The 207830-nt window shown below is 71.2% G+C and carries 175 protein-coding genes, 1 tRNA gene, 4 pseudogenes and 3 riboswitches (1 of these 183 cut by a window edge); of the genes and pseudogenes, 71 read left to right on the top strand and 109 right to left on the bottom strand.

Annotated features, from left to right (window positions below; genetic code table 11):
• Together IEY86_RS02985 and polA are read right to left on the bottom strand one after the other, a co-directional pair.
• Nucleotides 1-80: the 5' end (the start) of a penicillin acylase family protein gene (locus tag IEY86_RS02985; protein WP_189129886.1), read on the bottom strand. The gene continues 2710 nt to the left of window position 1, outside the view; only the first 80 of its 2790 coding nucleotides appear in the window; the start codon lies at nt 78-80; its stop codon lies beyond the left edge, outside the window.
• Between the two features lie 299 nt (nt 81-379).
• Nucleotides 380-3073: a DNA polymerase I gene (gene polA, locus IEY86_RS02990; RefSeq protein WP_229698111.1), complete on the bottom strand. Its 2694-nt coding sequence runs from the start codon at nt 3071-3073 to the stop codon at nt 380-382.
• Between the two features lie 170 nt (nt 3074-3243).
• Here polA and IEY86_RS02995 point away from each other — a divergent pair, with 170 nt between their 5' ends.
• From IEY86_RS02995 to IEY86_RS03030, 8 genes are all read left to right on the top strand, one after another.
• Entirely contained in the window at nt 3244-5520 is a 2277-nt protein-coding gene (locus tag IEY86_RS02995; RefSeq protein ID WP_189129888.1) for an FdhF/YdeP family oxidoreductase, read from the top strand.
• A gap of 61 nt (nt 5521-5581) precedes the next feature.
• On the top strand, nt 5582-6040 hold the full coding sequence (locus IEY86_RS03000) for a PaaI family thioesterase (RefSeq protein ID WP_189129889.1): 459 nt from the start codon (nt 5582-5584) through the stop codon (nt 6038-6040).
• 126 nt (nt 6041-6166) lie between these two features.
• Complete coding sequence (locus tag IEY86_RS03005) at nt 6167-6592, top strand: hypothetical protein (protein WP_189129890.1); 426 nt, start codon at nt 6167-6169, stop codon at nt 6590-6592.
• Between the two features lie 970 nt (nt 6593-7562).
• A complete protein-coding gene (locus IEY86_RS03010; RefSeq protein ID WP_189129891.1) occupies nt 7563-8792 on the top strand; it encodes a branched-chain amino acid ABC transporter substrate-binding protein in 1230 nt (409 codons plus the stop codon).
• A gap of 94 nt (nt 8793-8886) precedes the next feature.
• Complete coding sequence (locus IEY86_RS03015; protein WP_189129892.1) at nt 8887-9819, top strand: branched-chain amino acid ABC transporter permease; 933 nt, start codon at nt 8887-8889, stop codon at nt 9817-9819.
• Between the two features lie 5 nt (nt 9820-9824).
• The gene (locus IEY86_RS03020; RefSeq protein WP_189129893.1) at nt 9825-11660 is read left to right on the top strand and encodes a branched-chain amino acid ABC transporter permease; all 1836 of its coding nucleotides are present in this window, start codon (nt 9825-9827) and stop codon (nt 11658-11660) included.
• 2 nt (nt 11661-11662) lie between these two features.
• On the top strand, nt 11663-12544 hold the full coding sequence (locus tag IEY86_RS03025; RefSeq protein ID WP_189129894.1) for an ABC transporter ATP-binding protein: 882 nt from the start codon (nt 11663-11665) through the stop codon (nt 12542-12544).
• Complete coding sequence (locus IEY86_RS03030) at nt 12541-13257, top strand: ABC transporter ATP-binding protein (protein WP_189129895.1); 717 nt, start codon at nt 12541-12543, stop codon at nt 13255-13257. The genes IEY86_RS03025 and IEY86_RS03030 overlap by 4 nt, the downstream gene beginning before the upstream one ends.
• 169 nt (nt 13258-13426) lie before the next feature.
• On the opposite strand, the gene IEY86_RS03035 is transcribed toward IEY86_RS03030, so the two are convergent.
• A complete protein-coding gene (locus tag IEY86_RS03035; RefSeq protein ID WP_189129896.1) occupies nt 13427-14050 on the bottom strand; it encodes an ANTAR domain-containing response regulator in 624 nt (207 codons plus the stop codon).
• Between the two features lie 96 nt (nt 14051-14146).
• Here IEY86_RS03035 and IEY86_RS03040 point away from each other — a divergent pair.
• Both IEY86_RS03040 and IEY86_RS03045 read left to right on the top strand, forming a co-directional pair.
• Nucleotides 14147-14219 (top strand) — tRNA-Leu (locus IEY86_RS03040).
• A 110-nt stretch (nt 14220-14329) separates the two neighbouring features.
• Entirely contained in the window at nt 14330-15088 is a 759-nt protein-coding gene (locus tag IEY86_RS03045) for a transcriptional regulator (RefSeq protein WP_189129897.1), read from the top strand.
• Between the two features lie 100 nt (nt 15089-15188).
• On the opposite strand, the gene IEY86_RS03050 is transcribed toward IEY86_RS03045, so the two are convergent.
• The 4 genes from IEY86_RS03050 to IEY86_RS03065 all read right to left on the bottom strand — a co-directional run bounded on the left by IEY86_RS03050 (nt 15189) and on the right by IEY86_RS03065 (nt 20014).
• The gene (locus tag IEY86_RS03050; RefSeq protein WP_189129898.1) at nt 15189-15992 is read right to left on the bottom strand and encodes a 1-aminocyclopropane-1-carboxylate deaminase/D-cysteine desulfhydrase; all 804 of its coding nucleotides are present in this window, start codon (nt 15990-15992) and stop codon (nt 15189-15191) included.
• A 213-nt stretch (nt 15993-16205) separates the two neighbouring features.
• Complete coding sequence (pyk, locus tag IEY86_RS03055) at nt 16206-17627, bottom strand: pyruvate kinase (protein ID WP_189129899.1); 1422 nt, start codon at nt 17625-17627, stop codon at nt 16206-16208.
• A 95-nt stretch (nt 17628-17722) separates the two neighbouring features.
• Complete coding sequence (locus tag IEY86_RS03060; RefSeq protein WP_189130055.1) at nt 17723-18457, bottom strand: SIMPL domain-containing protein; 735 nt, start codon at nt 18455-18457, stop codon at nt 17723-17725.
• Between the two features lie 219 nt (nt 18458-18676).
• Nucleotides 18677-20014, bottom strand: a complete 1338-nt coding sequence (locus IEY86_RS03065; RefSeq protein WP_189129900.1) for an N-acetylmuramoyl-L-alanine amidase — start codon at nt 20012-20014, stop codon at nt 18677-18679.
• A 253-nt stretch (nt 20015-20267) separates the two neighbouring features.
• On the opposite strand from IEY86_RS03065, the gene IEY86_RS03070 reads away from it, so the two are divergent.
• Nucleotides 20268-22076, top strand: a complete 1809-nt coding sequence (locus IEY86_RS03070; protein ID WP_189129901.1) for a bifunctional metallophosphatase/5'-nucleotidase — start codon at nt 20268-20270, stop codon at nt 22074-22076.
• Here IEY86_RS03070 and IEY86_RS03075 read toward each other — a convergent pair.
• From IEY86_RS03075 to pepN, 5 genes are all read right to left on the bottom strand, one after another.
• Nucleotides 22048-23445, bottom strand: coding sequence for a lysine N(6)-hydroxylase/L-ornithine N(5)-oxygenase family protein (locus IEY86_RS03075; RefSeq protein ID WP_189129902.1), 1398 nt, complete (start codon nt 23443-23445; stop codon nt 22048-22050). The genes IEY86_RS03070 and IEY86_RS03075 overlap by 29 nt on opposite strands.
• Nucleotides 23442-25163, bottom strand: coding sequence for a pyridoxal phosphate-dependent decarboxylase family protein (locus IEY86_RS03080; protein WP_189129903.1), 1722 nt, complete (start codon nt 25161-25163; stop codon nt 23442-23444). Before IEY86_RS03080 ends, IEY86_RS03075 begins: the two co-directional genes overlap by 4 nt.
• Nucleotides 25160-25420, bottom strand: a complete 261-nt coding sequence (locus IEY86_RS03085) for a hypothetical protein (protein ID WP_189129904.1) — start codon at nt 25418-25420, stop codon at nt 25160-25162. The genes IEY86_RS03080 and IEY86_RS03085 overlap by 4 nt, the downstream gene beginning before the upstream one ends.
• Before the next feature lie 373 nt (nt 25421-25793).
• Nucleotides 25794-26588: a (2Fe-2S)-binding protein gene (locus IEY86_RS03090; protein WP_189129905.1), complete on the bottom strand. Its 795-nt coding sequence runs from the start codon at nt 26586-26588 to the stop codon at nt 25794-25796.
• A gap of 91 nt (nt 26589-26679) precedes the next feature.
• Entirely contained in the window at nt 26680-29148 is a 2469-nt protein-coding gene (pepN, locus tag IEY86_RS03095; protein WP_189129906.1) for an aminopeptidase N, read from the bottom strand.
• 123 nt (nt 29149-29271) lie between these two features.
• Here pepN and IEY86_RS03100 point away from each other — a divergent pair, with 123 nt between their 5' ends.
• Nucleotides 29272-29808: a MarR family winged helix-turn-helix transcriptional regulator gene (locus IEY86_RS03100; RefSeq protein ID WP_229698113.1), complete on the top strand. Its 537-nt coding sequence runs from the start codon at nt 29272-29274 to the stop codon at nt 29806-29808.
• Nucleotides 29805-30425: a hypothetical protein gene (locus tag IEY86_RS36130; RefSeq protein WP_229698114.1), complete on the top strand. Its 621-nt coding sequence runs from the start codon at nt 29805-29807 to the stop codon at nt 30423-30425. The genes IEY86_RS03100 and IEY86_RS36130 overlap by 4 nt, the downstream gene beginning before the upstream one ends.
• Here the strand turns inward: IEY86_RS36130 and IEY86_RS03110 are convergent.
• Nucleotides 30367-30726 carry a DUF4326 domain-containing protein gene (locus IEY86_RS03110; RefSeq protein WP_189129907.1) on the bottom strand — a complete coding sequence of 120 codons (360 nt, stop codon included), beginning with the start codon at nt 30724-30726 and terminating at the stop codon, nt 30367-30369. The two genes, IEY86_RS36130 and IEY86_RS03110, sit on opposite strands and share 59 nt — an antisense overlap.
• An 82-nt stretch (nt 30727-30808) precedes the next feature.
• The gene (locus tag IEY86_RS03115) at nt 30809-31108 is read right to left on the bottom strand and encodes a putative quinol monooxygenase (RefSeq protein ID WP_189129908.1); all 300 of its coding nucleotides are present in this window, start codon (nt 31106-31108) and stop codon (nt 30809-30811) included.
• A 101-nt stretch (nt 31109-31209) separates the two neighbouring features.
• Here IEY86_RS03115 and IEY86_RS03120 point away from each other — a divergent pair, with 101 nt between their 5' ends.
• Entirely contained in the window at nt 31210-32169 is a 960-nt protein-coding gene (locus IEY86_RS03120) for a GlxA family transcriptional regulator (RefSeq protein WP_189129909.1), read from the top strand.
• A gap of 50 nt (nt 32170-32219) precedes the next feature.
• Nucleotides 32220-32507, top strand: a complete 288-nt coding sequence (locus IEY86_RS03125) for a YciI family protein (RefSeq protein ID WP_189129910.1) — start codon at nt 32220-32222, stop codon at nt 32505-32507.
• 57 nt (nt 32508-32564) lie between these two features.
• Here IEY86_RS03125 and IEY86_RS03130 read toward each other — a convergent pair whose 3' ends face one another.
• Nucleotides 32565-33404: an SDR family NAD(P)-dependent oxidoreductase gene (locus IEY86_RS03130; RefSeq protein ID WP_189129911.1), complete on the bottom strand. Its 840-nt coding sequence runs from the start codon at nt 33402-33404 to the stop codon at nt 32565-32567.
• Between the two features lie 104 nt (nt 33405-33508).
• On the opposite strand from IEY86_RS03130, the gene IEY86_RS03135 reads away from it, so the two are divergent.
• Nucleotides 33509-33970, top strand: a complete 462-nt coding sequence (locus IEY86_RS03135) for a MarR family winged helix-turn-helix transcriptional regulator (RefSeq protein ID WP_189129912.1) — start codon at nt 33509-33511, stop codon at nt 33968-33970.
• 152 nt (nt 33971-34122) lie between these two features.
• Here IEY86_RS03135 and IEY86_RS03140 read toward each other — a convergent pair whose 3' ends face one another.
• The 14 genes from IEY86_RS03140 to hisI form a co-directional block, all read right to left on the bottom strand.
• Nucleotides 34123-35583 (bottom strand): glutamate synthase subunit beta, encoded by a 1461-nt coding sequence (locus tag IEY86_RS03140; RefSeq protein ID WP_189129913.1) that lies wholly within the window; start codon nt 35581-35583, stop codon nt 34123-34125.
• Nucleotides 35576-40171, bottom strand: a complete 4596-nt coding sequence (gene gltB, locus IEY86_RS03145; RefSeq protein WP_189130057.1) for a glutamate synthase large subunit — start codon at nt 40169-40171, stop codon at nt 35576-35578. Before gltB ends, IEY86_RS03140 begins: the two co-directional genes overlap by 8 nt.
• 232 nt (nt 40172-40403) lie before the next feature.
• Nucleotides 40404-41132 (bottom strand): VIT1/CCC1 transporter family protein, encoded by a 729-nt coding sequence (locus IEY86_RS03150; protein ID WP_189129914.1) that lies wholly within the window; start codon nt 41130-41132, stop codon nt 40404-40406.
• A gap of 241 nt (nt 41133-41373) precedes the next feature.
• Entirely contained in the window at nt 41374-42516 is a 1143-nt protein-coding gene (lgt, locus tag IEY86_RS03155; protein ID WP_189129915.1) for a prolipoprotein diacylglyceryl transferase, read from the bottom strand.
• A gap of 242 nt (nt 42517-42758) precedes the next feature.
• Entirely contained in the window at nt 42759-43565 is an 807-nt protein-coding gene (locus IEY86_RS03160; protein WP_189129916.1) for a DsbA family protein, read from the bottom strand.
• Nucleotides 43566-43787: 222 nt separating this feature from the next.
• A complete protein-coding gene (gene trpA / locus IEY86_RS03165) occupies nt 43788-44594 on the bottom strand; it encodes a tryptophan synthase subunit alpha (protein ID WP_189129917.1) in 807 nt (268 codons plus the stop codon).
• Nucleotides 44591-45835 carry a tryptophan synthase subunit beta gene (trpB, locus tag IEY86_RS03170; protein WP_189129918.1) on the bottom strand — a complete coding sequence of 415 codons (1245 nt, stop codon included), beginning with the start codon at nt 45833-45835 and terminating at the stop codon, nt 44591-44593. Before trpB ends, trpA begins: the two co-directional genes overlap by 4 nt.
• 77 nt (nt 45836-45912) lie before the next feature.
• The gene (gene trpM / locus IEY86_RS36135) at nt 45913-46098 is read right to left on the bottom strand and encodes a tryptophan biosynthesis modulator TrpM (RefSeq protein ID WP_229698115.1); all 186 of its coding nucleotides are present in this window, start codon (nt 46096-46098) and stop codon (nt 45913-45915) included.
• Between the two features lie 6 nt (nt 46099-46104).
• On the bottom strand, nt 46105-46914 hold the full coding sequence (trpC, locus tag IEY86_RS03175; protein WP_189129919.1) for an indole-3-glycerol phosphate synthase TrpC: 810 nt from the start codon (nt 46912-46914) through the stop codon (nt 46105-46107).
• Between the two features lie 155 nt (nt 46915-47069).
• On the bottom strand, nt 47070-47486 hold the full coding sequence (locus IEY86_RS03180) for a DUF2752 domain-containing protein (RefSeq protein ID WP_189129920.1): 417 nt from the start codon (nt 47484-47486) through the stop codon (nt 47070-47072).
• 77 nt (nt 47487-47563) lie between these two features.
• Nucleotides 47564-47770, bottom strand: coding sequence for an HGxxPAAW family protein (locus tag IEY86_RS03185; RefSeq protein WP_189129921.1), 207 nt, complete (start codon nt 47768-47770; stop codon nt 47564-47566).
• Between the two features lie 765 nt (nt 47771-48535).
• The gene (locus IEY86_RS03190; protein ID WP_189129922.1) at nt 48536-49138 is read right to left on the bottom strand and encodes a TIGR02234 family membrane protein; all 603 of its coding nucleotides are present in this window, start codon (nt 49136-49138) and stop codon (nt 48536-48538) included.
• A 5-nt stretch (nt 49139-49143) separates the two neighbouring features.
• Nucleotides 49144-50679 carry an anthranilate synthase component I gene (locus tag IEY86_RS03195; protein WP_189129923.1) on the bottom strand — a complete coding sequence of 512 codons (1536 nt, stop codon included), beginning with the start codon at nt 50677-50679 and terminating at the stop codon, nt 49144-49146.
• A gap of 11 nt (nt 50680-50690) precedes the next feature.
• Nucleotides 50691-51056, bottom strand: coding sequence for a phosphoribosyl-AMP cyclohydrolase (hisI, locus tag IEY86_RS03200; protein WP_189129924.1), 366 nt, complete (start codon nt 51054-51056; stop codon nt 50691-50693).
• A gap of 115 nt (nt 51057-51171) precedes the next feature.
• Between hisI and IEY86_RS03205 the strand changes: the two genes are divergently transcribed.
• From IEY86_RS03205 to IEY86_RS03215, 3 genes are all read left to right on the top strand, one after another.
• Complete coding sequence (locus IEY86_RS03205) at nt 51172-52059, top strand: septum formation family protein (RefSeq protein ID WP_189129925.1); 888 nt, start codon at nt 51172-51174, stop codon at nt 52057-52059.
• 160 nt (nt 52060-52219) lie between these two features.
• A complete protein-coding gene (locus tag IEY86_RS03210; protein WP_189129926.1) occupies nt 52220-52855 on the top strand; it encodes a TIGR03085 family metal-binding protein in 636 nt (211 codons plus the stop codon).
• 130 nt (nt 52856-52985) lie between these two features.
• Complete coding sequence (locus IEY86_RS03215) at nt 52986-54962, top strand: ABC transporter ATP-binding protein (protein ID WP_229698116.1); 1977 nt, start codon at nt 52986-52988, stop codon at nt 54960-54962.
• Between the two features lie 52 nt (nt 54963-55014).
• On the opposite strand, the gene hisF is transcribed toward IEY86_RS03215, so the two are convergent.
• From hisF to hisD, 8 genes are all read right to left on the bottom strand, one after another.
• Nucleotides 55015-55785 (bottom strand): imidazole glycerol phosphate synthase subunit HisF, encoded by a 771-nt coding sequence (hisF, locus tag IEY86_RS03220; protein WP_189129927.1) that lies wholly within the window; start codon nt 55783-55785, stop codon nt 55015-55017.
• Nucleotides 55782-56216 carry a RidA family protein gene (locus IEY86_RS03225; RefSeq protein ID WP_189129928.1) on the bottom strand — a complete coding sequence of 145 codons (435 nt, stop codon included), beginning with the start codon at nt 56214-56216 and terminating at the stop codon, nt 55782-55784. Before IEY86_RS03225 ends, hisF begins: the two co-directional genes overlap by 4 nt.
• Nucleotides 56213-56944 carry a bifunctional 1-(5-phosphoribosyl)-5-((5-phosphoribosylamino)methylideneamino)imidazole-4-carboxamide isomerase/phosphoribosylanthranilate isomerase PriA gene (priA, locus tag IEY86_RS03230; RefSeq protein ID WP_189129929.1) on the bottom strand — a complete coding sequence of 244 codons (732 nt, stop codon included), beginning with the start codon at nt 56942-56944 and terminating at the stop codon, nt 56213-56215. Before priA ends, IEY86_RS03225 begins: the two co-directional genes overlap by 4 nt.
• Before the next feature lie 58 nt (nt 56945-57002).
• Complete coding sequence (gene hisH / locus IEY86_RS03235) at nt 57003-57635, bottom strand: imidazole glycerol phosphate synthase subunit HisH (RefSeq protein ID WP_189129930.1); 633 nt, start codon at nt 57633-57635, stop codon at nt 57003-57005.
• Nucleotides 57636-57688: 53 nt separating this feature from the next.
• Nucleotides 57689-57841 (bottom strand): CG2302 family histidine operon protein, encoded by a 153-nt coding sequence (locus IEY86_RS03240; protein WP_506016873.1) that lies wholly within the window; start codon nt 57839-57841, stop codon nt 57689-57691.
• Nucleotides 57842-58124: 283 nt separating this feature from the next.
• On the bottom strand, nt 58125-58715 hold the full coding sequence (gene hisB / locus IEY86_RS03245; protein WP_189129931.1) for an imidazoleglycerol-phosphate dehydratase HisB: 591 nt from the start codon (nt 58713-58715) through the stop codon (nt 58125-58127).
• A complete protein-coding gene (locus IEY86_RS03250) occupies nt 58712-59818 on the bottom strand; it encodes a histidinol-phosphate transaminase (RefSeq protein ID WP_189129932.1) in 1107 nt (368 codons plus the stop codon). The genes hisB and IEY86_RS03250 overlap by 4 nt, the downstream gene beginning before the upstream one ends.
• Complete coding sequence (gene hisD / locus IEY86_RS03255) at nt 59815-61122, bottom strand: histidinol dehydrogenase (RefSeq protein ID WP_189129933.1); 1308 nt, start codon at nt 61120-61122, stop codon at nt 59815-59817. The genes IEY86_RS03250 and hisD overlap by 4 nt, the downstream gene beginning before the upstream one ends.
• A 165-nt stretch (nt 61123-61287) precedes the next feature.
• On the opposite strand from hisD, the gene IEY86_RS03260 reads away from it, so the two are divergent.
• The 8 genes from IEY86_RS03260 (at nt 61288) to IEY86_RS38605 (ending at nt 70817) form a co-directional block, all read left to right on the top strand.
• On the top strand, nt 61288-62859 hold the full coding sequence (locus IEY86_RS03260) for an oxidoreductase (RefSeq protein WP_189129934.1): 1572 nt from the start codon (nt 61288-61290) through the stop codon (nt 62857-62859).
• Between the two features lie 144 nt (nt 62860-63003).
• A complete protein-coding gene (locus IEY86_RS03265) occupies nt 63004-64371 on the top strand; it encodes an extracellular solute-binding protein (RefSeq protein ID WP_189129935.1) in 1368 nt (455 codons plus the stop codon).
• 30 nt (nt 64372-64401) lie between these two features.
• Entirely contained in the window at nt 64402-65325 is a 924-nt protein-coding gene (locus tag IEY86_RS03270; RefSeq protein WP_229698134.1) for a carbohydrate ABC transporter permease, read from the top strand.
• A 2-nt stretch (nt 65326-65327) separates the two neighbouring features.
• On the top strand, nt 65328-66155 hold the full coding sequence (locus IEY86_RS03275) for a carbohydrate ABC transporter permease (RefSeq protein ID WP_189129937.1): 828 nt from the start codon (nt 65328-65330) through the stop codon (nt 66153-66155).
• Nucleotides 66156-66314: 159 nt separating this feature from the next.
• Entirely contained in the window at nt 66315-69308 is a 2994-nt protein-coding gene (locus IEY86_RS03280; protein WP_189129938.1) for an alpha-mannosidase, read from the top strand.
• Nucleotides 69309-69342: 34 nt separating this feature from the next.
• A complete protein-coding gene (locus tag IEY86_RS03285; RefSeq protein WP_189129939.1) occupies nt 69343-70065 on the top strand; it encodes an LON peptidase substrate-binding domain-containing protein in 723 nt (240 codons plus the stop codon).
• A gap of 125 nt (nt 70066-70190) precedes the next feature.
• On the top strand, nt 70191-70643 hold the full coding sequence (gene ybaK / locus IEY86_RS03290; RefSeq protein ID WP_229698135.1) for a Cys-tRNA(Pro) deacylase: 453 nt from the start codon (nt 70191-70193) through the stop codon (nt 70641-70643).
• 99 nt (nt 70644-70742) lie between these two features.
• The gene (locus IEY86_RS38605) at nt 70743-70817 is read left to right on the top strand and encodes a hypothetical protein (protein WP_506016874.1); all 75 of its coding nucleotides are present in this window, start codon (nt 70743-70745) and stop codon (nt 70815-70817) included.
• A 32-nt stretch (nt 70818-70849) separates the two neighbouring features.
• Here IEY86_RS38605 and IEY86_RS03295 read toward each other — a convergent pair whose 3' ends face one another.
• From IEY86_RS03295 to IEY86_RS03310, 4 genes are all read right to left on the bottom strand, one after another.
• Nucleotides 70850-71527: an ABC transporter permease gene (locus IEY86_RS03295; RefSeq protein WP_229698117.1), complete on the bottom strand. Its 678-nt coding sequence runs from the start codon at nt 71525-71527 to the stop codon at nt 70850-70852.
• A 56-nt stretch (nt 71528-71583) separates the two neighbouring features.
• Nucleotides 71584-72411, bottom strand: coding sequence for an ABC transporter permease (locus tag IEY86_RS03300; RefSeq protein ID WP_189129941.1), 828 nt, complete (start codon nt 72409-72411; stop codon nt 71584-71586).
• A 16-nt stretch (nt 72412-72427) separates the two neighbouring features.
• Nucleotides 72428-73429: an ABC transporter ATP-binding protein gene (locus tag IEY86_RS03305; RefSeq protein ID WP_189130059.1), complete on the bottom strand. Its 1002-nt coding sequence runs from the start codon at nt 73427-73429 to the stop codon at nt 72428-72430.
• A gap of 121 nt (nt 73430-73550) precedes the next feature.
• Nucleotides 73551-74801, bottom strand: coding sequence for an NYN domain-containing protein (locus tag IEY86_RS03310; protein ID WP_189130060.1), 1251 nt, complete (start codon nt 74799-74801; stop codon nt 73551-73553).
• 193 nt (nt 74802-74994) lie between these two features.
• Here IEY86_RS03310 and IEY86_RS03315 point away from each other — a divergent pair, with 193 nt between their 5' ends.
• Complete coding sequence (locus IEY86_RS03315; RefSeq protein ID WP_189129942.1) at nt 74995-75159, top strand: hypothetical protein; 165 nt, start codon at nt 74995-74997, stop codon at nt 75157-75159.
• 176 nt (nt 75160-75335) lie between these two features.
• Here IEY86_RS03315 and dnaE read toward each other — a convergent pair whose 3' ends face one another.
• Nucleotides 75336-78896, bottom strand: a complete 3561-nt coding sequence (gene dnaE / locus IEY86_RS03320) for a DNA polymerase III subunit alpha (protein WP_189129943.1) — start codon at nt 78894-78896, stop codon at nt 75336-75338.
• Between the two features lie 153 nt (nt 78897-79049).
• Here dnaE and IEY86_RS03325 point away from each other — a divergent pair, with 153 nt between their 5' ends.
• The 7 genes from IEY86_RS03325 (at nt 79050) to IEY86_RS03355 (ending at nt 87357) form a co-directional block, all read left to right on the top strand.
• A complete protein-coding gene (locus IEY86_RS03325) occupies nt 79050-80384 on the top strand; it encodes a DUF2252 domain-containing protein (protein WP_189129944.1) in 1335 nt (444 codons plus the stop codon).
• A 196-nt stretch (nt 80385-80580) separates the two neighbouring features.
• Nucleotides 80581-81246: a hypothetical protein gene (locus tag IEY86_RS03330; protein ID WP_189129945.1), complete on the top strand. Its 666-nt coding sequence runs from the start codon at nt 80581-80583 to the stop codon at nt 81244-81246.
• A gap of 78 nt (nt 81247-81324) precedes the next feature.
• Nucleotides 81325-82221 carry a DsbA family protein gene (locus IEY86_RS03335; RefSeq protein ID WP_189129946.1) on the top strand — a complete coding sequence of 299 codons (897 nt, stop codon included), beginning with the start codon at nt 81325-81327 and terminating at the stop codon, nt 82219-82221.
• A 121-nt stretch (nt 82222-82342) separates the two neighbouring features.
• Nucleotides 82343-84016: an alkaline phosphatase D family protein gene (locus IEY86_RS03340; RefSeq protein WP_189129947.1), complete on the top strand. Its 1674-nt coding sequence runs from the start codon at nt 82343-82345 to the stop codon at nt 84014-84016.
• A gap of 69 nt (nt 84017-84085) precedes the next feature.
• Complete coding sequence (locus tag IEY86_RS03345) at nt 84086-84619, top strand: VldE C-terminal domain-containing protein (RefSeq protein ID WP_189129948.1); 534 nt, start codon at nt 84086-84088, stop codon at nt 84617-84619.
• A gap of 196 nt (nt 84620-84815) precedes the next feature.
• A complete protein-coding gene (locus IEY86_RS03350) occupies nt 84816-85817 on the top strand; it encodes a zinc metalloprotease (RefSeq protein WP_189129949.1) in 1002 nt (333 codons plus the stop codon).
• A gap of 262 nt (nt 85818-86079) precedes the next feature.
• A complete protein-coding gene (locus IEY86_RS03355; RefSeq protein WP_189129950.1) occupies nt 86080-87357 on the top strand; it encodes a mechanosensitive ion channel family protein in 1278 nt (425 codons plus the stop codon).
• Here IEY86_RS03355 and IEY86_RS03360 read toward each other — a convergent pair.
• The 7 genes and pseudogenes from IEY86_RS03360 to IEY86_RS36145 all read right to left on the bottom strand — a co-directional run.
• Entirely contained in the window at nt 87272-87832 is a 561-nt protein-coding gene (locus tag IEY86_RS03360) for a dienelactone hydrolase family protein (protein ID WP_229698118.1), read from the bottom strand. The genes IEY86_RS03355 and IEY86_RS03360 overlap by 86 nt on opposite strands.
• Before the next feature lie 62 nt (nt 87833-87894).
• Nucleotides 87895-88130, bottom strand: a pseudogene (locus tag IEY86_RS37970) (Na+/H+ antiporter); the annotation flags it as partial.
• 89 nt (nt 88131-88219) lie between these two features.
• Nucleotides 88220-88729: a GNAT family N-acetyltransferase gene (locus tag IEY86_RS03365; protein WP_229698119.1), complete on the bottom strand. Its 510-nt coding sequence runs from the start codon at nt 88727-88729 to the stop codon at nt 88220-88222.
• Nucleotides 88722-89663, bottom strand: coding sequence for an RluA family pseudouridine synthase (locus tag IEY86_RS03370; protein WP_189129952.1), 942 nt, complete (start codon nt 89661-89663; stop codon nt 88722-88724). The genes IEY86_RS03365 and IEY86_RS03370 overlap by 8 nt, the downstream gene beginning before the upstream one ends.
• A gap of 24 nt (nt 89664-89687) precedes the next feature.
• A complete protein-coding gene (gene lspA / locus IEY86_RS03375) occupies nt 89688-90320 on the bottom strand; it encodes a signal peptidase II (protein ID WP_189129953.1) in 633 nt (210 codons plus the stop codon).
• 35 nt (nt 90321-90355) lie between these two features.
• Nucleotides 90356-91147: a TraR/DksA family transcriptional regulator gene (locus IEY86_RS36140; RefSeq protein WP_229698137.1), complete on the bottom strand. Its 792-nt coding sequence runs from the start codon at nt 91145-91147 to the stop codon at nt 90356-90358.
• Nucleotides 91148-91480: 333 nt separating this feature from the next.
• A pseudogene (locus IEY86_RS36145) lies at nt 91481-92671 on the bottom strand (histone H1-like repetitive region-containing protein); the annotation flags it as partial.
• A gap of 460 nt (nt 92672-93131) precedes the next feature.
• On the opposite strand from IEY86_RS36145, the gene ileS reads away from it, so the two are divergent.
• On the top strand, nt 93132-96278 hold the full coding sequence (ileS, locus tag IEY86_RS03385) for an isoleucine--tRNA ligase (RefSeq protein WP_189129954.1): 3147 nt from the start codon (nt 93132-93134) through the stop codon (nt 96276-96278).
• Nucleotides 96279-96520: 242 nt separating this feature from the next.
• On the opposite strand, the gene IEY86_RS03390 is transcribed toward ileS, so the two are convergent.
• From IEY86_RS03390 to mraZ, 17 genes are all read right to left on the bottom strand, one after another.
• A complete protein-coding gene (locus tag IEY86_RS03390; RefSeq protein WP_189129955.1) occupies nt 96521-97567 on the bottom strand; it encodes a DivIVA domain-containing protein in 1047 nt (348 codons plus the stop codon).
• 45 nt (nt 97568-97612) lie between these two features.
• Nucleotides 97613-97900 (bottom strand): YggT family protein, encoded by a 288-nt coding sequence (locus IEY86_RS03395; RefSeq protein WP_189129956.1) that lies wholly within the window; start codon nt 97898-97900, stop codon nt 97613-97615.
• 50 nt (nt 97901-97950) lie between these two features.
• On the bottom strand, nt 97951-98499 hold the full coding sequence (locus tag IEY86_RS03400; protein ID WP_189129957.1) for a cell division protein SepF: 549 nt from the start codon (nt 98497-98499) through the stop codon (nt 97951-97953).
• A 121-nt stretch (nt 98500-98620) separates the two neighbouring features.
• The gene (locus tag IEY86_RS03405) at nt 98621-99340 is read right to left on the bottom strand and encodes a YggS family pyridoxal phosphate-dependent enzyme (protein WP_189129958.1); all 720 of its coding nucleotides are present in this window, start codon (nt 99338-99340) and stop codon (nt 98621-98623) included.
• A 3-nt stretch (nt 99341-99343) separates the two neighbouring features.
• Nucleotides 99344-100078 (bottom strand): peptidoglycan editing factor PgeF, encoded by a 735-nt coding sequence (pgeF, locus tag IEY86_RS03410; RefSeq protein WP_189129959.1) that lies wholly within the window; start codon nt 100076-100078, stop codon nt 99344-99346.
• A 12-nt stretch (nt 100079-100090) separates the two neighbouring features.
• The gene (ftsZ, locus tag IEY86_RS03415) at nt 100091-101326 is read right to left on the bottom strand and encodes a cell division protein FtsZ (RefSeq protein ID WP_189129960.1); all 1236 of its coding nucleotides are present in this window, start codon (nt 101324-101326) and stop codon (nt 100091-100093) included.
• Nucleotides 101327-101596: 270 nt separating this feature from the next.
• Complete coding sequence (locus IEY86_RS03420; protein ID WP_189129961.1) at nt 101597-102424, bottom strand: cell division protein FtsQ/DivIB; 828 nt, start codon at nt 102422-102424, stop codon at nt 101597-101599.
• A 32-nt stretch (nt 102425-102456) separates the two neighbouring features.
• Complete coding sequence (gene murG, locus IEY86_RS03425) at nt 102457-103551, bottom strand: undecaprenyldiphospho-muramoylpentapeptide beta-N-acetylglucosaminyltransferase (protein WP_189129962.1); 1095 nt, start codon at nt 103549-103551, stop codon at nt 102457-102459.
• A 6-nt stretch (nt 103552-103557) separates the two neighbouring features.
• Complete coding sequence (gene ftsW, locus IEY86_RS03430) at nt 103558-104931, bottom strand: putative lipid II flippase FtsW (protein ID WP_189129963.1); 1374 nt, start codon at nt 104929-104931, stop codon at nt 103558-103560.
• Between the two features lie 23 nt (nt 104932-104954).
• On the bottom strand, nt 104955-106397 hold the full coding sequence (gene murD / locus IEY86_RS03435) for a UDP-N-acetylmuramoyl-L-alanine--D-glutamate ligase (RefSeq protein ID WP_229698138.1): 1443 nt from the start codon (nt 106395-106397) through the stop codon (nt 104955-104957).
• A gap of 29 nt (nt 106398-106426) precedes the next feature.
• Nucleotides 106427-107491 carry a phospho-N-acetylmuramoyl-pentapeptide-transferase gene (gene mraY, locus IEY86_RS03440; RefSeq protein ID WP_189129965.1) on the bottom strand — a complete coding sequence of 355 codons (1065 nt, stop codon included), beginning with the start codon at nt 107489-107491 and terminating at the stop codon, nt 106427-106429.
• Nucleotides 107488-108918 carry a UDP-N-acetylmuramoyl-tripeptide--D-alanyl-D-alanine ligase gene (locus IEY86_RS03445; protein ID WP_189129966.1) on the bottom strand — a complete coding sequence of 477 codons (1431 nt, stop codon included), beginning with the start codon at nt 108916-108918 and terminating at the stop codon, nt 107488-107490. Before IEY86_RS03445 ends, mraY begins: the two co-directional genes overlap by 4 nt.
• Nucleotides 108915-110636, bottom strand: coding sequence for a UDP-N-acetylmuramoyl-L-alanyl-D-glutamate--2,6-diaminopimelate ligase (locus tag IEY86_RS03450; protein ID WP_189129967.1), 1722 nt, complete (start codon nt 110634-110636; stop codon nt 108915-108917). Before IEY86_RS03450 ends, IEY86_RS03445 begins: the two co-directional genes overlap by 4 nt.
• 5 nt (nt 110637-110641) lie before the next feature.
• Nucleotides 110642-112771, bottom strand: a complete 2130-nt coding sequence (locus IEY86_RS03455; protein ID WP_308425095.1) for a peptidoglycan D,D-transpeptidase FtsI family protein — start codon at nt 112769-112771, stop codon at nt 110642-110644.
• Between the two features lie 11 nt (nt 112772-112782).
• The gene (gene ftsL / locus IEY86_RS36150) at nt 112783-113442 is read right to left on the bottom strand and encodes a cell division protein FtsL (RefSeq protein ID WP_308425096.1); all 660 of its coding nucleotides are present in this window, start codon (nt 113440-113442) and stop codon (nt 112783-112785) included.
• Nucleotides 113443-113512: 70 nt separating this feature from the next.
• Nucleotides 113513-114469: a 16S rRNA (cytosine(1402)-N(4))-methyltransferase RsmH gene (gene rsmH / locus IEY86_RS03465; RefSeq protein WP_265803621.1), complete on the bottom strand. Its 957-nt coding sequence runs from the start codon at nt 114467-114469 to the stop codon at nt 113513-113515.
• Nucleotides 114470-114816: 347 nt separating this feature from the next.
• On the bottom strand, nt 114817-115248 hold the full coding sequence (gene mraZ / locus IEY86_RS03470; protein WP_189129968.1) for a division/cell wall cluster transcriptional repressor MraZ: 432 nt from the start codon (nt 115246-115248) through the stop codon (nt 114817-114819).
• A gap of 349 nt (nt 115249-115597) precedes the next feature.
• Between mraZ and IEY86_RS03475 the strand changes: the two genes are divergently transcribed.
• From IEY86_RS03475 to IEY86_RS03490, 4 genes are all read left to right on the top strand, one after another.
• Nucleotides 115598-116149, top strand: coding sequence for a beta-class carbonic anhydrase (locus IEY86_RS03475; protein WP_189129969.1), 552 nt, complete (start codon nt 115598-115600; stop codon nt 116147-116149).
• Between the two features lie 463 nt (nt 116150-116612).
• Nucleotides 116613-117617: an AAA family ATPase gene (locus IEY86_RS03480; protein WP_189129970.1), complete on the top strand. Its 1005-nt coding sequence runs from the start codon at nt 116613-116615 to the stop codon at nt 117615-117617.
• A 665-nt stretch (nt 117618-118282) separates the two neighbouring features.
• Nucleotides 118283-119698 carry a DUF58 domain-containing protein gene (locus tag IEY86_RS03485; RefSeq protein ID WP_189130065.1) on the top strand — a complete coding sequence of 472 codons (1416 nt, stop codon included), beginning with the start codon at nt 118283-118285 and terminating at the stop codon, nt 119696-119698.
• Nucleotides 119695-122106: a transglutaminase TgpA family protein gene (locus tag IEY86_RS03490; protein ID WP_189129971.1), complete on the top strand. Its 2412-nt coding sequence runs from the start codon at nt 119695-119697 to the stop codon at nt 122104-122106. The genes IEY86_RS03485 and IEY86_RS03490 overlap by 4 nt, the downstream gene beginning before the upstream one ends.
• Nucleotides 122107-123022: 916 nt before the next feature.
• Here the strand turns inward: IEY86_RS03490 and IEY86_RS03495 are convergent.
• The 3 genes from IEY86_RS03495 to IEY86_RS03505 form a co-directional block, all read right to left on the bottom strand.
• Entirely contained in the window at nt 123023-123424 is a 402-nt protein-coding gene (locus tag IEY86_RS03495) for an SCO2097 family morphological protein (protein ID WP_189129972.1), read from the bottom strand.
• 347 nt (nt 123425-123771) lie between these two features.
• Complete coding sequence (locus tag IEY86_RS03500) at nt 123772-124527, bottom strand: methyltransferase (protein WP_189129973.1); 756 nt, start codon at nt 124525-124527, stop codon at nt 123772-123774.
• Nucleotides 124528-124666: 139 nt separating this feature from the next.
• Nucleotides 124667-125206, bottom strand: coding sequence for an SAV_6107 family HEPN domain-containing protein (locus IEY86_RS03505; RefSeq protein ID WP_189129974.1), 540 nt, complete (start codon nt 125204-125206; stop codon nt 124667-124669).
• Between the two features lie 421 nt (nt 125207-125627).
• Here IEY86_RS03505 and IEY86_RS03510 point away from each other — a divergent pair, with 421 nt between their 5' ends.
• From IEY86_RS03510 to IEY86_RS03530, 5 genes are all read left to right on the top strand, one after another.
• Nucleotides 125628-126566 carry an ABC transporter ATP-binding protein gene (locus IEY86_RS03510; protein ID WP_229698120.1) on the top strand — a complete coding sequence of 313 codons (939 nt, stop codon included), beginning with the start codon at nt 125628-125630 and terminating at the stop codon, nt 126564-126566.
• Complete coding sequence (locus IEY86_RS03515) at nt 126538-128619, top strand: YhgE/Pip domain-containing protein (protein WP_189129975.1); 2082 nt, start codon at nt 126538-126540, stop codon at nt 128617-128619. Before IEY86_RS03510 ends, IEY86_RS03515 begins: the two co-directional genes overlap by 29 nt.
• Nucleotides 128620-128648: 29 nt before the next feature.
• Entirely contained in the window at nt 128649-129251 is a 603-nt protein-coding gene (locus IEY86_RS03520) for a TetR/AcrR family transcriptional regulator (protein ID WP_189129976.1), read from the top strand.
• Nucleotides 129252-129571: 320 nt separating this feature from the next.
• Nucleotides 129572-130174, top strand: a complete 603-nt coding sequence (locus tag IEY86_RS03525; protein WP_189129977.1) for a DUF4126 domain-containing protein — start codon at nt 129572-129574, stop codon at nt 130172-130174.
• Nucleotides 130175-130218: 44 nt separating this feature from the next.
• Nucleotides 130219-131667 carry a phytoene desaturase family protein gene (locus tag IEY86_RS03530; protein ID WP_189129978.1) on the top strand — a complete coding sequence of 483 codons (1449 nt, stop codon included), beginning with the start codon at nt 130219-130221 and terminating at the stop codon, nt 131665-131667.
• A gap of 110 nt (nt 131668-131777) precedes the next feature.
• On the opposite strand, the gene IEY86_RS03535 is transcribed toward IEY86_RS03530, so the two are convergent.
• The 6 genes from IEY86_RS03535 to IEY86_RS03560 all read right to left on the bottom strand — a co-directional run bounded on the left by IEY86_RS03535 (nt 131778) and on the right by IEY86_RS03560 (nt 136743).
• Complete coding sequence (locus IEY86_RS03535) at nt 131778-132845, bottom strand: hypothetical protein (RefSeq protein WP_189129979.1); 1068 nt, start codon at nt 132843-132845, stop codon at nt 131778-131780.
• A 56-nt stretch (nt 132846-132901) separates the two neighbouring features.
• Nucleotides 132902-133819 carry a methylenetetrahydrofolate reductase [NAD(P)H] gene (gene metF, locus IEY86_RS03540; protein ID WP_189129980.1) on the bottom strand — a complete coding sequence of 306 codons (918 nt, stop codon included), beginning with the start codon at nt 133817-133819 and terminating at the stop codon, nt 132902-132904.
• Between the two features lie 114 nt (nt 133820-133933).
• Nucleotides 133934-134584 carry a thiamine phosphate synthase gene (thiE, locus tag IEY86_RS03545; RefSeq protein WP_189129981.1) on the bottom strand — a complete coding sequence of 217 codons (651 nt, stop codon included), beginning with the start codon at nt 134582-134584 and terminating at the stop codon, nt 133934-133936.
• 125 nt (nt 134585-134709) lie between these two features.
• Nucleotides 134710-135075 (bottom strand): Rv2175c family DNA-binding protein, encoded by a 366-nt coding sequence (locus IEY86_RS03550; protein ID WP_189129982.1) that lies wholly within the window; start codon nt 135073-135075, stop codon nt 134710-134712.
• 56 nt (nt 135076-135131) lie between these two features.
• A complete protein-coding gene (locus IEY86_RS03555) occupies nt 135132-136322 on the bottom strand; it encodes an NAD(P)/FAD-dependent oxidoreductase (protein WP_189129983.1) in 1191 nt (396 codons plus the stop codon).
• Nucleotides 136323-136401: 79 nt separating this feature from the next.
• Entirely contained in the window at nt 136402-136743 is a 342-nt protein-coding gene (locus IEY86_RS03560) for an avidin-fold protein (RefSeq protein WP_189129984.1), read from the bottom strand.
• 74 nt (nt 136744-136817) lie between these two features.
• Nucleotides 136818-136930, top strand: a riboswitch (TPP riboswitch).
• Here IEY86_RS03560 and thiO point away from each other — a divergent pair.
• From thiO to IEY86_RS03585, 5 genes are all read left to right on the top strand, one after another.
• Nucleotides 136899-138158: a glycine oxidase ThiO gene (thiO, locus tag IEY86_RS03565; protein ID WP_189129985.1), complete on the top strand. Its 1260-nt coding sequence runs from the start codon at nt 136899-136901 to the stop codon at nt 138156-138158. It overlaps the preceding riboswitch by 32 nt.
• Nucleotides 138155-138400 (top strand): sulfur carrier protein ThiS, encoded by a 246-nt coding sequence (gene thiS, locus IEY86_RS03570; RefSeq protein ID WP_189129986.1) that lies wholly within the window; start codon nt 138155-138157, stop codon nt 138398-138400. The genes thiO and thiS overlap by 4 nt, the downstream gene beginning before the upstream one ends.
• A gap of 5 nt (nt 138401-138405) precedes the next feature.
• Nucleotides 138406-139200 (top strand): thiazole synthase, encoded by a 795-nt coding sequence (locus IEY86_RS03575; RefSeq protein WP_189129987.1) that lies wholly within the window; start codon nt 138406-138408, stop codon nt 139198-139200.
• 98 nt (nt 139201-139298) lie between these two features.
• Complete coding sequence (gene pknB, locus IEY86_RS03580) at nt 139299-141353, top strand: Stk1 family PASTA domain-containing Ser/Thr kinase (RefSeq protein WP_229698122.1); 2055 nt, start codon at nt 139299-139301, stop codon at nt 141351-141353.
• Nucleotides 141354-141400: 47 nt separating this feature from the next.
• Nucleotides 141401-142294, top strand: coding sequence for a deoxyribonuclease IV (locus IEY86_RS03585; RefSeq protein ID WP_189130068.1), 894 nt, complete (start codon nt 141401-141403; stop codon nt 142292-142294).
• A 69-nt stretch (nt 142295-142363) separates the two neighbouring features.
• On the opposite strand, the gene IEY86_RS03590 is transcribed toward IEY86_RS03585, so the two are convergent.
• A complete protein-coding gene (locus IEY86_RS03590; RefSeq protein WP_189129988.1) occupies nt 142364-142984 on the bottom strand; it encodes a sulfite oxidase-like oxidoreductase in 621 nt (206 codons plus the stop codon).
• 147 nt (nt 142985-143131) lie between these two features.
• Between IEY86_RS03590 and bfr the strand changes: the two genes are divergently transcribed.
• Complete coding sequence (gene bfr, locus IEY86_RS03595) at nt 143132-143611, top strand: bacterioferritin (protein WP_189129989.1); 480 nt, start codon at nt 143132-143134, stop codon at nt 143609-143611.
• Nucleotides 143612-143659: 48 nt separating this feature from the next.
• Here the strand turns inward: bfr and IEY86_RS03600 are convergent, their stop codons facing one another.
• The 3 genes from IEY86_RS03600 to IEY86_RS03610 all read right to left on the bottom strand — a co-directional run bounded on the left by IEY86_RS03600 (nt 143660) and on the right by IEY86_RS03610 (nt 145935).
• Complete coding sequence (locus IEY86_RS03600; RefSeq protein ID WP_189129990.1) at nt 143660-143971, bottom strand: (2Fe-2S)-binding protein; 312 nt, start codon at nt 143969-143971, stop codon at nt 143660-143662.
• Between the two features lie 147 nt (nt 143972-144118).
• Nucleotides 144119-145468 (bottom strand): class II 3-deoxy-7-phosphoheptulonate synthase, encoded by a 1350-nt coding sequence (locus tag IEY86_RS03605; RefSeq protein ID WP_373286945.1) that lies wholly within the window; start codon nt 145466-145468, stop codon nt 144119-144121.
• 68 nt (nt 145469-145536) lie between these two features.
• Nucleotides 145537-145935: an ATP-binding protein gene (locus IEY86_RS03610; RefSeq protein ID WP_229698123.1), complete on the bottom strand. Its 399-nt coding sequence runs from the start codon at nt 145933-145935 to the stop codon at nt 145537-145539.
• Nucleotides 145936-146028: 93 nt separating this feature from the next.
• On the opposite strand from IEY86_RS03610, the gene IEY86_RS03615 reads away from it, so the two are divergent.
• Nucleotides 146029-146853 carry a helix-turn-helix domain-containing protein gene (locus IEY86_RS03615; RefSeq protein WP_189129991.1) on the top strand — a complete coding sequence of 275 codons (825 nt, stop codon included), beginning with the start codon at nt 146029-146031 and terminating at the stop codon, nt 146851-146853.
• Nucleotides 146837-147265, top strand: coding sequence for a DUF397 domain-containing protein (locus IEY86_RS03620; RefSeq protein WP_189129992.1), 429 nt, complete (start codon nt 146837-146839; stop codon nt 147263-147265). The genes IEY86_RS03615 and IEY86_RS03620 overlap by 17 nt, the downstream gene beginning before the upstream one ends.
• A 72-nt stretch (nt 147266-147337) precedes the next feature.
• On the opposite strand, the gene IEY86_RS03625 is transcribed toward IEY86_RS03620, so the two are convergent.
• Nucleotides 147338-147445, bottom strand: a complete 108-nt coding sequence (locus IEY86_RS03625) for a tetratricopeptide repeat protein (protein WP_189129993.1) — start codon at nt 147443-147445, stop codon at nt 147338-147340.
• A 267-nt stretch (nt 147446-147712) separates the two neighbouring features.
• On the opposite strand from IEY86_RS03625, the gene IEY86_RS03630 reads away from it, so the two are divergent.
• The 4 genes and pseudogenes from IEY86_RS03630 to IEY86_RS03670 all read left to right on the top strand — a co-directional run bounded on the left by IEY86_RS03630 (nt 147713) and on the right by IEY86_RS03670 (nt 153815).
• Entirely contained in the window at nt 147713-148642 is a 930-nt protein-coding gene (locus IEY86_RS03630) for a hypothetical protein (protein ID WP_189129994.1), read from the top strand.
• Nucleotides 148643-148891: 249 nt separating this feature from the next.
• Nucleotides 148892-152539, top strand: a pseudogene (locus IEY86_RS36155) (Ig-like domain repeat protein); the annotation flags it as partial.
• A gap of 181 nt (nt 152540-152720) precedes the next feature.
• Nucleotides 152721-152861 (top strand): annotated as a pseudogene (locus IEY86_RS37975) (hypothetical protein); the annotation flags it as partial.
• A 135-nt stretch (nt 152862-152996) separates the two neighbouring features.
• On the top strand, nt 152997-153815 hold the full coding sequence (locus IEY86_RS03670; protein WP_229698125.1) for an Ig-like domain-containing protein: 819 nt from the start codon (nt 152997-152999) through the stop codon (nt 153813-153815).
• A 122-nt stretch (nt 153816-153937) separates the two neighbouring features.
• Here the strand turns inward: IEY86_RS03670 and IEY86_RS03675 are convergent, their stop codons facing one another.
• Nucleotides 153938-154894, bottom strand: a complete 957-nt coding sequence (locus IEY86_RS03675) for an XRE family transcriptional regulator (RefSeq protein ID WP_189129996.1) — start codon at nt 154892-154894, stop codon at nt 153938-153940.
• 175 nt (nt 154895-155069) lie between these two features.
• On the opposite strand from IEY86_RS03675, the gene IEY86_RS03680 reads away from it, so the two are divergent.
• Complete coding sequence (locus IEY86_RS03680) at nt 155070-155555, top strand: hypothetical protein (protein WP_189129997.1); 486 nt, start codon at nt 155070-155072, stop codon at nt 155553-155555.
• Between the two features lie 317 nt (nt 155556-155872).
• On the opposite strand, the gene IEY86_RS03685 is transcribed toward IEY86_RS03680, so the two are convergent.
• From IEY86_RS03685 to IEY86_RS03695, 3 genes are all read right to left on the bottom strand, one after another.
• Nucleotides 155873-156361 carry a hypothetical protein gene (locus IEY86_RS03685; protein ID WP_229698126.1) on the bottom strand — a complete coding sequence of 163 codons (489 nt, stop codon included), beginning with the start codon at nt 156359-156361 and terminating at the stop codon, nt 155873-155875.
• Complete coding sequence (locus IEY86_RS03690) at nt 156330-163163, bottom strand: polymorphic toxin-type HINT domain-containing protein (protein WP_189129998.1); 6834 nt, start codon at nt 163161-163163, stop codon at nt 156330-156332. The genes IEY86_RS03685 and IEY86_RS03690 overlap by 32 nt, the downstream gene beginning before the upstream one ends.
• Before the next feature lie 123 nt (nt 163164-163286).
• Complete coding sequence (locus tag IEY86_RS03695; RefSeq protein ID WP_308425097.1) at nt 163287-167444, bottom strand: LamG-like jellyroll fold domain-containing protein; 4158 nt, start codon at nt 167442-167444, stop codon at nt 163287-163289.
• A gap of 440 nt (nt 167445-167884) precedes the next feature.
• Between IEY86_RS03695 and IEY86_RS03700 the strand changes: the two genes are divergently transcribed.
• Nucleotides 167885-169789, top strand: a complete 1905-nt coding sequence (locus tag IEY86_RS03700; RefSeq protein ID WP_189130000.1) for an anthranilate synthase family protein — start codon at nt 167885-167887, stop codon at nt 169787-169789.
• Nucleotides 169790-169905: 116 nt separating this feature from the next.
• Here IEY86_RS03700 and IEY86_RS03705 read toward each other — a convergent pair whose 3' ends face one another.
• From IEY86_RS03705 to IEY86_RS03720, 4 genes are all read right to left on the bottom strand, one after another.
• A complete protein-coding gene (locus IEY86_RS03705; protein ID WP_189130001.1) occupies nt 169906-170931 on the bottom strand; it encodes a 6-phosphofructokinase in 1026 nt (341 codons plus the stop codon).
• 141 nt (nt 170932-171072) lie between these two features.
• Nucleotides 171073-171717 carry a response regulator gene (locus IEY86_RS03710; RefSeq protein WP_229698141.1) on the bottom strand — a complete coding sequence of 215 codons (645 nt, stop codon included), beginning with the start codon at nt 171715-171717 and terminating at the stop codon, nt 171073-171075.
• Nucleotides 171718-171760: 43 nt separating this feature from the next.
• Nucleotides 171761-172978 carry a MacS family sensor histidine kinase gene (gene macS / locus IEY86_RS03715; RefSeq protein ID WP_189130003.1) on the bottom strand — a complete coding sequence of 406 codons (1218 nt, stop codon included), beginning with the start codon at nt 172976-172978 and terminating at the stop codon, nt 171761-171763.
• Nucleotides 172979-173014: 36 nt separating this feature from the next.
• Entirely contained in the window at nt 173015-173863 is an 849-nt protein-coding gene (locus IEY86_RS03720; protein ID WP_189130004.1) for a lysophospholipid acyltransferase family protein, read from the bottom strand.
• Nucleotides 173864-174000: 137 nt separating this feature from the next.
• On the opposite strand from IEY86_RS03720, the gene IEY86_RS03725 reads away from it, so the two are divergent.
• Both IEY86_RS03725 and IEY86_RS03730 read left to right on the top strand, forming a co-directional pair.
• Complete coding sequence (locus IEY86_RS03725) at nt 174001-174756, top strand: alpha/beta hydrolase (protein ID WP_189130005.1); 756 nt, start codon at nt 174001-174003, stop codon at nt 174754-174756.
• The gene (locus IEY86_RS03730) at nt 174749-175300 is read left to right on the top strand and encodes a hypothetical protein (RefSeq protein WP_189130006.1); all 552 of its coding nucleotides are present in this window, start codon (nt 174749-174751) and stop codon (nt 175298-175300) included. The genes IEY86_RS03725 and IEY86_RS03730 overlap by 8 nt, the downstream gene beginning before the upstream one ends.
• Before the next feature lie 61 nt (nt 175301-175361).
• Here IEY86_RS03730 and IEY86_RS03735 read toward each other — a convergent pair whose 3' ends face one another.
• Nucleotides 175362-175628 carry a DUF4235 domain-containing protein gene (locus tag IEY86_RS03735; protein WP_189130007.1) on the bottom strand — a complete coding sequence of 89 codons (267 nt, stop codon included), beginning with the start codon at nt 175626-175628 and terminating at the stop codon, nt 175362-175364.
• Complete coding sequence (locus IEY86_RS03740) at nt 175628-176026, bottom strand: hypothetical protein (RefSeq protein ID WP_189130008.1); 399 nt, start codon at nt 176024-176026, stop codon at nt 175628-175630. Before IEY86_RS03740 ends, IEY86_RS03735 begins: the two co-directional genes overlap by 1 nt.
• 164 nt (nt 176027-176190) lie before the next feature.
• Here IEY86_RS03740 and IEY86_RS03745 point away from each other — a divergent pair, with 164 nt between their 5' ends.
• Complete coding sequence (locus tag IEY86_RS03745) at nt 176191-177378, top strand: YihY/virulence factor BrkB family protein (RefSeq protein ID WP_189130009.1); 1188 nt, start codon at nt 176191-176193, stop codon at nt 177376-177378.
• 18 nt (nt 177379-177396) lie between these two features.
• Here the strand turns inward: IEY86_RS03745 and IEY86_RS03750 are convergent, their stop codons facing one another.
• The 6 genes from IEY86_RS03750 to IEY86_RS03775 form a co-directional block, all read right to left on the bottom strand.
• Nucleotides 177397-178158, bottom strand: coding sequence for an endonuclease/exonuclease/phosphatase family protein (locus IEY86_RS03750; RefSeq protein ID WP_189130010.1), 762 nt, complete (start codon nt 178156-178158; stop codon nt 177397-177399).
• 3 nt (nt 178159-178161) lie between these two features.
• Entirely contained in the window at nt 178162-179106 is a 945-nt protein-coding gene (locus tag IEY86_RS03755) for an ROK family glucokinase (RefSeq protein WP_189130011.1), read from the bottom strand.
• 68 nt (nt 179107-179174) lie between these two features.
• Nucleotides 179175-179570 carry a DUF5304 family protein gene (locus IEY86_RS03760; RefSeq protein WP_189130012.1) on the bottom strand — a complete coding sequence of 132 codons (396 nt, stop codon included), beginning with the start codon at nt 179568-179570 and terminating at the stop codon, nt 179175-179177.
• Nucleotides 179571-179715: 145 nt separating this feature from the next.
• Nucleotides 179716-180894, bottom strand: coding sequence for an ArsA family ATPase (locus IEY86_RS03765; protein ID WP_189130013.1), 1179 nt, complete (start codon nt 180892-180894; stop codon nt 179716-179718).
• Between the two features lie 2 nt (nt 180895-180896).
• On the bottom strand, nt 180897-181373 hold the full coding sequence (locus IEY86_RS03770; protein ID WP_189130014.1) for an SRPBCC family protein: 477 nt from the start codon (nt 181371-181373) through the stop codon (nt 180897-180899).
• A gap of 95 nt (nt 181374-181468) precedes the next feature.
• A complete protein-coding gene (locus IEY86_RS03775; protein ID WP_189130015.1) occupies nt 181469-182230 on the bottom strand; it encodes a metallophosphoesterase family protein in 762 nt (253 codons plus the stop codon).
• 282 nt (nt 182231-182512) lie between these two features.
• Here IEY86_RS03775 and IEY86_RS03780 point away from each other — a divergent pair, with 282 nt between their 5' ends.
• Nucleotides 182513-184309: an AMP-dependent synthetase/ligase gene (locus tag IEY86_RS03780; protein WP_189130016.1), complete on the top strand. Its 1797-nt coding sequence runs from the start codon at nt 182513-182515 to the stop codon at nt 184307-184309.
• A 148-nt stretch (nt 184310-184457) separates the two neighbouring features.
• On the opposite strand, the gene IEY86_RS03785 is transcribed toward IEY86_RS03780, so the two are convergent.
• On the bottom strand, nt 184458-185588 hold the full coding sequence (locus IEY86_RS03785) for a glycosyltransferase family 4 protein (RefSeq protein ID WP_189130017.1): 1131 nt from the start codon (nt 185586-185588) through the stop codon (nt 184458-184460).
• A 104-nt stretch (nt 185589-185692) separates the two neighbouring features.
• Between IEY86_RS03785 and IEY86_RS03790 the strand changes: the two genes are divergently transcribed.
• Both IEY86_RS03790 and IEY86_RS03795 read left to right on the top strand, forming a co-directional pair.
• Nucleotides 185693-186961 carry a glycosyltransferase 87 family protein gene (locus tag IEY86_RS03790; protein WP_189130018.1) on the top strand — a complete coding sequence of 423 codons (1269 nt, stop codon included), beginning with the start codon at nt 185693-185695 and terminating at the stop codon, nt 186959-186961.
• 16 nt (nt 186962-186977) lie between these two features.
• On the top strand, nt 186978-188204 hold the full coding sequence (locus IEY86_RS03795) for a mannosyltransferase family protein (RefSeq protein ID WP_229698127.1): 1227 nt from the start codon (nt 186978-186980) through the stop codon (nt 188202-188204).
• A 64-nt stretch (nt 188205-188268) separates the two neighbouring features.
• Here IEY86_RS03795 and IEY86_RS03800 read toward each other — a convergent pair whose 3' ends face one another.
• The 6 genes from IEY86_RS03800 to IEY86_RS03825 form a co-directional block, all read right to left on the bottom strand.
• Entirely contained in the window at nt 188269-189414 is a 1146-nt protein-coding gene (locus IEY86_RS03800; RefSeq protein ID WP_189130019.1) for a M48 family metallopeptidase, read from the bottom strand.
• Nucleotides 189411-190655: a hypothetical protein gene (locus IEY86_RS03805; protein WP_229698128.1), complete on the bottom strand. Its 1245-nt coding sequence runs from the start codon at nt 190653-190655 to the stop codon at nt 189411-189413. The genes IEY86_RS03800 and IEY86_RS03805 overlap by 4 nt, the downstream gene beginning before the upstream one ends.
• A 72-nt stretch (nt 190656-190727) precedes the next feature.
• Nucleotides 190728-191831 (bottom strand): NlpC/P60 family protein, encoded by a 1104-nt coding sequence (locus tag IEY86_RS03810; protein WP_189130020.1) that lies wholly within the window; start codon nt 191829-191831, stop codon nt 190728-190730.
• A gap of 439 nt (nt 191832-192270) precedes the next feature.
• Entirely contained in the window at nt 192271-193293 is a 1023-nt protein-coding gene (locus IEY86_RS03815) for a C40 family peptidase (protein ID WP_189130021.1), read from the bottom strand.
• A gap of 10 nt (nt 193294-193303) precedes the next feature.
• A riboswitch (cyclic di-AMP (ydaO/yuaA leader) is annotated at nt 193304-193514 on the bottom strand.
• 408 nt (nt 193515-193922) lie between these two features.
• Nucleotides 193923-195284 carry an NYN domain-containing protein gene (locus IEY86_RS03820; protein WP_229698142.1) on the bottom strand — a complete coding sequence of 454 codons (1362 nt, stop codon included), beginning with the start codon at nt 195282-195284 and terminating at the stop codon, nt 193923-193925.
• A gap of 209 nt (nt 195285-195493) precedes the next feature.
• Nucleotides 195494-195760, bottom strand: a complete 267-nt coding sequence (locus tag IEY86_RS03825; protein ID WP_189130022.1) for a hypothetical protein — start codon at nt 195758-195760, stop codon at nt 195494-195496.
• Between the two features lie 136 nt (nt 195761-195896).
• On the opposite strand from IEY86_RS03825, the gene IEY86_RS03830 reads away from it, so the two are divergent.
• The gene (locus IEY86_RS03830) at nt 195897-196592 is read left to right on the top strand and encodes a rhomboid family intramembrane serine protease (protein WP_189130023.1); all 696 of its coding nucleotides are present in this window, start codon (nt 195897-195899) and stop codon (nt 196590-196592) included.
• Entirely contained in the window at nt 196589-196870 is a 282-nt protein-coding gene (locus IEY86_RS03835; RefSeq protein ID WP_189130024.1) for an Lrp/AsnC family transcriptional regulator, read from the top strand. Before IEY86_RS03830 ends, IEY86_RS03835 begins: the two co-directional genes overlap by 4 nt.
• A gap of 22 nt (nt 196871-196892) precedes the next feature.
• On the opposite strand, the gene IEY86_RS03840 is transcribed toward IEY86_RS03835, so the two are convergent.
• From IEY86_RS03840 to IEY86_RS03850, 3 genes are all read right to left on the bottom strand, one after another.
• Nucleotides 196893-198284 carry an aminotransferase class V-fold PLP-dependent enzyme gene (locus IEY86_RS03840; RefSeq protein ID WP_189130025.1) on the bottom strand — a complete coding sequence of 464 codons (1392 nt, stop codon included), beginning with the start codon at nt 198282-198284 and terminating at the stop codon, nt 196893-196895.
• A 247-nt stretch (nt 198285-198531) separates the two neighbouring features.
• Nucleotides 198532-198648: riboswitch (SAM riboswitch) on the bottom strand.
• A 200-nt stretch (nt 198649-198848) separates the two neighbouring features.
• On the bottom strand, nt 198849-199913 hold the full coding sequence (trpD, locus tag IEY86_RS03845; RefSeq protein ID WP_189130026.1) for an anthranilate phosphoribosyltransferase: 1065 nt from the start codon (nt 199911-199913) through the stop codon (nt 198849-198851).
• A gap of 134 nt (nt 199914-200047) precedes the next feature.
• Nucleotides 200048-200467: a DNA-binding transcriptional response regulator gene (locus tag IEY86_RS03850; protein WP_189130027.1), complete on the bottom strand. Its 420-nt coding sequence runs from the start codon at nt 200465-200467 to the stop codon at nt 200048-200050.
• Between the two features lie 200 nt (nt 200468-200667).
• On the opposite strand from IEY86_RS03850, the gene ctaE reads away from it, so the two are divergent.
• The 4 genes from ctaE to qcrB all read left to right on the top strand — a co-directional run bounded on the left by ctaE (nt 200668) and on the right by qcrB (nt 204873).
• On the top strand, nt 200668-201285 hold the full coding sequence (gene ctaE, locus IEY86_RS03855) for an aa3-type cytochrome oxidase subunit III (RefSeq protein WP_189130028.1): 618 nt from the start codon (nt 200668-200670) through the stop codon (nt 201283-201285).
• Between the two features lie 98 nt (nt 201286-201383).
• Nucleotides 201384-202193 (top strand): cytochrome bc1 complex diheme cytochrome c subunit, encoded by an 810-nt coding sequence (qcrC, locus tag IEY86_RS03860; protein ID WP_189130029.1) that lies wholly within the window; start codon nt 201384-201386, stop codon nt 202191-202193.
• A complete protein-coding gene (gene qcrA / locus IEY86_RS03865) occupies nt 202190-203245 on the top strand; it encodes a cytochrome bc1 complex Rieske iron-sulfur subunit (RefSeq protein WP_189130030.1) in 1056 nt (351 codons plus the stop codon). The genes qcrC and qcrA overlap by 4 nt, the downstream gene beginning before the upstream one ends.
• Nucleotides 203242-204873: a cytochrome bc1 complex cytochrome b subunit gene (gene qcrB, locus IEY86_RS03870; RefSeq protein ID WP_189130031.1), complete on the top strand. Its 1632-nt coding sequence runs from the start codon at nt 203242-203244 to the stop codon at nt 204871-204873. The genes qcrA and qcrB overlap by 4 nt, the downstream gene beginning before the upstream one ends.
• A gap of 106 nt (nt 204874-204979) precedes the next feature.
• Here the strand turns inward: qcrB and IEY86_RS03875 are convergent, their stop codons facing one another.
• From IEY86_RS03875 to IEY86_RS03885, 3 genes are all read right to left on the bottom strand, one after another.
• Nucleotides 204980-206314 (bottom strand): L,D-transpeptidase, encoded by a 1335-nt coding sequence (locus IEY86_RS03875; RefSeq protein ID WP_189130032.1) that lies wholly within the window; start codon nt 206312-206314, stop codon nt 204980-204982.
• A 171-nt stretch (nt 206315-206485) separates the two neighbouring features.
• Nucleotides 206486-206884 (bottom strand): cytochrome c oxidase subunit 4, encoded by a 399-nt coding sequence (locus IEY86_RS03880; RefSeq protein WP_189130033.1) that lies wholly within the window; start codon nt 206882-206884, stop codon nt 206486-206488.
• On the bottom strand, nt 206881-207830 hold a 950-nt coding region (locus tag IEY86_RS03885), incomplete at its 5' end, for a cytochrome c oxidase subunit I (protein WP_189130034.1). The genes IEY86_RS03885 and IEY86_RS03880, both read right to left, overlap by 4 nt.

Below are 207830 nucleotides of genomic sequence, written 5' to 3' on the forward strand. Positions count from 1 at the left end.
ACCGGCGCGGCGACCGCGGCCACGACGGCGAGTGCGGCTACGGCCGCGAGCGACTTGGGGCCAACGGTGCGTCGGGGCATGCCAGCTCCTCCGGGACGGGATTCGAGCTGACGGTACGTTAGCTACCCGCCGGTTCGGAAGACCTCGGTCCGCACCTCCTCACAACGGCTTCACTCCGGTGGCGCTCCCGCATACACGGACGCGGACATGACAGCGGCCTCTCATGGCGGTGGCGGCGCGCCGGGCCGCAACCCCGCACGCCGCCACCGCACTTGCTCGCGCACCGCCTCGCACCGGCACCGCCTCGCACCGGCGCCCCTTCGCACCGACTGCCGCCGCGGTCGGCGGTCGGTGCGACGGTCAGGTCAGTGCGCGGCGGTCAGTGCGCCGCCGTCTCCCAGTCGGGTCCCACACCCACCGACACATCCAGCGGGGCGCGCAGCGGGTAGGCGCCCGCCATCTCCCGGCGGACCAGGGACTCGACCGCCTCCCGCTCGCCGGGCGCGAGTTCGATGACGATCTCGTCGTGCACCTGGAGCAGGAGCCTGGACGACAGGTTCTCCTTCGCCATGGCCTCGTCCACCCGCAGCATCGCGATCTTGACGATGTCCGCCGCCGAACCCTGGATCGGCGCGTTCAGAGCCATCCGCTCGGCCATCTCGCGGCGCTGGCGGTTGTCGCTGGTGAGATCGGGAAGGTAGCGGCGGCGGCCGAGGAGCGTCTCGGTGTACCCGGTCTCACGGGCCTCCTCCACCACCCGGCGCAGGAAGTCCCGGATCCCGCCGAACCGCTCGAAGTAGTTCTCCATCAGCCGCCGGGCCTCCTCCGGGGTGATGGCGAGCTGCTGGGAGAGACCGAACGCCGACAGGCCGTAGGCCAGCCCGTACGACATGGCCTTGATCTTGCGGCGCATCTCCGCGTCGACCTCGGCCGGGGGAACGTCGAACACCTGCGAGCCGACGGTGGTGTGCAGGTCCTCACCGGAGGTGAACGCCGCGCTCAGCGCCTCGTCCTCCGACAGGTGCGCCATGATGCGCAGCTCGATCTGGCTGTAGTCGGCCGTCAGCAGCGACTCGTACCCCTCGCCGACGACGAAGGCGCGGCGGATGCGGCGGCCCTCCTCGGTGCGCACCGGGATGTTCTGCAGATTGGGGTCGGTGGAGGACAGGCGGCCGGTGGCGGCCACCATCTGGTTGAACGTGGTGTGGATCCGCCCGTCCGCGGCCACCGACTTGATCAGTCCCTGCACGGTGGCGCGCAGCTTGGTCTGGTCGCGGTGGCGCAGCAGGATGACGGGCAGCTCGTTGTCGGTCTGGGCGGCCAGCCACGCCAGCGCGTCGGCGTCCGTGGTGTATCCGGTCTTGATCTTCTTGGTCCTGGGCAGACCCAGCTCACCGAAGAGGATCTCCTGGAGCTGCTTGGGCGAGCCCAGGTTGAACTCGTGCCCCACCGCGTCGTGCGCGGACTGCACCGCCTGCTGCACGGCCGCCCCGAACTGCGTCTCCAGCGCCTCCAGCGAGGGGCGGTCCGCGGCGATCCCGATGCGCTCCATCCGGGACAGCAGCGCGCTCATCGGCAGCTCGACGTCGTGCATCAGGGCGTCGGCGCCGTCCTCCTTCAGCCGGCCGGTGAAGACCTCGGCGAGGTCGAGCACCGTGCGCGCCTGGACCATCAGCGCCTCGGCCTCAGCGGCCTCGTCGGCGAACAGGTCCACCTGGCCGGGGGCGGCGGCGGCCTTGAGCTCACGGCCGAGGTACTCCACCGACAGGTCGTCCAGGGCGAACGAGCGGCGGCCCGGCTTGATGAGGTAGGCGGCGAGCGCCGTGTCCATGGTGATGCCCTCGACCGTCCAGCCGTGCTCGGCGAAGACCCGCATCACATGCTTGGCGATGTGCAGCGCCTTGGGGCGGGCGGCGTCCTCCAGCCAGCGCGACCAGGCGCGCTCGTCCTCCTCGGTCAGCTGCGTGGGGTCGAACCAGGCGGCGGGTCCCGAGGCGGTGGCCAGGGCGATCTCGCTGACACTGCCCGCGCCCAGCGCCCACGCGTGCAGGGAGGCGACGCCCAGCGGCTCCCCGCTGTGCTCCTCCAGCCACCCGGCGAGCTCACCCGAGGCCAGCACCCGCCCGTCCACGCTGACGCCCTCGCCCGCGACGGCGGCCTCCTCGGCCTCGGCGCCCGGGTCGGCGGCGTAGATGCGCTCACGGAAGTTGGGATTGCGGAACTCCAGCGCGTCCAGCACCACGGTCAGCGCGGGACGGTCGTACGGCCGGCGGGCCAGATCGGCGGGGCCGGCGGGGAGTTCCACGTCGCACACGAGCTCGGTCAGGCGCCGGTTGAGCCTGACCGACTCCAGGTGCTCGCGCAGCTTGTCCCCCACCTTCCCCTTGACCTCGTCCACACGCTCGATGAGGTCGGCCAGGGAACCGAACTGGGTGATCCACTTCGTGGCGGTCTTCTCACCCACGCCCGGGATGCCCGGCAGATTGTCCGAGGGGTCGCCGCGAAGCGCGGCGAAGTCCGGGTACTGCCGCGGGGTGAGGCCGTACTTCTCCTCCACCTTCTCGGGGGTGAAGCGGGTCAGCTCCGAGACGCCCTTGGTGGGGTACAGCACCGTGACGTGCTCGCCGACCAGCTGGAGCGAATCCCGGTCGCCGGTGACGATCAGGACGTCGAAGCCGTCGGCGGCGGCCCTGGTCGCCAGCGTCGCGATGATGTCGTCCGCCTCGAAGCCCTCCAGCGCGAACCGCGGCACGCTCATCGCGTCCAGCAGCTCGCCGATCAGCTCCACCTGGCCCTTGAAGCCGTCGGGAGCGCTGGTCCTGTTCGCCTTGTAGTCGGGGTACTCCTCGGTGCGGAACGTCTTGCGGGACACGTCGAAGGCGACCGCGAGATGCGTGGGCTGCTCGTCACGCAGCGTGTTCGCCAGCATCGACGCGAAGCCGTAGATCGCGTTCGTCGGCTGGCCGGTGGAGGTGTTGAAATTCTCCACCGGCAGCGCGTAGAACGCCCGGTAAGCGAGGGAGTGCCCGTCCAGGAGGAGCAGGCGGGGCCGGTTCGAGTCTTTTGCTGCCACGCCATGAATCCTAGGGCGCGCCACCGACAGCCGCCGTACCGCTGCGCGACGAGCGGCGCAGCGCGGGCGTCCGCCGAAAGTGCCTGCGACGGGGCAGGGGGCTGCGGCGGCAGGTGGGCGTACTCTCATCGGGCAGACCCGGCAGACAGATCGAAGGTAGGACCCCAAGCATGGCGACGAAGCCTCCGGCCAACGACCCCGTGCAGGACGCACCGCAGGTCACGCCCCCGCGCCATGCGGCGGCGGGAGTGCCCGCGGTCGGGCACAGCCTCCGTATCGCACAGGCGCAGATGGGGACGAAGCGGGCCCTGCTGACCCTGTTGAAGGTGAACCAGAAGGACGGCTTCGACTGCCCCGGCTGCGCCTGGCCCGAGCCCGACCACCGGCACCGCGCGGAGTTCTGCGAGAACGGCGCCAAGGCGGTCGCCGAGGAGGCCACGCTGCGCCGGGTGACGGCGGACTTCTTCGCCGAGCACTCCGTGGCGGATCTGGCGGACAAGTCCGGCTACTGGCTCGGCCAGCAGGGCCGCCTCACCCAGCCGATGTACCTGGCGGAGGGCGCCGACCACTACACACCGGTCCCGTGGGAGCGCGCCTTCGACATCGTCGCCGAGGAACTGGCGGCGCTCGGCTCCGCGGACGAGGCCCTCTTCTACACCTCGGGGCGCACCAGCAATGAGGCGGCGTTCCTCTACCAGCTGTTCGCCCGGCAGCTCGGCACGAACAATCTGCCCGACTGCTCCAACATGTGCCACGAGTCGTCCGGCTCCGCGCTCACCGAGACCCTCGGCGTCGGCAAGGGCAGCGTCTCCCTCGAGGACCTCCACAAGGCCGACCTCATCGTCGTGGCCGGGCAGAACCCGGGCACCAACCACCCCCGCATGCTCTCCGCCCTGGAGAAGGCCAAGGGCAACGGGGCCAGGATCATCACCGTGAACCCGCTGCCCGAGGCCGGGCTGGAGCGGTTCAAGAACCCGCAGAACGCCCGCGGGCTCGTCGGGGCGGGCACCGCGCTGACCGATCTGTTCCTGCAGATCCGCCTCGGCGGCGACCAGGCGCTCTTCCGTGCCCTCAACCACCTCCTGCTGACCACCGAGGGGGCGCTGGACACCGCGTTCATCGACGCCCACACCCATGGCTTCGAGGAGTTCGCCGAGGCCGGGCGCGACCTCGACTGGGACGAGGTCCTCACCGCCACAGGTCTGGACCGGGCGAGGATCGAAGAGGCCCTGGGGATGGTCCTGGAGGCCAGGAGCGTCATCGTGTGCTGGGCGATGGGCCTGACCCAGCACAAGCACTCCGTCCCCACCATCCGGGAGGTGGTCAACTTCCTCCTCCTGCGCGGCAACGTCGGCCGCCCCGGCGCGGGGGTGTGCCCGGTGCGCGGGCACAGCAATGTCCAGGGCGACCGCACGATGGGCATCTTCGAGCGGCCCGCCGAAGCCTTCCTCGACGCCCTCGGCAAGGAGTTCGGCTTCGAGCCGCCGCGCCACCACGGCTACGACGCCGTCGGGGCCATCCGCGCCATGCGGGACGGGGACGCCAAGGTCTTCTTCGCCATGGGCGGCAACTTCGTCGCCGCCTCCCCCGACACCGACGTCACGGAGGCGGCCGTGCGCCGCTGCCGCCTGACCGTCCATGTCTCGACCAAGCTCAACCGCTCCCACGCGGTGACCGGCGCGCGCGCCCTGATCCTGCCCACCATGGGCCGCACCGAGCGCGATGTGCAGGCCGGCCGCGAGCAGTTCGTGACCGTGGAGGACTCCATGGGCATGGTGCACGCCTCGCGGGGCGGCCTGGCCCCGGCGTCGGAGCACCTGCTCTCCGAGCCCGCGATCGTCGCCCGCCTGGCCCGGCGGGTCCTCGGCGAGGGCAATGAGGTGCCGTGGGAGGACTTCGCCGCCGACTACGACCGGATCCGCGACGCCATCGAGCGGGTCGTGCCCGGCTTCGACGACTTCAACACCCGGGTGCGCGCGCCGGGCGGCTTCGCCCTGCCGCACGGCCCCCGGGACTCGCGGACCTTCCCCACCGCCACCGGGAAGGCCAACTTCACCGCCGCCCCCGTCGAGTACCCCCGGATCCCCGAGGGCCGCCTGCTGCTGCAGACCCTGCGCTCGCACGACCAGTACAACACCACGATCTACGGCCTCGACGACCGCTACCGGGGCATCAAGAACGGCCGCCGGGTGGTCCTGGTCAACCCCGACGACGCCGCCGAGCTCTCCGTGGCCGACGGCCAGTACGTGGACCTCGTCGGCGAGTGGACCGACGGGGTCGAGCGCCGCGCACCCGGCTTCCGGGTCGTCCACTACCCCACCGCGCGCGGCTGCGCCGCCGCCTACTACCCCGAGACCAATGTGCTCATCCCCCTGGACTCCACCGCGGACATCAGCAACACCCCCGCCTCCAAGTCCGCCGTCGTCCGCCTGGAGCCGACCTGGTAGGAAGGACCTCCGGAAGTAGTTTCATGTACCAGGCACAGCAGGCGAAGGAGGGCGGGGATCCATGAGCGAGCCCGTCGGCGGCACCACCGTGTTCCCGGAGGAGATCCTCAAGCAGTACGCGGGCCTGGGCATCGACCTGCCCGCACTGTTCTCCGCGGGAGCGCTCGGCGAACGCATGGGCATCAGGATCCTCGAGGCCGCGCCCGATCGGGTCGTGGCCACCATGCCGGTCGAGGGCAACACCCAGCCCTACGGCCTCCTGCACGGCGGCGCCTCCGCCGTGCTTGCCGAGACCCTCGGCTCGGTCGGCGCGATGCTGCACGGGGGCCCGGACAAGATCGCGGTGGGCGTGGACCTCAACGCCACCCACCACCGCGGCGCCACGTCGGGCACCGTGACCGGCACCGCCACCCCGCTGCACCGGGGCCGCTCCACCACCACCTACGAGATCGTGGTCGCCGACGACCAGGGCCGCCGGGTCTGCACGGCGCGCCTGACGTGCCTGCTGCGCGACGCATGACGCCCGCGCCCAGACCGGCGCACAACGGTGCCGCATCACGCTGACGCATAACGTTTCACGCCCGCGCAGCCGCCCCGGCGCCCGACACATGGTCGAGCGCCGGGGCGGACGCGTACCTTGACCCCCATGGTCCAGCGGGGGTTCACGGTGAAGTTGCTCGCGGTCGCGGCAGCCGCGGCCGTCCTGTCGGTCTGCGGTGGCTGCAACAGCTCCAATAATCCGGGCAAATCCGGTAATTCGGACACGGCGAAGGGGTCGCGGCCAGCCTCCAGCGCCTCCCCCACCGCGCCCCGGACCCTGTCCCCGGTCGACCTGTGCACCGAGGCCGTCCGGTACTGGACCGGGGAAATCCTCGACGCAGGGAGCGACAAGGGGTTCGACTACCAGGAGATGGGCCTGTCGGACAGCCAGTACGAGACCGTCCGGGACCTCGTGGCCGAGGCCCGCCGGACCGGGCAGCGGCCCACCGAGGGCGACACGGCGAAGCGGTGCCGGGCCATCGCCCGCGCCTCTTCCAGCGGCGCCCCGTCCGAAGGCGGTTGGCCCGGCTGACCATCGGGCATCTCCCAGCCAGGGAGGCAAGCGCATGGCCGAGGCATCCGGCGGATCCCGCCCCGCGGGCGGGATCGGCCCCGTGGAGGTGCACGCCGACGAGGCGGACGCGCCCCCGGGCGAGCAGTTGCGGGCCCCCGGGGGGCCGGGGCTCGCCGAACGCTGGGCCGAGACATCCCCTCGCCGCCGCCGGTTGATCTCCGCGGGTCTGGCGGTGGCGGTCCTCGGCTCGGCCGCCGGGTACGCCGCGGCCCACCGCCCTAAGGAGCCACCGCCCCCGCCGGTCCCCTTCCCCACCACCGTGACCGACCTCGACTACGAGGGGATGGAGGGCCCGGCGGCGGGCTCACCGCGCTCCTTCTCCGTACACCTGAGGATGACCGTGACCCCGCAGGCCAGGGTCCCGGTAAAGCTCACGTCGGTGAGCCAGGGCTATTCAAGTCTGTCGACAATAAGCGTGCCGCGTACACCGATTTCGGTGAGGCCCGGAGAATCCCGCAGCTTCGCATTGGTCGTGCGTGTTGGAAACTGCGCCGAGACCCCGATTTCGGCCGACATGCCCTTGATCAATGTAACACTGCGTAACACACGGGCAATACGGACCCGAAGTGAGATATTCGGCCACCGCTACGCGCGCGACTTGACCGCCGTTCTGCGCTCCATATGCCCGACAGTGGCAAAACGCTCGAGACAACTGTCGCCCAAGTGAGCACGTCTCCCGAACCTCAAATCCCCCTCAAGCTGCAGTTCCTCGCCCCACACCCCCTCCTGGGGACACCGACCGGCCGATTCCGACAATGTGAGGGGCCCCGACCGATCGGCCGGTCATAACAAGAGAATCACATCGTCCCTTCCCCTCTGCCCGATCCGCCCCGAGCCATCTAGAGTCACGGCCAGTCACCGCGCCACCGGATCGAAAAGTCGGCCCCATAAACGCGGTTCAGCGCCTCGCCAGAGGAAAGGACTGATCGTGCGTAACCGTTCTCTCATTGCCATCACCGCCGCACTCGCCGCGGGAGCTCTCACGCTCACCGCGTGCGGCTCCCGTGACGATGGCAAGGGCAAGGGCTCCTCCGACGGGGGGTCCACCGTCGTGACCATCGGCGTCGACGCACCCCTCACGGGTGAGCTTTCGGCCCTCGGCCTCGGCATCAAGAACTCGGTCGACCTGGCTGCCAAGCAGGCCAACAAGAACAAGGAGGTGCCGGGTGTCACGTTCAAGGTCAAGCCCCTCGACGACCAGGCCCAGCCCTCCTCCGGCCAGCAGAACGCCACCCAGCTCGTGGCCGACAAGAGCGTCCTCGGCGTCGTCGGCCCGCTGAACTCCTCCGTGGCGCAGTCGATGCAGAAGGTCTTCGACACCGCCAAGCTCGTCGAGGTCTCCCCGGCCAACACCAACCCCGCCCTGACCCAGGGCGAGAAGTGGGACTCGGGCACCAAGGAGCGGCCGTTCAAGTCGTACTTCCGCACCGCGACCACGGACGCCATCCAGGGCCCGTTCGCCGCGCAGTACCTCTACAACGACGCCAAGAAGAAGAAGGTCTTCGTCATCGACGACAAGAAGACCTACGGCGCGGGCCTGGCCGGCACCTTCACCAAGGAGTTCACCAAGCTCGGCGGCAAGGTCGTCGGCACGGACCACGTCAACCCGGACACCAAGGACTTCGGCGCCGTGGTGACCAAGGTCAAGGCCGCCAAGGCCGACGTCGTCTACTACGGCGGTGAGTTCCCCGTCGCCGGTCCCCTGAGCGCCCAGCTCAAGAAGTCCGGCGCCAAGATCCCGCTCGTCGGCGGCGACGGCATCTACAGCGCCGAGTTCATCAAGCTGGCCGGCAAGAACGGCGAGGGCGACTTCGCCACCTCCGTCGGTGCCCCGGTCGAGCAGCTGCCCTCCGCCAAGTCGTTCGTCGACAACTACAAGGCGGCCGGCTACAAGGAGGCCTACGAGGCCTACGGCGGCTACTCCTACGACTCCGCGTGGGCCATCATCCAGGCGGTCAAGGCCGTGGTGAAGGACGGCAAGCTGCCCTCCGACGCCCGCGCCAAGGTCACCGAGGCCATGCAGAGCGTGTCCTTCGACGGAGTCACCGGCAAGGTCTCCTTCGACGAGTACGGCGACGCCACCAACAAGCAGCTGACCGTCTACAAGGTCACCGGCGGTGCCTGGAAGCCGTCGAAGTCCGGCACCTTCGAAGGCTGATCAAGCCGTAGTTCACCCGAAACCGCGTGGGGGCGTTGGGGACCCAGCGCCCCCACGCGGTGTCAAATTCGTCGAAAGACTCGGAGGCGCTGCGGTGCACGAACTGCCGCAACAGCTGGTGAACGGCCTGCTACTCGGATCCATGTACGGGCTCATCGCCGTCGGTTACACAATGGTCTACGGCATCATCCAGCTCATCAACTTCGCCCATGGCGAAATCTTCATGACCGGCGGCTTCGGCGCGCTCGCGGTCTACCTCTGGCTCCTGCCGGAGGGCACCACCATGTGGCTCGCCCTGCCACTCATGATCGTCGGCGGCATCGTCGTGTCCGTCACCATCGCCGTGGCGGCGGAACGGTTCGCCTACCGTCCGCTGCGCACCGCGCCACGGCTGGCCCCGCTGATCACGGCGATCGGCCTGTCGCTCGCCCTTCAGCAGGCCGTGTGGGCCTGGTTCCCGGGCGGAAAGAACTCCCGGACCTTCCCCGAGATCGAGGCCGGCCCGTACCACCTCGGCTCGGTCACCATCCAGTCCGGCGACATCTTCCTGCTCGCCGCCGCCCCCATATGCATGGCTGTCCTGGCCTACTTCGTGCGCAAGACCCGGACCGGGCGCGGCATGCAGGCAACCGCCCAGGACCCCGACACCGCCAAGCTGATGGGCATCAACACCGACCGCATCATCGTGATCGCGTTCGCCCTCGGCGCCGCGTTCGCCGCCATCGGCGCGGTCGCGTACGGCCTGAAGTACGGCCAGGTGAACTTCCGCATGGGCTTCATCATCGGCCTCAAGGCGTTCACCGCCGCCGTCCTCGGCGGTATCGGCAACATCTACGGCGCCATGATCGGCGGCCTCGTCCTCGGTGTCGCCGAGGCCATGGCCACCGCCTACATGAGCGACATCCCCGGGATGTCCCAGCTCGGCGGCCAGGCATGGGCCGACGTGTGGGCGTTCGTACTTCTCATCGTCGTACTGCTCGTCAGGCCCCAGGGTCTGCTCGGCGAGCGTGTCGCGGACAGGGCGTGAGGCAGATGAGCACGCAGACAACCTCCCCAGCCGAGCGCACCGCGCTCCTGCCCGTCATCCCCCCGAACGTCGCCCGGGCCACCGCCACCGCAGGCGGAGTCCTCACCGCGGCGTCCGCGTTCCTCGCCTGGACCTGGACCTCCGCCTTCCCCGGTGACCTCACCATCTCCGGCTACCCCGGCGGCCTCCAGGTACTCACCCTCGTGGCCGGTGTGCTCACCGCGCTGTTCGGGCTCGCCTCCTACGGCGTGCGCGGCACCCGCTGGCTCGCCCCCGCCGGGGCCAACGGACCGGTGCTCCTGCTCGCCCTCGGCGCGCTGGGCACCACCTGGTACACCCTCCTGGCCATCTCCGCCGAACTCGGCGGACTCGCCAACTGGGAGCCGGGCGCCTGGTTCGCCGCCATCGCCTCCGTGCTCGCCGTCGTCGGCGCGCTCGGCCTGCCGTTCGACGAGAAGGCCGCGGCCTCCCTCGGCGCCCCCGCGCCGGGAGCCACACCGCTTCAGCAGGCCTGGCACACCGTGCGCCTCGCCCTGGCGCCGCGCCCGCTGCGGGCGGCCAAGCGGGTGCCCGCGTACCAAGAGATCCTGATCATCGTCGGGATCCTGGGCCTGGGCCTGCTGGTCTTCACCTACGGCATCGGCACCGCCTACGGCGAGCTGTTCGTCGGCTTCCTGATCCTCGCCGCCTTCGGCGTCGCGGCGGCCTCCAAGGCCGGGCTGCTCGCCCGTGCCTCGGAGATCACCTCCCGGTACCGGGGGGTCACGATGGCCGGCGCCTTCGTCGCGGCCGCCCTGTTCCCCTTCACCCAGACCGACGACCAGTACGCGACGGTCGGCGTCAACATCCTCATCTTCGCCACCGTCGCCCTGGGTCTGAACATCGTCGTCGGCCTCGCCGGGCTGCTCGACCTCGGATACGTCGCCTTCCTCGGCGTCGGCGCCTACGCCGCCGCCCTGGTCTCCGGCGCCACCGCCTCCTCCATCGGGGTCCACTTCCCCTTCTGGGCGGCGGTCCTCACCGGAGCGGTCGCGTCCATGGTCTTCGGTGTGGCCATCGGCGCACCGACCCTGCGGCTGCGCGGCGACTACCTGGCGATCGTGACGCTCGGCTTCGGTGAGATCTTCCGGATCGCCGTGAACAACATGGACGGCAAGTCCGGACCCGATGTCACCAACGGGTCCAACGGCATCCCGAACATCCCCGACGTCAACATCTTCGGTCTCGACCTCGGCGCCACGCACGACATCGGCGGGTTCACCCTCGGCCGGTTCGCCAACTACTACCTCCTGATGCTGCTGATCACCGCGATCGTCGTGCTGGTCTTCAGCCGCAGCGGCGACTCCCGCATCGGGCGCGCGTGGGTGGCCATCCGCGAGGACGAGACCGCGGCGCTCGCCATGGGCATCAACGGCTTCAAGGTCAAGCTCATCGCGTTCGCGCTGGGCGCCTCCCTGGCCGGCCTCGCGGGTACCGTGCAGGCGCACGTCCAGTACACGGTCGTCCCCGACCCGTACCAGTTCGCCGGTCCCGTGCCGCCGAACTCGGCGTTCCTGCTCGCCGCCGTCGTCCTCGGCGGCATGGGCACCATCAGCGGACCGCTCCTGGGCGCCGCGCTGCTCTACCTCATCCCCTACAAGCTGCAGTTCATGCAGGACTACCAGCTCCTGCTCTTCGGTGTCGCCCTGGTCGTCCTCATGCGCCTGCGGCCCGAGGGAATGATCGCGAGCCGGCGCCAGAAGCTGGAGTTCCACGAGGACGACGAGGAGCTGCTGGGGCCCGACCCGGTGGCCGCCACCGGCACAGAAGACTCCGTCGGCCTCAGCAAGGCAGGGGCGTGAACATGGCCACCGACACCAAGACCACCGGGGACGCGGCCCCCGCCGCCAAGGGCACCACGCTCCTGGAAGCGCGCGGCGTGACCATGCGCTTCGGCGGCCTCACCGCTGTCAACAACGTGGACCTCACCGTCTCCAGCGGCGAGATCGTCGGCCTGATCGGCCCCAACGGCGCAGGGAAGACGACGTTCTTCAACTGCCTCACCGGCCTGTACATCCCCACCGAGGGCCAGGTCACGTACAAGGGCACCGTGCTGCCGCCGAAGCCGTTCAAGGTCACCGCGGCCGGCATCGCCCGGACCTTCCAGAACATCAGGCTCTTCAGCAATATGACGGTGCTGGAGAACGTCCTGGTGGGACGGCACACCCGCACCAAGGAAGGACTGTGGTCGGCGATCCTGCGCGGCCCCGGCTTCCACCGGGCGGAGGCCGTCTCCCGTGAGAAGGCCATGGAGCTGCTGGACTTCGTGGGCCTCGCCGACAAGGCGGAGCACCTGTCCCGCAACCTCCCCTACGGCGAGCAGCGCAAGCTCGAGATCGCCCGCGCCCTCGCCAGCGAACCCGGCCTGCTCCTCCTGGACGAGCCCACCGCCGGTATGAACCCGCAGGAGACCCGCGCCACCGAGGAACTGGTCTTCGCCATCCGCGACCGCGGTATCGCCGTGCTCGTCATCGAGCACGACATGCGGTTCATCTTCAACCTGTGCGACCGGGTCTCCGTGCTCGTGCAGGGACAGAAACTCGTCGAAGGCACGTCCCAGGTCGTGCAGAGCGACGAACGGGTCATCGCCGCCTACCTCGGAACCCCCTTCGAGGGCGAGCCCGGAGAGGCCGAGGCAGCCGAAGTCGAGGCTGCCGAAGCCGGTGCGAAGGAGGAAGGCAAGTGACCGCCCTGCTCGAAGTCGAGGACCTGCGCGTCGCCTACGGCAAGATCGAGGCCGTCAAGGGCATCTCGTTCAAGGTCGAGGCCGGCCAGGTGGTGACCCTCATCGGCACCAACGGCGCGGGCAAGACCACGACGCTGCGCACCCTCTCCGGTCTGCTCAAGCCGATCGGCGGGCAGGTCAAGTTCGAGGGCAAGCCGCTGGGCAGCGTCCCCGCGCACAAGATCGTCGCCATGGGCCTGGCCCACTCCCCCGAGGGACGGCACATCTTCCCGCGGATGACGATCGAGGAGAACCTTCTCCTCGGTGCCTACCTGCGCAGCGACTCCGACGGCATCACCAAGGACGTCGAGCGCGCCTACGAGCTCTTCCCGATCCTGGGAGAGCGCAAGAAGCAGGCCGCGGGCACCCTGTCCGGTGGTGAGCAGCAGATGCTGGCCATGGGGCGCGCCCTGATGTCCCGCCCGAAGCTGCTCATGCTCGACGAGCCCTCCATGGGTCTGTCGCCGATCATGATGCAGAAGATCATGGCGACCATCCAGGAGCTCAAGTCCCAGGGCACCACGATCCTCCTCGTGGAGCAGAACGCCCAGGCCGCCCTGTCCCTGGCGGACACCGGACATGTGATGGAGACCGGCCGGGTCGTGCTCTCGGGCACCGGCGCGGACCTCCTCCACGACGAGTCCGTCCGCAAGGCGTACCTCGGCGAGGACTGACGCACGGCAGCCGGACACGAGCGAGGGCCCGGGCGGATCATCCGGATCATCCGCCCGGGCCCTCGCTCATGTGCGCGGTCCGCTGCGCGCCGCGGGGCGCTTCCCCTCCGGGTGCTTCTCTCGGGGTGCTTCCCCGCCAGGTGCTTCCCCGCGGAGTCAGTCCGCAGAGTCAGTCCGCGGAGTCGCCTTCGGCGATGACCGCCTCGGCCACCGCCTGCATGGTGAGCCTGCGGTCCATGGAGGTCTTCTGGATCCAGCGGAACGCGGCGGGCTCGCTCAGGCCGTACTTGGTCTGGAGCACGCTCTTCGCCCGGTCCACGAGCTTGCGGGTCTCCAGGCGCTGGGCGAGGTCGGCGACCTCCGCCTCGAGAGCGGCGAGCTCGGTGTAGCGGGAGACGGCCATCTCGATGGCCGGGACGAGGTCGCCCTTGCTGAACGGCTTCACCAGGTAGGCCATGGCACCGGCGTCCCGGGCCCGCTCCACCAGCTCGCGCTGCGAGAACGCGGTGAGCATGAGCACCGGGGCGACGCGCTCCTTGGCGATCCGCTCGGCGGCCGAGATCCCGTCGAGGACGGGCATCTTCACATCGAGGATGACGAGGTCGGGCCGGTGCTCCTCGGCGAGCTTCACCGCACTCTCACCGTCACCGGCCTCACCGACGACGTGGTAGCCCTCCTCCTCCAGCATCTCTTTGAGGTCGAGACGGATCAACGCCTCGTCCTCGGCGATGACAACGCGAGTGGTACGGGGCGGGACGTGCGGCTGCTCGTCATCGTGCTCGGCGGCGCTCACGGGACTCCTCGTGCTGGCAGGTGCTGCACACGAGAGTACCTAGAGGATGTAAGTTTAAGCTCCGAAGGGTCTGCGCTACCCTTTGAAAACGCGCAAGTCCCGGTAGCCCAAAGGCAGAGGCGATGGTCTCAAACACCATTCAGTGTGGGTTCGAATCCCACTCGGGACACTTCACCTTCACATTGAAGGTATCCACCGCCTTCTGCGATCTTCATCAGCGCGGGTGAAAGTCCGCTCACTCACACGCGTCGTCCGTGGCCTTGAGTGACACTCGGGCACATGTACGACCTGGCGGCCCGGAAGCGGGCTCTCCTTCTGCTCGGGCAGGGCCTCAGCCTCAACGCGACGAGCAAGGCAACCGGGATCTCCCGCGCGGCGATCCGCTCCTGGACCGAACGCCTGGAACCCTCCCCCCGCGCCCATGACTGCCCCCGCTGCCAGGACCCACCGCGACCCCCCGGACCGCCCGGCGACTACGCGTACCTGCTCGGGCTCTATCTGGGCGACGGCTGCATCAGTCAGCACCTCAGGGGCGTCCATGCCCTGCGCATCGCGTGCGCGGACACCTGGCCGGGACTCATGGACGAGTGCGTGAGGGCCATGACCGCCGTACGCCCGCGCAACCGGGCCTGCCTCGTGCGGAACAAGGGCTGCACCATGGCGGTCAGCTACAGCAAGCACTGGCCCTGCCTCTTTCCGCAGCATGGGCCCGGGGTCAAGCATGGGCGGCGGATTGTGCTCGTGCCGTGGCAGCGGGAGATCGTCGAGGAGCATCCCTGGGCACTGGTGCGGGGGCTCATCCACTCCGACGGCTGCCGGGTCGTGAACTGGACGACCCGGGTCGTCGGCGGGGAGCGCAAGCGCTACGAGTACCCCCGGTACTTCTTCACCAATGCCTCCGACGACATCAGGGCGATCTACACCGACACCCTCGACCGCCTCGGCATCCCCTGGAAGCGGGCCAATGCCCGCAATGTCTCCGTCGCCCGCCGGGAGGCCGTCGCGGTCATGGATGAGCACATCGGGCCCAAGCACTGACCTCAGGGCGCGTGCTCGTCCAGGAGGCGGGTCAACAGGTCGTGCAGGGAGGTCGTGCAGGGAGGTCGTCCGGAAGACGTCGGCGGCGACCGCATCCGGCTCAGGCGAGTACGGCGACGATCCGGGTGCCCCGGGGGAACGTCGCCCGGGCGGTCAGGTCGTAGAGGCCGGCGAGCATCTTGGCCTCGTAGACCCAGTTCAACGTCTCGCCGTGCCGCTCGCGGAAGTCCTCGATGAACGCGTCCAGTTTCGGGGTCCGCTTGGCGTAGCCGCCGTAGTGGTGGGCGAGGTCGATGGACCAGTTGCCGGTGGGGCGGCCGAAGGCCTCCCGTTGGAGGGCGGCCACATCCTCGTTGAGGAAGGCGGCGCCCTTGAGCACGGCGAAGCCGAGGGCGCGTTGGTCCGGCCGCAGGCCCGCGGCGATTCCGGCGAGGGTGCCTCCGGTGCCCACCGCGCAGGCGATGAGGTCGAAGGGCTGCCCGATCTCCGCGGGCAGTTCGGCGCAGCCGCGGGCCGCCGCCGCGTTGCTGCCGCCTTCGGGGAGCAGATGGAAGTCTCCGTAGCGCTCGCGGAGCCCGTCGATCACCTCGGGGGTGTGCTTGCGCCGGTAGGTGCCGCGGTCGAGGTAGGCCAGGCGCATGCCGTGGTCCCTGGCTGCGGCGAGGACCGGGTTGAGCGGCAGGTGCTCCTCGCCGCGGACGATGCCGACGGTGGTGAAGCCTTCCCTCGCGCCTGCCCTGGCGGTGGCGAGGAGGTGGTTGGAGTAGGCGCCGCCGAAGGTGAGGAGGGTGGTGCGGCCGGACGCCCTGGCCTCGGCGAGGTTGTACTTGAGTTTGCGGGCCTTGTTGTCGTCGTGGTGCAGATGGAGGGTGACCTCGGCGGCGGCCAGGCGTTCGTCGCGCATTTGCCGCAGGGTACTGCGGTGCGGGGCCGGGCCGCGGCTGCCGCCCTGGCGGGCCCTGAAAAAGCAAGCCCCGAAAGACGACCCCGAAAGCAAGCCCCGAAAGACGAGCCCCGGAAGACGAGCCCTGAAAAAGCAAGGGAAAGGCCGCCGGTCCTTGTGCGGAGGAGCGGCGGCCGGGGTGTGCTGCGGGGGCTCTGTGCGGCTCTGCGCGGCTCAGTGCTCGGTGATGTGGTGGACGCGCAGGAGGTTGGTGGATCCGGGCGCGCCGGGCGGGGATCCTGCGGTGATGATGACCAGGTCGCCGGGTCGGCAGCGTCCGATCTTCAGCAGTTCGGCGTCGACCTGTTCGACCATCTCGTCGGTGTTGCCGGCGAGCGGGCCGAGGAAGGTCTCGACGCCCCACGTCAGGGAGAGCTGGTTGCGGGTGGCGGGCTCGGGGCTGAACGCGAGCACGGGGATGGGTGAGCGGTAGCGGGAGAGCCTTCTGGCGGTGTCTCCCGACTTGGTGAACGCGATGAGGTATTTCGCGCCCAGGTAGTCGCCGGTCTCGGCGGCGGCCCGGGCGACGGCGCCGCCCTGGGTGCGGGGCTTGCTGTTCTCGGTGAGCGGCGGGAGGCCCTTGGAGAGGATCTCCTCCTCGGCCGCGGCGACGATGCGTGCCATCGTCTTGACCGTGTCGATGGGGTATTTGCCGATGGAGGTCTCTCCGGAGAGCATCACGGCGTCGGTGCCGTCGTTGACGGCGTTGGCGACGTCGGACGCCTCGGCGCGGGTGGGCCGGGAGGAGCCGATCATCGAGTCGAGCATCTGGGTGGCGACGATGACGGGCTTGGCGTTGCGTCGGGCGAGCTTGATGGCGCGCTTCTGGACGAGCGGGACGCGTTCGAGGGGCATTTCCACGCCGAGGTCGCCGCGGGCGACCATGATGCCGTCGAACGCGGCGACGATCTCTTCGAGGTTCTCGACCGCCTGGGGTTTTTCGATCTTCGCGATGACGGGGACGCGGTGGCCCTCTTCGCGCATGACGCGGTGGACGTCCTCGACGTCGTGCCCGGTGCGGACGAAGGACAGGGCGACGAGGTCGGCCTTCATCCGCAGGGCCCACCGCAGGTCGTCGATGTCCTTGGCGGACAGGGCGGGGACGCTGACGGCCACGCCGGGCAGGTTGAGCCCCTTGTGGTCGGAGACCATGCCGCCCTCGATGACCATGGTGTGGACGCGGGCGGCCTGGACACCGGTGACCTCGAGGGCGACCTTGCCGTCGTCGACGAGGATCCGCTCGCCCTTGCCGACGTCGGCGGCGAGTCCTTTGTAGGTGGTGCCGCACATGTGGCGGTCGCCGGGGACCTCCTCGACGGTGATGGTGAATTCGTCGCCGCGTTCAAGGAGTACCGGCCCCTCGGCGAATTGTCCCAGGCGGATCTTCGGGCCCTGAAGGTCGACGAGGATGCCGACGCTGCGGCCGGATTCCTCGGCGGCCTTGCGGACGTGGTGGAAGCGCTCCTCGTGTTCGGCGTGGGAGCCATGGCTGAGATTGAACCGGGCCACGTCCATACCGGCCTCGACCAGCGCGCGGATCTGGTCGTAGCTGTCGGTCGCGGGCCCCAGAGTGCAAACGATCTTTGCTCTGCGCATGGGTCGAGCCTAGGTGCTACTCGTTGGTACGAACGTGGTCCTGGGAATCCGCGAAGTGGCTTTGCGGTAAAGGGTTTGCGGCCGGGCGCCGGGGATCAGGGGTTCAGTTCCGGGCGGGTGATCGTGAAGAGCGCGGTCACCTGCGCGCGGACGCATTGGAGCTCGGGTTCCAGATCGAGCCCGGCGGGTGGGAGGTCTTCCGCCGCGGTGTCGAAGGAGCGCGCTGCGGCCGCGGCCGCCATGCGGTAGGGCCTGGGTGGCTCGCGGTCGGCGGCGGTGTCGCACAGTTCGACGAGCGCGGTGAGTTCGGCGCCGAGGGCCCCGGCGTATTCGCGGGCGCGCTGCACGGCCTCCCCCACGGCTTTCTGCCGGGCCTCGCGGTGGACGGGCGAGTCGTGGCGCAGCGACCACCAGGGTCCGTCGACCTCGGTGAGGTCGAGGTCGGCGAGGCGGGTGGCGAGTTCTCCGAGGGCGGTGAAGTCGGTGAGGGTGGCGCGGATGCGGACGGCGCCCTGGTAGCCGCGGATCTTCTCGCCTCGTTTGTCGTCGAGGCGGGGGCTGATGGTGAACGCGCCGGTGTCGAGTTTGTCGAGTGCTTCGGAGTGGCTTTTCAGCAGGTCGAGTACGGCGGCGTTGCGGCGGGTGAGTTCGTCGAGGACACCTCGGCGGTCCTTGCCGCGGGCGCGCACGGTGATGCCGATGGTGGCGAGTTCGGGCTGGACTTCGAGGAGGGCTTCCCCGACGACGGTGACGCGGGGTTCATCGGGGGTGCCGAGGCAGGCGCCGCGGGTGGGGGCGCCGCCGAAGGGCGAGGGGAGTATGGGGGGCATGGGCAGCGGCGGTACGTGGGGGCGGCCGGGGGGTTCGGGGAGCGGGGTGGGACCGGGGAACGGCGGCGGCGGGGGGTTCGTCACGTCGGCCTCCTTGCGCTCGCTGGGAGGGTGCTCTCCCACTGTCGCAAAAGGTGGCGGCGGGGGCGAGGGGGCCCCGGCCGGGCTCCGCAGCCGGCCGGGACCCCCGGTCTTGGTCGCGCTCGGACTCGGGCGTGGTCAGCGCGTTCGGGCGCGGACGAGGTCGACGTCCTCGGCCTTGACGTAGGCGATGCGGTGGCCGATCTGGACGGTGAGGTATGTGTCGTCGCCCGCCACGTAGGTGTGGTCGTCGGGCAGCGAGTTGTCGATGGTCTTGGCGTAGTAGTAGCCGGTGGGGGTCTCACCGGTGGAGGCGTAGGCCTGCCCGGCCTTGATGGTGTAGGGCAGGGGTACGACGGCCTGTTTGGGGATGCTCTGCGGGTAGGCGGCCGCCTCGGGGTAGGCGCGGCCGTAGGTGGGGATCTCGGCCCTGCCCTCCTTGGGCCTGACGACCCATCCGCGGCTGGGGACGGTGGTGCGCCGGCCCCTGGGCTCCTGGAACCAGGCCTTGCCGCCGGCCCACCAGACGGCGGTCCAGTCGCCCTGGCGTTCGGCGACGACGAAGCTCTGCCCGGTGCTCGCCTTGCTCCCCCAGTCGGCTGCGCAGTCGGTGCCGGGGCTGCCGTCGGGGTGCAGTCCGGGGTCGGAGAACAGGGGGGCGTCGGCGGAGGGTTCGGTGTGCAGGGGGACGAAGCTGGTGCCCTGGTCGGGCAGGTCCTGGTTCTTCTCGCAGTCGCGGGCGTGCTGGATGTTCCGCCGGAACCGGGGGTTGATGGTGATGAGTTCGCTGCGGTGGGAGGCGGTGGGCCGCAGTGGCCGGTGGAGCAGCCTGAAGAAGTGCCCCCAGTCCCAGTAGGGGCCCGGGTCCCAGTGCATGCCCCTGACGCCGGCGGCGGTGGGTCCGGGCACGGTGTCGTGGCCGAGGATGTGCTGCCGGTCGAGGGGGATGTCGTACTTGGCGGCGAGGTGGCGCACGAGCCGGGCGGTGGACCGGTACATCGCGGGGGTGTACCAGGTGGCGCCCTGGGCGGCCCAGCCCTCCTGTTCGATGCCGATGGACTGGGCGTTGATGTACCAGTTCCCGGCCTGCCAGGCGACGTCCTTGGTACGGACCATCTGGGCGACGTGCCCGTCGCTGGAGCGGACGACGTAGTGGGCGGAGACGAGCGCCTTGGGGTTCTGGAACAGGCGCAGGGTGGCGTTGTACTCGGTCTCGGTGTCGTGCAGGACGATGTACCGGATCCGGGTGGTGGTGGGCCGGTCGGCGGTGTCGTAGTTGCCGTAGGAGCCGGGGTCGGCGGGGTTGTTGAGCTGGTAGGCGGCGGGCACCCACTCGCAGGCGAGCGATGCCGGGCACTCGGTGGCGGGGGCCGGCTCGTCGGCGTTGGCCGCTCCGGCGGGGGTCAGCAGGGCCGCGGTGATCGCGGTCGCCGAGCTCAGCGCGAGGCCGGCGGTTCTTGAGCGGGTGCGCTTCATGGGCACTCCCCTGGGCTGGGTGGTCGTCGGGCCGTGCCGTGCGGGTGGCTCACCCTGTGACTGAAGCGGACGCGGAGTCAAGAGTGCTGTACGGACACGGGTCTGATCGCCAATGATTGATGGGTTCACGCCAATGGACTAGTCCAATGGGACGACCTTCGAACGGGTCCGCGAAATTCGGGGCTACCGCTGGGAGCGTGGCGTGCGCGAGACTTCTACGCGCGTTGCCCACCGTTCCAGGGGAGAAGGACAAATGCCGCTCGACCGCAGGGAATTCCTCAACCGCTCCGCGCTCACCGGAGCCGGGGCCGCCATCGCCGGGACGGGAGGCGTCGTCGCCGCCCCGGCCGCCGAGGCGGCGGGAAGGGGATCGGACCGGACCTTCTCGTTCTCCGTGCTCGGCACCACCGACCTGCACGGCAACGTCTTCAACTGGGACTACTTCACCGACGCGGAGTTCGACGACTCCAAGCACAACGACGTGGGCCTGGCCAAGATCGCCACCCTGGTCGACCGCGTCCGCGAGGAGAAGGGCTGCGGGCGCACCCTGCTCATCGACGCGGGCGACACCATCCAGGGCACCCAGCTCGCCTACTACTACGCCCGGATCGAGCCGATCACCGGCAAGGACGGCAAGCGCGGGCCGGTGCACCCGATGGCGCAGGCGATGAACAGGATCGGCTACGACGCGGCGGCGCTCGGCAACCACGAGTTCAACTACGGCATTCCGCTGCTGCGCGCGTTCGAGGAGCAGTGCGACTTCCCGCTGCTGGGCGCCAACGCGCTGGACGCCAGGACCCAGCGGCCCGCCTTCCCGCCGTATGTGATCAAGCGGGTCCGGGTGCCGCACGGCCGTGACATCAAGGTGGGCATCCTGGGGCTGACCAACCCCGGCATCGCCATCTGGGACAAGGCCAATGTCCAGGGGAAGATGGTCTTCCCGGGCCTGGTGGAGCAGGCGAGGAAGTACGTTCCCCGGCTGCGGGACGCGGGCGCCGACGTGGTGGTCGTCGCCTCCCACTCCGGCTCCGACGGCTCCTCCTCCTACGGCGACGCCCTGCCGTGGGTGGAGAACGCCTCCGCGCAGGTCGCCGAGCAGGTGCCGGGGATCGACGCCGTCCTGGTCGGGCACGCGCACGTCGAGATCCCCGAGCGTATCGTCGTCAACAAGGAGACCGGGAGGCCGGTCGTGCTGTCCGAGCCCCTGAAGTGGGGCCAGCGGCTGACCGTGTTCGACTTCGAGCTCGAGCGGGGCCAGGGCGGCTGGCAGGTCACCTCGGTGCACTCCAAGGTCCTCAACTCCAACGAGGCCGAGGAGTCCCCCGCCATCGCCCGGATGCTGCGCGACGAGCACGCGAAGGTCGTCGCGTACGTCAACACCCGGATCGGCACGGCCGAGGAGGCCATGTCCGCGGCCGAGGCCCGCCTCAAGGACACCCCGATCCTGGACTTCGTCAACTACGTGCAGGCCGAGACCGTCAAGGCGGGCCTGAGCGCGGGTGACGCGGCGCTGCCGATCCTGTCGGTCAACGCCCCGTTCAGCCGGACCGCCTCCATCCCGGCCGGCCAGGTGTCGATCCGGGACGTGGCCGGGCTCTACATCTTCGACAACACCCTCGAGGCGCGAAAGCTCACCGGCGCCCAGCTCAAGGACTATCTGGAGTACTCGGCGAAGTACTTCAGCCGGCTCGCGCCCGGCGCCCCGGTGGACCCCGACGCCCTCACCAACGCGGGCGGCACCCCGGACTACAACTACGACGTGGTGTGGGGCGTGTCCTACGACATCGACATCGCCAAGCCGGTGGGGCAGCGGATCACCGGCCTGGCGTACCGGGGCGAGCCGATCGACCCCGCCCAGCAGTTCCTTGTGGCGTTCAACAACTACCGTGCCTCGGGCGGCGGCGGCTTCCCGCACGTCGCCAAGGCACCGGTCGCCTACATCGGCGCGCAGGAGATCCGGCAGACGCTGATCGACTGGGTGGTGGAGCACAAGGTGATCGACCCGAACGCGTTCGCGAGCGACGACTGGCGGCTCACCCGCGAGGGCGCCCCGGTGTTCTGACCGCGACGGCCGGCACCTGGCCGGCCCGCGCGGGATCGTGCAGCCCGAAGGTGGTGAAGGCCGTACGGGCCGGCAGGGGGTAGGTGTCCTCGCCGGTCAGCGAGTTGAGGATGACGGCGGAGCGCCAGGCGGCCAGTCCCAGGTCCGGCGCTCCGACGCCATGGGTGTGGCGCTCGGCGTTCTGCACGAAGACGTCGCCGCCGATCCCGGGGTCCAGGACGAGCCGGTGGGCCTCGTCGACTCGAGGCCGCCCGGCGCCGTCGCGCGCGATGTGCGGCCGCAGCGGAGCGAGCAGCGCGTCGACGGGGCGCTCGGCGTAGCCGGTGGCGAGCACGACGGCGTCGGTGGCCAGGCGGGCCCGTACCGCCTGCTGACCGTGTTCGAGGCCGAGCACGATACGGCCGTCCTGGCGGACGGCGGAGGTGACGGTGACCCCGGGGGTCAGCGCGACGTCGGGCCAGCCGCCCTCGAGGGTGCGCAGGTAGAGCTCGTCGTGGATCTCACCGAGGGTGTCGCCGCTGACGCCCTTGTAGAGCTGCCACTGGCTGGGCAGCAGGCGGTCCCGGGTGGCCTCGGGCAGCCCGTGGAAGTAGCGGGTGTAGTCGGGGGTGAACTGCTCCAGGCCCAGTTTGCTGTATTCCATGGGGGCGAACGCGGGCGTGCGGGCGAGCCAGGTCAGGCCCTCGCGTCCGGCGGGGCGGGCCCTCAGCAGGTCGAGCAGGACCTCGGCGCCCGACTGGCCGGAGCCGACGACGGTGACATGGCGGGCGGCCAGCAGCCGGTCGCGTTGGGCGAGGTAGTCGCCGGAGTGCAGGACGAGGGCGGTGGGGTCGTCGTGCAGGTGGCGCAGCGGCTCGGGCACCTTGGGGGCGGTGCCGACGCCGAGGACGACATTGCGCGCGTGCAGGCGGCCCACCGCCTCGGCGTCGCCCTCGGGGTCGCGGCGGGTGAAGTCGACGGCGAAGGCGGAGTGTTCGCGGTCCCAGCGGACGGTGTCCACCTGGTGGCCGAAGCGGCACGAGCGCAACTGCCCGCTGACCCAGCGGCAGTATGTGTCGTATTCGGCGCGGTGCACATGGAAGCGCTCGGCGAAGTAGAAGGGGAACAGCCGCTCACGGGTCTTGAGGTAGTTGAGGAACGACCAGGGGCTGGTCGGCTCGACGAGGCTCACCAGGTCGGCGAGGAAGGGAACCTGGAGGGTCGAGCCGTCGATGAGCAGGCCGGGGTGCCAGTGGAAGGCGGGTCGCTGTTCGAGGAAGGCGGCGGACAGGCCCGGAACCCCGTCGGCCAGGGCGGCAAGGGAGAGATTGAACGGTCCCACGCCCACGCCGAGGAGATCGAGTGGCTCGATGGGGGATCCTTGCGTCATGGGGTGTCTCCCTCGTGGTGGGGCCGAGACTGGGGCCGGGGCCGGGACTGGGGCCGGGACTGGGGCCGGGACTGGGGCTGGGACTGGGGCTGGGGCCGGGACTGGGGCTGGGGCCGGGACTGGGGCTGGGGCTGCGGCTGGGACGGGGGCTGCGGCTGGGACTTGGGGGCCTCGGACTCCGGGGGCCGGGCGGCGGCCGCGGCGGCTGTCTCGGCGACGAGTGCCACCAGGCGTTCGAGGTCGGCCTCCTGGGCGTGCGGGTGGAGCAGGGTGGCTTTCAGCCAGAGACGGGCGGGGCCGCTCCCGTTGGTGTCGCCGGCGCGCCGACTGCCGTCGGAGTCGGCGCCGGAGCGGGAATGGGCACCGGAGTGGGAGTCGGCGCCGGAGTCGGTGGCTCGGGCGCGGCCGAGGACGGCGCCGCCCCGGTCGAGCAGGTCGCGCCTCACCCGGGCGACGAGTTCGTCCCCGGCCTCGTCCGGCAGCGCGTCGGCGGCGACGGGCCGGAACAGCACCGTGGTGATGCCGATCTCCCCCGGCCGTCGGCGCAGCGCGGGGTGGGCGTCGACGCGGGCGGCGAACCGTTCCGCTGCGTGCACACAGGTCTCCACCAGATCGCCGAGCCCCCTGCGCCCCAGCGCCCGCAGCGTGACGGCGATCTTGAGCGTGTCGGGGCGGCGGGAGGTGCGCACGGAGCGGCCGAGCAGGTCGGGCAGGCCCGCTTCGGTGTCGTCGTCGGCGTTGAGGTAGTCGGCGCTCACCGACAGCGGGCGCAGCGTGGTGCTGTCGGCCACGGCCAGCACTCCTGCGGCGATGGGCTGCCAGCCGAGCTTGTGCAGGTCGAATGTGACGGAGACGGCGGATTGGATGCCGTCGAGCCGGGGGGCTAGCCGGTGGCTGAACAGCAGCGGTCCGCCGTAGGCGGCGTCGATGTGGAGTTCGGCGCCGTGGGAGGCGGTGACGCGGGCGATCTCGGGGAGGGGGTCGATGAGTCCCTCGTCGGTGGTGCCCGCGGTGGCCACGACGAGCGCGGGTGCGGGGACGTCGGACAGCGCCCGGTCCAGTGCCTCGGGGAGCATGCGTCCGGCGCGGCATTCGACGGTGACGGGGGTCGGCAGGCCCAGGATCCAGGCGGCGCGGTGGACGCTGTGATGGGTGTTGGCACCGCACAGGATCTGGATGCCGCGGGCGCCGCGGGCGTGGGCGCGTTCCCTGGCGAGCAGGAGGGCGGTGAGGTTGGACTCGGTGCCGCCGCTGGTGATCAGGGCGTCGGGGGCGGGCAGGTCGGGGTAGACCAGGGCGGCCAGCGCCGCGGTGGTCTGCTCTTCGAGGGCGGCGGCGGCCGGTGCCTGGTCCCAGGAGTCCATGGACGGGTTGAGGGCGGAGGCGGCCAGGTCGGCGGCCGCGGCGACGGCCAGCGCGGGGCAGTGCAGATGGGCGACGCAGCCGGGGTCGGCGGGATCGGCGGCGCCCGCGGCGACCGCGTGGACCAGGTCGCGCAGCGCTTGTACGGCGCCCGTTCCGAGGTCGGGCAGCGGGGGGGAGCAGGCGGCGCGCACCCGCTCGGCGACGGCGTCGGGGCCACCGGCGGGCAGCGGTCCACCGCGGGAGGCGGCGCCGGAGGCGAGGGCTTCGAGGACCACGGTGGTCAACGGGCCGAGATGCGCCGGTCCTTGGGCGCCCCCGGCGAGGGCGGTGGCGGCGGGGTCGTGACGGCTCACCGGGCGGCCTCGCGCAGGGCGGCGGCCAGGCGCTCCAGGACGGAGTCGGCCCGGGGGGCGGGACAGGTGCGGCCGTCGGCCCGGGTGGCCTCGGCGCCGTGGGCGCGAAACGGGACGGCGGGCAGGCTGCGCGCGCAGGTACTGGCGGCGCACTCACGGTGCGCCTGCCGGTCGAGGAGCGGGGTGCGCAGCGAGGCGTCGGCGTGGCCGGGGAGCGTGGAGCCGGGGTCGAGCAGATCGACGGGCGACGTCGGCATGCGGATGCCCTTCGGTCGTCGTGCGGAGAACTGACGCGGGTATGGCGGCGGCACGGTGCTCCCGGCCGCGGCACATCCCACGACCGGAGACGGAAGTCGGGCCAGCCTAACTCTCCGTCACCTCCGGTCCACCCGCCGCCGATGACAACGACTCACGACGTGGCTGGTAGTGCCGTACGGGCCGCGGCCGTTGGGGCGAGGCCGCGGCCGACCGCCCCGCGTCGGCGGCACTGCCGTTCGCGTCGTCCGCCGGCAGGCGGTGGGGGCTGCTCGAGGACGAGCGTCGACGTGCCCCGCGGGGCACGTCCTTCGCGGGCCGCACGGCCCGGGCGGGCCGGACCGTGCCGCCCGGCCCGGTCCGGCCCGCGCGCCTTCAGGGGGTTCGGGGGCACGTGGTGCAGAGGTCGGACGGCCGGATGGTGTAGTACAGGCAGCATCCGATGCGGGTGCGGGTCGACTCTGCGCAACCGTGTGTCGGCGGACGGAATCCGGCGCCGCCCACGTAGGGGGCCGTGGAGCCGGGCAGGAGGGCCTGGGCCTGCTGGGCGGCGGCCTCCGGGTCGCCGAGGAGGCGGCCCAGGTGCCACAGGCCCTCGGTGAGTTCGTCGCTCGCCATGCCCCACAGGGCGCGCGGGCCGCGGCGCAGCAGTGGGCGGAAGGCCTCCAGCAGGGGCGCCAGGTGGTCGGCCACGGCCGCGCGCAGCTCGGCCCGAAGCGCCTCCTCGTCGGGGACGGTCCGCACACCGGCAAGCCCCTCGGCCGGGTCGCCGGGCAGGCAGGTCAGCGAGTCGGGGCGTACGGTCAGCGCGCGGTCCGTCCACTGGTAGCCGACCCCTTCGGGCGTCACGCGCGGCACCCTGCGGTCGAGGTACCAGGGTCCGCTCATCGCCAGGCAGGCGGTGAACGCGTACCGGTGCAGCACCCATGTGGCGGCGACATCCCGCCGGGGGGCGACCGCGTACGCGTCGCGGATCCTCCGCTCCTCCTCGGCGACCGCCCGGTCGAGCACGGCGGGGTCCCGCGCGAGTTGGCGGCCGGTCACCCATGTCTCGCCCACCGGTGGCGCGCCCACGCGGATGTCCAGCAGCTCGGAGATCTCGCCGAGGCGCCGGTAGGAGTCGGCGAGCGGCGTGGAGGAGATCGCTTTGGTGCCGGGGGCGAAGATCATGGACCGTCCCGAGGAGGCCGAAGGCAGGCTTCATTAGGTGAGCCTTACCTTATATGCCCTCCTCGAGAACGGCCGTACCGGCCCTCGCGCGTCAGACCGCGGCGTGTCGTGCCCGAAGGGCTCTTCGCAGGTCGTCCAGCTGATCCTCGAGCCTTCGGCGCAGCGAGGGCGGTACCTCGTTGTCCTTCAGATGGGCCTCCCCCGCGCGGAGCAGGTCCGGCTCGACGGCGTGCTCGGGGAACCCGAACCGCCCCAGCACCCTGCCCACCGCCTGCCCGCGCCGCTCGGTGGCGGCCAGCGCCTCGTCGAAGTAGAGCGGCACCCACGCGGCGAGCAGCTCCCTCTGCTCGGGCTGCCAGAACCCTTCGGCGGTGGCGGTGAGCAGGTAGTTGGACAGCTCGTCCTCGCGGAACAGCGCCCGCCAGGCGGCGGCCTTGGCGTCGCGGTCGGGCAGGGCCGCCCGGCAGCGGGCCGCGCCCTCGTGCCCGGTCGCGCTGGGGTCGCGTTCCAGCTCCGCGGCGACACGGTCCTCGCCGGCCTCCCCCAGGACGCACAGCCGCAGCAGCACCTTCCACCGCAGCGCCGGGTCCAGCAGCGGGCCGCCGGGCACCGAATCGGCCTCCAGCCAGTCGGCCAGCTCGGCCACCGCCCTCGGCCCCTGGGCGCAGGCGATCATTCCCCGTACGGCGGTCAGCCGCAGCCCCTCGTCCGAGCCGTCCTCCGTCCGGCGCAGGATCCGGCGGCACACCCCGGTCAGCTCGGCGAGCGCGTCGGCGCGCCGCTCGGGCGGCAGGTAGCGGTCGGCGACCTGGTGACGGGAGAACTCCAGCACCGTCTCGACGATCGCCACCACGGGCTCGTTCGGAAGGTGCCGGACGACGAGCTCGATGAAGGCGCTCGCGGGCAGCTCCGCGTCACGGACCATGTCCCGCGCGGCGGTCCACAGCACGGCCCTGGACAGCGGGGCCTCGACGGTGCCGAGCGACTCGGTGACGGCGTGCCACGACCCTTCGTCGAAGCGGACCTTGGCGTAGGTGAGGTCGCCGTCGTTGAGCAGGAGCAGGTCGGGGCGGGGTTCGGGGGCGATGAGGGTGCCCTTGTGGCCCTGCTCGACGTCGAGCGGCACCACTTCGCGCAGCGCGAGGCCGCCGTCCCCGTCGCGGTCGTAGAGGCCGGCGCGGATGCGGTGCGGGCGCCGCACGTCTGCGCTCTCGGCCTCGGGGCGCAGCGTGTCCACGCCGGTGGTGCGCAGCCAGCTCTCGGCCCAGCCGTGCACATCGCGTCCGCTGGCGGAGGCGAGCGCGTCGAGGAAGTCGGCGAGGGTGGCGTTGCCGTAGCGGTGGCGGGAGAAGTGCTCATTGATCCCGGCGAGGAAGGCGTCGCGGCCGAGCCAGGCGACGAGCTGCCGCACGGCGGAGGCGCCCTTGGCGTAGGAGATCCCGTCGAAGTTCAGCAGTGCCTCGGCGGTGTCGTCGACGCGCTCGGGAGCCACCGGGTGGGTGTTGGCGCGCTGGTCGGCGTCGTAGCCCCAGGACTTGCGGCGCACGCCGAACGCGGTCCAGGTCTGCTCGAATCGCGTGGCCTCGCTGATGATCTGCTGGCCCATGTACTCGGCGAAGGACTCGTTCAGCCACAGGTCGTCCCACCAGCGCATGGTGACCAGGTCGCCGAACCACATGTGCGCCATCTCGTGCGCGATGACGATGGCCCGCTCCTCGCGCTGGGTGTCGGTGACGGCCGAGCGGAAGACGAACTCGTCGCGGAAGGTCACACAGCCCGGGTTCTCCATGGCGCCCCAGTTGAACTCGGGGACGAACGCCTGGTCGTAGGAGCCGAACGGGTACCGCTCGTCGAATATCTCGTGGTAGCGGTCGAAGCACCGGCGGGTGATCCGGAGTATCTCCTCGGCGTCGTCCTCGAGGTGGCGGGCGAGGGAGCGGCGGCAGTAAAGGCCGAGCGGGATGCCGTCGTGCTCCGAGCGCACCGCGTGGTACGGACCGGCGACCACCGCGGCCAGGTAGGTGGAGATGGGCGGGGTGGCGGTGAACTCCCAGCGGCCCGGCCGCACCTGCTCGCCGACGCCGTTGCTGAGCACCGTCCAGTCCTCGGGAGCCGTCACCGCGACCTCGAACACGGCCTTGAGGTCGGGCTGGTCGAACGCCGCGAAGACCCGCTGCGCCTCGTCGAGGGCGCACGCGCTGTAGAGGTAGGTCTCGCCGTCGACGGGGTCGGTGAAGCGGTGCATGCCCTCGCCGGTGTGCGAGTAGCGCATCTCGGCCTCGACGACGAGTTCGTTGTCCGCGGCGAGGTCGTCGAGCGGCAGCCGGTTTTCGGCAAGGGCTGCCGGGTCGAGCTCGCGCCCGTTGAGGACGGCCCGGCGCAGCGCCTCGGGCTTGATCTCGATGAATGTCGAGCCGCCCGGTTCCGCGCACCCGAAGCGGACCCTGGTGGCGCACCCGAAGACCTCGCCCCCTCGGGTCAGATCCACGTCGATCGAGTAGGAGCGGACGTCAAGGAGGCGAGCGCGGGTCTGCGCCTCGGCGCGCGTGAGTGCAGGCATGGGGCTCATGCTGCCTCATCACGCGCCGCCCCATACAGCTCATGGATCACCTGGTCGGAGCCGTGAAGGCTGCCTGGGCGGACCCTTGCGAAAGGAAAGTACGATTCCGTATATTCCGAAATCGTGAATACCGAATCCGTACCGACCGGCGTACCCGGGACCCCCGCCGAGTCGCCGCTGCTGTCGCTCCAGCGGGCGACGCACGCCACGCTGCAGGTGCTCGCCGCCGAGCTCGCGGACCTCGACCTGACCGCCTCGGAGAGCAACGCCCTGGCGAATCTCGCCGACGGCCGGGGCCGCACCGTCTCCGAGCTCGGCGCGGCGGTCGGCACCCGCCCCACCACGCTGACCGGCGTCCTCGACCGGCTGGAGCGGCGGGGGCACATCACCCGCGGCGCCCGCGCCGGGGACCGCAGGGCCGTGCTGATCGAACTGACGCCTTCCGGACGCGAGACCGCGGCCGCGATCCGGCGGACGGTGGCGGAGCTGGAAGAGCGGGCGCTGGGCGGGCTGCCCGAGGAGGCGGTGGCCGGCTTCCTCACCGTGCTGCGGGCGCTGACGGGAGTTTCGGCGCGACCCGCGCGACCCGCGCGACCCGCGCGACCGGCGGGGACGAGGGGGGCGACGGGGGCGACGGGGGCGACGGGGGCGACGGGATGAGCTTCGACGAGCTGCTGGAGCGGGCCACGCAGGGCAGTGGGCGATTCGGCCACCGCGAGCATGTCCATCTGACCTGGCTGGCCGTGCGGCGGCATGGCACCCTCGCCGCGATCGAGGTGGTCGCCGACGGCATCCGGCGCACCGCCCGCTACGCCGGGGCGCCCCAGAAGTACCACGCGACCATGAGCCGCGCCTGGGTGGAGCTGGTGGGTCACCACGCCGAGGCGGACGCGGCCAACGGCACGGCGGAGGACGGCACGGCGGAGGACAGCAGCGAGACGGACCCGGGCGGGCCCGCGGACCGGGACGGGGACAGAGGCCGGGACGGGGACAGGGGCCGGAACCGGGACGAGGGCGGCGGCGGAGACGGGGGCGAGGACCGGAACCGGGACGAGGGCGGCGGCGGAGACGGGGGCGGGGACCGGGGCGGGGGCGAGGCAGACGGCGACACCTTCGACGCCTTCGCCGAACGCCATCCCGCCCTGCTCGACAAGCGCCTGCTCAGCCGCTTCTACCACTCGTCGACGCTGGCCCTCCCCCGGGCCAGGACCGGCTGGGTCACTCCGGACCGGGCTCCGTTCCCGTGGGCGGACCGGCGTCCGCCAGCTCCGCGATGACCTGGGCATGGCACGGCAGCGGCAGGCACCAGCACCCCAGCCTGCGGCCACGCAGCCCCGGAAGGAGCTCGAGCAGCTCCGGCCGGGCGAGCAGCCAGTCCCGGTACTTCTCGACGATCTCCTCGCGGCTTCCGTCGGGGCCGGGGCGGAAGGGGTTGGCGAGCGGGGAGCCCTCCAGGTGCCAGCCGCCGCGGTGCATCGGACGCCCGACGTAGACGACGTCGTCGTAGTCGGGGTCGTCCCGGTGCCCCTTGAGATTGACGACCGTTGTGGGCCGCTCGGGCGGCGCCGGTTCGTTCATGTCCTCGCTCCTCCTGGTGAGTGCGGCTTGCGGCGGGAAGCCCCGCCCGGTCCGGCCGGACCGGGGCAGGGCGTGGCCACCCTCAGGGAAGCTTCGCCGCGAGCACGCCGACCGGCCGGATGTCCGGTGCCGAGGCCAGCATGGTCGGCGCCGCCTCCATGAGGGCCGCCGCGATCCTGCCCTGAAGGTGGCTCGTGCGGCCCTGCTCGTCATCGAAGGTGTCGAAGACCCCGAAGACCGTCTCGCTCTCCCGGAACGCGTACCAGGTGACCGTGAACTCCTCCTGGCGGGCGAGCTCCAGCGCGCCCTTCAGCAGGGCCTCGACCGCGGCGGCGTGCTCGGGCTTGGCTTCGATCCGGGCCAGCAGGCCGAGTTGCGTCATGACGACTCCATGGGTGGTGGTGATCGGAACACCCCGAACCTATGGCCGCGGGCGGCCTCCCCTTAAGTGTCGCAACCGGCGCGTCAGATACCGTTTCCGCCATGCGCATAGCCGTCCTGGCGCTCGATGGCGTCTTCGACTCCGGTCTCGCCTCCGTCCTCGACGTCCTCAAGGGCGCCAATGACATGCGCGGCGAGCTTCCGCAGCCACCGCCCGCCTGGGAGGTCGAGACCGTGGGGTTCCACCGCCGGGTGCGCACGGGCGCCGGCCATGTGGTCCACACCGCCCCGGTCGCGGGCTCCTGCGGGGCGGACCTCCTGCTCGTACCGGCGATCGCCGAGCGCCGTCCGGAGGCACTGGTCGAGGCCGTGTCCGGGTCCGGCTACGCCTCCGCGCGGCGGCTCATCGCCGACACCCTCGACGGCGGGACGCCGGTGGCCTCCGCCTGCACCGGGACATTCCTGCTGGCCGAGGCGGGAGTGCTGGACGGACGGCAGGCGACGACGAGTTGGTGGCTCGCGCCGCTCCTGCGGATGCGCTACCCGGCGGTGACCGTGGACGAGACCCGCATGGTGGCCTACTGCGACGGGGTGACGACGGCGGGGGCGGCCTTCGGCCATGTCGATCTTGCCCTGGCGCTGATCAGGTCACGCAGCCCTGCCCTGGCGGAGCTGGTGGCGCGCTACCTGGTCCTGGACGAGCGGCCCTCCCAGGCGGCTTACACCATCCCCAGCGCCCTCGCCCAGCACGACCCCACCGTCTCGGCCTTCGAGCGCTGGGCGCGCACGCATCTCGACCAGCCGCTGAACGTCGCGGAGGCGGCCCGTGCGCTGGGCCTCAGCGAACGCACCCTCCAGCGGGCGGTCCGCCGGACCCTCGGCACCTCCCCCGTGCGCTTCGTCCAGGACCTGCGGGTCGAGCAGGCCTCCCACCTGCTGCGCACCACCGATCTGCCCCTGGACTCCATCGCCCGCAGAGTCGGCTACGAGAACGCCAACACCCTGCGGATCCTCCTGCGGCAGCGCACGGGGAGCACGGCGGGAGCGCTGCGCAGGGGCTGACGCCGCAGGGCGGAGCGGCTCGTACGGAGCGGCTCGTATAGCGTGGCGGCATGTTCGTGATCTCGCTCACCTACCGCGTCCCGCTCGACCAGGTCGAACAGCACTTCGCCGACCACATGGCCTGGGTCGAGCGGCACTACGCCGAGGGCCGCTTCCTCGCCTCCGGCCGCAAGGTGCCCCGCACGGGAGGGGTGATCCTCGCGGTGGGCGCGGACCGGGAGGAGATCGAGGCGATCGTGGCCGAGGATCCCTTCGTCCTCGCCGCGGTGGCCGACGTCGGCATCACCGAGCTCCAGGTGACCCGCACCTCCCCCGGACTCGAGGCGCTGAAGGGCTAGCGCCGCGGGGCCGCTCGGCAGCGCCGCGAGTGCGGGCGGCTCGGAACCGAGGGACCGTCAGTCGAGCCAGGCGCTGGTGAGCCCGAGCGTCGCCGAGCCGTCGAGGTCGGTGAGCTTGGTGCCGTTGAAGCCGCGGGCCCACTGCGAGGTCTGGATACGGAAGGCGGGCCGCTCGGCGGTCAGCGCCTCCAGGATGGGCTCGGCGGCCTGGTCCGGGGTCTGCGCGCCGCTGGAGAACTGCCCGGTGGTGCGGGTGATGTAGGCCTGGAGCGAAGGCGCGTAGGGTCCGGCCGCGCCGACCGCCTCCGCCGCGTCGATGCCGACATTGGCGACGAACTCGCTGGCCACGGCTCCCGGCTCGACGACGGACACGGTGACGCCGACGCGAGCGGCCACGGGGGCCAGGCTCTCCATGAAGCCCTCCACGGCGAACTTCGAGGCGCAGTACGCCTCGTTGAACGGCTGGCCGATGACGCCGCCGACGCTGGTCACGGTGATCAGACGGCCCCCGCTCGCGCGCAGGTGCGGCAGAGCGGCCTTGGTGACCTGGACGACGCCGAAGAAGTTGACCTCCATGACCTGGCGGACGTCGTCCACGGTCTCGTTCTCGATGGTGCCGACGTGTCCGGCGCCCGCGTTGTTGACCACGGCGTCGAGGCGTCCGTAGTCGGCGACCACGCTGTCGACGGCCGCGGCGACCGAGGCGGCGTCGGTGACGTCGAGCCGGCGGATGTCCAGCTCCACCCCCGCCGTCTCGGCGGCCTTGCGCAGCGCGTCGGCGCGGCCGGTGTCGCGCAGCGTCGCCACCGTCCGCATGCCGGCGCGGGCCGAGGCCACGGCGGCGGCCAGGCCGATGCCGGAGGAGGTGCCGGTGATCAGGACGACCTTGTCAGTCATGGGTGTACCTCTCGTCAAGCCCCGAGCTCGAAGCACTCGGAAATGCGTGTGTGCACACACACTATCTATGTGTGCGCACACACGCAACCCGATATGCTCGTCATATGCCGACCAGCAAGCTGTCCCAGAAGGAGATGTCCCTGGCGGATCACGCCTTCTACGGCCTGGTCTGGGCGGGAACGACTCTCAGCGAGCGCGTGGACCGCGCGCTGTCGAAGGCCCATGACCTGCCGGTGTCCTGGTTCGAGGTGATGCTCTGGCTCTCCTCGCAGGACGAACCGGTCCCGGCCTCCGTGCTGGGCAACAGCACCATGCTCAGCCGCAGCCAGGTCTCCCGCGTCCTCGACGCCCTCCAGGAGCGCGGCCTGGTCACCCGCACCCCTTCTCCCCGTGACGCCCGCTCCGTCGAGGTCGCCCTCACCCCGGCGGGCCGCCGCCTCTTCGCCGAGGCCGACGCCACGCGCCGCGCCTGCCTGGCCCCCGTCTTCGGGGACGTCCTGGACGAGGCCGACCTCCAGGCCCTGACCGAGGTCTGGCGCAAGCTCAAGCAGCACAGGAACGCCTGACGCCGCGGCGGCGCAGCGGGCGGTACTTCCGGGCAGTACTTCCGGGCGGTACTTCCAGGCAGTACCTCCGGGCGGCACTCCCGCGCGACACCCCGTACAACGCCCGATGCCCGCCTCCCCTGTCGGGGAAGCGGGCATCACCGGCTTCGGGCTCAGACCATCAGCGGCCGGTCCGTCGGGCGGACCGGGGACGGCAGCGCCGTCCCACCGCTGAGGAAGCGGTCGACGGCGGCCGCCGCCGAGCGCCCCTCGGCGATGGCCCACACGATCAGCGACTGGCCGCGCCCGGCGTCGCCCGCCACGAAGACCCCGGGGACGTTCGTGGCGAACTCACCGTCACGGGCCACATTGCCGCGGCCGTCCAGCTCCAGGCCGAGCTGCTCGATCATCCCGCTGCCCTTCTCGGGGCCGACGAAGCCCATGGCGAGGGTGACCAACTGCGCCGGGATGGAGCGCTCGCTGCCCGCAACGGGCTCGAACCTGCCGTCCTTGAACTCCACCTCCACCAGGTGCAAGGACTGGACATTGCCGTCCTCGTCGCCCTCGAAGTGGGTCGTGGAGACGGCGTAGACCCGCTCGCCGCCCTCCTCGTGGGCGGAGGTGACCTTGTAGGTCATCGGGTAGGTCGGCCAGGGCTGGCCGGCCGGGCGCTCGTCGCCGGGACGCGGCATGATCTCCAGCTGGGTGACCGAGGCCGCGCCCTGGCGGTGGGCGGTGCCCACGCAGTCCGCGCCGGTGTCGCCGCCGCCGATGACCACGACGTGCTTGCCCTCCGCCGTGATCGGCGGGGTGACGAAGTCGCCCTCCTGCACCTTGTTGGCCAGGGGCAGGTACTCCATGGCCTGGTGGACGCCGTTGAGCTCCCGGCCGGGCACGGGCAGGTCGCGCCAGGCGGTGGCACCGGCGGCGATGACGACGGCGTCGTAGCGCTTGCGCAGCTTGGCCGCGTCGATGTCGGTGCCGATCTGCACACCGGTGCGGAACTTGGTCCCCTCCGCGCGCATCTGCTCGATACGGCGGTTGATGTGCCGCTTCTCCATCTTGAACTCGGGGATGCCGTACCGCAGCAGCCCGCCGATGCGGTCGGCGCGCTCGTAGACCGCGACGGTGTGGCCGGCGCGGGTCAGCTGCTGGGCGGCGGCCAGGCCCGCGGGCCCGGAGCCGATGACGGCGACGGTCTTGCCGGACAGGCGCTCCGGGGGCTGCGGGGTGACGTCCCCGCTCTCCCACGCCTTGTCGATGATGGAGACCTCGACGTTCTTGATGGTCACCGGGTCCTGGTTGATGCCCAGCACACAGGCGGTCTCGCAGGGGGCGGGGCACAGGCGCCCGGTGAACTCGGGGAAGTTGTTGGTCGCGTGCAGCCGCTCGCTCGCGCCCTTCCAGTCGTCGCGCCAGGCCAGGTCGTTCCACTCGGGGATGAGGTTCCCGAGCGGGCAGCCCTGGTGGCAGAACGGGATGCCGCAGTCCATGCAGCGGCCGGCCTGCTTGGTGATGATCGGCAGGAGGCCGCCGGGGACGTAGACCTCGTTCCAGTCCTTCACCCGCTCGTCGACCGGACGCCGGTCGCAGAGCTGCCGCCCGGTGGTCAGGAAGCCCTTCGGGTCAGCCATGTGCCGCCTCCATCATCTTCTCAACGGTCTCGGACTCGGAGAGTCCGGCTCGCTCGGCGGCGTCCTTGGCGGCGAGCACGGCCTTGTAGTCGGTCGGGATGACCTTGGAGAAACGCCGGGCGGCGGCCGCCCAGTCGGCGAGGAGTGCTTCGGCGACGGTGGAGCCGGTCTCCTCGTGGTGGCGGCGCACCACGTCGTGCAGCCATCCGTTGTCGTCCTCGTCGAGCGGTTCGACGCCGACCATGCCGGTGTTGACGCGGTCGGTGTCGAGGTCCACGACGAACGCGATACCGCCGGACATGCCGGCCGCGAAGTTGCGTCCGGTCTCGCCCAGGACGACCGCGCGCCCGCCGGTCATGTACTCGCAGCCGTGGTCACCGACGCCCTCGGCGACCACCGTGGCGCCGGAGTTGCGGACGCAGAAGCGCTCGCCGACCCGTCCGCGAAGGAAGATCTCGCCGGAGGTCGCACCGTAGGCGATGGTGTTGCCCGCGATGGTGGAGTACTCGGCCAGGTGGTCGGCGCCGCGGTCGGGGCGCACGACGAGCCGTCCTCCGGACAGTCCCTTGCCGACGTAGTCGTTGGCGTCGCCCTCGAGGCGCAGGGTGACACCGCGGGGCACGAACGCCCCGAAGGACTGGCCGGCCGAGCCGGTGAAGGTGATGTCGATGGTGTCGTCGGGCAGTCCCGTGCCGCCGTAGCGCCTGGTCACCTCGTGGCCGAGCATGGTGCCGACCGTGCGGTTGATGTTGCGGATCGGCAGCTGCGCGCGGACCGGGGCGGCCTCCTCGGGGGTGTCGGCGGCGAGCGCGTCGGCGGCGAGCTTGATCAGCTCGTTGTCGAGCGCCTTGGCCAGGCCGTGGTCCTGCTCGGTGGTGCGGTGCAGGGCCGCGCCCTCCGGCAGGTCCGGGACGTGCAGGAGCGGGGCCAGGTCCATGCCCTGGGCCTTCCAGTGGTTCACCGCGCGGTCCGCGTCGATGAGCTCGGCGTGGCCGACGGCCTCCTCCAGGGTCCGGAAGCCCAGCTCGGCGAGGATCTCGCGCACTTCTTCGGCGATGAACTCGAAGAAGTTGACGACGAACTCGGCCTTGCCGGTGTACCGCTCGCGCAGGACCGGGTTCTGGGTGGCGATGCCGACCGGGCAGGTGTCCAGGTGGCACACGCGCATCATCACGCAGCCGGAGACCACCAGCGGGGCGGTGGCGAAGCCGAACTCCTCGGCGCCGAGCAGCGCGGCGACGACCACGTCACGGCCGGTCTTGAGCTGCCCGTCGGTCTGGACGACGATGCGGTCGCGCAGCCCGTTGAGGAGCAGGGTCTGCTGCGTCTCGGCGAGGCCGAGCTCCCAGGGGCCGCCCGCGTGCTTGAGCGAGGTGAGCGGCGAGGCGCCGGTGCCGCCGTCGTGGCCGGAGATGAGCACGACGTCCGCGTGGGCCTTGGACACACCCGCCGCGACCGTGCCGACACCGACCTCGGAGACCAGCTTCACATGGATGCGGGCGGCCGGGTTGGCGTTCTTCAGGTCGTGGATGAGCTGGGCGAGGTCCTCGATGGAGTAGATGTCGTGGTGCGGCGGCGGCGAGATGAGGCCGACGCCGGGGGTGGAGTGCCGGGTGCCGGCGATCCAGGGGTAGACCTTGTGGCCGGGCAGCTGCCCGCCCTCACCGGGCTTGGCGCCCTGGGCCATCTTGATCTGGATGTCGTCGGCGTTGACCAGGTACTCGCTGGTGACGCCGAAGCGGCCGGAGGCGACCTGCTTGATCGCGGAGCGGCGCGCCGGGTCGTAGAGGCGGTCCGCGTCCTCGCCGCCCTCGCCGGTGTTGGACTTGGCGCCCAGCTGGTTCATGGCGATGGCGAGCGTCTCGTGGGCCTCGCGCGAGATCGACCCGTAGGACATGGCGCCCGTGGAGAACCGCTTGACGATCTCGCCGACCGGCTCCACCTCGTCGATGGAGATGGGCGCGCGGGCGCCGTCCTTGAAGCGGAACAGCCCGCGCAGGGTCATCAGGCGCTCGGCCTGCTCGTTCACCCGGGACGTGTACTGCTTGAAGATGTCGTAGCGGCGCGAGCGGGTGGCGTGCTGGAGCCGGAAGACGGTGTCCGGGTCGAACAGGTGCGGCTCGCCCTCGCGGCGCCACTGGTACTCGCCGCCGATGTCGAGGCGGCGGTGGGTGGCCACGATGCCGCCGGCGGGGTACGCCTTGGCGTGCCGGGCGGCGACCTCCTGGGCGATCACGTCGAGTCCGGCGCCGCCGAGCTTGGTGGTGGTGCCGTGGAAGTAGCGGTCCACGAAGGCCTGCTCGAGGCCTATGGCCTCGAAGACCTGGGCGCCGCGGTAGGAGGCGACGGTGGAGATGCCCATCTTGGACATGACCTTGAGCACGCCCTTGCCGAGCGCCTTGATCAGGTTCCGGATGGCCTGCTCGGCCTCGATGCCCGTCAGGAAGGTGTTCTCGCGGACGAGGTCCTCGACGGACTCCATGGCCAGGTACGGGTTGACGGCGGCCGCTCCGTAGCCGATCAGCAGGGCCACGTGGTGCACCTCGCGGACGTCGCCGGCCTCGACGATCAGGCCGACGTGGCTGCGCTGCTTGGTGCGGATGAGGTGGTGGTGGACCGCCGAGGTCAGCAGCAGCGACGGGATCGGTGCGTGCTCGGCGTCGGAGTGCCGGTCGGACAGCACGATCAGGCGGGCGCCGCCCGCGATGGCGGTGTCGGCCTCCGAGCAGATGGCGTCCAGCCGCTCGGCCAGCGCCTCGCCGCCGCCGGAGACCCGGTAGAGGCCGGACAGCGTCACCGCGGTCAGGCCGGGCATGTCGCCGTCGGCGTTGATGTGGATGAGCTTGGCGAGCTCGTCGTTGTCGATCACCGGGAACGGCATGGTCACATTGCGGCAGGACGCCGGGGTGGGCAGCAGGAGGTTCTGCTGGGGGCCCACGGCGGAGACCAGCGAGGTGACCAGCTCCTCGCGGATGGCGTCCAGCGGCGGGTTGGTGACCTGCGCGAACAGCTGGGTGAAGTAGTCGAACAGCAGCCGCGGCCGTGAGGACAGGGCGGCGATGGGGCTGTCGGTGCCCATGGACCCGATGGGCTCGGCGCCCGCCTTGGCCATCGGGGTCAGCAGGATCCGCAGCTCCTCCTCGGTGTAGCCGAAGGTCTGCTGGCGGCGGGTGACCGAGGCGTGGGTGTGCACGATGTGCTCGCGCTCGGGCAGCTCGTCCATGTGGATGAGCCCGGCTTCCAGCCAGTCGGCGTACGGGTTCTCGGCGGCGAGCCCGGCCTTGATCTCGTCGTCCTCGACGATGCGGTGCTCGGCGGTGTCCACCAGGAACATCCTGCCGGGCTGAAGGCGGCCCTTGCGGACCACGTTGGCGGGGTCGATGTCGAGGACTCCGACCTCGGAGGACAGCACGACCAGGCCGTCGTCGGTGACCCAGTAGCGGCCGGGGCGCAGACCGTTGCGGTCCAGGACCGCGCCCACGAGGGTGCCGTCGGTGAACGTGACGCACGCCGGGCCGTCCCAGGGCTCCATCAGCGTGGAGTGGTACCGGTAGAACGCGCGGCGGGCCGGGTCCATGGAGTCGTGGTTCTCCCACGCCTCCGGGATCATCATCAGGACGCTGTGGGGCAGCGAGCGGCCGCCGAGGTGCAGCAGCTCCAGGACCTCGTCGAACGACGCGGAGTCGGAGGCGCCCGGGGTGCAGATCGGGAAGAGGCGCTCGAGGTCGCCCTTGATCAGGTCGGTGGCGAGCTGGGACTCGCGGGTGCGCATCCAGTTGCGGTTGCCGATGACGGTGTTGATCTCACCGTTGTGCGCCACGAACCGGTAGGGGTGCGCGAGCGGCCAGCTCGGGAAGGTGTTGGTGGAGAACCGCGAGTGCACCAGGGCGATCGCGGAGGCGAACCGCCGGTCCGACAGGTCCGGGAAGAACGGCTCGAGCTGCCCGGTGGTCAGCATGCCCTTGTAGACGATGGTGCGGGCCGACAGCGACGGGAAGTAGACGTCGGCCTCGCGCTCGGCGCGCTTGCGCAGCGCGAAGGCGATCCGGTCCAGGTCCAGGCCCGTCCGCTCGCCGTCGGCGTCCGCCACGAAGAGCTGGGCGAAGCGCGGCATGGTGGAGCGGGCCGTGGCACCCAGCATCTCGGGCGCGGTCGGCAGCTCGCGCCAGCCGAGGACGGTCAGCTTCTCCTCGGCGGCGATGCGCTCGATGGCGGCGGTGGCGCCGGCGTGGGCGTCCGCGTCCACGGGCAGGAAGCCGATGCCGACGGCGTAGGCGCCGACGGCGGGAAGTTCGAAGGAGACGGTCTCGCGAAGGAACGCGTCCGGGATCTGGACGAGGATTCCGGCACCGTCACCGGAATCCGGCTCGGAGCCGGTGGCGCCGCGGTGCTCGAGATTGCGCAGCACCGTCAGTGCCTGCTCCACGAGCCCGTGGCCGGCCTCGCCGCTGAGGTGCGCCACAAAGCCGACACCGCAGGCGTCGTGCTCGTTGCGGGGGTCGTACATTCCCTGAGGGGCAGGGCGCCCGTCCATGTGGGCGCGCCCGGAGAAGTGCTCGGGCGCGGAGTGCGTGGACGCGGAATGCATCGGCTCTCCCGTCGTCGTCATGGCATATGCCTTTGGCGTAAGGACATGCGCAAGGGACGACGTTGGCCCTCTGCGATTTCGTGCAGGTTACATGATGACTTGAGCTCTCGAAAAGCGGATACTCAATTCCAGCATGTGGACTTCCAGGGGGTGCGCGCGAGGGGGCGACGGTGCCCGTGGCGCCACGATCTGATTCCCGGTGGCGAGACCTTCGAAACCCGCTGGTAACGCGTCACCCTACAGCGGTGCCGAACAACGTTCCCAGGAGGAATGTCACACCGGCGGCGGCTCCGCCGAGCACGAGCTGACGCAGCCCGCTGTAGAGCCAGGAACGGGCGGTCACCCGCGCGACCAGCGCACCGCAGGCGAACAGGCCGACCAGGGCGACCACGACCGCCGCCCACAGCTGGGTGGCGCCCAGCAGATACGGCAGGACCGGCAGGATCGCCCCGAGGCCGAACGACACGAACGAGGACACGGCGGCCGTGGTGGGCGACGGCAGATCGCCCGGGTCGATGCCCAGCTCCTCGCGGGCGTGGATCTCCAGGGCCTGCTCGGGGTCGTGGGAGAGCTGCTCGGCCACCCGCTCGGCGAGATCCCGGTCCACACCGCGCGCCACATAGCGGTCGGCCAGCTCACGCTGCTCGTCCACGGGGTTGCGGCGCAGCTCGCGGCGCTCCACCTCCAGCTCCGCCTCGACCAGGTCGCGCTGAGAGGCCACGGAGGTGTACTCGCCCGCCGCCATGGAGAACGCGCCCGCGGCCAGACCGGCGAGACCGGCGATGATCACGGTCTGTCGCGAGACGTCACCGCCGGCCACACCGGTCATCAGGGCGAGGTTCGAGACCAGGCCGTCCATCGCTCCGAACACCGCGGGGCGCAGCCAGCCACCGGTCACGTCGCGGTGGCTGTGGTCGTCCCGGTGGACGGCGGCTATGGAGAGTGCTTCGGTGGCGGCCATGCCCTCGACAGTAGCCGGGGTGACGGTAGCTTTCCAGCAAGGTAAGGCTGCCCGAACAACGCTCTGACCAGCAAGGTTAGGCTTTCCGAACCCCCGGACGGTGAGTCGGCCGGAGGTCGGTGAGGGGTCGGCGGGGGGTCGGCGGGGGCGTCCCGGAAACGGCGAGGGCCGCCCTGCCGAAGTGGCGGGCGGCCCTCGTTCGAGGTGCTTCAGGTGTTGGAGGCGCCTTGGATCCGCGGCGCTACTTCTCGGCGCCGTTGCCGACCTTGCGGTTGCCGCCGGACTCGGCGTCCGCCGCGGCCTCGGACTCGCCGTTCGCCGATTCCCCGGCCTTGGACAGGTCCGGCTTCCCCGTGGCCCTGGTCTCGGCGTTCCCGGCGCTGTCGGCGCTGTCGGCCTCGGCGGCACCGCTCGGCTTCGACCCATTGGCCTTGGCGTCGGCGGCCCTGCCGTCGTCGGCCCTGTCCTCGCCGGCCCTGTCCTCGCCGGTCCTGCCGTCGCCCGCCTCGGCTTCGGCGGCGTCCGCGGTGCTCTCGGCCTGCTCCCCCTCGGCGAGCGCGGCCCGGGGCTCCACGATCTCCTCGCGGCCCGGCCGCTTCTTCGCCGAGATCACGAGGTACGCCACCGCCCCGGCGAAGACCAGGATCGACGTCCAGTCGTTCAGGCGCAGGCCCAGGATGTGGTGGGCCTCGTCGATGCGCAGGTACTCGATCCAGAACCGGCCCACGGTGTACGCGGCCACGTAGAGCGCGAACGCGCGCCCGTGCCCGAGCCGGAACCTCTTGTCCGCCCAGATCACCAGCAGGGCCACGCCGATGCACCACAGGAACTCGTACAGGAACGTCGGGTGGTACGTGGCGACGTCCATGCTCCCGGCCGGGCGCTTGTCCGGGTCGATCCTCACCGCCCACGGCAGGGTGGTGGGCTTGCCGTAGAGCTCCTGGTTGAACCAGTTGCCCCAGCGGCCCACGGCCTGGGCCAGCGCGATACCGGGGGCCACCGAGTCCGCGTACGCGGGCAGGGCGATGCCGCGGCGGCGGCAGCCGATCCAGGCGCCGAGCGCTCCGAGGGCGATCGCGCCCCAGATACCGAGGCCGCCCTCCCAGATCTTGAGGGCGTCGACCGGGTGGCCGCCCTTGCCGAAGTACGGCTCGTACGTCGTGATGACGTGGTAGAGCCGCCCGCCGATCAGGCCGAAGGGCACCGCCCACACGGCGATGTCCGCGACGGTCCCACTCTGTCCGCCCCGGGCGATCCATCGCCGGTTGCCGAGCCAGATGGCGATGAAGACGCCGAGGATGATGCAGAACGCGTAGCCGCGCAGCGGGATCGGACCGAGATAGATCACGCCGCGAGAGGGGCTGGGGATGTATGCGAGTTCCATGGCAGGGATGACGCTACTACGTGAACGAGCGATGCCGCCGCCCCGGGAGGGCGGCGGCATCGCTCGCGTTCTCGGCCCGGGGCCGCTTCGGGGCCGGTTCCGGGCTGTTTCCACCGGCTTTTCCCACCGCCCTTTCCCAACGGCCTTTCCCAACGGCTTCGCCCACCGGCTTGGTCCGCGGCCTTTGCGGTCGTCGGAAGCCGCCGTCGGGCGGGCGGCCGATGGCCGCCCGCCGCGGACGGTCAGGAGCCCGTCGGCGAGGGCGCCTTCTTCTGCAGGGCGTCGACCTTCTGCTCCAGCCGCTGCGGGGTGAGCGGGTTCTGCTGGTCGGCGTTGAGGTTCTCGCCGTTGAGCAGGATGGTCGGGGTGGAGGTGTACCCGGACTTGTTGAACGCGTTCTGGGACTTCTTCACCCAGCCGTCGTAGGTGCCGTTGTCGACGCACGCCTCGAACGCCTTGTTGCCCTTGAGCGCCGGGACCCGCTGGGCGAGCCGGATGAGCGTGTCCTTGTTGCCGAAAGCGTCCTGGGTCTCGGGCGGCTGGTTGGCGTAGAGCACGTCGTGGTACTCACGGAACGCTCCCGCGTCCTGGGCGCAGGCGGCGGCGTTGGCCGCGTTCTTGGAGCCGGAGCCCCCGAGGTTGTTGTCGATGAACGCGACCAGGTGGTACTCGGTCCTGAGCCTGCCCTGGTCCTCGAGCCGGGCGATCGTGCCGTGGAAGGCCTTCTCGAACTGGCCGCAGGCAGGGCAGCGGAAGTCCTCGTAGACGGTGAGGGCGGCCTTGGCGTCGGCCCTGCCGACCGGGATGACCAGCCTGCCCTCGCCGATCGTGCCCTTCGGTGTCGCCACGGGCTTGTCGGACGCCGAGTTGTCACCGCCGCCGCGGTTCGACACCAGGACACCGACGACGGCCGCGATGGCCAGGACCGCGACCACCACACCGAGGACGGTGAGCAGCCTCAGGCGTTTCGCCTTGGACTCCTGCCGTCGGCGTTCCTCCTGCAGCCGCGCACGGGCGGTGCGCTTTCCCTCTCGGTTGTTCTCGCTCACCCCATGACGAACGAGGCGGGTGGCCCGCCGTGACCGGCCCGGACGGCCATTCCCCCGAAAGAGATCGATTCTCCTCGGGGGCGCCGCCGGGCCGGTCACCGCGGACGCGGTGCTGTCGCCGGGCCCGCGCGCCTAACGGCTTGCGCGGCCGCGGCTTGCGGTGCCACGGCTTGTGCGGCCACAGCTTGTGCGGCCACAGCTTGTGCGGCCACAGCTTTGGGGCTAAGCGCGCGAGCGCACACCCTTGGCCAGTTCCCCGGCCAGTTCCCTGACCCCGGCGAGCCCGGTCTCGACATCCTCGGCGTCGAGCAGGCGCTTGACGAAAGCGGACCCCACGATCACGCCGTCGGCGAACCCGGCGACCTCGGCGGCCTGCTCGGCGTTGGACACCCCGAGTCCGACGCAGACCGGCAGATCGGTCGTGGCCCGGGTGCGCCGGACCAGGTCCTCGGCCTGCGCGCCCACGCTCCGACGGGTGCCGGTGACGCCCATGAGCGAGGCCGCGTACACGAAACCGGTCCCGGCCGCGGTGATCTTCGCCAGCCGCTCGTCACGGTTGCTCGGGGCGACCACGAAGACGGTGGCCAGTCCGTACTTGTCGGCGGCCCCGCGCCACAGGTCGGCCTCCTCGACCGGCAGGTCGGGCAGGATGGCGCCCGCTCCCCCGGCCGCGGCCAGCTCGGCGGCGAACCGCTCGACTCCGTAGCGGTCCACGGGGTTCCAGTAGGTCATCACCAGCACGGGTGCCCCGGCGGCGGTGACCTCCTTGACCGTCCGCAGCACATCGGCGATGCGCACGCCCTGACGCAGGGCGATGTCGTCGGCGGTCTGGATGACGGGGCCGTCGAGGACCGGGTCGCTGTGCGGCAGGCCGATCTCGACGATGTCGCAGCCGCCCTCGATCATGGCGGTGACGGCGCGGACGCCGTCGCCGATGGTGGGAAAGCCCGCCGGCAGGTAGCCGACCAGGGCGGCCCGGTTCTCCGCCTTGGCCGCGGCCAGCACGGAACTGAGGTCGCGCACGCTCACTTGCCCTCCTGCGAACCGTTGTAGAGGCCGAAGTAGCGAGCGGCCGTGTCCATGTCCTTGTCCCCGCGTCCGGAGAGGTTGACGACCATCAGGCCGTCGGGGCCGAGCTCCTTGCCCAGTTCCAGGGCCCCGGCGAGGGCGTGGGCGCTCTCGATCGCCGGGATGATGCCCTCGGTGCGCGAGAGCAGGCGCAGCGCCTCCATCGCGTCGGCGTCGGTGACCGCGCGGTACTCGGCCCGCCCGGAGTCCTTCAGCCAGGAGTGCTCGGGGCCGATGCCCGGGTAGTCCAGGCCCGCGGAGATCGAGTAGGGCTCGACGATCTGGCCGTCCTCGTCCTGGAGCACGTAGGAGCGCGAGCCGTGCAGCACACCGGGCTCGCCCGCGGTCAGGGTGGCCGCGTGCTCGCCGGAGTCGACTCCGTGACCGCCGGCCTCGAGGCCGACCAGCCGCACCCCGGCGTCCGGGATGAAGGCGTGGAAGAGGCCGATGGCGTTGGAGCCGCCGCCGACGCAGGCCACGACGGCGTCCGGGAGGCGTCCGGTGCGCTCCTGGATCTGGCGGCGGGCCTCGACACCGATCACCCGGTGGAAGTCGCGGACCATGACCGGGAAGGGGTGGGGTCCGGCGACCGTGCCGAGCAGGTAGTGGGTGTTGTCGACGTTGGCCACCCAGTCGCGGAACGCCTCGTTGATCGCGTCCTTGAGCGTGCGGCTGCCCGAGGCCACCGGGACGACGTCGGCGCCGAGCATGCGCATCCGGGCGACGTTGAGCGCCTGGCGCTGGGTGTCGACTTCGCCCATGTAGACGACGCACTCGAGGTCGAGCAGGGCGCACGCGGTCGCGGTGGCGACGCCGTGCTGGCCGGCGCCGGTCTCGGCGATCACACGGGTCTTGCCCATGCGCTTGGTCAGCAGGGCCTGGCCGAGCACATTGTTGATCTTGTGCGAGCCGGTGTGGTTGAGGTCCTCGCGCTTGAGGAAGACGCGGGCGCCGCCCGCGTGCTCGGCGAAGCGCTTGACCTCGGTGAGGGCACTGGGGCGCCCGGTGTAGTTGACGAGCAGGTCATTGAGCTGAGCGGCGAACTCGGGGTCGGACTTGGCCTTCTCGTACTCCTCGGCGACCTGGTCGATCGCGGCCACGAGGGCCTCGGGCACGAATTTGCCGCCGAACTCCCCGAAGTAACCGCGTGCGGAAGGCACCTGGCCGTCGAGGTCGGGCAGGAAAGTCTCTTGCGTGGACATGTCTGGTCCCCTCGGTGAGAGGTTGAGAAAAGGGTATGGCGAAAGGCTCGGCCGATGAGCGGTGAAGCGGTGGGGCTTCAGCCGAGAAGACGCCATCGCCTCCCCTGGACCTGTCCTGGCTCGCAGCCGATCACATACCGGCAGCAGCGGCCGAGCACCCGGCGTGCGGGGGCCCGGCAGCCGCGCGGGCGGCAGCCGCGCTGGAGGTCGGCGCCGAGACGCAAGGGGGGCGTCGCGGCGGCGCTCGGCGCAGCGGTCGGCATGGCCGGTCAGCCCCGCCCGTGCCGCAGCGCCGGGTGGGCACCAGCGGCCACGAGGTCGGCGACGGCCGTCCTGGGGTCCCGGCCCGTGACCAAGGACTCGCCGACGAGGACGGCGTCGGCGCCGTCGTTTGCGTAGGCGATCAGGTCGTGCGGGCCGCGGACGCCGGACTCGGCGATCGTGACGATGTGGTCCGGGATCTCGGGCGCGACCCGGGCGAAGTTGCCGCGGTCGACCTCGAGCGTCTTGAGGTTGCGGGCGTTGACGCCGATGACCTTCGCGCCGGCGTCCACCGCGCGCTCGGCCTCGTCCTCGTCGTGGACCTCGACCAGCGGGGTGAGCCCGATGGACTCGGCCCGCTCGATGAGGGAGACCAGGGCCTCCTGGTCGAGGGCGGCCACGATGAGGAGGGCGAGGTCGGCGCCGTAGGCGCGGGCCTCCCACAGCTGGTAGGAGGTGACGATGAAGTCCTTGCGCAGGACGGGGATGTCCACCCGGCCGCGTACGGCCTCGAGGTCGGCGAGGGAGCCGCCGAACTTGCGCTGCTCGGTCAGCACACTGATCACGGACGCGCCGCCCGCCTCGTAGTCGGCCGCGAGGCCGGCCGGGTCGGCGATGGCCGCGAGGGCACCCTTGGAGGGGCTGGAGCGTTTGACCTCGCAGATGACCTTCACGCTGTCACCGCGCAGCGCGGCCGCGCCGTCCTTGGCAGCGGGCGCCTTCGCAGCGCGCTCCTTGAGTTCGTCGAGGGAGACGCTGGCCTGACGCTCGGCGAGGTCGGCACGGACTCCGTCGATGATCTCGTCGAGCACACTCACGCGAGGTACCCCTTCCGTAGGCGGTCACGTGATCCGGTCACGCATGCCGATGGTATCCGGCGGTGGCCCCCCGTCCCTCATCCGGGCGGAACGAGTCCCACAGAGTGGACAACTCGGGGCAAGTGGTAGGGCCTTATGCGCTGGTCAGGAGGGTGTTACGGGGCCAGAACGGATCCGAACGGGAGATTGCGGACCAGCATGAACACGAGGGCGAGGGCCATGATCAGCCAACCCTGGACCGGCCGGAAACGGAGGTCCATGGGGCGGCCGCGCGCGGCCCGGTGGAACCAGAGGCCGAGGAACACGGCGAAGAGGCCGAAGGCGGCCACCGCGAGGGCGTTGAAGCCGAGGGCCGCGGTGAGGTCGCCGTGCGCGATGGCGTGCGCGCTGCGCAGGCCGCCGCAGCCGGGGCAGTAGATCCCGGTGAGCCGCAGGAGGGGGCAGACGGGATAGTGGCCCGGCCGGTTGGGATCGACGAGGCCGACGTAGGTGAACGCGGCGGCGGCACCGACCGCGGTGGCGGTGGGCGCGAGGAGCCTGGTCACGGCCGGGACCGCTGTGGTCTGGTTCACCCCGGCATTGTCCCCCGAGCGCGGCGGGCACGCGCGGGCACGGCGCCGCTTGGGGCGCCGCGCCCGGGCGGGAGTTCTCAGCGGCCGGTGGCGGGGGCCTTGCCCATGCCCGCCATCTGCATGGCCTTGCCGACGACGCCGCCGAGGGCCACGACGGCGAGGCCGACCCACATCAGGACGGGGCTGGCCAGGACCACGGCACCGCCCGCCACGCAGAAGCCGATGAACGCGATTATCACGCCCGTCCAGGCGGCCGGGGTGTTTCCGTGGTGGCTTGCCGACATGAGTGCTCCTTGTCCTGTCCCAGTGCCCGACGGCGGGCACGCGGCCCATTCTCCCCGACCCCGAATCCAGCCCCGGACCGGGTCCCCGGTCCGGGGAGGAAGAGGGTTCCAGGTGAGACGTGTGAGCCGGAAGAGGCGACGGATGGGACATGTGTGGCAAGCCGAGTGATCAGCACCACTGCGCTCCGGCCGCCGGCCGCGAGGGCGCATGACGACGCAACGCCGACGGGAAGCCGCCCCAGCCGGGCGGGCGGGACCGACGCCACACGCGGGCGCACCCCGCGACAACCGGGACGGCGACGTGCGCCCCCGGACTCGCGTAGGACCCCCGCGACAGCCGGGACGGCGACGTGCGCAGCCTGGGATCGGGCGCTTCCCCCAGGACCCACTCCGGAGCCGGTCGGCGAAGCCACACGCCCAGGACGTCGGCCCGGCCCCCAGCCGGGCGGGCGGGACCGACGCCACACGCGGGCGCCCCCCGACAACCGGGACGGCGACGTCCGCCCCCCGGACTCGCGTAGGACCCCCGCGACAGCCGGGACGGCGACGTGCGCAGCCTGGGATCGGGCGCTTCCCCCCGGACCCACTCCGGAGCCGGTCGGCGCAGCCACACGCCCAGGACGTCGGCCCGGCCCCCAGCCGGGCGGGCGGGGCCGACGCCACACGCGGGCGCCCCCCGCGACAGCCGGGACGGCGACGTCCGCCCCCCGGACTCGCGTAGGACCCCCGCGACAGCCGGGACGGTCCCCTCGCCCTCCGCAGGGGTTACTTGTCGCCCGCCGTCGGGTCCTCGCCTCGGTCCAGCGCCTTCCACATGTCTTCGGGGCGGTCCGCGTCGCGCGGCGCGGGGCGGCGGGCGCCGGGGGCCTCGTAGCGGGAGGACATGCCCGGCCAGTCGCGGCCTCGGGCCAGCGCCACCAGGCCCGCGAGCAGGAGCAGCAGGCCGCCCACCGCCGTGACCCAGGGCCAGGCGGTGTGGGAGACACCGGTGGCCACCGCGTTGGACAACCCCGTGGCCTTGGCGGCGGCCTCGTTCAGAGCCTCGGTGTCCCCGGCGCCCAGCACGGCCGCCGTGATCACTCCCGCCCCGGACAGGGCCAGCAGCGCCGAGACAGCCAGTCGCCCAGCCCCGCGCACCGCGAAGACCGCCACGAGCGCGGCCAACCCGACGAGGGCGAGGGCTGCGGGGACGGCCGTCACCTCCCGCCCGCTCACCGTGAGCGCGAACGCCCCCTGCCTGCCCTCCGCCCAGGTGCGGCCCACCGAGAGGAGCACCAGCGCCGCCCCCGCGACCCCGAGGACCAGGGCGGCGGCGATGGCGCCGCGCGCGGGGGGCCGCCCGGTCTCGGGGGCTGGGTTCTCGGTCATGGTGCTCACTTGGCTCCGGTTCGGGACCCCGCGGGGGTGATCGTCGACGCGGTGGCGATCGCCCGCAGCACGGCCGCCGCCTTGTTGCGGCATTCGGTGTCCTCGGCCACCGGATCGGAGTCGGCGACCACTCCCGCCCCCGCCTGCACATAGGCGGTGCCGTCACGCAGCAGGGCGGTGCGGATGGCGATGGCGGTGTCGGAGTCGCCCGCGAAGTCCAGATAGCCCACGCAGCCGCCGTACAGACCGCGCCGGGTCGGCTCCAGCTCCTCGATGATGCGCATCGCCCGCGGCTTGGGCGCCCCGGAGAGCGTCCCCGCCGGGAAGCACGCGGTGAGCACGTCGAAGGCCGTGCGTCCCGCCGCCACCTCACCGACCACCGTCGAGACGATGTGCATGACATGGCTGTAGCGCTCCACGGACATGAAGTCCACGACCTCGACACTGCCCGGGCGGCAGACCCGCCCGAGGTCGTTGCGCCCGAGGTCCACGAGCATCAGGTGCTCGGCCCGTTCCTTGGGGTCGGCCAGCAGCTCCGCCGCGAGGTCGGCGTCCTCCTGCGGCGTGGCACCGCGCGGCCGGGTCCCGGCGATGGGGTGCGCCATCGCCCGCCCGTCCTCGACCTTGACCAGCGCCTCGGGGCTGGAGCCCACGACGTCGAACCCCTCGAACCGCAGCAGGTACATGTACGGGCTGGGGTTGGTGGCGCGCAGCACCCGGTAGACGTCGAGGGCGCTGGCCTCGCACGGTGCCTCGAACCGCTGCGAGGGCACGACCTGGAAGGCCTCCCCCGCGCGGATCTGCTCCTTGATGTCCTCGACGGCATCCTGGTAGGCCGGGCCTCCCCAGTGGTGGGTGTACTCGGGCACACCGCTGGGCTCGAACGCCGAGGGTCGGGTGTCGACGGGCCTCGCCAGATCGGCCGCCATCGTGTCCAGCCGGGCGACGGCGTCGGCGTAGGCGGCGTCCACGCCGGTGTCGAGGTCGTTGTGGTTGATGGCGTTGGCGATCAGCCACACGGTGCCGTCCTCGTGGTCCAGGACGGCGAGGTCGGAGGCGAGGAGCATGGTCAGCTCGGGCAGCTTCAGGTCGTCCCGGGCGATCTCCGGCAGCTTCTCCAGGTGCCGGACCACGTCGTAGCCGAGGTAGCCGACCATGCCGCCGGTGAACGGGGGAAGCTTCAGCAGGCCGTCGAGGTCGTGCGGGGTGTGCAGTGCCTCGATCGTGGCCCGCAGGGCGGCCAGCGGATCCCCCTCGGTGGGCACGCCCACGGGGGGCGCGCCGAGCCAGTGCGCCTGGCCGTCCCTTTCCTGGAGCGTGGCCGCGCTGCGTACGCCGATGAAGGAGTAGCGCGACCAGGACCGGCCGTTCTCCGCGGACTCCAGCAGGAAGGTGCCGGTGCGCTCGGCGGCGAGCTTGCGGTAGAGGCCGACCGGGGTGTCGCCGTCCGCGAGGAAGCGCCGGGTGACGGGGATGACCCGGCGGTCGGCGGCGAGTTTGCGGAAGGTGTCGAGGTCGGGGGTGACGATGCCCGTGGTCATGTCTGCGCAGCCTAGTGGGCCCCGCCGAGCGGCAGCTCATCAGCGTCGAAACACGTGCGGTCCCCGGTGTGGCAGGCGGCCCCCACCTGGTCGACCTTGACGAGCACGGTGTCGCCGTCGCAGTCGAGGGCGACGGATTTCACCCGCTGCACATGCCCGGAGGTGTCGCCCTTGACCCAGTACTCCTGGCGGCTGCGGCTCCAGTACGTGCAGCGGCCGGTGGTGAGGGTGCGGTGCAGTGCCTCGTCGTCCATCCAGCCGAGCATGAGCACCTCTCCGGTGTCGTACTGCTGGGCGACGGCGGGGAAGAGGCCGTTGGGGTCGCGCTTGAGGCGGGCGGCGACGTTCGGGTCGAGGCCGGACGGGCGTGCAGACATGCCTCCATTGTGCCGCCGCGACGACCCTGCCGCGGTCATGGCCGACGACTGCGGCGTTGTACGACTTTCGTCGTGCCGCGGCCTCAATGTCACTCGTTTGGGGCATGCTTCGGACATGACCGCGCCACCACCGCCTCCGCCGCCGAACGAACCTCCGAACGCCGGGGGAGGCTTCGGCCCACCGCAGGGCTTCGGCCCACCGCCCGAGGGCTACGGCTACCCGGGGCCGGCCGACGGCCCACCGCCGGACCAGGGCGGCTACGGCTACCCGGGCGGATACGGCGGTCCGGGCGGCTATGGCAACGCGATGCCGCCGGGACCGCCCTATCCCCCGCCGGGCGGGCCGGGTCCCGGAGGCGGCGGCCGCAACGGCCCGATAGCCGCCGCCGTCATCGGCGGGGTCGTCGTCCTCGCGCTGGCCGTGGGCGGCGCCGTGGCCCTCATGGGCGGCGGCGACGGGAAGAAGCACCCCGAGGCCGCGGACAGCAGCACGGTTCCGAGCCCGAGTGTGTCGCCGACGCCGTCGTTCACGCCGACGTTCTCCCCCGAGCCGCTGCCGTCGATCTCGATTCCCATGCCGAGCATCAACTTCAGCGACCTGTACCCGAGCAACCTGTTCTCCAGCACACCCCGCCCCACCGGGAGCACCATCCCGTACGTGGCCCTCAAGCCGGGCCAGTGCTTCAACACCCCCGGCCTGGACAAGAGCGTGGACCACATCGTCACGCTGTCGTGCAGCAAGCCGCACGACGGGGAGGTCATCGGCAACGCCACGCTGTCGGGCACCTTCTCCTCCGACAAGGCCATATCCACGAAGGCCGGCGAGCTGTGCCGGCCGAAGGCGGACCGGGCCGCCAAGAGGCAGGCGGACGGCCGGATCTACTACAACTACGTGCTCCATCCGGTCCTCAGCACCTACCAGGTGGGCATCAAGACCGTCTCGTGCTCCCTGACCGCGAGCAACAAGCAGGGCGGCCGGAAGCTCACCCACCCCCTGAAGTAGACGCAGGTGAAGTGGGTGAAGTGGAGGCCGGTGAAGTGGAGGCCGGTGAAGTGGAGGCCGGTGAAGTGGAGGCCGACCGGCCCCCGGGGCGGGCCCGGCCCCCTGCGGCGCCAGGGCGCGCCGGGCCCCGTCCCCGGGCGTACCGCCGTAGGGTTGAGGCATGTCGACTCATGCCCAGCGTGAACGTCTTCTCCTGGCCGACCTGCTGGAGAGCGTCGGACCCGACGCTCCGACGCTGTGCACCGGCTGGACGACCCGTGATCTGGCGGCCCATCTCGTCGTGCGCGAGCGGCGCGGCGACGCCGCCGGAGGCGTGGTGATCAAGGCCCTCGCCCCCCGCCTGGAGAAGGTGCAGGCCGAGTTCACGGCGAAGCCGTACGAGGAGCTGGTGCGGCTGTTCCACTCGGGGCCGCCGCGCTTCTCCCCGTTCGCCCTCAAGCAGGTGGACGAGGCGGCGAACACCGTGGAGTTCTTCGTGCACGGCGAGGACGTCCGGCGGGCGCAGCCGGACTGGGCGCCGCGGGAGATCGACCCGGTGTTCGCGGACGCGCTGTGGAAACGCTTGGAGGCGTCGGCCAAGATGCTGGGCCGCAAGATCCCCTCGGGTCTGGTGCTGCGCCGCGGCAACGGCCAGACGGTCGTGGCGCACAAGGGTGTCCCCGTGGTCACGGTGCACGGTGAGCCCAGTGAGCTGATGATGTTCATGTTCGGCCGTACCGAGCACGCCGATGTGGAGATCGAGGGCGACAAGGACGCAATCGCGAAAGTGCTCTCGCGGCCGCAGTTGGGCATCTGACCTGGGCAGAGGCGGGCATGGGCGGGGGGGGCCACCGGTAGGCGACCGGTGGCCCCTCGGAATTTTCGCGTGCGCTTCCCTCGTTAGCGATATATCGTCGATATGACTTGCCGTTCGATCATGGAGGCACATGCCCAGCCCCTCCCGCCCTGCCGAGCTGCGCCGCATAGCCAGGCTCTTCGGGCCGTACAAGGCGCAACTCACCACCGTCCTGGTCCTCATCGGAGCCGCCTCCGCGGTCTCCCTCGTCTCCCCGTTCCTCCTGCGCGCGATCCTCGACACCGCGATCCCCCAGGGCCGGACGGGGCTGCTGTCGCTCCTCGCGCTCGGGATGATCACCGTCTCGGTCGTCAACAGCGTGCTCAACGTCACCCAGACCTTCATCTCCACGAGTGTCGGCCAGCGCGTCATGCACGACCTGCGGGTGCGCGTCTACGCCCATCTCCAGCGGCTCTCGCTCGGGTTCTTCACCCGCACCAGGACCGGTGAGATCCAGTCCCGCATCGCCAACGACATCGGCGGGATGCAGTCGTTCGTGACCAACACGGCGACCACGATCGTCTCCAGCGTGACCACGGTGGTCGCCACCGTCGTCGCCATGTTCGCGCTCGACTGGCGGCTGACGCTCATCTCTCTGGCGCTCCTGCCCGTCTTCGTCTGGATCAGCCGAAGCGTCGGGGCCGAGCGGCGCCGGATCACCCGCAAGCGCCAGGAGAAGATGGCACTGCTCACCTCCAGCGTCGAGGAGTCGCTGTCGATCAGCGGCATCCTGCTCGGGCGCACCATGGGGCGGGGGCCCAGCCTGGTCGAGGACTTCACCCGGCAGTCCGACGAGCTCGCCGAGCTCGAAGTGCGCTCGTCCATGGCCGGACGCTGGCGGCAGTCGTCGATCCAGATGGTCATGGCGGTCATCCCGGCGGCGATCTACTGGGGCGCCGGTCTGACGGTGGCCAACGGCCGGGGGATCATCTCGGTCGGCACGATCGTCGCCTTCGTCACCCTGCAGAACGCGCTGTTCGGGCCCGCGATGTCCCTGATGCGGGTGGGCGTGCAGATGCAGAGCAGCCTGGCCCTGTTCACCCGCGTCTTCGAGTACCTCGACCAGACCCCCGAGATCACCGAGAAGCCGCACCCCGTGACCGTGGACCGGGAGGACATCCGAGGCGAACTCGCCTTCGAGGACGTCGACTTCCGGCACACCGCCGACTCCCCGCTCGTGCTGCGGGAGATCTCGCTGCGTGTACCGGCCGGCGGCAGCCTGGCGCTGGTCGGTGAGACCGGTTCGGGCAAGTCCACGCTCGCCCAGCTGTCCGCCCGCCTCTACGACCCGTTCCGGGGGCGGGTCACCCTGGACGGGGCCGATCTGCGGGAGCTGTCCTTCGACACCGTGGCGGACGCGGTCGGGATGGTCTCGCAGGAGACGTATCTACTCCATGCCTCGATAGCGGACAACCTGCGGTTCGCCAAGCCCGGCGCCACCGACGAGGAACTGGAGGCGGCCTGCCGGGCCGCGCGCATCCACGACCGGATCGCCGAGCTTCCGGACGGCTACGAGACGCTGGTCGGCGAGCGCGGACACCGCTTCTCCGGCGGAGAGAAACAGCGCCTGGCCATCGCGCGAACCCTGCTGCGCAACCCTCCGGTCCTCGTGCTCGACGAGGCGACCAGCGCCCTGGACAACCGCACCGAGCAGGAGGTCCAGCGGGCTCTGGACACGCTGGCGAAGGGCCGGACGACGATCACCATCGCCCACCGTCTGTCCACGATCCGGGGCGCCGACCGCATCGCGGTCCTGCACCGGGGGCAGGTCGTGGAGTACGGCAGCCACGACGACCTGCTGGCCCTCGACGGGCGTTATGCCCGGCTGTACCACCGCGACGGCTCACTGCCGGAAGCGGACCCCATCGAAGCGGACCCCGTCGAAGCGGACCCCATGGAGCCGGGCAGCATCGGAACGGACACCATCGGAACGGACACCGCAGAGGCGGACACCAGGCAGGCGGACACCGCCGAGACCTCTCCCGTGGGGACCGGCGCGGTCACCTCACCCACGGGGCCGAAGGCCGTCGAACACGAGGGCCAGGAGCCGGCCGGCGTCCTCGGGTGAGTCCTCCACCGCGAGCGACGGACCGCCCCCGCACCACCCTCACCGCATCACCTCAGCGCACGGGGTGCCCGGCCTGCCGCAGGGCGTCCTTGACCTGGGAGATCCGCAGGTCACCGAAGTGGAAGACACTCGCGGCCAGCACCGCGTCCGCGCCCGAGGCCACAGCCGGGGCGAAGTCGCCGAGCCCGCCCGCGCCGCCGGAGGCGATGACCGGAACGGCCACCTCCTTGCGCACGGCCGCGATCATCTCGGTGTCGTAGCCGTCCTTGGTGCCGTCGGCGTCCATCGAGTTGAGCAGGATCTCGCCCGCGCCGAGCCCGGCGGCGCGGGCCGCCCACTCGACCGCGTCGATCCCGGTGCCGCGGCGGCCGCCGTGCGTGGTGACCTCGAACCCGGAGGGCGTGCTGGTGCCCTCCGGGCAGCGGCGGGCGTCCACCGACAGCACGAGCACCTGGCGGCCGAACCGCTCGGCGATCTCCCGGACCAGTTCCGGCCGGGCGATGGCGGCGGTGTTGACGCCGACCTTGTCGGCGCCCGCCCTCAGCAGCTTGTCGACGTCCCCGGCCGTGCGGACGCCGCCGCCCACGGTCAGCGGGATGAAGACCTGCTCCGCGGTGCGGCGCACCACGTCGTAGGTGGTCTCCCGGTCCCCGGAGGAGGCGGTGATGTCGAGGAAGACCAGTTCGTCGGCGCCCTCGGCGTCGTAGACCTTGGCCATCTCCACCGGGTCGCCCGCGTCCCGCAGGTTCTGGAAGTTGACGCCCTTCACCACCCGGCCGTTGTCCACGTCCAGGCACGGGATGACCCGTACGGCCAAGCTCACTGCTTCGCTCCTGATCCCCTGTAGGCGTCGACTTCCACCTCGACGAGCATCCGCGAGTCCACGAAGCCCGAGACCACGAGCATCGTGGCCGCCGGGCGGACGGCGTCGAACAGCTCCTTGTGGGCCCGGCCCACCGCTTCCACGTCACGGGAGTGGACGATGTACATCCGGGTGCGGACGACGTCGGCGGCGGTCAGCCCCAGCTCTTCCAGGGCCTTGACGGCCACCGCGAACGCCGTCCTGGCCTGCTCGTAGGGGTCGCCCTCGTGCTCGATGCCACCGCCGACGAAGGCGGTGCAGCCGGAGACGTGGACATGGTCCCCCGCCTCGGCGGCCCGGGAGTAGCCGAAGGCCTCCTCCCAGTAGTTGTCGGACGAGACGCGGCGCGAGCCGACCCCCGGCCGGGGGTCGGGAGTGGGTTCTGCGGTCATCGGGACACTGCCTCCAACGCCTCTTCGAGGGTGAACGCCTGGTCGTACAGGGCCTTGCCCGTAATGGCGCCCTCCACACCTTCCGGCACGAGTGCGGCGAGCGCGCGCAGATCGTCCAGCGAGGAGATGCCGCCGCTGGCGACGACCGGCTTGACGGTCGCCTTGCACACATTGCGCAGCAGTTCCAGGTTCGGCCCGGTCATCATGCCGTCCTTGGCGACGTCGGTGACCACGTAGCGCGAGCAGCCGTCGGCGTCGAGGCGGGCCAGGGTCTCGTACAGGTCGCCGCCGTCGCGGGTCCAGCCGCGGCCCCGCAGGGTGGTGCCGCGTACGTCCAGGCCCACCGCGATGCGGTCGCCGTACTCGGCGATGGCCTTGCGCACCCAGTCGGGGGACTCCAGGGCGGCGGTGCCGAGGTTGACGCGGGTGCAGCCGGTGGCCAGGGCCGCGCGCAGCGAGTCGTCGTCGCGGATGCCACCGGACAGCTCCACGGCCACGTCGAGGCGGCCGACGACCTCGGCGAGCTGCTCGCGGTTGTCACCGGTGCCGAAGGCCGCGTCGAGGTCCACCAGGTGAATCCACTCCGCGCCCGCCTCCTGCCAGGCGAGGGCGGCGGCCAGCGGGTCGCCGTAGCCGGTCTCGGTGCCGGACTCGCCCTGCACCAGGCGGACGGCCTGGCCGTCACGGACATCGACGGCGGGCAGGAGCACGAGGCGGTTGCTGCTCATGAGCGGGATTCTCTCCGGTTGGCGGTTCGGAACAGCAGGGTAGATCGGGACAGCGGGATCACAGGGTCTCGAGCCAGTTGCGCAGAAGCCGGGCCCCGGCCTCGCCGGACTTCTCCGGGTGGAACTGGGTGGCCCACAGCGGCCCGTTCTCCACCGCGGCCACGAACGGCTCGCCGTGGTGGGACCAGGTCACCTGCGGAGCGCGCAGGTGCTCGGCGGGTTCGAGCTCCCAGGTGCGCACGGCGTAGGAGTGGACGAAGTAGTACCGGGCCTCCGCGTCGAGTCCGGCGAACAGTGCACTGTCCTGCGGGGCCTTCACGGTGTTCCAGCCCATGTGCGGGACGACGGGCGCGTGCAGCGGCTCCACGGTGCCGGGCCACTCGTCGCACCCGGCGGTCTCCACACCGTGCTCGACACCGCGCGAGAACAGGACCTGCATCCCGACGCAGATGCCCATCACCGGGCGCCCCCCGGACAGCCGGCGGCCGATGATCCAGTCGCCGCGCGCCTCGGTCAGCCCGCGCATGCACGCGGCGAACGCCCCGACGCCGGGGACGAGCAGTCCATGGGCGTTCATCGCCTCGTCGAAGTCGGCGGTGATCTCCACGTCGGCGCCGGCGTGGGCCAGCGCGCGCTCGGCGGAGCGGACGTTCCCGAAACCGTAGTCGAAGACGACTACGCGCTTGCTCATCGTGAGAGCCTCTTTCGAAACGGGCTGAAACGGGCCGAAACGGGCCGTATGGGCTACAGCCGCATCAGACCGGCGCCGAGTGACATCACGGCACCGAGGCCGAGCAGCACGATCACGCCGGTGGGCAGCTTCTGCTTGATGAAGGAGATCACGCCTCCGGCCAGGAAGAGACCGAGCGCGATGAAGGCGATGGCACCTTTGTCCATGTCCACTACAGCGTCCTCCGGTGCAGCGTCATCTGGTTCGCTTCTCCGCCCGCAAGGCGAAGGCGACGACCCAACGATCCCCACCGCCGGGCAGCCTCGCGCGCGACGCTCACAGTCATCTGGTTCGCTTCTCCGCCCGCAAGGCGAAGGCGACGACCCAACGATCCCCACCGCCGGGCAGCCTCGCGCGCGACGCTCACAGTCATCTGGTTCGCTTCTCCGCCCGCAAGGCGAAGGCGACGACCCAACGACCCCCACCGCCGGGCAGCCTCGCGCGCGACGCTCACAGTGCGCCCTTCGTCGACGGGATGCCCGTCTGGCGCGGGTCGAGCTCGCAGGCGTACCGCAGGGCGCGGGCGAGCGCCTTGAACTGGCACTCCACGATGTGGTGCGCGTTGCGCCCGTAGGGCACATGGACGTGCAGGGCGATCTGCGCCTGGGCGACGAAGGACTCCAGGATGTGCCGGGTCATCGTCGTGTCGTAGGAGCCGATCATCGGCGCCATGTTCTCGGGCTCGGTGTGCACCAGGTAGGGGCGGCCGGACAGGTCCACGGTCACCTGGGCCAGCGACTCGTCCAGGGGGACGGAGGCGTTGGCGAACCGGACGATGCCCCGCTTGTCGCCGAGCGCCTGCTTGAAGGCGGCACCGAGCGCGAGCGAGGTGTCCTCGATCGTGTGATGGGTGTCGATGTGCAGGTCGCCCTCGGTCTTCGCGGTCAGGTCGAACAGACCGTGGCGCCCGAGCTGGTCCAGCATGTGGTCGAAGAAGCCGACGCCGGTCGAGACGTCGACCCTGCCGGTGCCGTCGAGGTCTATCTCGACGACGACCGAGGTCTCCTTGGTGGTGCGTTCCACACGGCCAACGCGGGTCATGGGGTGGACTCCTTCTTCAGCTTGCGTACCGCGTCGAGGAACGCGTCGTTCTCCTCCGGGGTGCCCGCGGTGACCCGCAGCCAGCCCGGTACGCCGTTGTCCCGGACCAGGACACCGCGCTCCAGCAGCGCCCGCCAGGCCTCGTGGGAGTCGGCGAACCGGCCGAACTGGACGAAGTTCGCGTCCGACTCGGTGACCTCGCAGCCGACCGCCCGCAGCTCCTCGACGAGGCGGTCCCGCTCGCCCTTGAGCTGCTCGACGTACTTCAGCAGGGTATCGGTGTGCTCCAGGGCCGCGAGCGCGGTGGCCTGGGTGACGGCGGACAGGTGGTAGGGCAGACGCACCAGCTGGACCGCGTCGACCACCGCCTGGTTGGCGGCGAGGTACCCCAGGCGCAGCCCTGCGGCTCCGAACGCCTTGGACATGGTGCGGGAGACCACCAGGTTCCGGCGTCCCTCGATCAGCCGCAGCAGCGAGGGGCGGTGCGAGAACTCCACGTACGCCTCGTCCACGACGACCAGCGACGGCTTGGCGTCCTGGGCGGCGTCGTGCAGGGCGATCACGGTCTCGGCCTCGACGGCCGTGCCGGTGGGATTGTTCGGCGAGCAGATGAACAGCACATCGGGCCGGTGCTCGGCGATGGCGGCCCTGGCCCTGTCGATGTCGACGGTGAAGTCGTCGTTACGGGGGCCGCTGAGCCACCCGGTGCCGGTGCCGCGTGAGATCAGGGCGTGCATCGAGTACGAGGGCTCGAATCCGAGCGCGGTGCGGCCGGGGCCGCCGAAGGCCTGGAGGAGCTGCTGGATGACCTCGTTGGACCCGTTGGCCGCCCAGACGTTCGCGGTCGCGACGGCGTGGCCGGTGGTGCGGGTGAGGTAGGCGGCCAGCTCCGTGCGCAGCTCGACCGCGTCCCGGTCCGGGTAGCGGTTGAGGTGTCGGGCGGCCTCGGTGACCCGTTCGACGATACGGGCGACCAGGGGCTCGGGCAGCGGGTAGGGGTTCTCGTTCGTGTTCAGCCGAACCGGGACGTCGAGCTGCGGAGCTCCGTACGGTGACTTTCCGCGCAGCTCGTCCCGGATGGGCAGGTCGTCGATCCGGGTCACTCGTTCGGGACCTTCCAGTCGAACCTGGCCTTGACCGCGGCGCCGTGCGCGGGCAGGTCCTCGGCCTCGGCCAGGGTGACGACGTGGTGCGCCACCTCCGCCAGGGCCTCTCGGGTGTAGTCGATCACGTGGATCCCGCGCAGGAAGGACTGCACGGACAGGCCCGAGGAGTGGCAGGCGCAGCCACCGGTGGGCAGGACGTGATTCGACCCGGCGGCGTAGTCGCCGAGGGAGACCGGCGCGTGGGCGCCCACGAAGATCGCCCCGGCGTTCCTGACCCGGGCGGCGACGGCGGGGGCGTCGGCGGTGATGATCTCCAGGTGCTCGGCCGCGTAGGCGTCGACGACGCGCAGGCCCTGTTCGAGGCCGTCCACGAGGACGATGCCGGACTGGCGGCCGGACAGCGCCTCGGTGATGCGCTCGCTGTGCTTGGTGAGGGCGACCTGCTTGTCGAGCTCGGCCTCCACGGCGTCGGCGAGCGCGGGGGAGTCGGTGACGAGGACGGCCGCGGCCACCGGGTCGTGCTCGGCCTGGCTGATCAGGTCGGACGCCACGTGGGCGGCGTCCGCGGTGTCGTCGGCGAGCACGGCGATCTCGGTCGGACCGGCCTCGGAGTCGATGCCGATCCTGCCCTTGAGCAGGCGCTTGGCGGCGGCCACGTAGATATTGCCGGGGCCGGTGACCATATTGGCCGCTGGGCACTCCTGGGTGCCGTAGGCGAACATGGCGACGGCCTGGGCGCCGCCTGCCGCGTAGACCTCGTCCACACCGAGCAGCGCGCACGCGGCGAGGATCGTGGGGTGCGGCAGGCCGCCGAACTCCTTCTGCGGCGGCGAGGCGACGGCCATGGAGGCCACCCCGGCCTCCTGGGCCGGAACGACGTTCATCACAACGGACGACGGGTAGACCGCGCGGCCGCCGGGCACGTAGAGGCCGACCCGCTCGACCGGGACCCAGCGCTCGCTGACCGAGCCCCCGGGCACGACCTCGGTGGTGGTGTCGGTGCGGCGCTGGTCGCGGTGGACCAGGCGGGCACGGCGGATGGACTCCTCGAGGGCGGCGCGGACCTTGGGGTCGAGCTCGGCCAGCGCCTTGTACAGCTCCTCGGCGGGGACCCGGACCCGGGTCAGCCGCACTCCGTCGAATGTCTCCGCGTACTCGATCAGCGCCTCGGTGCCACGATGGCGCACGTCGTCGCAGATCGGCCGCACCTTCTCCAGGGCGGCCTCGACGTCGAGCTCGGCACGGGGCAGCAGGTCGCGCGGGTCCGCGAGGGAGCCACGCAGATCGATTCGGGAGATCACGCTGCCAAGTGTAGAGACGCCGGGCCCCGGCTGCTGCGGTCCATCACTCCTTGAGACGCCGGTCTTGAGCCGCGGACGGCCGTTCCTCGCCCCCGGGCGAGGAACGATCAAACCCGTCCCATGGATGATCGGCTTTCGGTAGCGTCTCGACCGCAGTCGGTTGCCATGGAGGGGGCGTCGTCCGTGTCCGAGCCGCCGAGCGACTTCACCGCGTCCGAACGGGAGATGTGGCGGGCGTTCCGCGCCGGCGAGGTGCACGACCTGCGCACCGGCGTCCCCGAGCTGGACAACCCCGGCACCAGCCGTATCTGGGGGCCCGAGCGGACCGTGCGGGCCAGCGCCGTGGCCCGCCTCCTGCTCGACGGGCCGCCCGCCGACTCCGGCCGGGTGTGCTGCCTGAAGCTGTCGGGTGCCCGGATCTCCGGCCAGCTCAACCTCTCCGGCGGCACGGTCGCCCCCTATATCGAGCTGCACAACTGCCAGTTCGAACAGCAGGTCCTCATGCCCGAGTGCAGCTTCACCACGCTCCGCATGGTGCGCTGCGCCATACCCCGCATCGAGGCCGCCCGGCTGTCCACGGAGGGCGATCTGCACCTTCCTCAGTGCACCGTCCCCGGCGGTATCCGCCTGACCGACGCCCACATCGGCACCGACCTCCTGCTCAACCAGCTCGTGGTCAGCGCCGACCGGCACGGCCGCGCCATCGCCGCCGACGGCCTGAGCGTGGCCCAGGACGTCGAGGCCGAGCTGGTCAAGGCCACCGGCGAGGTCAGCCTGCGCAGCGCCCGCATCGGGGGGCGGCTGAGCCTGCGCGGCAGCGCGCTGCGCAACACCACGGGCCGGTACGCGCTCAACGCGGCACGCATCACCATCGAGCACACCCTCTACCTGAGCTCGGGATGGGTCAGCGGCACCCTCAGCGGCACCGGGACACCGCCGGGCGGGGTGCGCACCCGGCACTTCACCTGCGACGGCGGGGTTCGGCTGGACGACGGCCGGTTCGGCAACGCGCTCGTGGTGGACCGGGCGCGCTTCCAGCTCACCACGAGCCAGGAGCTGTCCCTGCGCCGGATCCAGACCCCGGAGCTGCGCTTCACCCCGGAGCGGCCCCCGACGGGGCGGATCGTGCTCGCCGGCGCCAAGATCGGCAACCTGGTGACCGAGGCCGCGTGCTGGCCCGGCGCCGGACTGATAGACCTGTCCGGCTTCGCCTACGAGTCGCTGCGCCCCACCGGCCCGTTCCCGCTGCCCGCCCGCCTCGCCTGGCTGTCCGCGGCCACCCCGGAGTACAGCCCGGAGCCTTACGAGCAGCTGGCCACGGCGCTGCGCGCGGACGGCATGGACGAGGACGCCCGCGAGGTGCTCCTGGCCAAGCAGCGGCGCCGCCGCGAGACGCTGCCGCTGGCGGCGAGGCTGTGGGGATACGCGCAGGACATCACCGTCGCCTACGGCTACCGCCCGGGCCGGGCGGCCTGGTGGATGGCCGTGCTGTGGGCGATCGGCTCGGTCGTCTTCGCCCTCAACCCCCCGCCGGAGCTGAAGCAGGGCGAGGGGCCCAACTGGAATCCGGCGCTGTACGCGCTGGACCTCCTCCTGCCGGTCATCGACCTCGGCCAGGACAGCGCCTGGCGCCCGAGCGGCTGGGAGCAGTGGGCGGCCACCCTGCTGGTGCTCCTCGGCTGGATCCTCGCCACGACCGTCGCCGCGGGCGCCTCCCGCCTGCTGCGCAGGAGTTGACGGCGCCGTCGTCGAACCGGCTTGCGGAGGCTCCCCGTTCGGGAGCCGCCCGCTCCGCTTCACGGTTGAAGACTTTGGCGCTGGGGCATGTTGCTGCCGTTACGTTCCGGCAATACGTTCTCCTCTCCCGCCAGAAGGAGTCCCATGAACGTGCGCACCAGATCGGCCCTGGCCGGGTCGCTCGTCACCGCCCTGGCACTGCCCCTCGCCGCCTGCGGCGGCGGCTCCGGCAAAGGGGCGGGTGACACCGTCGAGGTCGTGTACAACCGCAGCACCGACAACAACAACCGGGTCATGGACGACTATCTCGCCAAGGTGAAGAAGGGCTACGAGAAGGCCAACCCGGGCAAGAAGGTCAAGCTGGTGCCGATCCAGGCCCCGCAGGGCGACTACTACAGCAAGGTGCAGCTCATGCTGCGCTCGCCGCGTACCGCGCCCGACCTCGTGTACGAGGACACCTTCCTCATCAACTCCGACATCAAGAGCGGCTACTTGAGGCCCCTCGACGACTACCTCTCGGGCTGGAAGTCCTGGAGCCATTTCATCGGCACCGCCAAGGCGGCGGCCAAGGCGCAGGACGGCAAGACCTACGGCGTTCCCGACGGCACCGACACCCGTGGACTCTGGTACAACAAAAAGCTGTTACGGCAAGCCGGGCTCCCCGTGCCGTGGCGGCCGAAGAACTGGGCCGACATCCTGGACGCGGCCCGTACGGTCCGCAAGAAGCTCCCCGGTGTGATCCCGATGCACATCTACACGGGCAAGGGCCCTGGTGAGGCATCGTCCATGCAGGGCTTCGAGATGCTGCTCTACGGCACCGGCGACGGCACGGGACTGTACGACGCCGGCAAGAAGAAGTGGGTCACGGGCAGCAAGGGCTTCAAGGACTCCCTCACCTTCCTCGACACCCTGTTCGAGGAGAAGCTCGGGCCGCCGAAGGAGGACGCGCTCGACCCCAACGTGAGCACCACCGTGGCCACGCAGTGGCTGCCCGAGGGCAAGCTGGCGATCGACCTCGACGGCTCCTGGATGGGCAACAATTGGATCGAGTCCGGTGCCAAGCCCTGGCCGAAGTGGTCCGAGGTGCTGGGCCAGGCGCCCATGCCCACCCAGAACGGGCAGGCGCCCGGCAGGGTGAGCCTGTCCGGCGGCTGGACCTGGGCCATTCCCGCCAAGGCGGGCAACCCCGGCCAGGCCTTCGACTTCATCAAGGCGCTCCAGACGAAGGACAACGCCGTCGACTACAACGTCCGCAGCGCGAACATCGCAGTGCGCGACGACGTCGCCTCAGACCCCGCCTATCTGAAGTCCATGCCGGGCATCGACTTCTTCACCGGACTCGTCGGGGTCACCAAGTACCGCCCGGCGCTGCCCGAGTACCCGCAGATCTCCACCGCCGTCCAGGAGGCCATGGAGTCGGTGACCACCGGCCAGGCGGACCCGGCCAAGGCCCAGAAGACGTACGACGACGCGGTCAGGAACGCCACCGACGGCGCCGTGACCAGTGGTTGACGGACCGCCATGACAACCTCCGTGACAACGATGTCCCGGCAGGCGCAACCGAAGGGCGCGGGCCCTCGCCCCTCGCGTCCTTCCCGGGCCACCCGCACCCGCCGCACGCTGGTGCGGGGTCTGCCGGTACTGCCCGCCCTGGTGCTGCTCGCGCTCTTCCTGGCCGGCCCCATCGGCTACTGCGTGTACTACGCCTTCACCGACATGCGGCTCAGCGGGGCCTCCGCGACGAACTTCGTCGGCCTCGACAACTTCCGGCACGCCTTCGCCGCCGAGGGCTTCCTCAACGCCGTGTGGCTCACCCTCGTGTTCACCGTGCTCTCGGCGGTCGTCGGCCAGAACACCCTGGGCCTCGCCCTCGCCGCGTTGATGCGCCACGCGTCGAAGGCGGTCCGCGCGGTCACCGGCACCCTGGTGATCGCCGCCTGGGTGCTGCCCGAGGTGGTGGCCGCGTATCTGCTGTACGCGTTCTTCCGCAAGGAGGGCGAGCTGAACGCCATCCTCGACGCGCTCCGCCTGCCGTCGCAGAACTGGCTCTACACCCTGCCGATCCTGGCGGTGTCCATGGCCAATGTCTGGCGCGGCACGGCGTTCTCCATGCTGATCTACTCGGCGGCGCTGGGCGAGGTGCCCCGGGAGATCGAGGAGGCCGCGGAGGTCGACGGCGCGGGCCGGTGGCAGCAGCTGTGGCATGTCACCCTGCCGCTGATCCGCCGCTCCATCGGGACCAATCTGATGCTCAACACCCTCCAGACGCTCTCGGTCTTCGGCCTGATCTACACCATGACCAGGGGCGGGCCGGGCGACCGCAGCCAGACCCTGCCGCTGTACATGTACGAACAGGCCTTCAAGAACAGCCTCATCGGGTACGGCACGGCGGTGGCGCTGATGCTCCTCGTGGTGGGGGGCCTGTTCTCCGCGGTGTACATGAGGCTGCTGCGAACGGAGGTGTGACGATGTCCGACCGCCGCCGGACCGAGCGCCTCGTGGCCGACGCCTGCCTCGCCGTCGTGGCCGCGTGCTTCGCGCTGCCGCTGCTGTGGCTGGTGCTGGCCTCCGTCAACGGGCACGCCGATCTGCGGGTCGCTGTCCCCCACCCGTTCACCACCGGCAACTTCCGCTCCGTCCTCAACACCGACACCACCTACCGGCCCATGCTGAACAGCCTGGTGCTGTGCGGCGGGGCGACCGCGCTGTGCGTGGGGTGCGCGGTGCTCGCCGCGTATCCGCTCTCCCGCTACCGGTCGCGGCTGAAGCGGCCTTTCCTGATCACCATCCTGTTCGCGACCGGTCTGCCGATCACCGCGGTGATGGTGCCGGTGTACGGGATGTTCGTCCAGGTCGACCTGATCGACACCATGTACGGCACGGTCTACTTCCTGGCCGCGTCCGCCCTGCCGTTCGCGATCTGGCTGATGAAGAACTTCATGGACGGCGTGCCCATGGTCCTGGAGGAGGCCGCCTGGACGGACGGGGCTTCGCCGATGCAGACGCTGCGGCGGGTCGTGCTGCCGCTGATGTGGCCGGGGGTGGTGGTCGTGACGATCTACACGTTCATCGCCATGTGGGGGAACTTCTTCGTCCCCTATCTGCTCCTGCTCTCCCCCGACCAGTTGCCCGCGTCGGTGAGCATCTTCAACTTCTTCAGCGCCCGCGGGACAGTCCAGTACGGGCAGCTGGCCGCGTTCTCGGTCCTGTACTCGCTGCCCGTGGTGGTGCTCTACACGGTGATGTCGCGCAGGCTGGGTGGAGGCTTCGCGCTCGGCGGCGCCCTCAAGGGCTGAGCCGGGTACGCAGGAGCCGGGTACCCAGGAGCCGGGTACGCAGGAGACGGCGCACAGGAGCCGGGTACCCAGGAGACGGCGCACAGGAGCCGGGCGGGCCGGGAGAAGCACACAGGACCAGCAGGACTACAGGAGCACTCTCAGGAGTAGGAGTACGTCATGCATGACGACCGCCTCCAGGTCGAGCAGCGCCTCGACCGGGTCCTGCGGGAGCGGATCCGGCCTGCCGTCCACGCGGAGTCCGTGCCGCTGGCGGCGACCGTGTGGCATGCGCCCGGTGAGCCCGTTCCCGTCGCCGAGGCCCTCGGCGCCGCGTATACGCCGGTCGGGGTCGGGCATCGCTGGGGCCCGCCGTGGGGCACCAGCTGGTTCCGGCTGACCGGGGAGGTGCCGCGGCAGTGGGCGGGGCGGACGGTGGAGGCCGTGGTCGATCTGGGATTCGGGATGGACCACCCCGGCTTCTCCGTCGAGGGCCTGGTCTACCGGCCGGACGCCACAGCGGTGAAGGGGCTCCATCCGCGCAGCCATTGGCTCCGGATCGCGGACTCGGCCAGGGGCGGCGAGTCCGTCGACTTCTTCGTCGAGGCCGCCGCGAACCCGCTGATCGCCGGGCCGGTCACCCCGTTCGGCGACACCCGCACCGCCCCGGACGAGCCGCTGTACCGCCTGACCCGCCTCGATCTGGCGGTCTTCGACCAGCGGGTGTGGGAGCTGGTCCAGGACCTCGACGTGCTGGGGCAGTTGATGCACGAGCTGCCCGTGGAGACCCCGCGCCGCTGGGAGATCCTGCGGGCGGTCGAGCGGTGCCTGGACGCGCTCGACCTCGACGACGTCTCCGGCAGCGCGGGTGCGGCTCGCGGCGAGCTCGCCGGGGCGCTGGCGGCGCCGGCGCACACCTCCGCCCACCGGGTCTCGGCGGTCGGCCACGCCCACATCGACTCGGCATGGCTGTGGCCGCTGCGCGAGACCGTCCGCAAGGTCGCCAGGACCGCCTCCAACGTCACCGACCTGATGGACGACCACCCCGGGTTCGTCTTCGCGATGTCGCAGGCCCAGCAGCTCGCGTGGATCAAGGAGCACCGGCCCGAGGTGTACGAGCGGGTGCGCGCCAAGGTCGTGCTCGGCCAGTTCGTGCCGGTGGGCGGGATGTGGGTGGAGTCCGACACGAACATGCCGGGAGGGGAGGCGCTGGCGCGGCAGTTCGTGCACGGCAAGCGCTTCTACCTGGAGGAGTTCGGCATCGAGACCGAGGAGGTCTGGCTGCCGGACTCGTTCGGCTACTCCGCGGCGCTGCCGCAACTGGTGAAGCTGTCCGGATCGCGGTGGTTCCTCACGCAGAAGATCTCCTGGAGCGCGGTGAACCGGTTCCCGCACCACTCCTTCCGCTGGGAGGGGCTGGACGGGACCCGGGTGTTCACGCACTTCCCTCCCGTGGACACGTACAACGGCGAGTTCTCCGGGCGGGAGATGGCGCATCTGGTGGGCAACTTCCGGGACAAGGGCTCGGCCACCCGCTCGCTGGTGCCGTTCGGCTGGGGCGACGGGGGCGGCGGTCCCACCCGGGAGATGCTGGCGCGGGCGAAGCGGCTGCGCGATCTGGAGGGGTCGCCGCGCGTGGAGATCGAGAAGCCGTCGGAGTTCTTCGCCAAGGCGGAGGCCGAGTACCCGGACGCGCCCGTGTGGGTGGGCGAGCTGTACCTGGAACTGCACCGGGGGACGTACACCTCGCAGGCCAGGACCAAGCAGGGCAACCGGCGCTCGGAGTCCCTGCTGCGCGAGGCGGAGCTGTGGGCGGCGACGGCGGCGGTGCGCGGGGACTTCGCCTACCCGTACGAGACGCTGGACCGCGTCTGGAAGACGGTCCTGCTGCACCAGTTCCACGACATCCTGCCGGGTTCCTCGATCGCGTGGGTGCACCGTGAGGCGCGCCGGACGTACGAGGAGGTGGCACGCGAGCTCAACGCGATCGTGGAGGCGGCCCAGCGCTCGCTGGCCGGGCCGGGCACGGGCACGGTGGTCTTCAACGCGGCTCCGCACGCCCGCTCGGGGGTGCCCGGGGGCGGAGCCTGCTCGGTGGAGCGCGCCGCGCCGGATGTGGAGGTGGCCGAGCTCCCCGGGGGTGGCCGGCTCCTGGACAACGGTCTGCTGAGGGTCACCGTGGACGCGCGCGGCCTGATCACCTCCGTGTACGACATCGCCGACGAGCGCGAGTCCCTGGCGCCGGGGCAGCCCGCCAACCTCCTCCAGCTCCACCACGACCTGCCCAACCACTGGGACGCGTGGGACGTGGACGCGTTCTACCGCAATACCGTCACCGACCTCGTGGACGCCGACGAGGTGAGCCTGGTCGCCAAGAACGCGACGGCCGCGGTGCGGGTCGTGCGCACCTTCGGCGCCTCGCGGGTCGAGCAGACGATCGCGCTGCGGGCGGGCTCTGCGACGGTCGACATGGAGACGGTGGTGGACTGGCATGAGCGGGAGAAGTTCCTCAAGGCCGCCTTCCCGCTGGATGTACGGGCGGACCGCTCGGCGGCCGAGACGCAGTTCGGGCATCTGTACCGGGCCACCCACACCAACACCAGCTGGGAGGCGGCGAAGTTCGAGATCTGCGCCCACCGCTTCCTGCACGTGGCCGAGCCCGGCTGGGGAGCGGCTCTGGTGAACGACTCGACCTACGGCCACGACGTGACCCGGACGGTGCGCGAGGACGGCGGGACGACGACCACGGTGCGGTTGTCCCTGCTGCGGGCCCCGCGCTTCCCCGACCCGGACACCGATCAGGGCACGCACGCGTTCCGGTACGCCCTGGTGCCCGGCGCGGACATCGGGGACGCCGTGAGGGAGGGCTACCGCATCAATCTGCCCGAGCGCAGGGTCCCCGGGGGCGGCTGGGTGGCCCCGCTGGTGTCGGTGGACGACGACGCGGTGGTGGTCGAGGCGGTGAAGCTGGCCGACGACGGCAGCGGCGATGTGGTGGTGCGGCTGTACGAGTCCCGCGGAGGGCGCGCCCGGACCCGGCTAACGGCGGGCTTCGAGGTGGCGTCGGTGTCGGTGACGGATCTGCTGGAGCGGCCGCTGTCCGAGGGCGGCCCGGAACTGTCGCTGCGTCCGTTCGAGATCGTGACTCTGCGCCTGCGGCGGGGCGCGCCCTAGGGGCCGTGGGGCGCGACGCGTACCCTTGCTCTCTGTGACCGTGTCGCTTCCTCTCTTCCCCCTCAATTCGGTTCTCTACCCGGGGCTCGTCCTTCCCCTGAACGTCTTCGAGGACCGCTACCGCCGACTCGTGGCGGACCTCGAGGCGCAGCCCGAGGACGTTCCCCGGCGGTTCGGGGTGGTGGCGATCAGGGACGGCAGCGAGGCCGCTCCCGTGGCGTCCTCGGGCAATGAGGCGGCGGGCGCCGCCGCGGGGTTCGGCAAGGACCTGACGAGGTCGCTGTACCCCGTGGGGTGCGTTGCCGAGATCGCCTCGGTCCAGACGCTGGGCGACGGCAGCTCGGAGCTGATCTCCTCGGGCACGACCCGTTTCCGTGTGCTGGCGATCGACGCGACGGGGCCGTATCTGACCGCCGAGGTGGAGGAGCTGCCGGAGCAGCGGGGCGACGGGGCGGGTGCGCTGGCGGCGGGGGTCGCGCGGGCGTTCCGGACGTACCAGCAGAGGCTGGCGGGGGCCCGCGAGAGTACGTTGACGGCCCTGCAGGAGCTGCCGGACGATCCGTCCGTGCTGTCGTACCTGGTCGCCGCGGCGACCGTCGCGGACACCGCGGTCAAACAGCGGCTGCTGGAGGCCCCGGACACGGCGGCCCGGCTGTCCGCCGAGCTGGAGCTGCTGCGGCGGGAGATCGCGGTGCTGCGCGAGCTGCCGTCGCTGCCCGCGGTGGAGCTGACGCGCAAGGCGCCCAGCCCGAACTAGGAGGGGTCGTGGGCAGGAAGGCAGTCGACAGGAAGGGCGCCGACAAGAAGGGCGCCGACAAGAAGGGCGCGGACAGGAAAGGCGCGGACAGGAAGGGCAGGGGCGGCGGGGGGACGCCGGCGACCGTGGCGCTGACCTCGGCCGGGGTGGCGTTCACCGTGCACTCCTACGAGCACGACCCCTCGGTGGCCGGTTACGGGGAGGAGGCGGCCGCGGCGATGGGCACGGACCCCGGGCGCATCTTCAAGACGCTGGTCGCCGATGTGGACGGGGCGCTGACCGTGGCCGTGGTGCCGGTGACCGGGGCGCTGGACCTCAAGGCCCTGGCGGTCGCGGCCGGGGGCAAGAAGGCGGCCATGGCGGACCCGGCTGCGGCCGAGCGCACAACGGGCTACGTGCGCGGCGGCATCTCCCCGCTGGGGATGCGCAAGCGCCTGCCGACGGTGGTGGACGCGACGGCGCTGGCCCACGAGACGGTCTTCGTCTCGGCGGGCAGACGCGGGCTGGAGGTCGAACTCGTCCCGGCCGACCTCGTCCGCCTCACCTGCGCCGCCACGGCCGCGATCGGGAAGCCCTGATCACCCGAGAGTGATCGTCCGTGCGCGAGGGGTTGTGTGGACAGTCCAGTGCGGCGACTATCCGACAAACACACTCCGACGCTGCGGAGAGGACGCGACATGCCATCGAAGCGAAGCCGCAAACGCAAAGCGCGCCGCAGACGCAAAGCCAACCACGGCCGACTCCCCGCCTGACCGAACGGGCCCGCCCCCGCGGCGCCGGAACGTCAGCTCTGGTCCTTGCCGGGGGCGGGCGGTGGATCGGCGCTCTCGGGGGAGCCCCAGCCGGGCCAGTCGGGCAGGGGCGGGGACGGGTCGCGGGGGCCGAAGGCGGCGGTGAGGATCAGATGGCCGGCCATCGCCAGGGCGGGCCAGGCCAGCAGGGCGCCCTTGGCCTGGAGTTTCAGCGGGCCGTCGAAGACCTTGCCCGAGCCGACCTCTTTGGCGTGGGCGACGATGTCCGACGTCGGCCCGAGCGCCATCCCGAGGCGCCAGCCGACCACCGAGGCCAGCACCGCGCCCACGGCCAGCCCGATCACCACCGCGATACCGCCGGTGCGGCGCAGCAGGAAGACCACCAGTGCGCTCAGCAGGCCGAAGGCCGCCCCCAGCAGGGTGAACCAGCCGTCGATCCCGATGGCCTGCTCGCCCTCGCTGTCCTTGAGGTACACCGCCTTGCCGTCCGAGATCATCGGTATCCGGGGCGCCAGCCACAGCCACGCCAGTCCGAGCAGCACTCCGGAGACGGCGACCGCGAGGGCCACGATCGCGCCCGCACGCGCGTCCTTGGCCAGGTCCTGCGTGCTGTGGCGCGGACCGATGCCGCTCGAACCCGGCAAAGGCTCACCCTCCTCGGCTGGAGCGGCGTACGGATGCGGTCCGGGGGGAGTCTTCGGTGCGGTCACCCGGCCATGGTCCCACGATGATTCGAACGGCGTTGCCTGGGTTCCCTCGTGAGTGACTACCTCGTCGCTGCCCGTCGGTACGCCCACGTGGCGACGGCCAGCGATGCGACGCCCACGCCCGCGCACACCGAGAGGTCCGCGAGGACCGCCACCCAGTCGGGTGAGGCGTCGAAGGAGCGGGCGAAGGCCTCCACACCGTAGGTGGAGGGCAGCAGATCCCGCAGCCACTGGATCGGGGCGGGGAGGTTGGAGGCCGGCAGCACGCCCAGCAGGAGCGCCGCGGACATCCCCATCTGACCGAAGAGGGTCGCCAGCTCCTGGCGGGGGGCGAGAAGCCCCAGCGCGGCCCCCAGACCCGCCAGCGCGGCACCGGCCAGGGGTATGACCGCCGCCAGCACCCACAGGTGCGCCAGGGGCAGACCGAACAGCGCCGAGCCCGCCACCGCCGTCACCACCGCCCCCGGGACCGTGAAGGAGGCATACGCGGCCGCCGCGCCCAGCACCACCGACGCCGGGGGCACCGGGAGGGTGGCATAGGTGTCGAGGCCGCCGGAGGCACGCAGTGAGCCGAAGTACTGCGCCAGCAGGTTCAGCGCGACGAAGGCCACGACGAGAACGCTCGAGCCCGCCACGACGGCCCGCGCCGCCTCGCCGTCACCGCCGTCCACCACCCCGCGCATCATGATCATGATGCCCACGGACTGGAAGGTGGCCACGAACAGCAGCGGCATCCTGGCCACCCGCGCCCTGGACAGCTGGGCACGGTAGACGGCGGCCAGCGAGGGCAGCAGACGGGCCCGCGGGGCCAGCGGGGCGGCCTCGGCCGCCGCCACCGGCTCTTGGCGCAGGACCGGGACCAGGGCCTCGGCCGGAACGGTGCTCACCACGGATTCCCCTCGTTCACTGCTTCACCAGGCCCTCTCCCCTGCCGCCCAGCATCAGGTACACGTCCTCCAGGCTCGGCGTGGCCAGGGTGAAGTCGTCCAGCGCGGCGAACGCGGGGCCGCCGGTCACGGTGGCCACCACCGCCCGCGCCTGATCGTGCGGCATCCGCAGGCTCCAGCGGCGGCCGGAGCACTGGGCCCGGCCCTCCAGCGCGGCGATCTCCGGGACGCTCAGCGGCGGGTCCTCCCGCCACACCAGGTCGAGCCTGACCTCGCCCGCCACGAGCGCCTTGAGCCCGGCCGGGGTGTCGCACGCGATGACGCGGCCCCGGTCGATGACCGCCACCCGGTCGAGCACGGTCTCGGCCTCGATCACATTGTGGGTCACCAGCAGGACCGTGGTGCCGCGCTCGGCCCTGCGCCGGTCCACGGCCGCCCACACCGCCCGCCGGGCCACCGGGTCCATTCCCGTGGTGGGCTCGTCGAGCACCAGGACGGGCCGCTCGCCGACGAGCACGGCGGCGAAGCACGCCAGCCGCCGCTGGCCACCGGACAGGCGCCGGATGGGGCGCGAGGCCAGCTCCTCCAGGCCGAGTTCGGCCAGGACCTCGTCCCGCCGGGCCCTGGCGGTGCGCACGTCGAGTCCCCGCAGCCGGCCGGTGGTCTCGGCGGCCAGCGCCACGGTGAGGTCGTCCAGGGCGCTGGAGTCCTGCCCGAGGTAGCCGATCAGGCGCGAGGCGCGGTCGGGGTGGCGCACCAGGTCGTGGCCGAGGACGTCCACCGTCCCCGAGTCGGGCCTGAGCAGGCCGGTGAGCTGGCGCACGAGGGTCGACTTTCCGGCGCCGTTGGGCCCGAGGATCCCGAAGACCTCGCCGCGGCGCACGTCGAAGGTGATGCCGTCGTTGGCGCGCACGGCCGCGGCGGGGGCTGAGCGGCCGCGCCCGCCGGGGTATGTCCTGACCAGGTCGCGTACGGTGCACACGGCCTCGCGGGCCTGCGCGGCGGCCTCGGCCGTCATCGGTCCTGTACGCGTACTCACGACCAACGAGAGTACGCTGCGCGCCGCGTCACGCGCGCCACGGGCCCCCTTGCCGACCTCTCACCCGCGGCCCGGCCCCGGCCTCGCCCGCGGCGGTCCCTCACTCCGTCGGCGCGGGACGCTCGGCTGCGGTCCTGGCATCCACCTCGCGCCAGAAGCCCGCCCGAATGGCGTACCGGTCGTGCTCGTCGATCTGGTCGTCCTTGTGGGCGAGCAGGCCGAACCTCGCCGCGTAGCGCAGCAGCTCCCCGTCCACCCGGTGCGGGATGCGCGGGTACTCGGCCGACAGCGCGTTCAGATGCGCGGGATCGGTGAGCCGGGCGATCCAGCGGCGGGCGAAGACCTGGCCCACCTCGAACGGGTCGCCGCCGACCGTGGTGATGTCCTCCTCGCGGTCCGCCCAGCGCTGCTCGGCGGTGGTGAGCTGGGCGAGGGTCGGCAGGTTCTCGTGCGGGGCGTCGGGCCCGGGAGCTCCCCGTTCGACCCAGCCCCGGTCCGAGGACCAGCGCAGCACCGCGGCATGCGGCTGGCCGGGTTGCCCTGGTTGTCCCGGGTGTCCGGGGTGTCCGGGGTGCGGCGGGTGTCCGGCGGCGGAGTGGCGGCCGAGTCCCGCGAGATCCTTCGGCGTGGGCACGCCCTTGGACGAGGGGTGCTCCTCGGTGGCGGCGGGGCTCTCCCCGTTCTGCCCGGACGCGGGCCGCTCCTCGACCTGCTTGGACGGCGGCGCGGACTCCGGCAGCGGCGCGGAGAGGATGGCGGCGATCTCCGGGCGCGGGGTGATCGGGGCGCACACGGCCGCGACCTCGCGCGCCTTGACCGCCAGGGTGATCCACTCGCGATCGAGCACGCGTCGCTCGTCGGCCTCGGCGACAAGGTCCTCGGACTGGTTGTAGTCCCCGTCGGCGGCCTGGACCGCCCACAGATGGACCGCCACCCCGTGCTCCTTGGCCGCCATCATGCCGGGCAGCAGATCACCGTCCCCGGTGACCAGCACGACGTCCGAGCACGCGCGGTTGCGGGCGAGTTCGGACAGTTCGGCGTGCATGGCCGCGTCCACGCCCTTCTGCGCCCACCGCCCGTCGGTCCTGGTCAGCGCGCCGAGCCGCACCGTCACCCGGGGCATCACCCGCAGCCTTCGGTGCTCGGGCTGGGGCACGCGGTCGGGGGCACCGTCGAACCAGTAGATGCGCAGCAGCGGCTGCCCCGTCTCGGCCTCCGCGCGCTCGCGCAGGCCCTGGATCAATGCGGTGTGGTCGACGGTGATGCTGGATCGGGCGGGTTCCCCGGCCAGGAGGCTGGCGGCGGCGCCCAACAGATAACCGGCGTCCACCAGGACGACGCAGCGGTCCACGTTCCACCTCTTCCGGTCGGCCCCCGGCACGGATTTCCTTGAGTCTGCCCGACTACGCGAGGGTTATTGGACCGAACTCGATCATCGGCGTGGCGAATTGGCCCACAAACCATTCTGCCCGAAATGCGCAGTCTGTCGTTCCGTGTAAGCCTGGTCGCGGCCCGTCATCAACGTTCTCCTTGGAGGAATGATCATGGCCAAGAACAAGGCCCAGGCCCGCAACGGACGCTCCAAGAGCGCGACCCCGGAAGCCCCGGAGCAGGGCGGGAACGCCGCGATGGAGACCCAGGAACAGCCTTCCGAGACCTTCTCCCGACCAGCCCAGGGGCGCAAGGGGAAGAAGTTCGGACACAACTAGGGTCTCTCGCGAACGGTCAAAGGGCACTGCTGGGAGACCAGCAGTGCCCCTCGCGCTTCCCCCGGCGACCCGGTGCCGCTCGAGCGTCCCGCGCCCGCGCAGTGCGGCCGTGCCCCGGCGACGCTCCCCCGGCGCCATTCCCCGGGGCCCTCCCCCGGCGCGCCGGACGGCTACCCCTACTCCGCCTTGGCCGGACCCATCAAGCAGGCGGGCCCCAGCAGCGCCTTGAGATCGCCGAACAGCGCCGGATCGGGGGTGACCCGGTGACGCAGCCGGTAGACGGTCGTCTTGTGCACACCCTCCGCGCGCAGCCGCACCTCGGTGTTGCCCCTGTGGTGGGTGAGGACTTCGCCGAGCTTGGCGACCAGTGCGGGGTTGACCCTGACCATGGGGATCGAGATCGCCACCGGCGCGTTGTGGGCGGCGTCGGACAGGTCGGGCACCGTGAGCTCCATGGCGACCAGCCGGGGGACGTCCTCGCGCTTGTCCAGGCGGCCCTTGACGAAGACGACGGCGTCCTCGACGAGTTGCGTGGAGACCAGTTGGTAGGTGGCGGGGAAGAACATGCAGTCGATCGAACCCGCGAGATCCTCCACCGTGGCGATGGCCCAGGCGTTGCCCTGCTTGGTCATCTTCCGCTGCAGGCCCGAGATGATGCCGCCGATGGTGACGATGGCCCCGTCGGAGCGCTCGTCGCCGGTCAGCGCCGCGATGGCGCAGTCGGACTTCTCATTGAGCACGTGCTCGATGCCGAACAGCGGGTGGTCGGAGACATAGAGGCCGAGCATCTCCCGCTCGTTGGCGAGCAGGTAGGTCTTCTCCCATTCGACGTCGGAGAATTCCACGTCGAGGCCGAAGCCGGGCGCGTCGTCCGCCGCGTCGTCGTCGCCGAGGCCGCCGAAGAGGTCGAACTGGCCCTCGGCCTCCTTGCGCTTGACCCCCACCACGTTGTCGATCATGGGCTCGTACTTCTCCACGAGCCCCTTGCGGGTGTGGCCCATCTCGTCGAACGCCCCGGCCTTGATCAGCGACTCGACGGTCCGCTTGTTGCAGACCACCGACTCGACCTTGTCCAGGAAGTCCGGGAACGAGGTGTAGCGGCCCTTGGACTTGCGGCAGCGCACGATGGACTCGACGACGTTCGCCCCGACGTTCCGCACCGCGGTGAGCCCGAAGCGGACCTGGTCATCACCCCTCGGGGTGAAGTCGGCATCGGACTCATTGACGTCCGGCGGCAGGACCTTGATGCCCATGCGCCGGCACTCGTTGAGGTAGATCGCCGACTTGTCCTTGTCGTCGCGCACGGAGGTCAGGAGCGCGGACATGTACTCGGCCGGGTAGTTGGCCTTGAGGTAGGCGGTCCAGTAGGAGACCAGGCCGTACGCGGAGGAGTGCGCCTTGTTGAACGCGTAGCCCGCGAACGGCACCAGCACGTCCCACACGGCCTGGATGGCCTCGTCGGAGTAGCCGCGCTCGCGGCAGCCCTTCTGGAAGGGGACGAACTCCTTGTCCAGGACCTCCTGTTTCTTCTTGCCCATCGCGCGGCGCAGCAGGTCCGCCTGGCCGAGGGAGTACCCGGCGAGCACCTGGGCGGCCTTTTGCACCTGCTCCTGGTACACGATGAGGCCGTGGGTGACATCGAGGACCTCCCGCAGCGGCTCCTCGAGCTCCGGGTGGATCGGGATGATCTCCTGCTGTTTGTTCTTGCGCAGGGCGTAGTTGATGTGGGAGTTCATTCCCATCGGGCCCGGCCGGTAGAGGGCCGAGACCGCGGAGATGTCCTCGAAGTTGTCGGGCTTCATCATGCGCAGCAGGGCGCGCATGGGCCCGCCGTCGAACTGGAAGACACCGAGGGTGTCACCGCGTCCGAGCAGTTCGTACGTCTTGGCGTCGTCCAGCGGCAGGTCGAGCAGGACGAGGTCGATGCCCTTGTTCTTCTTGATCGCCTTGACGGCGTCGTCCATGATCGTGAGGTTGCGCAGGCCCAGGAAGTCCATCTTCAGCAGGCCCAGCGACTCGCAGGTGGGGTAGTCCCACTGCGTGATGGTCACCCCGTCGGAGTGCCTGACCCAGACCGGGATGTGGTCGGTGAGGGTCTCCGACGACATGATCACACCGGCGGCGTGGACACCCATCTGCCGCACCAGGCCCTCCAGGCCCCTGGCGGTGTCGACGACCTTCTTCACGTCCGGCTCGTTCTCGTACATCCCGCGGATCTCGCCCGCCTCGCCGTAGCGCGGGTGCGAGGAGTCGGTGATGCCGGACAGGGGGATGCCCTTGCCCAGGACGTCCGGCGGCATCGCCTTGGTGAGGCGGTCGCCCATGGCGTACGGATAGCCCAGGACGCGGCCCGCGTCCTTGATCGCGTTCTTGGCCTTGATCCGCCCGTAGGTGGCGATCATGGCGACCTTGTCGGAGCCGTACTTCTCCGTGACGTACCGGATCACGTCACCGCGCCCACGCTCGTCGAAGTCGATGTCGACATCGGGCATGGACACGCGCTCGGGGTTGAGGAACCGCTCGAAGATCAGGCCGTGCTCGAGGGGGTCGAGGTCGGTGATGCGCATGGCGTAGGCGACCAGGGAGCCCGCCGCGGAGCCTCGGCCGGGGCCGACCGCCACCCCGTTGTTCTTCGCCCACTGGATGAAGTCGGCGACGACGAGGAAGTAGCCGGGGAACCCCATCTGGCAGATGGTGTTCATCTCGTACTCCGCCTGCCGGCGGTGCTCCTCGTCGTACCCGTTGGGGAAGCGCAGGTCCATCCCGCGCCACACCTCGGCGCGGAAGAACTCGTCCTCGGAGTCGTACCCCTCCGGGACGGGGAAGCGCGGCATGAGGTTCTTGAACTCGAACATGCCGGTGGCGTCGACACGCTGGGCGATCAGCAACTGGCTGTTGCGGCACCCCTCCTGCCAGGCGTCGGAGCTGTCGATGGCGTACATCTCGTCGGCCGACTTCAGGTAGTAGCCGGTGCCGTCGAAGCGGAAGCGGTCGGGGTCGGTCAGCGTCTTGCCGGTCTGCACGCACAGCAGGGCGTCGTGCGAGACGGCCTCCTCCGCGTAGGTGTAGTGGCTGTCGTTGGTGACGACCGGGGGGATGCCCAGCTTCTTGCCGACCTCGAGGAGGCCGTCCCTGACCCGCTTCTCGATCTCGATGCCGTGGTCCATCAGCTCCAGGAAGTAGTTCTCCTTGCCGAAGATCTCCTGGTAGTACGCGGCCGCCTTGAGCGCCTCGTCGAACTGGCCCAGGCGCAGCCGGGTCTGCACCTCGCCGGAGGGGCAGCCGGTGGAGGCCATCAGCCCCTCGGCGTGCTCGGCGATGATCTCCTTGTCCATACGGGGCCACTTGACCAGCCAGCCCTCCGCGTAGGAGCGGGAGGTGAGCTTGAACAGGTTGTGCAGGCCCGTCTTGTTCCGCGCCCAGATCGTCTTGTGCAGATAGGCACCGGAGGCGGAGACGTCGTCGCGCTTCTGGCCGGGGGTGCCCCAGGTGATCCGCTTCTTGTTGGCCCTGGACTCCGGGGCGATGTACGCCTCGATGCCGATCACCGGGGTGATCCCGGCGCCGGTGGCCTGGGTGTAGAAGTCGTGGGCCCCGTGCATATTGCCGTGGTCGGTCATGGCGACATGCGTCATCCCGAGCCGATTGGCCTCCTTGAACATGTCCTTCAGCCGGGCCGCCCCGTCGAGCAGCGAGTATTCGGTGTGGACATGCAGGTGCGCGAACGGCTTGGTCACCGAGCAGGCCTTCCGGATCGGTCGGGTGGGTTCGGCGACAAGCCTTGCACACCGGTCTGACATCCTGCCGGGGTACCGGGGACGACACCCGGACCCGGGACCGGCACACCCGGGGAAGCACACCGGGACAGGGATTCGAGGAGGCACCCCCAGATGTCGACGACGACCGGGGACGGCAAGCGCGGTAAGACCATACTGGAGGTCTTCGAGGGCGCGTTCGGTGAGCTGCTGGCCCGCGACCCCGCGGCGTTCCGGGTGAAGTTCCGGAAGATGGCCGGTTCGGCGTTCGCGTTCTACCGCGGCACGGCCTGCCTCTTCTACGCGGACGCGCAGGAGGGCGCCACTCACGGCTTCGCGGCCGGTGAGCGCTTCCTGGACGAGCGGACCAGCCGGGTGTGGATCCACGGCGACCTGCACGCGGAGAACTTCGGCACCTACATGGCCTCCAACGGCCGCCTGGTCTTCAATGTCAACGACTTCGACGAGGCCTACGTCGGCCCCTACCTGTGGGACCTCCAGCGCTTCGCCGCCTCCGTCGCGCTGATCGGCTACTCCAAGGCCCTGGCCGACGAGACGATCTCCGATCTGGTGCGGGCCTACGCCGGTGCCTACCGCGCCCGTGTCCGTGAGCTCGCGGGCGACGACACCGGCTCGGCCACCCCGTTGACGCTGGACACCGCCCAGGGACCGCTGCTGGACGCGCTGCGCCACGCGCGCAGCCAGACGCGGTTCGGGCTGCTCGACACGATGACCGACGTCCGCGACTGGGAACGGCGCTTCTCCTCCGGCGGCGGGGCCATCGAGCTCGACCCGGCCACGCGCGCCAAGGTGCTCGACGCCTTCGAGGCGTATGTCGCGACACTGCCCGAGGACAGCAGGAACAAGCCGGAGAGCTACCGGGTCAAGGACGTGGTGGGCCGCCGCGGCATCGGCATCGGAAGCGCGGGCCTGCCCTCGTACAACCTCCTCCTCGAGGGCAACACCGACGCCCTCGAGAACGACGTCGTGATCTATATGAAGCAGGGGCAGACCCCCGCGGTCAGCCACCACATCACCGACCCGGCGGTCCGCGGCTACTTCCGGCACGAGGGCCATCGCACGGTGATCTCCCAGCGGGCCCTCCAGGCGCACTCCGACCCATGGCTGGGCTGGACGGAGCTCGACGGTGCCGGGCAGCTCGTCGCCGAGGTCTCCCCGTACGCGGTGGACCTGGACTGGTCGGACATCGACGACCAGGACGAGATCCGCGCGGTGGTGCGGGACCTCGGCCGGGCGACGGCGACGATGCACGCGGCCGCCGACGACGAGAGCGGGCACTCGCTGGTGCCGTTCTCCACCGAGGACGCGATCGACCAGGTGATCGGCGCCGACGGAGAGGGATTCGCCGAGGTCCTGGTGGACTTCGCCCACTCGTACGGGGCCCGGGCCCGGGCGGACCACCAGACGTTCGTGGACCTGTTCCGCAACGGGCGCATCCCCGGGCTGTGAGCCAGGGGGCCGTGCGCCTTGCGGCCCTGCGCCTTCAGGCGCCGCGCGTTGGGGCGCTCGGTCTTCAGGCGCTCGGTCTTCAGGCGCCGCGCGATGGGGCGCTCGGTCTTCAGGCGCTCGGTCTTCAGGCGCCGCGCGTTGGGGCGCTCGGTCTTTAGGCGGTGCGTATGCGCCGCCTGCCAGACTTGCCGTCGACATGGACGGGACGACCACGCAGCTCAGGCTGGCACGCGCAGCGCTCTTCACGGCGCTGTGCGTGACGTTGTCCGCGACCTCCCACATCTGGCTCTCCCGCTCGCCCCTGCCTCTGGCCACGCTCGGCCTGGCGGGGGCGGGCGTTTTCGCGGCCGCGTTCGGGCTGGCCGGCCGCGAGCGGGGCCTGTGGCAGATAGCGGCGGTGCTGATCCCGTTCGAGCTGGCCGTCGACTTCCTGTTCACCAAGGGCCAGGACACCTGCTACGGCGCCTCCGGCGGCCCGGTGGCAGGCTCCTTCCGCTCGATGGCCGGGGTGCTGCTGTGCAGCAGCGGTGACGCGGCGGGCGCCGCCCCCGGCGTGGGGCGCGGCGCGGTCGAGCTGCCGAGCGGCTTCGTCTCGCCGTGGCTCCTGCTCGCCGCGCATGTCCTGGTCGGGCTCATGGCCGCGTGGTGGCTGCGCCAGGGCGAGCGGGCGGCCTTCGGGCTGCTGCGCACCCTGGCCGCGTACGCCACCGCGCCGCTGCGGCTCGTACTCGCGGTGCTCGCTCCCGCCGAGCGCCCCTCTCCCGTGCACCCCCACCGGGCCGACGGTCCCTCGCCCGTCGAAGCGGCGGTGCGGCTGTGTATCGGGCGGCGCGGTCCGCCCATGGCGGCCCCGGCCCGCTGACCGGCGTTCCCTTCGACGACGCGGTCCGGGCCACACGCGCCAGGAGTACACCACCGCGACCACGGGATGCGATCCGTCATGGGCACCAAAGCCACCGGCAAGAACACCGCCAAGAACACCGCCGAGAACACCGGCGAGAACACCGCCGAGAACACCCGCAGGAACGAGAAGGGCAGCACCACCGGCCAGTCCGCCCGCGACCGTCTGCGGGCCGAGCGGGAGCGCGAGGCCAAGCGGGGCCGCGTCCGCCGCCAGTTCACCGTCGCCGGCGCGGTCGTCGCCGTGCTGGCCCTCGCCACCGGCATCGGCGTCGCCCTCGCCGACAGCGGCGGGGGCAGCGGCGCCAAGGACTCGGCGGCGGCCAAGCTTCCGCTGACGGTCCCCGCCGCCGCGGCCGCCTCCGCCGAGGACGGCACGGTCATCACCTACGGCGACAAGAAGGCCAAGAACACCCTCACGATCTACGAGGACCCGCGCTGCCCGTACTGCGCCCTCTTCGAGCAGGCCAACGGCGACACGGTGAAGAAGCTCGCCGACCAGGGCCGGTTCAAGGTCGAGTACCGCTTCGCCACCTTCCTCGACGACGCCCTCGGCGGCCAGGGCTCCAAGCGGGCGCTCAACGCCCTCGGCGCCGCGGCCGACCAGGGCAGCGGCCCCTTCCTGGCCCTGCACAAGGTCCTCTACGCCAACCACCCCGACGAGCACGACGACGCCTACGCCTCCACCGGCCATCTGCTGGATCTGGCGGGCAAGGTGGACGGACTGCGGAATCCGGCGTTCGACAAGGCGGTCAAGGACCTCACCTACATGCCGTGGGTGAACAAGGTCGGCCGGGCCTTCGACGCCGGCGGGGTGAAGGGCACCCCCACGGTCCTGCTCAACGGCAGGAAGCTCCCCGTCCTCAACGAGCGGGCGCAGTCGGTCACGCCCCAGCAGTTCACCGCCCTGGTGGACAAGGAGCTCGGCGGCAAGTAACAGTGCGTCAACGGCGGCCCGGGCAGCCCCGGGCCGCCGTCGGGGAACGCCGGACGACCGGCAAAAGAACTCTTGTCCACCCCCTCCCCGGACACGCTACTCGCACGTAACCTGTGTCGCCGTGACCGACACCTCTGCCACCGACTCACCCGTTTCCCCCGCGAAGTCGCCCGCCCGCCGCACGGTCGTCAAGGCCGTGGCCGCGGGGACCGCGGGGGCCGCGCTGATCCCGCTGGGGGTCACCGCCCTCGCCTCGGCCGCCGAGGCCTCCGTCTTCCTCCATGGCGTCGCCTCCGGCGATCCGCTGCCCGACGGCATCCTGCTGTGGACCCGTGTGACGCCGACCCCCGACGCGACTCCGGGCTCGGGCAAGGGGCCGAGCACGGATGTCGAGTGGACCGTCGCCACCGACAAGGAGTTCACGCACGTGGTCGCGCACGGGACGGTGACCACCGGCCCCGACGTGGACCACACCGTCAAGGCGGACGTGCGCGGCCTCACCCCCGGCACCGAGTACTGGTACCGCTTCACCGCCTCGGGCGCCCGGTCCGCGGTGGGACGCACCCGGACCACCCCCGCCCGGGACGCCTCCGTCGACCGGCTCCGTCTGGGCACCGTCTCCTGCGCCAACTGGGAGGCGGGCTACTTCTCCCCGTACCGGCACCTCAACGAGCGCGGCGACCTGGACGCGGTGCTCTTCCTCGGCGACTACATATACGAGTACAAGTCGGGTGAATTCGCCGCCCGCGACACCGTGGTGAGACCGCACCAGCCCGCCCACGAGATCATCTCCCTCGCCGACTACCGCCTGCGGCACGGCACCTACAAGACCGACCAGGACCTCCAGGCCCTGCACGCGTCCCTGCCGGCCATCGCCATCTGGGACGACCACGAGTTCGCCGACAACGCCACCTCCGTGGGCGCCAACAACCACCAGCCCGACACCGAGGGCGACTGGAAGGCCCGCGTCGCCGCGGCCAAGCAGGCGTACTTCGAGTGGATGCCGGTGCGTCCGTCCACAGCGGGCACCACCTACCGGCAGCTGCGCTACGGCAAGCTCGCCGACATCTCCCTGCTCGACCTGCGCTCGTTCCGCTCGGCGCAGGGCGGCTGGGGCCCCAGCGGCGGCGTGGACGACCCGGACCGCACCATCACCGGCGACGCCCAGATGCAGTGGCTGAAGTCCTCGCTGACCCGCTCCGACGCCACCTGGCGCCTGGTCGGCAACTCGGTGATGATCTCCCCCGTCGCCTTCCTCTCCCTGCCGGCGTTCCTGCTGCGCCCGCTGGCGAAGCTGCTCGGGCTGCCCCAAGAGGGACTGGCGATCAACACCGACCAGTGGGACGGCTACACCGCCGACCGCCGTGAGCTGCTGGGGCATCTCAAGCAGCACGGCATCCGCAACACCGTGTTCCTCACCGGCGACATCCACTCGGCATGGGCGAGCGACGTGCCCAACGAGGCCGCCACGTACCCGGCCTCGGGCTCGGTCGCCACGGAGTTCACCGTCACCTCGGTGACGTCGGACAACGTCGACGACATTCTCAAGGTGCCGCCGCAGACGGTCTCCCTGGCGGGTGTGGCCGCGATCAAGGCCGCCAACCCGCATGTGAAGTGGATCGACCTGGACTCGCACGGCTTCGGCGTCCTCGATGTGACCCCGGACCGTACGCAGATGGACTACTACGTGGTCTCCGACCGCACCAAGCGGGACGCCACGGCCAAGTGGGCGCGCTCGTACCGCACGGCGTCGGGCAGCCAGCGGGTGGAGCGGGCCGACTCCCCCGTTCGCTGACACTTACACGGAACAAACAAACATCCGAGAAACTGCAACCGAATCGGGGATTTCAGCTTCTACCCCGGTGTGGGGGCGCAGAAGCCACGCCAGGAGCGGCGGGGGTCCGTACGGATCGCCGCCGCCGCGGTGTGCCTGGCGCTGTCCTTCGGCCTGCTCGTGCACAGCGGGGCGTGGGACGCGATGCGCGCCCGCATGCGTTCGTCGCGGTGGGAACCGCAGAAACCCACGGGGCACGATCACCTCACGGCGAGGATGCGCGCGGTCCGGGCCGCGGTCACCGAGAAGTTCGAGCTTCCCGCCGGATCCGGATGCTTTCGCGAGGACGGGGGGATCGAAGGCGGAGGCGAGCACCCGCTCGGGCGCGCCTGCGACTTCATGCTCGGTCCGGCGGGCGAGCGGGCCACGGGCAGTTCGGGCCGCCTCGGCAGGCGGATAGCCGCCTGGGCACGGGACAACGCGGACAAGTACGGGATCTGGTACGTGATTTACGAGCAGCGGATCTGGTCGAGCCGCTGGCCGCAGCGCGGCAACAAGCCGATGGAGGACCGGGGTTCGATCACTCAGAACCACTTCGACCATGTGCACATCTCGGTCTACTGATCGTCTACTGATCGGTCTACTGACGCTGCAGGAGCACGATATGAATCGGAACTTGATCGCCAAGTCGTCCGATTCAGTCACATTTGATCAGAAGCACTACATCAGTTGAGTAAATCCGATCAAAAAACATCGGCAACACGGTAGCCTCCCCGAGGCGCGGGGAGCAGCCCCACGCCTTTGCAAGCAAGGAGAGTTGATGCGACGCTCTGCCGTACTGAACCACCGGTCCCGCAACCGCTACCTGTCGGTGGCGTTCGTGGCCGGTTCCCTGGCTCTGGCCCCGCTCGTCGGCGGCCAGTTCGGTGGCGCCCCTACGGCGACCGAGGCCAAGGCCGCCAGCAAGGGCTCCCACCTGTGCCCGACCAAGGACAGCCACGCGCAGGCCAACGCCCGTATGAAGACCGGCACCGACCCCAAGGGTGACCCGAACACCGTCACCGCCAAGCAGAGCAAGGCGATCGAGGCGGACCTGCAGAAGCAGCTCGCCCGCTCCAGCGCTCGCGGAACCGGTGCCGCCCTCGGCACCACGGAGACCATCCCGGTCTACTTCCACGTCGTCCACGACGGGTCCAAGGGCAAGCTCAGCAAGGCCAAGGTCACCAAGCAGATATCGGTCCTCAACGACGCCTTCGGCGGCAAGGGCACGAACAACTACAAGACCCGCTACAAGTTCGTGCTCAAGGCGGTCGACTACACGAACAACGCGTCCTGGTACAACGGTCTCACCGATGACACGCCCGAAGAGCGTGCCATGAAGACCAAGCTCCACAAGGGCAAGGCCGGCACGCTCAACCTGTACTCGGCCAACCTCGGCCAGGACCTGCTCGGCTGGGCGACCTTCCCGAACTGGTACAAGGACAACCCGGAGATGGACGGCGTCGTGCTCCTCGACGAGTCGCTGCCCGGTGGCAGTGCGACGAACTTCAACGAGGGCGACACCGCCACCCACGAGGTCGGCCACTGGATGGGTCTGTTCCACACCTTCGAGGGTGGTTGCAGCATCGGTGACCACGTCCGTGACACCCCGCGCGAGGCCAGCCCCGCGTCGGGCTGCCCGACGGGCCGCGACACCTGCCCCGAGGCGGGCAAGGACCCGATCCACAACTTCATGGACTACTCGTACGACAAGTGCATGACGCAGTTCACCAAGTACCAGGTGAAGCGCATGGACCAGTTCTTCAAGGCCTACCGCGACTAGCCATGAGCACGTCCTCACCGGGCACCCTCCGATGGGACGGCTCCTGATGAGAGTCCGGTGAGAGTCCGGTGAGACGGGGCGGCGCCGGTTCCCTTCGGGGAGCCGGCGCCGCTGCGCTTCCGCGGCCGATCACCCGTCCGGGCGGTCCGGGCGCTCCTGACCGCCCGCTTCCGCGCCCGTTGGGGCCATCCGGAGTACGGCCGTCCGGGGGGTCCGGCACGGGCACATGCATGCCCCCTGCGATTCCGGATAGCCGAGGGGGATGACCGAGAGCCTCCTGAGACCTCTGATCGCCACGGCGAGTGCCCTCGTTCTCACCGGCCTGGTGGGATGGCTGGTCGACCGGGTGCTGCGGCGCACGGCGCGGCGGCACCCGCACACACCGCTGTGGCCCCTGCTGCGCCGCTGCCGCATACCCCTGCAGCTGACCGTCGCCACCGCCACGCTCGCGGCCGTCCGGCCCACCTCGGGGCTGGTAAGGGGCCATCAGGCGGTGATCCAGCACTGCCTCGCCCTGGCCACGATCGCCTTCAGCGCGTGGCTGGCCTCCCGTGTCCTGTCCGCCGTCGTCGAACCGTCCATCACCAGGTACGCGGCGGTCAGCCGTGACTACGCGCGGGTGCGCCGGGTGCGTACCCAGGTGACCCTGATCCGGCGCATCCTCACCATGACCGTCACGGTCATCGCCATCGCCGTGATGCTGATGACGTTCCCGCAGGCCCGAGCCGCCGGGACCAGCGTCCTGGCCTCGGCCGGGGTGCTCGGCATCGTGGTCGGCATAGCCGCCCAGTCCACGCTGGGCAACCTGTTCGCCGGGCTGCAGATCGCCTTCGGTGACTCCGTGCGCATCGGCGACGTCGTGGTGTTCAACGGCGAATGGGGCACCGTGGAGGAGATCACCCTCACCTATGTGGTGCTTCTCACATGGGACGAGCGGCGCATCGTCATGCCCGTGTCCCACTTCGCGGGCGAGCCCTTCGAGAACTGGTCGCGCCGCGACCCCCGGATGACCGGCACCGTCTTCCTGCACCTCGACCACGCCACCCCGGTCGACGAGCTGCGCGAGGAGCTCGGCCGGGTGGTCGAGGCCTCCTCCCAGTGGGACGGGCGGTCCTGGGGCCTGGTGGTCACCGACACCACCCCCTCGACCATCCAACTGCGCGCCCTGGTCACGGCGAAGGACCCCGACGCCCTGTGGAACCTGCGCTGCGAGGTGCGCGAGAAACTCATCGCGTTCGTCCGCGACCACCATCCCGAGTCCCTGCCCCGGATCACGACGTCACCGGCCATCACCGGCAATCCGGCCATCACAGGCAATGGGGCCGGGGAGATCGCGCAGGACCGGCGGACCGCCGACGGCCTTCGGGCCTTCGGGGACCCGCAGACCTCGGAGGGCAGGTTCTTCGCCGAGCGGCGCCCCTCCGCGAGCGCGTTCGCGGCCCCCGGCAGCACGGTCACAGGTCGGCGAGAAAGCCCATCGCGCAAGCCCACGCACGAGCGGCAGCCCGATCGTCCCAGTCGGGCAGATCGGGGTCGGTGAACAGATGCCCGGCGCCGTGGTACCGGTGCACCTCCACATCGGCCCCGGCCCGGCGCATCCGCAGATACCAGGCGTTGAGCCAGTCCTCGGTCTCGAACGGGTCGGGCTCGGCGGCATGGAGCTGCACCGGCAGCTCCGTGGAGGTGTCGTCGGCGATGTCCGCGGTGCCGTGCATCAGCAGCAGGCCCCGGGCATTGCTGTCGGCGAGCGCGACATGCTGCGCCAGAGCCCCGCCGAGCGAGAATCCGGCGTACACCAGGCCCTCGTCGGACAGGGGCGCGGCGGCGGCGACGGCCCGCTTGAGGAGTTCATCGGTGCCGATCTCCTCGCGGATCGCCATCCCCTCCTCGACCGTGTCCACCACCCGGCCGTCGTACAGGTCCGGCACATGCACCTCGTGCCCGGCGCCCCGCAGCAGCTCCGCCGCCGCGTTCACCGCGGGCCGCAGCCCGTAGGCCGAGTGAAAAAGCACCAACCGAGCCACGCCTCGTCCCAACCTCTCCTCGGACCTGTCCGCCCATCCTCTCAGGCGCTCGGTCACGTCTCCCAGTCGCGCATGCTGCGCAGGTCCGGACGGCGCAGCACGCGGTCCACGAGCTCGGGGTCGGCTCCGGGCTCGGAGCGGGGCCCAGCACCTCGTGCCGGGCCGCGGAGAGCATCTCGCCCTCGATCTGCCGGTAGCGCTTGAGCCGCTCGGAACGTTTCCGCAATGACTCGCGCTGTTCCTCGCTCCAGGCGTCCGGGCTGATCTTGGCGAGCAGGTCGGTGTTGCGCGGCCCCGAACAACCTCATCAGCAGGGGTGAGGGCAGCCTCAGCCGCCCCGCGAACGGCACCACCACGATGGCCGAGCGCAGGGGCTCGCTACAGCGCCTTGCGCATCGCCCGGTGCTGGATGCCGCTGCCGTCGTCGAACAGCGGGCCGAAGCCGCGGTATCCCAGGCGCTCGTAGAACGGCACCACCTGGACCTGCGCCTCCAGGTACACCCCGGCCAGGCCGAGCCGCCGCGCCTCGGCCTCCAGGGCACGGACCAGCGTGGCGCCGAGACCGGTGCCCCTGGCGGCGCCGAGGACGGCGAGACGGCCGAGGACGGCGTCCCGCTCGTGGCCGCCGTTCTTGGCGGAGGCGACCGCTCCGGTCAGCATGCGGACGGTGCCCAGCGGCTCGCCGTCCGCGTCCGCGGCCAGCAGGTGGACGGTCCCCAGGTCGGCGCCGTCGTACGCGTCCCACTCGGCCTCGTCGGGGATGCCCTGCTCGACGACGAAGACCTCCTTGCGGATGGCGTGCACCGCCTCGATCTCCGCCTCGTCGGCGACCCTCACCGCCGCCTCGCCGGACGTCCCTCCCCGCTCGGGCGTTCCCCGCTCAGGCACTCTCCGCCCTCACCATCTCCAGCGCCCCCGCGAGATCCTCGGGGTACTCGCTCTCGAACTCCACCCAGCGCCCGTCGGCCGGGTGCTCGAACCCCAGGCGCACGGCGTGCAGCCACTGCCGGGAGACGCCCAGCCGCTTGGCCAGCGTCGGGTCGGCGCCGTAGGTCAGGTCGCCCACGCACGGGTGGCGCAGCGCGGACATGTGCACCCGGATCTGGTGGGTGCGGCCGGTCTCCAGCTTGATGTCGAGCAGGCTGGCGGCGCGGAACGCCTCGATGGCGTCGTAGTGCGTGACGCTCGGCTTGCCGTTGGCCACGACGGCCCATTTGTAGTCGTGGTTCGGATGCCGGTCGATCGGGGCGTCCACGGTGCCGCGCATCGGGTCGGGGTGGCCCTGGACCAGGGCGTGGTAGCGCTTGTCCACGGTCCGGTCGCGGAACTGCTGTTTGAGCAGGGTGTAGGCGATCTCGGACTTGGCGACGACCATCAGGCCGGAGGTGCCGACGTCCAGCCGGTGGACGATGCCCTGGCGCTCGGAGGCTCCGGAGGTGGAGATGCGGTAGCCGGCGGCGGCGAGGCCACCGATCACGGTGGTACCCGTCCAGCCGGGGCTGGGGTGCGCGGCCACGCCGACCGGCTTGTCGACCACGACGACATGATCGTCGTCATGGACGATCGTCATACCGGGAACGGGCTCCGCGACGACCCGCACCGGCGCCGGGGGCGGCGGGAGCTCCACCTCGAGCCACGCGCCCGCGCTCACCCGGTCCGACTTGGCCGCCGAGGCGCCGTCCAGCAGAACCTTCCCCGAGGCCGCGAGCTCGGCCGCCTTGGTGCGGGAGAAGCCGAACATCCGGGCGAGTGCGGCATCGACACGCTCGCCTTCGAGGCCGTCGGGAACGGGCAGGGTGCGGGTCTGCGGAAGCGTGCTCACCCCGTCGAGTATGCCGGACCCCGCTCAATCCTCGTGAACGTCCCTGTGGACGTCGTTGTGAACGTCGTTGTGAACGTCCTCGTGGACGTCCTTGCGAACGTCCTTGTGAATGGTGCCGTCCGGGGAGGAGCCGCGGAAGGACAGCAGGACGATCAGGATGCCGCCGCAGACGATCGCGGAGTCGGCGAGGTTGAACACGGCGAAATGCGCCGGAGCGATGAAGTCGACGACCTTGCCCTGGAAGATCCCCGGAGAGCGGAAGATGCGGTCGGTGAGGTTGCCCAGCGCTCCGCCGAGCAGGAGCCCCAGCGCAATCGCCCACGGCAGGCTGTAGAGCTTGCGGGCGATCCTGGCGATCACAACGATCACGATCGTGGCGATCAGTGTGAAGACGACGGTCATCGCCTCGCCGATGCCGAAGGCGGCTCCGGCGTTGCGGATGGCCTCGAGCTGGAGGTACTGCCCGATCAGCTCGATCGGTGCGCGGTGCTCCAGCCTCGAGACCACGAGCATCTTGCTGACCAGGTCAATGCCGTAGGCGAAGGCGGCCACGACGAGCAACGTCATGATCCGGCGCCTGCCGTTCGGCCGCGCCTGCTCGGGCGCCTCCGTCTCGGCATCCTCGGGCGTACTGATGGTCTGCTCCGCCTTCGTCACGAGAACGAGGGTACGACACACACGTCCGAGCGGGCTCAGCGGCGCTCTTGCCTCTGCTTGCACTCCACGCAGAGGGTGGCGCGGGGGAACGCCTGGAGCCTGGCCTTGCCGATCGGGTTCCCGCAGGACTCGCAGTAGCCGTAGGTGCCCGTCTCCAGGCGTCCGAGGGCGTGCTCGTTCTGGCGGAGCATCTCCCTGGCGTTGTTCGCGAGGGACATCTCGTGCTCGCGGGACATGTTCTTGGTGCCGGTGTCCGCGTCGTCGTCACCGGCGCCGTCGCCGGAGTCCCGCAGGAGTCCGGAGATCGACTCCTGGGCGGCGGTGATCTCGCCGTTGAGCCGCTCGACGTCGGCGAGGAGCCCGGCACGCAGCTCCTCGACCTCCTCCGTGGTCCACGGGTCCTCACCGGTCCTGACCGGCAGCTCGCCGGGCTCCACCCCGGCCGCAGCCCGTGCCTTCGGCACGGCGGATCCGGCGGGAGCCGGAGTCCGAACAGCAGTCGCTCTCTTCTTCGCCACCACTGACCTGGCTCCCGTCTTCTGTTGTTTCTGGGTCTGGTGATTCCCGGTCTTCGACCCGCCCGCGGCAGCGGCCCTCTTGGCAGCGGTGCTGCCAGGGGCAGCCTTCTTGGCAGCGGTGCTGCCGGGGGCGGCCTTCTTCGCGGAGGTCTTCACCGCAGCGCTCTTGCCCGCGGCGGCCTTCGCGGGGGCCTTCTTGGACGCAGCCTTCTTCGCCGCCGGGACCCCGCCCGCGGCGGCGGACTTCTTGGCGGCGGGCTTCTTGACGGCACCCTTCGCGGGGGCCTTCTTGGCAGCGGCCTTCTTCACGGCGGGCTTCTTGACGGCGGGCTTCACCGCCGCAGCCCGGCCCTCACCGGTCCCTGGCGCCCTGACCCCGGCCGCGGAGGTCTTCCGGGCAGCGGACTTCGGCGACGCCTTCTTCGCAGGAGTCTTCGCCGCTGACCTCGACGCCGTTGCTTCGACGTCACCGGTCCCGGCAGCCATGACCCCGGCCGAGGACGTCTTGGCCGCCGAAGTCTTCCGCGCCGCAGGCTTCCTCGCGGACGTCGTCCCCGTCGCGGTCTCCCCCGCGGCCGTTCCGGCGGCCCTGGTCCCCGCCGCCGTCCCCCGCGCCGTCGTCTTCGCCGGAGCCTTCCTCGCGGGAGCCTTCTTCGCCGCCGTCTTCGCCGTCGCCGTCTTCGTAGCGCCGGTCGTCGCGGCCGCTGTCTTCTTGGCCACCGACTTCTTGGCGCCGGTCGCCGCGCCCGCTGTCTTCCTCGCCACCGACTTCTTGGCCGTTGTCTTCTTGGCCGCTGTCTTCTTCGCGGCCGTCTTCTTCGCGGCTGTCTCGGTCGCGACCGTCTTCGTCGCCGCCGACCTCTTCACCGCCGCCTTAGTCGCGGCTGCCTTCGTCGCGGCCGTCTTCGTCGCGGGGGCCTTAGTCGCCGACGGCTTCTTCACCGCCGTCTTCTTCGCGGCTGTCTCGGTCGCGACCGTCTTCGTCGCCGCCGACCTCTTCACCGCCGCCTTAGTCGCGGCCGTCTTCGTCGCGGGGGCCTTAGTCGCCGACGGCTTCTTCACCGCCGTCTTCTTCGGGGCTGTCTTCTTCGGGGCTGTCTTCTTCGCGGCCGTCTTCGTCGCCGCCGCTCTCGTCGCGGGTGTCTTCTTCGACGCGACCTTCTTCGCCGTGCTCTTCTCCGCAGGCGTGCCCGCGGCCCCGCCCGCGGCCGTCCTCGTCACGGCCTTCTTCACCCCCGCCGACCTCGTCGCCGCCGACTTTTCCCCAGCCGCCTCAGTCGCGCCCGCCTTCGTCGCCGCCGACTTCTTCACCGCCGCCTTAGTCGCGGCTGTCTTCGTCGCCGCCGACTTCTTCACCGCCGCTCTCGTCGCGGGTGTCCTCCTCGACGCGACCTTCTTCGCCGCGTCCTTCTCCGCAGGCGTGCCCGCGGCCCCGCCCGCGGCCGTCCTCGTCACGGCCTTCTTCGCCCCCGCCGACCTCGTCGCCGCCGACTTTTCCCCAGCCGCCTCAGTCGCGGCCGCCTTCGTCGCCGCCGCTCTCGTCGCGGGTGTCCTCCTCGACGCGACCTTCTTCGCCGTGCTCTTCTCCGCAGGCGTGCCCGCGGCCCCGCCCGCGGCCCTTCTCGTCATGGCCCGCTTCGCCCCCGCGACCGCCTTCTTCGCCGTGGCCGTGGCCTTCTTCGCCCCCGCCGTCACCTTCCCCGTCGCTGTCCTGGCCGTGGTCGTCGCCTTCTTCGTCGTGGTGTTCTTCTTCCTCGCCGCAGGCCTGGTGGCGGCCCGCTCGGCGGCCGACCGCGGGGCAGCCCCGGTGCCCGCCTTGCTCTTGTCCACCATCGCCGCGACCCCTTCACATATTGTGATCTTGCTCGCGAACCGTGCCGGAACGATAAATCGACTCCAGTCCTTCGGCAACGGGGCGCGCCGCCTTCCCACCCACCCAGCCCTAAGGCAGATGACCTGCCTGCTTTGTGCCCATCTGCCGAGCCCGTAATCTCGGCGCGGCCTTTCCCCCGTTCCCCGTACACTGGTGCCTGCGAAAGGCGTGGAAGGGGACGAGTAGCGCCGCTAGCAGCCGAGAGCGACCCGGGGACGGTGTGAGCCCGGGGGCCTGCGCGACGTGAAGATCACCCCGGAGCCGCCGGAGGAAAGCTCCCGCACGAGCGAGTAGAACCGGCATCGCGACCCCAATGAGGGGGCCGCAGACCCATGAGTCCGCGGTCAAGGAGGGTGGTACCGCGGGAGCACGCGCTCTCGTCCCTCCGTCGGACAGCTCTTTCCGCCGGAGGCAGAACCGATGACGCAGTACCGCCAGGTCCCCGCCCAGGTCGACCTGCCCGCGCTCGAGCACGAGGTGCTCGAGTTCTGGCACGCGAACAAGGTGTTCGCCCGCTCCCTCGAGCAGAGCGACGGCAAGCCCGAGTGGGTCTTCTACGAGGGCCCGCCCACCGCCAACGGCATGCCCGGCGCCCACCACATCGAGGCCCGCGTCTTCAAGGACGTCTTCCCGCGCTTCAAGACCATGCAGGGGCACCACGTCACCCGCAAGGCGGGCTGGGACTGCCATGGCCTCCCGGTCGAGCTGGCCGTCGAGAAGGAGCTGGGCTTCTCCGGCAAGCAGGACATCGAGGCGTACGGCATCGCCGAGTTCAACGCCAGGTGCCGCGAGTCCGTCCTGCGCCACGTGGGCGCGTTCGCCGAGCTCACCGAGCGCATGGGCTACTGGGTCGACCTCGACCAGGCGTACCGGACGATGGACCCCGAGTACGTCGACTCCGTCTGGTGGTCGCTCAAGCAGATCTTCGACAAGGGCCTGCTGGTCCAGGACTACCGCGTCGCCCCCTGGTGCCCCCGCTGCGGCACCGGCCTGTCCGACCACGAGCTCGCCCAGGGCTACGAGACGGTCGTCGACCCCTCCGTCTTCGTCCGCTTCCCTCTGACCTCCGGCCCCCTCGCGGGCGAGGCCGCCCTGCTGGTCTGGACGACGACCCCCTGGACGCTGGTGTCCAACACCGCTGTCGCCGCCCATCCCGGTGTCACCTACGTCGTGGCCACCGACGGCACCGAGAAGCTCGTCGTCGCCGAGCCGCTGCTGGACAAGGCCCTCGGCGAGGGCTGGACCGCCACCGGGGAGTCCTTCACCGGCCGCGACATGGAACGCTGGACGTACCGCCGCCCGTTCGACCTGGTCGAGATCCCGGACGCCCACTACGTCGTCAACGCCGATTACGTCACCACCGAGGACGGCACCGGCCTGGTCCACCAGTCCCCCGCGTTCGGTGAGGACGACCTCAAGACCTGCCGGGCCTACGGACTGCCGGTGGTGAACCCGGTCCGCCCCGACGGCACCTTCGAGGAGGGCGTCGACCTGGTCGGCGGCACCTTCTTCAAGAAGGCCGACGAGCACCTCGTGGCCGACCTGGCCGCCCGCGGCCTGCTCTTCAAGCACGTGCCCTACGAGCACAGCTACCCGCACTGCTGGCGCTGCCACACCGCGCTGCTCTACTACGCGCAGCCGTCGTGGTACATCCGCACCACCGCGATCAAGGACGCCCTGCTCCGGGAGAACGAGAACACCAACTGGTTCCCCGAGACCGTGAAATACGGCCGGTTCGGCGACTGGCTGAACAACAACATCGACTGGGCGCTGTCCCGCAACCGCTACTGGGGCACCCCGCTGCCGATCTGGCGCTGCGAGGAGGGCCACCTCACCTGCGCCGGCTCACGCGCCGAGCTGACCGAGCTCAGCGGCCGCGACCAGTCCTCCCTGGACCCGCACCGGCCGTTCATCGACGACGTGGCCTTCCCCTGCCCCTCCGAGGGTTGCGGGCGGACCGCCACGCGCGTCCCCGAGGTCATCGACGCCTGGTACGACTCCGGCTCCATGCCGTTCGCGCAGTGGGGCTACCCGTACCGCAACAAGGAGGTCTTCGAGCGCACCTACCCGGCGCAGTTCATCTCCGAGGCGATCGACCAGACCCGCGGCTGGTTCTACACGCTGATGGCGGTCGGCACGCTCGTCTTCGACAAATCGTCCTACGAGAACGTGGTCTGCCTCGGCCACATCCTCGCCGAGGACGGCCGCAAGATGTCCAAGCACCTGGGCAACATCCTGGAGCCCATCCCGCTCATGGACCAGCACGGCGCCGACGCCGTGCGCTGGTTCATGGCCGCGGGCGGCTCTCCCTGGTCCGCGCGCCGCGTCGGCCACAACACCATCCAGGAAGTGGTCCGCAAGACCCTGCTGACCTACTGGAACACCGTCGCCTTCCAGGCCCTGTACGCCCGCACCTCCGGCTGGGCGCCCAGCGCGAGCGACCCGGCCCCGGCCGAGCGTCCGCTGCTGGACCGCTGGCTGCTCTCCGAGCTGAACTCCCTGGTGCGCGAGACCACGGCCGCCATGGAGTCGTTCGACACCCAGCGCGCGGGCAAGCTGCTCTCGTCGTTCGTGGACGACCTGTCGAATTGGTACGTGCGCCGCTCTCGCCGCCGGTTCTGGCAGGGCGAGCCGGCCGCCCTGGCGACGCTCCACGAGGTCGTCGAGACCGTCACCCGCCTGCTGGCCCCCCTGGTGCCGTTCATCACCGAGCGGGTCTGGCAGGACCTGGTGCGCCCGGTCACCCCGGACGCCCCGGACTCGGTGCACCTGGCCTCCTGGCCGGTCGCGGACGAGGCGCTCATCGCCCCCGGACTGCCCGAGCAGATGGCCCTGGTGCGCCGCCTGGTCGAGCTGGGCCGGGCCACCCGGGCCGACTCCGGCGTGAAGACCCGCCAGCCCCTCTCTCGGGCGCTGATCGCCGCTCCCGGCTTCGCGACGCTCGACCCCGAGCTGCGCGACCAGGTCGCCGAGGAGCTGAACGTCGCCGAGCTCGCCTCGCTCAGCGAGGTCGGCGGCTCGCTGGTGGACACCTCCGCCAAGGCGAACTTCCGCGCGCTGGGCAAGCGCTTCGGCAAGGGCACCCAGCCCGTGGCCAGGGCCATCGCCGAGGCGGACGCCGCTGCCCTGTCGGCCGCCCTGCGCGCCGACGGCACCGCCACGGTCACGGTCGACGGCGAGCAGGTCGCCGTCTCCCCCGACGAGGTCGTCGTCACCGAGACCCCGCGCGAGGGCTGGGCAGTGGCCAACGAGTCCGGAGCGACCGTCGCCCTCGATCTGCACATCACCCCGGAGCTGCGCCGGGCGGGCCTGGCCCGGGACGCGGTCCGGCTCATCCAGGAGGCCCGCAAGAACAGCGGACTGGATGTCGCCGACCGGATCGCGCTGCGCTGGGAGTCCCGCGACGAGGAGACGGCCGAGGCGCTTTCCGAACATGCGGTTCTGGTGGCGGAGGAGGTTCTCGCCCTTGACTTCGCCCGCGGAGAGGCCGACGACAGCTTCGGGGAGCCGTTCACGGACGAGCCCCTGGGCCTGACCTTCCGCCTGCGCAGGACCACGCGGCCGTAGGTCCCGAAGGGCCCCGGGAACCCGCACACAGGCCGCGTCCACCTGCCCGGTGGACGCGGCCTCCTCGTGTGCCGAAGCGGCTTGCGGACGCGCTCCTCGTGCCCGTGCGAATGCGCTGCTCAAGCGTCCGGGAGGCGTTTGCGGAGGAGCCCCGCACAACGCGCGGCAAAGGGCCGGGCCCCCAGGGAATCACTCCCGGGGGCCCGGCCCTTTGCCGCTTGCCGCCTACCGCGTCCTGCGGGTCAGTTGTCGTCCTCGTCGATGAGGAAGCCGCGCATCGGCGTGGGAGCCTGCTGCAACGGCTGCGGCGCCTGCGGGCGGACCGGAGCCATCGGCTGCGTCATCGAGGGGGCCATCTGCTGACCGTGGCCGCCGGTGTGGCCGCCCATCTGCTGGTTGCCGCCCATGGAGTGGTTGCCCCCCATGGTGTGGCCCATCGCGCCGGCACCGGCCGGAGCCATGGACGGCGCTCCCATGCCGCCCATCGAGGGACCCGGCAGCGAGGCCGTCGCGGGGGTCCGCGGCGGAGCCAGCGAGTCGTCGGCCTGGTTCTCCAGCTGGCGCAGCTGGCTCTCCAGGTACGACTTCAGACGGGTGCGGTACTCGCGCTCGAAGCCGCGCAGGTCCTCGACCTTGCGCTCCAGCGTGGCACGGGCGCTCTCGAGGGAGCCCATGGCCACACGGTGCTTCTCCTGCGCGTCCCGCTCCAGCGCGTCGGCCTTGGCGCGGGCGTCGCGCTCGAGGCCCTCGGCGCGGCTGCGCGCCTCGCCGACGATCTTGTTGGCCTCGGAACGGGCCTCCGCGATCGCCTGGTCCGCGGTCTGCTGCGCCAGCGAGAGCACGCGGGCGGCGCTGTCGCCACCGGGGCCCTGCTGCGGCATGTGCTGAGGGGGACCCTGGGGACCGTGGCCGGGGAACTGACCGCCGGGTCCGCCCGGTCCCTGGAGCTGTCCTCCAGGACCGGCCGGAAGCTGGGGAGCGCCACCCGGAAGCTGAGGCGGACCCATGTGCTGCGGCGGCACCGGCTGCGGGCCGGATATGGCGGCGGGCACCGGGCCGTTGGGCCGGTCCTGCGGCTCGGGCTTGCGCATCTGCTGCTGCTGATTCTGCGCAGCGGCACGAGTCGCGGCGGCAAGCTTCGCCCGCAGGTCCTCGTTCTCCCGGAGCAGTCGGGTCAGCTCGGCCTCAACCTCGTCGAGGAAGGCATCGACCTCGTCTTCGTCATAGCCTTCGCGGAGACGGACGGTCGTGAACTGCTTGTTCCGAACATCCTCGGGGGTCAGCGGCATCTCTTCACCTCAACGTGATCGTCGACAACTGGCAGCCTGCATCGTTCACATCAGGCTCCCCACGACGGAAATCAGGATGTAGACGATGATCATCAGTACGAAGAAGGACAGGTCGAGCGCCACGCCCCCGAGACGCAGCGGCGGAATGAACCGCCGCAGAAGCTTGAGCGGCGGATCGGTGACAGTGTAGGTGGCCTCGAGGACTACCACCATCGGCTTCGCAGGCTGCCACGAGCGGGCGAACATGAAGACGTAGTCCATCACCAATCGGAAGATCAGGACGACCAGGAAGCACATCAGCACGATGTAGAGCACCTCCATCGCGACGCTCATCGTGCTTTCCTCTCCCCACTCGTTTCAGGACCCGGGACCGTGGGCCGGGCTCAGCTCTGGTTGAAGAACCCGCCCTCGGCGATGCGGGCCTTGTCCTCCGCCGTGACATCGACGTTAGCAGGCGACAGAAGGAACACCTTCTGCGTCACTCTCTCGATACTGCCATGCAGACCGAAGACGAGTCCCGCCGCGAAGTCGACAAGTCGCTTTGCGTCGGTGTCGTCCATCTCCGTGAGGTTCATGATCACGGGGGTCCCCTCACGGAAGTGCTCCCCGATGGTACGGGCCTCGTTGTAGGTCCGTGGGTGAAGCGTGGTGATTCGGTACGGCTCTCGCTCGGACACGACCTTGGGCATGATCACCGGTGCGTTCTTCTCCAGACTGTGGCGCTCAGGTGTGATGGATGCCACTGGCGCCACTCGCGGCTCCTGCCGTGCCGGCACGTGCGGGACACGCGCCGGCTCCTCCTGCTGCCGCGGTACCCGCTCGGGCTCCAGTTCGGGCTCGAAGTCGTCGTCGGGGTCGAACCCCCGGCCGTCGTAACCATCGTCCTCCACGAGGCCGAGGTAGACCGCCATCTTGCGCATCGCGCCGGCCATGCTCTGAATCCTCCGGTCTGTGGTGGATCGGCCCCGCCACTGGTCCCACGATCCACAGGCCTACCCCGCGACACGCGAGGCAGACCATGATTTTTTGCTGTGGTCCGACTTCTTCGTGACGTTACCGGAGCCGGGACCTGACGCCGAGTACCGCAGTACCGACGCGTACATGTGTCGCTCCGGCCGCGATGGCCTCCTCCAGGTCCCCGCTCATACCCGCGGAGACCATGTTCGCAGCAGGATGGGCCTCGCGCAGGCTGGATGCGATTTCCGTCAACCTGTCGAACGCCGCACGCGGTTGCCCCTGGTACGGCCCGGTGAGGGGGGCCACGGCCATCACTCCTTCGAGGCGCAGCCCCTCCGCTTCGGCGACGGCGTCCGCGAGGGCCTCGACCTCCTCCGGGGCGGCGCCTCCGCGGCCCCGCTCCGCGCCCGCCTCGGAGTCGAGCGCGACCTGGATCAGGCACCCCACCTCACGTTCCCTCCGGAGTGCTTCCGCGGACAGCGCGTTGACGAGCCGGAGCCGGTCGACGGAGTGGACGTAGTCGGCGTAGCCGAGGACCGAACGGACCTTGTTGGTCTGGAGTTGGCCGACGAAATGCCAGGTCAGAGAGTGCGATGCGCACTCGGCGGCCTTGGGGGCGGCGTCCTGGTCGCGGTTCTCCGCGACATGCTCGACGCCGAGTTCGGACAGCAACCGGACGTCACTCGCGGGGTACGTCTTGGTGACCACGACGAGGGTCACCTCCTTGCGCGCGCGGCCGGCGGCGACGCACGCGGAGGCTATCCGCTCCTCGGTCCCGGCGAGGTTCGCGGCAAGTTGAGCCTTGCGCTCGCTCACGTTCTATTCCGCTCCACTCAACCAGACATATCCGGCGAGACGTCCTGTGGTGCGCTCACGCCGGTACGAAAAATGATCGCTCGATTCGAGCGTACAGATGTGGGATTTTTCACCGCTTGGCACGCCAAGACCGGACAGTTGCGCATGCACACCCGCCGCGACGTCGACCGCCGGGGTTCCCCAGCTCGTCGTCGACCACGACTGGGGGACGGCGGCCGCGACCTCGGCCCGCATCTCCTCGGGGACCTCGTAGCAGGCGCCGCAGACGGAGGGGCCGGTAGCGGCCACGATTCTGGAGGGATCCGCACCCAATGCGCACATGATCTCCACGGTCGCGGGGACCACTGCGGCCAGCAGACCCGGGCGGCCGGCGTGCGCCGCGGCCGCGATCCCCGCCGCCGGGTCGGCGAGCAGGACCGGGGTGCAGTCGGCGACGAGGACGGCGAGCGCGAGTCCCCGGCGGGCGGTGACGATCCCGTCGACCTCGGGCACCGCACCCGTCCACGGGCCCTCGACGACGGCGACGTCGCGCCCGTGCACCTGGTTCATCCAGACGACATCGCCCGGCTCGAGGCCCAGCGACTTGGCGGCGAGCGAGCGGTTGTGCCGCACCGCGTCGGGGTCGTCGCCCACCGCGCCGCCGAGGTTGAGCCGGTCGTACGGAGCGGCGCTCACCCCGCCCCACCTGTCGGTGAAGGCGAAGTGCGCGCCGCCTCGGGAGAACTGCTGCCCTATCACGGGGGACTGGGCCTACTTGAGGAAGTCGGGAACGTCCAGTTCCTCGGCCGGGGTGTCCTGGTAGGGACGGGAGGCCGGGACCTGGGGCGGGGCGGCCGGGGCCGGGGGCACCTCGGAGGCGGTCTCGGCGGGGGCGGGCTCCTCCTGACGGGGGGTCACGCTGCCGAGGCTGCCGAACGACGGGACGCGGGGGGGCTCCGGCTGGGCGTTCAGCCGTGTGGGTGGCGGGCTCGCGGGCTCGTCGGTCCGCCCACCGCCGCTGTAGCCCAGCACCTTGTCCCGGGCGCCCTTGGTGGGCGGCTGGCCGCCGTCGAACCCGGCCGCGATGACCGTGACCCGGACCTCGTCGCCGAGGGCGTCGTCGATGACGGCGCCGAAGATGATGTTCGCCTCCGGGTGGGCCGCCTCGCTGACGAGCTGGGCCGCCTCATTGATCTCGAAGAGGCCGAGGTCGGAGCCGCCGGAGATGGACAGCAGCACACCGCGGGCGCCGTCGATGGAGGCTTCGAGGAGCGGGCTGGAGATCGCCATCTCTGCCGCGGCGACCGCCCGGTCGTCGCCGCGGGCGGAGCCGATGCCCATGAGGGCCGACCCCGCTTCGGACATCACGGACTTGACGTCGGCGAAGTCGAGGTTGATCAGGCCCGGTGTGGTGATCAGATCGGTGATGCCCTGCACACCGGAGAGGAGTACCTGGTCGGCGGACTTGAAGGCGTCGAGGACGCTGACCTGGCGGTCCGAGATGGACAGCAGGCGGTCGTTGGGAATGACGATGAGCGTGTCGACCTCGTCGCGAAGCCCCGCGATGCCGTCCTCGGCCTGGTTGGCGCGGCGGCGGCCCTCGAAGGTGAACGGGCGGGTGACCACGCCGATGGTGAGGGCGCCGAGCGAGCGGGCGATGTTCGCCACGACGGGGGCGCCGCCGGTGCCGGTGCCGCCGCCCTCACCCGCGGTCACGAAGACCATGTCGGCCCCCTTGAGGACCTCCTCGATCTCCTCGCGGTGGTCCTCGGCGGCCTTGCGGCCGACATCGGGGTTGGCGCCCGCACCGAGTCCGCGGGTGAGTTCGCGGCCGACGTCGAGTTTGACGTCGGCGTCGCTCATCAGCAGAGCCTGGGCGTCCGTGTTGATCGCGATGAACTCGACGCCCTTGAGACCGACCTCGATCATCCGGTTGATGGCGTTGACGCCACCGCCGCCGATTCCGACGACCTTGATGACTGCGAGGTAGTTCTGCGGTGCTGCCACGTCGAAGGCCTCTCGCCTCGAGTTACGTGCCGCCGACGCGTGATGCGTTTCAGCGACTCATGCCGTTGGATCTGCGTGTTGCCGGGCCTGACGGGCTCCGGACCGCGACCCGAACCCTAACCTTGAGGTTTAGGGTTATCAGTAAGCCGTCTCTCATGCACTGTTGAGACAGGACACTAAGTCGACAAGCGGGCCGCGTTCAATGAACACGCCGAACCTCCCGTTTTTCTTTTGACCCTATGTGATCAGCCGAACGACGGCCAACTCGGGTCAATTCCCCGCCGCGGGGGCCGAGGGGGCGCTCACGTCGTAGTGCCGGGCGCCCGGCACGGCTTTGAGGAGCGAGGTGAGCACCTTGCCTTTCTCGGACCCGAGTTCGGCGCTCCCCCACACCACCGTGCGCTCCCCGGTGAGGGTGAGTCTGATGTCGTCGTAGGAGCGCACCTCCAGGGAGGTGGCCTGCCCGCGCACGGCTTCCGGCATCGCGGAGGCGACCACGACCGCCGCGCGCAGAAGCCGTTGGGTGCCGAAGTGACGCAGGCTCGGCGACGGAGGGGAGCCCGGCTCGTCGAGTTTCAACTCCACCAGCGGAGCGCCTTTCGGGGCCCGGGAGACATGGGCGAAGCGCACCCCGGTCCGGTCGACCTCGCTGTAGCCCGAGCCGTGGCGCACCACGGCGACGGGCCTGCGCTCGGTGACCACCAGGCGCAGGGTGTGCGGCCACGACCGGTCGGCCTCGACGGACTCGATCCGCGGAAGCCGCTCGCGAAGCCGCCGTTCGACGGCGGAGGTGTCGACGTCGGCGAGGGGGCCGCCGAGCGGGACGGCGGCGGCCCCGCGCACCTCGGCCGGGTCGAGCACCCGGGTGCCGGAGACCGCGACGTCGCGCACTTCGAGGAGCGAGGTGCCGTAGACCGCCCAAGTGCCCCCGCCCACCAGGACGGTGAGGGGGACCAGGACGGCCAGCAGCCGGCGCCTTCGCGCGATGGCCGCCGTCAGACGCGGACGGCGGCGCGGCGCGTCCTGCGCTCCCCCGGTGTTCCCGGTCCCGGCCTTGCGGCCCTCCCCCGCAACGTCACTGGTCGTCGGTCCCGCCACGCTCGCCGTCCCTCACATCCTCGCCGGAGGACCTATCGTGCCCGTCCGGCGGCCACAGCCTCGTACACCATGCCGACGAGGAGGTCATCGGCGTCCCTACGGCCGAACTCGGAGGCGGCGCGGCTCATCTCGTAGAGCCGGTGCGGGTCGGTGAGCACGGGCAGGACATTGCCGATGACCCAGTCGGGGCTGAGGTCGGCGTCGTCCACCAGCAGCCCGCCGCCCGCCTTGACGACCGGCTGGGCGTTCAGGCGCTGCTCGCCGTTGCCGATCGGCAGCGGCACATACGCGGCGGGCAGTCCCACGGCGGACAGCTCGGCGACGGTCATGGCGCCCGCGCGGCACAGCATCATGTCGGCGGCGGCGTAGGCGAGGTCCATCCGGTCCACGTACGGCACGGGGACGTACGGCGGCATGCCCGGCATGTTGTCGATGACGGGCAGCTCGTTCTTCGGGCCGACCGCGTGCAGGACCTGCACACCGGACTGCTGGAGGCGGGGCACGACGGCCTGCACGGTCTCGTTCAGGCGGCGCGCGCCCTGGGAGCCGCCGGAGACCAGCAGCGTCGGCAGGTTCGGGTCGAGGCCGAACGCCGCGCGGGCCTCGGGCCGGACGCGGTTGCGGTCCAGGGTGGCGATGGAGCGGCGCAGCGGGATGCCGATGTAGCGGGAACCGCGCAGCTTGCTGTCGGGGCTGCTGACCGCCACGAAGTCGGTGTAGCGGGAGCCGATCTTGTTGGCCAGCCCGGGGCGGGCGTTGGCCTCGTGGACGACGATCGGCACACCGCGGCGCTTGGCGGCGAGGTAGCCGGGCAGTGCGACGTAGCCGCCGAAGCCGACCACGCAGTCCGCCTTGGTGCGCTCCAGGATGTCCTGGGTCGCCTTTATCGTGCCGCGCAGCCGCCCGGGAACCGTGATCAGCTCGGGGGTGGGCTTGCGCGGCAGCGGCACGGCGGGGATCAGCGCCAGTTCGTAACCGCGCTCGGGGACGAGCCTGGTCTCCAGGCCCCTCTCCGTGCCGAGCGCTGTGATCCCTACGGTCGGGTCCTGCCTGCGCAGGGCGTCCGCGAGGGCGAGCGCGGGCTCGATGTGGCCGGCGGTCCCCCCGCCGGCGAGCACGACATGCACCGAAATTCACCGCTCTCCGGGCGGCCGCTTCTTGACGAGCCGCCCCATGGTTCGAGTTAGCACCCCTGGTCCCCGCATGGCCAGTGCCGCTCGCGCAGCCGGTTCGCTCCTCGCGAAGGAGAGCAGCATTCCGATGGCGAACATGGTCGGCAGCAGCGCGGAGCCTCCGTAGGAGAACAGCGGGAGGGGGACTCCGGCGATCGGCAGCAGGCCGAGCACAGCACCGATGTTGATCACGGCCTGGACCGTGATCCACGTTGTCACGCCTCCCGCGGCGAACCTGACGAAGGGGTCCTCCGTGCGTCCGGCCACGCGGATACCCGCATAGCCTAGAGCCGCGAAGAGGGCGAGTACTGACAGCGTCCCCGCCAGACCCAGTTCCTCCCCGGTCACGGCGAAGATGAAGTCGGTGTGCGGTTCGGGGAGTTGGCCCCATTTCTCCACACTCGCACCGAGGCCGCTGCCGAACCATCCGCCCGAGGCCAGAGCGTACATTCCGTGCACGGCCTGCCAGCACTGGTCCTGCGGTCCGGGCTCGGTGGCGCCGAGGCAGGCCAGGCGCCCCATCCGGTTGGCGCTGGTCTTGATCAGCACCAGCGCCAGGGCCGCGGCGATGCCGAGGGTGCCGCCGAACAGACGCCCGGGGGCACCGGCCAGCCAGAGCAGGCCGAACAGGATCGCCCCGAGGATGACCCCGGTGCCCATGTCCCCGCCGAGCATGATCAGGCCCAGCAGCATCATCGCCCCGGGCACCAGGGGGACCAGCAGGTGCTTCCACTGCGTGAGCAGGTTCATCCGCTGTTTGCGGGCGATCAGGTCGGCGCCCCACAGGATGAGGGCGAGCTTGGCGAACTCGCTCGGCTGGAGCTGGAACGGTCCGCCGAGGTAGATCCAGTTCTGGTTGCCGTTGACCGAGCGCCCTATCCCGGGCAGCTGCACGAGCGTCATCAGGAAGACCGAGCAGAACAGCAGGGGGTAGGCCAGCGCCCGGTGCAGCCGTACCGGCATCCGGGAGGCCAGCAGGAGCAGGCCGCAGCCGAGGGCGGCGGCGAACAGCTGCTTGACGAAGAAGTACGTGGACGGCAGGCCGGCCTGGAGCGCCTTGATCTGGGAGGCGGAGAAGACCATCACCAGGCCGAGCACGGTGATGAGCAGGCTGCCGCCGAGGATCAGGTAGTAGGCGGTCAGTGGCCGGTCCATGGTGCGGCGCATCTGGTGGACGGTCCGCCGCAGCCCGCCGAACGGACTCGCCGACGCCCCCGAGGAGGCCCTGGGGCCCGCCTTGAGGGAGAAGCGGGGTCCGCTCTGACGGGCGGGCGGACGCGCCGAAGGGACACGTGCGCGCCGCGCGCGCAGCCCTCCCGCTCGCTGCTGCGGCATCGTTTCCCCTCCGGAAAAAGGCCCTATGCCTCCATGGCGGTCACGGCGGCGGCGAAGGCGTCGCCGCGCTTGCCGTAGTTGGCGAACATGTCCATCGAGGCGCACGCCGGGGCCAGGAGAACGGTGTCCCCGGGCTGGGCGAGCCGCGTCGCGGCCTGGACCGCCGCCGCCATCGCTTCAGTGTCGGTCCGGTCCAGCTCGACGACCGGCACATCCGGCGCGTGTCGCGTCAGAGCGTCGTGAATCAGCTGCCGGTCGGCGCCGATCAGCACCGCTGCCCGCAGGCGGCCGCGGGCGCCCTGGACGAGTTCGTCGAAGGTGGCGCCCTTGGCCAGACCGCCCGCGATCCACACCACGTGCCGGTAGGAGGCCAGGGACGCGGCGGCGGCGTGGGTGTTGGTCGCCTTCGAGTCGTCGACGTAGGTGATGCCGTCCACGGTGGCCACGGTGGCGATCCGGTGGGCGTCCGGGCGGAAGGCGCGCAGCCCGTCGCGCACGGCGGCCGGGGGGACCCCGAAGGCGCGGGCGAGGGCAGCGGCGGCGAGGGCGTTGGCGATGTTGTGCGGGGCGGGCGGCTTCACGTCGGAGACCTCGGCGAGCTCCTGGGCCTCGGTCTGCCGCCGGTCCGTGAAGGCGCGGTCGACCAGGATCCCCTCCACGACGCCGAGCTGGGAGACGGCGGGGGTGCCCAGGGTGAAGCCGATGGCACGGCAGCCCTCCACCACCTCGGCCTCGCGGACGAGGTCCTCGGTGGCGGGGTCTTCGACGTTGTAGACGCAGGCGACCTCGTTGCCCTCGTAGACGCGGCCCTTGTCGGCGGCGTACGCCTCCATGGAGCCGTGCCAGTCGAGGTGGTCGGGGGCGAGGTTGAGCACGGCCGCGGAGTGGGCGCGGACCGACGGCGCCCAGTGCAGCTGGTAGCTGGACAGCTCCAGGGCGAGGACGTCGTAGTGCTCACCGGACAGGACGACGTCCAGGACGGGCGTTCCCACATTGCCGATGGCCGCGGTGCGCAGCCCGGCGGCGGTGAGGATGGACGCGAGCATCTGCACCGTGGTGGTCTTGCCGTTGGTGCCCGTGATGGCGAGCCACGGGGCGGCGTCCGGGCCGCGCAGCCGCCAGGCCAGCTCGACGTCGCCCCACACCTCGACGCCCGCCCGCGCGGCGGCGGTGAACAGCGGGCTGTCCGGCTTCCAGCCGGGCGAGGTGACCACCAGCGTGGTGCCCTCGGGAAGGGTGTCCGCGGCGCCCAGGCGTACCGCGGCGCCCTCCTTCTCGAGTTCGTCGGCGCGCTCGCGCAGCCGCTCCCCCTCGCCGCCGTCCACGACGGTGACGGACGCGCCCAGGCCGAGCAGCGCGCGTGCGGCACTGACGCCGGAGACCCCCAGCCCCGCGACACAGACGTGCTGCCCGGCCCACGCCTGCTGTCGGGTCGAGCTCTGCCCTCCTTGCCCGCCCTCGGGCAGGAGGGGCCCGGGGCTGTGCTCCCCAGAGGTCACTTGCCGGTCACCCATCCCGCGTAAAAGAGTCCGAGTCCCAGGGCAACACACACGCCCTGGATGATCCAGAAGCGGACCACGATGAGCACTTCGCTCCAGCCCTTGAGCTCGAAGTGGTGCTGGAGCGGTGCCATGCGGAAGACCCGCTTGCCGGTCAGACGGAACGAGCCGACCTGGATGATCACCGACAGGGTGATCAGTACGAACAGACCGCCGAGCAGCGCGAGCAGGAGCTCGGTGCGGGAGCAGATCGCCAGGCCCGCCAGCGCGCCGCCGAGGGCGAGCGAGCCGGTGTCCCCCATGAAGATCTTGGCCGGCGAGGTGTTCCACCACAGGAAGCCGAAGCACGCGCCCATCAGCGCCGAGGCGACGATGGCGAGGTCGAGGGGGTCCCTGACCTCGTAGCAGCCGGGACCGGCCGTCAGCTCGTTGGAACAGGACTGGCCGTACTGCCACACACCGATGAAGACATAGGCGGCGAACACGAGCACGGAGGCGCCGGTGGCCAGGCCGTCGAGGCCGTCGGTGAGGTTCACTCCGTTGGACATGGCCAGGATCATGAACAGCGCCCAGACCGCGAAGAGCACCGGGCCGATCGACCAGCCGAAGTCCTGTGTGAAGGACAGCTTGTCCATCGCGGGCGTCTGGTTGCGGGAGTCCGCGAACTGCAGCGAGAGCACGGCGAAGGCGATGCCCACGATGAGCTGCCCGGCCATTTTGGCCTTGGCCCGAAGCCCCAGGCTGCGCTGCTTGACGATCTTGATGTAGTCGTCGAGGAAACCGACGAGGCCGAGGCCCGCCATCAGGAACAGCACCAGCAGACCGGAGACGGTCGGCTTGCTCAGCGTGATGGCCTTCGCCGCCGCGTACGCGATCAGCGTCGCCAGGATGAAGACCGCTCCGCCCATGGTGGGCGTTCCGCGCTTGCTGTGGTGGCCCTGCGGGCCGTCGTCGCGGATCATCTGGCCGTAGCCCTTGCTGGCCAGCAGTCTGATCGCCAGCGGTGTGCCGACGAGCGAGAGGATCATCGCGATCACACCCGCGAAGAGGATCTGCCTCATCGGGCGCCCTCACCCTCGGACAGCGAACCCCCACCGGCGATGAGCGCGTCCGCGACCCGCTCGAGCCCCACCGACCTCGAGGCCTTCACCAGCACGACGTCCCCCGGGCGCACTTGCGCGCGCAACAGGTCGATCGCCGTATCCGTGTCGGACACCAGCACCGACTCCTCACCCCACGAACCCTCGTTCTTGGCACCCATGTCGAGCCAGGCGGCCGCGCGGCCGCCCACCGCCACCAGCTTGGTGACGTTGAGACGGACAGCGAGCCGTCCGACCGCGTCGTGCTCGGCGAGCGATTCGTCCCCGAGCTCGGCCATCTCCCCGAGCACGGCCCAGGTCCGACGGCCCGCTCCCATCGCGGCCAACGCGCGCAGCGCGGCCCGCATGGAGTCGGGGTTCGCGTTGTACGCGTCGTTGACGATCGTGACGCCGTCCGCCCGTTCGACGACTTCCATGCGCCAGCGGGACAGTGCGCCCGCCTCGGAGAGCGCGGTCGCGATCTCGTCGACGGGCATGCCGAGTTCACGGGCTACGGCGGCCGCGGCGAGCGCGTTCGACACGTGGTGCTCACCGTACAGGCGCATGGTCACCTGGGCCGAACCCTGGGGGGTGGACAACGTGAAGGCGGGGCGTCCTTCGGCCGTCAGCCGCACATCCAGGGCGCGGACCTCGGCCCGCTCGGACTCCCCGAACAGCACGACACGGGCCTTGGTCCGCGAGGCCATCGCGGCGACGAGGGGGTCGTCGGCGTTGAGCAGGGCGACGCCGCCGCCGCCCTCCGCGTCGGCCGGGGGAAGGTTCTCGACCAGTTCCCCCTTGGCCTCGGCGATGGCGTCCCGGCCGCCGAACTCACCGATGTGCGCGGTGCCGACGTTGAGCACCAGGCCGATGCGGGGCGGGGTGAGGCCGGTGAGGTAGCGGATGTGGCCCTTGCCGCGCGCGCCCATCTCCAGGACGAGGTGGCGGGTGCTCTCGTCGGCGCGCAGCGCGGTCAGCGGCAGGCCGATCTCGTTGTTGAGGTTCCCGGCGGGGTAGACGGTGGGCGCCAGGCGCTCCAGCAGCTGGGCGATGAGGTCCTTGGTGCTGGTCTTGCCCGAGGAGCCGGTGAGTGCGACGACGGTGGCGCCGAGGCGCTCGACGACGGTTCTGGCGAGCGCGCCGAGCGCGGTGGTCACATCGTCCACGACGATGGCCGGGACGCCCACGGGGCGGGCGGCGAGCACGGCGACGGCCCCCGCGGCCACCGCCTGCGCGGCGAAGTCGTGGCCGTCCGCGTTCTCCCCGGCGAAGGCGACGAAGAGGCTGCCGGGCTCCACCTTGCGGGAGTCCATGACCACGGGTCCGCTGATGCCGACGTCGAGGTCCGGTATGTCGGTTGCGCTCCCGCCGACCGCCTGAGCGACCTCGGCGAGGGTGAGTGGGATCACTGGTTCTCCGTTTTTTCTTCTTGCTCGTCGCCCCGGGTCGTCGTGGCGGCGATCGCCTCGCGGAGCACCTCGCGGTCGTCGAAGGGGCGGACGATCCCGCCGATGTCCTGGCCCTGCTCGTGTCCCTTCCCGGCGATCAGGACGGTGTCCCCGGAGTGGGCGCGGGCGACGGCCGCGGCGATGGCCGACGCGCGGTCGGCGTCCACCAGGACGGTGCCGCGCTCGTGGGCGGGCACGCTCGCGGCGCCTTCGAGCATGGCGGCGAGGATCGCCAGCGGGTCCTCCGAGCGCGGGTTGTCGCTGGTCAGCACCGCGGTGTCGGCGAGTCTGGCCGCGGCGGCGCCCATCGGGCCGCGTTTGTGCGGATCGCGGTCGCCGCCGCAGCCGATCACGATGTGCAGCCTGCCCCGGGTCACCCGCCTGAGCGTGCGCAGCACGGACTCGACGGCGTCGGTCTTGTGCGCGTAGTCCACGACGGCCAGGTACGGCTGCCCGGCGTCGACGCGTTCGAGGCGGCCGGGGACGCCGGGGACGGCGGCCACTCCGGCCACGGCCCGCTCCAGCGGGAGCCCGGCGCAGACGAGCGCGGTGATCGCGGCGAGCGCGTTGGCCACGTTGAACGCGCCCGGCAGCGGCACCCTGGCCTCGGCGCTCTCGCCCTTGGGACCGAGCACCCGGAAGGTGCTGTCGACGGGGCCGAGCTCCACGTCCTCGGCCCGCCAGTCGGCCTCCTTCGCGCCCTCGGCGGAGAAGGTGACGATCGGGACCTGGGCCTCCTCGACGAGGCGGCGGCCGTGCTCGTCGTCGATGTTGACCACGCCGAGGCGGCTGCGGCGGGGGGTGAACAGCTGCGCCTTGGCCCGGAAGTAGTCCTCCATGTCGGAGTGGAATTCCATGTGCTCGGGGCTGAGGTTGTTGAAGACGGCGACGTCGAAGACCGCGCCGTCCACCCTGCCGAGCACCAGGGCGTGGCTGGAGACCTCCATGGCGACCGAGCGCACCCCGCGCTCGCGCATCACCGCGAACAGGGCCTGGAGGTCGGTGGCCTCCGGGGTGGTGCGCTCGCTCTTGATGCGCTCCTCGCCCACGCGGGTCTCGACGGTGCCCACGAGCCCCGTGGTCCGCCCGGCCGCCTTGAGGCCGCCCTCGAGCAGATAGGCGGTGGTGGTCTTGCCGGAGGTGCCGGTGACCCCGATCTGGACCAGGTCCTGGCCGGGCTGGTCGTAGATGGCGGCGGCCAGCGCCCCCATCCGGCCTCTCGGGTCGTCGACCACGAGGATCGGGACCGCGACCCCGGCCTCGGTGGCGCGCCTGGCCCCCTCGGCGTCGGTGAGGACGGCGACGGCGCCGTTGCCCACCGCCTGGGGGACGAAGTCGGCGCCGTGGAAGCGTGCGCCGGGCAGGGCGGCGTAGATGTCGCCGGGCCGGGCCGCGCGGGAGTCGTGGGTGATGCCGGTGACGGGGGCGGCGTCGGCCGGTCCCCAGGTGGCGGGGTCGGCCAAGCCAAGCTGGTCGGCCAGCTCCGCCAACGGTTTGGGTCGGACCTGTGCGGGGCGGGGCGCTCCGTGGCGGCTGGCCACGGCCTCCTGCCCGGATTGCGGCTGATCAGGGTTTGGCACGGCGGTGAGAGTACCGGGCGGGCCCTGCCCGCCGCGAAGTGAGGTGCGGCCCCGCTGGTCGTCGGGGTCCTGGCCGGAGCGGGTTGTGATGGTTCTCACCCGAATCAGTGCTTCCAGTCGACGGGCAGCCGGGGAGGCTGGGTGCCCGTGGGCGGGACCTTGAGGGTCTTCAAAGAGAATTCCATGACCCTCTTGAAGACGGGACCGCAGATCTGACCGCCGAAGTAGCTGCCCCGCGTCGGGTTCTGGATGACGCAGGAGACGGTCACGCGGGGCTTGTCCGCGGGGGCGAAGCCCATGAACGAGGCGGTGTAGCCGGAGTAGCGGCCGGTCTTGGGATCCACTCGGTTGGCCGTGCCGGTCTTGCCGGCGACGCGGTAGCCGGGGATCTGGGCCTTCAGGCCCGTGCCCTGGGTGTCGCCCACCACGGACTCGAGCATGCGCGAGAGGGTTCTGGCGGTGTCCTCGCTCAGCACCCGTCTCTTGTGCGGCGCCGGGGCGGGGGTGAAGCGGCCGTCCGGGCCCGTGCTGCCCTTGACCAGGGTCGGCTGCACCCGCACTCCGCCGTTGGCGACGGTGGAGTACACCGAGGTGGCCTGCATGGCGCTGACCGACAGGCCCTGGCCGAACGGGACGGTGAACTGCTGGGAGGCGCTCCAGTGGTCCGGCTGGGCCAGGATGCCGCTGGTCTCGCCGGGGAAGCCGAGTCCCGTCCGCTCTCCTATCCCGAACTTGCGCAGGTAGGAGTGCAGGATCCGGTTGGACTCCTTCTGGTCCTTGCCGAGCTTCTCGGCGACGCTGATCGTGCCGAGGTTGCTGGACTTGGCGAGCACGCCGTTGAGGGTGAGGAACCACGTCGGGTGGTCGATGTCGTCGTGGAAGACGCGGTCGGCCCGGCGCAGGGTGTTGGGGATGGTGATGTGCGTGTCCCAGGTGGCGACGCCCTCCTCCAGGACGGCGCCCATGGTCATGAGCTTGCTGACGCTGCCGGGCTCGTAGGCGTCCTGGAGGGCGGGGTTGCCGATGGCCTCGGGCCGGGCGCTGCCGTAGTCGTTGGGGTCGAAGCCGGGCGAGGAGGCCATGGCGAGGACCTCGCCGGTGCGGGTGTCCTGCGCGATGACGTAGCCGCGGTCGGCGCCGGATGCCCCGACCTGCTCGGTGATGGCGTTCTGGGCGGCCCACTGGATGTCGCGGTCGATGGTCAGCGCGGCGTCGCGGCCGGATACCGCGGGCTGTTCCTGGACGCCCGCGGTGGGGACCTGGCGGCCGCCGGACTGGGCGTAGGTGCGCTTGCCGTCCTGGCCGGACAGCTCCTTGTCCAGGACCTGCTCGAGCCCGGCGCCGCCCTTGCCCTCGCTGTTGACGAAGCCGATGACCCCGGCCGCGAGGTCGCCCGCCGGGTAGACGCGCTTGCTGTGCTCCTGGGCGAAGACGCCGCCGAGGACATTGCCCCGGCTCGCGGTGACCTTCTCGGCGAGGTTGGACTTGAGCGCCTTGATCTGGTTCCAGTCCTGCGGGCTGCGGCGGCGGGCCAGCAGGACGTAGCGGGAGCCGGGCTTGGCGAGCTTGGCCTCGAGGGTCTTCTCGTCCACGCCGATGATCGGCGAGAGCAGCGCCGCGGCCCGGGCGGGAGCGTCGGGGACCTTGGCCTGCTCGGGGGTGAACAGGTACGGGTCGGCGGTGACGTCGTAGGCGTCCACGGTGGTGGCGAGGTCGACGCCGTTGCGGTCGGTGATCGTGCCGCGGTCGGCCGGCAGGGGCACCTGGACATAGCGGTTCAGGGCCGCCTTGGCCGCGTAGGCGGGGGCGTCCACGACCTGGAGCTGGAGGAGCCTGACCACGAAGACGAGCAGGAGCAGGGAGAGCGCGAGGGCGACGAAGCGCAGCCGGGGCTTGGGCGGGGCGAGCCGCAGGGGCTGGGAGGCGAGGGTGGCGCCGCGCGGGCGCGGGGGGCGCGCTCCCGCCTTCGGCGGGGTCTTGGCGGGGGGCCCAGCGGTGGGCCTGGTGGTCGGCCTGGCAGTGGGCCTGGATGCGGGCTTGGCGGAGCTCTTGCCCGCGGGCCCGGCGGTGGGCTTGGCCCCGCTCCTGTCCCCGGGCTTGCCGGAGCTCTTGCCCGGGGTGTCGCCCGTGGGCGGCACGGGGCGGGAGCGGCCCGGCGACGCGGAACGGTCGCCCGAGCGGTCGGGGGTGCGGTCGGCAGGTCGCGGGCGTCGGGGCGGCCTGGGTGTGCTCACGTCGGCTCCTTCTACCGCCCGGGGGCGGGGGTCCCCTGGGGGCCCTGCGGGGACTGGGAGGGCTGGGCGGGGTACGGATGCTGAGGTACGGACCGGGACGTCCCGGCGCCGGCGGAGCCGGGACGCACGGGAGCCGCCGGCGTGGGTGTGCCCCGGGGAGCCGGGGTCACGGGCGCGGCAGGCGACGGCACGGACCCCGGTGACGGCGCCGCCGGCGAGGGCGCGGCGGGCGACGAGGGAGCGGGCTGGGCGGCCCCAGGGGTGGTGGCGGCCGTCCCGGTCGCGGGCGGGGTGGAGCCGTCCGCGCCGGGCACCCCGTGGACCTTTCCGTCCGGACCGAGGAAGGCCGGGGTGCCGCCGGGCACCATCCCGAGCTCCGTGGCCCGTTCGGACAGGGCGGCGGGGTCGGAGAACTCGTCGACCTCCTGCTGGAGGGCCTGTTCCTCGTCGGTGAGGCGGGTGGTCTCCTTCTGCAGCCTGCTGAGCTGGAAGGAGCCCTGGTTGACGGCCGAGTTCAGCACGAGCAGCCCGATCAGACCCGAGGCGAGCAGCACGACGACGAGCAGGACGAAGGGGGTGCGTGCCGCGTTGGTCGTCCCCGAGGGGAGCAGCCGCCCGAGCGCTCCGCCCGGCCTGCCCGGTCCGCTCGGCCTTCCCGCCGCGGCCGTCACGGCTGCTCCTGCCTCATGCCTGCTCCTGCCTCATATCAGCTCTTTTCGGCTTGTGTCAGCTCTTCTTATGTCAGCTCTTCACGTCTTCACGGATGCGTTCGGCCGCGCGCAGCTTCGCGGGCGCGGCCCTGCGGTTCTCGGCGATCTCGTCGTCACTGGGCAGCTCGGCGCCCCGCGTCAGCAGCTTCAGCCGGGGCTGGTACTGCTCGGGGACGACGGGCAGTCCGGGGGGCGCGGTGCCGGCCGCGCCCGCGGCGAAGACCTGCTTGACCAGCCGGTCCTCGAGGGAGTGGTAGGACAGCACCGCGATGCGCCCGCCGACCGCGAGGGCGCCGACGCCTGCGGGAATGGCGCGCTCGAGGACGGTCAGCTCTCCGTTGACCTCGATGCGCAGTGCCTGGAAGGTGCGCTTGGCGGGGTTGCCTCCGGTGCGCTTGGCGGCCTGCGGCAGTGCCTCGCGGATGAGCTCGACGAGCCGGGCGCTGGTGGAGAACGGCTCCTTGTCCCGTTCTCGGACAATCGCATCAACGATTTTCCTGGCGAACTTCTCCTCGCCGTACAGCCGCAGGATCCGTACCAGCTCACCGGGCGGGTAGGTGTTGAGCACCTCCGCGGCGCCGATGCCCGTGCTCTGGTCCATCCGCATGTCCAGGGGCGCGTCCTGCGCGTAGGCGAAGCCCCGGTCGGCCTCGTCGAGCTGCATGGAGGAGACACCCAGGTCGAACAGGACCCCCTGGACACGGTCGATGCCGAGCCGGCCGAGGACGTCGGGCATCTCGTCGTAGACGGCGTGCACCAGCGTGGCCCGCTCCCCGAAGGGCGCCAGCCGCTTCCCGGAAAGCTCCAGGGCGGCGGGGTCGCGGTCGATGCCGATCAGACGGGCGCCGGGGAAGGCGGACAGCAGGGCCTCGCTGTGGCCGCCGAGGCCGAGGGTGGCGTCCACCACGACGGAGCCGGGAGCGGCCAGCGCGGGCGCCAGGACGTCGAGGCAGCGCCGCAGCATGACGGGAACGTGCGTGGGGGCCACGTCAGCCCACCCCCCTGGCGCCGGGCACGGCGCCGATGGGGGCGGCGGTGTGGGACGGGTGGAGCATGTGGGCCCTTCTACGTGCGCCCGCGGGGCGGGACCCTCCTGCCGCCGGCGGGCGAGGAGGGAGGTGGTGCGCCGGCGGACCGGTGCGCGAGCGGGTCCTGGCTGCCCGCCGCGCTCATTGTCTGCCGCCGACCGGACGGACGTACCGCCGGGTCCCCGCCCGCTCTTGGGGAAGACAGCCGTCCGGCACCGGGGAAGGTGCGCCAGCGGGCATGAGCGGGTGGAGGCCTAGCCGTACGTACGAGGCGTGCGATAAGGCTGGTGGAGCGGCACGGAGCCGGTCACAGTAGTCCCGGGAACACCTCCTGCGACAGCTCGGCGAACGACTCGTCCTGAGCCGCCAGGTACTGCTCCCACGCGGTGGCGTCCCACACCTCGACGCGCGTGTTGGCGCCGATGACCGTGCAGTCCCGCCGCAGTCCGGCGTACTCGCGCAAGGAGGGTGCGATGGTGATGCGGCCCTGCTTGTCGGGCACCTCGTCGCTGGCCCCGGCGAACAGTACGCGCATGTAGTCCCGCGCAGACTTGGACGTCACCGGAGCCTGGCTCAGACGCTCGGTGACCGCGGTGAACTCGGCCACGGGCCACACGTAGAGGCAGCGCTCCTGCCCCTTGGTGATCACTAGGCCCTCCGCGAGTGGGTCCCGGAACTTCGCCGGCAGGACGAGCCGGCTCTTGTCGTCCAACCGCGGCTCGTAGGTCCCCAGGAACACCAGGCACCTCCAGCGGCGGACGAGGACGCGTGCGCGGGAAACACCTGGCGCCTCCCACTTCGCGCCACTTTACTCCACAGCACCCCACCGTCAACCGATGTCGAACGCGCCACACGGGTCACTCGAATGACGAAAGCGCAGGCCAGAGCGGTTCCATCGGCGGCGCCCGCGTCCAGCCTGGGCAGGCGGGCCCTTCCCGCCGCACGTCACGGTCGCGGCGGCACCGCGTTTTCACCTGGACGGTCCATACCACCGAACCCTTGTGGGGTACGTCACAACATGGGGGATTGACCGGAATGCCTGGTCGCGCCCGAGACCGAGGGCCCGCCGCCCGTCTACGGTTTCCGTTATGCCGATACCCGCAGATCAGCCGCCGGTCGAGAACGCCACCGCCGACACGGGTCACCATGTCGTCGATCGGCTCGTCGAGGCCAACCGGTCCTACGCCGCCGAGTTCCACGACCCGGGCATGGACGCCCGCCCGGTGCTGCACGTCGCCGTCGTCACCTGCATGGACGCACGGCTCGATGTGCATGCCCTGCTGGGTCTTGAACTCGGCGACTGCCATGTCATCCGCAACGCCGGCGGCGTCGTCACCGACGACACCGTGCGCTCGCTGACCATCAGCCAGCGGGCGCTGGGCACGACCGCGGTGGTCCTCATCCACCACACCGGCTGCGGACTGCTCAATCTCACCGAGGACTTCCGGCACGACCTCGAGCAGGAGGTGGGCATCCGTCCGGCGTGGGCCGTGGAGGCCTTCCGCGACCTGGACCAGGACGTGCGCCAGTCCATGGCCCGTGTCCGCACCTCCCCGTTCCTCCCCCACACCGACCAGGTGCGCGGGTTCGTCTTCGACGTCCACACGGGCCTGCTCCGCGAGATCGACCCGGCCTCGTAGCGGCCGCCGTCGCGGCACCGCCGTCACGGCACCCTGAATCGCGGCACAGGAATCGCGGCACCGCCGTCGCGGCACAGGAATCGCGGCGCAGGAATCGCCGCGGCGGAGTCGCCGCGGCGGCCCCTGCGTGCAGGACCCGCTCGGGAGGAGCCCGCCGCATATGGCCCGCCCCGCCGGATGATCCGGCCGGACGGGCCCGACGCACACGACCCGCCCAGGTGGCCCATGCCTGGCCAAACCCGTGGAAACACCCGCTTGTCGGCGGGCGAGTGACGGGAAGCCGCCGGTCGGGGAAGAATGCAACGCAGCAGTGCCTTGTTCCGTGCCGCGCTGGACAACGTGGCGCGCCGGGGCGCGGCCGCGGCCCGGGATCGTTTCCGGCCGCTTTCTCGGGGCGGGCCCGTCGGCTGCGTTTGTGACTGCATTCGGCGCGGCCCATTGATTCGGGCCTTAGGAGTGCCGGGTGACGACCTATGACGACCAAGCGAGCCTGACCGATCTGACCACCGTGGTGGAGCGGGTGCGCCGCTCGGTGGAGAGCGTGATCGAGGGCAAGCCGGAGGTCGTGCGCCTCTCCCTCACCGTGCTCCTCGCCGAGGGACACCTGCTGATCGAGGATGTGCCGGGCGTCGGCAAGACCATGCTGTCCAAGGCGCTGGCGCGGTCCATCGACTGCTCGGTGCGGCGTATCCAGTTCACGCCCGACCTGCTGCCCTCCGACATCACCGGTGTGAGCGTCTTCGACCAGCAGCGCCGGGACTTCGAGTTCAAGCCGGGAGCGATCTTCGCGCAGATCGTGGTGGGTGACGAGATCAACCGCGCCTCGCCCAAGACGCAGTCCGCGCTGCTGGAGTCGATGGAGGAGCGCCAGGTCACGATCGACGGCAGCACCTACGAGCTGCCCACGCCGTTCATGGTGATCGCCACGCAGAACCCGGTCGAGATGGAGGGAACGTATCCTCTGCCCGAGGCGCAGCGGGACCGCTTCATGGCCCGTGTGTCCATCGGCTACCCCAATGCCGCGGCCGAGCTCCAGATGCTCGACGTGCACGGCGGGGCCGACCCCCTCGACGATCTCCAGCCCGTGGCCCACGCCCACGAGATCGTCAAGCTCGTCGAGGCCGTGCGCCTGGTGCATGTGGCCGAGTCGGTGCGCCGCTATGCCGTGGACCTGGTCTCCGCGACCCGCAACCACCCCGATCTGAGACTCGGCGCCTCACCCCGCGCCACCCTCCACCTGGTGCGCGCCGCCCGTGCGGCGGCGGCGCTCGACGGCCGTGACTTCGTCCTGCCGGACGACATCCAGACGCTCGCCGGTCCGGTGCTCGCCCACCGCCTGCTGCCGACGGCCCAGGCGCAGTTGGGCCGCCGCACACCCGAGCAGGTGGTGGTGGAGATCGTGCAGCGCACTCCCGTACCCGACCCGTACGGCACCGACCCGCGTGGCGCCGCCAACCGGAGGCCGTGATGGCCGCGGCGGGCAGCGGCCCCCATGAGAAGGGCCCCCCGGAGTGGGGGCCCGGGGAGAGCGGACTCCGGGAGAACGGCCCCCAGGAGAAGGGACCGGGGGACAAGGGACCTCGCGAGAACAGCCCCCGCGAGAACGGACCTGGGGAGAAGAGACCGCACGGCAATGAGCCACGGGGCGCCGATCCCCGAGGCACCGGCCCCCAAAGCACCGGACCTCAAGGCGCCGGAACCCAAGGCGCCAGACCCCAAGGCACCGATCCCCGAGGCACCAGACCTCAAGGCGCCCGAAACCAAGGCGCCAATCCCCAAGGCACCAGACCACAAGGCACCGGCCCCCGAGGCACCGGACCTCAAGGCACCGGAACCCAAGGCACCGGAACCCAAGGCACCAATCCCCAAGGCACCAATCCCCGAGGCGCCGATCCCCAAGGCACCAGACCTCAAGGAACCGGACCCCGAGGCGCCGGAACTCAAGGCGCCGGGCCCTGGGGTGGCGCTTCCCGCGGTGGTGACTCCCGCCGTGGCGGCTCCCGCGGTGGCGGGCCCCGGCCGGACGTTCCGCAGCCGGACGGGCCTGACGGCACCGCGCCCGCGGGGCCCAGGGCTGCGGGGCCCGGGGCCGCCGGCTCGGCGGGCGGCGGCAAGGAGCGGGGCCCCGGCGGGATCCGTACCGCGCTGGCCGGACTGACCACCCGGGGCCGTTCCTTCCTGGCCGCGGGGGGCGCCGCCGCGATCTGCTCGTACCTGCTGGGCCAGCCGGACCTGCTGCGGGTGGGACTTCTGCTGGCGGCCCTGCCGCTGGTGTGCGCCGCCGTGCTGTACCGCACGCGGTACCGGGTGGCGGGAAGCCGCCGTCTCGCGCCGTCGAGGGTTCCCGCGATGTCTGAGGCCAGGGTGCATCTGCGGGTGGACAACGTCTCCCGGATGCCCACCGGCCTGCTGATGCTCCAGGACCGGGTGCCGTACGTGCTGGGGCCACGGCCGCGCTTCGTGCTGGACCGGGTCGAGCCCGGCGGGCACCGCGAGGTCTCCTACCGGGTCCGCTCCGACCTGCGGGGCAAGTACCCGCTGGGCCCGCTCCAATTGCGGCTGACCGACCCGTTCGGCATGTGCGAGCTGACCCGCTCGTTCAGCGCCTTCGACACCTTGACGGTCGTGCCGACCGTGCACCCGCTGGCTCCCGTCCGGCTGGTCGGCGAGTCCACGGGCTACGGCGACAGCCGCACCCGCGCGGTGGCGCTCGCGGGTGAGGACGACGTCATTCCCCGCGGCTACCGGCACGGTGACGATCTGCGGCGGGTGCACTGGCGCTCGACCGCCCGCTACGGCGAGCTGATGGTGCGCCGGGAGGAGCAGCCGCAGCGGGCCCGGTGCACGGTGCTGCTGGACACGCGCAGGCAGGCCCACCGGGGCACGGGTCCGGATTCGACCTTCGAGTGGGCCGTCTCCGGCGCGGCGTCGGCGGCGGTGCACCTGCTGGAGCGCGGCTACGGGGTGCGGCTGCTGACCGACAGCGGCAGCTGCGTGCCCGGCGTGGACGGGGTCGGCGGGGCGGGATACGGCTCCGCGTCCGACACCGCGGGCGTGCTGCTCGACACTCTGGCGGTGGTCGACCACTCCGACGGGGCCGGGTTCTCCCGGGCCCACGATGTGCTGCGCGGCGGGTCCGAGGGACTGCTGGTGGCCTTCGTCGGGGCGCTGGACGAGGAACAGGCGTCCGTGCTGGCCAGGACGCGGCAGCGGGTGGGCGGCGCGGTGGTGTTCCTGTTGGACACCGGTGTCTGGGGCGGTCCGGCCCCGGCGGCGGCTTCCGGCGCGACGGCTTCCGCCATGGCGGTTTCCGGCATGACGGCTCCGGGCGCGACGGCTTTCGGCACGGCGGCGTCCGGCACGGCGGCTTCCGGCGGCTCGGCGGGCGAGGACCCGCTGACGGCGAGGGAGCGCACCCTGCGTGAGGCGGGGTGGAGCGTGCACCGGGTGGTGCCGGGGGCCACGCTGCCGAAGCTGTGGCAGCGCGCCGACCGCTACAGCACGGACGACGGCGGTCCGGTGGCCGCCGGTGGGGGGATGTTCCGATGAGTGGCCGTACCAGGCTGACCCTGTGCTCAGGGCTCGCGACGATCCTCGTCGCCTGCTCGCTGCTGCCGTTGGTCTCGCCGTCCGGCTGGCTGGTGCAGGCGAGCGTGCTCGTGGCCCTTCAGGCGGGTGTGGGTGCGCTGGGACGGCGGGTACCGCTGGCCCGGCCGCTGGCGGTACTGGCGCAGCTCGTCGCCGTCCTGCTGATGCTGACGTTCGTCTTCGCGCGGCACGTGGCACCGTTCGGGATCTTCCCCGGGCCGGGAGCACTGCGCCATCTGGGTGCGCTGGTGGCCGACGGGATGACGGACGTCGGGCAGTACCAGACGCCCGCTCCGGTGACGGACGGCATCCGGCTCATGCTCGTGGGCGGGGTCGTCGTGATCGCCGTGCTGGTCGACGCGCTGGCGGTCACGTACCGCAACGCGGCTCCGGCCGGTCTGCCCCTGCTGGCCCTGTACTCGGTGGCCGCGGGGCTCTCGCAGGACGGCTCGCACTGGCTGTGGTTCGTGCTGGCGGGAGCGGGCTATCTGCTGCTGCTCCTCGCCGAGGGCCGGGACCGGCTCTCGCGCTGGGGCAGGGTCTTCGCGGGCGGCGGTCCGGGGCGCGGCGGCTCCGGAGGGCTCGCCGGAGGCGGCGGCGAGTCGGCCATGGCGCCGGTGCGCACCGGCCGCCGGATCGGGGCCATGGCGCTGGGCATCGCCCTGATCGCCCCGGCCGCGCTGCCGTCGCTGGGTGACGGGCTGCTGGGCGCCGCCGCCAACGGCAGCGGACGCGGGGGCACGGGCAGCGGCACCATCAACGCCAGCGACCCGGTCATCACCATGCAGGACAACCTCAACCAGCCGCAGAACCGTGAAGTGCTCAAGTACCGCACCGACTCCGACACCAACTCGGACATGTACCTGCGGACGGTGTCGCTGGACCAGTTCGACGGCGCCTCGTGGAAGTCGTCGCAGCGCTCGCTGCGGGACGTGCCCGATGCGCTGCCGACCCCGAAGGGCCTCGACCCGGACGTCCTGCGGCAGGAGATCCACACGTCGGTCGCGACGGCGGGCTGGTTCCGCACCAGCTGGCTGCCGATGCCGTACCCGGCGACGAAGGTCGACGTGCGCGGGAGCTGGCGGTACGAGCCGGAGGCCCGCACGGTCGTCGGCGATCACAAGCAGACCACGGCGCTGGTGAGGTACCAGGTCAGCAGCTTGCGGGTGAAGCCGACCGCCGCGCAGCTGGCGTCCGCCCCGGAGCCTTCCGGAGCGCTGGCCGACGAGTACACCAAGGTCCCGGCGGACCTTCCGCTGGTGGTCAGGAGCGAGGCCGAGGGCGTGACGAGGGGCGCGGCCAACCACTACGAGCAGGCGATGAAGCTCCAGGAGTGGTTCACCACGTCCGGGGGCTTCTCGTACAACACGCGGGTCAGCTCGGGGACGGGCACCACGGCGATCGTGCGCTTCCTGAGGAACAAGGAGGGCTTCTGCATCCACTACGCCTTCACCATGGCGGCGATGTCGCGCACGCTCGGCATCCCGTCGCGGGTGGCCGTGGGGTTCGTACCGGGGGCGGCGCTGTCGGACGGCTCGTACTCCGTGGGGTCCAAGGACGCGCACGCGTGGCCGGAGCTGTACTTCCAGGGCGTGGGCTGGGTGCGTTTCGAGCCCACGCCGTCTCGGGGCAGCACGCCCGACTACGCGCAGGCGCAGACGCCCAGCGACCGGGCGACCAACCCCACGGACACCCCGAGCGACACGGCGTCGCCCTCCACCGGGCCGTCCTCGCAGGTGACCTGTGACGCCAGGGCGCAGCGGGCCGGGGACTGCTCGACGCAGGGTCCTCTGGTGGTCGACAACTCCTCCGACGGGGGCTTCCCGACGGCGGCGGTCGCGGGGATCGTCATCGGCGCGCTGGTGCTGCTGATGCTCCTCCTGCCGGTGCTGTGGCGGGCCCGGGTGCGGGCGAGGCGGCTGGGCGGGGGCCACGTCGGTGGCGCCGCCGGGGCGAGGACCCTCGCGGGGTGGCAGGAGCTGCTCGACACCGCCTGGGACTACGGGATCACTCCCGACGTGAGCGAGACGCCGCGCCGGGCGGCGGCGCGGCTGGTGAGGGCGGCGGGCCTGGACACGGAGACGGCTGAGGCCGCGCACCGTGTGGCGTCGGCGGTGGAACAGGTGATGTACGCGCCCGAGCCGCGCCCGGTCCCGGGTCTGGCGGACGACGTGCGCAGAATCGAGTCCGCCCTGTCGGCGGGCGCCGGCCGCGGGGGCCGCCTTCGCGCCCTGCTCCTGCCCCGCTCGAGTGTCCGGGTCCTCTGGACGGTCTCCGACGCGTGGGCCGGTCTCAGGGACCGGTGGCTGGAGGCGGTCCGCAAGGTGCCGATCCCCGCACGCCTGCGGCAAGGCGCGACGGGGCGCTGACACGCCCCCGCCCCGTCGGCGGCCCACCGCCCTCGCGGGTGGGCCACCGACGGGCACGTGAGCGGGAAACAGCAAGCCCCGAAGAGCCGAGGACAGCCGCAGCCAGCCCCGATGCCAGCGACCGCCCACGCCAGTGGGCCACCGACGGGCACGTGAGCGGGAAACAGCAAGCCCCGAAGAGCCGAGGACAGCCGCAGCCAGCCCCGATGCCAGCGACCGCCCACGCCAGTGGGCCACCGACGGGCACGTGAGCGGGAAACAGCAAGCCCCGAAGAGCCGAGGACAGCCGCAGCCAGCCCCGACGGCAGCGACCGCCCACGCCAGTGGGCCACCGACGGGCACGTGAGCGGGAAACAACGAGCCCCGAAGAGCCGAGGACAGCCGAGGTCGGCCCTGCCGGCTGCGGCCGTCCTGGCCACCGCGGGCGCGGTGGTGCTACGGGGAGGTCGTCGGCTCCCCCGGTCGGCGCCGAGGGCCCCGGCCGGGTCGGCCCGTTCACAGGCGGCGGTCCGCGCACACCGAGGCACGGCGGTTCCCGGCTCACCGGGCCCTGTGCCCATGGCGCCGCGCTGCGGGCCCTGTGCCCACGGCGCCGCGCTGCCGGAGACGGCGGGCGCCGCTCGGCAGTTGGGGCTGTCTGTTCGCGGGAGCGGCGCCCGGCCCGCCGCTGCGGGCAGGCCAGGCACGGCCGCCCCGCAGGGCGCGGGGATCTGCCAGGGTGCGACGGGGCGCCGGCGGGCCGCACTCCGTGTCTCAGCCCCGAGCCCACCGGGCGCGGGAGAGCGCCGTGCAGCGGTCGCCGGGCCGGTCGGTGCGCCGACGGCGCCCCACCCCGAACACGCCGACCCCCGTCCCCGAGCGGGCTCGGGGACGGGGGTCGGCGTTCACGTAACGGCGTGCTTTGCGCGGCGGCCGACTAGCCGCCCTGTTGTTCGTCGCGGCGGCGCTGCCAGCGGTCTTCGATGCGGTCCATGACCCGGCCTCGGCGGCGGGTACGGCCGGAGCGCCTGCCGGGTGTCCCTTGGGCCTGCGGCTGTTCGCCCGGCTTGGGCGCGCGCCGCCATCCGGTCACCGCGAGCGAGGCGCAGCCCAGCATCACCAGGAACCCGACAACGCTGACCCACCAGACCTGGCCCACCATCCCGGCCATCAGGAGCGCGATACCCACCAAGAAGCCCGCGACCGCCTGGTAAACCCGTCGCCGGGTGTACGTGCGCAGCCCGCTTCCCTCAAGCGCTGTCGCGAACTTGGGATCTTCGGCGTACAGCGCTCGCTCCATCTGCTCGAGCAGTCGCTGCTCGTGCTCCGAGAGCGGCACGGAGTCCTCCTACTCGTCGGTCGCGGGGGCGACCGGTGCGACCCCTTCAAGGATAGGCAGGGAATCGCCGTCATGAAACCCGCCCCACTGCGCACAGCTACTCACTGGAGTACCCCCGTTCCCTCAAGGGACACTGTCCCCTCGGTGGACCGATCGTCCTCCGGTGCCGAACCCGGCATGCCTCCCCGTGTGGAGAGCACCGCCCCGAAGTCGATTCTCTCGATGTCGAGAGGTGCATTCCCCGTCCGTCGGCTCCTCATGCCGTAGTGCTTTACCAGATCATACGGTCCGGACGGCGTGAACGGGTGGCTGAAGGCGGTTCCTTGTGGCTCGAGGTGACGCAGGACTCACGCGCGGGAAGCGAGGACGTGCAGTTGAGTCGCGAACGAGTGGAATGCCGCCAGTTCCGCCGCGGCCGACTCCAGGCGCAGCAGCGCGTCGAGAGCTCCGGGCTCGGTGTCCACCAGGACGCCCGGCACCAGGTCGGCGAAGACCCGCACCCCGTGCACGGCTCCCACGACGAGCCCCGCCGAGACGAGCAGCTCGGTGAGGCCCTCGGCGGTGAACCGGCGGGGCATCGGGTCGGCCTCGCCCCAGCGGCCGTCGAGGTCGGTCAGGGCATGCTGGGCCTCGGTGAAGTGACCCGCGATGGCGCGGGCGAGCACCGCCCCGTTGCGGTTGGCCGCGAGCAGGCTGAGCGTGCCGGTGGAGCGCAGCGCCCCCACGACATTGCCGACGGCCTCCGCGGGGTCGTCCACGTACTCCAGGACGCCGTGGCACAGCACCACGTCGTGCGCGTCGCGCTCGACCACGTCCAGCAGGCCATGGGTGTCGCCCTGCACACCCCGGACCAGCTCGGTGACCCCGGCCTCCGCCGCCCTGCGCTCGAGGGCGAACAGGGCGTCGGGGCTGGGGTCCACGACGGTGACGCGGTGACCGAGGCGGGCGACGGGCACCGCGAAGTTGCCCGTGCCGCCGCCGGTGTCGAGCACGTCGAGCACCTCACGGCCCGTGGTCTTGGTCTGCCGGGTCAGGGCGTCGCGCAGCACATCCCAGACCACGGCGGTACGCAGGGAGGCACGGGGACGCAGCGGGTCGGACACGGCGGGTGGCTCCTCGTGCGGTGGTGGATCGACGGCGGTGCGCCGACAGGGCGGAACGGGCTCCACCTTAGAGCGTCGGGCACCCCGTCCTCCCCTCCCCCGGCGATCATCCCGCCCGCGGTACGCGCTCCCCCGGCGATCATCCCGCCCGCGGTATGCGCTCCTCCTCCCGCGGCGGGTCCCCCTCCACCGGCCCGGGCTGGGCGGGCAGCGGGGGCTGGAGCACCAGCAGGCGCTCGACGAGCCGCAGGAACATCCCCGCGGCGCGGATCAGGTCGTCCGCGTCCCTGGCGCTCGCCGCCCCCTCGATACCGGCCTCGGCCCGCGCCCGCCGGACCGCGCCGGCCGCGAACAGGGCGCTCCACTCGGCCAGCTCCGGGGCGGCCTCGGGCAGCACCTCCCAGGCACTGCGGATCCGCTTCCTGCGCCGCTCGCTCGTCTCCGGGCGGCCGCGCACGGCGAGGACGGCCGCGGCGGTGCGCAGCGCGGCGAGGTGGGCGGTGGAGTAGCGCTCGTTCGGCGTGGAAAGGGCGGCCGCTTCCTCGAGCCCTCGGTGCGCCTGCGCCAGCAGGTCGAGGGCGGCGGGCGGTGCGGTGGCCTTGCGGAGTACCGGGTGGACGTCAGCGGCGGGGCCGTTGGTGAGGCCCGCGGCGCGGCGGGCTGCTGCGGACAGGGCCATGGGGCAGCCTCCTCCATCTTCCTCGCGCCGACGCGCTGGTCGGCGACTCGAAGTCCCCCGACCGGGCCGGTCGGAGGCCGTTCACCGACATAGTGGGGCACACCACTGACAATCCGCCCTGACCTGCGGAAACACTGTAAACACCTGTTCGATCAAGGCTCGTCGGGCAGGACTTCGGCCGGCAGGCCGCGCCCCGACTCCTCCCGCGGGGCCGGGGAATCGCCCGGCCCCGCCGTCGACGCACCCTCTGCGCACCCTTGGCGCACCCCCAACTCCCCCTCGGAGGCGCCGATCGCCCGCCCCCGGCCGCCGCCCCTTCCCTGCTTCCCCAGGAACCCGGCCCCCGTTTGCCAAACACCCGGGCCCCGTTTTTATACTGACCGGTCAGTTCAATCACTCGCGGCCAACAGGAGAGGAACCGGTGGACAGCACCCCGGAGACCCCGGCCACCCCGGAGAAGCCCCCGGCCACCCCGGCCCCGACACCCGGGACCCCGACGATCGCTTCCGTCCCCCCGGCCCCCACCCGCGAGGGCGCCGCCCTCTCGGTGGACGGCCTGCGCATGCGGGGGCCGCGCGGCCCGGTGTACGGGGATGTGCGGTTCGAGGCCGGGCCCGGCAGCCTGGTCGCCATCGAGGGGCCATCGGGCTCCGGCCGTACCTGTCTCCTGCTCACGCTCGCCGGCCGTATGCGGCCCACCTCGGGCAAGCTGCTCGTGGACGGTCTGCCGCTGCCCCAGCACATGGCGGCCGTACGGCGGTTCACCGCCCTCGGGCCGGTCGAGGGGGTCAACGACCTCGACCCGGCTCTGACCGCCGCCGAGCACATCCACGAACGCGTGCTGCTGCTGCGGCGGTTCGACGGCGCCCTGCCCGACCTCTTCCGCCCCCGCCGGGGCCGCCGCGCCGCCGACGAGGAGCGCCGCACCCACGAGGCGCTCGAACTCGCCGGGCTGCGCGCCGAGGACCTTCCCCGCGGCCTCGACACCCACGTCCGGCAGCTGTCCGCCCTCCAGGTGCTGCGCCTGGGCACGGCCATGGCGCTGATCGGCCGCCCCCGTCTGCTCTGCGTGGACGACGCCGACCGCGGCCTCGGCTCCGGGGAGCGCGCCGAGGCCTGGCGGATGCTGCGCGCGGTCGCCGCCGCCGGGACGACCGCCGTCGCCACCTGCTCGCAGGCCCCGGAGGTCCCGCAAGGCCCCGAAGGCCCGAGGGGCCCGGAGGACAACGGCGCCGTGACCGTCCGCCTCGAACCGCCCCACACCCCCGGCCGCCCCGGCCACCCCCACGGCACCGACGACACCGACGACACGGAGAAGGAGGAAGCCGCCGATGCGCTCGTTCAGGCTGGCCGGCCTTGAGCTGAGGAGGTTCGGCCGGGGCAGGCTGCCCCGGGCGGCGATGGCGGCCCTGATGATCCTGCCGCTGCTCTACGGAGCGCTGTACCTGTGGTCGTTCTGGGACCCGTACGGCCGGCTCGACCGGGTGCCGGTGGCGCTGGTCAACGCCGACCGGGGGGCCACCGTCGGCGGCAAGAAGCTCAACGCGGGCGACGACATCACCCACGGGCTCCGCAGGAGCAAGTCCTTCGACTGGCAGGTGGTGGACGCCGACGAGGCCGCCGAGGGAGTCGAGAACGGCACGTACTACCTCTCCCTGACCATCCCCCGGGACTTCAGCTCCCGCGTCGGCTCCAGCTCGGGCGACCACCCGGAGACCGGCGCCCTGCGGGTGAGGACCAACGACGCCAACAACTACATCGTCGGCCAGATCTCCCGCACCGTCTTCTCCGAGGTCCGCACCGCCGCGTCCACCAAGGCCTCCCGCGGCTTCTACGACAAGATCTTCGTGTCCTTCTCCGACCTCCACGACAAGACCGAGAAGGCGGGCAAGGGCGCGGACGACCTCGAGCAGGGCGCGGGCAAGCTCCACGACGGCGCCTCCCGCCTCTCCGACGGCCTGTCCACGGCCGAGAAGGGCAGCGGTGACCTCGCCGACGGACTCGGGCGGCTCGGCAGGGGCACCCGTGACCTCGCCAGGGGCGCGCACACCGCCGCCTCGGGCACTCAGCAGCTCGCGGACAAGGTCAACAAGGCCTCCGACACCTACCGCCCCTTCGTGCGCGACCACGCCGACGAGATCGAGAAGGCCGCCCGGCTCGTCGCCAAGGGTTCCAAGGTCATCAAGGACGACCTGGGCAAGCTCCCCGCCACCACCAGCAAGGCCGCCGCGGACGCCCGCAAGGCGGCGGACGACCTCGAGGCCGTCTACGCCGACCAGTGCCCCGGCGGCACCGCGGGCCCTGCCTGCCCGCAGCTGAAGCGGGCGGTCAAGGCGGCGCGGGACGTGGCCGGGGTGGCCGCCGACGTCGACTCGGCGGTCCAGAAGAACAAGCCCGCTCTCGAAGCCCTGTCCAAGGACCTCGACCGGGTCCACGACCTCGCCACGCAGATCGCCGACACCGCCCCGCATCTGCTCTCCACGCTCGACAACGCGGTCAGGAAGGTCAACGACCTCAACAACGGGGTCCACGACCTCGCCGACGGCGCCGACACGGTGGCGGCCAGTACCGGCACCGCCCACCAGGGCGCGAAGAAGCTGCACGACGGCATCGGCGACCTCGCGGACGGCAGCGACACCCTCGTCAACGGCCTCTACAAGCTCTCGGACGGCGCCGGCCACCTCGCCACCGGGCTGCACGACGGGGCGAAGAAGATCCCGGACTACAGCGGCAGCGAGCGCGACCACCGCGCCTCGGTCATGAGCGACCCGGTCCAGCTGGCCAACAAGCACCTCAACCGGGCCCCCAACTACGGCACCGGATTCGCTCCCTACTTCATCCCGCTCGCCCTGTGGGTGGGCACCATGGTCGGCTACATGCTGATGCGGCCGCTCAGCGACCGCGCCCTGGCCGCGGGCGCCCGGAGCTGGCGGATCGCGGTCGCCGGCTGGCTGCCCGTCGCGGCCGTGGGGGTCCTCCAAGCCGGGGCGCTGCTGGCCGTACTGCACTGGGCGGTCGGCCTCGACATGGTCAGGGCGGCGGGCACGATCGGCTTCCTGGCGCTGACCGTGGCGAGCTTCGCCGCGATCATGCAGTGGCTCAACGCGCAGTTCGGCGCGGCCGGGCGGCTGCTGGCCCTCGCCCTGCTGATGCTCCAGCTGACCTCCGCGGGCGGTACCTACCCGGTGCAGACCAGCCCCCGCTTCTTCAACGCCGTCCACCCGTTCCTCCCGATGAGCTACGTGGTCGACGGACTGCGTCACCTGATCAGCGGGGGCGGGACCGGCCCGGTCTGGCGGGCCTGCGCGGTGCTCGCCGCGTTCGGCCTGGCCTCCCTGGCGGCCACGACGTGGGCGGCGCGGCGAAAGCAGGTGTGGAGCATGAGCAGGCTGCACCCGGAGCTGTCGCTGTGATCGTCCGGGAAGCGGGGAGAATCACCCCCATGAACAGCGCACGTCGTCAGGCCACCCGGCAGAAGCTCTACGAAGCGGCCGTCACGCTCATCGCCGAGCAGGGCTTCTCCTCCACCACCGTCGACGAGATCGCCGAGCGGGCGGGGGTGGCCAAGGGCACCGTCTACTACAACTTCGCGAGCAAGACGGAGCTGTTCGAGGAACTGCTGAGGCACGGGGTGGGACTGCTGACGCGGTCGCTGCGCGAGGCCGCCGAGGCGGGGGTCAAGACCTCCGGCCGCCATGTGGACGCGCTGGACGCCATGATCCGCGCCGGGCTGGACTTCATCGCCCGCTACCCCGCCTTCACCCAGCTGTTCGTCGCCGAGCTGTGGCGCACCAACAGGGCCTGGCAGTCGACCTTGCTGATGGTCCGCCAGGACGCGGTGACGGTGGTCGCCACGGTCCTGAAGGACGCCGTGGACGCGGGTGAGCTGAGCGAGGAGCTGGACATCCCGCTCACGGCGTCGGCGCTGTTCGGGATGGTGCTGGTGGCGGCGCTGGACTGGCAGGCGTTCCAGCCCGAGCGCAGCATCGACGACGTTCACGCGGCTCTGTCCCGGCTGCTCCAGGGCCGGGTCGCCAGCGGCTGACAAAGGCCGGAGAGCATCGAGCGAGGGGGGCCGGACCGGTCGTGCGACCGGTCCGGCCCCATCCATTCCCCCGTTGGGCCCATCCAACGGCCAAGCACCGTTCCGCCGCCCCGTGTCGGCGGTCCGTTGCTCTCCCCGTGTCCACCACTGTGCCGTTCCCGCAGGTGGCACCCCATCCGCTCGGGTACTCAACTCACCGCCTGAGTACCCCTGCTCAGGGCTGCGTACGAACGCGGGGCCGCGATCCCGTCCCCTCCGCTAGCATCAGCGCCCAGCGCGAGGGCGAGACGCCCGGCGCGAGGCGAGACGGAGGACGAGGAGTGTCGGTTCTACCCCTGATATTCACCAGCGGCTGGGCGAGCGGGATCAATGCCTACGCCGTGGTGTTCCTGCTCGGTCTGCTCGGCCGGATCGGGGTGACCGACGACGTCCCGGGCGCGCTCCAGCGCATGGACGTGCTCGTCGCCGCCGGCCTGCTCTTCTGCGTGGAGGCCGTCGCCGACAAGATCCCCTATGTGGACACGATGTGGGACGCGGTGCACACCGTCGTCCGGCCGGTCTCCGGTGCCGTGGTCGCCATGCTCCTGAGCGGGCACGACGGTTCGGTCGGCCAGCTCGCCGCGGGCGCGGTGGGTGGTGGTACGGCCCTGGCCAGCCATCTGGTCAAGGCCGGAACGCGGATGGCGGTCAACACCTCGCCCGAGCCCGCGAGCAATATCGTGGTCAGCCTCGCCGAGGACTTCGGCGTCGCGGGCATCGTCATCTTCGCCGTGTTCCATCCGGTCGCCGCGGCCGTCATCGCGGGGCTGATGCTGCTGCTCGGGATCCTGACGATCTTCTTCATGGCGAAGAAGATCAGGCAGTTCCTACGGCGCCGGCGCGAGCGCCGCCTCCAGAAGGCGATGGCCCACCAGAGCGCGTAGCCCCATTCCCGGGACCGGCCACCGAGCCGATAGAGTCATGACTTATGGCACGAATTGTGGTGATCGGCTCGGGGATGGGCGCTCTCGCGGCGGCCGCCCGGCTCGCGACCACCGGGCACCGGGTGACGGTCTGCGAGCGGTCCCGGACCCACGGCGGCGCGGTCGGCCGCCACGAGCGGGACGGATTCTCCTTCGACACCGGCCCCGGTCTGCTCAACCTCCCCGCCGTCTACCGCGACCTGTTCATCAAGACCGGCAAGGAGACCCTCGAGGACAGCGTCGACCTGCGCGAGGTCGATCCCGCCGTGCGCCATGTCTTCGCCGACGGTACGGAGTTCACCCTCCCCAATGCCTCACGCGCGGGCGTCGTCTCCTCGCTGGACGAGGCGCTGGGCGCGGGCAGCGGTGAGCGGTGGACGGACCTGCTCAACCGGGCGCGCGGGGTCTGGGAGGCCACCCGCCGCCCCCTGCTCGAGGAGCCGCTGGAGGGGGCCGATCCCTCCGCTCTGGCCCACGACCCCTACGTTCCGCTCAAGCGCCCCTGGCTGCGCCGCCGCAGCGCCACGCTCACCGGCGTGGCCCGCCGCGAGCTCAAGCACCCCGCCCTGGTGGCGATGCTGGAGGAGTACGCGCTGCGCTACGGCTACGACCCGCGTACCGCCCCCGCGAGCCTGGTCGTGCTGCCGTACATGGAGGCGACCTTCGGCACCTGGTACATCGGCGGCGGGATGCGCTCGCTCGCGGACGCGGTGTTCCAGCGGTGCGAGGAGCGCAAGGTGGAATTCCTGTTCGGGGCGGAGGTGACGTCCCTGCTGGGCGACGGCAGCCGTGTGACCGGCGTCGGGCTGGCCGACGGATCCCGGATCGAGGCGGACCACGTGGTGGCCGGAGCGCCCGTTCCCGGCCTGGACCGGCGGGAGTCGGCGCAGCACACCGCCACCGGCCGGTGCACCGTCCTGATCGCCGCACAAGGTGCCCGCCCGCCGGGGACCGTCCACCGCACGGTGGTGCACGCCCTGGAGCGGACCGAGGAACTCGACGCGCTGTTCGGGGAGGATCCGGTGGTCTCCGCCCGCCCGACCCTCCAGGTGCTGCGCCCCGACGACCTCGCGCTGTGCCCCGACGACGGCCATGAGGCCATCACCGTGACCGCCACGGTGCGGACCCGGGGAGTGGACTGGGCGGTGCCGGGCGTCGCCGACTCCTACGCCGACCGGCTGGTGGAGGCGGCGGGGTCGGCCGTTCCGGATCTCGCGGAGAGGGTGCTGTGGCGCGAGGTCCGCACCCCCGCCGACACAGCGGCGCAGACGGGCGCCCCCGAGGGCCGCGTCCCGGGTCCGGCGCTGGCCGGGCAGGGGGGCGGCTGGCTCGCCGCGGGCAACCGCGGAAGCACGGAAGGGCTCCACTTCGTGGGCGGTTGGGCGCATCCGGGCGGCGGGCTGCCGCACGCGGGGATGTCGGGCGCGCTGGTCGCCGAGCTCATCGGCACCTGAGCCGGCCGCACGCGGGCCCAAGGCGACGCGCACCCGGCAGGACCGGCGCTCCGAGGGGCCCGGCGACCCCGAGCGAACGAGACCCCCGAGCGAACGAGACCAACGAGACCTCAGTACCGGTGCTGGTCGTACCCGCTCGGGTCGGCCGCGGGCGCCGGCGGATAGGGCTCCTCGGTCTGCTGCTGCGGCACCCAGACGCCGCCGGGCGGGGTGCCGTAGGGGTCGTACGGGTCGCCCTGGCCGCCGCCTTGGCCCTGCGGCGGCTGGTACGTCAGCGGGTCGGCGTTCCAGCCGCCCTGGTCGCCGTACCCGTAGGCCGTGGTGTCGTAGGAACCCGCGCCGTACCCCTGGGCGCCGTACTCCTGGGCGCCGTAGCCCCCCGAGGGGTCATAGGCCGAGTTGTCCGCCGGGCCGCCGTAGGAGGCGCCGCCCTGCGAGCCCGTCCCGTAGCCGTTGTCCGGGTTCACGGTGCCGTAGGAGCCGGTGTCCGAGGTGCCGCCGGTGCCGTACGCGCCCGAGCCGTACGCCGCCGCGGCGCTGTCGTACGCGGCCGCCTGGTAGTCGGCGGTGCCGCCGTACCCCGCGCCGTAACCCCCGTACGTATTCGCGGCGTTGGGGGCGTAGGAGCGGGTGTCGTAGGCGTTCTGGCCGTAGCCGCCGCCGTAGCCGTATCCGGCGCCGTCGTACGGCCCACCGGCCGACGGGTCGTGCCCGAGGGACGGGTCGGGCACATAGGCGGACGAGGTGGTGTAGGCGGCGTACTCCCCGGTGTCGTCGCCGATCGCCTCGGGCTGGTAGACCGGCGGGGCGCTGTCGCGGGCGTCGCTCCCGCTCCCGGCCGGCTCGATCGGGGAGACGGACAGAGTCGGCACCGGGCGCTGCTCGGCCGCTCCCCCGCCCTGGCCCCGGCGGCTCATGCCGGGGCGGCCGACGAGCGCCCATCCGGCCGCGTAGCCACGGCGGTAGGACATCGTCACGAAGGTCTGCCCGATGGCGAACGCTATGGCGCCGAGCGAGATGACGGCGATGCTGCGCATGGCCACTCCCGCGACCACGCCCATGAACCCGGCGAACGCCAGCAGCCTCCACCGCAGCCGCGCCTTGTACTGCATGAGCACCTCGCCCAGCAGCCACAGCGCGACCACCCCGAACGCGATGTAGAGCACCGTATAACCCATGGGCGCACATTCCTTGTCGTTTGGAGCGTTTGCGGCCTTTGCCCGCCGCTGGAGGCTCAGCTCCTCTGGTGCAGCCCGAGGTTCTGGTAGATCTCCAACGTCGCCGTCGAATGATTCAGGGTAATGAAGTGCAGCCCCGGTGCGCCCTCCGCGAGCAGTCTCTCCGACATCTTTGTGGCGTACTCCACGCCGACCGCGCGTACCGCCGCCGGGTCCTCCTCGACCGCGTGGAGGCGTTCTGCCAGGTCGGAGGGGAAGGCGGCGTTGCTCAACTGCGCGAAGCGTTCGATCTGGCGCACATTCGTCACCGGCATGATCTCAGGGATCACCGGCGTCTCGCACCCGGCCGCGGCGACCCGGTCGCGCAGCCGGAGGTAGTCCTCGACATGGAAGAACATCTGGGTCACCGCGTAGTCGGCGCCCGCCGCGCACTTGGCGACGAAATGCTTGATCTCGGTGTCCCAGTCGGCGGACCTCGGGTGCCGCTCCGGGAAGGCGGCGACGCCCACGCAGAAGTCGCCGGACTCCTTGATCAGCCGCACGAGGTCGATGGCGTACTCGACACCCTGGGGATGCCTGACCCACTCGCCCTGCGGGTCACCGGGCGGGTCGCCGCGCAGGGCGAGCATGTTCCTGATCCCGGCGTCGGCGTACTGCCCGATGATGTTGCGCAGCTCCGCCACCGAGTGCTCCACGGCCGTCAGGTGCGCCACGGGGGTCAGCGTGGTGTCGGAGGCGATCCGCTCGGTCATCCGGACGGTCCGCTCACGGGACGAGCCACCGGCTCCGTAGGTCACGGAGACGAAGGTCGGGCGGACAGCCTCGATCCGGCGAATGGCATTCCACAGGTTCCGCTCACCCTTGTCGGTCTTCGGGGGAAAGAACTCGAACGAATACGAGCTCTCTCCGGAAGCGAGGAGTTCACGGATGGTGGCCGCGTGATCGGGCCGGGTCGAGGGAGTGCCGAGTGCCATGGGGGTCAGGCTAACCACACAACGTGACAAACGCACGACCTCTCACGAAGTGGACAATTTCAGCTCGTGGAACACTCGGTCTCGCCTGGTGGACCACTCATGAAATTGCGCCGGTCAGCCCTGTGCGGCGCGCAGCCGCTTGGCGAACAGCGCCGCGGCCTCCGCCGGGTCGTCGGCCCCGGTGATCGCCCGGACGACGACCACCCGCTCGGCACCGGCGTCGAGCACCTCGTCGAGGTTTCCGGCGTCGATGCCCCCGATGGCGAACCAGGGGCGCCTCGTCCCCAGGGCGGCGGTGTACCGGACGAGGCCGAGGCCCGGCGCGTGCCGCCCCGGCTTGGTCGGGGTCGGCCACACCGGGCCGACGCAGAAGTAGTCCGCTCCCGCCTCGGCGACGGCCGCGTCCACCTCGGACTCGGAGTGCGTGGAGCGCCCGATCAGGACGCCGTCGCCGAGGATGGCGCGAGCGGCGGGCACCGGAAGGTCGCCCTGCCCGAGGTGGAGGACGTCGCTCTCGATGGCGTGGGCGACGTCCGCGCGGTCGTTGACCGCCAGAAGGCGGCCGTGCCGGCGGGCGGCGTCCGCGAAGACCTCGAGGTGCTCGAGCTCTTCGCGGGCCTCCATTCCCTTGTCCCGCAGCTGCACGATGTCCACCCCCGCCGCCAGTACCGCGTCCAGGAACTCGGGCAGGTCCCCCTGCCGCTTGCGGGCGTCCGTGCACAGGTACAGACGGGCGTCTGCGAGGCGGTCGCGCGGCACGGGCATACATGCACTCCTAGAGAGGGTGGGTCATCACGGTCGCGGGGGCATCGCGGCCGCCGGTCATCGCGGCTGCGGGGGCATCGCGGCCGCCGGTCGTCGCGGCCGCCGGGTCGCGGCGGCCGCAGCCGTCACAGGGCCAGCGCCTGGGCGCGCCGCTTGACCTCGGTGCCGCGGTTCTCGGCCAGCGCCCGGGCGGGGGTGCCGGGCAGCGACGGGTCCGGGGTGAACAGCCACTCCAGGGCCTCGCTGTCGCTGAACCCGTCGTCCTTCAGCACGGTCAGGGTTCCCACGAGCCCCTTGACGATCTTGCCTTCGCCGATGAACTCCTCGGGGACCTGAAGGGTGCGGTTCTCGCCCCGGCGCACGGCGATGAGCTGGCCTTCCTTCACCATCTGCCGTACCCGGGTCACCTCCACTCCCAGCCGCTCCGCGACGTCCGGGAGGGTCAGCCAGGAGCCTACGAGTGTGTCGGTATTAACGTCGATCTCGGTCACAGGACAAGCCTGCCATCCCGGCGAGCCTTCCGGGTACCTCGTTCGGGGACCACGCCCTAGGACAGCGCGGACTTCAGCGGAACGGAGGGGTCCGCCACCCGCGCCCGGTCCAGTGCGGCGCCCCTTTCGATCATCTTGCGCCCCTGGGCCAGGTCGCGGGGCCTGCCCACCGCCAGAAGGGCGACGAGCCTGCCGCCGTGCAGCCAGCACACCGACCACGCGCTCTCGGCCGGGTCGCCCCGCCGGACCATCTCGTCGGCCCCCTCGTGGTGCCCGGCGTACTGGACGAAGCGGTCGAACTGCTCGGACCAGAAGTACGGCACCGGGTCGTAGGCGACATCGCCCCCCAGCACATTCGCCGCGACGGCCTTGGGCCCGTGCACCGCGTTGTCCCAGTGGTGCACCAGCAGCCGGGTGCCGTAGCGGGCGGAGGGGAACGAGGCGCAGTCGCCGACCGCGAAGACGTCCTCGGCCGAGGTGCGCAGCCGGTCGTCGGCGACCACGGCCCGGTCGGGGCCGAGCTCGATTCCGGATCCGGCGAGCCAGCCGGTGGCGGGCCGCGCCCCGATGCCGATCACGACCGCGTCGGCGGCGAGCCGGTCCCCGTTCGGCAGGTGGACCGCGCCCGGCTCGACCCGGTCCACGGCGGTGCCGGTCAGCAGCGTCACCCCGGCGGCGGCGTACCAGGCGCGCATGGGCTCGGTGACCTCGTCGGGCAGCGCCCCGCCGAGCGGCTGCCGCGCCGCCTCGACGACGGTGACCTCGCAGCCGGACTGCCGCGCGACCGTCGCGAACTCGGCCCCGATCCATCCGGCGCCGACCACCACGACCCGCTCGTGGTGCTCCAGGACCGGCCGCAGGGCGACCGCGTCGTCCAGCGTGCGCAGCAGGTACACCCCGGCGACGCCCTCGCTGCCGGGCAGGGCCACGGGTTCCGCTCCCGTGGCGAGCACCAGCCGGTCGTAGCCGACGGGGCCGGCGTCGGTGAGCAGGACCCGCTCGTCCGGACGGACCTCGACGGCTCGCCTGCCCAGCAGGAGTTCGACGTCCAGGGCGTCGAAGTCGATGTCGAACGCCGAGCTCTCCACCGTCCCGAGCAGGAGCGCCTTGGACAGGGGCGGCCGGTCGTACGGGGGGTGCGGCTCCTCGCCGACCACGGTCACCCGCCCGGAGAAGCCCTCGTCGCGCAGGCTCACCGCCGTCTGCACCCCGGCCATCCCGGCCCCGACCACGACGACCCGCTGCATGTGCGCTCCCTCATCGGAACCGGATCCCCAGTGGATCCCCTGCCCTCCATGATCTCTCGCACTACATCCTGACGGGATGTCAGCCGTCAATCTGTTCCACCACGCTCGTGCCGCTGCCCTCCTGCGACTCCCACTCCCAGGTCTCCTCCAGCCGGAGCCTTCCGCCGGGGAGCGTGACGACCGTGCTCACGCAGTGGCCGCCGGAGGTGCCTCCATCGCGCCTCAGCTGCACATACCGGAAGTCGAGCCGGTCGCCGTCCCGTGTGCCCACGAGGTGGCCGCGCTCGATCGCCCCGCCCGAGTACTCCGCCCAGATCCGGCCGTCGCGCTCGTGGTAGGCGAACCGGGTGGAGGTGCCGACCTCACCGCCCTCGGGGTCGGCCGCGGGGGCGAAGAGCAGTCCGTCGAGCGAGGAGGTCAAGGGTCGTCTCCCGGGCAGGTGCCGAAACAGGGGGGCGATACGTGCACTTCGCACACGTACTAGGGTGGGCAGGGTAAGACACACGCGGGAGTCCGGACGCACCGGGCTGAGAGTGGGGCTGGACGGCCCCTGACCGTACGAACCTGATCCGGGTCATGCCGGCGAAGGGAGGGGATGTTCCCGTGCGACAGCCATCCGACGTGATCGTCGTCGGCGGCGGTGTCATCGGACTGGTCACCGCTTGGCGGGCCGCGCTCAAGGGGCTGCGGGTCGAGGTCCTCGATCCCGAGCCGGGGCGCGGGGCGGCACAGGTCGCCGCCGGGATGCTCGCGGCGGTCACCGAGCTCCAGTACGGCGAGCAGACGCTGCTGCGTCTCAACCTCGCCTCCAGCGCCCGCTATCCGTCGTTCGTCGCCGAGCTGGAGGACGCCTCCGGCATGGACTGCGGCTACCGGCGCTGCGGCACGCTCGCGGTGGCCCTCGACGCCGACGACCGCGCGCAGCTTCGCGAACTCCACACGTTCCAGACCTCGATGGGCCTGGAGGCGTCCTGGCTGACCGGCCGTGAGTGCCGCCGCCTCGAGCCGATGCTCGCCCCCGGGGTGCGCGGCGGGCTGCGGGTCGACGGCGACCACCAGGTGGACCCCCGGCGCCTCGTCGCCGCCCTGCTCCAGGCGTGCCTGCACGCCGGGGTGCGCCGCCATCTGGTGGCCGCCCGGGAGATCAGGGTCGCCGACGGCCGTGCGAGGGCGGTCGTCCTCGACGACGGCCGGGTGCTGGCCGCCGACCAGATCGTGCTCGCGGCCGGCAGCCGCAGCGACCGGCTGGAGGGGCTGCCCGAGGACGTCGTCCCGCCGGTCCGCCCGGTCAAGGGCCAGGTGCTGCGGCTGCGCGTCCCCCGCGCCCACGCCCCGTTCCTGTCCCGCACCGTGCGGGCGGTCGTCCGCGGCGGCCATGTCTACCTGGTGCCCCGCGAGAACGGGGAACTGGTCGTCGGCGCCACTTCCGAGGAGATGGGCGACGACACCACCGTGACCGCCGGGGGCGTCTACGAGCTGCTGCGCGACGCCCATGAGCTGGTGCCCGGGATCACCGAACTGCCGCTCGTGGAGACCTGCGCGGGCCTGCGCCCCGGCTCCCCCGACAACGCCCCGCTGATCGGCCCCACCGACCTGCCCGGCCTGGTGCTGGCCACCGGCCACTACCGCAACGGCATCCTGCTCACCGCCGTCACCGGAGACCTCATGGCCGAGATCCTGGCGACCGGCACCGTGCCCGAGCAGGCCCTGCCGTTCGCCCCGCAGCGCTTCGGCGCGGCGCGGCGCACCGCGCCGCAGACCGCGCCCGAAGCCACGGCAAGAGAACTCACCGCACGAGAACTCACCGCACGAGAACTCCAGGAGGTGGCCTCGTGACCTCGACGGTCCCCACGCGGCGAGGCCCCCAGGAGGGCCCGGTCCGCGTCAGCGTCAACGGCGAGCCCCGTCTCGTCCCCCCCGGACTCTCCCTCGCCGCCCTCGTCGCCGATCTGACCACCGCCTCCTGCGGGGTCGCAGCCGCGCTCAACGAGGCCGTGGTCCCCCGGGGCCAGTGGGAGACCACCGTGCTCGGCGACGGCGACCGCGTCGAGGTGCTCACCGCGGTGCAGGGAGGCTGACCGACATGGCCGACGATCCCCTCGTCATAGCCGACACCTCGTTCGGCTCCCGTCTGATCATGGGCACCGGAGGGTCGCCCAGCCTGGACGTGCTGGAGCACGCGCTGCTGGCCTCCGGCACCGAACTGACCACCGTGGCGATGCGCAGGGTCGACCCGACGGTGAAGGGCTCGGTCCTCGGAGTGCTCCAGCGCCATGGCATCCGGGTCCTTCCCAACACCGCGGGTTGTTTCACCGCCGGCGAGGCGGTGCTCACCGCTCGGCTGGCCCGGGAGGCCCTGGGCACCGACTGGGTCAAGGTCGAGGTCGTCGCCGACGAGCGCACCCTGCTGCCCGACCCCGTCGAACTCCTCGACGCCGCCGAGACCCTCGTGGACGACGGCTTCGTCGTGCTGCCCTACACCAATGACGACCCGGTGCTCGCCCGCAAGCTCGAGGACGTCGGCTGCGCCGCGATCATGCCGCTGGGCTCCCCCATAGGCTCCGGGCTCGGCATCCGCAATCCGCACAACTTCCAGCTCATCGTGGAGCAGGCGAACGTCCCCGTGATCCTGGACGCCGGAGCGGGCACCGCCTCGGACGCCGCCTTCGCGATGGAACTCGGCTGCGAGGCGGTCATGCTCGCCTCGGCGGTGACCCGGGCGCGGGAGCCCGCGCTGATGGCCGAGGCCATGCGCAAGGCCGTGGAGGCCGGGCGGCTGGCCCGCCGTGCGGGGCGGATCCCCCGCCGCCACTACGCCGAGGCGTCCTCACCGGTCGAAGGTGTCGCCCACCTCGACCCCGAGCGTCCGGCGTTCTGATTCCGGGAAGTCACGGTTCCTCAACAGATGGCGGCGCGGCGCACCAGGACGGTCACATACCGGCTGCTGGGACATTCACGGCTCGTACACTCCAATGCGTGGATACGACCGTGAAGGACCCTTCCCCCGCCTTCGGTCAGGGAGACCCGATCATCGGGCGGACGCTCGACGGGCGCTACCGGGTCGAGGGGCGCGTCGCCGTCGGCGGCATGGCCACGGTCTACCGGGCCGTCGACACGCGTCTGGACCGCCTGCTGGCGCTCAAGGTCATGCACCCGGGACTCGCCTCGGACCCCGGGTTCGTGGACCGCTTCATCCGCGAGGCGAAGGCCGTCGCCCGCCTGGACCACCCCAATGTGGTCGGCGTCTACGACCAGGGCACCGACGGCACCTATGTCTTCCTGGCGATGGAGTACGTCGCCGGATGCACCCTGCGCGACGTCCTGCGCGAGCGCGGGGCGCTCCAGCCGCGGGCCGCGCTCGACATCCTGGAGCCGGTCCTGGCCGCGCTCGGCGCCGCCCACCGCTCGGGCCTGGTCCACCGGGACGTCAAGCCCGAGAACGTCCTGATCGGCAACGACGGGCGGGTCAAGGTCGCCGACTTCGGCCTCGTTCGGGCGGTGGACACCAACACCACCAGCACCACGATGGGTTCGGTCCTCGGCACGGTCTCCTACCTCGCTCCCGAGCAGATCGAGCACGGCACGGTCGACGCCCGCTCCGACGTGTACGCCTGCGGTGTCCTGCTGTACGAGATGCTCACCGGCAGCAAGCCCCACGAGGGCGGCACCCCGATGCAGGTGATCTACAAGCACCTCAACGAGGACATCACCGCGCCGTCGAAGGCCCACCCGGGCCTCGCCCCCGAGCTGGACCAGCTCGTCGCCAGGGCGAGCGCACGCGACGCCCAGCGCCGTCCGGGGGACGCGATCGAACTGCTGGCCTTCCTCCAGGCCACCCGCCGGGCGCTCACCGACGAGCAGCTGGACGCGGCCGCGCCCGCGGCCCCGCTCGACGACGCCGCGGCCACCGGTGCCGCAGCGGCCGGTTCCGTGCGCTCCGGGGCCGCCGGTGACGAGGACCGTACGACCCTTATCCCCCGGCCCGTCGCCTCCCCGGCGCAGGCCCCCGGCACCGCTGCCGCCGCCTTCTCCCAGGAGCCGCTGAACCGCACCTCGCGGCTCCAGCTGCCGCCCGAGCTCGTCGGCCGCAGGGCCGAGCCCGCCGCCCACACGATGAGCGGCCCCCCGCCCCGCTCCCGCTTCCGCGAGCGGCGGGGGCTGATCGGCCTGATCACCGTGCTCGCGGTGGCGCTCACGGTCGGCGCGGTCGCCTGGTTCATCGGCGAGGGCAGGTACACCACCACCCCCAGCGTGCTGCGGATGACGCAGGCACAGGCCCAAAAACACCTGGACAAGGCTGGCCTCGAGGCCCGTTTCACCAAGCAGTTCAGCGAGACCATCCCGGCGGGCCGGGTCATCTCCACCGACCCCGCCAACGGTTCACGGGTCCGCGGCGGCTCCACCGTCAAGGTCGCTCTCTCCTCCGGTCCCGAGCGGATCGCCGTCCCCGAGGTCGAGGGCGAGACCCTGGCGGACGCCAAGCGCGAGATCCGCGACGCCGGGCTGACCGTGGGCACCCTCGGCAAGGAGTTCAGCGACTCCGTGCCCGAGGGCCAGGTCGTCAGCACCGACCCCGAGGTCGGCAGCGCGCAGAAGCCCGACACCCCGGTCTCGATCGTGATCAGCAAGGGCGAGCCCGTGGACGTGCCCGATGTCGTCGGCCGCGACCTCGACGACGCCCGCGCCGACCTCGAGGACAAGGGCCTCACGATGGAGATCGCCCCCGAGGAGGTCTTCTCCGACGAGGTGGACAAGGGCGCGGTGGCCGCCCAGACCCCGGAGGACGGCAATCAGGCCGTCATGGGCTCGACGGTCACGGTGACGATCTCCAAGGGCCCCCAGCTCTTCGAGGTCCCCGACGTGATGGGCAAGGACAAGGACAAGGCCCAGCGCAAGCTGGAGGAGGCCGGGTTCAAGGTCGACATCACCGACACCGTGCCGCTGTTCGGCGACGACAAGGTCTGGCGTCAGTCCCCCGACGGGGGCTCCGAGGAGCCCAAGGGGACGACCATCAACCTATGGGTCCGTTGATGGCGGACGCGGTGAGCGGCGCCGGGGCCGTGCCCCCGGCGGACGCCATGTCCCTGACCGGGGGCGCGCCCCTGACCGGCGCCGCGCGCAACCCGGTCGGCGGTCATGTTCCCGTGGCCGGGGGCCTGGCGAAGGTGGGCCTGTCCTACGCCCGGGAGATGGGCGCCGAGGCGGTGCAGGTCTTCGTGGCCAACCCTCGCGGCTGGGCCATGCCGGAGGGCAGCGCCCGACAGGACGAGGAGTTCCGCGAGGCCTGCCTGACCGCGTCGATACCCGCCTACGTCCACGCCCCCTACCTGATCAACTTCGGCTCGCACACCGAGGCCACCGCGCAACGGTCCGTGGACTCGGCCCGCCACTCGCTGCGCCGCGGCCGGGCCATCGGGGCCCTGGGCGTGGTGGTGCACACCGGCTCGGCGACGGGCGGGGCGCCTCGCGCGAAAGCGCTGGCGCAGGTGCGCGAACTGGTGCTGCCGCTGCTGGACGAGCTCGACGAGGACGACGCCCCCTGGCTCCTGCTGGAGCCGACCGCGGGGCAGGGCTCGTCGCTGTGCTCGCGGGTGTGGGACCTCGGACCGTACTTCGACGCCCTGGACCACCATCCCCGGCTCGGGGTCTGCCTGGACACCTGCCATGTCTTCGCCGCCGGGCACGACCTCGCCGGCCCCGGCGGGATGAAGCAGACCCTGGACGCCCTGGTGGACACGGTCGGCCCGGGAAGGCTGCGGCTGATCCACGCCAATGACTCCAAGGAGGCGGTCGGCGCCCACCGGGACCGCCACGAGAACATCGGCGAGGGGCACATCGGCGCCGAGCCGTTCCGCGAGCTGTTCACACACCCCGAGACCGAGGGGGTGGCGCTGACGATCGAGACTCCCGGGCCCAAGGCGCAGCACGCGGCGGATGTGGCCCGCCTCAAAGCCCTGCGCGACGGCCCCTGACCCTGCGCCAGCGCCCGACGACGCGCGGCCGCGGCCGTGGGAACCTTGGGAAACCCTGGGAGAAGAGCCCTAGAGCTCCGGCCCGTCCCCCGGCTCCTCCTGGTACGAGAAGCGCTGCTCTTTCCACGGGTCCCCGAGATTGTGGTAGCCGCGCTCCTCCCAGAACCCGCGCCGGTCCGAGACCATGTACTCCACGCCGCGGACCCATTTGGGCCCCTTCCAGGCATAGAGATGGGGCACGACGAGCCGCACCGGAAAGCCGTGCTCGGCGGTGAGCGGCTCTCCCCCGCGATGGGTGGCGAAGAGAGCCCTGGCATCGGCGAAATCGGCTATGCGCAGATTCGAGCTGAAGCCGTACTCGGCCCACACCATGACATGCGTGACATCGTCGGCCGGGGGCGCCAGTTTCAGGATCTCGGCGGTCGAGACCCCGTTCCACTCGACGTTCGGCATGGAGAAACGGGTGACGCAGTGGAAGTCGCCGACCACGGTGGTACGCGGCAGCGCCGAGAACTCCTCGTGGTTCCAGCAGTGCTTGTCCCCGGAGGCGGTGGCCCCGAAGACACGGAACTCCCAGCGGTCCTGCTTGAACCGCGGCACCGGCCCGTAGTGCAGTACGGGCCAGCCGCGCTGGAGCCGCTGGCCCGGAGGCAGCTGGGCCGATCCCTCTTCGTGTTCGGACTGACCCATGACTCCATGGTGACAGACCCGCGGGGGTGCTCCGTACTAAGCGTGTACTTACTGGAAGCGCTTCCCCGACAGTGCGAGGATGGCGCAGCTTTCGAGTTGTTCTTGTTCCGGCGCGTTGTTCCATCCTCCAGGAAGGCAGCACACACCATGCAGGGCGATCCCGAGGTCATTGAATTCCTGAACGAGCAGCTGACGGCGGAGCTGACGGCGATCAACCAGTACTTCCTGCACGCGAAGATGCAGGAGAACTTCGGCTGGACCAAGCTCGCCAAGTACACCCGTGCCGAGTCCTTCGACGAGATGAAGCACGCGGAGATCCTGACCGACCGGATCCTCTTCCTGGAGGGCCTGCCGAACTACCAGCGCCTCTTCCACGTCAGGGTCGGCCAGACCGTCACCGAGATGTTCCGCGCGGACCGCGAGGTGGAGGTCGAGGCGATCGACCGGCTGCGGCGCGGTATCGAGCTGATGCGGGCCAAGGGCGACATCACCTCTGCGAACATCTTCGAGGCGATCCTCGCGGACGAGGAGCACCACATCGACTACCTGGACACACAGCTGGAACTCGTGGAGAAGCTGGGAGAGGCGCTGTACATCGCGCAGCTCATCGAGCAGCCGGAGAGCTGACCGGGCGGCCGGCCGCGCGGGCGGCGACAGACTCGGGCGGCGACGGGCTCAGGCGGCGACGGCGGGACGCTCGGCCGCAGGAGCATCGGCCTCCGCGGCCGCACCGGCCCCGGCGGCCACGGTCCTCGGGGCACCGCTCGCGGGGACCGCGATCCCGGCCAGGAGGGTCTCGGACAGGGCCCCGCGCTTGCGGGAGCAGTCCACCGGCCGACCGAGCAGGGTCTGTATCCGTCGTACGCAGCTGCCGCAGTCGGTGCCCGCCTTGCAGGCCGACGCGATCTGCCGCGGAGTGCACGCGCCGGAGTCCTTGTGGGCGTGAACCTGCTCTTCGGTGATCCCGAAGCAGGAGCAGACGTACACGCAGGACACCCCCAAAGGCGGCTCGTAGGTCGGACCCTCATCGGGCCCCTACGGTGAGGCTAACCTAACCTTACCCGCGATGCCACTGGCGCCGAACGAATGAGGCGCGGACCACACGGTCCGCGCCTCATCACCGTTCCCAAGGCCCTACTGGCCGCGGTACATCTCCGCCACCAGGAACGCCAGGTCCAGGGACTGGCTGCGGTTGAGCCGGGGGTCGCACGCCGTCTCGTAGCGCTGGTGCAGGTCGTCGACGAAGATCTCGTCGCCGCCGCCCACGCACTCGGTGACATCGTCGCCGGTCAGCTCCACATGGATGCCGCCCGGGTGGGTCCCGAGGCCGTGGTGGACCTCGAAGAAGCCCTTGACCTCGTCCAGCACATCGTCGAACCGGCGGGTCTTGTGCCCGCTGGCCGCCTCGAAGGTGTTGCCGTGCATGGGGTCGCACACCCACGCCACCTGGGCGCCGGACGCGGTGACCTTCTCCACCAGGTTCGGCAGGTGGTCGCGGACCTTGTCCGCCCCCATGCGCGTGATGAACGTCAGCCTGCCGGGCTCGCGGTCCGGGTCCAGCCGCTCGATCAGCGTGAGCGCGTCCTCCGGGGTGCTCGTCGGACCGAGCTTCACCCCGATCGGGTTCCGGATCCGGGCGGCGAACTCGATGTGCGCCCCGTCGAGCTGCCGGGTGCGCTCACCGATCCACACCATGTGGCCGGAGACGTCGTACAGCTGCCCGGTCCGGGAGTCGACGCGGGTGAGCGCCGACTCGTAGTCCAGGACCAGTGCCTCGTGGCTGGAGAAGAACTCGACCGTCTTGAACTCCTCCGGGTCCGTCCCGCACGCGTGCATGAAGTTCAGCGCGCGGTCGATCTCGCGGGCCAGCGCCTCGTAGCGCTGCCCGGAGGGGGACGACTTCACGAAGTCCTGGTTCCAGGCGTGCACCTGCCGCAGATCCGCGTATCCACCGGTGGTGAACGCGCGCACCAGGTTCAGCGTCGCCGCCGAGGCGTGGTACATGCGCTTGAGCCGCTGCGGATCCGGGATCCGGGCCTGCTCGGTGAACTCGAAGCCGTTCACCGAATCGCCCCGGTACGTCGGCAGCGTCACTCCGTCCCGCGTCTCGGTGGGCTTCGAGCGCGGCTTGGAGTACTGCCCGGCGATGCGGCCGACCTTGACGACGGGCACGGAGGCCGCGTACGTCAGGACGGCGCCCATCTGGAGGAGCGTCTTGAGCTTGTTGCGGATGTGATCTGCGGAAACGGCGTCGAACGCCTCGGCGCAGTCGCCGCCCTGGAGCAGGAACGCCTCGCCCCGGGCGACGGCTCCCATACGGGCGCGCAGCTGGTCGCACTCGCCGGCGAAGACGAGCGGCGGATACGACTCGAGGTCCGCGATCACATCGCGCAGAGCCTCTTGGTCGGGCCATTCGGGCTGCTGCGCCGCGGGAAGGTCTCGCCAGGTGTTGCCACCGGCTGTGGGGTTAGCGTTCACGGTCACGCATCCAGGCTAAGGGGTCTCGGCGACGGTCCATGGCAGTGCCCAAAGAATGAGACATCGGTGACCGTTCACGCCCCGACCTCGAACCATACGCACTTGCCCCCGCCGCCCGGGTCGGGCTCCACTCCCCAGGCGCTGGTGATGGCGGCGATCATGGCCAGCCCCCTCCCGGACTCGTCCATGAGCCCGGCCCGCCGCGCCACGGGCATCTCGGCGCAGCTGTCGTGCACCTCGACGCGGACACCCCCGTCGAGGCGGCGTAAGCGGACGGTGCAGCGGCCGTCCGGGACATGGGTGAAGACATTGGCGAGCAGTTCGGTGGCGGCGAGCTCGACGGCGTCGGTGAGCTCGGGCATGTCCCACAGCACGAGATAGACGCGCACCAGGCGCCGCACGTGTCGCGCGGCGTGCGGAGCGGCGGTGAGGGTCAGGTGGTGCTGCTGGGGCGGGGCAGGTGTTGGATTCACGCCACAAGAGTGCAATCGGCCAACTACGCTCTGCTACATCGGAGAATCAACCCTGCTCAACGTTGCTGAGCGGATTTGAACAAGGGGGAAGCCATGACCAACATCCGCGAACTCGACCCCGGATCCTCGCCGCTGGCGTACTACGGCGCGGAACTGCGCCGCATGCGCGAGGACGCGGGCCTCACCCTCCAGCAGTTAGGCGGGATCGTGTTCTGCACGGGCTCGCTGATCGGCCAGATCGAAACGGCGAGGAAGGCGCCGACGCGCCAGATCACGGAGCGCCTGGACGCTGCGCTGGGGACGGGAGGGGCGCTGCTGAGGCTGTGGAAGCTGGTGAGCAGGAGCCAACTCCCGTATTGGTTCCAGCCGTATGCGGAGATAGAGGCGATCGCCACCTCGATCGCGACGTTCCAGGCGCAGCTGGTGCATGGATTGCTCCAGACGGAGGAGTACGCGAGGGCTGTTCTGGGAGCCGTGACTCAGGACCGGCTGGCCGAACGAGTAGAGGCTCGAATGGAGCGCCAGCGCATCCTGGACCGCGCAAACCCGCCTCTCGTCTGGATCATCCTTGATGAGGCCGTGCTCCATCGTCCCATCGGTGGCCGAGAAGTGATGCGAGGGCAACTCGCGCACCTCTTGAGCTTCCGCGAGAGGGAGGACGTAAACGTCCAGATCCTCCCTTTCGAAGGAGGGGCCCACGCGGGACTAATGGGCTCATTCACGCTTCTCCGCTTCGAGGAGGAGCCGGACATCGTCTACACCGAGGACTACGACCGGGGTCACATGACCTTCAATCCGGCGAATATGAGGGATCGTTCGCTCCGCTACGATCTCCTGCAGGCCTCTGCCCTCCCGGTCGAGGACTCGGCGAAGCTGATTGCCCAGGTGATGGAGGAGCGCTATGGGGAGCACCCCTGATCTGACTGCCGCAGCGTGGCGCAAGTCCAGCTACAGCGGCGACACCGGCGGCGAGTGCGTCGAGGTCGCCGCCCTGGAAGGCGCCCAGTGGCGCAAGTCCAGCTACAGCGATGACAAAGGCGGCGATTGCGTCGAGGTGGCTGCGCTGGCAGGCGCCCAGTGGAGCAAGTCCAGCTACAGCGGCGACCAGGGCGGCGAGTGCGTCGAGGTCGCCGCGCTGACAGGCGCCCAGTGGAGCAAGTCGAGCCACAGCGGCGACACAGGCGGCCAGTGCGTGGAGGTCGCGAGCGTCGAAGGCACCATCGCCGTCCGTGACTCCAAGGACCCCAGTGGTCCCGCGCTCACCTTCACACACGCCGCGTTCACCGCCTTCGTCACCGCCGCCGCCAACGGCGAACTCCCGCTCCCCTGACCCCGGTGCAGGGCTGTCCGCTGTACGGTGGCCGAGGCGCCCGAGGAGGACAGCCTCGGCCCTGGTAGGCGTCTACTCCTCCGGCCTCAGCAGCGCCCTGGCGTAGTTCGCCATGGAGCGGTTGTACCTCGGGAGACGCGGAGCCGACGCTCCATGGTCGTCCCGCTCGAAGTCGTCCATCGCCCGCCCACAGTTCGGCGAGCCGCCGTTCCCAGTCGGCTTCCCGGTCCGCGTCGTTGGCCATCCGGTTCGTCACGTCGTTCGAGCGTCAGTCCTGCACGCCGTCCGTCCCCGCCACCAGTGATTCGGCCTGCGGCCGAATCACCTGGCCTCCGCTGCCCGACAAGGCCGTTGAACTCCTTTCCGCTGAATCGCGTGGTTCGTATGTCCGGTACTCCGGAGCATGCCCAAACCCGCGAGGACTCAGAGCAGCGAGGAAGGACTACCATGACAACCAGCCCCGAACCCGACATCACGTCCGCCCCACCGCCGCGCCCGGTCACTCCGGAAGCCGACGTCGTGGCCAGTCTCCACCAGATGCGGACCCGCACAGACATCACGAGGGGCGCGCGCAACGAGGAACTCCGCCTGCCGGACGATCTCGTGGAGTCGCTCGGCGCGATGGCGCGGGCGCCCCAGGCGGTTCAGGCGCAGCTCGACATGGGGGAGCCTGGCCGCCGACCGTCCCCGTTCATCGGTCTCGGCAGCAAGGTGAACGTAACCCACAAGACGACTTTCGACATCCAGGACAGGGACCCGGAGGACGTCAGGTACATCCGCTTCGCGAAAGCGGCCAGGGTCAACAGCGATGTCTCGAACCAGGACCTGAAGATCGGTGTCACGGTTCCTGGCTATGTGAGCTTCGAGACGACTCAGCTGAGGGGAGCAGGTCAGCAGAAGGGCGAGCCGGACGACCGGTTTCTCGAACGAGTCGGCGGACTGGTCAACGAGGCATTCGAAAATGCTGAATGGCAGTATGCCGGGGAGGAGGTCCGCCAGGGCGCGCAATGGTCGTTCGACGGCCCGCACAGGCAATTCGACGGGCCGGTTGCCGACAACAAGCTCCAGAACACCGACACACCGGGTCTGGCCAGCGACGTGGGCCAGTACCCGATTCTTCAGAGGTACGAGTTCATCGGGGTCCTCTACGACCAGAGGGCCCAGCAGATCCTCAACGTCCAGCACTACGGCGACACCCTCAAGGCCCTCAACGAGCAGACCCCCGTGACAAGGGGCATCCCCAGCGCCGCTGCCCTGAGATCCCCCGGGGCCACGACCGGGCAGGCCCAGCGCTCGACTTCGGCGTCCTCGCAGCCTCCGGCCGCGGCCGTCCAGACCCAGACACAGACACAGCAGGGGCAGAGCCCCACGCGCTGAAGCCTCCGCCCCCTTCCGGGCATCCCGGAAGGGGGCTCTCCCCCGGCTCCCCCGCTCCTCCGTTCGGGTGACCTCGGGTCAGGAGTGTTGCCTTCGCATTCACCGGAATGGGTTACTGAATCCGTCCTATTCCGGTGGGCCGCCCATCCTTTCCGGTGGAGTGGAAGGCGCCCACTCGAATACGGAGCATCCCGTGTGATGCCTCCACGCCGAGCGCTCCTCCGGCCTCGCGGCTGCTGTGGAGCCGTCATGCCGACGCCGTACCGCCCCCGCGGGCTTGTCATCGTCACCGATCAGGGCGGGGACTGCCTCGCGATCGTCGAACCGGATTCCCACAGGATCGTGCGCACACTCCACGCGCCGATCCCGCTGGTGGCGCGATCGGCCCCCGACCGGCTGGTCGTGTGCACCGAGGCCGAGGTCAGCGGCGTGCTGGCGGTGCTCGAGGCCGGTCCCTTCTCCGCCACGGCGAACGCGCCGCTGCCGGCACCGGTGCCCCTGGGGACGGCCGACGACGACCCACCGCAACTCTTCAACGGGTTCTCCGGGGTCTTCCCGAACCAGGGCCCGTACAGCGGCGGAACGCTGGTGACCATCATCGGGGAGCACTTGGCCAACGCCACCGCCGTGCACTTCGGCAGCCACCCGGCGGCCGGCTTCTCCGTCCTCGACGACTCGACGATCGTCGCGGTGACCCCCTGGGGCGCCGGGGCGGTACCGGTCACGGTGACCACTCCCGGCGGCACCGCGCGCATCGGCTCCTTCCTCTACATCCCCTGGCCCGGCCTGCGGGGCATCCTGCCCAGCACCGGGCCGATCGGCGGCGGCACCATCGTCGAGCTGACCGGCGTCAACCTGAGCACGGCGATCGTCGTGCACTTCGGCGACGCCGTCGCGCACCCCACGGCCGTCTCCGACCAGCACCTCCTCGTGACCGCTCCCCCCGCGACCGGTCCCGGTACCGTCCCCGTCCACGTCAGGACCGTCGGCGGGGTGAGCAACCGGCTGTTCTACACCTACGCGCCCGTACCGGAGGTCACCGGCGTCACCCCGGCCACCGGGCCGATCGCGGGCGACAGCACACTCCTGCTGACCGGCACCGGGCTCTCCCGCGTCACCGCCGTCACCGTAGGCGGTGCCCCCGCGAGGTCCTTCCGCTCGTACTCCGACTCCCTCGTCGTCGTGGTGACGCCGCCCGGGGTCGCCGGGCCCGCCGACATCACCGTCACCACTGCCGGGGGCACCGTGACGGTCCCCGACGCCTTCGGCTACATGGTGCCCACGCAGACGGCCCTCACCTCCGCACCCGACCCCGCCCTCGTCGGCGGGCCGGTGACCTTCACCGCGGTGGTGACGGGTGTCCCGCCCACGACGGGCACGCCGTCCGGCACCGTCACCTTCGGCTTCGGGGACGGCTCACCCGCCGTCACCACGGCGCTCACCGATGGCACCGCCACGGTCGTCCACGCCTACTCCGCGCCGTCGGACAGCCCCTGGGCCATCACCGCCACCTACGGCGGCGACGTGTTCTTCACGCCCTCCACCGGGACGGACACCCAGGCCGTGGAGGCGGCACCGACCACCACCTCGCTGGTCTCCGCCCCCGACCCGTCCCAGACCGGTCAGCCGGTCACCTTTGTCGCGCGCGTCGCTCCCGTCCCGCCCGGAGCCGGTGCGCCGACGGGCACGGTGACCTTCGACTTCGGCGACGGCACCCCGACGGTCACCCTGCCGCTGACGAGCGGCGCCGCGACCGCGGACCACGTGTACACGCAGACCGCCGGCAGCCCGTACACCGTCACCGCGGACTACGGCGGCGACGCCGAGTTCACGGCCTCCACCGGCACGGACACCCAGACGGTCGGTCAGGCGACGAGCAGCGTCGCCGTCGGCCTGGCCCCCGCCCCTTCCACGGCCGGACAGCCGGTGACCGTGACGGCGACGGTCACCGCCGTCCCGCCCGGGGCAGGCACCCCGACCGGCACCGTCGCCTTCGACCTCGGGGACGGCTCACCGGTCGTCGTCGCACCGCTCACCGATGGCACCGCCCAGGCCACCCACGCCTACACCGGCACCGTCGGCAGCCCGTACGCCATCACCGCGGACTACAGCGGCGACGCCGACTTCTCGTCCGCCACCGGGACGGCCAGTGCGACGGTGGCGCAGTCCTCGTCGACGACAACCGTGAGCTCGGCGCCCGACCCGTCGGTGGCGGGAGAGCCGGCGACCTTCACCGCGACCGTCACCGCCGCCCCTCCCGGAGCCGGCCTGCCCACCGGCACCGTCACCATCGACTTCGGCGACGGCACACCGGGCACGACCGCCGAACTCGTGGGCGGCACCGCCGAGACCGTCTACGCCTACGCCGACACCGCCGGGAGCCCGTACACCGTCACCGCCACCTACAACGGCGACACCGACTTCACCGCCTCCGGCGACACCGGCACCCACACCGTCCAGACCGCCGACACCGCCACCGCCGTCGCCTCCGTGCCCGATCCCTCCACGGTGGGCCAGGAGACGACGTTCGTCACCCAGATCACCCCCGAGGCTCCGGCGGCCGGTACGCCGACGGGAGAGGTGACCTACGCGTTCAGCGACGGAAGCCCGCCCGTCACGGTGCCCGTCGTCGGCGGCACGGCGACGTTCGAGCACACCGATCCGGACGTGGCGAACAGCCCGTACACCGTGACCGCCGGCTACAGCGGCGACGAGAACTTCAACCCCTCCGAGGGCACGGACATCCATGTGGTGCTCCCGGCCGTGACGACCACGGTGGTCAGCGCCTCACCCTCCGTCTCGGTGACCGGACAGCCGGTCGACTTCACCGCTGCCCTCGCCACCGTCCCGCTGGGGGCGCAGACGCCCACCGGTACCTTCACGTTCGACTTCGGCGACGGCACACCGACCGTCACCGCGCCTATGGCCGACGGCACCGCGGATGTCACGCACGCCTACACCAGCGCGGCGCACAGCCCGTACCCCGTGACCGTCACCTACAGCGGTGACCCCAACTTCACGGCGTCCAACGACACGGGACTCCACAGTGTCGAACCGGCCTCGACGAGCACCACGGTCACCGCCATCCCCGACCCGTCCGTGACCGGGGAGACCGTCACGGTCACCGTGACTCCCCTCGCGCCCGGGGCAGGTGTCCCCACAGGGCACGTCGACTTCGACTTCGGCGACGGCACACCGATCGTCACCGGCGAACTCGCGGGCGGCACGGTGACGGTCACCCATGCCTACACCCACGCGGGCGGCCCGTACACGATCTCGGCCGTGTACAGCGGAGACGCCGACTTCACCCCGTCCGAGGACACCGTCTCCCACACCGTCGCGCCGGCCGCGACCACCACCACGGTGATCTCATCGGCGAATCCCTCGGCGGTGGGCCAGAACGTGACACTGATCGCGCGGGTCACACCGGTGCCACCGGGCGCGGGGGCGCCGACCGGCACGATCGGCTTCGACTTCGGCGACGGCACGACGCCCGCCACCGTGCCGGTCTCGAACGGTGTGGCAACGGCGACGCACGCCTACGCCGCCACCGCGGGCAGCCCCTACACCGTCACCGCGTCCTACAGCGGCGACGGCGACTTCGCCGCGTCGTCCGGGACCACCGCCCAGCGCGTGGAAGTGAGCGTCTCGACCACATCGACCACGGTGACCTCCGCACCGGACCCGTCGGTCGTCGGCCAGGCGGTCACGTTCACCGCGACCGTGGTGTCCGTCCCGCCCGCCTCGGGCACCCCGACCGGCACGGTGACCTTCGAGTTCGGCGACGGCACGGCACCCGTGACCAGCTCCCTGATCGGCGGGACGGCGACGGCCACCCACTCCTACACCGCCTCCGGGAACCCCTACTCGGTCACCGCCGGGTACAGCGGCGACGCCGACTTCGAACAGGTCCGGGAGCCCGTACACCGTCACGGCCACCTACAACGCCGACGCCGACTTCACCGCGTCCAGCGGCACGGACACCCAGACCGTCAACAAGGCGGCCACCACCACCGCCCTGGTCTCCTCGCCGAATCCCTCGGCAACAGGTCAGACGGTGGCATTCACCGCGACGGTCGTGGCGCAGGCTCCCGGAGCCGGGACGCCGACCGGCACGGTCACCTTCGCCTTCGGCGACGGCACGGCACCCGTCACCACGCCGGTCACCGCCGGAGCCGCGGCGGTCACGCATTCCTTCAGCGGAACCTCGGGCAGCCCGTACACCGTCACGGCCACCTACAACGGGAGCGACGGTTTCACCGCCTCGAGCGCCACGGCCCCCCAGGCGGTCGACAAGGCGGCCACCACCACCGCCGTGGTCTCCACACCGGACCCCTCGGGAGCCGGTCAGTCGGTGACCGTCACCGCCACCGTCGCCTCGACCGCACCGGGGGCCGCAGTTCCGACCGGCACGGTCGCCTTCAGCTTCGGTGACGGAAGCCCCACCGCCTCGGCGCCACTGACCGGCGGCGCCGCCACCGTCACCCACATCTACACGAGCAAGACCGGCAGCCCCTTCCCCATCACCGCCACGTACAGCGGCGACACCAACTTCACCGCCTCGAGCGGCACCGACACCCAGACCGTCAACAAGACCGCGACCACCACCACGGTGACCACGACCCCCGACCCCTCGGTGACCGGCCAGACAGTGACCGTGAGGGCGACCGTCTCCTCCGGGTCGGGTACTCCGACCGGCACGGTCACCTTCAGCTTCGGCGACGGCACCGGCAACAGCACGGCGACGCTGTCCGGCGGCATCGCGACCATCACCCACGCGTACACGGCCGCGACCGGGAGTCCGTTCACCGCCACGGCCACCTACACCGGGAGCGACAGCCACGGCACCTCCAGCGGGACCGACACCCAGACCGTCAACAAGGCCTCCACGACCACGGCCGTGGTCTCCTCGCCGAACCCCTCCTCGACGGGTGACCGGGTGACCGTCACAGAGACCGTGACCCCGGTCGCCCCCGCCACGGGCACTCCGACGGGGACGGTCACCCTCGCCATCCCGGGGCGCGCGCCCCAGACGGCGACACTCGTCAACGGCACGGCCTCCACGTCGTTCAATCCCCTGCCGAAGGGGACCCACACCGTCACGGCCAACTTCAACGGCGACGCCAACTACGCGTCCTCCGCGGGGAGCACGACGCAGCAGGTGACGAACTGACGCCCCGGCGCGCGGGGGCGGGCGCGGCGGGGCGAGGTCCGCTACCGCCGAACCGCGCTCGGCGGCGCGGTGGTGAACCGCGGTTGGGCGCCGCCGACGGTCACCCTCTGCCGACATGGCGCTCAGCGCAGAGCGGCGGTGCCGGGCCCCCTGAGATCGGGCAGCAGGCGGAAGACCTCGCCCGCGCTGTCGTCGCACGCGAGCTGGAGCACTTCGGCGCCCTGGTCGGTGGACGCGCCCTTCACACCGAGGCACAGCTCGGAGTGGACCGGACGCAGGCGCAGGCCGACCATGGGGTGCATGACGGTCTCCAGACGGAAGACCTCCGCGTTGCCCCGGTCGCCGCAGTAGTCGTCCTCGAGATGCGCTCCGGCCTTGGTACTCATGCCGTGCACACCCGTGCAGCCGGGCCCGAACTCGGGGTGGTCGGTGACCAGGCGCCAGCGGTCGCCGCCCAGCTTCTTCAACGAGAACCGGGGGACGCTCGGTCCGCAGGGCAGTTGATACAGGCGCCCGTTGCTCTGGCCGAGCCGCTCCGACAAGCACAAGGCGGAGTAGGCGAGTTGGAGGCGGTACGAGCCCGGTGCCGGGAGGGCGCCGGGGCTGTAGGACGGGGACGGCGACGTGTCCGGTGCGGCGCCGCCCGTGCTGCCGGAACTCCCGGAACCCGCCGCCACGATCAGCACGGCGATCGCCACGACGGCGGCGGCCCCACCCAGGATGGCGGCCACCAGCAGCCCGATGCGCCGGGGTGGTATCCCCTGGTGCTCGGGGACCGCGGGGCCATCGGCGGCCTGCTCGACGAGGCCGGAGGCGATCAACGCCCGGGTCTCGTTCCACACGGCGGCCTCGGCGTCCCCAAGTCCGCAGGCCCGGACAAACGCGCCGACCATCTCCGGCCTCGGTAACGCGTTCCGGGAAAGCGTTCCGGCGACGGTACTTCGCGGCAGCACCACCCCGGCCGCCTCGGCACGGGCGGTCAGTTCCCGGTACGTCAGCCCCGACCAGCCCTTCAAGTGCCGCATCGCGGCGACGAACTCCTCCGCGTTCCGAGCCTTTCGGGGATCGGGAGAGGACATGGAAAACCCTCGGATCAGTGGGAGGTCTGCCGGGGGTGGATCGTACCCGGCTGCTGTCCCGGACAGTCGCGGCCTGTCCGGGACTGTCCGGGACAGGGGTGTTTCCTTGCCGACGCCTTACCCACCCGAGAAGCATCGGCGGGGCCAGCAAGCGCACTACCGACAAGGAGCAACCATGCTGAAGCGTCGTGCGGTCCTCTCGCTCGCCGCCGCTACGGCCGCCTGCGTCACCGCGGTGGCCCCGGCCGTCGCGAGTCCCGCGGGCCCCATCAACAACGCCTGCGCGGGGGGCGGTTACAACCCCAACAACGCCACCGACGTCCACGTCGCCTCGCAGGAGACCGGCGTGGGCAACGACACCGACGCGGTGCTCCAGATGAAGTACGGCTACATCGGGAGCACGCTCATCGTGTGGGCGAAGATCTACAACGCGAGCGTGGGCGACGGCGCCTCCCTGCGCTGGTCCGACGACCGCGGCGCCAACTACCACCGCTGCGGCCGCCCCGCGAACGCCGGATACGCCTACATCACCTCGGGCGGCGACCAGTACACCCTGGGCTCGAACAACGTGAACGGCCGCTGGTTCAAGGCCTGCGGCTACGACAAGAGCTCCGGCAAGATCGACTGCACCCCGAGCAGCGACACCTGGATCCACTTCTAGCCACCACCGGGGGGAAGCCAAAGGCCCCGAAGGCCGCTTTCACGGGGGGCGACCTTCGGGGCCTGGGCCCATGTCGGACCTTTCATCGCCCAGTTCCTGGCCGAGTTCCTCGAGCCCACGAGGAATCGGCTCCGATGAGAAGACCGCCAGGCGAAGGCCGCCACCAGCATGGGCGGGCTCACCACGCTGCCCACCAAGACCCTGGCCACCCTGCGCCGCCTTCGTCCGCTGACGTTGCCTCAGCTACTGCCGTCACGACGTGCAGAAGCCCCGCCAGAAACGATCTGGCGGGGCTTCACATTTGCGCTTGCGTGCCCTCACAAGCCCCAGGCGGACTCGCGGAACTGCCGCACTTCGGACGCGCTCGTCACCCACTCGGAGATGCGATGCCCGTCCTCGTCGACTTCACGGTGAGGCTCTACGTACCGCCACGGCTCTTGCGGGTCGAACGGTTCATCGAGCTCATCCAGGAAGATGAGCGAATTCTGGACGTGGATCACATCCCCGTCTCGATACATAGGCCAGCAGGAGATGAAATTACTGACTGCCGGATCAGTGATCGAAGCAATGAGACAAGAGGTCGCCTTCTCGGAGCATTCGATTTCCCTCAGGGCACTCTCCCAGCTTCGACGGTATCCATCCACCGACCAGAAGCTCAGAGCCATCATGAACGTCTCCGTGAAGCTGCCGACCCTGATCCTGGCGACAGCCTCGGAGGATGACGGGGCCGCACCCCCCGAAAGCGGATCGTCAATCACCTCGATTGAGAATCCACTATTCTTTGAGGTAGTTGAGGTCTTGGTCATAGGTTCCGATCCGTTGCCCTCTGCGGTTGAACATCTTCCAGCCGTCCGTCACGTTATGGCCATCGACATCAGGAGTGATGTAGTTCTTGCCGTTGGAGAAGACGACCTGGCCATGCGAATTGAACGGCGCTCTCTGCGCGGGAATTCTTGTTCGGTACCCAAGTGCGCCCGCCCGATCGGCCATGGTCCCGGCGTACAGCTCGCGACTCTGCCGACTGCGCTCAGCCACCGTGTCCGGATGGTAGGGGTCACCCTTGAGCGCGGGGGAAGAAGTGTATCCCTCCGGAAGGTCGCAGTTGCTGTTGTGAACCAGGACCGGAGTCTGCCCTGCCAGCACATAGTACGTGTGCAACTCGGCGACCGTCAGGTTGTACGTTCTGCGGTGGGTGTCCAGACCGCCGACGCGGCGTACAACGGCCGTGGCGCCCTTGTCCGTTCGCAGGGTGGTGCCCGGAGCCAGGTCGCCCGCGTCGACCCACTTGTGTCGGGATACGGACCAGAACGGGTGGTGTCTCGTGGTGACGATCGAAGCGTTCTTGCCGGCGTGGGCGACGGTGAGCTTCACGAAGGACTTGTCATCGTCCGTCACGATGGTCGCGACGACGGTCCGCTCCTGGGTCTTCCCTGTCTTCGGATCGGTGGCCAGGACCTTGTCACCAGTCCGCAATTCTTCGATCGGCTTCTTCGCACCGTCAGCCGCCAGTACCTTCACTCCCGCGACGAAGCTGTTCCGGCATGCCTTGGCCACATCTTCGGCCTCGTCGGACGCCTTGCGGAGGAACTTGGCTTCGCGGACCAGCTTCAGGGGCTTGGCCCACGGAACCAACGCCGCGCATCCCAGGACATCCCCGTGCGAGCAGTCCCTGCCGCTGGCGATGGGATTGAAGATGTGCGCGAGCGTGCGAACGATCGTGGTGATCGGCCCCTGAACGCCGCTGGCGAGGTCCTTCCGCCTGCGCGCTTCGTTGGCCTCTCCAATGGTCAGCGTGTTGGTCAGCCGGAAAAGCACCGCGCTGCTGTAGGCGGGCCGCCCCTTCTGCCATTGCACGTAGTTGGAGTGATAGACGGCCTGGTCGGACTTGTTCTGAACATTGTTGCCAGTCTGTTCCACCGGCTTTGTGCCGTCCTTGCAGACCCAACTGCCGCTGCACTCCGGAAACATCATTCCGCTCGGGTCGCTGAAGCTGAGCGGGTTGTTGTTGCCGTAGGTGTAGCCATTGATCTGCTGGGGGTCGGACAGGTCCATGACCGGGTCGACGCTGACGAAGCGGCCCATCGACGGGTCGTACTCGCGGGCGCCCAGGTGGGTCAGCCCCGTGGTGTCCTGGGTGCCTCCGATGAAGCCCTTGTGCCCAGGCCAACCGCTGGGCGTGGCACCGCGCGGGGCGCCGAAGGGCGTGGAGCGGCGCTGCTTGAGGGCCTGCGTGGCGGAGTCGACGGCCAGTTCGCCCGTGCCGTTGTGGTCCGTGACGACGAACGAGAGCTTGTTGTCGTCGGTGCGGATCGCCTGAGCGCCGCCGAGGTCGTAGTAGCGCGTCGCCTTCGCCTTGCTGCTGCCCTTGGCCTGGGAGATCTCCTGGCCGGACAGGTACAGGGTGGTTGCCTGGTCCGTGCGCTGGATCAGGCGGTTTCCGTCTGCGTCGTAGAGATAGCTGGTCGTGCGTGTGGTGTTGTCGGGGTCCCGCTCGGTGAGTGTCGCGAGGTGGCCCTCCTCGTCCCACGTCAGCGACTGCTTGTCCCCGCCGATCGTGCGTGTGGCGGTATTGCCCACGGCGTCATAGGTGTAGGAGTCCTGCGCCGTGCTGCCGTTGGGCCCCACGGTGTCGACCTTCGACAGGGTGTGCGGCTGCGGCGAGCCGGCCGCCGGGTAGGTGTAGGTCTGCTTGATGTCCTTGGCACTGTCACCGGACGGGTCGTGCCGGGTCTGCGCAAGGCGGTTCCCGACGACGTCGTACGTGAAGGACTGCCAGTACGGCGCCGGGCCGCCGATCGCCGGCTTCGTGGGCTGTCCGTCGCACGAGGTGGTGGACTGGGTCCAGGCCTCGGTCAAGCGGCGCTGGTGGTCGTAGGTGAAGCACTGGGTGTCGGTGCCCTCACGGGAGACGTCCGACAGCGACAGGATATTGCCGATGTCGTCGTAGGCGAACGACGAGGACTTGTCCACGCCCGGCACGTCCTCGCGGTCGACCCGTGAGTTGGCCAGGCGCTGGGTGCCCCACTGGAAGGTGTTGGTCACCCAGGTCCGCTTGCCTCCCGCGGCCAGTTCGTACTGGAGGGGCTTGCCCGTGTAGCTGTAGGAGGTGCTGGTGACGTAGGTGCTCTCCCCCGACAGCCTGATCGGCCGTTTGGTGTCGTCGTACGTGTGGACGAGGGGCTCGCCGGGGAGACTGCCCGCCGCCGGGTAGCCGGTGGACTGGACCGTCCCGTCCAGGTTGTACCGCGTGTTCGTCTGGTACGAGCCGGCCAGCGCACCCTCGTCATCCGGGATCGTGGTGGTGCTCCGGGTCACCCGGTTCAGGCCGTCATAGGCGTTGACGGCCGTGGTGTAGGCATTGCCGCCGTCGTAGCGCGTGGACGAGGCGAGCAGGCCCTTGGCACCGAAGACGGTGTCGTACGTCCACCTGGCGCGCAGGGTGCCGGTGGCCGAGCCGTTGCGGAGCTCGGTCTTGCGCCCGAGACCGTCGTACAGGTCGACGAGCTTCTTGCCGCCCGCGTCCGTGGTCGAGGTCAGCTGTCCACGGTCGTCGTAGGTGCTGGTCGTCCTGCCCTTGTCGGGGTCCTTGGCGGCGGTCTGCCGCCCGAGCTGGTCGTACGTGTAGGACCAGGAGTTGCCCGCGGGGTCGGTCACCTTGGCCAGTTGTCCGGCCGGGGTGTAGTCGTAGACGGTCTTGTCCGCGGGACCGGTGGGGCCGGCGCCGTGGTACTGCCACAGCTCGGTCGCCCTGCCCCGGGCATCGGACAGCGTGGTCGTGGTGGTGCCGCCGTCGGGCGGGGTCACGGTGACCCGGTCGCCGTCGTAGTCGGTCCTGGTGACGGACAGGACCTTGCCCGCGTCGCTGTTGCCCGCCACCTGCTTCTGCTGGGTGGGCCGGCCCAGGCCGTCGTAGGTGAACCAGGTCTGCGTCTCCACGTCGACCGCGTCGTCGAGAGAGAAGAGCGTCGCCGAGGGAGTGTGCTCGGCGTAGTACGGGGCGAACGTCTTGGCGGTCAGGCCGCGCTCGTCGTAGAAGTTGTCGCTGATCAGACGGCCGCCCTCGGGGCCGGGGGCCTGGGTCTGGCGCTCACGCAGGAAACCGTCGTACAGGGTGTAGGAGGTCTTCTGGGTGCCCGTGTTCGTCAGCGACTTCGTGCCCACCGCGACCGCGTCCCCCTCGGCCACGGTGTAGGTGAACTCGTAGTTGGGCCTCTCTCCGTTGGCCTTCGAGCGATTCGGCAGCCAGACCTCTGCCGAACGGCCGAGCGCGTCATAGGTGAGGTCGGTGCGCTTGGTGTTCGGGTCGGTCTTCGACGTCGGCTGTCCACGTACCGGATCCAGCGTGGTGGTGGAGGTCCACGCCGTGGAGGCGTCCCCGGCCTTGGCCGGCGGGTCGGTGACCCCGACGGTGGTCGGCAGGCCCGTGGCCGGGGTGTAGGCCGTGGTCGTGGTCCTGCCGTCGGTGCGGGGAGTGCGCACGGGTGCGGCCGATCCGTCCACGGTGACGGTCGCGGTCAGGTCCGTTCCCGTCAGGGCCCGTCCGTAGCTGTCGTAGGTCGCTCCGGACTCGAGGTAGGTGGCCTTGGTGCCGTCGTGCGACTTCAAGGTGGCGGTCCGGGTGACGTCTCCGTCGGTCGGCGCGGCTCCGTAGTCCTGCTTGTCGTAGGCCGTGCGCACGTCGGACAGCACGTCCTTGGAGCGGTCGACGGAGGTGTCGTCGCAGGACTTCGCGACGGTCTCGACACGGGCGGGGGAGTCCAGCACCCAGTCCGCGGCGTTGTCGACGTACGTGGTCCGTGTGCATTGGCTGTCGGACGACGAGGCGGTGTCACCCAGGTCGTCGACCTCAACGGCTCGGCCCGCGGTGTCCTCGAAGTCGGTCTTGACCAGCGTCTGACGCCAGCGGCTGCCTGCGCCGTCGTCCAGCGATGTGAAGGCACGGGCGGAGGCGGCGCCGGTCAGATTCGCCGTTGCCGTCCCCCAGGACCGGATCCGCTCGGCGGTCCGGTGGTGCCAGGGGTGGTTGACCGTCTTGGCCAGGACCTTGCCACCGGGAGCGGAGTACTGCTCGCTCCGGTACTCGAATCCACCGAGCGAGTCATGGTCGGTGAGCTTCGTGCCCTCGCCGTCGTCGACGGTGACGTCCTTGCTGCCGCCGTCGGCCGCGGCCTTGTCACCGTCCATGCCGCGCAGGAAGTAGTGGTCCTCCTGCGTCATCTTCTTGATCAGGCTGCCGGTGCTCACGCGCACATGCCCGTAGCCGCGCCAGGTGGACCAGGTCTTGTACTTCTCCTTTGTCAGGCCGTCGTCGTCGTCGTAGTGCCAGGCGCCCCCGTCGAGGTACGAGTACTGCGTGGTTCCGCCCGCTGCCCCGCCCGTGCGGTCGGTGGTGGTCACGGAGTCGACCACGTACTTGTTGAACCACTGAAGGGTCGGGTGGGGATCGCCCGACGCCTCCATGTACACCGGGTAGCAACGGGTGCTGTTGGACTCTGGCTTGGGCAGATTGCCCGCGTCGCACGCCGCGGAGGAGTAGTTGACGTCGATCTGCCCGCCCGATTCGTCGTCGACCGTCGACAACCGGCTCATGATGAACGGGGCGGTGTCGTCGTTAGGCAGGTCGAGGCGGTTGGGTGCCTGTGTGTAGACGAATGTGGTCTTCGGAAGGGTGATGGCAGGCGAGGCGGACTCGCCGGTGTGCTGAATCGAGTCCAGCAGGAGTTGGTAGTCGATGTCCGCCATGCCCCAGCGGTGGCCGAGCTTCCAGGTGTCCACGTCCGCGTAGGTGCCGTCGGCCTGCCGGACCTCTGTCGTCACACTCGTCAGACGTTTGCGGGACCAGAACGTCGGGGCGTACCGGCCCTTGTCACACTTCGTGCCCGACTTGCAGTTGAGGTCCCAGGGGGTGTCGTACCAGTACCTCGCCTTGTCGTCGATGGTGTCCGCGGCACACGTGACACCGGTCTGCGGGAGGCAGCGTTCCGCGGTGGAGAAGTCGACCCTGGCCAGTGGCTTGGTGTCGTACATCGAGCTGGAACGCAGACCGTACTCGATCCGGTCCAGGTGGCCGCCGCGGGTGTAAGGGGTGTCGTCGGTCGCTTTGAGGTCGCGGCCGTAGGAGTTGCCTTCCTTGGTGTAGTAGTAGGCGACCGCGTTGCCGTGCGGGTCGACGACATAGTCCAGGTTCCACCGCCACGCGCGCTGGCACCACGAGTCGGCGAAGGTGGCCGCGTGGCACGGCTCGCCGGCGTCGTTGCCGTAGACGGGGGTGTTCCAGGTGGAGTCGGTGGCTTCGTCCCCCGACGCCCAGCCGGGCAGGCGGTTGTAGCCGAAGTAGTAGCGAGTGCCGTCCGTGGTGGTGACCCGCCAGTACTCGCCCTCCTTGTCGCCGTTGCCGCGGCTGCTGCTGTCGAGGCGCTCGATACGGGTACCGTCGTCGTCCTTGAGCTTCCACACCCCCTTGCCGGCGGGGATCAGCTCGCCGGCCTTGCCGTTGAAGCTGATGGTGGCGTTGTCGTAGCCCCAGCACAGATCCGCCGGGTCCTGGCCGTCCGTCTTCGGTGCCCCGTCGTCCTTGCACGGTTTGTAGCGCCGTTCGATGAAGCCCGGCCACAGCTGGAAGCCGTCGCCGACCCAGCCTCCCTGGTTGTTCGTGGTCGAGGTACGGCCGTCGATCCCGTCCGAGGAGTACGACAGGCCGACGTTCGGGACCAGCCCGCCGGGCACCTGGGGCACCGGCATGTCGTAGGACCAGGCGAAGGCGCCGGTGTTCAGCGAGGTCTGCCAGGTGGCCGAGGGCGACAGCGAGGTCGCCTTGTAGTCGCCCTGGCTGCTTTCCGGAGCCGCCGTGAGGGCGAGCACCGTCGGGCCCGAAGCTCCCAGTCGCAGGGACGGCGCGCTGACCGCCTTGTCCTCGGAGTCGTTCGAGGAGGCAACGGGAGTGGCCCGGCGGCACCGGGGCTTGTCCGGTGTGACGAGGGCGCACACGGGCAGCTGCACGAGCCTCAGGCGCGAGCCGTACGCACCGCCGAAGGCCTCGGCGAAGCCCCGGTAGTCCACCTCGACACCGACACCACCGGCCTTGTCCACCCCGTCGGCGCGCTCAAGGGTGACCAACGGACCAGCCGCACCCGCCCTACTGGAGGCGTCGCGGTCCAGGACCGCGACGGTGACCTTGTCCACCGCCGGCAGGACGGAAGCGGAGGCCTTCCTCCTTCCCCGCTCGTTCCGGGGCGCGAGCACGGTCAGCGGCAGGTCCCCGGCCTTCGCCCCCGACGAGCGGGCGGCCTCGCCCGCCTTCGTCCGCCGACGCTCGGGCACCGAAACGGTCGCGGTGCCGGGCTCCGGCCAGGCAGCCTTGGGCGCCCGCTGCGGAACCCTGGGCCCGGCGCTGCGCCTGCGCGGCAGGACCTTGCCGTTGTGCCCGGCAAGTGCCTTCTCGGCCGCCGGGAGCTTCGGACGGGAAGTGCTCGGATCGGCTGCCGAGGCCGGCCCCTCGCTCACAGCCTGCAGTCCGGTGCCGAGCAGCACCACCGCGACCGCCAACGCCAATCGGCGCCTCACCCCACCGAGGGCCCACCCGGCCCTCGCACCAACGCTTCTGCCCATGCCCTCGCTGATTCCTTCCACCCCGCCCCACGCCCCTGAGGACTGCGGCACGCACGATCCGTCCTGATGCCATACCTGCGCGAGTCCACGCCCTCCCGGCTCCCCGGCCGCGCGGACCCGCGGCTATCCGACGTTCGGGACCTTCGTCGGTACGTCCGACATGCCGTTCGCCAGGTACTGGACCTGCTCTTCGTCCAGCGCTCCCTGGAATGCCCACACGTCGTCGATCGCCCCCGACCAGTAGTCACGTCCGTCCGTGCCGTTCGTGCTGCGGCCTATCTGCAGCGACTTCGTCGCATCGAACGACAGCGCGTCGTCCGCCCAGGAGGCGTCGTCACCGCACACGGATCCGCTGCCGTCGTCGGTGTCCGTGCACAATGCGTCCTGTAGATGCCCGTTGACGTACAGCCGCACCTCGTCGGTGAACGCGTCGTACACCACTGCCAGGTGGTTCCAGCCGGACGCTCCCCAGTCGTCGAACAACGGATTGCCCGCGGTCGTCTGTTTCGACGTGACGCTGTCGCGCTCCGACACGGTGATCTCCCAGCGCCCGACGCCGTCGGAGTCCACCACGTACGCCACCTCGAACGCGCTCGTGCTCGAGCCCGCCTGGCTCAGTACGGTGCCTGAGGACTTCGGACGTCCCGAGGGGGCCTGTGCCCAGGCTGTGACCGTGTAGGACTCGTCCGTGTGGATCGGCGCTCCCGAGGTGGCCGCGTAGTCGTTGACGCCGTCCAGTTCGAGTGCGCCCGAATCCACCCAGCCCGAGCCGACGTCGGCGCCGTTGTGCAAGGTCGCGGGATGCCTGTCGTCGTCGCGTGCGACGGCGTCCGGGGATACCTTCGGCGATCCCGTCGCCGAGTCGAGCTTCCAACGCCCCTCGACATCCGGGTGCTGGTTGAACAGGGCCTGCACATCGTCCTCGGACAGCACCCGGTCGAACAGGCGAACGTCATCGATCCGGCCGGGGAAGAACGACCCCGGAGAGTCCTCGTACGAGCCCGCGCCGATCTGCACTTGTCCCCCGGCGTACCAGGTGGACGGCACCTCCGCCGAGCCGGCCGGCGCCCCGTTGACGTACAGGGTGAGTTGCCCGGCCACCGTGTCGTGCACTCCCACCAGGTGGACCCACTTGCCTGCGCGCGCGGTGGAGTCCTTGTCCTGCATCGCCCGGATCGGTGTCGCGTCCGGGGAGTCGGCCGAGTACTGGTTGAAGGCCCACCGGTCGTAGGCCGAGGAGTAGTACAGCTCGAACCCCGACTTGTGCTCGCCCGCCTGCGTTACCGCGACCGCCGAGTGGTCCGGCTTGTTCCGCGGCAGTCGCACCCATGCGGAGACAGCGAAACCGCGCTGGTTGTTCAGCTGCGCCGTGCCCGTCGTCGCGTAGTCGTCGACGCCGTCCAGTGTCAGTGCCTGCCCGTCCACACCGTCCTCGCCCGGCTTGGCTCCGCCCTTGAGGACCGCCGAGTCGACCTCGGCGGTCCCGGCGATCCGGGTCGAGTCGGAGGACTCGTCCATCGTGAACACCGCACGCGCCGGACGCCCGGACACCGGCTTCTTGGCGTACAGATCGGACACCTGGTCCGCCGACAGCGGCTTGTCGAAGATGCGCAGCTCGTCGATGGAGCCGGGGAAGAACGATCCGGGACGCCCGTCGTAGGAACCTGCCCCGATCCGCAGGCCTCGGCGCGCATCCCACGGTGACGCGTAGTGCGCCGAGCCGACCAGTTCGCCCTGCACGTAGAGCGACAGGTCGTCCGCCACCGAGTCGTAGGTGCCGACCAGATGGGTCCAGGCTCCTGATGCGGCCCCGCCTGGCCGGTTCCGCATCGCCCGGACGATCTGTGCGTCGGACCTGTCGGCCGTGTACTGGTTGAAGACCCATCGGTCGTAGGACTGGGAGTAGTACAGCTCGAAACCGGGACCGTGGTTTCCCGGCTGGGCCGCCACCACGGCTGCCGTGTCGGGCATCTTCGACAGCTTCACCCATGCCGACACCGAGAAACTGGCCGATGTGTCGACCGTCGGGATGTCGGTGGACGCGTAGTCGTTCACTCCGTCGAAAGCCACGGCGCTGCCGACCACCCCGGCGGCCCCTGGCTCGGCACCGCCGTTCAGTTCCGCCCGGCGATCCCCGGCCGTGCCCCTCGCGGATTTGGCGCCGGTGTCGTCGTCCAGCTTCCACATGGCGCGCTCCGGCTGGCCGGCCTTGACCCGGAAGCTGTACTGCACGATCTCGCTTCCGATGTGTGCGTCGTCGAAGGCCTGCGCCCGCACAAAGTTCACACCTGGCTTCCTGGCCAGCAATTCGACGGTCCTGGCCGCGCCCTGAGCCGTCGACACCTTGTTCTTGGCCGAGGGGTCGCCATTGACGCCGAACCGGTACTCCACGACATCGGGCGCCACCGAATCCAGCGTGAACGCGCCGTACTTGCCCACCCCGTCGTACCAGGGGTCCTCCGGATCCCTCGGGTTGGACTCCGGGAAGTCCCCGGAGACGATGGTCGGGCCCTCCGGGACCGAGGTGTCGATGACGAAGTTGCAGCCGGTCGCCTTGCCCGCGTAGCTCCAGGGAGACCAGTTCCCCCCGTCCCACGAACGAGCGTGCCAGTCCACCCGCACATCCTTCGGGATGTCGGCGGGCAGGGTGATGGTGAAGTCCGAGCCGGATTTCTCGCTCGCCGTCCTCGGCGAGGTCCAGCGTGCCTTCCATCCCCCGTTGTCCTTGACGGACCACGAGGCCTGGAACTGCACCGCGACCGGGTCCTTGTCCGGATCGCTGACGTCGCTCACCGTGACCTTGGGCCGGGACCTCACCTGCTTGGGGTTCTCCGGCGAAGCGCAGGCCCCGCCGGGCGACATCGACAGCTGTCCGGTCCTCAGCTGCGGCGGCGGGCGGTTGTACCGCACGCGGAGCCAGGCATCGTCCGAGAAGCGCTTCCAGGCGAACTTGTCCGTCTCACTGCTCGCCCGCAGGCCGAAGGTGGTCGACGCCGAACCGTGCGAAGCCGCGTACTTGACGGCGTCAATGGCGTAGAACTCCACCGTGCCACCGGGGCAGTCGGCGCTGAATCCCTTGGCGACATCCCGGGTGTCCTGGCGGTCTGTCCAGAATCCCGACTCCGTCTGGGAGTTCCACGTCGTGGACGAGGAGATCCCCTTGGTCCGCCACAGCTCCACTGCTCTGCCGTCGCACGACGCCGAATGGGTCTCCTTGACGACGAAGGTCGCGTCCAGGATCGTCTTCCCGCTGAACTTCGACGTCGGGATCCGGTAGAACAGCCGCTTCGTGTCGTAAGGCTCGCAGTAGTACCAACCGCAGTAGCCCACTCCCGCGTCGGAGTCACCGTTGAACTTCCACTGCGGCGACGCCGCCCAGTAGCGGGAAACCATGGTCCACGCCGATGTCTTCGGTGAGTTCCACTGCGGGTCGATGTACACCGGGTAGTGCGTGTCCGCGCCGGTCAGCAGGTCCTGGTCCGGAGTGAGCACGAGCTCCTTGCCACCCGCCGGAATGTCCACATCGATCGGCGCGACCTTGGCGGCGTCCCCCGGACCGGGGGGCACCCGCTCACCCCCGGCCGATGACCGGGATAATTGCCTGGCACTCGGCTTCGATCCGGCGCCGGTGCTGGAGTCCCACATCAGGGGAGCCGGCGCGTCGAACACGGCGCCGCCCGCGCCGCTGTCCACCGCCTCCAGACCACCCTGACCGGTCTCGCGCACCTCGAGCCCCTCGGTGCCGAACGCCAGACGGAGCCGAGCCAGGCCGGGATTCTTCGCCGCCTTCGCGGTACGCACGATCAGCAAGTGGGAAAAGCTGTCGACGTCCGCGCGAACCTGAAGGTCGACGTCCGGCAGGACGGATTTGTACGTGGCCGTAGCTCCGTCCAGTACGGGCTCGGGCAAAGGCCTTGGCCACGACAGCGCCAACTCCCGGCCCGCGCGGTGCAGTCGGACCAGCGGCTCGTCCCCGCCGCCGGAGAACTCCATGCCCACGGTGGTGACCGCCGGCCCGACGGAGCCGTCCGGGCGCACCGCGAGCGAGGTGTCGACGGCCTTCCAGGCTCCGCCGACCCGGGCGCGCACGGGTCTCAGGTGCTCAACAGCCTCCAGGTCGCCGTCTGGAGTGGCGTACACCTCGCCCGACTCGCTGCGCAACGAGCCGACCTCGACGTTGCGCCCGCTCTCCCGGGCCCGGCCCAGGGCGTCGCTCTCGGAGACCGCCGTCCCGCCGTTGTCCTGCGCCCCGGCCTCGGCGGCCGTCGCGGTCGGCTGCAATGGAACTCCAGCGAACCGAGGCGCCGCTGGGATCAGTCCCGTCCCCAGGGCAATACCGAGTGATACACCGAGCAGCCGCGTCACGGCACGACTCATCGCGATTCCCCCCACCCACACCCCTCCCCAGGGTGTTCTGAAGCGATCACTAAGTGACCACGAATCGACACTTTATGTGCACGATCACTCACCGTCCATCACGAATATTGGTTTAAACCATTTCCGGCCAGATGCGTCCTCCCCCCAGGGGCGGCAGCCCGGGGAAGGTACCGTCCGCTATGCTGCGCTCCATGTACGTGCCCGTGAATCGCAACTGGTGGTGGTCCGCTCCCATGGCGGACCGCTGATCGCACGTATCCGAAGCGAATCCGAGGCCGCCCCCAGGGGCGGCCTTCGTGGTTTCCGGGAGCGGCCGTCCCTCCATCCGCTGGAAGGACATTGCCATGCCGCCAAGCAACCCCCACGACCTCGTCCGCCGCCTGCTCGAGCCGCAGGCGCCGCCCTTCGCCCTGCTCCGGCGACGGGGGCCGGGGCGGGAGGACGGTGCGACGGTCGACGTGCTGATCGGCGCCGTCTGCGAGGTGGAGCGCCTCGCCGACGTCCCGCTTCCCTGCGGCGCCCCCGGCGACGGGAACGGCGCCGCGGACGCGCTCGCCGTCATTCCTTTCCGCCAGATCCGCGAGCGCGGGTTCGACGCGCGCGACGACGGCACGCCGTTGCTCCTGCTGCGGCCCGACGAGGTGCACGAGGCGGCGCTGGAGGCGCTGGTCGCGGCGCTGCCCGATCTGCCGGTGACCGTCGACGGGGGCTCGTTCGACGTCGGCGACGACGAGTACGCCGGGATCGTCGAGCGGGTGGTCGCCGACGAGATCGGGCGCGGAGAGGGCGCCAACTTCGTCATCCGGCGCACCTTCACCGGCGAGTTGCCCGGGTTCGGCGCCGCGACCGCGCTCTCCCTCTACCGCAGGCTGCTCGAGGGCGAGCGCGGCGCCTACTGGACGTTTCTGCTGCACACCGCGGAGCGGACGCTGGTCGGGGCCAGCCCCGAGGTGCATGTGCGGATGACGGGCGGCACGGTCACCATGAATCCGATCAGCGGCACCTACCGCTATCCCGCCGGCGGCCCTACGGCCGACGACCTGCTCGCGTTCCTCGACGACCCCAAGGAGGCCGAGGAACTGACGATGGTGGTCGACGAGGAGCTGAAGATGATGTGCGCCGTCGGCGACCTCGGCGGGCAGGTCGTCGGCCCGCGGCTGAAGGAGATGGCGCACCTCGCGCACACCGAGTACGAGTTGCGCGGCCGCAGTTCATGGGATGTCCGGGACGTGCTGCGCGAGACGATGTTCGCGGCCACCGTCACCGGCAGCCCCGTGCAGAACGCCTGCCGGGTCATCGAGCGCCATGAGCCGGGCGGGCGCGGCTACTACGCGGGGGCGCTGGCGCTCATCGGACGGGACGCGGGCGGGGCGCAGACCCTGGACTCGCCGATCCTCATCCGCACCGCCGACATCGACGCGAACGGCGGGCTGAGGGTGCCGGTCGGGGCGACGCTCGTACGGCACTCCCAGCCGCGGGCCGAGGTCGCCGAGACGCATGCCAAGGCGGCCGGGGTGCTGGCCGCGCTGGGGGTGCGGCCCGCCGGGCCCCGCTCGGAGGCGCCGCCGAGGCTCGGTGACGACCCCAGGGTGCGCGCCGCGCTCGCGGAACGGCGGGCCGGGCTCGCCCCGTTCTGGCTGAAGCTGCACACCGGTGACAGGCCCGGTCCGCTGACCGGGCACGCCTTCGTGCTCGACTGCGAGGACACCTTCACCTCGATGCTCGCCCACCTCCTGCGCTCGACGGGCCTCGAAGTGACCGTGCGCCGGTACGACGAGCCGGGCGCGATCGAGGCGGCCAGGGCGCATCGCGGGCCGGTGGTGCTCGGCCCCGGCCCCGGCGACCCCGCCGACGCGGACGACCCGAAGATGGCCCTGCTGCGCCCGCTCACGCGGGAGTTGCTGGCCGAGCACGGGCACGGCCTGCTGGGGGTGTGCCTGGGGCATGAGCTGATGGCCGCCGAGATGGGGATGGCGCTGGTGCGCAAGGCGGTGCCGTTCCAGGGGGCGCAGGAGGAGATCGACCTGTTCGGGGTCCGGGAGACCGTCGGCTTCTACAGCACGTTCACGGCCAGGTGCGAGGACACCGGTCCCGCCGGGGTCGAGTTGAGCCGCCATCCGGTCACCGGCGATGTGCACGCGATGCGGGGCGCGGGCTTCGCGGGCGTGCAGTTCCACCCGGAGTCGGTGCTGACCCTGGACGGTCCGGGGATCGTGACGCGGATGCTCTCGGGGGTCCTGGTGGGCTGAACGGCGAACGGGGGCGCCCGACGGTGCGCACCCCCCGCCGAGTGGGCGGAGCGCCCTTCCCGGCGAACGGGCGCCCGGCCATGCGGCCGGGCGCCCTGCCGGGGAACCGGGAACACCTACCCGAAGAAGACCCCGGCCTCCGCGTACAGCGACGGGTCGACCGTCTTGAGCTGGGCTGTCGCGTCCGCGATCGGCACCCTCACGATGTCCGTGCCGCGCAGCGCCACCATCTTGCCGAAGTCGCCTTCCCGGACGGCGTCGATGGCGTGCAGGCCGAAGCGCGTGGCGAGCCAGCGGTCGAACGCGCTCGGGGTGCCGCCGCGCTGGATGTGGCCGAGGACCGTGGTCCTGGCCTCCTTGCCCGTCTTGGCCTCGATGGACTTGGCCAGCCACTCGCCGATGCCGGACAGCCGCACATGGCCGAACGAGTCCAGCGACTCGTCCTTGGTGACCATCTGCCCCTCCTTGGGCACCGCGCCCTCGGCCGCCACGATGATCGGCGCGTACTTGATCTTGAACCGGTTCTCCACCCACTGGCACACCTCGTCGAGGTCGAAGCGCTGCTCGGGGATGAGGATGACATTGGCGCCGCCGGCCAGCCCCGCGTGCAGGGCGATCCACCCGGCATGGCGCCCCATGACCTCCACGACGAGCACACGCCGGTGGGACTCGGCGGTGGTGTGGAGGCGGTCGATCGCCTCGGTGGCGATGTTGACGGCGGTGTCGAAGCCGAAGGTGTAGTCGGTGGCGGACAGGTCGTTGTCGATGGTCTTGGGAACGCCGACGGTGTTGACGCCGAACTCCACCAGCTGGGCCGCGACCCCCAGGGTGTCCTCGCCACCGATCGCGATGAGGGCGTCCACGTCGTACTTGACCATGTTGTCCTTGATGCGCCGGACCCCGTCCTCGACCTTCAGCGGGTTGGTCCGCGAGGAGCCGAGGATGGTGCCGCCGCGAGGCAGGATGCCGCGCACCGCCGGAATGTCCAGCACCATGGTGTCGCCTTCGAGGGGGCCGCGCCAGCCGTCGCGGAAGCCCACGAACTCATACCCGTGCTCCTGCGTGCCCTTGCGGACGGCGGCGCGGATCACCGCGTTGAGGCCGGGGCAGTCCCCGCCGCCGGTCAGTACTCCGATACGCATGGAATCATCCCTTCCGAGCGCTGGCTCCAACGCGGCAACGCTAGCGGCGTTCGAGCCCTGGAGGGATCACCTGGGAAGCGGATTCCTTTGTTTGAAGGGGTGGCCGACAGACGGTATTCACCCTCACGGGGGGCCTCGTTGCTACTCGCCGTCCAACCCGCGTTCGATGGCGTACCGGACCAGCTCCACCCGGTTGTGCAGCTGGAGCTTGCCGAGGGTGTTCTGAACGTGGTTCTGCACGGTCCGGTGCGAGATCACCAGCCGCTCGGCGATCTGCTTGTAGGACAGGCCCTTGGCGACCAGGCGCAGCACCTCGGTCTCCCGCTCGGTCAGGCTCGGCGCGGCGGGCTCGTCCGCCGCCCTCGGCGCGGGATCCGAGGCCAGCCGCCGGTACTCACCGAGGACGAGACCGGCCAGCCCCGGGGTGAACACGGGGTCGCCGACGGCGGTCCTGGCCACGGCGTCCAGCAGCTCCTCGCGGCCCGCCGACTTCAGGAGGTAACCGGTGGCGCCCGACTTCACCGCCTCGAGAACGTCCTCGTGCTCACCGCTCGCGGACAGGACCAGGACGCGCAGCGCCGGGTCGTTGCCGACCAGTTCCTTGCACACGGCGACGCCCGGCAGACCGGGGAGGTTGAGGTCGAGCACCAGCACCTGGGGCATCACGGCGCGCGCCCGGCGCACCGCCTCGTGGCCTTCGCCGGCCGTGGCCACGACGTCGTACCCGGCGTCGGACAGGTCGCGGGCGACCGCGTCCCGCCACATCGGGTGGTCGTCCACCACCATGACCCGGACGGCGCCCGGGGTCCCCGCCCGCCCCGGCTCGGACTCAGCCACTGAACCGCTCCCTCGTCTTGCCTGCCTCATGCGTCTTCCCCGCCGGGGCCGCCCCGCGGGGGACCCGCATCTCGACCTCGGCGCCCTGGCCGGGCACCGAGACGAGCTCGACGCTGCCGCCCAGGTCACGCAGTCTGCCCCGGATCGACTGGCTCACTCCGAGCCTGCCCTCTCGTTCGGCATCCGCCAACCGCTCCGCCGCGAAACCGGGACCGTCGTCGCGAACGCTGACGAGGACCTCGTCGCCCTCGTCCTCCACCAGGATCCAGGCCCGGGCCCCGTCCCCGGCATGCCGTCGTACGTTGTCCAGCGCCGCCCCCACGGCCGCCGCCACCTCGGCGGCGGCGTGCGCGTCGAGCAGGACGGGCGTCCCGGGTGAGGAGACGGTGACCTTGGCGCCCGCCAGCGGCCCGAGCAGCGAACGCAGATCACGCGGTCCGCCGTCGGGGACCTGCGGGCCGGCCTCGGCGCGCAGGTCGCCGTCCTCGGCGAGCCGGGCGTCCGGGAGGCCGGTCACCAGCGCCCGCAGAGCCGCTTCCTGCTCCCCGGCCATCCTGCCCAGCTCGGCCGCCTCGCCGCCGACCTCGTTGCCGCGCCGCTGCACCATCGCCAGGACCTGAAGGACACTGTCGTGGATGTCACGGGCGAGGCGTTCGCGCTCGCGGGTCGCGGCCTCGATCCTCAGGGCGCGGGCGAGGGTCGCCTCGCTGGCGCGGGCGAGTTCGACGACGTAGCCGACGGCGGTGCTGGCGATGAACAGCAGGACTATGTTGTGCACGTTCCGCTCGGTGAACCGGCCGCGCTCGATCACATTCGAGACCCCGATCAGCGCCGAGGCGAACGCGCCCCAGCGCCAGCCGCCCTTGATGGCGAACGCGAGCACCGAGCTGGCCGCCCAGATCGTGGGCAGCGTCGCCTGGCCGTCGAGCACCCGGTCCGGGTCGTCGAGCAGCCTGGTCAGCAGGATGCCCGCGAGGGCGACCCCCATGTCGGCGCACAGGAAGCGCTTGGTGCAGCGCTCGGCGGAGCCGACGCGGGGCAGGGTGGCCAGCGACCATACGGTGAGCGCGCCCATGTAGATCCAGCCGCCGACCGGATGCCGGTACTCGCCGAACAGCGTCACGTACCGGAAGAGCGCGTAGGCGAGCGTGAAGAGGCGGAAGACGGTGAGCGCACGCCACAGCGGCTGCTCGACCGAGATCGACGACATCCCCCGCCCCCTCCCCCGCTGCCCCGTTCCCGGAGACTAGTCGCCCTTGCCCAAGTCGCCCTCGGGCAACCGGTCGCCCTTGGACAAGCCGCCCTCGGACAAGTCACCCTCGGACAAGCCGCCCTCGGGGCGGCCCGCGTCGCCGCCGTGCTCCCTGTGCTCCTTGTGCTCGGCCTTCCTGGCCGCCTCTTCCTTCTTCTTCGCTTCCTCGATCTGGCGCTTGGCGGCAGTCGCGTAGATGTCCACGTACTCCTGCCCCGACAGCTTCATGATCTCGTACATGACCTCGTCGGTCACCGACCGGAGGATGAAGCGGTCGTTCTCCATGCCCTGGTAGCGGCTGAAGTCCAGCGGTTTGCCGATACGGATGCCCGGCCGCATCAGCTTGGGCATCACCTGCCCAGGCGGCTGGATCTTCTCCGTGTCGATCATCGCCACGGGAATCACCGGGGCCCCGGTGGCCAGCGCGATCCTGGCCAGGCCGCCCGGCTTGCCCCGGTACAGCCGCCCGTCCGGCGAACGCGTGCCCTCGGGGTAGATGCCGAACAGCTCCCCGGCCTCCAGCACCTGGATACCGCTGCGGATCGCGGCCTCCCCCGCACCCCGCACACCGGACCTGTCGACCGGCAGCTGACCCACGCCCTTGAAGAACGCGGCGGTCAGACGGCCCTTGACACCCTTGCCGGTGAAGTACTCCGCCTTCGCCACAAAGGTGATCTTGCGATTGACCATCGACGGGAGGAAGAACGAGTCCGAGAAGGACAGGTGGTTGCTCGCGATGATGGCCGGCCCCTCCTGCGGGATGTTCTCCAGACCCTCCACCCACGGGCGGAAGGAAACGCGGAGAAGGGAGCCGATGGACAGCTTCATCATGCCGTAGAACAACCGAGGACCTCCTGTGTCTGACGCTAGACCTTATTACCGTTTCCGGCCTGCGCCGCCCCCCTCATACTGTCGGTACCGGTCGAGTAGCATTCGCCCCACTGGCCGCCCACCCTCCCATCACTCCTCGAGGAGCCCAGGTGCCGCTGATCCCCGGAGCCGAGCCGTTCCGCCACGACGGCGGCGAGGTCGGCGTGGTGCTGTGTCACGGTTTCACCGGTTCGCCGCAGTCGCTGCGCCCGTGGGCCGACTACCTGGCGGCCAAGGGTCTGACGGTCTCGCTCCCCCTCCTGCCCGGCCACGGCACACGCTGGCAGGACATGCAGGCCACCCGGTGGGAGGACTGGTACGCGGAGATCGACCGCGAGGTCCGGACCCTTTCCGACCGCTGCAAGCACGTCTTCGTCTTCGGGCTGTCGATGGGCGGCACCCTTACCCTGCACACCGCGGCGCGGCACGGCGCCGCCATCACCGGCATCGCCCTGGTGAACCCCTCGGTCCGGGCGGACCAGAAGATGATCGGCGCCGTCCCGGCCCTGCGCCACCTCGTCCCCTCCGTGCAGGGCATCACGAACGACATCGCCCTGGAGGGCTCGCAGGAGGTCGGCTACGACCGGGTGCCGCTGCACGCCCTCTACTCCCTCAGCCGGTTCTGGAAGGTCGTCCACGACGAACTGCCGCAGGTGACGCAGCCGGTGCTCCTGATGCGCAGCCCGCAGGACCATGTCGTCTCGCCGGAGAACTCAACGATCGTGCTGAGTCGGATCTCCGCCACCGATGTGACGGATGTGGTCCTGGAGCGCAGTTACCACGTGGCCACCCTCGACCACGACGCCGAGCGCATCTTCGAGGCGAGCTGGGAGTTCGTCCAGCGGCTGGGGGCGGACAGTGCCTGAGGAGCGTGACGAGCGCGACCGCGGCCAGGAGGAAGAGGACGCAGTCTGGCAGCAGTTGGTGGCCTCGTTCGACGACGAGCCCGCGGAGGACGCCTCCTGGCCGGAGGCGGAGGGGCTGGCCGAAGACGACGACTTCAGGGACGACGACGCCGGGGACGACGACGCCCTCGGCTTCGACAACGGGGTCAATACGACCCGCAGCATCGTCATCGCGACCGGTCCTGTCCACAAGCCCTCGGACACCGGCCCTCGCGAGCTCGGTCCCCGCGACTTCGAGCCCGACGAGGAGGACGAGGGGCACTTCGTCCCGCCTCCACCGCCGCCGCTGCCCAAGCTCGACACCACGTCGAAGTTCGCCTGGCTGGCGGTGCTCGGCGGCCCGCTCCTGCTGTTCGTGATGGTGCTGCTCCGCCAGGAGATCACCTGGTGGATGACGACCCTCGGCGTGGGCGGCTTCCTCGGCGGCTTCGCGACGCTCGTGGCCCGGATGGGCAACGGGGACGAGGACGAGGACGACGACCCGCACGGCGGCGCGGTCGTCTGAGCCCGCGAGCCCAGCAGCACGCCGCACCCATCCGTCGGCGCCACCGGGCGCGACCGGAACCTCAGCCCGGCCAGGTCCCCGTGACCCTGCGGGTGGCCACCGCGCCACCCCGCTCCACGGCGGCCCTGACCACCGAGAAGATGAGCCCTTCGAGGGCGGCGGCCAGCATGATCTGCGGCCAGCCGCGGTCCTCGTCGGTGGCGTCCGGAGCGTCGTCCTCGTGCCCTGCGGCCTTCCACACCCGCTTGAACAGCGCCCCGGCCACCAGTCCGCCGACCGCTCCCAGCGTCATACCGACCGGCTTGTAGAGCACCTTCACCGCCTTCATCAGCGCTTCCCCCGGCGGGAGCGGCGACGGGCGACGAGGACGACGACGAACGCGGCAACACCGGCGGCCGCCATCGGACCGCGGTTGCGGCGGGCGGTCCGCGCCGCCTGCTCGGCCGTCTCCCGTACATGGTCCGGGGTGTTGTTCTGCACGGTCGTCGCGACCGTGGCGGCGGCCCCGGCCAAGTGCTCCTTCGCCTGCGCCGTCTTCTCCAGCAGCTGCTCCGGCGCCTTCTCCTGAGCGGCGCGCACGGCGTGCGCCGCCTGCTCGCGAACGTGTCCCGCCTGCTCGCGCACATGCTCCGCCTGCTCGCGCACATGCCCGGCCAAGCCGGCTGTCCTGTCCCTCAGTTGGGAACCCACCTGCTGAGCCCGCGCCTTGCCCTCGGAAATCGCCATGTCCGTCCTTCCTCCGTGCGGACCGCGTTGACGGCCTTCAGTTGTGCTTGTCCGGTTGTTGCCCCCGCTTACCCCGCCACCTCGGATCCAGTCCCCGAGGCGCCCACCGGGGCGCTCACCGGGCCTGGAGGTTCGAAGTCGCGCTCAGCGGAAACGCGCCGGACATGGCACACATCGGCAAGGACCGGCACAGCGAAGACCCCGCCAGGACCGACGCCCCGCACACGACCGACGAGACCTCCGCCGTGGGCCCCGCCCCCGAGGTGGAGGCGCGGGCACCCGACGCGTTCACCGACCTCCAGGCGCGCTCGTGGCGGGCCATAGTGCGCCGCACGTGCAAGGAGTTCCTCGAGGACGAGCTCCCCGACCGCGCCGCCGCCCTGACCTACTACGGCGTGCTCTCCCTCTTTCCGGCCATGCTCGTGCTGGTGTCCCTGCTCGGCGTGGCCGGGGAGTCGGCGACGAAGAAGGTCCTGGACAACCTCGAACAGCTCACCCCCGGCTCGACACGCGACATCATCACCAACGCCGTCGAGCAACTCCAGGCCGGCAGCGGCGCGGGCGGAGTGCTGGCCGTCCTCGGCCTGCTCGGCGCCCTGTGGTCGGCCTCCGGGTACGTAGGCGCGTTCATCCGCGCCAGCAACGCCGTCTACGACATCCGCGAGGGCCGCCCCGTCTGGAAGCTCACCCCGCTGCGGCTCGCTGTGACGGTGGTGCTGATGGTCCTGCTGTGCGCCAGCGCGGTGATCGTGGTGTTCACCGGAGGACTGGCCGACCAGGTGGGAAAGGCCATCGGGATGGGCCACGCGGCACTGACCGCGTGGTCGATCGCCAAGTGGCCGGTCCTCGTCGTCCTCGTCGTCCTGATGATCGCGATCCTGTACTGGGCCTCACCCAATGCCAAGCTGCGAGGGTTCCGCTGGATGACCCCGGGCAGCGCCCTCGCCCTGGCCATCTGGATCGTCGCCTCGGCGGGCTTCGCGCTCTACGTCGCCAACTTCGGCTCGTACAACAAGACCTACGGCACCCTCGCCGGAGTGATCGTCTTCCTGGTCTGGCTGTGGCTGTCGAATCTGGCGATCCTGCTCGGCCTCGAGTTCGACGCGGAGATGACCCGCGAACGCGCCATCGCGGGCGGTCACCCGGAGGACGAGGAGCCCTATGTCGAGCCCCGCGACATCGCCAAATGGCCGGAGGAGGAGAAGCCCGAAGAGCCCGCGGGCGCCGAGCAGCCCGCAGGCCGCGAACAGCCCGCAGGCGCCGAGCAGCCCGCAGGCGCCGGCCGGCCTGAAGGCCCCGAGCTCTCCGAGGCACGCGGCGACGAGGCCCGCCCCCGACAGGAGCAGCCCTAGGACACGACAGGGCCAGCCCTAGGACACGCCCCGCGCCGGCAGCCGCAGCGCCGCCAGCACCGGCAGATGGTCGGTGGCCGCCCTCAGATCGGCCTCCTCCACCCCCGGCATGCCGTGCGGCACCCCGCAGCCCAGGATCTCCACCTGCGGCGAGGTGAAGACGCCGTCGATGCGCTGGTACGGATCGACGGCCGTCGAGGTGTCAGTGCCGCCCCACGGCGCGGCCTCGTGCGCGTCCCGCAGCCCCCCGGCCACGCGCTGCCAGCTCTTGCCGTCGGGGCGGTCGTTGAGGTCGCCCGCGGCGACGGTGCACCGCTCGCCACTGGCCTCCAGTCGCCCGAGCAGCGCCCCCGCCTGGTCGTAGCGCTCGTCCGCGTCCAGGCTCAGATGGCAGCTGACGACCGCCAGCCGGGCCCGGCCGAACCGGAGCGTGGCCGTGGCGAACCCCCGCCGGTGCAGTCCGGGGGTGTGCGGGAGAAGGACATCCTCCGCGCGGACCACCGTGGCCCTCAGGGAGGACATGATCATCGGTCCGGCGGCCGTGGCGCCGCCGGTCACCACGACGAGCCCGCAGTCGCGGGCCAGCCATGACGTCTTCTTGCGCCAGCGGAAGAACCGCGGCGCCTCCTGGACGCACACGATGTCGGGGGCGCAGGCCCGGATCACCCGGACCAGCGCCTCCCGGTCGTCCCTCAGGGAACGGACGTTGTAGCTGAGCAGGCGGACCACCGCCGAGCCGTCCGGCTCGGTGCGCGAGGCGGGGAGGTCGGCGGTGGCCATCGGTCAGCCCTGCCGTGCCAGGTCCGCGGCGCCGACCAGGCCCGCCTTGCCGCCGAGCTTGGCGACGAGGACCTGGGCGTGCGGCCGGTACAGGCCGCCCACGAGCCATCGCCGGAACGACTTGCGGATCGGCTCCAGCACCACATCCCCGGCGTCGGAGACCCCGCCGCCGATGATGAACGCCGACGGGTCGAAGAGCGAGGCCAGGTCGGCCAGGCCCGCACCCGCCCACCGGGCCAGCTCCCGGAAGGAGTCGACCGAGACCGGGTCGCCGTCCTTGGCGCCCTGGCTCACGTGCAGCCCCTGGATGCCCTCCGGAGTGCCGTCGCCCAGGGAGAGCAGATGCGTGGCGTTCTCCGGGGTGGCCGCCGCGCGCTGCCTGGCGTAGCGCACCAGCGCCCGGCCGCTCGCGTACTGCTCCCAGCAGCCCTGGCTGCCGCAGCCGCACAGCAGGCCGTCCGGCACGACCCTGATGTGCCCGAACTCCCCCGCGACGCCGAAGCGGCCGCGGTGGAGCCTGCCCCCGATGATGATGCCGCCGCCGAGGCCGGTGCCGAGGGTGATGCACACGACGTCGTCGTGGCCCTGGCCCGCGCCGAAGCGGTACTCGCCCCAGGCGGCCGCGTTGGCGTCGTTCTCGACGACGACCGAAAGACCGACGCGCTGCTCGATCTTGTCCTTGAGCGCTTCGTGCCGCCAGTCGATGTTCGGGGCGAACAGGACCGTGGCGCGCTTGTCATCCACATATCCCGCGGCACCGACGCCCACGGCGTCGATCCGCCGATCATCCGAGCAGACCTCCTTGACAGCGTCCGCGATGGCGTCGACGACGCCCTCGGGGGTTGGTGGAGTCGGCACCGTTACCGTCTCGAGAATCGAACCTTCCTCGTCCACAACGCCGGCCGCGATCTTCGTGCCGCCGATGTCGACGCCGATGGTGAGTCCCATGTGTCCCTCAGTTGCTCGGTCGATGCCCCGCTGTGCGTAACGGTACCGGTCCGCGCCGCTACCACGCTTCAGTCGAGGTCGATGCGCTCGCTGTGCGGCGGCTTGCCGTCGGTCCAGCGCCGCTCGTGCTCGGTGACGGCGGCGCGGTACGCGGCCAGGAGCTCGCTCCCCGCGGCGGCGAGATGGTCGAAGAACTCGGGGTTGCGCTGCCTGGCCTGGCCGAGCGCGGACTTGGCCTGGGAGAGCAGGGCCTGCGCGGGAAGGCCGAGCAGGGGGTTGCCCAGCTCCTGGACCTTCTCGCTCACGGCCTCGGCGAGCCTGCGCAGCTCGTCGGCCGCGCTGCCCGGCTCGTAGGCCTGGCGCACCCTGCGCTTGGAGGCCTGGTCGGCGAGGTCCTCCGCGCACGCCTTCGACCAGGCGTCGGCGTCGTGGTGCTCCGGCCGGGGGGACGTGGTTTCGCTCATGTCTCGACGTTACCGGAACGAGGCCGCGCGGACCGGTGGCGTTCGGCAAGGCACCGCACCCGGGCGTACGTCGCGCCCCTGGCGCCCCGGCGTGCGTCGCGCCGCACCCCGGCGCACGTCATGCCCTCCTGGCGTCCGGCGGACGTCAAGAGGTCGGCCACACCGCCGGATCGGGGGCGAAGCGCACGAGCAGCGAACCCTCGCGCAGCGTGGCCCCCGTGACCGTGCACCGGCGCAGCACCGGCGGCAGGGGGACGATCCTGCGGAAGCGCCCCACGTCGATCATCAGCTCGTCGTCGCGCCGCACCAGGTCGAGGTCGGCGCGCACGGCGCCCGGCAGTGGCAGCCGCCAGTCGAACTCGCCGAGCTCCCCGTCCTCGGGCCGCTCGGTGACGCTCCACGGGTCGGGCGCGCGTCCCTGCTCGCGCGGTGGGACGGCGAGGTGCTCGCCGATCGCCGCGAGGTCTGCGGTGCCGACGGGGTCGCGGCCGAGGTGCGGCAGCTCCAGCACCGGGTGGCCGGTACGCAGCGCCTTCAATTCCTGCTGCTGCTGTCCGGACAGGTCGGCGAGCCAGGGGTCGGACGAGCCGGTGGGCAGGACCCGGTTGGCCAGGACCGCTTCGAGGCGGTGGCCGAACAGGGCCAGGGCGGCATGGGCACGGCGCAGTTCCGCGGCGGCGAGCGGACCGGGTTCGAGGACGAGGCGGACCGTGGTGGCGTTGTCCTCGATGACCGTCTGGGCGGCGTAGAGGTCGCGGGCGAGCGAGTCGGCGGTGGAGAACAGCCATTCGGCGGGCATGGGCACACCCGCGAGGGTGGCCAGCAGGGGGCGCAGCGCGCGGGCGGCCTGCCGTTCGGCGGGCAGCACCCGGTCGAGGTAGCGGCGCAGTTGCTCGGGCAGGGCGAGCGTGGCGACGGCCACCGAGGTGGGCGGGCAGTCGACGACCACCGTGTCCCACTCGCCGCTTTCCGCCTTCTCGCGCAGGGTCCGCAGCAGGGCGGCCTCGGCGCTGCCGGGCAGCTCGGTGAGCTCCTCGGGGTCGAGGGGGCTCACCCCGAACATGTCCAGGGCGGAGGCCATACCGCTCTGGAGCCGGTCGGCCTCGGCGCGGAAGCGGGCGCCGGAGTCGGTGAGGAGGGCGAACAGCCCCTGTTGCACCTCGGACGGCACGGCCGTGACGGGGTGGTCGAGCACGTCACCGAGTCCGCGGTCGGCGGAGACGAGCAGGGTCCGGCGGCCGGAGCGGGCGGAGTGCACGGCGGTGGCCGCGGCGGCGGTGGTCCGGCCGGATCCACCGGACCCGGTGACGAGGACGGTGCGCACGCTCAGGACTGCTCGGCCTCGGCGGCGGCGTCCTGGGCCGGCGGTGTCTCGACGCGCTTCTTCAGCCCGGACAGCGCCCGGTCGATGATGACCTTCTCCGCCTTGCGCTTGATCATGCCGAGCATGGGGATCTTGACGTCGACGGCGAGCTGGTACGTCACCTCGGTGTGGCTGCCGTCGCCCACGGGGGCGAGGCTGTAGGAGCCGTCGAGGGAGCGCAGCATCTGGGACTTGACCAGCGACCAGCTGCACATGCGGTCGCCCTCCCAGGTGTAGGCGAGGGTGTGGGCGTCCTTGATGGCGCCGGCGTCGAGGACGAGTTTGACCTGTTCGGCGCGCCCGTCAGGACCCACCTTGAGGATCTCGGCCTCCTTGACCTCGCCGGTCCACTCGGGGTACTTGGCGAAGTCGGAGATCACCCCCATGACTTCGGCGGGGGTCGCGTCGATCGTGATGCTCGACCTGGTGTGTTCCGCCATCGAGGTGGCTCCTCCGGGACTGATGTGTCCTACCTGCTCTTATCTTGGCTGGGGAAGGCTACCGCGCCCCTGTCCCACAGGCCCGTGCCGGGCCGTCACCATTCGAGTACCCAGGGCTTGCCGGAGGCGCGGAAGTGCCCGACGTTGACGCACTCGGTGGTGCCGACCCGCATCCGGCTCACCAGCGGCTGGTGGACATGGCCGAAGAGGGCGTACCTCGGCCGGTGCCTGCGGATGGCCTCCAGGATCGCGTCGCTGCCCCGCTCGAACCGGCGGGCGGCCGTGTCGTAGGTCAGCTCGGGCAGCGCGGGCGGGATGTGCGTGCAGAGCACGTCGACGGGGCCGAGGGCGTCGATCTTCGCCGCGTAGGCCTCGTCGTCGATCTCGTACGGGGTGCGCATCGGCGTGCGCAGGCCGCCGCCGACGAAGCCGAAGGTCCAGTCGCCGATCCTCGCGGTGTCCGCGTCGAGGACGGTGACGCCGTCGCGCGCGTACTGCGGCCACAGGCGGGGAATGTCGACATTGCCGTACGTGGCGTACGTCGGCGCGGGGAAGGCCGCGAACAGCTCGGCGTACTGCCTGCGCACGGCCGACTCGACGGCTTCCTCCCGGTCGAGGCCGGCCCACAGCGACCGGGAGAACTCCCTGGCCTCGTCGAACCGGCGGGCGGTGCGCAGCTCCACCAGGTGTGCGGCCGCCCGCGCCCCGAACAGCTCGGGGAAGATCCCGCGCGAGAGATCGGCGTAGTCAAGGAACAGGATCAGGTCACCGAGGCATACCAGCGCGTCCGCCCCGTCCCCCGCCTCGGCGAGCGCCTCATGGGCGCCGTGGACATCACTGACAACGTGGACGCGCATGACGAACAGCCTAAGCGTCGCTCCGGCGGCTTGCGCCGCCGCGGTTACCTGCGGGTCACCGGAGGCCTGACGTAATGTGCGTCGGGGTCCCCAGTCGTACCTCAAGGCGACACAGTGGACGAAACGAGTCATCGGCGGCGCCCGACTGTGACGCTGGGAACTTTTGCCCCCGACCCCCTACCTGAATTCCTTACTGGTCGGTAACGTCCGGCTCAGTCCAGCAAGCCATCGAGCTTGGACCACTGCCGACAAAGCCGCCGGCGCCGATGAGGAGCAGCAGTCTTGCGCGAGTTCAGCCTTCCGGCCCTGTACGAGGTACCCGCGGACGGCAACCTGACGGATCTCATCCGCCGCAACGCCGCCCAGCACCCCGATGTGACGGTCATCAGCCGCAAGATCGACGGGGTGTGGCTCGATGTCACGGCCGCCGACTTCCTCACCGAGGTGCGCAGAGTCGCCAAGGGGCTCATCGCCTCCGGCGTGCAGCCCGGTGACCGAGTGGGCCTGATGTCCCCCACCCGCTATGAGTGGACGCTGTTCGACTTCGCGATCTGGACCGCGGGCGCGGTCACCGTGCCGATCTACGAGACCTCCTCCAACGAGCAGGTCGAGTGGATCCTGGGGGACTCCGACGCGGTCGGCTGCGTGGTCGCCTCCCCCGTGCACGAGGCCGCCGTCGAGGCCGTGCGCGAGCGGCTGCCGCAGCTCAAGCATGTGTGGCAGCTCGACGCCGGGGGCGTCGACTCCCTGGTGGACAGCGGCGTCGACGTCTCCGACACCACCGTCGAGGAGCGCACCACCGCCGCCAACGCGGACTCCCCGGCCACGATCGTCTACACCTCCGGCACCACCGGCCGCCCCAAGGGCTGCGTGCTCACCCACCGCAGCTTCTTCACCGAGTGCGGCAACGCGGTGGAGCGGCTGGGCCCGCTGTTCAGCACCGGCCACTCCTCGGTGCTGCTCTTCCTCCCGCTGGCCCACGTCTTCGGGCGCCTGGTCGAGATCTGCGCCGTGCTCGCGCCGATCCGCCTGGGGCACTGTCCGGACGTCAAGGAGGTCACGGCCGAGCTGGCGTCGTTCCGCCCGACCCTGGTCCTGGGCGTTCCCCGGGTCTTCGAGAAGGTCTACAACTCGGCGCGGGCGAAGGCCCAGGCCGAGGGCAAGGGCAAGATCTTCGACAAGGCGGCGGCCGTCGCCACGGACTACAGCCGGGCGCTGGACACCCCCGAGGGCCCGAGCCTCGCGCTGAAGTTCAAGCACAAGGTCTTCGACCGGCTCGTCTACAGCAAGCTGCGCGCGGCGCTGGGCGGCCGGGCCACCCACGCCATCTCCGGCGGCGGCCCGCTCGGTGAGCGGCTCGGCCACTTCTACCGGGGCATCGGGTTCACGGTCCTGGAGGGCTACGGCCTGACCGAGTCGTGCGCCGCCACCACCTTCAACCCGTGGGACCGCGTCAAGATCGGCACCGTCGGCCAGCCGCTGCCGGGCTCCTCGGTGGGCATCGCCGAGGACGGCGAGGTCCTCCTGCGCGGCGACCACCTGTTCACCGGTTACTGGAACAACCCCGACGCCACCGAGGCGGCACACACCGACGGCTGGTTCCACACCGGGGACATCGGCCGGCTCGACGACGACGGCTACCTGACCATCACCGGCCGCAAGAAGGAGATCATCGTCACGGCGGGCGGCAAGAACGTCGCCCCCGCGGTGATCGAGGACCGGATCCGGGCCCACTCGCTGGTCGCCGAGTGCATGGTCGTGGGCGACGGCAGGCCGTTCGTCGGCGCGCTGATCACGCTCGACGACGAGTTCCTGCCGCGGTGGGCCGAACAGAACGGCAAGGGCGCGAACACCACGGCCGCCGGACTCAAGGACGACCCCGATCTGCTGGCGGCCGTCCAGCAGGCGGTGGACGACGGCAACGCGGCCGTCTCGAAGGCCGAGGCCGTGAAGAAGTTCCGTGTCCTCGAGACGCACTTCACCGAGGAGAGCGGGCACCTCACCCCGTCGCTGAAGCTCAAGCGCAATGTCGTGCTCAAGGACTTCGCGGGAGAGATCGAGGCGATCTACGCCCGCTGAGACCGGCCGAAGGGCGCCGCCGCGGCTCGGCACCGCAGCCGAGTGCCCGTCCCGCCGTCGCGGGACGGGCAAGCGCTCGCTGTGGGCAGTGCGGCTCGGCGGGTGCGGCGCCGACGGCGCTCAGGGCCGCGCCGCTGCGGCAGCGCCGCTACAGCAGCCCCCGCAGCCGCTCCGCCAGGGTGTCCCACCGCCAGGACTCCTCGACCCAGGCCCGGCCCCGGTCGCCCATGCGCCGCCGCAGCGCCGGATCGGCCAGCAGCTCCACGACGCGGGCGGCGGCCCGCTCGGGGCTCCCGCCCTCGACGACGTAGCCGGTCGCACCGTCGAGCACCGCGTCCGGGGCGCCGCCGGAGTCCCCGCAGACGACGGGAAGGCCGGTCGCGGACGCCTCCAGGTAGACGATCCCCAGGCCCTCGACGTCCAGGCCGCGCCGCCGGGTGCGGCAGGGCATCGCGAAGACGTCGCCCGCGCCGAAGTGCGCGGGCAGTTCCTCCCACGGCACCGCCCCGGTGAAGCGCACCGACTCGCTCACTCCCGTGGTCCGCGCCAGCTTCTCCAGGTCCCCCCGGTAGGGTCCGCCGCCCACGACGAGCAGGACCGCGTCCGGCACCTCGGCGAGAATCCTCGGCATGGCCTGGATCAGGGTGTCCTGGCCCTTGCGCGGCACGAGCCGCGAGACGCACACCACCACCGGGCGGTCGGTCAGGCCGAGGCGTTCTCGCACCTCTCCCCCGCCCGACCCCGGGTGGAAGGCCTTCTCGTCGACGCCGGGCGGCAGTTGGACCAGACGCGCGGCGGCCTCGGGGGTCAGCGCACGGGCAATGCGGGAGCGGGTGTACTCGCCGAGGTACGTCATCGTGTCCACGCCGTCCCCGATCCGGCGCAGCAGTCGCCTGGCGACGGGCAGCACGGCCCAGCCCGCCTCGTGGCCGTGCGTGGTGGCCACGATCCGGCGCGCCCCGGCCCCGCGCAGCGCGGGCGCCATCAGCCCCAGCGGCGCGGACGCGCCGAACCATACGGAGGAACAGCCGTGTTGGCGCAGCAGCTCGACCGCGCGCCGGGTCACCCGGGGGGTCGGCAGGAGCATGGACGTGCGGTCGCGCACCACGGGGAACGGCTGCTCGGCGTCGAAGGCCGCCACCTCCGTCCCGTCCTTCCAGGTGGACGCGTACACCACCACCTGCCCGGGGTCGAGGCGCAGCGCCATGCTGTGCACGAACGCCTGGATACCGCCGGGACGGGGCGGGAAGTCGTTGGTGACGATCAGGGTCTTGTCCATTTGGGCCGACAGTACCTGGCACGCCCTGCCCGGCGCGGGTGCGGCCCCGGGCACCCGGCGGGCGGCATGATGCACCTCAACCGACAGAAACGGACGAGGTGGACATGTCGCTTGCCGGACGGGCCCGTGGGGTCGTGGGCACCTGGGCGGCGACCCGGGTCCTGCTGCTGCTGACGGTCCTCGGCGTGCTGCCGGTGCCCGGGCCGGACGTCACCACCGATGTCTCGGTGATCTACCAGGGCTGGTACGAGCTGCTGCGCGCGGGAACGTTCCCTCTGGACGACGTGACCTGGCAGTACCCCCCGGGCGCGGCGCTGGCCGTGCTCGCTCCCGGTCTGCTGCCGTTCCTCACCTACGCCACGGCGTTCTTCGTGATCGCGCTGGCCGTCGACGCGACGACGCTGGGCCTGCTGGTGCGGGCGGACGGCGAGCGGCGCGGCGGGCGGCGCGGCGGGGCGTGGGTGTGGACGGCGGGTGTACCGCTTCTGGGGCCGACGGTCTATGCCCGCTACGACCTGCTGGTGACCGCCGCCGCCGTGGCCGCGCTGCTGGCCGCGGCCCGCCGTCCCAAGCTGTCCGGCGCGCTGGTCGGGCTGGGGGCGCTGCTGAAGGTCTGGCCGCTGCTGTTGCTGGTCGGCACGGCGAGGGGACGGCACACCCGGGACGCCCGGGCGGCGGCCGGGGCCACCGCCGTCGCCCTGTCGGCCTGGTTCTGGCTGTCGATGCCGGGCGCGTTCGCCTTCCTCGGCTTCCAGCGCGAGCGCGGCACGGAGATCGAGTCGCTGGGCTCGGTCGTCTTCCACATCGCCCGGCACCTCGGCTGGGGCGGGCAGGTGATGCTCAACTACGGCTCGGTGGAGTTCCTCGGCCCCGGTGTCCGGCTGGTCAGCCATGCGGCGCTCGTGCTGACCACCACGTCGTTCGGCTGGCTGCTGGTGTGGCGGCTCAGAGCCCGGCGGTTCACGGCGGCGACCCCGTTCGACGCGGCCTTCACCGCGGTGCTGCTGTTCACCGTGACCAGCCGGGTGATCAGTCCGCAGTACATGGTGTGGCTGGTCGGGCTGGCCGCCGTCTGCCTGACCGAGCGGACCACCTCCCAGCGGCGGTCCGCGCTGCTGGTGCTCGCGGCCACGGGGGTCACGCTGCTGGAGTACCCCATCTGGTCCTCGCACGTGGTGCACAGCGATCCGCTCGGCATCGCGCTGCTGACGCTGCGCAATGGGCTGCTGGCGGCGGCCGCGCTGCGGTCGTGCCGTTCGCTGTGGTGCGCGACGGTGGGCTCCGGGCCCGGGCTCGCCAAGGTTCCCGAGGCACGGCAGGTCGCTCACGTAGGATCCACCTACACGAGTGAACGGGTGACGGGGAGACAGTAATGGCCGGGCAGGGCACGTGAGCACCGCGAAGGAGGACGTCGCGCACGAGCCCCTGCCGGCGGCCGCGGCCGATTCGGCCGAGCGGTCGGTGCCCCGCCCCCGCTCCGACGGCGGCCGGCCGCCGTGGATCCGCCTGGTCCGCCACGCGCTCGCCGCGCCCCTGATCGTCTACACCGTCACCGCCGTGCTCCAGCTCGTCGTACTGCACCTGATGATCGCCCCCGGCGACGAGGGGGTGCGCGGCAAGCTGCTGTCCTGGGACGGGCACTGGTACGTCGACGTGGCGCACCACGGCTACCCGCAGGGCTTCGAGTACAACGAGGACGGCAGCCTCAAGGGCAGCACCCTCGCGTTCTTCCCGCTCTACCCGGCGCTGGTGCGGCTGGCGCACGGGGTCACCGGGCTCGGCTACGAGACGGCGGCGCTGACCGTGTCCCGGCTGGCCGGGGCGGCCGCCGCGGTGGCCGTCTTCCATCTGGTGCTGCGGCTGCACGGGCGGCGGGCCGCGCTGGCGGCGACCTTGCTGGTGTGTGTGCAGCCCATGGCCGTCTCGATGTCCATGGCGTACACCGAGGGGCTCTTCCTGGCGCTGGCCGCCGCCGCCTTGCTGGCCGCCCGGCGCGAGGCCTGGCTGACGGCGGGAGCGTGCGGGCTGCTGGCCGGGCTGACCCGTTCCACGGCGGTGGCCGTCTCCGCCGCTCTGCTGGTCGCGGCGGGCTGGGCGATGTGGCAGCGGCGGGCGGTGATCCGGCGGGCGCTCGCGGGCTGTGCGCTGGGGTCGGCCGGGGTGCCGCTGTATCTGCTGTGGGTGGCGGGCCGGACCGGCCGCCTGGACGGATGGACCGCGATCCAGGAGGCCGGCTGGAACACCCATTGGGACTGGGGCACCGGGACGCTCCGCTTCCTGGGGGATACGTTTCAGCGGTCGGACGGCTGGGTCGCCGTCAGCACCGCGCTCCTCCTGATCGCCACCGCCGTCGGCTGCGTCGTCGCCGCCATGGAGAGGACCTGGCCTCCGCTGGTCGTGTACGGCGTGCTCGTCTTCGTCCTCACCGTGGGGCAGACGAACTACTACCACTCCAAGCCGCGCCTGCTCGTGCCCGCGCTGGTGGCGCTCGTCCCGCTCGCCGTGGCGCTGGCGAGGGCCAGGACCCGTACGGCGGTCCTGGTCGGCTCGGCGCTCGCGCTGTTCGGCACCTGGCACGGCGCCTACATGCTCACCGTCTGGCACTACGCGATCTGACGGCGCCGGGCCGACCGCGGTGGGCCGACCGCACCGGGCCGATGCACCCGGCCGCCCCACCCCGCTAGGCGAGCCGAGCGGCCTGTGCGGCTCTGGCGGCGGCGATGCGCTGCACCGCGGTGGGGTGGGTCCCGAAGAGCAGATGCAGGGGCTTCGGCGGATCGGGGTCGGAGACGTTCGCCACCGAGAGCCTGCGCTGCATGGCGATGAAATGCTCCGGATCGCGGGTGAGGTCGAGGGCATAGGCGTCCGCGCGCCGCTCGATCCGGCGGCTGACCGCGCAGCCCACGGGGCCCGCGACCGCGGCGAGCACGGAGGCCAGCGCCACCAGCAGGAACGCCGAGCGGGGATCGGAGAACCGGTCCACCCCGGCCGCGTCCAGCAGCGGCTGCCACCGAACGGCCGCCGCCAGCGCGCAGACCCCGGCGGCGGCGCCGAGCGCGCCCATCAGCGTTCCGTGCAGGACGTCGCGGTGCTTGACGTGCCCGAGTTCATGGGCGACCACCAGCTCCACCTCGCGCGGCTCGGCCGTCGTCACCAGGGTGTCGAACACGACAATGCGGCGGGTGCCTCCGAAGCCGGAGACATAGGCGTTGAGAGCGGTGGTGCGGCGGGAGGCGTCGGCCACGAGGACGTCGCGGACCCTGATCCGGTCGCGTTCGGCGAGGCCCAGCAGGGCGGAGCGCAACTCGCCCTCGGGCATCGGCGAGAAGCGGTTGAAGACGGGTTCGAGCACGAGCGGCGCCAGCCAGGACAGCACCACCGACAGCGCGGCCGCGGCGCCCGCCGCGGCGATCCACCAGGTGTCCGGCAGCGCCCGCACCAGCGCGTACAGCCCCAGGAGCGCGCCCGCCGCCAGCGGCAGCGAGATCAGCAGGCCGCGCAGCACATCCCCCCACCAGCCGCCCCAGCCCTGGGTGACCAGGCCGAACCGCTCGCGCACCACCCGCACGCGCGCGCCGAACGGCAGGCTCACCGCGCTGGTCAGCACCGTCAGCACGGCCGCCGCCCACAGCGCCTCGAGCCACCAGGTGCCACCGACTACGCCCACGAGGTCCGCCCCGGCCGGGGTGAGGCCGAGCCCGAGGGCCAGCGCCAGTCCGGCCACCCGGCCCGCGAGGGCGGGCGGGGTCTGGGCGCGTCGCAGCGCTCGTCCGCGTTCGATCTCCTCGGCGGTGAAGTCCGCGGATTCCGCCAGTGCCTCGGTCATGTCAGCTCCCGGACGATCTCGGCCCGCCACTGCTTGGTGAACTGCTCGAGGCTCACGCCGAGAACAGCACGCATCACCGTGTCCACTCCGCCCTCGTCCTTCCGCCCGACCCTCTTGTACAGCTCCACGAGCCGGTCCCGACCGTACTCGTCGGCGATGAGCCGGCAGGCGAACCAGGCCATCTCGTACGACTGCGCCAGCGCCTGCCGGGTGGTGCCGAAGTCGACGTTGGAGGGCAGGCGGCCGGGCACCTTCCCCGCCCTGACGTCGGCCGTCAGCTCCGGCGCGATCTGCTCAGGGGTGCGGCCGGTGCCGAGGTAGCCCACCCAGTCCGCGGCCCCCTCCGACAGCCACAGCGGGGTCCGGGGCGTCGTGAAGGCGCGGGTGGCCACGTGCGTGGTCTCGTGGGCGATGACGACCCTGCGGCCGAGGCGGGTGAGGACGCGGAACGCCTCCGGATTGACGATCACCCGGTCCGCCGGGGCCGCCGCCGAGCCGCCGGTCTCGCCGGTCGTGACCGCGGCGATGCCCCGGTAGGTGGCGGGGGGAGCGCCGAGAAGCCGGGCCATCTGGCCGAGCGAACGCGGCACTTCGAGGACCACTCGGCCGCTCCACCGGCCCTTCCACACGCTGTTCACGGCCGGCACCGCGCGATCCGCGTCATCGGCGTAGCCGCGCAGCGTGCGCGGGTTGTCGAGTCCCAGCACCAGGCTCCGCTCCCCCCGCACGGTGTGCACCCGGCCGAAGTCCCACAGCTGCTGGACGCCCTCCCGCTCGGCGGTGATCCTCCAGCGGCCGTCACGCTGGGCGAGGGTCAGGTGCTCGGTGGAGGTGACCGGCTCCCTGTCGTAGCCCTTGATCCGGTAGCCGAGTCGCACATCGGCGCCGACCCGGCGGGCCGCGCGGGGCTGGAGCCGGTCCACCCGGTACTCCCAGGAGGCCAGCGGTACATCGGCCACATTGGCGAACCACGCTCGCTCGCGCGCCCGGAACGCCGCCGCCGCGGGGTCGACGGTGGCGAGGAACGCGCCCTCGTTCCGAGTGAGGACGGCGTGCGCGCGCTGCTGGAGAAGGCTCTCGACGGCCGCGTCGGGCGAGGGGGTGGATCCGGCGCCACTGCGGTCGCCCAGCAGCAACGCCAGGATCAGGGCGAGGACGGTACCGAGGGCGACAAAGAGGAACCGCCTGGTCGCACGACCCCCTGGCCCGTTCTCCCCATGGCCGATCACACCGCGGATCACATGGCCGATACTAGGCCAGCGGCCTCCCGCACCCGTCGGGGATCACTTGCGGTCGGCCATGGAGCCCTCGCGTCAGACCCGGGTGACCGAGGCGATGGGCATCATGCCGACCGGGTCGTAGCGCACCTTCGCTCCCGGGTAGGGGGCGTGGATCACCCGTCCGTCGCCGACGTACATGGCGACATGGCTGGCGTCGCTGCGGTAGACGACCAGGTCGCCGGGGCGGGCCTGGGACAGGGGCACATGGCGGCCGGCGTTCATCTGTCCCTGGGAGGTGCGCGGCAGCGTCACCCCCGCCTGGCGGTACGCCCAGTAGGTCAGGCCCGAGCAGTCGAAGGCGTGCGGACCGGCGCTCGCCCAGCTGTACGGAGCGCCCAGCGCCCGCTGGACGGCCGCCGCGGCCGCCGCCGCCCGCCCGGAGGTAGCCATCAGCCCCGCGGGGAGCTCGCCCGGCCGGCCCCGTGAACGCGAGGCCCGCTCACCGAGGGCGCCGCCCGGACTCAGGGCCGCGCGGTCCTTGGCCGGCAGTGCCTCGAGCAGTTGCCGCGCCCGCGAGAGCCTGCCCTGGATCGAGCGCTTGTGGCGGGCGAGATCCAGGCGCAGATGCTCGAGTTCGTCGAGCTTGTGCCGGGCCTCGGTGCGCTGCTGGTGCAGGGAGCGCCGGACCTGCTCGGCCTGGTGCAGCTCACCCGCCTGGCGGGCGCCGATCCGCTCGAGGGTGGCCGCCCGTTCCAGGAACTCGTCCGGGCTCGAGGAGAGCATCAGCTGGACGGAGGGGTCGATGGCCCCACTGCGGTACTGGGCCCCGGCGAACGCCCCGAGGGTGCGGCGCATGCGGTTGAGCTGCGCCTGGCTGCGGGCCACCTGGTCCTGAAGGGTCTCCACCCGCCGTTGCAGCCCGGCCTGGCGCTCCTTGGTGCCGTTGAACTTCTCCGTTGCCGTCTCCGCCTGCTCGTAGAGCCGGTCGAGCTGCTTCTTCACCTCCCGGGCCTTCACCTCCTGGACCTGCACCTCCTGGACGCTCGCACTGGGGGCCGGCACGGGCGCGGGGGCGGCGGTGGCGGCACCGGCGCCGGTCAGCGCCGCCGCTGTGGCCGCGGCGGCTCCGGCGGCCGCCTTCGCGAGGGGGGTCACCCGCGCCGAGGGGGCCTGCGGGGAACGGCGGTGGGACGCCACTTAAGGCGAACTCCTTCATCCGTGCAGCCGCCCTCGGTGGTCCGCTCCGCACGCTCCGAAATGCGCGGTCCGGACCTCCGACCCCGGCGATGTGCCCCCGTGACGCACCCAGGGCCAGGACTCGGCGGTACCTCCGCGCTGTCACTCCGGGTGAGCGACCGGACGCGCGGAGCTGCGGGGCAGACACTAGCCATGCGCCGCCGCGCGTCACAAAGCACCACGGCCGGGGATTCTCCCGCGCCGCGGTGGGAGCGCAGGTCACCGGTGGTGCGGCGGCAACACGGCAATGCGGTGTTCGCTCGGACGGGTGCGCACGAACCGGGCAACGGGGACTCCCGCACCCGGCGGCGCGCCGCCGCGCCCCGGCCGTGGACCGTCCCGGACACGGCGAAGGCCCCGCCGGGGGAAGCGGGGCCTTCGAACGTGCTGTGCCGGAGCGTCAGATGCGGACCGCGAACTGCGGGGCCATGTAGCTGGCCTGCTCGTAGCGGACCGACGCACCGGGCTTCGGGGCGTGCAGGACCTTGCCGCCGCCGGCGTACAGGCCCACGTGGTGGAAGTCGCCGTACATGATGACCAGGTCGCCGGGCTTGGCCTGGCTCAGCGGGATGCGGGTGCCCGCGTTGGCCTGGGCCTGCGAGGTGCGGGGTATGGAGATCCCGGCCTGCTTGTAGGCCCACGAGGTCAGGCCCGAGCAGTCGAAGGAGTTCTCGCCGGTCGCGCCCCACACGTAGGGGGAGCCGATCTTGCTCTGGGCCGCGGCGTACGCGGCGGCGGCACGGCCGGAGGCGGGAACCCCGTGGCCCATCGGCGGGCGGGTCTCCTCGCCGCGGGAGGCACGGGGGGACTCGACCGCGGCGCGCTCCTTGGCGGTCAGCGTGTTCAGCAGCGCCTGGGCCTTCTTCAGCTTGCCCTGGATCGACTGCTTGTTGGCCGCGAGGTCCTTGCGGGTCTTCTCGAGGTCGCGGAGCTTGGAGGAGGCCTCCTGGCGCTGCTGGTCCAGATCGCGCTTCTGCTTCTGGATCTGCTTGATCGCCTCGGCCTGCTTGGCGCTCACCTGGTCGAGGGCGGAGGCCTTGTCCAGGTAGTCGTCCGGGTCGGCGGAGAGGAACAGCTGCACGCTCGGGTCGATACCGCCGTTGCGGTACTGCGAACTGGCGATGGAGCCGAGGCCGCCCAGAAGCTTGTTCAGGTGCGACTGCTCGCGGGCCACCTTGTCCTGCAGGTTGTCGACCTGCTTCTGGAGCTTGCCCTGCTTCTCCTTCGCGCCGTTGTACTTCTCGGTCGCGATCTCGGCGTCGTGGTAGAGCTTGTCGACCTTCTCCTTGACCTCGGACTTCGAGGGGGTCGACGGAGCGGCGTGGGCGGCCTGGCCCGACACGACGACGGCTGCTGCGGCGGCGGTGGTCAGAACCGCGACGCGGGCCCTACTGGCCTGCTTGGGACGACGGTGGGACGCCACGAAGGCGAGCTCCTTCTTCCTACGGCCGCCTACCGGGTGAGCTGACGGGTTCGGACCGGAAGCTGCCCTACGACGCGTCACCGGCCCTCGCGGACCGGCCCTCGCGCCGATTCACCCCGGAAGGGACCATCCCGCCCAATGAGCAGGCAAGGACGGATGGTTCCCCGGCTCCGTGCGACGACGTCCCCCCGTCGGCGCAGCGGACTCGGCGGTACCCCCGCTGCCATCCTGGTTGGATGAACGACCGCGCGAAGGTTCGAGGCATGACCTTAGTGACCTACTCGTGATCGCTTCAAATCCCCTGGGAGAAAAAGTCTCCCGGAGTAGGAATTCTTTTGGGTGTTGGCACGGCCCGTAATCAAATTTTGACGCTGCGTCGGGCGCAATCGCCCATCTCGGACATGCTGTGTCGCAGGTCACACGCACGCACCTGACTCAAACCTCCGGGGTCAACATCATCCTCAATCGGACATACAGCACAGGGTTCCTGAAAAGCCGTGAGTATTCCCAATAGATCGTGAACAGGTTTTTCGGCCATCAGTAATTACTTGAATCGCCCACGGAAATGGGCTCGCGAGTTCTCGGAGCCGGCCGCTTCGGACTCGCTCCACCGCCGGGGCGGCCCGCGGTCACCCCCGGGTGAGCCGCTTCAGCAGGAGCGTGGAGGCGACCGGACGCGCGCCCGCCCTGCGCACACCGTCGGCCACCTCGCGGTCCGCGGAGACGACCACCACGGGCCTGCCCGGGGGCTCCGCGCGGACCAGACGGCGGATCAGCTCGTCGGCCGTCTCCCCGGCCTTGCTGAACAGCACCCGCACACCGCGCGGTGGGGCCAGCAGGACCGGCGCCTCCAGGTCCGCGCCGTCGAAGACGCAGGTGACCTCGGCGCCGCTCTGCGCCGCCAGCGCCGCGAGCCCGCCCAGCAGCCGAAGCCGCTGCTTCTCCAGCGGCATCGTCGGATAGCCGGTCTTGGTCACGTTGTAGCCGTCCACCACCAGATGCGCCTGAGGCAGCGCCAGCAGCTGGTCCAGCAGCGCCGGGTCGTCCTCGGACAGCGCCCGGTGGGCGATGTCCTTCGGGGTCATCTGGCCGGGGGTGACCGCGTCCACCGTGTCCGCCGGGCGCTCGGTCGTCGGCGGCAGCGCCAATTCCCTGCGCAGCCCCTGCGCCGCGTCGAGCACCGTGTCCAGCAGGAGCCGCAGCCGCATGTCCTCGACGCTGCGCCCCTCGCGCGCCGCCCGGCGGCTCGCCTCCAGCGCGGACTCCACCTCGGACAGCCGGGTGCGCAGCCGGCGGGCCTCGCTGTCGGCCGCCGTGCGCTCCAGCGCCGCCGCGGACCGTGCGGCGTCCAGCTCCGCCGCGGCCTTGCGCACGGCCGCCTCACCGCGCTTGACGTCGCTCACCGCGCTGCGCAGCTTGCGCTGGAGCGACTCGTTCTCCTTGCGGACGGCCTCGAGGTCGGCGCGGGCCCGGTCGGTGTCGGCGCGGGTCGAGGCCCGCAGCGCCGCCAGTTCCTCCCGGACCTGCTCCAGCTCCCGGGCGACCTCCTCATTGGCCCGCTCGGACTGGGCGCGCTCCGCCTCGTCCCCCGCGGCCGCCACCTGCTTGGTCCAGCCGGGCGGGCGCAGCAGATAGGCGGCGGCGGCCACGTCCAGCGGATCGGCGGCGGCGGGAACGGTCCCGGCGTCCAGCGCCTCCGCGAGGTCCGGCTGGGCCTGCCGCAGCCGGGCCGCCATGCGCTGGCGGAAGACCGGGTCGCTCTCCAGGGCGGCGGCCAGCGCCGTCGCGGCGAACTTCGCCCGGCGCGCGGGGGTGAACCGGGCGTACTGGCGCAGCTGGGCGGGCAGCTCGGCGAAGGTGAGGTTTCCGAACGCCTCGGCCGCTATGCCGACGACACGGCGGCGCACTCCTTCGGGCAGCGGCCGGTCCAGGACCTCGGGTGGCTCGGCGGGGTCCGACTCGCGCCTCGGCTCCGGCTCCGCCTCGGGCACGCAGGCGCGCAGGGCCGCGTCCGCGAGGCTGTCCCCCGCGCCGAGGCCGTGGGCGGAACCGTTCTGCTGTTCCGCCCGCCCGTGCTCGCCCGTACGCTCCACCACGTCCGTTGCTCCGATCGCCCGGTTTCGGCGCCTCCCCGTGCGTCGCCCGCCGTCACTACTCCATTGTCTCCCGCACCCCCCGGGTGCGCGGTCAACCGCGACCGTCAGCCCCGCTCGTTCCCCTCGTCGTTGCCCGCTCCGGTGGCGGGGCGGTCGACCAGCTCGATCTGGTCCACCGCGTTGCACCAGCGGCACCGCACGGACTCGAGCGTCTCGCTGAGCACCTCACGCTCCTCGACCTTCGGCTCCCCGGCGAGGTCGAGGTGGACGTACTCGACGACCTTGCTGGACCGGGTGACGTCGAACCGCGTGAGATTGCCGCACAGTGTGCAGCGCCACCGCGTGTCGGCCGTGGGCACGGGGACGGGCATGAAGGTGACCTCATTCTCGTAAATCTCGAAGTCGCGCCCTGTGCTGGCGCTGCGGGCAACCCTACGGCCTGCGGCCCTCCTCGCGGTGCGCCTGGTGAGCAATGCCCGATACGCCCCGGTAGGCAATGATCGACTCATGGTCACCTCGGTACCGAGCCGTCCCTGGGTGACGTATGCCCTCATCGCGGCGAACTGCGCGGTCTTCCTGGCCGGCCCGGCCGCCGGTCCGGTCGCGGGCACGGGGACGGGCACGGCGCAGATGGAGCAGGAGGCGTACTTCCATCGGTGGGGTGTCGTACCGGTGGATCTGCTGGCCAATGAGCGGGCCGGATCCGTGCTCACCGCGATGTTCGTGCACGGCAGCTGGCTGCACCTGCTCGGGAACGCCCTGTTCCTCCATGTCTTCGGCGCACGCCTCGAGGGCCGCCTGGGCCATCTCCACTTCGCCGTCTTCTACCTGGCGGCGGGCACCGCGGCCACGTACGGCTACGCCCTGGGACACGCGGACTCCCGACACGCCCTGATCGGCGCGTCGGGGGCCATCGCGGGGGTGCTCGGCGCGTATCTGTGCCTGTATCCCAGGGCACGGGTGACCAGCCTGGTCCCCGCCCTGTTCTTCCTGCCGCTGCGCTTCCCGGCGTGGCTGGTGCTGGGGGTGTGGTTCGCCCTGCAGTGGCTGGCCCTGCGCGCCGAGCCGCCGGGGCCGGGCATCGCCCACCTGGCGCACGTCGCCGGGTTCGCCGCGGGCTTCGCCTACGCATGGGCCCGCTACCGGCGAGCGGATACCCTGGGCGGCGCAGCCAGGGCGAACCGAGGAGACAGCCAGCCGTGATCACCGCCATCGTGCTCATCAAGACCAGCGTCGACCGGATCCCCGAGATCGCCGAGTCCATCGCCGCCCTGGAGGGCGTCAGCGAGGTCTACTCGGTGACCGGCACGTACGACCTGGTGGCGATGGTCCGCGTGCGGGCCCACGAGGACCTCGCCGACGTCATCCCGGGCAAGGTCAACAAGGTGGCGGGTGTGCTCGAGACCGAGACCCACATCGCGTTCCGCACCTACTCCCAGCACGACCTGGAAGCGGCCTTCGCCATCGGCCTGGAGTCATGACGCACACCCGCCGCCGCCTCTTCTAGCGCGCGGGGACGCAGCGGCCGTCCTCCGTCCGGTACTCCCACTTGGCGCCCTCGCCGACCAGCTCGCGCACGGCCGCCACGAAACGCTCCACATGCTCGTCCGGCGTCCCGGCGCCGAAGCTCACCCGGATGGCGTTCAGCGACCGCTCGCCCGGCTCCGCCTCCGGAGCACCGCACTCCCCCGGCTCGTCCGGCGTCCCGCCCAGCAGGGTGCGCACGAGCGGGTGCGCGCAGAACAGTCCGTCGCGCACCCCGATCCCGTACTCGGCGGACAGCGCCGCCGCGAAGTGCGAGCTGTTCCAGCCCTCGACGACGAACGAGATGACACCGACCCTGGGCGCGTCGTCACCGAACAGGGACAGCACCCTCACCTGCGGCACCTCGGCTAGCCCCGCCCGCACCCTCGCCACGAGCGCCTGCTCGCGCTCGACGAGCGAGTCGAAGCCCGCCTCGGCCAGCGCTCGGCAGGCCGAGGCGATGGAGTAGGCGCCGATCACATTGGGGGAGCCGGCCTCGTGGCGGGCGGCGCTGGTGTGCCACTCCACGTCCACGCCGCCGTCCTCGCGCCGGGAGACCTTGCGGCTGGCGCCTCCTCCGGCGAGGTAGGGCTCGGCGTCCACCAGCCAGTCGGAGCGCCCGGCCAGCACACCGGAGCCGAACGGGGCGTAGAGCTTGTGCCCGGAGAACGCCACCCAGTCCACACCGAGTTCGGCCAGTGACACGGGGTGGTGGGGGGCGAGCTGCGCCGCGTCCAGCACGATCCTGGCGCCGTGGCGGTGCGCGGTCTCGGTGAGCTCGCGCACCGGCCACAGCTCACCGGTCACATTCGAGGCACCCGTCACACAGACCAGCCGGGGGCCCTGCTCGCTCTCCTCCAGTGCCCGTTCCAGCGAAGCGACGGCCTCGGCCGGAGTGCGCGGGGCGGACAGGTAGGTCACCTCGGCGTCGCGCCAGGGCAGGAGCGAGGCATGGTGCTCGGTCTCGAAGACGAAGACGCGAGTGCCCCGCGGGAGGACGGCCGCGAGGAGGTTGAGCGAGTCGGTGGTCGAGCGGGTGAAGACGACCTGGTCGCCCTCGCGGCACCCCAGGAAGTCGGCGACGGTCGCCCGGCTCTGCTCGAACAGCTCCGTGGACAGCTGGGACAGGTAGCCCGCACCCCGGTGCACGCTGCCGTAGTAGGGGGCGTAGGCGGCGACGTCGTCCCACACCCGCTGGAGCGCGGGGGCGCTCGCCGCGTAGTCCAGCGCCGCGTAGGTCACCTCTCCCCCGGTCACCAGCGGCACCAGGACATCACGGCCGAGGACCGGAAGAGGTGCGGACGACCCCCCGCAGGAGGACGAACCCCCGCAAACCGTGGCGGAAGAGGCAGCGGAAGAGTACACAGACATGGCGAAGGCTCCCGATGAGCGTCAAGAGGGCGACGGAGAGTTCGGCGTCCGATCGACCGGCGCGCGAAGGATCGGCGCGACGGGACCGGCGCGGAGCAGTCAGCTCTGAAGAACGCATGGCACGGCGGCGTCAGCACGCACAGCGCACCTGCGATGGGGAGATGGGCCGACAGGCCCTAGCGCATTCGCTTGCTCACGACACAACTCCTCGGATGTCCCAGACCTGGACCCCTGGAGTGTCGCGAGGGGTCCGCGCTTGCCGTAGACCCTTCGCCTACGGCCTGGTCATCACCCGGGGCACCCCGCCACGGACGGAGGGTTGCCGGACAGCGGGCCGGGGCCTGTGTCGCTGTCACTCGTGACCTGCCCAGGAGTATGGCACAGGGTGGTCGGTGCGCAAGACGACGTTCCACACTGTGGACGCCGCCCGCGCACCGGACCGGCTCCGCGTCCGCTGCTCCGCCATTTCCTTGCCGTCCCCTTGGCGGCCACCGCGCGGCAGCTCCCCGCCGGGTTTCCTTCGGTCCCCCTTGGCGGCCACCGCTGGGCCGCCCTGCCGGGCGGCTACTCCTTGGTCGCGGCCACCCACCGCTCGAGAACGGAGCGGGCGGCGCCGGAGTCGATGGACTCGGCCGCCTTCCCGATCCCGGCCGCGAGCTGCTCGGCCAGCGGGGCCGAGGACTGGTCCAGGGCGACCAGCGCCGCCGCCGAGTTCAGCAGCACCGCGTCCCGCACCGGCCCCGTCTCCCCGCCCAGCAGCCTTCGCGCCACCTCGGCGTTGTGGGCCGCGTCGGCCCCGCTCAGCGCGGAGACCGGCACCAGCTCCAGACCGACGTCCCTGGGGTCGAAGGTCTCCCGGGCGACGTCGCCGCCGCGCACCCTCCACACCTGGGAAGTCGCCGTCGTCGTCAGCTCGTCCAGGCCGTCGTCGCCGCGGAAGACCAGCGCCGACACCCCCCGCTCGGCCAGCACCCCGGCCACGATCGGCGCCATCCGCGGATCCGCGACCCCGGTGGCCTGCGCCCGCACCCGCGCCGGGTTGGTCAGCGGGCCGAGGAAGTTGAACGTCGTGGCGATGCCCAGCTCCCGACGTGCCTGGGCCACATGCCGCAGGGCCGGGTGGAACTTCACCGCGAAACAGAAGGTGATGCCCGCCTCCTCGGCCACCTCCGCCACCCGCCCGGGCGTCAGCTCCAGATTGACGCCGAGCTGCTCCAGTACATCGGAGGCACCGCTCGCGGACGAGGCGGCCCGGTTGCCGTGCTTGACCACGCGCGCCCCGGTGCCCGCCACGACGATCGCGGACATCGTGGAGATATTGACGGTCTTGGCCCCGTCGCCGCCGGTACCGACGATGTCGACGGTGGGACCTGGGACCTCGATGAGGTTGGCGTGGTCGTACATGGTGCGGACCAGGCCGTTGACCTCTTCCACCGTCTCGCCCTTGGCCCGCAGCGCGACCGCGAAGCCGGCGATCTGGACGTCGGTCGCCTCGCCGTTCATGATCCGGTCCATCGCCCAGGCCGTGTCGTCGGCGCTGAGGTCGTCGCCACGCAGGAGGGCGTTCAGTACGGCCGGCCAGGTGCGGGCCTGCGCGCGGTCGCCGCCTGTCGGGGTCGCATCGCTCATGGTCCACACTCCAGTGGTCGGCCACCCCCACCTCGAACCGGTGAGGGGTAGGTGTCAAGGGACGCCGACCACCCTACTGAGCGACGGCGGGCCCGCGGGCCCGCCGTCCAGCAGTCAAGAAAGCGCGACCCCGCTCACCCCGCGGCGCGGTGTCCGAACCGCTGGCGCAGGAGCCCGGCGAGCGACTCCGACAGGGCCACCGGGTCGATGGGGTGCGTCACCGAGGCGTCGGCCCGGCTCCAGGTGGCCAGCCACGCGTCCTGCGGGCGCCCGATCAGGAGCAGGACCGGCGGGCAGTGGAAGACCTCGTCCTTGATCTGCCGGCACACGCCCATGCCGCCGACGGGGACCGCCTCGCCGTCGAGGACGCAGACGTCGATGCCGCCCTTCTCCAGCTGGGCGAGGACCGCGGGCACGGTGGCGCACTCGAGGTACTCCACCTTCGGCACGTCGGACGCCGGGCGGCGGCCCGCCGCGAGGCGCACCTGCTGGCGGGTGTTGGCATCGTCGCTGTAGACCAGCACGGTGGCGGTCTGCGGCGCGGTGTTGCTCATGTGCGGTGCCCCCAAAAGTGATCCCGAAGTGATCCCGGCAACTGGCGGGGATGCTACTCCCGACCGGTCGGGTCGCAGCAGGGTCCGGGCCCCGAAAGATCGGCTCTCCCCCCAACGAGCGAAGCCCCGCAACCGCGGGCCCGGCCCGGACACGCTGAAGGGGACCCCCCGGAGTGTGGGCGGGATAAGCGACCGACATAATGTCGGTCGTGGCGACAGCAACTGTAGATACCGGGCACGCGCACCCCTCGGTCAACCGGCCGAACCTGGTCAGCGTCGGAACCATCATTTGGTTGAGTTCCGAGCTGATGTTCTTCGCGGCCCTCTTCGCGATGTACTTCACCGCTCGCTCGGTGACCGGTTCCGAGTTCTGGAAGGATCACGCGGAAGCGTTGAACCTCCCGTTCTCGGCGACGAACACCACGATCCTGGTGCTCTCCTCCCTCACCTGCCAGCTCGGCGTGTTCGCGGCAGAGCGCGGTGACGTGAAGAAGCTGCGGCGCTGGTTCGTGATCACGTTCATGATGGGCGCGATCTTCATCGGGGGGCAGATCTTCGAGTACACCGAGCTCGTCAAGCACGACGGACTGTCCCTCTCGTCCAGCGTGTACGGCTCGGTGTTCTACCTGACCACGGGCTTCCACGGTCTGCACGTGACGGGCGGCCTCATCGCCTTCCTGTTCGTGCTGGGCAGGACGTACGCCGCGAAGAGATTCACGCACGAGCAGGCCACTGCCGCGATCGTCGTGTCCTACTACTGGCACTTCGTCGACGTCGTCTGGATCGGCCTCTTCGCCACGATCTACCTCATCAGGTAACCAGTCCTGACCTCCGGTCACGCCCCGCGGCAACGCGACGCGCCGCTGACCGGCATCGACGAACACTGACGCTGAAGATCCTGACACCGGGGTAATCCGTGAAAAAGCTCTCCGTGCGACGGCGCCATCCGCTGGCGGCGCTTGTCGTCCTACTCTTCGCGCTCGCGGCCACCGGGGGGCTGTACGCCGCGTTCGCGCCTGCCAAGACCGCGCAGGCCGACTCCTCCTCCCAGTCGATCGCGATCGAAGAGGGCAAGAAGCTGTACGCCACCGGCTGCTCGAGCTGCCACGGCCCCGGCGGTCAGGGCAGCACCGACGGCCCGTCCCTGGTGGGTGTCGGCGCCGCCGCCGTCGACTTCCAGGTGGGCACCGGCCGTATGCCCGCCCAGCAGCCCGGCGCCCAGGTGCCGAAGAAGCAGCCCATCTACACGCAGGCGCAGATCGACCAGCTCGCCGCGTACATCGCTTCCCTGGGCCCCGGCCCCGGCATCCCGTCGAAGAAGCAGTACGACCCCAAGGGCGGGGACATCGCCGCCGGCGGTGAGCTGTTCCGCACCAACTGCGCGCAGTGCCACAACTTCGCCGGCGAGGGCGGTGCGCTCACGGACGGCAAGTACGCGCCGAGCCTTCGCGGTGTGGACCCCAAGCACATCTACGAGGCGATGCTCACGGGCCCCCAGCAAATGCCCACTTTCCCCGACACCACGATGCCGGAGAAGGCCAAGAGGGACATCATCGCGTATGTCAACGACACCACAAGGGCCGACAACCCCAACCCGGGCGGGTTCTCCCTGGGCCGTCTCGGCCCGGTCACCGAGGGACTCTTCGGTTGGATCTTCGGCCTCGGCGCGCTGATCGCCACCGCCGTGTGGGTCGCTGCCCGGACCGCTAAGGCCAGGAAGTCATGAGTAGCCAGGACACCCCAGAAGAGAACCTGCCGGCCGAGCCGCCGCACGGTACGGACGCGGAGATCGCGCCCAGCGACGCACTCGTCCCCGACCCGGGGCTGCCGCCCCACCTGCCCCGCCGGCAGGACATCGACGAGCGGGCCGCCAAGCGGTCCGAGCGTGCGGTCGCGGGCCTGTTCACGCTGTCGATGCTGGCGACGATCGGCTTCATCGCCGGATTCGTGGCCATCGACGTGGACAAGATCATCTACGTCTGGCCGATCGGTCACATCAGCGCGCTGAACTTCACCCTGGGCTGCACGCTGGGCATCGCGCTGTTCGCCATCGGCGCCGGCGCGGTCCACTGGGCGCGCACGCTGATGTCCGACGAGGAGGTGGTGGACGAGCGCCACCCCATCGAGGCTCCTCCGGAGGTCCGCCAGCGGGTCATCCAGGACTTCCGCAAGGGCGCCGGGGAGAGCCAGTTCGGCCGCCGCAAGCTGATCCGCAACACGATGTTCGGCGCGCTGGCCCTGGTGCCCCTGTCCGGTGTGGTCCTCCTGCGCGACCTCGGCCCGCTGCCCGGCGACAAGCTGCGCCACACGCTGTGGGCCAAGGGCAAGCTGCTGATCAACCAGAACACCAACGAGCCGATGAAGCCGTCGGACATCACGGTCGGGTCGTTGACCTTCGCCAAGCCCGACGGCCTGGAGGAGACGGCGGAGGACTTCCAGGAGCAGATCGCCAAGGCGGCGCTGATGATCGTCCGGCTCGAGCCGGAGGACATCAAGGACAAGCGTGAGCTCGAGTGGGGCCACGAGGGCATCGTGGCCTTCTCCAAGATCTGCACGCACGTCGGCTGCCCGATCAGCCTCTACGAACAGCAGACCCACCACGTGCTCTGCCCGTGCCACCAGTCCACCTTCGACCTCGCCGACGGCGCCCGAGTGATCTTCGGCCCGGCGGGTCACGCCCTTCCGCAGCTGCGGATCAGCGTGAACTCCGACGGCTACCTCGAAGCGCTCGGCGACTTCACCGAGCCCGTCGGCCCGAGCTTCTGGGAGCGCGGATGAGCACCAACGACAACCCGAAGTCCCGGGAGAAGGCCCCCGCGGGACAGAAGGCCGCCGACTGGGCGGACGGACGGGTCGGCCTGTACAACCTGGCCAAGTCCAACCTGCGGAAGATCTTCCCGGACCACTGGTCGTTCATGCTGGGCGAGATCTGCCTCTACAGCTTCATCATCATCATCCTCACGGGTGTGTACCTGACGCTGTTCTTCAAGCCCAGCATGGGCGAGGTCGTCTACCACGGCTCCTATGTCCCGCTCCAGGGCGTGCGGATGTCCGAGGCGTACGAGTCGACGCTGAACATCAGCTTCGACGTGCGCGGCGGCCTGCTGGTCCGGCAGATCCACCACTGGGCGGCCATCGTCTTCGTGGCGGGCATGCTCGTCCACATGATGCGGGTGTTCTTCACCGGGGCGTTCCGCAAGCCGCGTGAGATCAACTGGACGTTCGGCTTCCTCCTGCTCGTCATGGGTATGTTCGACGGCTTCCTCGGCTACTCCCTCCCCGACGACCTGCTGTCGGGTACGGGTATCCGGTTCATGGAGGGCGCGGTGCTCTCCGTGCCGATCGTCGGCACCTACCTGTCGTTCTTCCTCTTCGGCGGGCAGTTCCCGGGCTTCGACGTCGTGCCGCGGTTCTTCACCATCCACATCCTTCTGCTGCCCGGCATCATGCTGGGCCTGGTGGTGGCGCACCTCATCCTGGTCGTCTACCACAAGCACACGCAGTTCCCCGGTCCCGGCAAGACCAACAAGAACGTCGTCGGCATGCCGCTGATGCCGGTCTACATGGCCAAGGCCGGCGGGTTCTTCTTCGTGGTCTTCGGTGTCATCACGCTGCTGTCCGCGATCGCCACGGTCAACCCGATCTGGGCGTACGGCCCCTACCGGCCGGACCAGGTCTCCACGGACGCCCAGCCCGACTGGTACATGGGCTTCTCCGAGGGCCTGATCCGCATCATGCCGGGCTGGGAGATCAACTTCGCCGGGCACACGCTGGTCCTGGGTGTGTTCATCCCGCTGATCGTCTTCCCGCTGGTCCTCACGGCCATCGCGGTGTACCCGTTCATCGAGTCGTGGGTCACCGGTGACAAGCGCGAGCACCACCTGCTGGACCGCCCGCGCAACGCTCCGACCCGTACCGGTCTCGGTGTGGCGTGGATCAGCCTCTACCTGATCCTGCTCGTCGGTGGTGGCAACGACCTGTTCGCGACCCACTTCCACCTGTCGATCAACGCGATCACCTGGGTGGTCCGGGTGAGCTTCTTCGTCCTGCCGCCGGTGGCGTTCATCATCACCAAGCGGATCTGCCTGGGCCTCCAGCGCCGGGACCGCGAGAAGGTGCTGCACGGCCGCGAGACGGGCGTCATCAAGCGGCTGCCGCACGGCGAGTTCATCGAGGTGCACGAGCCGCTGCCGCAGGGGAAGGTGTTCGAGCTCACCGCCCACGACCAGCCGAAGCCGCTGGAGATCGGGGCCGAGGTCGACGAGAACGGCGTCGTCCGCAAGGTCAAGCGCACGCAGAAGGTGCGGGCCAAGCTCTCGCAGGCCTTCTACGGCGAGGGAAGCCAGATCCCGAAGCCGACCCCGCAGGAGCACGAGGAGATCACGAGCGGCCACGGCCACCACTGAGGCCGCTGACCGCGAAGAGGCGCCACAGCCGAGGGCCTCGGCAGGACATCGCGTCCTGCCGAGGCCCTCGGCGTTCGTGCTCCTTCCCGCCCGGTCGGCCGGCTCGTCAGCTCTGCTGGGGGCGCAGGCGGGCTGAGGCGGCGACCGGCAGGTCGGCCTGGTCGATGCCGTACTGGCTGGCCGCGACCTTGTCGAGGGCACTGCCCTGGCGCCACTTGGCCCAGTCGAGGTTCCAGTCGCCGTATCCGTTGTCGAACGGGGTCATCATCGACCCCTCGCTGTTGACGACCTTGACGACGTCACCGGGCTTGGCGAGCTTGAAGAACCACTCGGCGGCCTCGGTGCTCATGCCCGTGCAACCGTGGCTGACGTTGGCGTAGCCCTGCGAGCCCACGGACCAGGGGGCCGCGTGCACGAACTCCCCGCTCCAGGTCACGCGGGTGGCCCAGCGGACATCGAGGTCGTAGCTCTCCGAACTGCCCGCGGCGATGCCGATGCTCGTACCGGTCATCCGGACCTGCTCCTCCTGCTCCAGGACGACCTTGACGCCGTTCCTGGTGTCGAAGCCCGGCTTGCCCGTGGTGACGGGGATGGTACGGATCTCCTTGCCGTTCCTGGTGACCGTCATCCGGTGTTCGGCGGCGTCCACGAGGGCGACGATCCGGTCGCGGGTCCGGAAGGTCAGGGCAGGACTGGAGCCTCCGTAGAGGCCGTCCTGGATCCGCGTGCCGTCGAGTCTGCTCTCCACCGTGACGGTGGCATGGGCGGGCCAGTACTCCTCGGGCCGGTAGTGCAGGGTCTGGTCGTCCACCCAGTACCAGCGGCCGTGGGCGGCAGGTGTGGACGTCACCCGAAGGCCCCGTTCGACCAGGGCGCGGGCGGCGGGGTCGGTGACCTTGTGGCTGAGCTGGGCGGTGACGGGCTGGCCGACGCCGTACTCCTTGCCGTCGGGGCCGAATGTGGCACGCAGCAGCTTGTCGGACGCAGCGGTGGTGAAGGTGGCGCTCCCCCGCCCCGGGCTGCCGTCGCTGTCGGCGGTGCTCACCCTGACGGTGTAACGGGCTCCCGCGGCCAGTGGGGAGCTGGTGTGCCAGCTGGTGCCGCTGTCGGCGAGCTCACCGCGGACAAGGCGGCCGGCGTTGTCGACGACCATCACATCGGTGATCCGGCTGTTGCGGCCCTTGGCGGTCACGGTGACCGGCTTGTTGGGGTCGGCCTTCGTCACTCCGTCGCCAGGACTGATGCTCAGCCCGCCGGACGCGTTGAACGGCTGGGCGGCCAGCGGACTGGAGTCCCCACACGCCGTCAGCCCCGCCGCCAAGAACGCCACCAGGAAAATGCCGCACGCCGCCCATCGGCGGCGCGGCTTGAGTATCCGGCTCTTAGACACCTGTGCCTCCCGGTTGTTATACCTGGCGATCAGCCTAGGAACATCGGACATTCCGGGTGACTCGGGCGGTCGGCTATTGGCCCGGGCGGGTGACGCGGCCACCTGTCCGGCCCACAGCGCGGGTCGGCGGCCCCCACGCGGCGGCCTTCTGGAGCCGGCACGCAAAAGCCGGGGCCGGCATCCGATGCGGATGCCGGCCCCGGCCCGGTGCGTGAGGCGGACTCAGTAGCGCTGGTCCTCGCCCCGGTAGTACTCGAACACCCAGCCGAAGAGGCCGATGAGGATGACGGGCAGCGAGAAGTACAGCAGCCACCAGCCGAAGATGACCCCGAGGAAGGCGGCGGCGCCACCGATCGCCAGGGACAGCGGCTGCCAGCTGTGCGGGCTGAAGAAGCCCAGCTCACCCGCGTCGTCCGCCACCTCGGCGTCCTTGCGGTCCTGCGCTCCGGTGTCGACACGGCGGGCGGTGAAGGCCAGGTAGTACCCGATCATCACCGACAGGCCGAAGGCCAGGAACAGGGCCGTGGTGCCGGCCGGCTCCTTCGACCAGACGCCGTAGAGGATGGCCATGCCGAGGATGAAGACGGCCAGCCAGAGGAACATCTTGCCTTGGACCTTCACTGCTGGTCCTCCTTGCCCTCAGCGCTCTCCTTGCCGGGAACGTGGCCGGCGAGCACCTTGCCACCGGCCTCGCCGTACATCTCGAGCTGCTCCATGGCGGCGATCTCGGGGTGGTGCAGATCGAACGCCGGGGATTCGGAGCGGATACGCGGCAGCGTCAGGAAGTTGTGACGCGGCGGCGGGCAGGAGGTCGCCCACTCCAGCGAGCGGCCGTAGCCCCAGGGGTCGTCGACCTCGACCTTGGGCGCGTACTTGGCCGTCTTCCACACGTTGTAGAGGAAGGGCAGCATCGACAGGCCGAGCAGGAACGACGAGATCGTCGAGACCGTGTTCAGCGTGGTGAAGCCGTCCTTGGCCAGGTAGTCGGCGTACCGGCGGGGCATGCCCTCGGCGCCGAGCCAGTGCTGGACGAGGAACGTGCCGTGGAAGCCGATGAACAGCGTCCAGAAGGTGATCTTGCCCAGACGCTCGTCGAGCATCTTGCCGGTGAACTTCGGCCACCAGAAGTGGAAGCCGGAGAACATCGCGAACACCACCGTGCCGAACACCACGTAGTGGAAGTGCGCCACCACGAAGTACGAGTCCGAGACATGGAAGTCCATCGGCGGCGACGCGAGGATCACACCGGTCAGACCACCGAAGGTGAATGTGATGAGGAACCCGATCGCCCAGAGCATCGGTGTCTCGAAGCTGAGCGATCCCTTCCACATAGTGCCGATCCAGTTGAAGAACTTCACCCCGGTCGGCACCGCGATCAGGAAGGTCATGAACGAGAAGAACGGCAGCAGCACCCCGCCGGTGGCGTACATGTGGTGCGCCCACACCGTGACCGACAGACCCGCGATGGAGATCGTGGCGCCGATCAGGCCGATGTAGCCGAACATCGGCTTGCGGGAGAACACCGGGATCACCTCGGAGATGATCCCGAAGAAGGGCAGGGCGATGA

It is taken from the genome of Wenjunlia tyrosinilytica (assembly GCF_014646055.1).
Classification (GTDB): Bacteria; Actinomycetota; Actinomycetes; order Streptomycetales; family Streptomycetaceae; genus Wenjunlia; species Wenjunlia tyrosinilytica.

What these genes read in the sequence shown, in the direction of transcription:
- IEY86_RS03085 (WP_189129904.1), bottom strand. Translation starts at nt 25,420, where the DNA reads ATGCCGACGTCGCCCGTCGATCTGCTCGACCCCGGCTCCACGCTCCCC.
- IEY86_RS03710 (WP_229698141.1), bottom strand. Translation starts at nt 171,717, where the DNA reads ATGGTGGTGGACGACCACCCGATGTGGCGGGACGCGGTCGCCCGCGAC.
- IEY86_RS03825 (WP_189130022.1), bottom strand. Translation starts at nt 195,760, where the DNA reads ATGCCCGTCCCCGTGCCCACGGCCGACACGCGGTGGCGCTGCACACTG.
- trpB (WP_189129918.1), bottom strand. Translation starts at nt 45,835, where the DNA reads ATGTCCACGCAAGAGACTTTCCTGCCCGACCTCGACGGCCAGGTGCCT.
- IEY86_RS03190 (WP_189129922.1), bottom strand. Translation starts at nt 49,138, where the DNA reads ATGACCGAGAACCCAGCCCCCGAGACCGGGCGGCCCCCCGCGCGCGGC.
- pyk (WP_189129899.1), bottom strand. Translation starts at nt 17,627, where the DNA reads ATGCGCAGAGCAAAGATCGTTTGCACTCTGGGGCCCGCGACCGACAGC.
- hisI (WP_189129924.1), bottom strand. Translation starts at nt 51,056, where the DNA reads ATGTCTGCACGCCCGTCCGGCCTCGACCCGAACGTCGCCGCCCGCCTC.
- IEY86_RS03685 (WP_229698126.1), bottom strand. Translation starts at nt 156,361, where the DNA reads ATGACCAAGACCTCAACTACCTCAAAGAATAGTGGATTCTCAATCGAG.
- IEY86_RS36130 (WP_229698114.1), top strand. Translation starts at nt 29,805, where the DNA reads ATGAGCTTCGACGAGCTGCTGGAGCGGGCCACGCAGGGCAGTGGGCGA.
- qcrA (WP_189130030.1), top strand. Translation starts at nt 202,190, where the DNA reads ATGAGTAGCCAGGACACCCCAGAAGAGAACCTGCCGGCCGAGCCGCCG.
- priA (WP_189129929.1), bottom strand. Translation starts at nt 56,944, where the DNA reads ATGAGCAGCAACCGCCTCGTGCTCCTGCCCGCCGTCGATGTCCGTGAC.
- IEY86_RS03740 (WP_189130008.1), bottom strand. Translation starts at nt 176,026, where the DNA reads ATGGCGATTTCCGAGGGCAAGGCGCGGGCTCAGCAGGTGGGTTCCCAA.
- IEY86_RS03215 (WP_229698116.1), top strand. Translation starts at nt 52,986, where the DNA reads ATGCCCAGCCCCTCCCGCCCTGCCGAGCTGCGCCGCATAGCCAGGCTC.
- IEY86_RS03785 (WP_189130017.1), bottom strand. Translation starts at nt 185,588, where the DNA reads ATGGACAAGACCCTGATCGTCACCAACGACTTCCCGCCCCGTCCCGGC.
- IEY86_RS03750 (WP_189130010.1), bottom strand. Translation starts at nt 178,158, where the DNA reads ATGGCCACCGCCGACCTCCCCGCCTCGCGCACCGAGCCGGACGGCTCG.
- mraY (WP_189129965.1), bottom strand. Translation starts at nt 107,491, where the DNA reads ATGAGGCAGATCCTCTTCGCGGGTGTGATCGCGATGATCCTCTCGCTC.
- IEY86_RS03225 (WP_189129928.1), bottom strand. Translation starts at nt 56,216, where the DNA reads ATGACCGCAGAACCCACTCCCGACCCCCGGCCGGGGGTCGGCTCGCGC.
- IEY86_RS03150 (WP_189129914.1), bottom strand. Translation starts at nt 41,132, where the DNA reads ATGGCCGCCACCGAAGCACTCTCCATAGCCGCCGTCCACCGGGACGAC.
- IEY86_RS03625 (WP_189129993.1), bottom strand. Translation starts at nt 147,445, where the DNA reads ATGGACGACTTCGAGCGGGACGACCATGGAGCGTCGGCTCCGCGTCTC.
- IEY86_RS03260 (WP_189129934.1), top strand. Translation starts at nt 61,288, where the DNA reads ATGGAGGGGGCGTCGTCCGTGTCCGAGCCGCCGAGCGACTTCACCGCG.
- IEY86_RS03025 (WP_189129894.1), top strand. Translation starts at nt 11,663, where the DNA reads ATGGCCACCGACACCAAGACCACCGGGGACGCGGCCCCCGCCGCCAAG.
- IEY86_RS03830 (WP_189130023.1), top strand. Translation starts at nt 195,897, where the DNA reads ATGGTCACCTCGGTACCGAGCCGTCCCTGGGTGACGTATGCCCTCATC.
- IEY86_RS03760 (WP_189130012.1), bottom strand. Translation starts at nt 179,570, where the DNA reads ATGAGCGAAACCACGTCCCCCCGGCCGGAGCACCACGACGCCGACGCC.
- IEY86_RS03515 (WP_189129975.1), top strand. Translation starts at nt 126,538, where the DNA reads ATGCGCTCGTTCAGGCTGGCCGGCCTTGAGCTGAGGAGGTTCGGCCGG.
- IEY86_RS03620 (WP_189129992.1), top strand. Translation starts at nt 146,837, where the DNA reads ATGGGGAGCACCCCTGATCTGACTGCCGCAGCGTGGCGCAAGTCCAGC.
- IEY86_RS03130 (WP_189129911.1), bottom strand. Translation starts at nt 33,404, where the DNA reads ATGACTGACAAGGTCGTCCTGATCACCGGCACCTCCTCCGGCATCGGC.
- IEY86_RS03390 (WP_189129955.1), bottom strand. Translation starts at nt 97,567, where the DNA reads ATGCCGCTGACCCCCGAGGATGTTCGGAACAAGCAGTTCACGACCGTC.
- IEY86_RS03050 (WP_189129898.1), bottom strand. Translation starts at nt 15,992, where the DNA reads ATGCGCGACGAACGCCTGGCCGCCGCCGAGGTCACCCTCCATCTGCAC.
- IEY86_RS02995 (WP_189129888.1), top strand. Translation starts at nt 3,244, where the DNA reads ATGGCGACGAAGCCTCCGGCCAACGACCCCGTGCAGGACGCACCGCAG.
- IEY86_RS03000 (WP_189129889.1), top strand. Translation starts at nt 5,582, where the DNA reads ATGAGCGAGCCCGTCGGCGGCACCACCGTGTTCCCGGAGGAGATCCTC.
- IEY86_RS03535 (WP_189129979.1), bottom strand. Translation starts at nt 132,845, where the DNA reads ATGGGTTATACGGTGCTCTACATCGCGTTCGGGGTGGTCGCGCTGTGG.
- IEY86_RS03140 (WP_189129913.1), bottom strand. Translation starts at nt 35,583, where the DNA reads ATGGCTGACCCGAAGGGCTTCCTGACCACCGGGCGGCAGCTCTGCGAC.
- ftsW (WP_189129963.1), bottom strand. Translation starts at nt 104,931, where the DNA reads ATGCCGCAGCAGCGAGCGGGAGGGCTGCGCGCGCGGCGCGCACGTGTC.
- IEY86_RS03060 (WP_189130055.1), bottom strand. Translation starts at nt 18,457, where the DNA reads ATGCCCCCCATACTCCCCTCGCCCTTCGGCGGCGCCCCCACCCGCGGC.
- IEY86_RS03840 (WP_189130025.1), bottom strand. Translation starts at nt 198,284, where the DNA reads ATGTCTGTGTACTCTTCCGCTGCCTCTTCCGCCACGGTTTGCGGGGGT.
- macS (WP_189130003.1), bottom strand. Translation starts at nt 172,978, where the DNA reads ATGTCGTCGATCTCGGTCGAGCAGCCGCTGTGGCGTGCGCTCACCGTC.
- IEY86_RS03790 (WP_189130018.1), top strand. Translation starts at nt 185,693, where the DNA reads ATGTCGCTTGCCGGACGGGCCCGTGGGGTCGTGGGCACCTGGGCGGCG.
- IEY86_RS03745 (WP_189130009.1), top strand. Translation starts at nt 176,191, where the DNA reads ATGGCACACATCGGCAAGGACCGGCACAGCGAAGACCCCGCCAGGACC.
- IEY86_RS03205 (WP_189129925.1), top strand. Translation starts at nt 51,172, where the DNA reads ATGACCGCGCCACCACCGCCTCCGCCGCCGAACGAACCTCCGAACGCC.
- bfr (WP_189129989.1), top strand. Translation starts at nt 143,132, where the DNA reads ATGCAGGGCGATCCCGAGGTCATTGAATTCCTGAACGAGCAGCTGACG.
- IEY86_RS03735 (WP_189130007.1), bottom strand. Translation starts at nt 175,628, where the DNA reads ATGAAGGCGGTGAAGGTGCTCTACAAGCCGGTCGGTATGACGCTGGGA.
- IEY86_RS03005 (WP_189129890.1), top strand. Translation starts at nt 6,167, where the DNA reads ATGGTCCAGCGGGGGTTCACGGTGAAGTTGCTCGCGGTCGCGGCAGCC.
- IEY86_RS03275 (WP_189129937.1), top strand. Translation starts at nt 65,328, where the DNA reads ATGTCCGACCGCCGCCGGACCGAGCGCCTCGTGGCCGACGCCTGCCTC.
- IEY86_RS03475 (WP_189129969.1), top strand. Translation starts at nt 115,598, where the DNA reads ATGCCGATACCCGCAGATCAGCCGCCGGTCGAGAACGCCACCGCCGAC.
- IEY86_RS03575 (WP_189129987.1), top strand. Translation starts at nt 138,406, where the DNA reads ATGGCCGACGATCCCCTCGTCATAGCCGACACCTCGTTCGGCTCCCGT.
- IEY86_RS03530 (WP_189129978.1), top strand. Translation starts at nt 130,219, where the DNA reads ATGGCACGAATTGTGGTGATCGGCTCGGGGATGGGCGCTCTCGCGGCG.
- IEY86_RS03675 (WP_189129996.1), bottom strand. Translation starts at nt 154,894, where the DNA reads ATGTCCTCTCCCGATCCCCGAAAGGCTCGGAACGCGGAGGAGTTCGTC.
- ctaE (WP_189130028.1), top strand. Translation starts at nt 200,668, where the DNA reads ATGTCGGTCGTGGCGACAGCAACTGTAGATACCGGGCACGCGCACCCC.
- IEY86_RS03210 (WP_189129926.1), top strand. Translation starts at nt 52,220, where the DNA reads ATGTCGACTCATGCCCAGCGTGAACGTCTTCTCCTGGCCGACCTGCTG.
- IEY86_RS03875 (WP_189130032.1), bottom strand. Translation starts at nt 206,314, where the DNA reads ATGTCCGATGTTCCTAGGCTGATCGCCAGGTATAACAACCGGGAGGCA.
- IEY86_RS03045 (WP_189129897.1), top strand. Translation starts at nt 14,330, where the DNA reads ATGTACGACCTGGCGGCCCGGAAGCGGGCTCTCCTTCTGCTCGGGCAG.
- IEY86_RS03630 (WP_189129994.1), top strand. Translation starts at nt 147,713, where the DNA reads ATGACAACCAGCCCCGAACCCGACATCACGTCCGCCCCACCGCCGCGC.
- IEY86_RS03240 (WP_506016873.1), bottom strand. Translation starts at nt 57,841, where the DNA reads ATGGACAAAGGTGCCATCGCCTTCATCGCGCTCGGTCTCTTCCTGGCC.
- IEY86_RS03850 (WP_189130027.1), bottom strand. Translation starts at nt 200,467, where the DNA reads ATGAGCAACACCGCGCCGCAGACCGCCACCGTGCTGGTCTACAGCGAC.
- IEY86_RS03325 (WP_189129944.1), top strand. Translation starts at nt 79,050, where the DNA reads ATGTCGACGACGACCGGGGACGGCAAGCGCGGTAAGACCATACTGGAG.
- IEY86_RS03705 (WP_189130001.1), bottom strand. Translation starts at nt 170,931, where the DNA reads ATGCGTATCGGAGTACTGACCGGCGGCGGGGACTGCCCCGGCCTCAAC.
- IEY86_RS03125 (WP_189129910.1), top strand. Translation starts at nt 32,220, where the DNA reads ATGTTCGTGATCTCGCTCACCTACCGCGTCCCGCTCGACCAGGTCGAA.
- thiE (WP_189129981.1), bottom strand. Translation starts at nt 134,584, where the DNA reads ATGCCCGTGCCGCGCGACCGCCTCGCAGACGCCCGTCTGTACCTGTGC.
- IEY86_RS03355 (WP_189129950.1), top strand. Translation starts at nt 86,080, where the DNA reads ATGACCGAGAGCCTCCTGAGACCTCTGATCGCCACGGCGAGTGCCCTC.
- IEY86_RS03755 (WP_189130011.1), bottom strand. Translation starts at nt 179,106, where the DNA reads ATGGGACTCACCATCGGCGTCGACATCGGCGGCACGAAGATCGCGGCC.
- ileS (WP_189129954.1), top strand. Translation starts at nt 93,132, where the DNA reads ATGACGCAGTACCGCCAGGTCCCCGCCCAGGTCGACCTGCCCGCGCTC.
- pepN (WP_189129906.1), bottom strand. Translation starts at nt 29,148, where the DNA reads ATGCCTGCACTCACGCGCGCCGAGGCGCAGACCCGCGCTCGCCTCCTT.
- IEY86_RS03070 (WP_189129901.1), top strand. Translation starts at nt 20,268, where the DNA reads ATGCCGCTCGACCGCAGGGAATTCCTCAACCGCTCCGCGCTCACCGGA.
- gltB (WP_189130057.1), bottom strand. Translation starts at nt 40,171, where the DNA reads ATGCATTCCGCGTCCACGCACTCCGCGCCCGAGCACTTCTCCGGGCGC.
- IEY86_RS03615 (WP_189129991.1), top strand. Translation starts at nt 146,029, where the DNA reads ATGACCAACATCCGCGAACTCGACCCCGGATCCTCGCCGCTGGCGTAC.
- IEY86_RS03265 (WP_189129935.1), top strand. Translation starts at nt 63,004, where the DNA reads ATGAACGTGCGCACCAGATCGGCCCTGGCCGGGTCGCTCGTCACCGCC.
- IEY86_RS03505 (WP_189129974.1), bottom strand. Translation starts at nt 125,206, where the DNA reads ATGGCCCTGTCCGCAGCAGCCCGCCGCGCCGCGGGCCTCACCAACGGC.
- IEY86_RS03700 (WP_189130000.1), top strand. Translation starts at nt 167,885, where the DNA reads ATGCCGCCAAGCAACCCCCACGACCTCGTCCGCCGCCTGCTCGAGCCG.
- IEY86_RS03590 (WP_189129988.1), bottom strand. Translation starts at nt 142,984, where the DNA reads ATGGGTCAGTCCGAACACGAAGAGGGATCGGCCCAGCTGCCTCCGGGC.
- hisB (WP_189129931.1), bottom strand. Translation starts at nt 58,715, where the DNA reads ATGACCCGCGTTGGCCGTGTGGAACGCACCACCAAGGAGACCTCGGTC.
- IEY86_RS03680 (WP_189129997.1), top strand. Translation starts at nt 155,070, where the DNA reads ATGCTGAAGCGTCGTGCGGTCCTCTCGCTCGCCGCCGCTACGGCCGCC.
- IEY86_RS03185 (WP_189129921.1), bottom strand. Translation starts at nt 47,770, where the DNA reads ATGTCGGCAAGCCACCACGGAAACACCCCGGCCGCCTGGACGGGCGTG.
- hisH (WP_189129930.1), bottom strand. Translation starts at nt 57,635, where the DNA reads ATGAGCAAGCGCGTAGTCGTCTTCGACTACGGTTTCGGGAACGTCCGC.
- IEY86_RS03315 (WP_189129942.1), top strand. Translation starts at nt 74,995, where the DNA reads ATGGCCAAGAACAAGGCCCAGGCCCGCAACGGACGCTCCAAGAGCGCG.
- IEY86_RS03585 (WP_189130068.1), top strand. Translation starts at nt 141,401, where the DNA reads ATGTCCCTGACCGGGGGCGCGCCCCTGACCGGCGCCGCGCGCAACCCG.
- IEY86_RS03305 (WP_189130059.1), bottom strand. Translation starts at nt 73,429, where the DNA reads ATGACGGCCGAGGCCGCCGCGCAGGCCCGCGAGGCCGTGTGCACCGTA.
- IEY86_RS03770 (WP_189130014.1), bottom strand. Translation starts at nt 181,373, where the DNA reads ATGGCGGAACACACCAGGTCGAGCATCACGATCGACGCGACCCCCGCC.
- trpD (WP_189130026.1), bottom strand. Translation starts at nt 199,913, where the DNA reads ATGAGCGATGCGACCCCGACAGGCGGCGACCGCGCGCAGGCCCGCACC.
- IEY86_RS03090 (WP_189129905.1), bottom strand. Translation starts at nt 26,588, where the DNA reads ATGATCTTCGCCCCCGGCACCAAAGCGATCTCCTCCACGCCGCTCGCC.
- IEY86_RS03775 (WP_189130015.1), bottom strand. Translation starts at nt 182,230, where the DNA reads ATGCGCGTCCACGTTGTCAGTGATGTCCACGGCGCCCATGAGGCGCTC.
- IEY86_RS03330 (WP_189129945.1), top strand. Translation starts at nt 80,581, where the DNA reads ATGGACGGGACGACCACGCAGCTCAGGCTGGCACGCGCAGCGCTCTTC.
- IEY86_RS03270 (WP_229698134.1), top strand. Translation starts at nt 64,402, where the DNA reads ATGTCCCGGCAGGCGCAACCGAAGGGCGCGGGCCCTCGCCCCTCGCGT.
- IEY86_RS03110 (WP_189129907.1), bottom strand. Translation starts at nt 30,726, where the DNA reads ATGAACGAACCGGCGCCGCCCGAGCGGCCCACAACGGTCGTCAATCTC.
- IEY86_RS03115 (WP_189129908.1), bottom strand. Translation starts at nt 31,108, where the DNA reads ATGACGCAACTCGGCCTGCTGGCCCGGATCGAAGCCAAGCCCGAGCAC.
- IEY86_RS03555 (WP_189129983.1), bottom strand. Translation starts at nt 136,322, where the DNA reads ATGCAGCGGGTCGTCGTGGTCGGGGCCGGGATGGCCGGGGTGCAGACG.
- IEY86_RS03490 (WP_189129971.1), top strand. Translation starts at nt 119,695, where the DNA reads ATGAGTGGCCGTACCAGGCTGACCCTGTGCTCAGGGCTCGCGACGATC.
- IEY86_RS03075 (WP_189129902.1), bottom strand. Translation starts at nt 23,445, where the DNA reads ATGACGCAAGGATCCCCCATCGAGCCACTCGATCTCCTCGGCGTGGGC.
- trpM (WP_229698115.1), bottom strand. Translation starts at nt 46,098, where the DNA reads ATGCCGACCGCTGCGCCGAGCGCCGCCGCGACGCCCCCCTTGCGTCTC.
- qcrB (WP_189130031.1), top strand. Translation starts at nt 203,242, where the DNA reads ATGAGCACCAACGACAACCCGAAGTCCCGGGAGAAGGCCCCCGCGGGA.
- IEY86_RS03520 (WP_189129976.1), top strand. Translation starts at nt 128,649, where the DNA reads ATGAACAGCGCACGTCGTCAGGCCACCCGGCAGAAGCTCTACGAAGCG.
- IEY86_RS03800 (WP_189130019.1), bottom strand. Translation starts at nt 189,414, where the DNA reads ATGACCGAGGCACTGGCGGAATCCGCGGACTTCACCGCCGAGGAGATC.
- IEY86_RS03020 (WP_189129893.1), top strand. Translation starts at nt 9,825, where the DNA reads ATGAGCACGCAGACAACCTCCCCAGCCGAGCGCACCGCGCTCCTGCCC.
- IEY86_RS03350 (WP_189129949.1), top strand. Translation starts at nt 84,816, where the DNA reads ATGCGACGCTCTGCCGTACTGAACCACCGGTCCCGCAACCGCTACCTG.
- lgt (WP_189129915.1), bottom strand. Translation starts at nt 42,516, where the DNA reads ATGGAACTCGCATACATCCCCAGCCCCTCTCGCGGCGTGATCTATCTC.
- IEY86_RS03135 (WP_189129912.1), top strand. Translation starts at nt 33,509, where the DNA reads ATGCCGACCAGCAAGCTGTCCCAGAAGGAGATGTCCCTGGCGGATCAC.
- IEY86_RS03120 (WP_189129909.1), top strand. Translation starts at nt 31,210, where the DNA reads ATGCGCATAGCCGTCCTGGCGCTCGATGGCGTCTTCGACTCCGGTCTC.
- IEY86_RS03400 (WP_189129957.1), bottom strand. Translation starts at nt 98,499, where the DNA reads ATGGCCGGCGCGATGCGCAAGATGGCGGTCTACCTCGGCCTCGTGGAG.
- IEY86_RS03065 (WP_189129900.1), bottom strand. Translation starts at nt 20,014, where the DNA reads ATGAAGCGCACCCGCTCAAGAACCGCCGGCCTCGCGCTGAGCTCGGCG.
- IEY86_RS03690 (WP_189129998.1), bottom strand. Translation starts at nt 163,163, where the DNA reads ATGGGCAGAAGCGTTGGTGCGAGGGCCGGGTGGGCCCTCGGTGGGGTG.
- IEY86_RS03395 (WP_189129956.1), bottom strand. Translation starts at nt 97,900, where the DNA reads ATGAGCGTCGCGATGGAGGTGCTCTACATCGTGCTGATGTGCTTCCTG.
- thiO (WP_189129985.1), top strand. Translation starts at nt 136,899, where the DNA reads ATGCCGGCGAAGGGAGGGGATGTTCCCGTGCGACAGCCATCCGACGTG.
- IEY86_RS03335 (WP_189129946.1), top strand. Translation starts at nt 81,325, where the DNA reads ATGGGCACCAAAGCCACCGGCAAGAACACCGCCAAGAACACCGCCGAG.
- metF (WP_189129980.1), bottom strand. Translation starts at nt 133,819, where the DNA reads ATGGCACTCGGCACTCCCTCGACCCGGCCCGATCACGCGGCCACCATC.
- IEY86_RS03195 (WP_189129923.1), bottom strand. Translation starts at nt 50,679, where the DNA reads ATGACCACGGGCATCGTCACCCCCGACCTCGACACCTTCCGCAAACTC.
- IEY86_RS03280 (WP_189129938.1), top strand. Translation starts at nt 66,315, where the DNA reads ATGCATGACGACCGCCTCCAGGTCGAGCAGCGCCTCGACCGGGTCCTG.